The sequence below is a fragment of the Streptomyces sp. NPDC043176 genome, assembly GCF_056436715.1.
Window position 1 is genome coordinate 171,299 of sequence record NZ_JBWKCA010000006.1, and the last position, 229,340, is coordinate 400,638.

Consider the following 229,340-nt stretch of genomic DNA (forward strand, 5'->3'; position numbering starts at 1 on the left):
ACCGCACGCGGGACGCGCTCGCCGCCGCGACGGCCGCGGGCGCCGCGCACATCGTCGTCACCGGCCGGGCGGTGCCCTGGACCCGGCACATCCTCGACGACCTCGGCTACGACGGGATCGCGGTGTGCGGGCAGGGCGCGCAGGTCTACCACGCCGGCGAGCACCGGCTGCTGACCTCGCTGACCCTGGACCGGCAGCTCGCCGGACTCGCCCTCTCCAAGATCGAGGCCGAGGTGGGTCCGCTGGCCCTCGCCGCGAGCCGTGACGGCCTGGACGGCGAGGTCCTGATGGGCCCGGGTTACAAGGTCCAGGAAGGGCCCCTGCCGTACGTGCCCTACGAGGACCCGGCGGAGCTGTGGTCGGCGCCGCTGACCAAGCTGTACATCCAGCACCCGGCACTGACCGACGACGAGCTGACCCGGGCCGCCCGTGAGACCGTCGGCGGGCTCGTCGACGTCGTCATGGCCGGGCCCGGCATCGTGGAGATCCTCCCGCTCGGCCTCAGCAAGGCGACCGGGCTGTCGCTGGCGGCCCGCCGCCTCGGCGTGAAGGCCGCGGAGACGATCGCCTTCGGCGACATGCCGAACGACATCCCCATGTTCGGCTGGGCGGCCCACGGCGTGGCCATGGGCAACGCGCACGAGGAACTGCGGGCGGTCGCGGACGAGGTGACGGCGTCCAACGAGGAGGACGGCATCGCACTCGTCCTGGAACGACTGCTGTCGGCCTGACCCTCCCCGACGCGCGAAGGCCACCCTCAGGGGTGGCCTTCGTCGTACGCGGCGGAGGATGCGCGGATCGAACGCGCGCGGGGTCTCCCCCGACTACGGCTTAGCAAGCCGCTGCCTTACCACTCGGCCAATCCTCCGGGAGGGAGCGGCCCGCGCGGACGTGTCCACGCGCTCGAAGCGGCCGCTCCCTTCGGGAGATCCCCCGTGTCCCCCGTACAACTAGTCTGCGCCGGGACCCTGTTCGGGTGCGACCGGTTTTTCTCCCCGGGTCAGCGGATAGCAGGCGAGACCGATCGCCAGCGAGATCGCGTGGCCGAGGTCGGTGTACGTCCGGTCGGCGGCGAGCGGCAGGAGGAAGAACGCGAGCACCCCGGCGAGGTAGAGCCACCGCCAGGGGCGCGGCAGACGGTAGGTCAGGATCCCGGCGGAGGCGGCGAGTCCGTAGCTGACCCCGATGTCGACGACGTGCGCCATGCTGCGCGGCACGTCGTGGAGGCGGATCGCGACCAGGACGACCTGCTGGCTGATCAGGGTCGCCGCGATGTGCGCCGTCGCCACGGTGAAGAGCCACTTCGCCGTCCCGAGCCAGCGCTCCACGGGGGCGTGCAGGACCTCGAAGAGCAGCGCGTACAGCAGGACGTCGGCGGGATCCTCGATCCAGAACGCGCTGCCGAGCAGCGCCCGCAGCGGATGGTGGGCGAGCTGGTGGAGATTGCTGCTGTTGCGGTGGAGGAGATACGTCTCCACGGCGTCCGGGGAGAGCGCGATGACGAGGCTGGTGAGCGCGATGACCCCGAGCCACACGTGCGTACCGGGTGACGAACTCACCCACGACCTGATCGGCCGGGACGGTTCGCCACCCGGGAAGGTTTTGCTCGGCACCTTTCAGTGCCTATCACCCGAAGCCGGGAGAAACCTCAGAAATTGATCATGTGTCCGGCAATACCGTGGATCGCTTCCTTCACGGCCTCGCCCAGCGTCGGGTGCGCGTGCACGTTGCGGGCGACCTCGTGGACGGTGAGGTCCCACTGCTGGGCCAGGGTCAGCTCGGGCAGCAGCTCGGTGACGTCGGGGCCGATCAGGTGGGCGCCGATGATCTCGCCGTGCGTGCCGTCGGCGATGATCTTGACGAAGCCGGTGGCGTCGCCCAGGCCGTGCGCCTTGCCGTTCGCCACGAACGGGAACTTGGCGACCTTGACGTCGAAGCCCTTCTCGCGGGCCTGCGCCTCGGTCCAGCCGAAGCTGGCGATCTGCGGCTGGCAGTAGGTCGCGCGCGGGATCATCGGGTAGTCGAGCTCCATCGTCTCGGCGTCCCCGATGGTCTCGGCCGCGATGACGCCCATGGCCTCGGCGGTGTGCGCGAGCATCAGCTTGGCGGTGACGTCACCGATCGCGTAGATGTGCGGCACGGAGGTGCGGCAGCGGCCGTCGACGTCGATCGCGCCGCGCTCGGTGAGGGCGACGCCGGTGGCCTCGAGGCCGTAGCCGGTGACGTTCGGGGCGAAGCCGATGGCCTGGAGGACCTTGTCGGCCTCCAGGACCTTCTGGGCGCCGTCCTTGCCGGTGACGGTGACGCGGACCTGCGGGCCGGACTCGTCGATGGCCTCGACGCGGGTCGAGGTGAGGACGTCGATGCCGAGCTTGCGGTACTGCTTCGCCAGCTCCTTGGAGACCTCTTCGTCCTCCAGCGGCGCGATGCGGTCGAGGAACTCGACGATCGTGACCTTGGTGCCGTAGTTGTTGAGGACGTACGCGAACTCGATGCCGATCGCGCCGGCGCCGGCGATGACGATCGACTTGGGGGCGTCCTCGGCGAGGATCTGCTGCTCGTACGAGACCACGCGGTCGCTGAGGGCGGTGCCCGGGAGCAGGCGCGGGGTGGCGCCCGTCGCGATGATGCAGTGGTCGAAGGTGACGGTCTCCGAGGTGCCGTCGGACTTCGCCACCTGGAGGGTGTTCGCGTCCAGGAAGGTGCCCCGGCCGTTGAACTCGGTGATCCCGTTCTTCTTCATGAGGAAGTGGACGCCCTTGACCCGGCCGTCCGCGACCGAGCGGCTGCGGCGGAAGGCCTCGCCGTAGTCGAAGGAGACCGTGCCGTCGACCTTGATGCCGAAGGTCTTGGCCTCGTGGTTGAAGATGTGGGCGAGTTCGGCGTTGCGCAGCAGCGCCTTGGTGGGGATGCAGCCGACGTTCAGGCAGACACCGCCCCAGTACTTCTCCTCGACGACCGCGACCCGCTTGCCCAGCTGGGCGGCGCGGATGGCGGCGACGTAGCCGCCGGGGCCAGCTCCGAGTACGACGACGTCGAAGCGGTCTGACATGACTGACTCCCGAGGGTGGTGAGGGTGTTCGGTCCGCGTACGGGCCCACAGTAGTCCGGTCGCCGAGGCCCGGCCGGAGAGGCGAGGGACGTCACTTGTAGGATGACTGGGCAACCGGGCGAATAGGGGATTTTCGATGGCGCTGAAGGCGGCGGGACGGACCTCGCTGGTGGACTCCGTGGTGGACCAGCTGCGCACACAGCTGGCCGAGGGGGAGTGGGCGGTCGGCGACCGCATCCCGACCGAGCACGAGCTCGCGCAGCAGCTGGGCGTGGGCCGCAACACCGTCCGCGAGGCGGTCCGGGTCCTCGTCCACGCCGGCCTCCTGGAGTCCCGCCAGGGCAACGGCACCTTCGTCCGGTCGACCGCCGACCCGGCCGCCGCCCTGCGCGGGGTGCGCCACGCGGGCGCGTCCGACGTCCTCGAACTGCGGATCGCCCTGGAGGCCGAGGCCGCCCGCCTCGCGGCCGCCCGGCGCGACGCCGACGACCTGCTGCGGCTCCGGGCGGCCCTGACCGGTCTGCGGGAGGAGGGCGACCGGGACGCGGACGCCGACCTCGCCTTCCACCTGGCCGTCGTGGGCGCGACCCACAACGCCGCCTTCGTCGAGGTGTACCGCTTCTTCTCCACCCAGGTGCACGAGGTGCTGGTGGAGGCCCTGGGCGACCACGCGATGCCGCCGGTCGACATCGACGCACACGACGCGCTGGTGGCGGCGATCGAGGCGGGCGACCCGGACGCCGCGGAGCGGCAGGCCCGCGAGCTGCTGCGGCTCCCGATGGAGACGGTCGCCGCCCTGGCCGAACCGACCCGATGAGCACCGGGGCACGCACGACGGAAGACGTCAGGCCCGGGGCCCGGAGCCGGCGGCCGGACGGGGAGGTGGCCGCCCGGCGGGCGCGGGTCGCGCACCCGGCGGTGCTCCTCGCCGGCATCGTGCTGGCCTCGCTGAACATGCGGGTCGCGCTGGCGAGCGTGGCGCCCCTGGTCGGCGAGATGTCCGAGTCCTTCGGGCTCTCCTCGACGGCGAGTTCGCTGGTGACCTCCGTGCCCGTGCTGTTCCTGGGCGTCGGCGCGCTGGTGGCACCCTGGCTCGGCCGCCGCCTCGGTGCCGAGCGCGTGCTGTTCGGGGCGCTCCTCCTGCTCGGCGTCGGCATCCTCGTGCGGGTCCTGCCGTCCGTGTACGCGCTGTACGGGGGAGGGGTCCTCGTCGGCACCGCGATCGCGCTGCTCAACGTGCTGACGCCGGGCCTGATCAAGCGGGACTTCCCGGACCGGGCCGCGGCGATGACCTCGGTCTACACGGGCGCGATGATCGCCGGCGCGACGGTGGCGGCGGCGGCCGCGGTCCCGCTGGAGAAGGCGCTGGGCGGCGGCTGGCAGGCCTCGCTCGGCGTCTGGTCGCTGCTCGCCGTGGTCGCGGCCCTCGCCTGGCTGCCGCAGGTGCTGATCGCCCGCGGCCGCACGGGCCACGCGGTACGGGCCGTCCCGGCCGGCGACGCCCGTCCGGTGCGCGTCCGGCGCTCGGCGCTGGCCTGGCAGGTCACGCTGTTCATGGGGCTGCAGTCGCTGTGGTCGTACGTGCTGATCGCCTGGATGCCGACGATGTTCACCGACCACGGGATGAGCCGCTCCGCCGCCGGCGTGGTCTTCGCCTTCAACAACCTCGTCCAGGTCGCGGGCGCCTTCCTGGTGCCGCTGCTCGCCGGTCGGATGCGGAGTCAGCGCCCGCTGGTCGTGCTGGTCACCACGCTGGTCGCGGCCGGTTACGCCGGTCTGCTGACCGCGCCCGTGCAGGGCGCCTGGCTCTGGTCCGCGGTGCTCGGCATCGGCCAGGGCGGGGCGGTGGGCCTGGCCCTGACCCTGATCGTGTTGCGCTCCGGGGACGCGGTGACCGCCGCCCGGCTGTCCGGGATGGCCCAGACGGTGGGCTATCTCCTCGCCGCCGCCGGGCCGCTGGCGGCCGGCGCCCTCCATCAGGCCACCGGCTCCTGGACCCTGCCGATCTGCGGAGTCCTCGGCGTCTGCGCGGCGGCCCTCGCCGTGGGCCTGCTCGCGGCCCGGGACCGGACGGTGTGACCCGCGGGCCGGTCGTCCGGCCGTCGTGACTCGCGGGCCGGTTGGCCGGCCGGCCGTCGTGACTCGCGGGCCGGTTGGCCGGCCGGGCGTCAGCGTGGGCCGCGGGCCGGGCCGACGGTGTGGGCCGCGGGCCGGTTGGCCGGCCGGGCGTCAGCGTGGGCCGCGGGCCGGGCCGACGGTGTGGCCCGTCGGCCCGCCGCGACTACTCCTCGCCGGCCAGCTTCAGGGTCCGCAGCTTGTGGCCGGCGAACCAGGTCGCGCCGACCGTGACGGCGACGAGGAGTATCGAGGCCGTCGGGAGCGCGACCTCCGAGGTGACCAGTCCGTCGCCGGTGACCTTCTCGGCGAGGGCCAGCGACCACTGCTGGACGCTCAGCGTCTTCGCTCCGGCGATCAGGGAGCCGAACAGCGTCTCCCACACCAGGGCGTAGACCAGGCCGATCACCACGGCGTGCCGGCTGACCGTGCCGAGCAGGAGGAACAGCGCGCTGTACGCGATGGACGCCACCAGGGCCGCCACCGTGTACGCGACGGCGACCTGCTGCCCGTTGCCGTTGAGGATGAAGCCGGCGATCAGCGTCGGGACGGCGGAGAAGACCATGGTGACCGCGATCGCCACGATCAGCTTGGTGAAGATGATCGTGGGCCGCTTCACCGGCTTGGACAGCAGGTAGACGATCGAGCCGTCGTCGATCTCGGGTCCGATCGCGCCCGTGCCGGCGATCACGCCGATCAGCGGCACCATCGTGGCCAGCGCGAAGCCGCCGAGGACGTCGGCGGCGACCTGGTCGTCCGCGCCGTTGAAGCCGCGGACCGCCGCCGAGATGAGCAGCAGCATGCCGGGCAGCAGGAAGAGGATCAGCGCCCTGCGGCGGCCGAGCAGGGCCCGGTAGGTGAGCCGGGCGACTGTGGGGTTGTACATCGGTCAGGCTCCTTTCAGGCCGCGACGAGGTAAGAGAAGACCGATTCGAGGGACTCGTCCGAGGGCGAGACCGTCAGCAGACGGATCCCGCGCTCCTTCGCGACCTTCGGCAGCAGCTCCGTGAACCGTCCGAAGTCCACCGCCTGCACGCGCAGTCCGCCCTCCGCGTGGTCGACCTCGATGCCGGCCGTCGACGGGTCGGCGATCAGCGCCGCGGCGAGGGCCCGGTCGTCACTGGAGCGGACGAGGTAGCGGTGCGGCCGGTCGGTCATCAGCCGGCGGATCTTGCGGAAGTCGCCGGAGGCCGCGTGCCGCCCGGCCACGATCACCTCGATGTGGGAGGCGAGCTGCTCGACCTCCTCCAGGATGTGCGAGGAGAACAGCACGGTGCGGCCCTCCGCGCCCATCCGCCGCAGCAGGTCCATCAACTGCATCCGCTGGCGCGGGTCCATGCCGTTGAACGGCTCGTCGAGCAGCAGCACCGACGGCTCGTGCACGAGGGCCGAGGCCATCTTCACGCGCTGCCGCATGCCCTTGCTGTACGTCGAGATCCTGCGGTCCTGGGCGTACTCCATCTCGACCGTGGCCAGGGCCCGCTGGGCCTCCGCCGAGCCGAGGCCCTGCAACTCCGCGTTCGCCTGCACGAATTCGCGGCCGGTGAGGAAGTCGTACATCGCCTCCCGCTCGGGCACGACACCGATCTCGCGGTAGACCGACTCGCTCCCCCAGATCGTCCGGCCGTCGAGGGTGACGGAGCCGGTGGAGGGGTCGAGGAAGCCGCCCATCATGTTGATCAGCGTGGACTTCCCCGCGCCGTTGGGTCCGAGGAGACCGGTGACGCCCGGGCCGACCGACATCGTGACGTCGTTCACGGCCACGACGTTGCCGAACCAGCGGGAGACGTGGTCGATGTGGAGCGTTGTCACAGCCCGACCTTTCGGTAGCGGCGCATCAGGATGCCGTACGAGCCGGCGACGAGCGCGAGGACGACCAGCAGATAGACCACGCCGACACCGGCGCCCGGGCCCCCGCCGTCGGGGAAGCCCGTCGGTGCGCCGAGGAAGGCGGTCTGCACACCGTCGATCAGGGTCATCGGCGAGAACAGGCCGAGCCACTGGATGGCGCCCTCGTTCTCCGTGGCGTAGGCGATGCCCATGAGGGTGGACGCCGCCCCGTACGAGATCGTGAAGACGGCGATCACGGCGGCGACGCCGAAGCCGCGGCGGGGGGTGAGGGCGGCCATGACCAGCCCGATGCCGCCGAAGAGCAGCGAGAGCAGGGCCACCGAGACGAGCCCCTGGCCGAACATCTTGCTCTGCTCGACGAAGTCCATCTTCGCCAGCATGGAGCCGATCCAGAGGATCAGCAGCGGGGAGGCGGTCAGGACGAAGAGCGCCGAGGTCATGGCGCCGAACTTGGCGAGGACGTAGTCCGCGCGCTCGATCGGGCGGGAGAAGTACAGCGGCACCGTCCGGAACCGGAGGTCCCGGGAGACGGACTGGGGCGCCTGCGAGGCCAGGTAGATGCTGATGACGACCTGGAGGAACAGCGCGTACTGCGTGTACTCGATCGACAGCTTGGACTGCTTGGTGACGACCGCGACCGCGACGATGATCAGTGCCGGGACGCACATCACCGCGAAGAGCAGCATCGGGAGCACCTTGGACTTGGCGCTGCGGCCCAGACCGTACGCGCCGCGCAGGGACTGCGAGAACAGCGACCGGCGCGCGTACGCCCGGCCGAGGCGCGGGCCGTCGTAGGAGCGGTAGCCGATGTTGTGGATCCGGGTCGTGTCGGGAGCGGCCTTGGAGGTGTCGGTGCTCATCGGGCCTGCACCTCCTCGTGCTGCGGGGACGCCTCGGCGGCCCCCGGGCGGAAGACCTCGGCGATGTGGTGGCGGCGCTGCTCCATGCGGACGAGTCCGAGGCCGAGGCCGGCGACGGTGTCCCGCACGAGGTCGTACGTCTCCTCGCCGGCGGCCTCCAGGAGCAGGATGTGGCCCGCGCCGGGCAGGCCGTCCTCGACGCCGGCGTGGATCGTGACACCGGCGGCGGCGAGGGCCTCGCGGAGCGCGGCCGTGCCGTCGGGGACGGTGTCGGAGTCGGTGACCTCGACCGCGAGCGTCGTGGTGATCCGGGTGAAGTCGCTGGTGGAGCTGGAGCGGAGGAGCCGCCCGCCGTCGATGACGACGACGTGGTCGCAGGTGCGCTCCAGCTCGCCCAGGAGGTGCGAGGTGACGAGGACGGAGATGCCGAAGTCGGTCCAGACGCGGCGGATCAGTCCGAGCATCTCGTCGCGGCCGACCGGGTCGAGGCCGTTGGTCGGCTCGTCGAGGAGGACCAGCTTCGGGTCGTGGACCAGGGCCTGGGCGAGCTTCACCCGCTGCTTCATGCCCGTCGAGTAGCCGCCCATGGGGCGGTACCGCTCCTCGTACAGGCCGACGTGGCGCAGGGTGTCGGCGGTCCGCTCACGGGCGGCGGTCGCGGGCAGCCCGGACATCCGCGCCATGTGGACGACGAACTCGGTCGCCGAGACGTCCGGCGGGAGGCAGTCGTGCTCCGGCATGTATCCCACGCGCTCGCGGATCTGGGCGCCGGAGGTCCGGACGTCGAGGCCCAGGACCTCGGCGCGGCCCTCAGTGGCGGGGGAGAGGCCGAGCAGGATCTTGATCATGGTGGACTTGCCGGCTCCGTTGGCACCCACGAGTCCGGTCACACCGGGCCCGATGTCCAGGGAGAGCCGGTCAAGCGCGGTCACCCGGGGGAACCGCTTGCTGAGGCTTTCGGTCGCGATCACAGTCACGCTTCGACGGTAGTGGCGCGCGCCATAGCGGTCGTCAGCCCAACGGCTCGATCCTTGTCCGACCAGAGGAGTACAAGCCAGTAGGGGAGGTCGCGACGAAAGTCTTTCTCCACAGCCGTCCGCGGGCCTTTTCCACAGTCGTCCGCGGGTCTTTTCCACAGCCTCGCGTCCGACCCCTTGACGCAGCCGCCGAGCATTGTCACATTCATCGGTGTCAAGTTACGGACGCGTAGTGCGATCGGGCGCTCACACGGGACGGCGGGTGGCATGGCCTCGGCAGTGACAGGGGAACTCTCCGCGGAGCTGCGGGGGTTCAGGGAAGTACAGCGGCTCTCCTACGAGTGCGCGGAAGCCGTCGCGGCGCAGCTCAAGCCGGGGGTGACCGAGCGCGAGGCCGCGCGGATGCAGCGGGAGTGGCTGTACGAGCGCGGCGTGCGGGACTGGTTCCACCGGCCGTTCGCCTGGTTCGGGGACCGGACCGCCTTCGTCGACTTCAAGATCCCCCTGCAGTTCTTCCCGACCGACCGGCGGCTGGAAGCGGGAATGCCGTTCATCCTCGACATGGCCCCCGTCCACAAGGGGTACACGGCGGACATCGGCTACAGCGGCTGCCTCGGCCTCAACCCCCTGCACGACAAGCTCCTCGCCGACCTCGAGGACCACCGGGAGCTGATCCTGCGCGAGGTGCGCGAGCGCCGCACGCTGCGCGAGATATACGAGGACGTGGACCGGCTCATGGTCCGCCAGGGGTACGCGAACCGGCACCGCGCCTATCCCTTCGGCGTCATCGCCCACAAGATCGACCGGGTGCGCGAGCGACGCTGGTCGCCGACGCTCTTCGGGTTCGGCACGCAGGCGCTCAAAGGGCTCGCGAGCGACGCCCTGCACGGCCACCGGGACGGCTGGTCGCCGCTCTGGTCGCCGTACAAGTTCTCCGACCACCCGCCCAGGCCCGGCCTGTGGGCGGTCGAGCCGCACCTCGGTTTCCGGGGGACGGGCGCGAAGTTCGAGGAGATCCTCGTCGTCACCGACTCGGAGGATCCCGAGCAGAGCGCGTTCTGGCTGGACGACGACCTGCCGCACGTGCGGCGCTGGAACGAGGGAGCGGTCTGATGGCGGGAATCGCCGGACTGAGCACGGCGCGGGAGCGCTGGGTCCGTACGGGCGGGATCGAGCTGTGCGTCGCCGAGCTCGGCGACGCGGACCGGCCGACCGTCCTGCTCGTGCACGGATACCCGGACTCCAAGGAGGTCTGGTCGGAGGTCGCGGCCCGGCTGGCCGAGGAGTTCCACGTCGTGCTGTACGACGTCAGGGGCCACGGCCGGTCGACGGCGCCGGCCCCGCTGCGCGGCGGCTTCACCCTGGAGAAGCTGACGGACGACTTCCTCGCGGTCGCCGACGCCGTCAGCCCCGACCGGCCGGTCCACCTCGTCGGCCACGACTGGGGTTCGGTGCAGTCCTGGGAGTTCGCCACCGTCCCGCGCACCGAGGGCCGGATCGCCTCCTTCACCTCGATGTCGGGGCCCTCGCTCGACCACTTCGGGCACTGGATCAAGCGGCGGATGACCCGCCCCACCCCGCGCCGGGTCGGTCAGCTCCTCGGCCAGGGCGCCAAGTCCTGGTACGTGTACATGCTGCACACGCCCGTGCTCCCCGAGCTCGCCTGGCGCGGACCGCTGGGCAAGCGCTGGCCGAGGATCCTGGAGCGGGTCGAGAAGGTCCCCGCCGGCGACTACCCGACGCCCTCGCTGCCCAGCGACGCGGGGCACGGCGCCTGGCTCTACCGGGACAACGTCCGCGCGCGGCTCCGCCGGCCGCGCCCCGACGCGTACGCGCACGCGCCCGTGCAGCTGATCACCCCGACCGGTGACGCCTTCCTCTCCGAGCGGCTCTACGACGACCTGGGCACCTGGGTGCCGGACCTGACCCGGCGCACCCTGCCCGCCAAGCACTGGGTGCCGCGCACCCGTCCCGACCAGCTGTCCGCCTGGATCGCCGAGTTCGTGCGGGCCAACGAGGAGCCGGCGACCAGGGCGCCGAAGCCGGCCGCGGAGACGGCTGCGAAGAGCGGGGTGAAGCCGGAGTACGCGGAGCGGTTCGGCGGCCAGCTCGTCCTGGTGACCGGCGCGGCCAGCGGCATAGGCCGGGCCACCGCCTTCGCGTTCGCGGAGGCCGGGGCCCGGGTCGTGGCCGTGGACCGGGACGGCGAGGGAGCGGTCCGCACGGCGGAGATGGCCCGGCTGATCGGCGCCCCGGAGGCCTGGGGCGAGACCGTCGACGTCGCGGACGAGCAGGCGATGGAGAAGCTGGCCGCCAAGGTGGCGAGCGAGTACGGCATCGTCGACGTCCTGGTCAACAACGCGGGCATCGGGCTCACCGGCTCCTTCTTCGAGACGACGAGCGAGGAGTGGAAGCGGGTCCTGGACGTGAACCTGTGGGGCGTGATCCACGGTTCCCGGTTCTTCGGCGCGCAGATGACCGCGCGCGGCCAGGGCGGTCACATCGTGAACACGGCCTCCGCCGCCGCCTTCCAGCCGTCCCGCGCGCTGCCCGCGTACAGCACGTCGAAGGCGGCGGTGCTGATGCTCAGCGAGTGCCTCCGCGCCGAGCTGGCCGACCAGGGCATCGGGGTGTCGGCGATCTGCCCCGGCATCGTCAACACCAACATCACCGCGACCGCCCGGTTCGCCGGGGTCACCGACGAGGCGGAGGAGAAGCGGCGGCAGAAGAAGGCCTCCCGGCTGTACGGGCTGCGGAACTACCCGCCGGAGAAGGTCGCGGACGCGGTCCTGGGCGCGGTCCTGCACGACCGGGCCGTGGTCCCGGTGACGCCCGAGGCCCGGGGCGCCCGCTTCCTGTCCCGGCTGAGCCCCGGCACGCTGCGGGCCCTCGCCCGCCGGCAGCCGCCCGTGTAGGGGGCGGGGCCTGCCTTCCGGGTCCGTCCGGGAGGCAGGCCCCGGGTGCGGGAGGGGCGCGCGGTCGTACGATCCCTCCCAGCAGGGGCCCCGCGGCGACGGGGTGCGGGAAGCGGTCGGTGGGAGCGGGTTTGTCCGAGCAGTCAGCACAGCCGGAGTACCGGATCGAGGACCTCGCCCATCTCAGCGGGGCCACGGTCCGGACGATCCGCGCCTACCAGGACCGCGGTCTGCTGCCCCGCCCCGAGCGGCGGGGCCGGTCGAACGTGTACGGCGACGCCCACCTCGCGCGGCTCCGGCAGATCGCCGATCTCCTCGACCGGGGTTACACCCTGGCCTCGATCAAGGAGCTCCTGGAGGCCTGGGACACCGGCCGGGGGCTCGGCGGGGTGCTCGGTCTGGTCGCGGAGGTCAACGGGCCGTGGACGGACGAGGAGGCGGCCCGGATCTCCCGCGCGGAGCTGGACGCCCGCTTCGGCGGAACGCCTGACGAGGACGCCATCCGGGAGGCCGTCGAACTCGGCGTACTGGAGCCGCTGCCCGACCGGGAGACCGAGGAGTACCTCGTACCGAGCCCACAAGAGCTCTCCGTGGCGGTCGAGTTGTACGCGGCGGGAGTGCCGCTGACGGCAATCACCGATCATCTGCGGGAACTTCGCGAGCAGGTCGAGCACATCGCCTCCCGATTCCTGGAGTTCACCACCGAGCACGTCTTCGCGCGCTACCTGGAGCACCGGCCGCCGACGGACGCCGACGCGGCCGAGGCGGCGACGATGGTGCGGCGGCTCCGTCCGCTCGCCCAGCAGACGGTCGACGCCGAACTGGCGCGGGCCATGCAGCTGTTGGCACCCCAGCACCTTCAGTTCCATCTGTCGACCGCGGCTCCCCACGCACAGAGCGGGGAGCCGCGCACGGTGGCCCTACCCGCGGGGACGATCAAGGCGGTTCAGCAGCTGGTCGGGCCGGAGGGTGTCGCCGCCTTCGTCACGGCAGCCACCGAACGAGAGCTCCAGAAAAGGACATTGGACGCCCTCGCGTCAAATCGCCATCAAAGTAACTAAGTTGCCCAATTCACCCACAAGCCAAGGGTGTTGTCCACAGAAACGCCAACTCTCCTGTGGATAAGTCGCCTTGGTTGTGGATCAAACATGTTCGCTTCCATCAATCGACGCGGGTCAATTCGATGGTCCGGCGATCGGCGCTCCGGCATCCTGACGGCATGACCTCACAACCGAGGGACGAACGACGCACCGTGAAGGTGTCGAAGTACCTCTCCAAGCATCTGCGTCACCAGCCCGAGCGCATCGGTCTCGTCCTCGACGGGAACGGCTGGACCGAGATCGACGCACTGCTCCGGGCCGCGGCCGAGCACGGCTTCCCGATCAGCCGCGAGGAGCTCGACCACGTCGTCGCGACCAACGACAAGAAGCGCTTCGCGATCGAAGGCACCCGCATCCGCGCCAGCCAGGGCCACACCGTCGAGGTGGACCTGGACCTGCCGGCCGCCGAACCGCCCGCGTACCTCTACCACGGTACGGTCGCGGACCGGCTCCCCGCGATCCGGGCGGAGGGACTGCGTCCGATGGCCCGCCACCACGTGCACCTCTCCCCCGACCGGGAGACCGCGACCCGCGTCGGCGCCCGCCGGGGCCGGCCCGTCGTGCTGAGCGTGGACGCCGGAGCCATGCACCGGGCCGGACACGTCTTCCGCGTCAGCGCCAACGGCGTCTGGCTGGCCGACGCCGTGCCACCCGAGTACCTCCGCCTCACGGAGTGACCCCGCCCCCGCGAGAGCCGTTTGGCATGATCACCCCATGGCACACCCGCATCTGCCCAGCACCGAAGCCGCCGTCACGGCGATCCGCGAGATGGCCCGGGAGTTCCACCTGGAGATGACGGTGACCGACGACATCGGCGCGGACCGCACCTCCCGTCGCACCTCCTCCGGCGCTTTCGCCGTCCTCGACCCGGACGGATCCCTGCCTCACGAGGCGTACGTCGAGCTGGGCGGCTCCCCCTCGGTCACGGTCCAGGTCTTCCCCGAGGACGACGCCAGGATCCTCGTGGAGGGGATCGAATTCGCGGACGTGCCCCGCGACGCCGTCCCCGCCTTCCTCCGCTCCGTCCACGGCGGCCTCGCCCATGTGAAGGGCCGGTTCTTCCCGCCCGGCTGGTGGCTGATCGTTCCGCTCCCCGGCGACGAGACGTACAAGGAACTCGTCCCCGGCGCCTCGCTCACCCCCTGGATGAACAAGAACGTCCGCTGATCGACCACGTCCGGCCACCGTAGGCTCGGGGGCATGAGCCTGCGCCTGAGCACCGTGATCCTTCCCGTCGACCGCTGGCACGACGGTGGCCGCCGGAAGTGGCGGCACGCCGAGGACCTCGGCTTCCACGCCGCCTACACCTACGACCACCTGTCCTGGCGGACCTTCCGCGACGGCCCCTGGTTCGGCGCGCTGCCCACCCTCACCGCCGCCGCGACGGCCACCGAACGGCTCCGGCTCGGCACCCTCGTCACCTCGCCCAACTTCCGGCACCCCGTGACGCTCGCCAAGGAGCTGATGTCACTGGACGACGTCTCCGCCGGCCGGGTCACGCTCGGCATCGGGGCGGGCGGCAACGGCTTCGACGCCACCGCGCTCGGACAGGAGGCGTGGACGCCGAAGGAGCGGGCCGACCGGTTCGGCGAGTTCGTGGCACTGCTCGACCGGCTGCTCACCGAGGACGTCGTGACCGAGCACGGCACCTTCTACTCGGCGGACGAGGTCCGGAACATCCCCGGCTGCGTCCAGCGCCCGCGACTGCCGTTCGCGGTGGCGGCGACCGGACCGCGCGGCCTGAGGCTGGCCGCCCGGCACGGGCAGGCGTGGGTGACGACCGGCGACCCCAAGCTGTACGAGGAGGGGACCCCCGAGCAGTCGGTGGCGGCACTGGGCGGCCAGCTCGAGAAGCTCGGCAAGGCGTGCGCCGAGACGGGCCGGGACGTGACCGAGCTGGACAAGATCCTGCTGACCGGCTTCACCCCGGACCGGAACCGTCCGCTGGAGTCCGTGGACGCCTTCGTCGACTTCGCCGGGCGCCACCGCGAGCTGGGCTTCACCGAGATCGTCGTCCACTGGCCGATCCCGGACTCCGGCTTCGCCGCCGACCAGGCCGTCTTCGAGCGCATCGCCACCGAGGCCCCGGCCCAGCTGGGCTGACCCGCTGGCCTCCGGGGCGTGCCGTGCCGCTCAGCCGGGGCGACCGGCACGGCACGTCCGAGATCCAGGAGGGGTACAGGCGAGCCCGGCATGATCGGCAGGACACTCTAGGGGGTATCCGGAACCTGATCGGCAGGTTGCCCCTGGTCCCTCGGGATCCGGCGCCCCCGCACCGGGCGGTGCCGGTCGGTGCCCGCCGCGCACGCTCCCGTCGACGGCTTCCGCGCCTCAGGTACGGCCTTCCCGGAGCGCGCCGCGAACCTCACAACGGCGGTCATCCCCGCCAGCACGTCCCCGACCAGCACCGGTTCTCGTACGGGATGCCCCGTGCCGGCCCGCTCGCAGGTCCCGCAGAGGGCCATGCCGAGGCTCGCGACCCATCGCCCGTACGGCACGCCGCAGGCCTCGCACTCGTCGGACCGCCGCCCCGCGACCATGCCGTCACCCCTCCGAGACCCCGTCGGCTCCCCTGCCTCCTGAAGGTCTTCCCCGTCCGACCCCGAACCGAACGGACGTTTACGGCCACGTCCGCGCGTCGCGGCTCACCGAGGCCCGGGCAGGCCGGCACCGGCCGCCGGGCCGGGCCGCCCCGGCCCCCACCCAGGCGAGCCCCGGGCCCCCTACGCCGGGCCACCCCGGCTCCCACTGCGCCGGGCCACCCCGGCCCCCGACCCCCACCGCGTAGGACCGGCCACAGGAAGACCGAAAGCAGGGCACTCATATGTGCGGCTCCCCGCACGCACGTGCGCTCGGTGCGGAAGAATGGTGCGGTGACCTCTCCTCGTTCCCCGCGCCCTTCCGCGCCGGCGCCCCGGCTGATCGCCACCGACCTCGACGGCACGCTGCTGCGCGACGACAAGTCCGTCTCCGAGCGCACGGTCGCCGCACTCGCCGCGGCCGAGCAGGCCGGGATCGAGGTCTTCTTCGTCACCGGCCGCCCGGCGCGCTGGATGGACGTCGTCAGTGACCACGTCCACGGCCACGGCCTGGCGATCTGTGCCAACGGCGCCGCCGTCGTGGACCTCCACGGGGACGAGACCTTCCTGGAGGTCCGGCCACTGGAGCGGACGGTCGCGCTCGACGTCGTCCGTGCCCTGCGCGCCGCCGCGCCGGGCACGTCGTTCGCCGTCGAGCTCACCACCGGAATCCACTACGAGCCGCAGTACCCGCCGTTCTTCCTCGACCCCGGCGCCACCGTCGCCACCGCCGAGAAGCTCCTCTTCGAGGAGACGCCCGGCGCGGCGGCTCCCGTGCTCAAGCTGCTCGCCCAGCACCCCGAGCTCGACCCCGACGTGTTCCTCACGGTGGCCAGGGACGCCGCCGGCGACCTGGCGTCCTTCACCCGCTCCAGCCCCACCGCGCTCGTCGAGATCAGCGCGCTCGGCGTCTCCAAGGCGTCCACCCTCGCACTGTGCTGTGCCGAACGCGGCATCACGGCCGACGAGGTCGTCGCCTTCGGCGACATGCCGAACGACATCGAGATGCTGAGCTGGGCCGGCCGCTCGTACGCGATGGGCAACGCCCACCCCGCCGTGATCGCCGCCGCCTCCGGCCGTACGGTCGGCAACAACGACGACGGGGTCGCCGTCGTCATCGAACAGCTCGTGGCCGAGGCCCTGAACGCGGCGCACCACGCCGCGGCCCGCGACTGACGGCCGGGGCGGGCATCCCGTACGGGGACGACCGGCACCGACCGCCCCGGAGGACGACCCGCGGCACAGACGGGCGCGGCGGATCCCACCCCGGACGGGGGTTGGCGGAGCACCCCCGTACGGGAACTACAGCGGCGCCTCCCACACCACCGTCGTGCCGCCGCCGTCCTCACCGAGGCCCGGCCCGCACCAGCTCGCGCCGCCCAGCGACTCGGCCCGCCGGGCCAGGTTGCGCAGGCCGCTGCGGCGGCCGCCCGCCGGGATCCCGATGCCGTCGTCCGCGACCGAGAGCCGTACCCCGGCGGAACCGTCGGGGAGGGTCACGGTGGCGTCGACGGCGACCTCGATCCGGTCCGCCTCCGCATGCCGGAAGGCGTTGGAGAGTGCCTCGCGCAGGGCGGCGATGAGGTTCTTGCCGGTGAGTTCCCCGACCGTCGAGTCGATGGCGCCGAGGAAGCGGTGCGCGGGCTTGAAACCGAGCGGCACGGCCGCCATGTTGATCTCCCGCAGGACGCGGGTGCGCAGTCCCGAGGGGGCTTCGGCGGGACCCTGCTGGAGCGCGAAGATCGCCGTACGGATCTCCTGGATGGTCACGTCCAGCTCGTCGACGGCCTTGCCCACGCCCTCGCGGACGGCCGGGACGATGGACCTGCGCTGGGCGCTCTCCAGCATCATCCCGGTGGCGAAGAGCCGCTGGATGACGAGGTCGTGCAGGTCACGGGCGATCCGGTCACGGTCCTCGTACACGGCGAGGCGCTCCCGGTCCCGCTGCGCGTCGGCCATCATCAGGGCCAGCGCGGCCTGCGAGGCGAACTGGGTGGCGAGCGTCCGCTCCGCCTCGGTGAACTGCCGGGCACCCCGTACGCGGGGCGTGGCGAGCGCGCCCAGGACCCGGCCGCCGCTCTGCAGCGGCAGCATCATGCTCGGCCCGTACGCGGAGGTCAGCCGGCTGATCATGCGCGGGTCGGTCGACGCGTCGGTGATGAAGACCGCCTCGCCGTCCAGGAGTTCCTTGACCACGGCGCTCTCGGGCGGGATGACCACGCCGAGCGACTTGGTGGGCCGGGGAGAGGAGACGGCGACGATCTCCAGGCCGCCGTCCTCGGCGGGCAGCAGCACGATGCCGACGTCCGCGTCGGCGAGCCGCCGGGCCTGTTCGGCGACGACCGTGAGGGCGTCGTCCGCGTCTCCGCCGGAGAGCAGGGCGGTGGTGACGGCGACCGATCCGTCGATCCACCGTTCGCGCTGCCGGGCCGCCTCGTAGAGGCGGGCGTTGCCGATGGCGATGCCCGCCTCGGTGGCGAGCACCCGGACCATGTGCACGTCGTAGTCGTTGAACTCGCCGCCGCCGCGCTTCTCCGCGAGGTAGAGGTTGCCGAAGATCTCGCCCTGGACCCGGATGGGCACGCCGAGGAAGGTCCGCATCGGCGGATGGCCCGGCGGGAAGCCGGCCGCGCGGGGGTCGGCGGACAGATCGGTGAGGCGGATGGTCTGCGGATCGCGGATCAGCGCGCCGAGCAGACCCGCGTGGCCGTCGGGGCGGCGGCCGATCCGGCGGGCCGTGTCCTCGTCGACACCGAAGGTCACGAAGTCGGACAGGCCCTCGCCCTCGTCGTCGACGACGCCGATCGCGGCGTAGCGCGCGTCGGCGAGTTCCGCGGCGGTCTCGCAGATGCGGTCGAGCGTGGAGTGGAGTTCGAGCCCGGTGCCGACCGAACGCATGGCCTCCAGGAGCTGCGGTACGCGGGCGGTGAGCTCCGTGGACAGTCCTTGGAGGCTGCGGGTGGCCTGGGTGGCGGCTTCCAGGGGGTCCGGGGCGTCGGACGCTGCGGCGGTCATGGGCTTGAGCCTAGTTAGTCCCATTTGGCGAGAAAAGTCGGCCGCCTCTCTCCCCTGGTCAGCAGATCCGCCTCCCTCTCCTGCTCCAGCATCCGGCGCAGGGGGCCGTCCGCCGTGGCCAGTTCCGCGTACGGGCCGCGCTGCACGGTCCGGCCCTCGTCGAGGACGATCACCTCGTCGACGGCGTCGAGGCCGTGCAGCCGGTGCGTGATGAGGACGGTGGTACGGCCCTCGGTGGCCCGCAGCAGGTCGTCGGTGAGCGCGTCGGCGGTGGCCAGGTCGAGGTGCTCGGCCGGCTCGTCGAGGACGAGGACGGGGAAATCGGCCAGGAGGGCCCGCGCGAGCGCGAGGCGCTGGCGCTGGCCGCCGGAGATCCGGGAGCCGTGCTCGCCCACGAGGGTGTCGAGCCCGGCGGGGAGTCCGTCCACCCAGTCGAGCAGCCGGGCCCTGCGCAGCGCCTCGCGGAGTTCGTCGTCGTCCGCTCCGGTGCGGGCGAGCCGCAGGTTCTCGCGGACGGAGCTGTCGAAGAGGTGGGCGTCCTGGGCGCAGAGGCCGACGAGGCGCCGCACCGCGTCGCCGTCGAGCTCCCAGGCGGGCACTCCGCCGATCCGGTACGTCCCGTGCTCGACGTCGAGGAAGCGCAGCAGCACCTGGGCGAGCGTGGTCTTGCCGGAGCCGGACGCGCCGACGACCGCGACCCGGCGTCCGGCCTCCAGGGTGAGCCGGAAGTCGGCGAGTGCCGCCCGCTCCTGTCCGGCGTACCGGGCCGAGAGGCCGTCCAGCTCCAGCGGGAACGGGCTCGCCGGGGGAGTGGCGGGCCGGGCCGGTTCGTGTACGGGCACGGGGGCGTCGAGCACCTCGAAGACCCGCTCGGCGCTGTGCTTGACGCGCTGCCGGTACTGCACGGCGAGCGGCAGTCCGGTGACGGCCTCGAAGGCGGCGAGCGGCGTGAGGACGACCACGGCGAGGGCCACTCCGTCGAGGCGTCCGTCGCGCACGCCCTGGACCCCGACGCACGCGGCGGCCACGACCGTCAGGCCGCAGACCAGTACGGAGAGCCCGGCACCGAGCGCGGTGGCCGCGGCCTGCCGGGAGGCGATGCCGGTGAGGGCGCGGTCGGCGTCCCGCGTCCGATCGATCCTGCCCCACAGGGCCCCCGCCACCGTCAGCTCGGCGCAGCCGCGGAGCAGATCGGCCACGGCGGTCGCCAGGGTGCCGCGCGCGGGGGACAGCCGTCGTTCGGCCCGGCGGGCGAGGGCGCCACCGGCCGCCGGTACGGCGATGCCGGCGACCAGCAGGCCCACGGCGAGGACGGCACCGGCCTCGGGCAGCAGCCAGGCGGTGAACCCGGCGGACGCCGCCCCCACGACGAGCGCCGCGCCGACCGGCAGCCACCAGCGCAGCCAGTAGTCCTGGAGCGCGTCGACGTCGTGGACCAGCCGGGCGAGCAGGTCGCCGCGCCGGGTGCGGCGCAGCCCGGCGGGGGCGATCCGTTCCAGGCGCCGGTAGACGGAGACCCGCAGCTCGGCGAGCATCCGCAGCACCGCGTCGTGCGAGACGAGGCGCTCGGCGTACCGGAACACCGCCCGGCCGATGCCGAAGGCGCGCGTGGCCGTGACGGCCACCATCAGGTACAGCACGGGCGGCTGCTCGGAGGCGCGCGAGATGAGCCAGCCGGACACCGCCATGAGCCCCACGGCCGACCCGAGTGCCAGGCTCCCGAGCAGCAGCGCGAGGCCCATCCGCCCCTTGAGCTCCCCGGCCATCGCCCGCACGCGCGCCGCCACCGACCGTCCGGTGGTGAGCGGCTCGCCCGCGGCGGGCGCGGGCATCTGTTCCGGCGCGGGGGCGACAGAGGGAGGCACGGTCCCGACGGTCCCGTCTCCCTCCGCCGTACGCGCACCGCGGGCGTCGTCCGCCGCTGCCGGACCGCCCAGCGTCACCACGCGGTCCGCGACCGCGAGCAGCGCCGGCCGGTGCACGACCAGGAGTACCGTCCGCCCCGTCGCGAGCCGCCGGACCGCGTCGACGACACCCGCCTCGGTCTCACCGTCGAGCGCCGCCGTCGGCTCGTCGAGCAGCAGCAGCGGCCGGTCCGCCAGGAACGCCCGGGCGAGCGCCAGCCGTTGCCGCTGGCCCGCCGAGAGCCCCGCGCCGTCCTCGCCGAGGGCCGTGTCGGGCCCCTCCGGGAGTCCCGCGACGAACCCGTCCGCTCCGGCGTCCCGCAGCGCTTCACGTACCGCCTCGTCGGAGGCGTCCGGTCGGGCCAGCCGTACGTTCTCGGCGACCGTGCCCGCGAAGAGGTAGGGGCGCTGCGGCACCCAGGCGATCCCCGACCGCCAGGCCTCCTGGTCGAGCGTGGCGAGGTCCTCGCCGCCGACCCGCACGGAACCGCCCTCCTCGGGCACCGCGAAGCCGAGCACCACGTCGAGGAGCGTGGACTTCCCGACGCCGCTCGGCCCGACCAGGGCCACCGTCTCGCCGGGCTCGACCGTCAGCGTCGCCGCGTCGAGCGAGGGTTCCGCGCGTCCCTCGTGGCGTACCGTCACCCGGTCGAGTTCGAGCCGCGGGGAAGCCGGCACCGGCGCCGTACCGCCGTCCCGTACCGGCTGCTCCAGGACGTCGAAGATCTCCTCCGCCGCCGCGAGCCCCTCGGCCGCCGCATGGAACTGCGCCCCCACCTGTCGCAGGGGGAGGTATGCCTCCGGGGCCAGGATCAGGATGACGAGTCCGGTGTACAGGTCGAGTTCGCCGTGGACCAGCCGCATGCCGATCGTCACGGCGACGAGCGCGACCGACAGGGTCGCGAGGAGTTCCAGGGCGAAGGAGGAGAGGAAGGCGATCCGCAGCGTGCGCATCGTCGCCTGGCGGTACTCCGAGGTGATGGCACGGATCGACTCGGCCTGCGCCTTCGCCCGGCCGAAGATCTTGAGGGTGGGCAGGCCGGCCACCACGTCCAGGAAGTGGCCGGAGAGCCGGGAGAGCAGCTTCCACTGCCGGTCCATCCGGGCCTGGGTGTACCAGCCGATGAGGATCATGAAGACCGGGATGAGCGGCAGGGTGACGACGATGATCGCCGCCGAGACCCAGTCCTCGGTGACGATCCGGGCCAGGACCGCCACCGGCACCACCACCGCGAGGCCCAGCTGCGGCAGATAGCGGGCGAAGTAGTCGTCGAGCGCGTCCACTCCCCGCGTCGCGAGCGCGATCAGCGAGCCGGTCTTCTGGCCGCTCAGCCAGCCGGGGCCGAGCGCCGCCGCCGTCCCGAGGAGCCGGCCGCGCAGTTCGGACTTGACCGCCGCGCTCGCCCGGTGGGCGGCGAGCTCGGTCAGCCAGGAGACCAGCCCCCGCGCCGCCGCGACGCCGGCGAGCAGCAGCAGCGGGGTGGTCAGGTCGGAAACCGACTGGCCCTTCTGGAAGGCCCCCACCACGATCTCGGCGATGAACATCGCCTGGGCGACGACCAGCGCCGCCCCGATGAGGCCGAGGACGACCACCGCGACCAGGAAGAAGCGGGTGGCCCGGGCGTACCGGAGCAGGCGCGGATCGATCGGTTTCACGTGAAACATGCCCCTCTAGTGAGCGTCGGCGATGTGCTGCGTACCGATGCGCTTACGGAACACCCAGTAGGTCCAGCTCTGGTAGAGCAGCACCAGCGGGGTCGCGATCGCCGCGCACCAGGTCATGATCTTCAGCGTGTACGGGCTCGACGACGCGTTCGTCACGGTAAGGCTCCACGCGGGATCGAGCGAAGAGGGCATGACGTTCGGGAAGAGCGCCAGGAAGAGCATCGCCACGGCGGCGGCGATCGTCACGCCCGAGAGCGCGAAGGACCAGCCCTCACGGCCCGCCCTGATCGCGCCGATCGCGCCGACGAGGGCCACCACGGCGACCAGCATCGCCACGAGGCTCCAGCCGTCTCCCGTGTCGACCTGGGTCCAGGTCAGGAAGGCGAGCGCGAGCACCGCCGTCACCAGACCCAGCTTGAGCGCGAGCGCCCGTGCCCGGACCCGGATGTCCCCCACCGTCTTCAGCGCGGCGAAGACCGCGCCGTGGAAGGTGAACAGGGTGAGCGTGACCAGGCCGCCGAGGAGCGCGTACGGGTTGAGCAGGTCCCAGAAGCCGCCGACGTACTCCATCTCCGCGTCGATCTTCACGCCCCGGACGATGTTGCCGAAGGCCACGCCCCAGAGGATCGCCGGGATGAGCGAGGTCCAGAAGATGGCCTGCTCCCAGTTGCGCTGCCAGTTCTCCTCGGGCCGCTTCGCCCGGTACTCGAAGGCGACGCCCCGGACGATCAGGCAGACCAGGATGATCAGCAGCGGCAGGTAGAAGCCGGAGAACAGCGTCGCGTACCACTCGGGGAACGCGGCGAAGGTCGCGCCGCCGGCGGTCAGCAGCCACACCTCGTTGCCGTCCCAGACGGGTCCGATGGTGTTGATGAGGACCCGCTTCTCGGCCCGGTCGCGGGCGAGCAGCTTGGTGAGGACGCCGACCCCGAAGTCGAAGCCCTCGAGGAAGAAGTAGCCGATCCAGAGGACGGCGATGAGTACGAACCAGACGTCGTGGAGTTCCATGCCTCGATCTCCTGAGCCTCAGTACGAGAAGGCCATGGGGCGGTCGGGGTCACGAGAGTCCCCGCCGATCCTGGTGGGCGGGTTGAGGTCGTCCTCGGTGAGCTCGGGCGGTCCCGCCTTCACGTACTTGACGAGGAGCTTGACCTCGATGACGGCGAGAATCGCGTAGAGCGTGGTGAAGACGATCATCGAGGTGAGCACCTCGCCCTGGGAGACGCCGGGGGAGACGGCGTCCCGGGTGCGCAGCACGCCGTAGACGACCCACGGCTGCCGGCCCATCTCCGTGAAGATCCAGCCCCAGGAGTTGGCGATCAGCGGGAACGCCATGGTCCAGAAGGCGGTGATCCAGTACCACTTGCCCAGGCGGGGGCTGAGCGCCTTCCGCTTGAACAGGACCAGGTTCGGCACCTCGTCCTCCCCGGTCCGCAGCCCCGGTGCCAGCATGAACTTCTTCCGGGTCAGCCAGAGGCCGAGCATCCCCAGGCTCAGCGAGGCCATGCCGAAGCCGATCATCCAGCGGAAGCCCCAGTACGCGACCGGGATGTTGGGCCGGTAGTCGCCGGGCCCGAACTTCTCCTGCTCGGCCTTGTTGACGTCGTTGATGCCGGGGACGTACGAGCTGAAGTCGTCGTTGGCGAGGAAGGACAGCAGGCCGGGGATCTCTACGGCCACCGAGTTGTGGCCCTTCTCGACGTCGCCGTAGGCGAAGATCGAGAAGGGTGCGGGGGCCTCTCCGTCCCAGAGCGCCTCGGCGGCGGCCATCTTCATCGGCTGCTGCTTGAACATGACCTTGCCGAGCAGGTCACCGCTGACGGCGGTGCCGAGGCCGGCGATGATCAGGGTGATCAGGCCGAGCCGCAGCGAGGTCCGCATCACCGGGATGTGCTTCTTCCGCGCCAGGTGGAAGGCGGAGATGCCGACCATGAACGCCCCGCCGACCAGGAAGGCCGCCGTCATGGTGTGGAAGAACTGGGTGAGCGCGGTGTTCTGGGTGAGCACCAGCCAGAAGTCGGTGAGCTCGGCCCGGCCGCGCTCGGCGTTGATGCGGTAGCCCACCGGGTGCTGCATCCAGGAGTTCGCCGCCAGGATGAAGTACGCGGAGAGGATCGTGCCGATCGACACCATCCAGATGCAGGCGAGGTGGATCCTCTTCGGCAGCTTGTCCCAGCCGAAGATCCACAGACCGATGAAGGTCGACTCGAAGAAGAAGGCGATGAGCGCCTCGAAGGCGAGCGGGGCACCGAAGATGTCGCCGACGAAGCGCGAGTAGTCGGACCAGTTCATGCCGAACTGGAACTCCTGCACGATGCCGGTGACGACTCCCATGGCGATGTTGATCAGGAAGAGCTTGCCCCAGAACTTCGTCGCCCTGAGGTACTTCTCCTTCCCGGACCGCACCCACGCCGTCTGGAGACCGGCGGTGAGGGCGGCGAGGGAGATCGTCAGGGGGACGAAGAGGAAGTGGTAGACGGTGGTGATGCCGAACTGCCAGCGCGCCAGAGTCTCTGGCGCCAGAGCGAGGTCCACGTCCTTCTCCTTACATCGCCGTGATCAATCGGCAGCATGCCCCTTTCCTCCCCATGTTTTCGGGAGAAAAGGGGTGCTTGTGAACGCGTTCACATTCACAAGCAATATTATTGCTCATACGAAATCCGTATCTGTCACGGGGGGCTATGTCATGGGTCACCCCTTCCCTCGGCCTTCAACATATTGTTGAATCCCGGGCATGACCCTTCGGATACGCATCGTCTGGCCGGCCGGACACACCACGGCCACCCTTGAGGAGACCCCCACGAGCAGCGCGCTCGCGAGAGCCCTCCCGATCTCCTCCACCGCCCGGACCTGGGGCGAGGAGGTCTACTTCGACACCCCGGTCTCCGCCGCCGTCGAGGGCGGAGCTCGCCAGGTCGTCGACCCCGGCACCGTGGCCTTCTGGACCGAGGGCGACGCCCTCGCCCTCCCCTACGGCCCCACCCCGATCTCGCGGGGTGACGAGTGCCGGCTCGCGAGCCCCTGCAACCTGCTGGGCTCGCTCGACGGCGATCCGCGGATCCTGGCCACCGTCAGGGACGGCGACCCGATCCGCGTGGAACGCGTCGCGGACTGATCCGCTCCGGCTCGGTCACCCCTCCTTGCGGAAGCCCTCCGCCACCTTCAGGAACAGGTCGTTCGCCTCGGTCTCACCGATCGTGACGCGCACGCCCTCGCCCGCGAACGGCCGCACCACCACACCGTGCCGCTCGCACTCCGCCGCGAAGTCCACCGTGCGCTCGCCGAGCCGCAGCCAGACGAAGTTCGCCTGGGTGTCCGGCACGGTCCAGCCCTGGGCCACGAGCCCCGCGTGGACCCGCGCCCGCTCGGCCACCAACGAGCCGACCCGCCCGAGCAGTTCGTCCTCGGCCCGCAGCGAGGCCACCGCGGCGTCCTGCGCCAGCTGGCTCACGCCGAACGGCACCGCCGTCTTGCGCAGCGCCGCCGCCACCGGCTCGTGGGCGATCGCGAAGCCGACCCGCAGCCCCGCCAGGCCGTACGCCTTGGAGAAGGTGCGCAGCACGGCGACGTTCGGCCGGTCGCGGTACAGCTCGATGCCGTCCGGGACGTCGGCGTCGCGGACGAACTCGCGGTACGCCTCGTCGATCACGACCAGCACGTCGGAGGGCACCCGGTCGAGGAACCGCTCCAGCTCCGCCCGGCGGACCGCGGTGCCGGTCGGGTTGTTGGGGTTGCAGACGAAGATCAGCCGCGTCCGGTCGGTGATCGCCTCCGCCATCGCGTCGAGGTCGTGCACCTCGCCCTCGGTCAGCGGCACCTGCACCGAGGTGGCCCCGCTGATCTGCGTGATGATCGGGTACGCCTCGAAGGAGCGCCAGGCGTAGATCACCTCGTCGCCCGGGCCCGAGGTGGCCTGGAGGAGGGACTGCGCGACGCCGACCGAGCCGGTGCCGGTGGCCAGGTGCGAGACGGGCACGCCGAAACGGTCCGCCAGCTCCTCCATCAGGCCCGTGCAGGCCATGTCCGGGTAGCGGTTGAAGTTCGCGGCGGCCGCCAGCGTGCTCTCCATGACCCCCGGCAGCGGCGGGTAGGGGTTCTCGTTGGACGACAGCTTGAAGGCCACCGGACCGCCCGCGGCGGCCGGCTTGCCCGGCTTGTAGGTGGGGACGCCGTCCAGCTCGGCGCGCAGCTTCGGGCTGCCCGTACTCGTCCCGCTGGTCTCGCTCACTGTGTGGCCTCCTCGACCGTCCGTACCGCCAATACTCCTCACCTTAAGAGGATTCGCCCCCGCTGCGAATGGCCTGTGGACAACAGGAGGGACACGCTGTGGACACGCGACGCCCCGGGGGGAGCGCGCGGCTGGGTGGCGTGCGCCGGTGGCGGGCGCCGTAGCGCGCATCCCCCGTAGAGGTGAGTTGAGACCTCTTCGAGACCTCACCCCCTCACCAGGCGTACGCCATTCGAGAACCCCAGGTCTCATGACGAAGACCTGAACTACCTTGGATTCCAAGTCTCTTGACGGTTTTTGATCATGCAGAAACGTGCCTGTCAACGCTTGCATATGCGGCCGTCCCAACCGACCCTCATCGCCCTACTATCGGCTCGCCATGACAGCAGCAGGGAAGCACCAGGTGAGCCGGGCACAGACCCGGGGAAGCCGGCAGGGCCGGGCGGGCATCCGGGACGTCGCCGCCGCCGCCGGGGTCTCCATCACGACTGTCTCCGACGCGCTCAACGGCAAGGGCCGACTCCCGGACGCCACCCGCCGCCACGTGCGCGAGGTCGCCGACCGGCTGGGCTACCGCCCGTCCGCGGCCGCCCGCACGCTCCGCACGGGCAAATCGGGACTCATCGGCCTGACCGTGACGACGTACGGGGATGAACCTTTCACCTTCACCGAATTCGCGTACTTCGCGGAGATGGCCAGAGCCGCCACATCGGCAGCACTCGCCCGGGGCTACGCCCTGGTCATCCTCCCCGCCACCTCCCGCCATGACGTCTGGTCGAACGTCGCCCTCGACGGCACCGTCGTCATCGACCCCTCCGACCACGACCCGGTCGTCACGGAACTGGTCCGCCAGGGCCTGCCCGTCGTCTCCGACGGACGCCCCGCCGGCACCCTTCCGGTCACCGCCTGGGTCGACAACGACCACGAAGCCGCCGTCCTCGACCTGCTCGACCACCTCGCCGACGCCGGCGCCCGCCGCATCGGTCTCCTCACCGGAACCACCACCGACACGTACACCCGCCTGTCCACCACCGCGTACCTGAACTGGTGCGAGCGGGTGGGCCAGGACCCCGTCTACGAGGCCTATCCGGCGCACGACCCGTGCGCGGGCGCCGTCGCGGCCGACCGGCTGCTCGCCCGCCCGGACCGGCCCGACGCCGTGTACGGCCTCTTCGACCCCAACGGAACCGACCTCCTCGCCGCCGCGCGCCGCTACGGGCTGCGCGTCCCGGACGACCTGCTGCTGGTCTGCTGCAGCGAGTCGACCGTCTACGCCACCACCGAACCGCCCATCACGACGCTCTCGCTCAAACCCCGCCGCATCGGCACCGCCGTCGTCCAGCTCCTCATCGACGCCATCGAGGGGACCGACACCGACGGCCCGGTGGAGCAGGTGATACCGACCGAACTCATCATCCGCACCTCCTCGCAGCGCCGTTCGCCACGCACGACCGTCAGCCCGCCACGCTCACCCGCGAACGACTGACCACGCGGGGACCGACCCGCCCGGCGCGCCGCCGTCCCCGCCCCTGCCCGTGGGCAGGGGCGGCGAAACCGGCCGCCACACCGGTCCAACCCTGGACTAGACCTTCTCAATTCGGGCGAAACGACCGGTGAACCCGGAGTGGACCCGGATTCATCACCCCTGGTGCGTCACACAGGAGGACCCTCATTCCTATGATGGGCGCACGACATCGTGGACCACCCCGACCAGGCCGGGCCGCGATGTGCAGGGCATCGCGACGGTGGTGGAGGGGTCGATGACTCAGGGGGCCGGGCAGGAGCCCGTGGCGCGCACGGCGACATTGCGTGACTTCCGCGTACCGCCGTACGCCCGGGTACCCGTACAGGGGCATGCCGCCGAGCCGCCGGCCAACGAGCCGATGCCGCTACCGGCGCCGCCCGGCACTCCCCCCGCCGAGCCGCCGGTCGCCGCCGGTCAGTCGGCTCCCGCCGGGCAGTCCGCCTCCGCCGGGCAGTCCGCTCCCGTGGAGCCGCCCGCTCCCGTCGAGCGCCGGCTGTCCCACCCGTCCGGACAGGTACCGCGCGTCGCGCCCGGGCCGACCCGGTTCGTCCTGGGCGAAGCCGTGCCGCTCGAAGCCGTACCGATCACCCCCGCGGCCCCGTCCGCCGCCCCCACCACGCCCGCCGCCCCCACCGCGCCCATGCCCGCCGAACCGACGCTCCAGCTGGGCCGCCGCATCGCCCCCGCGTACCCCGCCGCGACCGGCTCCTCGATCGTCTCCGTCGCCACCGGCCACCCCGGCAACGCCTTCCCCGAGGACGAACTGCCCGAGGGGTACACGCCGACCGAGCGCGACCTCCCCGTCATCCAGCGCGGTGACACCCTCCAGGTCCCCGTCGTCACCCCCGAGGCCGCGAGCGAGCCCGCTCCCGCCGGCGGCGAGGGCCCGGGACCGCTGTTCGTCGTGGGCGACGTCCACGGCTACCTCGACGAACTCGTCGCCGCCCTGCGCGCGCAGGGCCTCATCGACGAGAACGGCAGCTGGTCCGCGGGCAACGCACGCCTCTGGTTCCTCGGCGACTTCACCGACCGCGGACCCGACGGCATCGGCGTCATCGACCTCGTCATGCGGCTCTCCGCCGAGGCCGCCGCCGCCGGCGGCTACTGCAAGGCCCTCATGGGCAACCACGAGCTGCTCCTCATCGGCGCCAAGCGCTTCGGCGACACCCCCGTCAACTCCGGCGCGGGCACCGCCACCTTCCAGGCGGCCTGGCTGCTCAACGGCGGCCAGAAGCACGACATGGACCGCCTCCAGGACGTCCACCTCCAGTGGATGTCCCGCCTGGACGCCGTGGTCCGGGAGGACGACCACCTCCTCCTGCACTCCGACACCACCGCGTACCTCGAATACGGCGAGACCATCGAGGACGTCAACGACACGGTCCACGAGATCCTCAACCGGAACGACGCCGACGAGGTCTGGGACGTGTTCCGGAAGTTCACCAAGCGCTTCGCCTTCCGTGACGAGGGCGGCCCGCAGGCCGTCCAGGAACTGCTCGCGACCTACGGCGGCCACCGGATCGTGCACGGCCACAGCCCCATCCCGTACCTCCTCGGACAGGTCGGCACGGAGGAGGGCGAGGGAGGCGGAGGCCCGATCGTCGACGGACCGCACGTCTACGCCGACGGCCTCGCCATCGCCATGGACGGCGGAGTGACCATGGCCGGAAAGCTATTGGTCGTCCAACTCCCCCTGAACGGCTGACGCATAACCCTGCGCATCCGAAGAAGTCGAATTCCGGAAACACCCTGTCAGGCTGTGGCGTCACCGCAATACCATCGGGTTCATCCGTAGCAGGCTCTCCTCCGTTTCCGCCCGACCGGCCGTCTCACCACGGCTGATCCGGGCCTACGGAGCATCGGGGGATGCACATGAACGTGGCTCCGCACCTGCTGACCGAGGATCGCGCCGAGTACGAGCGGGTCCTCGACGACGCACTGAACACCGCCCACGCACGTCCGGATCTCGCCGGAGTCGGCACCCGGCTCACCGTCGCCCAGCTGCGCTCCATGACGCTGAACGCGACAGCGCTGGTCACCACCGCGGCGTCGAGCGAGTACGACCACTTCGTCAAGGTCCGCGAACAGAAACGCACGGCCGTCGGGGCCCGGACACCCTCCCCGTACGACCGCGACCGTCCCGGTCCCGGTCCCGGCGCGGGCGTCGTCGCGATCCTCACCGTGCTGGTGCCGGTCCTCGCGGGCGCGGCCGCCGTCATCTTCCTACTGGTCGGCGCGGTCCTGCACGCCGTCGCCCCCACCGTGGCGTTCGGCGCCACCCTCCTGACGGCCGGACTCGTCTTCGGCACCGTCGCCGCCGGCGGTCTGCTCTGCGCGGCCGCCGGGCTCCTCCTGACGGCCCTGCGCAACAGCCCGACCGAGGTCAGCGCGGCCGGCCCGCCCCCGGACGACGAACTCTCGCTCGCCCGCGAGGCCTGGCGTCACGCCCTCCTCGAACGCGGCATCCTGCCGTTCCTCCGAGACGCCCTCGCGGCCACCACGCCCCCGGAGCCGCCCGTCCCCCGGCCGGACGGGACCTGAGAGACGACGAGACCGGCCCGCGACTCCCCCGTGGGTCGCGGGCCGGTCTCCGCAGCCGGGGCTCAGTCGGCCAGCGGCAGGTAGACGCGGTTGCCGCTCGCCGCGAACTCGGCGGACTTCTCCGCCATGCCGGCCTCGATCTCCTGCTGCGTGCCGCCGTGCTCACGCCGGATGTCCTGGGAGATCTTCATCGAGCAGAACTTCGGACCGCACATCGAGCAGAAGTGCGCGGTCTTCGCCGGCTCGGCCGGCAGCGTCTCGTCGTGGAACTCCCGCGCGGTGACCGGGTCGAGCGCCAGGTTGAACTGGTCCTCCCAGCGGAACTCGAACCGCGCGTCCGAGAGCGCGTCGTCCCACTCCTGCGCGCCCGGGTGCCCCTTGGCGAGGTCCGCCGCGTGAGCCGCGATCTTGTACGTGATGACGCCCGTCTTCACGTCGTCGCGGTTGGGCAGGCCCAGGTGCTCCTTGGGCGTGACGTAGCAGAGCATCGCCGTGCCCCACCAGGCGATCATGGCCGCGCCGATGCCCGAGGTGATGTGGTCGTACGCGGGCGCCACGTCCGTGGTGAGCGGGCCGAGCGTGTAGAACGGCGCCTCCTCGCAGATCTCCTGCTGGAGGTCGATGTTCTCCTTGATCTTGTGCATCGGGACGTGGCCCGGGCCCTCGATCATGGTCTGCACGTTGTGGCGCTTGGCGATCGTGTTCAGCTCGCCCAGCGTCCTGAGCTCCGCGAACTGCGCCTCGTCGTTGGCGTCCGCGATCGAGCCGGGACGCAGACCGTCGCCGAGCGAGTAGGTGACGTCGTACGCCGCCAGGATCTCGCAGAGCTCCTCGAAGTTCGTGTAGAGGAAGTTCTCCTCGTGGTGCGCCAGACACCAGGCGGCCATGATCGAGCCGCCGCGCGAGACGATGCCGGTCTTGCGGCGCGCGGTGAGCGGCACGTACGGCAGGAGCACGCCGGCGTGCACCGTCATGTAGTCGACGCCCTGCTCGGCCTGCTCGATGACGGTGTCCTTGTAGATCTCCCAGGTCAGCTCCTCGGCCTTGCCGTCGACCTTCTCCAGGGCCTGGTAGAGCGGCACGGTGCCGATCGGCACGGGGGAGTTGCGCAGCACCCACTCGCGGGTGGTGTGGATGTTGCGGCCGGTGGACAGGTCCATGACCGTGTCGGCGCCCCACTTGGTCGCCCAGGTCATCTTCTCCACCTCCTCCTCGATGGAGGAGGTGACGGCGGAGTTGCCGATGTTGGCGTTGACCTTCACCAGGAACCGCTTGCCGATGATCATCGGCTCGATCTCCGGGTGGTTCACGTTCGCCGGCAGCACGGCGCGGCCCGCGGCGATCTCCTCCCGTACGACCTCGGGGGTGACGTTCTCGCGGAGGGCGACGTACTCCATCTCCGGGGTGATCTCGCCCCGGCGGGCGTACGCCAGCTGCGTCACCGCCTGGCCGTCACGGCCCCGGCGCGGCAGGCGCGGGCGGCCGGGGAAGACGGCGTCGAGGTTCTTCAGCCCGCCGCCGCGCGGCGACGTGTGCTTGATGCCGTCGTCCTCGGGGCGGACCGGACGGCCCGCGTACTCCTCGGTGTCACCGCGCGAGATGATCCAGTTCTCGCGCAGCGGCGGCAGGCCGCGGCGGACGTCGGTGTCGATGGTGGGGTCGGTGTACGGGCCGGACGTGTCGTACAGCGTCACGTCCTTGCCGTTGGTGAGGTGCACCTGACGGACCGGCACCCGGAGGTCGGGGCGCGAACCCTCGATGTATCCCTTGTGCCAGCCCGGCGTGCGCTGCTGGTCGGCAGGCTGGTTCTGGTCGGAGGCAGGCGTGCGTGCGTCCTGAATGGTCATGAGACCGATCTCCCTACGCCGGCATTACCCGGTAACAGGTTCGGCGGTCGGCGCAGCCTCCTCCCGTACGTGTGTACGGTGATCAGCGCCCTCTCAGCCCGGTGCTCCGAGCTCCCGCGTGTGCAAAGGTGCCACCACGCTAGCGTCATTCCTGGCGTGCTGAACAGTGGGCCACCGCCGTTCTTGCGATGATCGGCCGGTGACTTCCCCCCAGCAGACCCCCGAGCCGCACGGCCACGCCCACGGTCACGGCCACGGAACGGGCCGTGATCCAGGCCCTTCCCACGGCCGTGACCAGGCGTCCGGCAACGGCCCCGGCCCGTCCCACGGGCACAGCCACAGCCACGGCCCCGCCGCCCCCGTCTCACGGCACCTGCGCAAGGTCATCGCCGCCGTCCTGATTCCGTTCGCCACCGCCGTCCTGGTCGGGCTCGTGGTCCTGTGGCCGGGCGGCACCCCGGCGCACGAGCGCACCGGAGTCGGCTTCGACCGGCAGACCGAGCAGGGCACGGTCGTCTCCGTCGAGCAGGTCGACTGCAAGACCGTGAACGCCGCCCAGGTCCCACCGACCGGGGACACCTCCACCCCGGAGGGGCGCGAGGCGGTCAACGCCCAGCAGGGAGAGTGCGCGAAGGCGACCATCGAGGTCACCAGCGGGGCGGAGAAGGGGCGCACGTTCGTCGAGATCGTGCAGCCCGACGCCCCGCGCCAACTGCGTGAGGGGCAGGGCGTGGTGGTGGCGTACGCCCCCGACGCCCCGCGCGACCTGCAGTACTCGGTGACGGATGTGAACCGCAAGCTGCCGATGGCGCTGCTCGCCGGCATCTTCGCCGTCGCGGTGGTGGTGGTCGGCCGGATGCGCGGGGTCATGGCGCTGATCGCGCTGGCCGTGAGCTTCCTGGTGCTGACGTTCTTCATCCTGCCGGCGATCCTGCAGGGGTCGAATCCACTGGTCGTCGCGGTGGTCGGATCGAGCGCGATCATGCTGGCCGCGCTCTACATGTGCCACGGTCTGTCGGCCCGGACCTCGGTCGCGGTGCTCGGCACCCTGGTCTCACTGCTGCTGATCGGTCTGCTCGGGTCGCTCTTCATCGGCTGGGCCTCGCTGAGCGGCAACACCGACGACTACACCGGTCTGATCCACGGGCTGTACCCGGAGATCGACATGTCCGGTCTCCTCCTCGCCGGAATCATCATCGGTTCGCTCGGCGTGCTCGACGACGTCACGGTGACCCAGACCTCGGCGGTCTGGGAGCTGCACCAGGCCGATCCGCGCATGGGGCCGCGGGGGCTGTACCGCGCCGGGATCCGGATCGGCCGCGACCACATCGCCTCGGTGGTGAACACGCTGGTGCTGGCCTACGCGGGTGCCGCCCTCCCGCTGCTGCTGCTCTTCTCGATCGCGCAGAGCAGCATGGGGACGGTGGCCAACAGCGAGCTGATCGCCCAGGAGATCGTGCGGACGCTGGTCGGTTCGATCGGTCTGGTCGCCTCCGTGCCGATCACCACGGCACTGGCGGCGCTGGTGGTCTCCGCCGACCGGGCGGACGCCGACGACCGACAGGGCAACGGCGGCCGCAAGGCCGTGGCGGCACGGGGTGGACGGCGCCGTCGCGCCAAGTGAGCGCGCGGGACGGGCCTCGTCGCAGGGCCGGGCCTGATTCCCTACGCGGGGCCGGCGTTCTCCTCGGCGAGGATGCGGCCGAGGGCGGCCTCCAGGTTGTCCTCGAAGTCGCCGAGTGTCCGTTCCTGACCGAGCGGAACGAGCTTGTCCGTACGGTCGAGGAAGGCGACCAGCGGCGGCGCGCTGGCCCGGAACAGGGCCCGGTCGCCGCCGACCTGGAGCCGGATGGAGACGTCCGACAGCCCCTCGGGCTCGGTCGGCGCGATGTGCACGTCGCCGTCCCCGCTCGGCCGGTTGATCCCGTCGAGCAGTAGTTCCCTGCCGAACGCCCAGGTCACAGGAGCGTCTCCGGGGAGGTGGAAGGTCATCCGCACCGCGTAAGGATCCCGGGACTCGTATCGCAGCTCGACCGGGATCTTGAAGGAGAGCTCCTCGGAGACGAGGAAGCTCATCAGGACCTCGGCCTGAACCGACTCTCGCATCATGTACCCCGCAGTAGATGAAGCAGTTGTGTAAACACAGCTGCTGAAAGCTGTGACCGAAACGGCCAGGAATGATCCCCCATGGCCCTCTTGACGCAATCGTGCTGTACGGGATAGCAGATCACAAGGAGTGATTTTTCAGATACTGATAGAGAAAGCGAGCGAACTGAAGAGGCGCCCGATCTCGGTACGTAGTCGTTCGACTGCTGGGAGCAACCGTTCTTCCTGGTGGAGGGGGAGGGAAATGGCCATGGCGCCCGCGGCGGAGCCCGCCGTGATGGGGATCGCGGCACAGACCGTGCCGAGCGCATATTCCTGACGCTCCACCAGGGGCTCCATTCGCCCCAAACCACCCAAACGTTCCAAAAGCACGCTTCGGTTACGCACCGTGTACGGAGTGATGGATTCCACGGGATGGCGGTCAAGGTGGTCTTGACGAGATCTCAGATCGAGTTGGCTCAGCAGACACTGCCCGATCGCATGGGCGTGCGCGGTCTCACGGAAGTCGGCCCACTCCTCCACCGCGGGAGCGGAAGGAGTGTCGGCGACGGCGACGAGCTCGATCTCGCCCTCGCGGTAGAGGGCGAAGTAGACGGGTACACCGATCTCGTCCCGCCAGCGGGCAAGGGAGTCTTCGATCTTGATGCGACGATTCTGCACATCTCCGCCGCCGGCCAGTCGGACGGCGGCGTCGCCCAGGACGAACACACCCTTCTCGCGACGTAGATAGCCTTCGTGCGTCAGGGTGCGGAGCAGGTGGTACGTGGTGGGAAGCGGGAGGCCCGTCTCCCGGGCGAGCTGTTTGGCCGGAGCGCCGTCCGCGTGGGAGGCGACGGCCTCCAGAAGTCTCAGCGCCCGCTGCACCGAGCCGATCAGGGTAGGCGCAGCCGTCTGCGTAGCCGTGGCCAAAGGTCACCCCCAGGCGTGACGACGGATGCAGTGCACCCGCCCGCGGGGGCCGCCCCCGCGCGCCCGCCGGGCCAGGGAAAACCGCTGGTCAGTACAGGGGTCTACGCCCGTAGTCCCCAACACGGCGGAGAGGTTCCACTCTAGTGGCAGCCCTTGGGCCCATGCCCTGATTCGACCAGTGCGTTCCCCCGCGCGGGCTAATCCCCACCATCGGCCTCTTACTGATCAGTAGCTCGTGCTACCAGTCCTCTTTCGAGCCGGTGGAGGAGCTGAACTTCCGTACGACGTAGATCAGTCCGGCGACCAGCGCGGCGAAGAGCAGCACCTTGAAGAGCAGTCCGACCACGAAGGCCAGGACGCTCGTGATCAGCCCGCCGAAGACGAACAGGGCCAGAGCGGGTATCGCGACCCACTTCACCCACCAGGGCATCCCCGCGAGAATCTCCTGTACGGCCATCGTCCCTACCTCGCTCTCGAAGATCCGTCGGCGCCCTCCGCGCCGAACATCCTCAAGGCTAGGGGCCGGGAAAGTCCCACGGGGGCCCCGCGGCCCCCGCTCTCCCCTGATCCGCCCCCTAGGGGGTGCCGTGCGATCAGGCCGGGCGATCCACCCCCCAGGGGGGTGCCGGGCCGATCCGGCCGGGCCGATCCGGCCGGGCCGATCGAGCCGTGCCGATCAGGCCGGGCCGCCCCGCCCGAGCCGGCCGGCCCGAGCGGCTCGGGCCGGCAGCTCCTCGGACGCCCGTCAGCTCTCCGGCGGGGAGAAGACCACCATCACCCGCAGGTCCTCGCTGATGTGGTGGAACCTGTGCTCGACCCCGGCCGGCACATAGACCACGCTGCCGCGCGCCACCTGCGTCGTCTCCGCCCCGACGGTGATCGACGCCCGGCCGCTCACCACGAAGTACACCTCGTCCTGGCCGTGCGGCTGCTGCGGGTCGAGCGCCCCGGCGTCCAGCGCGTACAGGCCCACCGACATGTTCCGCTCGCGCAGGAACTGGAGGTACGCGCCGTCGTTGGCGGCACGCTCCGCCTCCAGCTCGTCCAGTCGGAATGCCTTCATCGTCCGTCCGCCCCTGCCTCGGCCCGATCATCTCTGCCACGATCAGACACATGAAGAATTTCGTAGTCAAGACGCTCGCCAACGCGGGCGCCCTGGGAGTCGCCATCTGGCTGCTCCAGGACATCACCCTCACCGGTGACAGCACCGGCAAGAAGGCCCTGACCCTCATTCTCGTCGCCCTGGTCTTCGGGGTCGTGAACGTCCTGGTCAAGCCGATCGTCAAGCTGCTGACGCTGCCCCTCTTCATCCTGACCCTCGGTCTGATCACCCTCGTGGTCAACGCCCTGATGCTGCTGCTCACGTCCTGGCTGGCCGAGCAGCTCGACCTCAGCTTCCACGTGGAGGGCTTCTGGACGGCCGTCCTGGGCGGCCTGATCATCTCCGTCGTCTCGTGGGCGCTGAACGTCGTGCTCCCCGACGGTGACTGAGTGGCGGCCATGACCTACCGCGTCTGCTTCGTCTGCACGGGCAACATCTGCCGTTCGCCGATGGCCGAGCACGTCTTCCGCCGCCAGGTGGAGGAGGCCGGCCTGGACGGGACGGTGGAGGTCGACAGCGCGGGCACCGGAGGCTGGCACGAGGGCGACGGCGCCGACCCCCGCACGGTCGCGGTGCTCGAGGAGAACGGCTACACCTCCGCGCACGTCGCCCGTCAGTTCCGGGCCTCCTGGTTCCCCGCCCTCGACCTGGTGATCGCGCTCGACGAGGGCCACCTGCGGGAGCTCCGGGCCCTGGCCCGCACCCCCGAGGAGGCGGCCCGGATACGGCTGCTGCGGTCGTACGACCCGGCCGTCCGGGGCGGGCTCGACGTCCCGGACCCTTACTACGGGGGCCGCGAAGGCTTCGAGGAGTGCCTGGAGATGGTGGAGGCGGCGAGCGGAGGCCTGCTCGCCGCCGTCCGCGCGGAACTGGAGGAGCGGACAGCATGAACGACAGCGCATACGGCGACGGCACGCGCGCGGTACGGGCCGGGCTGCCCGAGCCCGTGAAGTACGAACCGACCCTGCCGGGACCGGTCTTCGCCGCCCACTTCCACCTGCCCGGCGAGCCGACCGGCGGGTACGCGTACGGCCGCGACGAGAACCCCACCTGGACCCACCTCGAGCGGGCGATCGGCGAACTGGAGGCCCCGGGGGAGGAGGGCGTCGAGACGCTGGTCTTCGCCTCCGGCATGGCGGCGATCTCGGCCGTCCTCTTCTCCCAGCTGAAGGCCGGCGACGCGGTCGTCATGCCGACCGACGGATACCAGGCCCTGCCGCTGCTGCACGAGCAGCTGAGGGCGTACGGCACCGAGGTCCGCACCGCGCCGACCGGCGGCGACGGCCAACTGGCCGCGCTCGACGGGGCCCGGCTGCTGTGGCTCGAGACCCCGTCCAACCCCGGCCTCGACGTCTGCGACATCCGCCGTCTGGTGGGGGAGGCGCACGCCGCGGGAGCGCTCGTGGCCGTGGACAACACCCTCGCCACCCCGCTCGGCCAGCGGCCCCTCGCGCTGGGGGCGGACTTCTCCGTCGCCAGTGACACCAAGGGCCTGACCGGTCACGGCGACGTCCTGCTCGGTCACGTCAGCTGCCGCGACCCCCTGCGGGCCTCGGAGGTAAGGCGCTGGCGCAAGATCGTCGGAGCGATTCCCGGGCCCATGGAGGCCTGGCTCGCCCACCGTTCGCTGGCCACGCTCCAGCTGAGGATCGACCGGCAGTGCTCCACCGCGCTGTCGCTCGCGCAGGCGCTGGCCGGACGCGCGGACGTGTCCGGACTGCGCTACCCGGGGCTGCCCGACGACCCGTCGCACGCGGTGGCCGCCCGGCAGATGCGGCGCTTCGGCCCGGTGGTCTCGTTCGAGCTGGCGGACCGGAAGCGGGCCGAGCGGTTCCTGGAGGAACTGCGGCTCGTCGACGACGCCACCAGCTTCGGCGGTGTGCGCTCCACCGCCGAGCGGCGCGGACGCTGGGGCGGGGACGCGGTCGCGGAGGGCTTCATCCGGTTCTCGGTGGGTGCCGAGGATCCGGAGGACCTGATCGGCGACGTCCTGCGGGCTCTCGACGAGGCCGGCGCCGCGGGCTGATCACCCGCCGCAGGACGACGGAACGAGGCGCTCCGAACCTCCCCCCTCGTGGCTCGGAACGCCTCGGTTCCAGGCGCGGAGACCGCTCGAACAAGGCTAGTTGACTGTGCGTCAGTGTCCAATCACGGTAGCGACAGGGGCCTATCGACTTATTTATAGTTGGACGGTCCTGAGGCGCAGTCAGCCGACCGCCTGAGTCGCACGGCCGCACGGCCGGGAGGGGGCGGGCATGGATCTGTCCCTGCTGCGCACGTTCGTCGCGGTGCACCGGGCGGGCTCCTTCACGCGTGCCGCCGCGCTCCTGGGGCTCTCCCAGCCGGCCGTCACCAGCCAGATCCGGACTCTGGAACGGCAGCTGGGGAGACCGCTCTTCCTGAGGCAGGCGCGTGGCGTCACCCCGACCACCATCGGCGACGAGCTGGCCCACCGCGCCGCGCCCCACCTGGACGCCCTGGTCGAGATAGCCGAGACCGGTCTCGACGAGCGGGGCGGCGGCCGCACCCTCCATGTCGCCGGCCCTCCGGAGTTCACCGCCCTCCGCGTGCTGCCCGCGCTCACCCCGCTGCTCGCCCAGGGGCTCGCCGTGCGGGCCTCGTTCCTCGGCAACACCGAGGAGATCCTCGACGGTCTCGCCGCCGGCCACCACGACCTGGCCGTCACCACCGCCCGTCCCCGTGGCGGCCTGCTCGCCTCCACCCCGCTCTGCGACGAGGAACACGTCCTGGTCGCCGCGGAACCCTGGGCATCCCGTCTCTCCCCCGAGATGCTGCTCGGCGAGGGTTCGGTGGTCCTGGAACAGCTCCCGGTGGTCGAGGTGCACGAATCGCTGCCGTTCTTCTCCCGCTACTGGGCCGCGGTCTTCGACGGCAAGCCCGCGGCCGTCGCGACCGTGATAGCCCCCGATCTGCGGGCCGTCCGGGATTCCGCCGTCTCCGGTGCCGGTCTGGCCGTCCTGCCGCGCTATCTGTGCGAGGAGGATCTGGCGGCGGGGCGGCTCGTGGCGCTGCTCGATCCCCCGGTCCCTCCCCTGCGGACCTACTTCCTCGTCGCGCGCACGGGCACTCCGGCGCTGCCCCCGCTCGCGCGGGCCCACGAGGAGCTGTTGCGCGCCGCGGCGGACTGGTGAGTTTCAGGGCACCCTGAACGGGCCATTTTCTTCCCATGAACGAACGGCCCGTGATCAAACGCACCGCACGCGCCATCCTGCTGGACGGGGACGACCTCATCCTCATCAAGCGCACCAAGCCGGGGATGGACCCCTACTGGCTCACGCCCGGTGGCGGCGTGGAGCCCTCCGACACCACCGTCGTCCAGGCCCTGCACCGCGAGGTGCACGAGGAACTCGGAGCCAAGATCACCGACGTGGTGCCCTGTTTCGTCGACACCGTCGAGCACATCGTCGACGGCGGGGTCTCGGGGGTGAAGGTCCAGCACTTCTTCGTGTGCCGGCTCGACTCCATGGACACCTCGCTGCGCCACGGCCCCGAGATGGACGAACCGGTCGGCGAGTACGAGATCGTCCGGGTGCCCTTCAGCCGGGTCGGCATCGCCGCCGTGCACCTCGTGCCCCTCTCCCTGCGCCACTACCTCGACGGGAACATCGAGGGCGTCCGCGCGATGCACGCCCCCGACCTGGGCTGATCAGCCCGTGGCCACCGGGGTCAGTTCGGTCAGGAAGTCATGGCGGATGCGCTCCGACGGGACCCCCGCCCCGCGCAGCGCGTCCACGCCCTGGCGGACCATGCCGAGCGGGCCCGAGAGATAGGCGTCGCATTCGTTCCAGGGGCCGTAGCGGCAGACGGCTTCCGGCAGCCGCCCCTGCTCCTCGGTGACCGGGTGGACGGACAGCCAGGGGAAGGTCTTCTGGAGCCGCAGCATCGTGTCGATGTCGTAGAGGTCGTGGTCGTGGCGCGCCCCGTAGAAGACGTCGACGGGACGCCGGTCACCGTGCTCGGCCACGTCCTCGACCAGGGCCTTGATCGGGGCTATCCCGGTGCCGCCGCCCAGGCAGAGCAGACCGCTGTCCGTGGCGTGGTCGACCGTCATGGAACCCGCGGGCGGACCGAGGCGCAGGACGTCGCCGGGGCGGGCCCGGTGGACCAGTGCGTTGGACACCCAGCCGGCCGGGATCGCCTTCACGTGGAGGGACAGCAGCCCGTCGGGCCGGGGCGCCGAGGCGAAGGAGTAGTGACGCCAGATCCGGGGCCACCAGGGCGTCTCCAGCGTCGTGTACTGGCCCGCGAGGAACGGGTACGGCTGGTCGGGCCGGAGCGTCACGACGGCGACGTCCGGGGTGCGCAGGTCGTGGGAGACCACCTCCGCGTGCCACCAGGCGGGGGCGGTCTGCTCGTTCTCCGCCGCCGCGTCGATCATGATCTGGGAGATCGTCGTGTACGTGCGCACCCAGGCGGCCTCGGTCGCCTCGTCCCAGGTCCCCGTCGCGTACCGGACGAGCGCCCCGATGAGGGCCTCGCCGACGGCCGGGTAATGAGCCGCCTGGGTGCCGTACTTGCGGTGCCCCCGGCCGAGGTTCTGGAGGTACGCGGTGAGGACCGGCGCGTCGTCCATGTGCTCGGCAGCGGTCAGGATCGCCTTCAGGAGCCGGTCCCGCTGGGTGTCCATGGCCGCGGGGAACATCTCGCGCAGCTCGGGGTTCCGGACGAAGAGCAGGGCGTAGAAGTACGAGGTCACCTTGTCGGCGATCGGCGCGATCTCCGACAAGGTGCGGCGGACGAGCAGGGCGTCGGCGGAGGCTCCCCCCGTTATCGGGGGTTCCTTCCCGTCCGCCTCCGGTTCACCGCCGGGCTCGTACGCCGCCCCCGGCTCGATGCGGTCCGCGTGCTCTGCGGCCGCCGTGGTGGTCGGAGCATCCATCATGTGCCTCGCCCTCGCGCTGACCGGCTTTCGTGCTCGCAGCATGAACCCCCGGTCGACCACGTGGGACGGAAAGCGGTGTTCTCGGGCCATAGAGCCGGGTTTCTGGCTAAGCTGCGCTGTTTCGCACCAGGGCGTACGCCTCGCGCAGGTCCCCTCCGGTGTAGCTGTGGCGGGACAGTCCGGCGAGATGGTGGTCCGCGTTCACGGCCACGGTGTGGGGCACGCGCGCGAAGAGCGCGGCGTCGGACATCGAGTCCCCGTACGCGACGCAGTCCGCCGGTTCCACGCCGTACCCGGCGCAGAGCTCCCGTGCGATCCGCACCTTCGCCGCCGCGTCGAGGATGCCGGGCCGGTGGATGGGCTCGCGGAAGGGGACGGACGGCCACGCCGAGCCGTGCACGGTGTCGGCCCCCCATCCCAGCAACCGCTCGACGAAGAAGTCGGGCGAGAGCGAGATGACGGCGCAGAGGTCGCCCCTGGCCCGGATGTCAGCCCAGACCTCCCGGATCCCGGCCAGCCACGGGGCTCCCTCGAACGCCGCCGCCACCTGCTCCAGCGTGAGCTCGGCCCAGAGGTCCCGGGCCCGCACCGCGAACTCGTCCGGCATGAGGCCTTGCAGGAAACCCTGCTCGAGGACGCCGATCTCCTCGACGAGACCCAGTTGCCGGGAGATCTCCACCGCGGCGGCCGACCCGCGGATCAGGGTGCCGTCGAGGTCGAAGAGGTGCAGTCGCCGCGTGGAGGGTTTCACGTGAAACATCGTCCGACGTGCCACGAGGGAGAGGCAACAGCCCTTCCCGGCATCGGCCGGATCCGGTAAAGCGGTGGACGGAAGATCGCCGCTTCGGACAGCCTGAAAGGTATGCCGACTTCCCCCACCCCCCTCGCACAGCTCCCCGTCCGGCGCCTCACCTCGGACGACCTCCTCGCCTGCTCCGACCTCTCCGAGAACCGGGGATGGCCGCGCGAGGAACACAAGTGGGGTCTCCTGCTCATGGCGGGCACCGGGTACGGGATCGACGACCCGGCCGGCCCGGGACTGCTCGCCTGCTGTGTGGTCACGTCGTACGGCCCCGGGCTCGCGGCCATCGGCATGGTGCTCGTCGCCGAGCGGTACGCACGCCAGGGCGTCGGACGCCGGCTCATGCGACACGTCCTGGCGGAGGCCGGCGACACCCCGCTCACCCTGCACGCGACACCGAACGGACAACCCCTGTACGAGGAGCTCGGTTTCACGGAGACGAGCCGGGCGGAGATGGTGCGCGGGCGTTTCACGTTCACCACGCCCGCCCCCGCCGTCCCGGTCCGTCCCGCGACGGCGGAGGACCTCCAGGCGATCCTGCGCCTCGACCGCGAGGTCTTCGGCCTGGACCGTACGGCCCTCATCACCCGGCTCCCCGCCTTCGCGGACCATCTCCGGGTCGCCGAGGAGAACGGCGAGATCACGGGCTTCGCGGCGGCCTGGCCGAACATGGACACCCATGTCGTCGGCCCCCTGATCGCCCGCGATCCCGGCACGGCCAAGGCTCTGATCGCCTCGCTCGCCGCAGCCACGGACCGGCCCCTGCGCACGGACATCGATGTGCGCCACACGACCCTGCTGAGCTGGGTGAAGGAGAACGGCATCGATCCGATCGCCTTCAACTCGGTGATGGTCCGGTCCGTACCCGACCTTCCCGGCGACTGGAGCCGGCGTTTCGCACCGCTGACGGTCGCGGCCGGATAGGTCCCGGCGGGCCGCACTCCCCCCGCCGGCCCGACCCTCCGGGAGTCGGCGGGACAGATTTACTTGCACACGCGCATTATTGCGCCGCATCGTTTACGCTGGTCGAGAGCCGCGCTCCGGCGCTGAGGAGAGACCGAGGAGAGACCATGACCGCCACGGACCCCGCACTGACCGCGCTCTCGCAGCGCTGGTGCGCCCTCTCCCTGCTCCACGGCCGGATCGAGTCCCACCTCGAGCGCGCCTTGGAGACCGGGCACGGACTGAGCGTGCGGGAGTACTCGCTCCTCGACGTCCTCAGCCGCCAGCACAGCGGCCCCGGCGGCCACCTCCAGATGAAACAGGTGGCCGACGCCGTCGTGCTCAGCCAGAGCGCCACCACCCGGCTCGTCACCCGGCTCGAGGACCGCGGCCTGCTCACCCGGTACCTCTGCGCCACCGACCGGCGCGGGATCTACACCGATGTCACCGAGGCCGGCCTGAAGCTTCTCGAAGAGGCCCGCCCCACCAACGACAGCGCCCTGCGCCAGGCCCTCGACGAGGCGGCGAAGAATCCGGAGCTCGCCCCGCTGGTCCAGGTCGTGGAGGGCGCGGGCGTCCCTGCCTGAGCCGGCGGAAGGACCGTAGCGGCCGGGCGTACGCTGCGGAGCATGAACGATCTTGACATACGCCCCGCCACCGCAGAGGACATCCCGGCCATCGTCGCCATGCTCGCCGACGACCCGCTCGGCGCGCAGCGGGAGTCCCCCGACGACCTCGCCCCGTACCTCACGGCCTTCGAGCGCCTCGCGAACGACCCCCACCAGCACGTCATGGTGGCCGTCCGCGGCGAGAAGGTCGTCGGAACCCTCCAGCTCACGGTGATCCCGGGACTCTCCCGCCGCGGCACCACCCGGTCGATCGTCGAGGGCGTCCGCATCCATGCCGACGAGCGGGGCAGCGGCCTCGGCACCCGGCTCATCGAGTGGGCCGTCGAGGAGTCCGGTCGCCAGGACTGCCGCCTGGTGCAGCTGACCTCCGACGTCACCCGCACCGATGCCCACCGCTTCTACGAGCGACTCGGCTTCGAGGCCTCCCATGTGGGCTTCAAGAAGAGCCTCTGACGTCCATGGGGCGGTGCCGCTGAGGCACCGCGCGCGAACAGCGTGCCGGGGCGCTCCCGGCACGCTGTTTCACGTGAAACCCCCTGCTCAGCTCAGAGGCCGCGCCACCCCGCCTCGTCGACGCCGCCCGGCACCGCGTCCTCCGGCGCGTACGGCTCCCGCGTGAAGACGAACGACCCGAGGTCGAGATGGCTCACGCTGCCGTCCTCGCGCCGCACCGCCCGGAGCGTCTCCCCCTCGTAGTAGCCGTTCAGCCCGACCCAGCCGCCGCCGGGCAGCGCCCGGAAGCGGGCGCGCCGACCGGCACCCCGAAGGGGTTCGAGCACCACGCTCCGCTCGGGACCGAGCCTCAGGCCGTACGCGTACGTCCCCCAGTACCAGGGCCCCGTGAGGGACAGGAGCTCCTCGTCGACCTCGGCCTCCGGCAGCGGGCGCCACGGCTGCGGGAACCTCGGCTCGGCGTCCGCCACGATCCGTACCAGGTCGGCGGCCACACCGCCGATCGGGACCCCCGAGGTGGTGTTGGAGAGGGCGACTCCCGCCAGCCCGTCCTCGACGCTCACCCAGAGGCAGGCGACGAAGCCCGGGAGGGATCCGGTGTGGCCGATCAGGGTCCGTCCGTCCTTGCTGATCAGCTGGAGCCCGAGCCCGTAGCTCCCCTCCCAGTCCCCCTCGCCGGCCGCGGCCGCCGGTGCCCGCATCTCCGCCACGGAGGCCGCACCGAGTACCCGCTCATGTCCCGCCGCGAGGAACGCGGCGAACCGCCCGAGGTCGGCAGCGGTCGACCAGAGCTGCCCCGCCGGCGCCATGACGCCCAGGTGCTCGGACGGCTCGGGCAGCATCACATCGGCCCAGGGGTGCACCGCCCAGCCGCCGGCGTGCGGAGCGACGGGGTCGACCGTCGTCCGGTCCATCCCCAGCGGCTCCAGGATCTCGCGCCGCAGCGCCTCCTCCCAGGTCACGCCACGCACCGCCTCGACCAGCGAACCGAGCAGCGTGTAACCGGGGTTGGAGTAGTGGTGGCGGCGCCCCGGGGCCCGCAGGAAGGGCTCCTTCCCCAGCACGTCGGAGAGCTCCGGGCGCAGCTCGGCGGACGACCTCTCCCACCATGAGCCGGGCGTCTCGGCGGCGAGGCCCCCGCTGTGGCCGAGGAGTTGGGCGATCGTCACCTCTCCGACCCCCGTGCCCTTGAGGTGCCGGTCCAGCGGATCGTCGAGCCCGAGGAGACCCTCGTCCCGCAGCCGCAGCACCAGAACGGCGGTGAACACCTTGGTGATCGAGCCGATCCTGAACTGCGTGTCGGCGTCCGGCGCGTGTCCGTCCACGCAGCTGCGCGCACCGCTCCAGACCATCGCTCCGTCGCGGACCACCGCCCCCACCAGGGACGGCGCCCGCCCCTCGGCCTGAGCCACCGCGACGCGGTGGAGCAGGGCGCGCTCGGTACCGGGCAACAAAGCTTCGAAAGATGTCGTCACGGACGATCCAACGCCCTGTCACATACGAAGCTTCCCGCGCGGGGTGCTCGGATCAGGTCTGCGCCATGTCGACGAAGCGCGAGTAGTGGCCCTGGAAGGCCACGGTGATCGTGGCCGTCGGACCGTTACGGTGCTTGCCCACGATGATGTCCGCCTCGCCGGCTCGCGGGGACTCCTTCTCGTAGGCGTCCTCGCGGTGCAGCAGGATGACCATGTCGGCGTCCTGCTCGATCGAGCCGGACTCACGCAGGTCGGAGACCATCGGCTTCTTGTCGGTGCGCTGCTCGGGACCACGGTTCAGCTGCGAGAGCGCGATGACCGGGAGCTCCAGTTCCTTGGCGAGGAGCTTCAGGTTTCGCGACATGTCGGAGACCTCCTGCTGACGGCTCTCCTGCCGCTTGGAGCCACCCGACTGCATGAGCTGCAGGTAGTCGATGATGACGAGCTTGAGGCCGTTGCGCTGCTTGAGCCGGCGGCACTTGGCCCGGATCTCCATCATCGACAGGTTCGGCGAGTCGTCGATGTACAGCGGGGCCTGGGAGACGTCCGGCATGCGGCGGGCGAGGCGCGTCCAGTCCTCGTCGGTCATCGTGCCGGAGCGCATGTGGTGGAGCGCGACCCGGGCCTCGGCCGAGAGCAGACGCATCGCGATCTCGTTGCGTCCCATTTCGAGGGAGAAGATGACGCTGGGCAGGTTGTGCTTGATGGACGCCGCCCGGGCGAAGTCCAGGGCGAGGGTCGACTTACCCATGGCGGGTCGGGCCGCGATGATGATCATCTGGCCCGGGTGCAGCCCGTTGGTGAGCGAGTCGAGGTCGGTGAAGCCGGTGGGCACACCGGTCATCTCTCCGCTGCGGGAGCCGATCGCCTCGATCTCGTCGAGCGCCCCCTCCATGATGTCGCCGAGCGGCAGGTAGTCCTCGGTGGTCCGCTGCTCGGTGACGGCGTAGATCTCGGCCTGTGCCGAGTTCACGATCTCGTCGACGTCGCCGTCGGCCGCGTAGCCCATCTGCGTGATCTTGGTGCCGGCCTCGACGAGGCGGCGCAGGACGGCGCGCTCGTGGACGATCTCCGCGTAGTACGAGGCGTTGGCCGCAGTCGGTACCGACTGGACCAGGGTGTGGAGATAGGAGGCGCCGCCGACGCGGGTGATCTCGCCGCGCTTGGTGAGCTCGGCGCCGACCGTGATCGGGTCGGCCGGCTCACCCTTGGCGTAGAGGTCGAGGATCGCCGCATAGACCGTCTCGTGGGCGGGCTTGTAGAAGTCGTTGCCCTTGATGATCTCCACGACGTCCGCGATGGCGTCCTTGGAGAGCAGCATGCCGCCGAGGACGGACTGCTCGGCGTCGAGGTCCTGCGGGGGGACGCGCTCGAAGCCGTTGAGGCCGCCGCCCCAGGAACCGTCGCTGCCCCGCTCGTGCTGGTCGTCACGGCCGCGACCGCGACCGCGGCCTTCGCCGCGGGTACGGGTGGGCAGCAGGTCACTCGGTCCGCTGTCGGCCCAAGGGTCGTCCATGGGCTCGGTCATGCTCACCAAGCGCCTCCTCCCGTCCGCTCCGCGGACCTCGCCCTGCCACTCTTTCCTACGCCACGGGCTTGATCAACGAGTGGCTCTGCGACCGCTTCTGGCGCGTCGGGCGCCGCACCACGGTAGGCCCGCGGGAGGCGTCAGCCAATCTGGTTATCCACAGGCCCTGTGGGTGAAGGCCCAGATGCTGTGGAGAACTCGCCGGAACCTGTGCACGGATCGGGGGACAGCCATGTGGACAAACTCATAGCACCCTTGAACTCACCACCCTGACCTGCGGTTTCTCCATCCACGGCCTGTGCAGGAGAAAAAGTTCTCCCCCGGGATCAAGATCAGAACAAACGGCCCACACCCGAAGCCCCGAGCCCCCGGGAAGTAAGGATCAACAATGCACTAGATCTCTTACCTGTGGAAGATTAGATTGACCCCATGAGCCAGGCTCCCGTGACCTCCAAGGCCGTCCGTCGACAGCACGACCGCGAGATCGTCTCCCTCGCCCTGCCGGCCTTCGGCGCCCTCGTCGCCGAGCCGCTCTTCCTCATGGTCGACAGTGCCATCGTCGGTCACCTCGGGACCCCCCAACTGGCGGGCCTCGCGATCGCCGCCGCTCTGCTCTCCACCGCCGTCAGCGTCTTCGTCTTCCTCGCCTACGCCACCACGGCCGCCGTCTCGCGGCGCGTGGGCGCGGGAGACCTCCCGGCCGCGATCCGGCAGGGGATGGACGGCATCTGGCTCGCTCTTCTGCTCGGCGCCGCCGTCGTGGCCCTGACCCTGCCCACCGCGCCGGGGCTGATCGGCGTCTTCGGGGCCTCCGACACCGCCGCGCCGTACGCCGTCACCTATCTCCGGATCTCCAGCCTCGGGATCCCCGCCATGTTGGTGGTCCTGGCCGCCACCGGCGTGCTGCGCGGCCTCCAGGACACCCGTACACCGCTCTATGTGGCCATCGGAGGCTTCGCCGCCAACGCCGCGCTCAACGTGGGACTGGTCTACGGAGCCGGTCTGGGTATCGCCGGCTCCGCCTGGGGCACGGTCATCGCCCAGTACGGCATGGCCGTGGTCTACCTCGTCGTGGTCGTGCGGGGCGCGCGGCGCCATGGAGCCTCCCTCCGCCCTGACGCGGCCGGCATCCGTGCCTCCGCGCAGGCCGGCGTCCCCCTGCTCGTCCGTACGCTCTCGCTCCGCGCGGTCCTGATGATCGCCACGGCCGTCGCGGCCCGGCTGGGCGACGCCGAGGTCGCCGCCCACCAGATCATCCTGTCCCTGTGGAGCCTCATGGCCTTCGCCCTCGACGCCATCGCCATCGCCGGCCAGGCCATCATCGGCCGCTATCTCGGCGCGGACGACGCCCAGGGAGCCCGGCAGGTCTGCCGTCGCATGGTCCAGTGGGGCGTGGTGTCCGGCGTCGTCCTGGGCGTGCTCCTCGTCGCCGCCCGCCCCGTGTTCATTCCGCTCTTCACCGGCGACACGACGGTCCAGGACACCCTGCTGCCGGCCTTGCTGGTGGTCGCGGTCTCCCAGCCGATCTCCGGCGTCGTCTTCGTGCTCGACGGCGTCCTGATGGGTGCGGGGGACGGCCCGTACCTCGCCTGGGCCATGCTGCTGACCCTCGCTGTCTTCGCCCCGGTGGCCCTGCTGATCCCGGCGTTCGGCGGAGGTCTCACGGCCCTCTGGTGGGCGATGACGCTGATGATGACGGTGCGGATGCTCACGCTCTGGCTGCGTGCCCGCTCCGGTCGCTGGATCGTCACCGGGGCCACACGCTGAACGTTTCACGTGGAACGCCCGGTTTCGCGTGAAACAGACGCCCCGTTTCACGTGAAACAGCGGAAGGGCCGCGGAAACAGCGGAAGGGCCGCACCCCGAGGGGTGCGGCCCTTCCTCACTGCTGAGCGCAGACTGCCAAGGGCAGCGTTACGCGGCGACGACCTCGACGCCGAGCTTCGCGGCAACCTCGGGGTGCAGACGCACGGACACCTGGTGCGAGCCCAGGGTCTTGATCGGCGAACCGAGCTCGACGCGACGCTTGTCGACGTCGGGGCCACCCGCGGACTTGATCGCCGAGGCGATGTCGGCCGGGGTCACGGAGCCGAAGAGACGGCCGGCGTCGCCGGAGCGAACGGCCAGGCGCACCTTCGTGCCCTCGAGCCGGGCCTTGATCTCGTTGGCCTGCTCGATGGTCGCGATCTCGTGGATCTTGCGGGCGCGGCGGATCTGCGCCACGTCCTTCTCGCCACCCTTGGTCCAGCGGATCGCGAAACCACGCGGGACCAGGTAGTTGCGAGCGTAGCCGTCCTTGACGTCGACGACGTCGCCAGCGGCACCGAGGCCAGAGACCTCGTGGGTGAGGATGATCTTCATTTTTCGGTCACCCTTCCCTTATCGCGCGGTGGACGTGTAGGGCAGCAGCGCCATCTCACGGCTGTTCTTCACGGCCGTGGCGACGTCACGCTGGTGCTGCGTGCAGTTGCCGGTAACGCGGCGGGCACGGATCTTGCCACGGTCGGAAATGAACTTCCGCAGCATGTTCGTGTCCTTGTAGTCCACGTACGCGGTCTTGTCCTTGCAGAACGCGCAGACCTTCTTCTTAGGCTTGCGCACAGGCGGCTTCGCCATGGTGTTTCTCCTGTGTGATCAAGAAGTGGGGGTACGAGCTGCTTCCAGGCGAGGCCTAGAAGGGGGGCTCGTCCGAGTAGCCGCCGCCGGAGTTTCCACCCCAGCTGCCTCCGCCGCCCTGCTGGCCGCCGGAGGGAGCACCGCCGCCGGTCGCCCACGGGTCGTCGGCGGGAGCACCGCCACCACCCTGCTGGGAACCGCCGGAGTTTCCACCCCAGCTGCCACCGCCGCCGGCCTGCTGGCCGCCGCCGCCGTATCCACCCTGGCCACCGCGACCGGTGGTCTTGGTGACCTTGGCCGTGGCGTTCTTGAGGCTGGGGCCGACTTCCTCGACGTCCAGCTCGTAGACCGTGCGCTTGACGCCCTCACGGTCCTCGTAGGACCGCTGCTTCAGGCGGCCCTGCACGACGACGCGCATGCCTCGCTGAAGCGACTCCGCGACGTTCTCCGCCGCCTGACGCCAGACCGAGCAGGTGAGGAACAGGCTCTCGCCGTCCTTCCACTCATTGGTCTGACGGTCGAAGGTGCGGGGGGTGGACGCGATACGGAACTTCGCGACCGCCGCACCGGACGGGGTGAAGCGCAGCTCGGGGTCGTCGACAAGATTGCCGACGACCGTGATGACGGTCTCGCCTGCCATGGGGGAACCTCTCGGCGGGTTTGCTTCTGGCTGCTTTGTTGCTACTCGGACCCGATGACCTCTGAGCTAGAAGCTCAGTGGGTCTCGGGACGGAGGACCTTGGTCCGGAGGACCGACTCGTTCAGGTTCATCTGGCGGTCGAGCTCCTTGACGACCGCAGGCTCGGCCTGCAGGTCGATGACCGAGTAGATGCCCTCGGGCTTCTTCTTGATCTCGTACGAGAGACGACGACGGCCCCAGGTGTCGACCTTCTCGACCTTTCCGTTCGCCTCACGGACGACGGAGAGGAAGTTCTCGATCAGGGGGGCGACAGCGCGCTCCTCCAGATCGGGGTCGAGGATGACCATCACCTCGTAGTGACGCATGTGGAACCCACCTCCTTTGGACTCAGCGGCCACGGTCGTTCCGTGGCAGGAGGGTCGTGATGCGTGAGCAACGGTATCCGCCACCACTGACAATCCCCTCGACGAGCGAGGGGGCCGTCGGGGATCCCGGAGGGAACTGGGCAGACACCGGCGCAGCTGTACAGAGTACCCGCACATCGCTCTCCGGTTGAAATTTCCCCGGGAAGGGCCGCAACCTGGACACGACGGATGTCGGCGGCGCCCTGATGCGCCGCCCTCGTGCAGCAACGCCAGGAGGTGCCCCATGGCACAGGCAATGCGACCCGACCCCGGCCACTCCCTCTTCGCGACCGACGGCAAGCCCCACCCCCTCCAGGACGCCCTGGTCGGCGTGACGGTGGTCCTGGGCGTCCTCGCCTTCGTCACCGCGATGTTCGACAGCCTGCACCTGCTGAGCTCCTGGGCGGGCCTGATCGGCATCCTGACCGGTGCCTACGGACAGTTCATCTCCGTGACGACCCGCGAGCGCTTCCTGCTGGTCCTCGGACTCGGCGCCTCGGCGTTCGGCTTCTACCTCGGCATGGCGCACGGAGGCCTCTTCGGCGGCGTCGGCAGCTGAGCCCAGCGGCACGTCAGGGCGTACACGCCACTCCGGGGCGCTTCCCGGTCACAGTAGGCTTCGGCGCGAGAGCCGGAGCCCCTGACCGATGGGGACACACCTGCCGAGGAGCGCCCCGCATGAGCCTGACCCTGAGGACCATCAGCCGTGAGCAGCATCTGGCATTCATCCAGAGCCAGCCCGCGGCGAGCCACTGCCAGGTCCCGGCGTGGGCTGATGTGAAGACCGAGTGGCGCTCGGAGAACCTCGGCTGGTTCGACAAGTCCGGTGAACTCGTCGGCGCCGGTCTGGTGCTCTACCGCCAGCTCCCGAAGATCAAGCGCTACCTCGCCTACCTGCCCGAGGGCCCGGTCATCAACTGGTACGCGCCCAACCTCGACGACTGGCTGCAGCCGATGCTGGCGCACCTCAAGCAGCAGGGCGCCTTCTCCGTGAAGATGGGCCCGCCGGTCGTCATCCGGCGCTGGGACTCGGCCGCCATCAAGGCCGGCATCCAGGACCCGGACGTCAAGCGCCTCAAGGACGTCGAGGCCACCCACATCGAGCCGCGTGCCTTCGAAGTCGCGGACCGGCTGCGGAAGATGGGCTGGCAGCAGGGCGAGGACGGCGGCGCGGGCTTCGGCGACGTCCAGCCCCGGTACGTCTTCCAGGTCCCGCTCGCGAACCGCTCGCTCGACGACGTCCTCAAGGGCTTCAACCAGCTGTGGCGCCGGAACATCAAGAAGGCCGAGAAGGCCGGCGTCGAGGTCGTCCAGGGCGGCTACGAGGACCTGGCCGAGTGGCAGCGCCTCTACGAGATCACGGCCGTCCGCGACCACTTCCGGCCGCGCCCGCTCTCGTACTTCCAGCGCATGTGGACCGTCCTCAACAGCGAGGACCCCAACCGCATGCGGCTCTACTTCGCCCGCCACAACGGCGTGAACCTCTCCGCCGCGACCATGCTCGTGGTCGGCGGCCACGTCTGGTACTCGTACGGCGCCTCCGACAACATCGGCCGTGAGGTCCGGCCCTCGAACGCGATGCAGTGGCGGATGCTGCGCGACGCCTACGCGATGGGCGCGACCGTCTACGACCTGCGGGGCATCTCGGACTCGCTCGACGAGACCGACCACCTGTTCGGACTCATCCAGTTCAAGGTGGGCACCGGCGGCGAGGCCGTCGAGTACGTCGGCGAGTGGGACTTCCCGCTGAACAAGCTGCTCCACAAGGCGCTCGACATCTACATGTCGCGCCGCTGAGGGTTCCGTAGGCTTTCGTAGTCTCGTACACATCTTTGATACACCGCTGCCACCAGAAAGGTTCCGGGCCGGCCATGGCGCTCTCCCTCTACGTCGACACCGCTCGCTGGCGCGCGCACCAGAAGAGCGTCATCGACCAGTTCCCCGGTCTCATCCCGGTCTGCAAGGGCAACGGATACGGCTTCGGACACGAGCGTCTCGCCGACGAGGCGGCCCGTTTCGGCTCCGACATGCTCGCCGTGGGCACCACGTACGAAGCCGCGAAGATCAAGGACTGGTTCGGCGGCGACCTGCTGGTGCTCACCCCGTTCCGGCGGGGTGAGGAACCGGTTCCGCTGCCCGACCGGGTGATCCGTTCCGTGTCGTCCGTGGACGGCGTCCGGGCCCTGGTCGGCGCCCGGGTCGTGATCGAGTGCATGAGCTCGATGAAGCGGCACGGCGTCCACGAGGAGGAGCTCCAGCAGCTCCACGCGGCCATCGAGGACGTCCGCCTGGAGGGCTTCGCCCTCCACCTGCCCCTGGACCGCCCGGACGGCACGGACGCCGTCGAGGAGGTCATCGGCTGGATGGACCGCCTGCGGGCCGCGCGGCTTCCGCTGCACACCATGTTCGTCAGCCACCTGCGGGCCGAGGAGCAGGCCCGGCTCCAGCAGCAGTTCCCGCAGACCCGGTTCCGCGCCCGGATCGGCACCCGGCTGTGGCTGGGCGACCACGAGGCCACCGAGTACCGCGGCGCGGTCCTCGACGTGACCCGGGTGGCCAAGGGCGACCGGTTCGGCTACCGCCAGCAGAAGGCCGCTTCGGACGGCTGGCTGGTCGTCGTCGCCGGCGGCACGTCGCACGGCGTGGGCCTCGAGGCGCCCAAGGCGATGCACGGCGTCATGCCGCGCGCCAAGGGAGTCGCCCGGGCCGGTCTCGCCACCGTCAACCGGAACCTGTCGCCCTTCGTCTGGGCCGGGAAGCAGCGCTGGTTCGCCGAACCGCCGCACATGCAGGTGTCGATCCTGTTCGTGCCCTCCGACGCCGAGGAGCCCCGGGTCGGCGACGAGCTCGTGGCCCATCTGCGCCACACCACCACGCAGTTCGACCGGCTCGTCGAGCGCTGAGCCGACCGCGACGGACGACCCCCCGGGAGCGGCGCTCCCGGGGGGTCGTCCGTTCTCAGGGCCGCTCGCGGACGCCCCACGGGTAGTTCGGATCGTCGGAGGTGCCCCAGCTCACCCGCTGTCCCTCCTCGGTGCCCGGCGCGGCGTGGCGGGCCGGACGCGCGGCCCGTCCCGTGACGAAGACGTCCTCCGCGCCGTCCAGGACACCGCCCGAGGGGTCGTCCGCGCCGTCCTGCCGCACCGGGTCCTTCTCGGGCGCCAGGATGTCGCGTACGACCATCGCGCACAGGTACAGCGTGCCGAGCAGGTGCAGGATGATCGCGAACTGGTAGCCGTCCACCGGCAGTCCCTGCTTGTTGCCGCTGCTCGTGAACGCCAGGTACATCCAGATGCCGAGGAAGTACACGACCTCGCACGCCTGCCAGACCAGGAAGTCGCGCCAGCGGGGCCGGGCGAGCGCCGCCAGCGGGACCAGCCACAGGACGTACTGCGGCGAGTAGACCTTGTTGGTGAGCACGAACGCGGCGACGACCAGGAAGGCCAGCTGGACGAAGCGGGGCCGGCGGGGGGCCGTGAACGCCAGGTAGGCGAGCCCGACCGCGGCCATCGCCATCAGCAGCACCGCGTACAGGTTGGCCCGCTCCGGCGGGATCGTCGTGCCCGTCCGCTGGCTGACCAGCAGCCAGATCGACCCGAAGTCGACGTTCCGGGCCCGGCTGAACAGGTAGAACTGCTTCCAGCCCTCGGGAGCGAGCAGCATCACGGGCAGGTTCACGACCAGCCAGGCGCCGCCGGCCCCGAGCACCGCGGCCCCGTACTCCCGCCACTTCCCGGCCCGGGCACAGAGCAGCAGCAGGGGCAGCAGGAGCAGTATCGGGTAGAACTTGGCGGCGGTGGCCAGGCCGAGCAGGATGCCGAAGGCCAGCGGCCGTCCGCGCGACCACATCAGGACGGCGGTGGCGGTCAGCGCGACGGCCAGTATGTCCCAGTTGATCGTCGCGGTGAGCGCGACCGAGGGCGCCAGGGCCACCAGGAGCCCGTCCCAGGGGCGCAGGCGGTGCGTACGGGTCACGCAGACCGCGAGGACGGCCGCGCACACCATCAGCAGGCCCGCGTTGGCCAGCCAGTACGCCCGCTCGTTCTCGGCCGGGTCGCCGCCCCCCGGCGTCAGCCAGGCCGCGACCTCCATGAACAGGCCCGTCAGGACGGGGTACTCCAGGAACGGTATGTCGCCGCCCAGCCGGTCGAAGTAGGGCACCAGGCCGTCCGCGAAGCCCCGCCCGGCGAAGAGGTGGGGGATGTCGGAGTAGCAGGCGTGGGTGTACTGGGAGGTCGTCCCGCGGAACCAGGCCCAGTTGTAGCAGGGCAGCTTCTGCACCATGCCGAGGGCGAACATGCCGATGGCCACGAGGGAGATCACCCGCACGGGCGTGAGCTGTCCGGTGCCGGACAGCGCCCGGCGCCCGTAGGGGCCGCCGATCAGTTCGCTGCCCGCGGCGGCCACCTTGTCCCGGTGGGTGGGAATGACCGTCCGAGAGCGGCCCTGCGGCCGGTCCTGCGGCGCGCTCGTCTTCTGGAGGCTCGGCATGGGGGACATCCTGCCGTACGTCCCCGTGAAAACGGCGAGGGCCGCCGCGGCCGTTCCGTACGGAAGGTACGGAGCGGACGCGACGGCCCTCGGAGCGTGTCCGGGCGGAGGATCAGGGGATCCAGGTCCCGCCGCCGGGTCTGCCGTTCCCGCCGCCGCTCTCGTCCGTCGCCGTATCGGTCGGCGTCGGCGATTCCTGGCTGGGTGGTGTGGTCGTGGGCTCGCCCGTGCTGCCACCCGGGTTGCCCTGGTTGTTGCAGCTCCAGTCCCAGACGTCACAGGTCGTCTTGCCCGGCTTCGGGGTCCTGCTCGCCGGGGGAGTCGTGGTCGCGGTCGCCGGCGGGGTCGTCGACGGCGACATCGAGTCGGTGGGAGTCGGCGTGGCCGTCGGCGTAGGCGTCGGGCTGGTGGCGCCGCCGCCGAAGACGGGCTCGGCGTTCTCGATGTCCATCGGCTCGGGGAACTTCACGAACGGCATGCCCTCGACCGCCTGCGACATGTAGTCCTGCCAGATCCGCGACGGGAACGACGAACCGTGGATCTTCTCCTGACCGCCGGTGCCGTACATGTCCTCGAACTTGCGGTCCTTCTTCGTGTCGTCGTCGTCGTAGCGGTACATGTCGATCGCGGTCGCCAGCTGCGCGGTGTATCCCACGAACCAGGCCGACATGTTGTCGTCGGTGGTACCGGTCTTGCCGGCCACGGCGCGCCCGGGGATGCGTGCCTTCGTACCGGTGCCCTCGGGGTCGTCCACGACGTCACGGAGCACGTCGGTGACCTGGCTGGCGATCGCCGGCGAGAAGGGCTGCTTGGGCGCCGCCTCGTGCTTCTTGATGACGACGCCCTCCTTCTTGATGCTCTCCACCGAGTAGGGGTCGTTCTGCTTGCCCCCGTTGGCGAAGGTCGAGTAGGCGCCGGCCATGCGGATGGCGCTCGGGCTGGAGATGCCGAGGGAGAACGAGGGCACCTCGCCCTGGACGAGCGAGCTCTCCAGGAGACCGGAGTCGACGGCGGACTGGCGGACCTTGTCGATGCCGATGTCCATGCCGAGCTGCACGTACGGCGAGTTGGCGGAGCGGACCATGGCCCGGCGCAGCGAGATGCCGCCGTAGCTGGCGTTCTCGTCGTTGCTCTGCTTCCACTCCTTGCCGCTGCCGTCGAGCCAGATGTCGCCGTTGTACTTCCGGATGACCAGCTCGTCCTTGCCGTTGTAGCGGCTCTTGTCCGGGTCCAGGATCTTGCGGCTGGACTCGTCCTGCACCGGGCCGAGCTTCGGGTCCCGGACGCCGTACTTCATCGCGGCGGCGAGCACGAAGGGCTTGAACGTCGATCCGACCATGGCGCCGGTGGCGTCGGCGTTGTTGGTGAAGTGCTTGGTCGCGTCGGGTCCGCCGTAGAGGGCGACGATCTTCCCGGTGGCCGTGTCGACGGAAGCACCGCCGAACTGGACGTGGGTGTCGTCCTCCGGGCGCTTCTTCGGGTCGATCTTGGTGTCGAGGATCTTCTTGACCGACTTCTCGAGCTTGTTCACCTTGTCCTTCTCGAAGGTGGTGAAGATCTCGTAGCCGCCGCGCTCCAGGTCCTGGACGCTGATGCCGAACTGGCTCTTGATGTTCGCGTTGGCGGTCCTGACCAGGTAGCCGATCTGGCCGCCCAGGTTGGCGCTCTGGCCGGGCTTCTTCACCTTGGGGAAGGTGGTGTACTTCGCCCGGTCCTCGGCCGTGAGACGCCCGTCCTTCTGCATCTCGTCGAGGATCCACTTCCAGCGGAGGGTGGCCCGCTCGGTGTTCGCCTCGGCCGTGGCACGGGGGTCGATCTCGGGGTAGCCGGCCGGGTCGTAGTACGTCGCGCCCTTCAGCACCGCGGCGAGCAGCGCCGACTGGCTGGGGTCGAGGTCCTTGGCGTCCTTGTTGAAGTACGCGCGGGCCGCCGCCTGGATGCCGTAGGCACCCCGGCCGTAGTACGAGGTGTTCAGGTAGCCGGCCATGACGTCGCGCTTCTCGACCTCGTTGCCGACCTTCATGGAGATGAAGAGTTCCTTCACCTTCCGGGTGAGGGTCTGCGACTGGTCGTCGAGGCGGTTGTTCTTGACGTACTGCTGGGTGATGGTCGAGCCGCCCTGGGTCTCGCCGCCCTTGGCCATGTTCCACACGGCGCGGGCGATGCCCATCGGGTCGACGCCGCGGTCGTCCCAGAAGGTCTTGTTCTCCGCCGAGATCACCGCGTTCTGCATCGACGTCGGGATCTGCTCGATGGGGACGATCTGGCGGTTGGTGCCGCTGCCCGTCGCGACCATGCGGGTCTTGTCGGCCCAGTAGTAGATGTTGTTCTGCGAGGTCGCGGTCAGGGCCTGGTCGGGAATCTCCACCTGCGAGTACGCGATCGCGGCAGCGCCCATCAGACTGCCCACGAAGAACAGGAACGTGCCCGTCACGAGCTTCCACGACGGCATCCAGCGACGCCAGCCGTGCTTGTCGTACCGCGGATAGTCGATGATCCGCTTCTTGCCCGGCGGGCGACCGCCGGAGCCCCGCCCCGGACCGCTGCCGCCACCGCCGCCCCCGCGCCGGCCCCCGCCGCCGCCGGGACCACCGGGGCCTCCGGGGCCGTTGTCGGCGCCCTTGCGGCGACTGCCGCGCTGGGCGGCCCGGCGGGCCTCCGCGCGGCCGCCGTAAGGACGCTCCTCCTCCCCGTGTGAGGAGGGTGGGCCGTACGAGGCCGAAGGGGCCTCCACACCTACGTCATGGGCCGACCTGCGGCCCACCGGCTGCTGGGCAGCGCGCCGTGCCGCCGCGCGCCCACCCGTCGGCGGCTGCTGCGGCGGCATTTTGCGACGATGCTCGCTCATCGAACGACTACTCCTCGGGCAGGCGCGTACGCCTGGAAGCGGCAGTTGAGTTCCGGTCCCCCCGAAATGTGCACGCACGGCACCCCATCGGAGGCCCATCCGTACCGCAGCCGGTCACCCGCAGCACTGACGCCCCACGGCATCGCTCGGTTCCCGGTGGTCTGCATGCCGCACAGACTACGCACGGCCAAAACCCACGGAGAGCCGGACTTCCGCCCAAATCAGGCAAGTCGCCCCCTGTGAATTGACGATGTGACGCCGGTCACGGCGGTCCCACTTGTCGAGACAGACGGGCCGTTCTATCGTGCTGATGTATCGAGTCGATACATCAGCACGGCATAAAGGTCCCGGGAAGCGGAGGAGGCGACGGATGAGCAGGCGCTCGGGCATCCTCGAGTTCGCCGTTCTCGGCCTGCTTCGCGAGGCCCCCATGCACGGGTACGAGCTGCGCAAGCGCCTCAACACCTCGCTGGGCGTCTTCCGGGCCTTCAGCTACGGAACGCTGTATCCCTGCCTCAAGACGCTGGTCTCCAACGGCTGGTTGATCGAGGAGCCGGGCAGCGCTCCGGAGGAGGCCCTGGCGGCTTCACTCGCAGGACGCCGGGCCAAGATCGTCTACCGGTTGACGCCTGCCGGTAAGGAGCACTTCGAGGAGCTCCTCTCCCACACGGGCCCGGACGCCTGGGAGGACGAGCACTTCGCCGCCCGCTTCGCCTTCTTCGGTCAGACCGAACGCGAGGTGCGGATGCGGGTCCTGGAGGGCCGCCGCAGCCGGCTGGAGGAGCGCCTCGAGAAGATGCGCGCCTCCCTGGCCCGGACCCGAGAGCGCCTCGACGACTACACGCTTGAGCTGCAGCGCCACGGCATGGAGTCCGTGGAGCGCGAAGTGCGCTGGCTGAACGAGCTCATCGAGAGCGAGCGGGCAGGGCGGGATCAGCGATCCGGCTCCGACGCCCCCGCTCTGCACGACAACGATTCTGGAGAGACGGGCGGCCTGCCCCGGCACGGGGGCAGTACCCGGCCGGATCCGTCCGACGACACCGCCAAGTGAAACCCTGCGCACAGCAGGGCTTCCACGATCACACAGGGAGCAACCGGAATGGGTTCGGTTCGCGTAGCCATCGTCGGCGTGGGCAACTGCGCCGCCTCGCTGGTGCAGGGCGTCGAGTACTACAAGGACGCCGACCCGGCGACCAAGGTGCCCGGCCTGATGCACGTCCAGTTCGGCGAGTACCACGTCGGTGACGTCGAGTTCGTCGCCGCCTTCGACGTCGACGCGAAGAAGGTCGGCCTCGACCTCTCCGACGCCATCGGCGCCAGCGAGAACAACACCATCAAGATCTGCGACGTCCCGAACTCGGGCGTCACGGTTCAGCGTGGCCACACCCTCGACGGCCTGGGCAAGTACTACCGCCAGACCATCGAGGAGTCCGCCGAGACCCCGGTCGACGTCGTCCAGGTCCTGAAGGACAAGCAGGTCGACGTGCTCGTCTGCTACCTGCCCGTGGGTTCCGAGGCCGCCGCGAAGTTCTACGCGCAGTGCGCCATCGACGCCAAGGTCGCCTTCGTCAACGCCCTCCCGGTCTTCATCGCCGGCACCAAGGAGTGGGCGGACAAGTTCACCGAGGCCGGCGTCCCGATCGTCGGTGACGACATCAAGTCGCAGGTCGGCGCCACCATCACGCACCGCGTCATGGCGAAGCTCTTCGAGGACCGCGGTGTCCGCCTCGAGCGCACCATGCAGCTGAACGTCGGCGGCAACATGGACTTCAAGAACATGCTCGAGCGCGAGCGCCTGGAGTCCAAGAAGATCTCCAAGACGCAGGCCGTCACCTCGCAGATCCCCGACCGCGAGCTGGGCGAGAAGAACGTCCACATCGGTCCCTCGGACTACGTGGCCTGGCTGGACGACCGCAAGTGGGCGTACGTGCGCCTCGAGGGCCGCGCGTTCGGCGACGTTCCGCTGAACCTCGAGTACAAGCTCGAGGTGTGGGACTCCCCGAACTCCGCCGGTGTCATCATCGACGCCCTGCGCGCCGCGAAGATCGCCAAGGACCGGGGCATCGGCGGCCCGATCCTCTCCGCGTCCTCGTACTTCATGAAGTCCCCGCCGGTCCAGTACTTCGACGACGAGGCCCTCGCCAACGTCGAGAAGTTCATCAAGGGTGAGGTCGAGCGCTAAAGCGCCGCACGCTTGTCGATCGAGGGTCCCCGAGGCACTGCCCGGGGGCCCTCTTCGTATGTGAGTCTTGCTGCCATGTCCGTCGTACGTGATCTGCGCTTACTCCTGCGCGTGACGAACTTCCGCCGCCTGCTGGCCGTACGCCTGCTCTCGCAGTGCGCCGACGGCGTCTATCAGGTGGCCCTGGCCACGTACGTCGTCTTCTCCCCCGAGAAGCAGACCTCCCCCGCCGCCATCGCCTCGGCCATGGCCGTGCTCCTGCTCCCGTACTCGGTCGTCGGGCCCTTCGCCGGCGTACTCCTCGACCGCTGGCAACGGCGGCAGGTCTTCCTCTACGGGAACCTCCTGCGCGCCCTGCTCGCGTGCGGGACCGCCGTGCTGGTCCTCGCCTCCGTGCCCGACTGGCTCTTCTACGCCTCCGCCCTCTCCGTCACGGCCGTCAACCGCTTCGTCCTCGCCGGGCTTTCGGCCTCTCTGCCCAGGGTCGTCGACGACGAGCGACTGGTGGTGGCGAACTCGCTCTCCCCGACCGCGGGGACGCTCGCCGCGACGCTCGGCGGCGGTCTCGCGTTCGGCGTCCGGATGATCGCCGACGACTCCGACGCTGCCGTGGTGGCCTTCGGCGCCCTGCTCTACCTCTGCTCCGCACTGGCCTCCCTGCGGATGCCCCGAGAACTCCTGGGACCGGACCCGGGCCTCGTCCCGCAGCGGCTCGGCTCGGCTCTGGCCTCCACGGCCCACGGACTGGCCAGGGGGTTGCGGCACCTCGCCGAGCGCCGTTCCGCCGCCCGTGCCCTCATCGCGGTGGGCCTCATGCGCTTCTGTTACGGCGCGCTGCTCGTCACCGTGCTCATGCTCTGCCGCTACGCCTGGAGCTCCACCGACTCCGAGGGGCTCGGTCTCCTCGGAGTCGCCGTCGCCGCCTCGGGCGCGGGCTTCTTCGCGGCCGCCCTCCTCTCCCCCTGGGGGGTGGGACGGCTCGGCCCCTTCGGCTGGATGACCCTCTGCGCGGCCGCGGCCGCCGTCGTCGAGCCGGCACTCGGCCTGACCTTCGCCCCGGTGCCCTTCCTCGTGATCGCCTTCGTCCTGGGGCTGATCACCCAGGGAGCCAAGATCGCGACGGACACCGTGGTGCAGACCGCCGTCGACGATGCCTACCGAGGGCGGGTCTTCTCCCTGTACGACGTGCTCTTCAACGTCGCCTTCGTGGGGGCGGCGGGCGTCGCCGCGCTGATGCTGCCGCCCGACGGCCGTTCCCCTCTTCTGGTGGTCCTGGTGGCCGCGATCTACGCGGCGATCGCCGGGGCCCTGTGGCGGGAACGCACGAAGGGGTGATGTTTCACGTGAAACACCACCCCTGTCCGGCACGGAGAACGCCGCTGTTTCACGTGAAACAACGGCCCGCCGCACGCAGCACGGTTCAGTCCCGTGCCGCCCACCACTCCTTGAGTGCGGCGACAGCCTCGTCGTGCTCCATCGGCCCGTTCTCCAGGCGGAGCTCCAGCAGGAACTTGTACGCCTGACCGATGGCCGGTCCGGGGCCAATGCCGAGGGTCTCCTGGATCTGGTTGCCGTCGAGGTCGGGGCGGATCGCGTCCAGCTCCTCCTGCTCCTGGAGCTGGGCGATGCGGTCCTCCAGGCCGTCGTAGGCGCGGGAGAGCGCGGAGGCCTTGCGCTTGTTGCGCGTGGTGCAGTCCGAGCGGGTCAGCTTGTGCAGCCGGGAGAGCATCGGGCCGGCGTCACGGACGTAGCGGCGCACGGCGGAGTCGGTCCACTCACCGGTCCCGTAGCCGTGGAAGCGGAGATGCAGCTCCACCAGCCGCGAGACGTCCTTGATCATCTCGTTGGAGTACTTGAGCGCCGTCATGCGCCTCTTGGTCATCTTCGCGCCCACCACCTCGTGGTGGTGGAAGGAGACGCGGCCGTCCTTCTCGAAGCGACGCGTCCGCGGCTTCCCGATGTCATGGAGCAGGGCCGCGAGGCGCAACACCAGGTCGGGCCCGTCCTCCTCCAGGTCGATCGCCTGGTCGAGGACGGTCAGCGAGTGCTCGTAGACGTCCTTGTGCCGGTGGTGCTCGTCGCTCTCCAGCCGCAGCGACGGCAGCTCGGGCAGCACGTGGTCGGCGAGGCCCGTGTCGACGAGGAGACCGAGGCCCGTGCGGGGGTGTGCCGAGAGCAGCAGCTTGTTGAGTTCCTCACGGATCCGCTCGGCGGAGACGATCTCGATCCGGCCGGACATCTCCTTCATGGCCGTGACCACCTCGGGCGCGACCTCGAAGTCGAGCTGCGCGGCGAACCGCGCGGCGCGCATCATCCGCAGGGGGTCGTCGGAGAAGGACTCCTCCGGCGTACCCGGCGTGCGCAGCACCCGGGCGGCGAGATCCTCAAGGCCGCCGTACGGGTCGATGAACGTCTTCTCGGGCAGGGCCACGGCCATGGCGTTGACGGTGAAGTCACGCCGGACGAGGTCCGCGTCGATGGAGTCGCCGTAGGAGACCTCGGGCTTGCGCGAGGTCCGGTCGTACGCCTCCGAGCGGTACGTGGTGACCTCGATCTGGTAGCCGTCCTTCTGGGAGCCGACCGTCCCGAAGGCGATTCCGACCTCCCACACGGCGTCGGCCCACGGACGGACGATCTTCAGTACGTCCTCGGGGCGGGCGTCGGTGGTGAAGTCCAGGTCGTTGCCGAGTCGGCCGAGCAGCGCGTCCCGTACCGAGCCACCGACCAGCGCAAGGCTGAACCCGGCCTCCTGGAAACGGCGGGCGAGGTCGTCGGCGACAGGGGACACACGCAGCAGTTCACTGACCGCGCGGCGTTGCACCTGGCTCAGTGCAGTCGGGGTGTCTTCGTTGGCGTTCGGCACAACAGAAAAGGGTACGTGCCCCGGCTCGCCGCGACGTCCCCGATTTCCCGTGGGGAGAGATCGGCTGGAGCAGTCCCCGGCACTTGCTCCCAGCGTGCCTCGTTACCATGCCTGGACACAGCAACCGGGAATCACCGACACCACCGGCACCACTGACAACGACGAGGACGGGCGAACGCGTGGCCGAGGCGGCAGACATCCAGGGAACCGGTCCCTCACCTGCCCGCCGATGGCTGCGGCGCACGATCACCGTCGCCTTCGGGGCGCCGCTTCTTGCCGGACTGCTCCAGGCGCCCGCCGCCGCGTCCCCGGCGGTCGCAGGCGAGGACGGCACCGGATCCAGGACCGTCGATGTGTCGCTCGACACCCTGACTCCGAACACCCCGGTCGAGGGCGACACCGTCACGGTCACCGGGACGGTGACCAACCGGGGGAAGAAGACCGTCACCGACGCGACCCTGAACCTGCGCGTCGGACCGCGAATGACCAGCCGCAGCGAGATCGAGCAGGTGACGGGACGCACCGGGTACCGGTACGACAGCGACCCCGCTCCGCTCGAGGACGCCCCCACCGTGAGGATCCCCCGCCTCGGCGCCGGCCTCAGCACGGATTTCTCGCTGTCCGTCCCGGTCTCCGAGCTCGGCCTCGACGACGCGGGCGTCTACCAGCTGGGCGTCTCCCTCAGCGGGCACACCTCCGACCAGGGGTCCGACCGGGTGCTCGGCATCGAGCGGACCTTCCTGCCGTACCAGCCCGAGGCCACCAAGAAGAAGACCCAGCTGACCTACCTCTGGCCGCTGATCTCCTCCTCCCACGTCTCGGCGGAGACCGCCACGGACGACCAGCAGACCCCGGTGTTCGAGGACGACGCGCTGGCCGCCGAGCTGCGCCCGGGCGGGCGTCTGGACCAGCTGGTCTCGCTCGGCAAGGACCTTCCCGTCACCTGGGTGCTCGATCCCGACCTGCTGGCCACCGTCGACGCCATGGCGAACGGCTACCGGGTCAAGGACGGCACCCTGCACGTCCCGGGGAAGAACAGGGAGGTCGCCGAGCGGTGGCTGAACGCGCTGGAGAAGGCGGTCCAGGGGCGCGAGGTCGTCGCCCTGCCCTTCGCCGACCCCGACCTCGCCTCCCTCGCCCATCACGGCAAGGACGTCCCCGGATCGCTGGGGCACCTCCAGTCGGCGACCGATCTCGCCGGGACGACCGTGGAGACCGTCCTGCACCTCCGGCCGTCGACCGACTTCGCCTGGCCCGTCGACGGCGCCGTCGACCCCTCCATCGTGGCGGTCGCGACCTCGGCGGGCGCGGACAAGGTGATCGCCCGCAGCGACAGCGTCCGCGACGACCTCTCCTACACGCCCACGGCGGCCCGCCCGCTGGGGAACGGCAGCACCACGGCCGTGGTGAGCGACGCCGTCCTCTCCACCACCTTCGACGGCGACATGGTCCGCGCGGAGAGCTCCACGCTCGCGGTCCAGGAGTTCCTCGCCCAGTCGCTCGCGATCACCCTGGAGCAGCCGGAGGACCAGCGCAGCGTGGTGGTCGCCCCCCAGCGGACGCCGACCGCCGCCCAGGCGCAGAGCATGGCCGCGGCCCTGCACGGCCTCTCCGCCAAGCGCTGGAGCCAGCCGCTCGGCCTCGTGGCCGCCGCGGCGGCCAAGCCCGACGCCGACGCCTCGACGGCGGTGCCCGGCGCCTCCCGGTACCCGAAGAAGCTGCGCGCCCGGGAACTGCCGGTCCAGGCCTTCCGTGACATGAAGACCACCCGCGACGAGCTGGGCGACTTCAAGGTCGTCCTGGAGCAGCCGGAGCGCGTCGTGGCGCCGTTCGGCAACGCGATCAACCGCGAGATGTCTGTCTCCTGGCGCGGGGAGGTCAGGGCGGCCCTGGTCTACCGCAGCAACGTCCTCGAGTACCTCCAGGGGCTCACCAAGAGCGTGCAGCTGGTCGACAAGTCGGACCTCACGCTCTCCGGCCGCAGCGCGACCATCCCCGTGACCGTGCAGAACAAGCTGCTGCAGGGCGTGGACCATCTGGTGCTGCGCCTCACCTCCGGCAACAAGAACCGGCTGGAGGTGAACGGCGAGGGGTTCGCCGAGCTCCCCGTGAAGATCAACGGCGGCCACAGCCAGTCGGTGAAGTTCACGGCTTCCGCCAACGTCAACGGCCAGGTGCCGATGACCGCCCAGCTCTACACCGAGGACGGCACGCCCTACGGGCAGCCGATGACCTTCAATGTGAAGGTCTCCGAGATGACCCCCACCGTGATGCTCGTGATCGCGGGAGGCGTCCTGCTCCTCGTCCTCGCCGGCGTACGGATGTACACCCAGCGCAAGCGGATCGCGGCCCGGAACGCCGAGGCGGAGGCGGCCGAGGCCGAAGAGGCCACCGAAGGGGAGACCACCGGGGGCGGACCCGCCCGGGGTGAACCCTCCGGGGACGAGCCCGCCGGGGCAGAACCCGCCGGGGCCGGACCCGCTGGGGCAGAACCCGAGCAGCCGAGTGACCCGACACCGGACACCGGGTCCGAAAGCGGCGGCCCCTCGGGCCCGGGTGAGAAAGTGGACCGTTGAGCGATGTCGTGGCCGGTCGGCCGGGGACGATGAGGTGGGGTAACCATGAACGCGCCGTACGACGGTGACCGCGGCCAGGGCGCTGGCGGCCCCGCGCCGCAGGGTGCCCCCGGCCCGCAGGGCCACGAGCCCCACGCGCAGGACCCGCAGGGGCACGACCCCTACGGGCAGGGCCCGCACGCCCAGGACCCGTACGTCCAGGACGTCTTCACGCACGACCCGTACCGTGCTCAGGACCTGGCCGCGCAGGACCCGGTGACCGAGGCCCTGTACGACCGCGCCGCGCACCCGCCGCCCCCGCCCGGGACCTACCAGGAGCCGCAGGCGCTCTACCAGCAGCCGGTCGCGCCCCAGCACGCCCCCGACCCCCGTGTGTGGGCGCAGACGCCCGCACCCGAGCCCGAGGGCCCTTCCCGCCACCTGCCGTACGGCGACGACGCGCGCACGGTCCAGTTCACCGGTGTCGACGACCTGGTGACCCGGGCGGGCGAGGAGGAGCCCGAACCGGACGCCTTCGCCCACCTCTACCGGGACCAGCAGACGCCCGGCCAGGTGCCGCCGCCCGCCCCGGAGGCGGACCCGTTGCCCGCGCCCGCCGCCAAGAAGTCCGGCCGGGCCTCGGGGCTGCTGAAGTCGAGCGCCGTCATGGCGGCCGGCACCCTGGTCTCCCGGCTCACCGGCTTCGTCCGCAGCCTGGTGATCACCGGTGCGCTCGGCGCCGCCCTGCTCGGTGACACCTTCACCATCGCCTACACCCTGCCGACGATGATCTACATCCTCACCGTCGGCGGCGGTCTCAACTCGGTCTTCGTCCCGCAGCTCGTCCGCTCGATGAAGAACGACGAGGACGGCGGCGAGGCCTACGCCAACCGCCTGCTCACCCTGGTCATGGTGGCGCTCGGTCTGATCGTCGTCCTGGCCGTCTTCGCGGCACCGCTGCTGATCCGGCTGATGTCGAACACCATCGCCGACGACGCCGCGGCCAACAGCGTGGCCGTCACCTTCGCCCGCTACTGCCTGCCCACGATCTTCTTCATGGGCGTGCACGTGGTGATGGGTCAGATCCTGAACGCCCGGGGCAAGTTCGGCGCGATGATGTGGACCCCGGTCCTCAACAACATCGTCATGATCGTCACGTTCGGCCTGTTCATCTGGGTCTACGGCACCTCCGCCGAGTCCCACATGGGTGTGCAGACCATTCCGGACGAGGGCATCCGCCTCCTGGGCATCGGCACCCTCCTCGGCCTCGTCGTCCAGGCCCTGGCGATGATCCCGTACCTCCGTGAGACGGGCTTCCGTTTCCGGCCCCGCTTCGACTGGAAGGGCCACGGGCTCGGCAAGACGGTCAAGCTGGCCAAGTGGACCGTGCTGTTCGTCCTCGCCAACCAGGCGGGCGTCCTGGTCGTCACCCAGCTCGCCACGGCCGCGGGTGAGGCGTCCGGCAAGAACGGCGCGGGCTTCCTCGCCTACTCCAACGCGCAGCTCATCTGGGGCATGCCGCAGGCCATCATCACCGTCTCCGTCATGGCGGCCCTGCTGCCGCGGATCTCCCGCGCCGCCCACGACGACGATCCCGGAGCCGTCCGGGACGACATCTCGCAGGGCCTGCGGAACTCGGCCGTCGCGATCGTCCCGGTCTCCTTCGCGTTCCTGGCGCTCGGCGTCCCGATGTGCACCCTGCTCTACGCCTCCAGCGGGGTCGAAGCGGCCCAGGGCATGGGCTTCATCCTGATGGCCTTCGGCCTCGGTCTGATCCCCTACTCCGTCCAGTATGTCGTCCTCCGCGGCTTCTACGCCTACGAGGACACCCGGACGCCCTTCTACAACACGGTCATCGTCGCGGCCGTCAACGCGGCGGCCTCGGCGGTCTGCTACGTCGTCCTGCCCGCCCAGTGGGCCGTCGTCGGCATGGCCGCCTCGTACGGACTCGCCTACGCCGTCGGCGTCGGCATCGCCTGGCGCCGCCTCCGCAACCGACTGGGCGGCGACCTGGACGGCACCCACGTCCTGCGGACCTACGCGCGGCTCTGCATGGCCTCCGTGCCCGCCGCGATCGTCGCCGGCGCCGTCGGCTTCGGCCTGTTGAAGCTCCTGGGCGAGGGCGCCCTCGGGTCGCTCGTCGCGCTGCTCGTCGGCGGAGCGGTACTCCTCGGCGTCTTCTTCGTCGCGGCGAAGCGCATGCGCATCGCGGAGTTGAACACGCTGGTGGGAATGGTGCGCGGGCGCCTGGGACGCTGACTCGGCGGTCCCGCACGACCATGGGCGGGGACCGCGTGTCGTGCGGAGCACCGGACTGTGGGCACAATTGGCATGGCTGTTGGATGTGGCGCAACGGATGGGGAGGCAGGAACGACGGTGGCGGAACGTAGCACGGCTGCCGTCGACGTGGCCGACAACAGCGGTGACGACCCGCTGACCGCCAAGGCGGACACGGCCGCGACCGACGGGGTGGCGGAAGAGCAGAAGACGGCGGAGAAGACCGCCGAAGCCACGGAGAACAAGGCGGTCGAACGAAAGAGCGGCGAACAGCCCTCCATCAAGGCACCCGAACTGCACAGCGGGCACAAACTGGCCAGACGCTACCGGCTGGAGGAGTGCGTCACCCGTTTGGACGGCTTCAGCAGTTGGCGTGCCGTCGACGAGAAACTGCGGCGCGCCGTCGGGGTCCACCTGCTGCCCGCCGACCACCCCCGGGCGCGGTCGGTCCTGGCCGCGGCCCGTTCCTCGGCCCTGCTCGGCGACCCCCGGTTCGTCCAGGTCCTCGACGCCGTCGAGGAGAACGACCTGGTCTACGTCGTGCACGAGTGGCTGCCGGATTCCACCGAGTTGACCGCGCTGCTCGCGACCGGCCCCCTGGAGCCCCACGACGCCTATCAACTCGTCAGCCAGGTCTCCCAGGCGATGGCTGCCGCTCACCGCGAAGGCCTCGCCCACCTCCGGCTCACCCCGAGCGCCGTCCTGCGCAGCTCCACCGGCCAGTACCGGATCCGCGGCCTCGCCGTGAACGCCGCCCTGCGCGGCATCACCGCCGAGCGTCCGCAGCGCACCGACACCGAGGCCATCGGCGCCCTGCTGTACGCCGCGCTCACCCAGCGCTGGCCGTACGACACCGACGCCCACGGCCTCTCCGGGCTCCCCAAGGGCATCGGCCTGCTCCCGCCCGACCAGGTCCGCGCCGGCGTCCACCGGGGCCTCTCCGAGATCGCCATGCGCGCCCTCGCCAACGACGGTGCCACCGCCTCGCGGCAGGAGCCGCCCTGCACCACTCCGGACGAGCTGGCCAAGGCCGTGGCCGCGATGCCCCGCGTCAAGCCGCCGGAGCCGGAGTACACCGCCCCGCCCGAGTACCAGCGCACGACGTACCAGCAGGGCACGTACGGGCGGCCCCAGCCGCACCCGGCCGCGACCCAGTCGGTGGTCATCCCGCCGCCTCCGCTCCAGAGCCGTACCGGCAGGGCGCTCAAGTGGGCCGTCTCGGCCCTGTTGATCGCCGCACTGGGTCTCGGCAGCTGGCAGATCGCGGACCGGCTCCTCGACCAGGACAACTCGTCCAAGAACCCGGTCACGACCCCCACGGTCGACGACGAGAAGCCCGAGCCTCCCCAGCCGCTGGCGATCCGGTCGGCCGAGGAGTACGCACCCGACGGGAAGCCGCAGAACGCGCCGGGCGTGTCCGACACCTACGACAGTGACAGCGCCACGTACTGGCGGACGAAGACCTTCGTCGACGGTCCTGTCCTGGCGCCGTACAAGCAGGGTGTCGGCATCGTCTACGACCTCGGGAGCGAGCAGAACGTCTCGTCCGCGTCCATAGTGTTCCGCTACGGCGGACCGCAGACCGCGGTCTCGCTCTACGCCGCGGACTCGCTGACCCCTTCCGGCAGCGTGGACTCCATGAAGAAGATCGCCTCGGTCGAGACCTCGGACTCGACGGCGAAGCCGGAGACCAAGACGCCGGTGAAGACCCGCTACGTGCTCCTCTGGCTGACCTCCGTGCCGTACTCCGGCGGTGACGAGTACTTCGGGGCCGGCTACAAGCAGGCGATCACGAACGTGTCCTTCCAGGGAACCGCCCCGTAGTCGCGGAGCCGCCCCCTCCATGAGCGCCGAGCCCAGCTCGGCGCTCATTTACTTCCGGGCACGGAACGGATTGAATGCGTGCACGGCTGCCGAGCGAGGAGGGGAACCGTGGCGCCTGCGGCTGACGCCCCCCGACCGACGACGGACGAGGAACTCCTCGCGCGTCACGTCGCCGGGGACCCGGACGCCTTCGGTGAGCTCGTACGCCGACACCGCGACCGGCTCTGGGCAGTTGCCCTGCGGACCCTGGGGGACCGCGAGGAGGCCGCTGACGCCGTCCAGGACGCCCTGATCTCCGCCTTCCGGGCCGCCCACACCTTCCGCGGCCAGTCGGCCGTCACCACCTGGCTGCACCGCATCACGGTGAACGCCTGCCTCGACCGTGCCCGCAAGACCGCCTCACGCCGCACATCGCCCGTCGACGACACCGACCGCTTCGAGCAGCTCCTCGGCCCTCACGAATCAGCGGAGGCTCCGGTGGAACGCCAGGATCTCCACCGCGAGGTGCTGGCGGCTCTCGCCGCGATCCCGGAGGACCAGCGCGCCGCGCTCGTCCTGGTCGACATGCAGGGATACCCCGTGGCAGAGGCCGCCCGTATCCTCGGCGTTCCCACCGGCACCGTGAAGAGCCGCTGTGCACGCGGACGGGCCCGCCTCCTGCCGATGGTCACTCATCTGCGCGCCGACACGGTGGGTAACGAGGCCGCCGAAGGGGGAAGGAACCGGACGCCGGGGGCATCCGTCCCAACGGTGCCGGGGCCGACCGATACCGGACCGACTGATCCAGCTGCTGTGAAGGGCGGAGGTGGGCGCACGTGACTTCCACGGCCGGCAAGGCCGACACCACACAGCACCCGGACGTCTCGGAGATTTCCGATCTGGCCGAGGGGCTCCTGTCGCCGACTCGCTCCACAGCCGTCCGTCGGCACGTGGACGCCTGTCCCCTCTGCGCTGACGTCCGGTCCTCTCTGGAGGAGATCCGCGGCCTCCTGGGCACCCTTCCCGGCCCTCCCCGCATGCCCGCCGAGATCGCGGGCCGCATCGACGCCGCTCTCGCCGCCGAGGCCCTTCTGAACTCCACCACGCCCGAAAGCGAAGCCGCTGTTTCACGTGAAACATCGCGCTACCCGGACGAGACCGCATCCCCCTCCCGCACGCCCTCCCCGGCCCCGGACCGTCCCGCGGGCGGCCCCCGCGCCGGCACGGGCCCCGGCCGCCCGGGGAAGGCCCGCCGACGCCGGATCGCCCTGCTGCCGACGCTCGGTGCCGCCTTCGGCGCCGTGATCCTGGGCACGAGCCTGTACCTGAGCCAGGTGGGGAATCCGACCGCCGGCGAGAGCGCGTCCGACACCAAGAAGGCCGATGTCGTCGCCGGTGCGGCCGTGAGCCCCTTCTCCGGGGCGCCCGTCGAGGACCGGGTCCACGAGCTCCTGGCGGGGAGCGCCGCCGTCAAGACGCCCCAGGGCATCGGCCCCGAGTCGATGTCCTCCGAGACCGTCCCGTCGACCCCCCAGCGCAACCGGGACGGCGCGGTCCCCCGCTGCGTCCTGGCCGGCACCGGTCGCACCGATCCGGTGATCGGCCACGAGCGCGGCGAGTACCAGGGCGTGCCCGCCTACCTGCTGGTCCTGTCGGATCCCTCCGACAGCACACGGGTGCAGGCATACGTGGTGGACGCCTCCTGCGCCGATGGGTCCGGGAACAGCGCGGGCCCGGCCGCCGAGGTCCTGCACAGCCAGACGTACCCACGCGCCTGACGTCTCTCCGTCTCGTCCACGGTGCCGTGCGGCGGTCTCGGGAATGCGCGCCCCTTAGGATCCGTTGGGTGGGGTGAGCGACCGAGACAACCGCCCCCGTAGGCAGTGGCAGTCTGCAGAGACGAGGAAGAAACCCGTGAGCGACGTCCGTAACGTGATCATTATCGGCTCCGGGCCCGCGGGTTACACCGCGGCGCTCTACACGGCCCGAGCGTCGCTGAAGCCCCTGGTCTTCGAGGGGGCCGTCACCGCCGGTGGCGCCCTGATGAACACGACCGAGGTCGAGAACTTCCCCGGCTTCCGCGACGGCATCATGGGCCCGGACCTCATGGACAACATGCGGGCCCAGGCTGAGCGCTTCGGTGCGGAGCTCGTCCCGGACGACGTCGTCGCCGTGGACCTGACCGGTGACATCAAGACCGTCACGGACACCGCAGGCACCGTGCACCGCGCCAAGGCCGTCATCGTCACGACCGGCTCCCAGCACCGTAAGCTCGGCCTCCCCAACGAGGACGCGCTCTCCGGCCGCGGTGTCTCCTGGTGCGCCACCTGCGACGGGTTCTTCTTCAAGGACCACGACATCGCCGTCGTCGGCGGCGGCGACACCGCGATCGAGGAGGCCACCTTCCTCTCGCGCTTCGCCAAGTCCGTCACCATCGTCCACCGCCGTGACGCCCTGCGTGCTTCGAAGGCCATGCAGGAGCGCGCCTTCGCCGACCCGAAGATCTCCTTCGCCTGGGACAGCGAGGTCACCGAGATCCACGGCGAGCAGAAGCTCACCGGCCTGACCCTGCGCGACACGAAGACCGGCGCCACCCGCGAGCTGCCGGTCACCGGCCTCTTCATCGCCGTGGGCCACGACCCGCGGACCGAGCTCTTCAAGGGCCAGCTGGAACTGGACGACGAGGGTTACCTCAAGGTGGCCGCCCCCTCGACGCGCACCAACCTCACGGGCGTCTTCGGCGCCGGCGACGTCGTCGACCACACCTACCGCCAGGCCATCACGGCGGCCGGCACCGGCTGCTCCGCCGCCCTCGACGCCGAGCGTTTCCTGTCCGCTCTCGCCGACAGCGAGAAGCTGGCCGAGACCCCCGCGGTCTGATCCACCTCTCCCCACCCACACCCCGCGAGATCAAGGAGGCCGCTGTGGCCCTCAAGACTGTGACCGACGCTTCCTTCGAAGAGGATGTCCTCAACAGCGACAAGCCCGTCCTGGTGGACTTCTGGGCCGCCTGGTGCGGACCGTGCCGCCAGATCGCCCCGTCGCTCGAGAGCATCGCCGCCGAGCACGGTGAGATCGAGATCGTGAAGCTGAACATCGACGAGAACCCTGCCACGGCTGCCAAGTACGGCGTCATGTCCATCCCGACGCTGAACGTCTACCAGGGCGGCGAGGTCGTGAAGACCATCGTCGGCGCCAAGCCGAAGGCCGCGATCCTGCGCGACCTGGAGGACTTCATCGAGCCCGCCAAGGCCTGATGCTCATCCGCTGTTCCACGTGAAACAGCGAAGGCGTTTCACGTGGAACAGTGAAGGCCCGTCCCCTTACGAGGGGGCGGGCCTCTGCGCTTCCCGGGGCTCAGAGGGGTCGCAGAACGGGCTCCTTCTGCACCGCGCCGAGCAGCCGGTCCAGCGCCATCTCGACGTCCTCCTTCCAGGAGAGCGTCGTCCTGAGCTCCAGACGCAGCCGGGGAAAGGCGTGGTGCGGACGGACCGTCTTGAAGCCCACCGCGAGCAGATGCTCAGCGGGCAGCACACAGGCGGGCTCCTTCCAGCGGGCGTCCCCGAACGCCTCGATCGCCTTGAAGCCCCGCCTGATCACGTCCTTGGCCACGGTCTGCACCATCACGCGGCCCAGTCCCTGCCCCTGATAGCCGGGCATGATCCACGCCGTCATCAGCTGGACGGCGTCCGCTGCCACGGGGCTCGTCGGAAAGGCCGTGGACCGCGGCACATAAGCCGGGGGAGCGTAGAGCACATAGCCGACCGGCACCTCGTCGACATAGACCACCCGACCGCAGGATCCCCACTCCAGCAGAACGGCCGAGATCCAGGCTTCCTTCTCCAGCTCCGGGCGCCCCGCCTTCACCGCGGCCTCTCCACTGACCGGGTCGAGCTCCCAGAAGACACAGGAGCGACACCGCTGGGGAAGATCCGGAAGGTTGTCCAGTGTGAGCGGTACGAGCCGACGCCCCACGGCTTCTCCTCGATTCCCTCGCCATCGAGTACGGATACGCCTCTCGGAATCGTATCGATCGGGCGATCAGGGCGACACCGCTCACAGGCAAAGGGCGGACCCCGTTCCGGAAAGACCGGAGCGAGGCCCGCCCTGAGCGGACTCGGTGGAACGCGAGGGGTCAGCCCTGCTCGTCGCTCTTGTGATCCAGGACCCGGCCCTCTCCGGGAGCCAGCGTGGAGAGGATCCGTTCCAGATCGTCCATCGAGGCGAACTCGACGACGATCTTGCCCTTCTTCTGCCCCAGGTCGACCTTCACCCGGGTCTCGAAGCGGTCCGAGAGCCGGGAGGCGAGATCTGTGAGCGCGGGCGACACCCGTGCCCCCGCACGGGGGCCCTTCGGCTTGACCGGCGCCCCGGGCTCCGAGCCCATCAGCGTGACGATCTCCTCGACGGAACGCACCGAGAGTCCCTCGGACACGATGCGGTACGCGAGCCTGTCCTGGGCCTCCGGGTCCTCGACGCCCAGCAGGGCGCGCGCGTGACCGGCGGAGATCACGCCGGCCGCGACCCGGCTCTGCACCGGCGGGGAGAGACGCAGCAGCCGGAGCGTGTTCGAGACCTGCGGGCGCGAGCGTCCGATCCGGTCGGCCAGCTGGTCATGGGTGCAGTTGAAGTCCTTGAGCAGCTGGTCGTAGGCCGCCGCCTCTTCCAGCGGGTTCAGCTGAGCCCGGTGGAGGTTCTCCAGGAGGGCGTCCAGGAGCAGCTTCTCGTCGTCGGTGTGCCGCACGATGGCCGGGATCCGCTCCAGCCCGGCCTCACGGCAGGCGCGCCAGCGCCGCTCACCCATGATGAGCTCGTAGCGCTCGGTGCCGACCTGGCGCACGACCACGGGCTGGAGGAGGCCGACCTCCTTGATGGAGGCGACCAGCTCGGCCAGGGCGTCCTCGTCGAAGATCTCACGCGGCTGACGCGGGTTGGGCGTGATGGCGTCGAGCGGCAGCTCCGCGAAGTGCGCGCCGGCCGGAGACGCCGGGACGGCCGCCTCGGGCTCGTTCCACGAGGCCATCGAGTCCGGAGACTGGGCACTCTGGGGAAGGGTCGCCAGCTTGGCGGCGGCCACACCGCGCTCGGGGGTCAGCACGGGGACGGCACCCTGGGAGGACACGCTCGCCCCGACACCGACCGCGGGCACCTGTCGTTCCTGGGGAGCGGACGGGATCAGCGAACCGAGCCCACGCCCCAATCCTCTGCGTCGCTCACTCACTGGATCCCCTCCGACATGCTGCGCTGGTTGTTCTGGTGCCCGACCTGGGCGTGCCCTCCGTGGGCGTGCTGGGGGTCGTAGTACACGGTGGCCCCCCGCAGAGCGATCTCACGGGCCGCTTCGAGGTACGACAGGGCTCCGCTGGAGCCCGGATCGTAGGTGAGGACCGTCTGGCCGTAGCTCGGCGCCTCCGAGATGCGGACGGACCTCGGAATGCTGGTCCGCAGCACCTCCTCGCTGAAGTGGGTGCGCACCTCTTCGGCGACCTGGGAGGCGAGCCTCGTCCTGCCGTCGTACATGGTGAGCAGGATCGTCGAGACGTGCAGCCCCGGGTTCAGGTGTCCCCGCACCAGGTCGACGTTCCGCAGGAGCTGGCCCAGCCCCTCCAGCGCGTAGTACTCGCACTGGATCGGGATCAGCACCTCGGCGCCCGCCACCATGGCGTTGACCGTGAGCAGACCGAGCGAGGGCGGGCAGTCGATCAGGATGTAGTCGAGGGGCTGCTCGTAGGCCTGGATCGCACGCTGCAGGCGGCTCTCGCGGGCCACCAGCGACACGAGCTCGATCTCCGCACCGGCGAGATCGATGGTGGCGGGGGCGCAGAAGAGTCCTTCGACTTCCAGGACGGGCTGGACCACCTCGGACAGCGGCCTGCTGTCCACCAGGACGTCGTAGATCGAGGGGACCTCGGCGTGGTGGTCGATGCCCAGCGCCGTCGAGGCGTTGCCCTGCGGGTCCAGGTCGATGACCAGGACCCGGGACCCGTGCAGGGCGAGGGACGCGGCAAGGTTGACCGTCGTGGTCGTCTTGCCCACGCCGCCCTTCTGGTTGGCGACCACCATCACGCGAGTCTGGGCCGGTCGGGGAAGACCCTCACCGGCACGACCCAGGGCTTCTACTGCCAGTTGGGCAGCACGACCAATGGGGGTGTCGTCCATCGGGGGCGGTGTTTCACGTGAAACATCCTCCCCCACCGATTCGGTTCGGGGACCGGGGACCGGATCGGTCATCGGTCCCGCGATGTTGGCGTCGGACCGCAAGGATTCACTCTCCTCGGCTTCAGGCTCGCGATGAGCAGAGCCTGCCATGCTTTCGGGGTCGTGAACCAGCGAGGTCGGTGGTTCTGTGGGTGAATCCACCTCTGTGGACAACTCCGTAACCCTCGCGAGTGGCTTCACGCGGGGGCCGCGGTCCCGGGGCGTGGCAGCCGCGCGGCCGCGACTGATGATCCCCTGCAGCAGTGAGCGATGTTTCACGTGAAACACCATGCCCGTGCTGCCCGGTCAGGACCGCTCGACACTCCGAAATGGTACGTATGCGACGCTCAGCGGCGTCGGCGGGTCTTACTCGTACGGGCGGCCTTGGCTCGCTTCGCCGCGAAGCGCACACCGCCCGGGCTCTCGCCGACCTCCACCCGGACGACGGTGGTCAGCGGGTCGACGACCCCCTCGCCGACCTGGAGCACCGAGGTCTCCACCACGCCGAGCCGGGAGAGCGCGGCACGGGCACCGGCGATCTCCTCCTCGGCGGTGTCGCCCTTGAGTGCCAGCATCTCGCCGTACGGACGCAGCAGAGGAACGCCCCAGCCCGCCAGGCGGTCCAGGGGGGCGACCGCACGGGCGGTCACCACGTGCACGGGAGTGATCTTGCCGAGCATCTCCTCGGCGCGCCCGCGAACCACGGTCACGTGGTCGAGGCCGAGCAGCTCCACGACCTCCTGGAGGAAGTTCGTCCTACGCAGGAGAGGCTCCAGGAGCGTGATCTTCAGATCGCGCCGGACCAAGGCCAGGGGAATGCCGGGGAGTCCCGCACCCGAGCCCACGTCGCAGACGGTGACGCCCTCGGGAACGGCCTCCGCGAGGACGGCACAGTTCAGCAGGTGACGTTCCCAGAGTCGCGGGACCTCGCGCGGGCCGATCAGACCGCGCTTCACACCCGCGTCCGCGAGGAGCTCCGCGTACCGCACGGCCTCCGGGAAATACTCACCGAAGACTGTCCGCGCCTGCTCCGGCGCCTCGGGGAGCTCCGCTGCCTCCGTCACGGGAACCGTCCTTCCGTACCGCACGCTTCACGTGCGAGCGCGCTGTGATGGCTGACTATCAGGCTGACAAAGATCGGCCCCGCCTGCGAACAGACGGGGCCGAGACTACGTGAGGGGTCAGGCCGGGAGCACGACGACGAAGCGCTGCGGCTCCTCGCCCTCGGACTCGCTGCGCAGACCGGCGGCGGCGATCGCGTCGTGGACGACCTTGCGCTCGAACGGCGTCATCGGGTCCAGCTTGACCGGCTCGCCCGTGGACTTCACCTCGGCCGCCGCCTTGGCACCCAGCTCGGCGAGCTCGGAGCGCTTCTGGGCCCGGAAGCCGGCGATGTCGAGCATCAGTCGGCTGCGGTCACCGGTCTCCCGGTGAACGGCCAGACGCGTCAGCTCCTGGAGAGCCTCCAGAACCTCACCATCGCGACCCACGAGCTTCTGCAGCTCACGGGTGCTGGAGTCGCTGATGATCGAGACCGCGGCCCGGTCCGCCTCGACGTCCATGTCGATGTCGCCGTCCAGGTCGGCGATGTCGAGCAGGCCTTCGAGGTAGTCGGCCGCGATCTCACCCTCCTGCTCCAGGCGGGTCAGGGTGTCGCCACCCTCGGCGGCGGAGGAGGTGGTGCCTTCCGTCACGGATGGACTCCTTCTTGCGTCGTGGGGGCTTACTTCTTGGAGGACGGGTGCTTGGGCCGCTGCTGGCCCTTGCGCTGACCGGACTTGCCCTGACGGGAGCCTCCGGAGTTGGCGCGGCTCGGACGTCCGGGCTTGTCGCCCTGTGCCTCGTCCTTGGCCTCGGCCTGGCCCTGGGGCTTCTTCTCGAGCGAGGTGGTCGCCGCTTCGGCGGCCGGCTCGGAGACTTCCTCGGCGTCCTTGGCCACGCCCTGCGGGGCCGCGGCGGCCTGGCGCTGGGACTTGGTCTGGCGCTTGGGCTGCTGGCGCCTGGCCGTCGCGGCACCCTCGGCCTCGGCCACGATCGTGTCGCTCTTGATCACGGTGCCGTCGGCCTGGGCGACGTAGCCGGCCTTGGAGAGGCCCGCGAAGAAGCGGCGCTCGTTGTCGTTGCGGTCGGCGCCCTTGGCGACGATGACCTTGACGATGTTCTTACGGCGACGGCCTCGGACCTCGTGGTGCGCGGTGACGCTCTTCAGCAGGCGCTGGAGGTAGGCGTCCTGCGCCTTGCTGCCCGGGGTCGGGTTCTGGTTGATCACGTACATCTGCTGGCCCATGGTCCACACGTTGGTGGTCAGCCAGTAGACGAGGACACCGACGGGGAAGTTGATGCCCATGACGGCGAAGATCACCGGGAAGATGTACATGAGCATCTTCTGCTGCTGCATGTACGGCGTCTTCACCGAGAGGTCGACGTTCTTCATCATCAGCTGGCGCTGCGTGAAGAACTGCGAGGCCGACATCATGATGATCATGACCGCGGTGACGATGCGGACCGAGGTCAGCGAGGCGTCGAGCGCGGCGACCTCGGCGGCACTGTTCGTGAACTTGGCGGCCAGCGGGGCGCCGAAGATGTGCGCCTGACGGGCACTCTCCAGCAGCGACTGGTTGATGACGCCGATCGTCTTGCCCTCGGCGATATGGGAGAGCACCGAGTACAGCGCGAAGAAGAAGGGGGACTGCGCCAGGATGGGCAGGCACGAGGAGAGCGGGTTGGTGCCCGTCTCCTTGTACAGCTTCATCATCTCTTCGGACTGACGCTGCTTGTCGCTCTTGTAGCGCTCCTGGATCGCCTTCATCTTCGGCTGGAGCGCCTGCATGTTCCGGGTCGACTTGATCTGCTTGACGAACAGCGGGATCAGACAGATCCGGATCAGCACCACGAGGGACACGATCGACAGGCCCCAGGCCCAGCCCGTGTCAGGGCCGAAGATCGCCCCGTACAGCTTGTGGAACTGGACGATCACCCATGAGACAGGTGTGGTGATGAAGCTGAAAAAATTGGCAATCGTGTCCACTAATCAGGCTCCTTGAGCATTGGGCGAGGTCTCTGCGGCCGGGCTCGTCTCGGCGGTGGACCCGCCCGTGTCGCCGCGCAACGCGTTCCTCAGCATTTCGTGCCAGCGGGGGCGCTTACGCGGGGGTACGTGGTCCACACCGCCGGGCGACCACGGGTTGCACCGCAGGATGCGCCAGGCGGTCAGGGCCGTGCCCTTGATCGCGCCATGCCGGTCGATGGCCGTGAATCCGTAGTGGGAACACGACGGGTAGTACCGGCAGACGGGCCCGAGAAGCGGGCTGATCGTCCACTGGTACAGCTTGATGAGAGCCAGCAGCGGGTACTTCATCGCGTGCCCCCTCCCAGCAGCCGCTGGAGAGCGGCGTCCAGGTCTCGGGCCAGCTGTGCGTGGTCGGCGTCGCCGGCTCCGGGCAACGCCCGTACGACCACCAGGCTACCGGGAGGAAGCGCGGCAAGTCGGTCGCGGACGAGATGGCGCAGGCGACGCTTCACCTTGTTGCGTACGACGGCAACGCCCACGGCCTTGCTCACGACGAAACCCGCACGCGACGGGGGAGCGCTCTCCCCAGGCGCATGCGGGTCCGTTGCACCGCTGCGTAGGTGGACGACGAGGAGCGGGCGACCGGCCCGGCGACCTCGGCGTACCGCGGTTGCGAAGTCCTCGCGCCGCCTCAGCCGATTCTCGGTAGGCAGCACGTCATGACCTGTTTAAGTGGATCAGGCGGACAGGCTCGCGCGACCCTTGCCACGGCGGTTCGCCAGGATGGCGCGGCCGGCACGGGTACGCATGCGCAGGCGGAAGCCGTGGGTCTTCGCGCGACGACGGTTGTTCGGCTGGAAGGTGCGCTTGCTCACTCGGGGGCTCCAGAAATGATTCGGGTGGTGGCGGGACATCGCCTGGCTGTCACCGTGCGCCCACGAGTAGCTCGCAATACGCCCGAGTGCACCGCTTCACGATCACTGACCGTGATCTTTGCCCATCGGAGGCAGGCGGCAGCAGCCATCGACAACTCGACCTGGGTACGGTACGCGCGGCTACGCCATCCGGTCAAACCGACTTGTCGCCACCCCCCATTGTGCACAGGCTGTGGACAACAACTTGAACCACGTCAGGCGGCCCGACTACCGTGGACGGTCTCCACAATCTTTTACCGTTCTGTCCCACCTGTCCTCAACGGACTCGTCCTCACGGACTTCGACCCACTGTCCCCGAGAACCACACCATCGTGGGACCTGCGAGAAAGCGTGCCCTGTGGCTGACGTACCCGCCGATCTTGCCGCAGTGTGGCCACGGGTCCTCGAGCACCTTCTCGCCGACGGGCAGCAGGGCATCGAGTCCAAGGACAAACAGTGGATCGAGCGCTGCCAGCCGCTCGCCCTGGTCGCGGACACCGCACTCCTCGCCGTGCCGAACGAGTGGGGCAAGCGCGTCCTCGAGGGCCGGCTCGCCCCGCTGATCAGCGAGACCCTCAGCCGCGAGTGCGGCCGGCCGATCCGGATCGCGATCACCGTCGACGACTCCGTCGGCGAGCCGACCCCGCCCGCCCCCGCGGCGCAGCAGCCGCAGCCGCCCCGCTACGACGAGCGCGAGCAGCCCGAGCCGTACGGGAAGTACGACGGCTACGGCCACCGGCCGATGCCCGACGACGGGCTGCCCACCGCGCGCCCGGCCTACCCCGACTACGGACAGCAGCGGCCCGGACCCGGCGCCTGGCCGCGGACCCAGGAGGACCTCTCCTGGCAGCAGCCCCGGCTCGGCGGCTACCAGGAGCGCGCCCCATACACCGGCCCGGACCAGTCGCGCCAGCCCCGCTACGACGAACCGGCCCGCGGTTACGAGCAGCAGCGGCCCGAGCGCGCCGAGCTGCCCGACCCGCCGGGCCACGGAGCCCGCCCCGGTCCCCGTCCGGGCGGCGGTCCGGTGCCCGGACCCGGGGGCGGCCCGGGCACGTCGGCGTCCGGCCAGGGCGGCGGAGCCGGGGCTCCCGGTGAGCAGCACGCGCGGCTGAACCCCAAGTACCTCTTCGACACCTTCGTCATCGGTTCCTCGAACCGGTTCGCGCACGCGGCCGCCGTCGCGGTGGCCGAGGCGCCGGCCAAGGCGTACAACCCGCTCTTCATCTACGGCGAGTCGGGTCTCGGCAAGACCCACCTGCTGCACGCGATCGGGCACTACGCGCGGAGCCTCTATCCGGGCACGCGCGTGCGGTACGTGAGCTCCGAGGAGTTCACCAACGAGTTCATCAACTCGATCCGCGACGGCAAGGGCGACGCGTTCCGCAAGCGCTACCGCGACGTGGACATCCTGCTCGTCGACGACATCCAGTTCCTGGCGAGCAAGGAGTCGACGCAGGAGGAGTTCTTCCACACCTTCAACACCCTGCACAACGCGAACAAGCAGATCGTGCTCTCCTCCGACCGGCCGCCCAAGCAGCTGGTGACCCTGGAGGACCGGCTCCGCAACCGCTTCGAGTGGGGTCTCACCACCGACGTGCAGCCGCCGGAACTGGAGACGCGCATCGCGATCCTCCGCAAGAAGGCGGTGCAGGAGCAGCTCAACGCCCCGCCGGAGGTGCTGGAGTTCATCGCCTCGCGGATCTCGCGGAACATCCGTGAGCTGGAGGGCGCGCTGATCCGGGTGACGGCCTTCGCGAGCCTCAACCGGCAGCCGGTGGACCTGGGGCTCACCGAGATCGTGCTGAAGGACCTGATCCCCGGCGGCGAGGACAGCTCGCCGGAGATCACCGCGCCCGCCATCATGGCGGCCACCGCCGACTACTTCGGTCTGACGGTGGAGGACCTCTGCGGATCCTCGCGCAGCCGCGTGCTGGTGACGGCCCGCCAGATCGCCATGTACCTGTGCCGGGAGCTCACGGACCTGTCGCTGCCGAAGATCGGCGCGCAGTTCGGCGGGCGCGACCACACGACGGTGATGCACGCGGACCGCAAGATCCGCGCCCTGATGGCGGAGCGGCGCTCCATCTACAACCAGGTCACCGAGCTCACCAACCGCATCAAGAACGGCTGACACAGGGCCGCCACGGCCTCCGAAGGGCGCTCCGGGACACCTCCCGGGGCGCCCTTCGGCGTTCCACACGGGAGGGAAGGCGCGCCGGGCCGAGCACCCGCTGTTCGAACACTCCGTTCCGATGGCGGGTTCTCCACAGATTGGGGGATGATCTTCCGTCCACAGGGTGGGGACTGTCGAGTTATCCGGATCCTGTCCACAGGCTGAGGCGTTGACAGATCATCATCCCAGGTCAGCCCCCTGTGGAATTGTTGGCAAACGATCCCCACAGCCTGTGGATAAATTTTTTGTCCACAGGGGGTCCCGAAGGTTGTCCACTGGCTGCCCACAGGGGGCAGGCCGTTGCCCACAGCTTCTCCACACCGCTGTCCACTGTTCGGCAACAAAACACCCCCGCTCACCGGACCGAGTGAAAGCGGTCACACCAAGGGAGACGTTTGGCCTGTGGGGAACGCGGGAAAAGCTGGGGACAGCGCTGGGGAGAACTCCCCGTGGCCTGTGTATGGGGTGTGCAGAACTTTCCGGTGTCCACAGAGACCCCTGGTTTTCCACGGGTGCCGCCCACAGGGTCGGTGGACAAAAAACTGGGCCTGGCCTGCGAAAACGACGTTATCCACCGTTTCCACAGGCCCTACTACTACTCCCACTTAGAGTTAGCTAGGAATCCGCTTCGAAGTGGGGCCTGTGCACAACTCGGCGCCGGAGCTCCGACGCGCTCTCGTCTCGACTTGACCCCGAGCAGCACCGAGTGTCGGCGGCGTACGTCAGACTGGTTCCCGCAGTCGACGAAGAGCCAGCAACAGCAGGAGGCGGTTCCGGTGAAGATCCGGGTGGAGCGCGATGTACTCGCGGAGGCGGTGGCCTGGGTGGCCCGCAGCCTTCCGGCCCGTCCGCCGGCGCCCGTGCTCGCGGGCCTTCTGCTGAAGGCCGAGGACGGCGCGCTGAGCTTCTCGAGCTTCGACTACGAGGTCTCGGCCCGGGTCTCCGTCGAGGCGGAGGTCGAGGAGGACGGCACCGTCCTCGTCTCCGGCCGACTGCTCGCCGACATCTGCCGCGCCCTCCCCAACCGTCCGGTGGAGATTTCCACAGACGGTGTACGGGCGACCGTCGTCTGCGGCTCCTCCCGCTTCACCCTCCACACCCTGCCTGTGGAGGAGTACCCGGCGCTGCCGGAGATGCCCACCGCGACCGGCACCGTCCCCGGTGAGGTCTTCGCCTCCGCCGCCGCCCAGGTGGCCATCGCCGCCGGCCGTGACGACACGCTGCCCGTCCTCACCGGTGTGCGCATCGAGATCGAGGGCGACACGGTCACCCTGGCCTCCACCGACCGCTACCGCTTCGCGGTCCGCGAGTTCCTGTGGAAGCCGGAGTCCCCGGACGCCTCCGCGGTCGCCCTGGTGCCCGCGAAGACCCTCCTGGACACCGCCAAGGCGCTCACCAGCGGCGACACGGTCACCCTGGCGCTCTCCGGCTCCGGCAAGGGCGAGGGCCTCATCGGCTTCGAGGGCGCGGGCCGCCGCACCACCACCCGACTGCTCGAAGGCGACCTGCCGAAGTACCGGACGCTCTTCCCCACCGAGTTCAACTCGGTCGCGGTGATCGAGACCGCCCCCTTCGTCGAGGCCGTCAAGCGTGTGGCCCTGGTGGCCGAGCGCAACACCCCGGTCCGGCTGAGCTTCGAGCAGGGCGTCCTGATCCTGGAGGCCGGCTCCAGCGACGACGCACAGGCTGTGGAGCGTGTGGACGCGCAGCTGGAGGGCGACGACATCTCGATCGCCTTCAACCCGACCTTCCTGCTCGACGGCCTGAGCGCCATCGACTCCCCGGTCGCCCAGCTCTCCTTCACGACCTCCACGAAGCCGGCGCTGCTGAGCGGCAGGCCCGCGCTCGACGCCGAGGCGGACGAGGCCTACAAGTACCTGATCATGCCGGTGCGCCTGTCCGGTTGATCCCGTTTTTCCGGGGCATCGCCTGAGCGGCTGACCCCACAGGTGTGCACCCGGGTCCGGGCGTAGGCTCGGACCCGGGTAAACCGCACACGACGCTTAAGGAATCTCTGATGGAGCTCGGTCTCGTCGGTCTCGGCAAGATGGGCGGCAACATGCGCGAGCGCATCCGCCGCGCAGGTCACACCGTCATCGGATACGACCGCAACCCGGACCTCGCCGATGTCCACAGCCTCGAAGAGCTTGTGGGCAAGCTGAAGGGTCCGCGCGTCGTGTGGGTCATGGTTCCGGCCGGTGCCGCGACCCAGTCCACCATCGACGAGCTGGCCGACCTGCTCTCCCCCGGTGACATCGTCGTGGACGGCGGGAACTCGCGCTGGACGGACGACGAGAAGCACGCCGAGGAGCTCGCCGCCAAGGGCATCGGGTTCGTCGACTGCGGCGTCTCCGGCGGCGTCTGGGGCCTGGAGAACGGCTACGCGCTGATGTACGGCGGCTCCGCCGAGGACGTGGCGCGGGTCCAGCCGATCTTCGACGCCCTCAAGCCCGAGGGCGAGTTCGGCTCGGTCCACGCGGGCAAGGTCGGCGCCGGCCACTTCGCGAAGATGGTCCACAACGGCATCGAGTACGCGATGATGCAGGCCTACGCCGAGGGCTGGGAGCTCCTGGAGAAGGTCGACTCCGTCACCGACGTGCGCGAGGTCTTCCGCTCCTGGCAGGAGGGCACGGTCATCCGTTCCTGGCTGCTGGACCTCGCGGTGAACGCGCTGGACGAGGACGAGCACCTGGACGAGCTGCGCGGCTACGCGTCGGACTCCGGCGAGGGCCGGTGGACGGTCGAGGCCGCCATCGACAACGCCGTGCCGCTGCCCGCGATCACCGCGTCGCTGTTCGCGCGGTTCGCGTCGCGGCAGGACGACTCCCCGCAGATGAAGATGATCGCCGCGCTGCGCAACCAGTTCGGTGGCCACGCGGTCGAGACGAAGAAGTAATCCACAGGCTGTGCACCCCGCGGTGCACAGCCGACGGGGGAAGAAGGTCGGCGCCCACCATGCACGTCACGCATCTCTCGCTGGCCGACTTCCGCTCGTACGCCCGGGTCGAGGTTCCGCTCGACCCGGGCGTCACCGCTTTCGTGGGAGCCAACGGCCAGGGCAAGACCAACCTGGTCGAGGCCGTCGGCTACCTGGCCACCCTCGGCAGCCATCGCGTCGCCTCCGACGCCCCGCTCGTCCGGATGGGGGCGGAGCGCGCGGTCATCCGGGCCGCCGTCACCCAGGGCGAGCGCTCCCAGCTGGTCGAGCTCGAGCTCAACCCGGGCCGCGCCAACCGCGCCCGTATCAACCGGTCCTCCCAGGTCAGACCGCGTGACGTACTGGGCATCGTACGGACCGTGCTCTTCGCGCCCGAGGACCTCGCCCTGATCAAGGGCGACCCCGGCGAGCGGCGGCGCTTCCTCGACGAGCTGATCACGGCGCGCACGCCGCGCATGGCGGGCGTGCGCTCCGACTACGAACGCGTCCTCAAGCAGCGCAACACGCTCCTCAAGTCGGCCGCCATGGCCCGCCGGCACGGCGGCCGCGGCATGGACCTGTCCACCCTCGACGTCTGGGACCAGCACCTGGCCAGGGCGGGCGCCGAGCTACTCGCCCAGCGGCTCGACCTCATCGGCGTACTGCAGCCGCTCGCCGACAAGGCGTACGAGCAGCTGGCGCCCGGCGGCGGACCGATTCTGCTGGAGTACCGGCCGTCCGCGCCGGGGGCGGGGCACACCCGCGAGGAGCTGTACGAGCAGCTGATCGACGCCCTCGCCGAGGTCCGCAAGCAGGAGATCGAGCGGGGCGTCACGCTCGTCGGACCACACCGGGACGAGCTGCTGCTCAAGCTCGGCGAACTGCCCGCGAAGGGGTACGCGAGCCACGGCGAGTCCTGGTCGTACGCGCTCGCGCTGCGGCTGGCCTCCTACGACCTGCTCCGGTCCGAGGGCAACGAACCGGTCCTGGTCCTCGACGACGTCTTCGCCGAACTCGACGCGCGGCGGCGCGAGCGGCTCGCGGAGCTGGTCGCGCCCGGCGAGCAGGTCCTCGTGACGGCCGCGGTGGACGACGACGTACCCGGAGTCCTCGCGGGCACGCGGTACGAGGTGGCCGGCGGGACGGTGGAACGCGTATGAGCGAACAGCCCGTGGACGGTCCGGCCTCCGCGCGGGCCGCGGAGGCTCCCAGGGTTCCCGAGCACTCCGGCGTCGACCTGGCACGGGTCGCGCTGCGCGCCGCGAAGGAGCAGGCGAAGGCGCGGGGCGCGGCGGCCCAGCAGAAGAAGCAGGCCCGGCGCGGGGGCGGGCTCCGCTCCGGCGCGCGAGCAGACGGGCGCGACCCGATGGCGCTCGGCGCGGCCATCAACCGGCTCATCACCGAGCGCGGCTGGGAGACGCCCGCGGCGGTCGGCGGGGTCATGGGGCGCTGGCCGCAGATCGTCGGCGAGGACCTGGCGAAGCACTGCGTACCGCTGAAGTTCGACGACGAGCCGGACGCGCGGGTGCTGACCGTGCAGTGCGACTCGACGGCGTGGGCGACGCAGCTGCGTCTCCTTGCGCCGACGCTGGTGGCGCGGCTCAACGAGGACCTGGGACACGGGACCGTGCGGATGATCAAGGTGCTCGGGCCGGGGGCGCCGCGGCGGGGGTACGGGCCGCTGAGGGCCCCCGGCAGCGTGGGGCCGGGCGACACGTACGGCTAGGACGCCGGGCGACACGTACGGCCAGGGCGCGGGGCGGGGGGTCTGGGCGTGTGCGGCCAGGGCGGTGCCGCGGGCTGTACGGGGCTCGGGCGCCGGGCGGGCGGCGCCGCGGGCTGTGCGGCCAGGGCGCCGGGCGGGCGGTCTCGGATGGTGCGGCCGAGGGGTCAGGGTTCGGGCGCGCAGGGCGCGGGTTCCCGTGGAAGGCGCCGTCGCGCGGGGCGCCGTGCCCACCCGTTCCGCCCTTGCGGAAGGTGTATCCACAACGCGGTGGAGCGGTCGGATCCGGGTTGCCCACTGCGCGCTACGGCTCGAAGCGCTGGGTGGCCGTCAGGGGCGTCTGGAGCCCCTATCCGGATATGGGGAGTCGTCTCGCGCCCGCGCAGGGCGGCACATGAGGACTCAGGTACCGGCAAACCCCCATGAGTGTCGGCGCTACCGGTAGACTGGAAGACAATCCCGCCACCCTGCGGAACATGTCGAACGACGCAGCCGCTCCCGTATGCCCGGAGAACGGCCTGTGCTGTGCCAGAAAGGGCGCTTCGTGGCCGATTCCGGCGACCCCAACGAGAACAACCAGTACACCGCCAGCAACATCCAGGTACTCGAGGGCCTGGATGCCGTGCGCAAGCGCCCTGGCATGTACATCGGCTCGACCGGTGAGCGCGGTCTGCACCACATGGTGCAGGAGGTCGTCGACAACTCGGTCGACGAAGCCCTGGCCGGCCACGCCGACACCATCGACGTGACGATCCTGCCCGACGGCGCCGTACGCGTCGTCGACAACGGCCGCGGCATCCCGGTGGGCATCGTCGCCTCCGAGGGCAAGCCGGCCGTCGAGGTCGTGCTGACCGTGCTGCACGCGGGCGGCAAGTTCGGCGGCGGCGGCTACGCCGTCTCCGGCGGTCTGCACGGCGTCGGCGTGTCCGTGGTGAACGCCCTGTCCACCAAGGTCTCCGTCGAGATCAAGACGGACGGCCACCGCTGGACGCAGGACTACAAGATGGGCGCCCCGACGGCCCCGCTCGCCCAGCACGAGGCGACCGACGAGACCGGCACGTCGGTGACCTTCTGGGCCGACCCGGACATCTTCGAGACCACCGAGTACTCCTTCGAGACGCTCTCGCGGCGCTTCCAGGAGATGGCCTTCCTCAACAAGGGCCTCACCATCACGCTCACCGACGAGCGCGAGTCCGCGAAGGCGACCGTCGGCGCCGACGACCCGGACGCCGAGGCGACCGCCGAGCCGACCGCGCGCACGGTGAGCTACCACTACGAGGGCGGCATCGTCGACTTCGTGAAGTACCTCAACTCGCGCAAGGGCGAGCTGATCCACCCCACCGTGATCGACCTCGACGCCGAGGACAAGGACAAGAGCCTGTCCCTCGAGGTCGCGATGCAGTGGAACAGCGGCTACAGCGAGGGCGTGTACTCCTTCGCCAACATCATCCACACCCACGAGGGCGGCACGCACGAGGAGGGCTTCCGTGCGGCGCTGACCTCGCTGATCAACAAGTACGCGCGCGACAAGAAGCTGCTCCGCGAGAAGGACGACAACCTCACGGGTGACGACATCCGCGAGGGTCTGACGGCGATCATCTCGGTCAAGCTGAGCGAGCCGCAGTTCGAGGGCCAGACCAAGACCAAGCTGGGCAACACCGAGGTGAAGACCTTCGTCCAGAAGGCGGTCTACGAGCACCTCAACGACTGGCTGGACCGCAACCCGAACGAGGGCGCGGACATCGTCCGCAAGTCGATCCAGGCCGCCACCGCGCGCGTGGCCGCGCGCAAGGCGCGCGACCTGACCCGCCGCAAGGGCCTCCTGGAGTCGGCGTCGCTGCCGGGCAAGCTGTCCGACTGCCAGTCGAACGACCCCTCCAAGTGCGAGATCTTCATCGTCGAGGGTGACTCCGCCGGCGGCTCGGCCAAGTCCGGCCGCAACCCGATGTACCAGGCCATCCTGCCGATCCGCGGCAAGATCCTGAACGTCGAGAAGGCCCGCGTCGACAAGATCCTGCAGAACACCGAGGTCCAGGCGCTGATCTCCGCCTTCGGCACCGGTGTGCACGAGGACTTCGACATCGAGAAGCTCCGCTATCACAAGATCATCCTGATGGCGGACGCCGACGTCGACGGCCAGCACATCAACACCCTGCTGCTGACCTTCCTCTTCCGCTTCATGCGACCGCTGGTCGAGGCCGGTCACGTCTACCTCTCCCGCCCGCCGCTCTACAAGATCAAGTGGGGCCGGGACGACTTCGAGTACGCGTACTCGGACCGGGAGCGGGACGCGCTCGTCGAGCTGGGCAAGCAGAACGGCAAGCGGATCAGGGAGGACTCGATCCAGCGCTTCAAGGGTCTCGGCGAGATGAACGCCGAGGAGCTGCGCGTCACCACGATGGACGTCGAGCACCGCGTCCTCGGCCAGGTCACCCTGGACGACGCGGCCCAGGCCGACGACCTGTTCTCGGTGCTGATGGGCGAGGACGTCGAGGCACGGCGCTCGTTCATCCAGCGCAACGCCAAGGACGTTCGCTTCCTCGACATCTGAGTCGGTCCCAGCTGACCGTACGAAAGGACTGACGACCAGCAATGGCCGACGAAAACACCCCTGGCACCACCGAAGAGCAGGAGCCCGTGCTGCGGATCGAGCCCGTCGGGCTCGAGACCGAGATGCAGCGCTCCTACCTCGACTACGCGATGTCCGTCATCGTGTCGCGCGCGCTGCCCGACGTCCGGGACGGGCTCAAGCCGGTCCACCGTCGCGTGCTGTACGCGATGTACGACGGCGGCTACCGGCCCGAGAAGGGCTTCTACAAGTGCGCCCGCGTCGTCGGTGACGTCATGGGTACGTACCACCCGCACGGCGACTCCTCGATCTACGACGCGCTCGTCCGCCTCGCCCAGCCCTGGTCGATGCGCATGCCGCTCGTCGACTCCAACGGCAACTTCGGCTCCCCGGGCAACGACCCGGCCGCCGCCATGCGTTACACCGAGTGCAAGCTCATGACGCTGTCGATGGAGATGCTCCGGGACATCGACGAGGAGACCGTCGACTTCCAGGACAACTACGACGGCCGCAACCAGGAGCCGACGGTCCTGCCGGCCCGCTTCCCGAACCTGCTGATCAACGGCAGCGCCGGTATCGCGGTCGGCATGGCGACCAACATCCCGCCGCACAACCTGCGCGAGGTCGCGGCCGGCGCCCAGTGGGCGCTGGAGCACCCCGACGCCTCCCACGAGGAGCTCCTCGACGCGCTCATCGAGCGGATCAAGGGCCCGGACTTCCCGACCGGCGCGCTCGTCGTGGGCCGCAAGGGCATCGAGGAGGCGTACCGCACCGGCCGCGGCTCGATCACGATGCGCGCGGTCGTCGAGGTCGAGGAGATCCAGAACCGCCAGTGCCTGGTGGTCACGGAGCTGCCGTACCAGACCAACCCCGACAACCTGGCGCAGAAGATCGCCGACCTGGTGAAGGACGGCAAGGTCGGCGGCATCGCCGACGTGCGCGACGAGACCTCGTCGCGGACCGGCCAGCGCCTCGTCATCGTGCTCAAGCGCGACGCCGTCGCCAAGGTCGTCCTCAACAACCTCTACAAGCACACCGACCTGCAGACGAACTTCGGCGCGAACATGCTGGCGCTCGTCGACGGCGTGCCGCGCACCCTCTCGCTGGACGCGTTCATCCGCCACTGGGTGACGCACCAGATCGAGGTCATCGTCCGCCGGACGAAGTTCCGGCTGCGCAAGGCCGAGGAGCGCGCCCACATCCTGCGCGGCCTCCTCAAGGCCCTGGACGCGATCGACGAGGTCATCGCGCTCATCCGGCGCAGCGACACGGTCGAGGTCGCGCGCGCGGGCCTGATGGACCTGCTGCAGATCGACGAGATCCAGGCCAACGCGATCCTGGAGATGCAGCTCCGCCGGCTCGCCGCCCTGGAGCGCCAGAAGATCGTCGCCGAGCACGACGAGCTCCAGGCGAAGATCAACGAGTACAACGCGATCCTGGCCTCCCCGGAGCGCCAGCGGGCGATCGTCAGCGAGGAGCTCGCCGCCCTCGTCGAGCGGTTCGGCGACGACCGCCGCTCCAAGCTCGTGCCCTTCGACGGTGACATGTCCATCGAGGACCTGATCGCCGAGGAGGACATCGTCGTCACCATCACGCGCGGTGGCTACGTGAAGCGCACCAAGACCGAGGACTACCGGTCGCAGAAGCGCGGCGGCAAGGGCGTGCGGGGCACGAAGCTGAAGCAGGACGACATCGTCGACCACTTCTTCGTCTCCACCACGCACCACTGGCTGCTCTTCTTCACGAACAAGGGCCGGGTCTACCGGGTCAAGGCGTACGAGCTGCCGGACGCCGGCCGGGACGCCCGCGGCCAGCACGTGGCCAACCTGCTCGCCTTCCAGCCGGACGAGCAGATCGCCCAGATCCTGGCCATCCGCGACTACGACGCCGCGCCGTACCTGGTGCTCGCCACCAAGGCCGGCCTGGTGAAGAAGACCGCGCTGAAGGACTACGACTCGCCCCGCTCGGGCGGTGTCATCGCCATCAACCTGCGCGAGCGGGAGGACGGCAGCGACGACGAGCTGATCGGCGCCGAGCTGGTCTCCTCCGAGGACGACCTGCTGCTCGTCAGCAGGAAGGCGCAGTCGATCCGCTTCACCGCCACCGACGACGCGCTGCGTCCGATGGGGCGTGCCACGTCGGGCGTGAAGGGGATGAGTTTCCGAGAGGACGACGAGCTGCTCTCGATGAATGTCGTCCGGCCCGGTACTTTCGTCTTCACCGCGACCGACGGCGGGTACGCGAAGCGCACCCCCGTCGACGAGTACCGCGTCCAGGGCCGTGGCGGCCTCGGTATCAAGGCCGCCAAGATCGTGGAGGACCGCGGCTCGCTCGTGGGCGCGCTGGTGGTCGAGGAGACCGACGAGATCCTCGCCATCACGCTGTCCGGCGGTGTGATTCGTACGCGAGTCAACGAAGTCAGGGAGACCGGCCGTGACACCATGGGCGTCCAGCTGATCAACCTGGGCAAGCGCGATGCCGTCGTCGGCATCGCACGGAACGCCGAGGCCGGCGGCGACGACGAATACGTCGACAACGCGGACGAGGTCGAGGGCGCCGTCGAGGCGACCGAGGCAGCGGTGGCCGAAGTCGAGGCAGCCGAGGGCACGGAGCCCTCGGCCGGGGAGCACGAGGAGTAAGAGCGTGAGTGGAGCCACGGGCGCCGGATCGGCGGCCGCCGGAGCTTCTGCTGGTGCTGGAGCGAACGGCGCCCGTGGCCCCGCCACGGACTCCCAGGGGGTTGCGGTGACGGACACTCGGGGGCAGCAGCCCTCGTCCTACGAGACGTACAACGGGCCGCTGCCCGGCGAACGCGCGGGAGCGCAGCAGCAGGGCGGCCCGTACCACCCGCCGCAGGCGTACGGCGCTCCGGCGCCGGGCGGCACGGCGGGCGGTCAGACCGGTGCCGTGCGCCGGCCGCGTACGGGGGCGCGCACGACGCCCCGTACGCGCAAGGCGCGGCTGCGGGTGGCGAAGGCCGATCCGTGGTCGGTGATGAAGGTGAGCTTCCTGCTCTCCATCGCGCTGGGCATCTGCACGGTCGTGGCCGCGGCGGTGCTGTGGATGGTCATGGACGCCATGGGCGTCTTCTCGACGGTCGGCGGCACGATCAGCGAGGCCACGGGCTCCAACGAGTCCAACGGCTTCGACCTGCAGTCGTTCCTGTCGCTGCCGAGGGTGCTGATGTTCACCTCGGTGATCGCCGTGATCGACGTGGTCCTGATGACCGCCCTGGCGACGCTGGGCGCGTTCATCTACAACCTGTCGGCGGGCTTCGTGGGCGGTGTCGAGCTCACGCTGGCCGAGGACGAGTAGCCCGCGGGGGGCCGTCCGGGGATACGGATTTTGGGACTGGCCCCCACGTGCGCTAATGTTCAGGAGTCAGCGCGCGGGACACACACCGCACAGCGCGGCGGGGCTATAGCTCAGTTGGTTAGAGCGCATCCCTGATAAGGATGAGGCCACAGGTTCAAATCCTGTTAGCCCCACAATGAAGATAGGCCCGGACGGTTACTCCGTCCGGGCCTATTTGTTTGTCCGGGGCGCGTTGGAGGTTTGAAGCTCGTACAGGTCACCGATCGGTATCGGTCGATGTGTAGAGTGGGCGTCAGAAGTCTCCTACGTCAACGAAAGACGAGGTCGCGCGGTGAAGAAGCTTCTCCTGGTCGCACTGGCCGCCATCGGCGGGCTCCTCGTGTACCGCCAGATCCAGGCGGATCGCGCCGAGCAGGACCTGTGGACGGAGGCGACCGACTCCGTGCCCGCAGGTTCGGGTGTCTGAGACGAAGACCATCTGTGGGTGAAGCCCCGGCCGCGCGTGAGCGGGCCGGGGCTTCGCTTTGCCTGAGCAATGTGATCGCTTGCTTGAGTGAAGAGAAGGAGCTCGTGTGAAGACGCAGGCCGGGATCGGCCGGAGGGCGGGGGCCCTGCTCACGGCGGCCGCCGCGGTGGGCACCGTGGCCGCGCTGCCCGGCCAGGCGAGGGCGGCCGAGGGGCCCGCCCTCCCCCCGTACACCTTCGACAGCACCGCCCAGCGCGTCCAGGGGGCCGCCTCGAGCTCGGACGCGCCGCAGCTGAAGGCCGGGGGGACCTACCGCGGCACCCTGAAGAAGGACGGCAAGGTCTACTACCGGGTCGATCTCGACGACAAGCGGAACGCGTACGTCTCCGTGGTCGCCGTCCCGAAGACCGGCGGCAAGGTCGACTACGGCGACGGCATCCGGGTGAGCATGCAGGACGGCACCGGCACCGAGTGCGGCTACCAGCAGGTCGGCTTCGCGTCGGCCGCCTACCCGCGCCCCCTCTCCGCGTACGCCCGCCGCATCGTCGACGCGGACGGCTCCACCTGCCAGAAGGCGGGCGCGTTCTACGTCCTCGTCGAGCGGGAGCAGAAGGCGACCTCCTCCCCGGACGACTGGGAGCTGGAGGTCCGGCACCTGTCCGAGCCGCCGCTCAGGAAGGCCGGGCCGACCGAGCTTCCGGAGACCTGGTCCTCCGCCACCCCGGCGCCCCCGACGGGCGGCCCCGAGCAGCGTCAGGGCGGCGCGGGCGTCCACGACGCCGCCTCGCTGACACAGGGCGAGTGGAGGTCGGACATCCGGCCGGGCCAGACCCTCTTCTACCGGGTGCCCGTCGACTGGGGACAGCAGCTCTACGCCACCGCCGAGCTCGGCAGCAGCGCCGCCGCGGACGAGTACGTGAGCTACGCGCTCGTGCTCTCCCTGGAGAACCCGGCGCTCGGCCACGTCGACGAGAACACCGGAAGCTACAACGGGAAGCCCGCGACGGTCGCCCTCGGCCCGCAGCGGCCGGTGGCGCACGAGAACCGCACCGCGTACGACGAGGCCACGAGCGGCATGCGCTTCGCCGGCTGGTACTACCTGTCGGCCACGCTCAACCCGGAGATCGCCGAGGAGTACGGGGACAAGCCGGTCCCGCTGACGCTGCGGGTCAACCTCATGGGCACCCCGAAGGCCGGTCCCGGGTACGACGGCGACCCCGGCGCCTTCGCGGTGACCGCCGGGGACCGGGACGCGGCCGCGAGCGGAACGAGCGGCGCGCAGGCCGCGGAGCAGGCGGAGCGGAGCGGTTCCATGCGGGTCCTCGCGGCGGCCGGGATCGGCAGCGGGACCGTGCTGCTGCTCGGCCTCGGCGCGTGGACGCTGCTGGCGCGGAGGCGGACGGCGGCCTAGGCGGCCCGTAGTGCGAGCTCGGGGCGGCCCCGGGCCCCAGGGGGGTGGGCGAGGGGCGCTGCCGGTCCCGGGGGGGCGGCTCAGGAGTGTCGGGGCGGCTCGGGCCCCGGGGCGGGGTGCGCAGGTCTGGGTGAGGGCGCGGGGCGGCTCAGGTCTGGGTGAGGGCCCAGAAGCCGACGGCGAGGCAGACGAGCGCGAGCAGGAGTACCGGGACCGTCACCTTCGGGGGCGGTCCCGGCCGGCGTACCGGGGCGGACGGCGCGGGTCCGGCCGGCCGGCCGGGAACCTGATCGGGTCGAGCGGTGTATGGATGAGTAGGGGCTTGTCCGTACGGCGCCGCCGACGTGGGGGCCTGGTCGAGGGAGGTGGTCGGATGCCGGACCGGCGGGGGCAGGTGGAAGCTGCCCGTCTCGGAGGCGACCGGCACCTGCTGGGGCTGGAACGCGGGATGTGGCTGTGGCTGGTGATACGGCTGTGCCTGCGGCTGCGCGGACTGCTGCTGAGGCGGTACGGGGCCGGGCACGGGAGTGGGAGGGGGCACGGGGGGAGCGGTCGCGGACGACGGCACCGCGTCGGAGGGGAAGGTCCGGGCGGCGGGGGTTCCCGGTGCGGCGGGGCCCGTCGGGCCCTGGGGCCCGAAGCCGGCGGGCAGCGGGCCCAGTTGGTCGCGGATGTCGATCGGCTGCTCGCCGGGGATCGGTTCGGGCAGCATCTCGACGGCGGCGCTCAGCGCCTTGCGCGCGCCCGTGGCCGTCCGGAACCGGGCCTGCGGGTCCGGCTGGAGCAGTCCGGCCAGCACCTGCCACAGGGGCTCCGGCATGCCTTCCGGGGCGCCCGGGGTGCCGTGCGCGACGAAGTGCTCGACCAGGGCCTGGGAGTCCGGGCTGCGGCCCTGGAGCAGATAGAGCGCGACCAGGCCCACGGCGAAGAGGTCGGCGGTGAAGTCGGGCTCCGCGCCCATGAGTTGCTCGGGCGCGAAATAGCCGGGCGTCCCCACCACGTAGTTGGTCTCGGTGAGCCGGGGTTCGCCCTTCCGCATGGAGATGCCGAAGTCGGAGAGCCGCAGGTGGGGCCGTCCGGCACCCGTGACCTCCAGCAGGATGTTGGCCGGCTTGATGTCCCGGTGGACGACGCCCTCGGCGTGCACCGCGGCCAGCCCCGACAGCAGCTGGTCGAGGAGGGTGCAGACGAGGCGGGGCGGCAGCGGGCCGTAGTCGCCGACGACGTGGACCAGCGAGCCGCCGGCCACCAGGTCCATGGTGAAGAGGACCTTGTCGTCGTCGGCCGCCCAGCTGGCCGGAGCGAGCACGTGCGGGTGGTCGATCCGCAGCGCCTGCTCGCGGACGAAGCGCAGCAGCGTGTGCGCGTCGCTCTGGAGGAGCACCTTGGCCGCCACGTAACGGCGGCGCCGGTGGTCCCAGGACCGCCACACCGCACCCGCCCCACCGCGTCCGATCGGGTCGATCAGCTCGTACCGACCAGCGAAGACCTCACCCATCGCGCTGCGTCCGCTCCCCGTGCGTCGTCTCTCGGTGGTGCGGGCCCGGTCGCCGGGCCCCGCGTCAGTTCTGGTGCGACTCGTAGTGGGCGACCGCGTCCCCGGTGCGCCCGGCGCCGTACACCCGGAGGAACTCTGCCAGTTCCGGATGGGCGGGGGCGAGGGAGTCGGCCGCGTCGATGATGTCGCCGGCGGCTGCCACGGAGCGCAGCAGCGACTGGATCTCGCGGACCACGCGGCGCACGGTCGGAGCGCCCGAACCGGGGGCCGTGGGACCGGTGCCGGTGAGGACGGAACCGCCCTGCGACTTCTTGACCTCGTCCATCCGGTCGGCGGCCTCGGCGGCACTGACGCTGCCGTCGGCGACCTGGACGGCGAGCTCCTGGAGGGCCTGGACACGCTGGACGACCGCAGGGTTGCCGATCTTGGCCCGCTGGCCGCTCATCAGCTGGGACAGCATGGGCGCGGAGAGCCCGAGGACGGCCGCGAGCCTGGCCTGGTTGAGCCCGAGATCGTCGATCAGCCGACGGAAGAGCGCCCCCAACGGCTCCCCGTACCAACTGCGCTGAAGCTCTCTGGCTCTTGCCGTGGCTTCCTGCTGCGCTGTGTCCATCACTTCTCCCCATCCCTGCGGTTCGCCACTGCGAACCTCGGTCAGCATCTTACGGAGAGTGGTCGCCGACCGGGAGTCCCAATCCTTTTGCCGGACATGGGGGGTGACCGGGTACGCTGTCCTCGTTCCGGGGCCTTAGCTCAGTTGGTAGAGCGCTGTCTTTGCATGGCAGATGTCAGGGGTTCGACTCCCCTAGGCTCCACTCGGAAAAGACCTCCTTGACCTGCGGAAACGCGGTCGGGGGGTCTTTTTTTTGCCCTGCTCGCGGGGCCGGTCCGGCGGAGAGTCGGCAGCGATGTCCCGTGCCGGTGGGGCACGTGTTGGCCCGTACGGGTGGTGTTCATCGGAAGAACCGCGCGGTGGTGGCGTCGGTCCGCGGAAATCGGACGTGCCTCCACATCATGAGGAAGGTACGAAAAGCGCGCAATCCGAAATGAACCATCCGAGAACATCACGAAAGTGAGGGGTCATGGCCACCGCCAAGGTCAAGCAGTTCTGGGCCGCCTTCATCTCCGTCCTCTTCGCCCTGCTCGCCTCCGTCGGCCTGACGGGCACCGCCGCCGCCGCTCAGCAGCCCGCGGTGCAGCAGCCCGAGGAGCCGGCCGGTCCCGCCGCCGCGTCCGCGCCCGCCACCACGGCCGAGCGGGCACCCGCCTCCGTACCGGCGCAGCGGACGCACCAGTGGCCGCTCGCCGGCGACCGTTCGCTGCCGCCGACCCTCAAGCAGCGCATCGCCGCCGAGGCCCACGGCTCCTCCCCCTCCGCTCGTCGGCGGTCGTCCTCCACGCCCGTGACCGAAAGCGACCCGGCCGCCCTCACGGACCTCGCCCTCGCCGCGGCGGCGTAAGGCGCGGGGAGACGACACGCGTACTCCCCGCACCCGCACCCGCCCTGTGGGGCGGAACCAGCGGCATCCCGTAGGACTCAGCCGGATCAGCCGTACCTCGTAGGACCCGGCAGGACCAGCCGTACCTCGTAGGACCCGGCAGGACCAGCCGTACCTCGTAGGACCCGGCAGGACCAGCCGTACCTCGTAGGGCTCAGTAGTGCTTCGCAGGATCCAGGCGTCACCCAGCAGGAACCCGGTCGGTCAGCGACGCTTGTCGTCGCGTTCGGCGGCTTCGGCTTCGGCCGCGGCTTCGGCCTCGGTCTGCTTGGCCTCCACCTCCGGGTCGAGGGAACTGACACTGCCGTCGACGGACGTCAGTACGGTCTCCTCCTCCACCTCGGTGGGAGCGGGCGGCTCGACCAGCCAGTCGGGGTTGGCCTGCTTGTCCCACCACTTCCAGACGGCGAACGCGCCGACGGCCAGTACGCCGAGGACGGCGACGCCCTTGACGACACGACCGGCCTTGGCCCGACGCTCGTGCTTCTTCACGATCTTCCGGATTTCCTTCGGCGTCACCTGACCGCGCAGCGCGGCCCAGGCGGCAGTGGAACGCGACCCCGCCTCCCCGAGGACGGGACCGGTCGCGGCGACCGCGCTCTCGACACGCGGAACGGTGTAGTCGGCTGCCTGACGGGCGGCCCAGCGGGTCTTGACCGCCGCGGTGTGCGCGGCCGCGTCGACCCGTGGCGGCACATGCGGTGCGACGTACGAGTCGTACTGCGCTCGGCACAGCCGAGCTGCCTTCGAGACCTTCGGCGCGAGCGCTTCACGCGCCTCGTGAGCGTAGTGCGTGGCCTGGTCCTTGGCCGTGCCGGCGTACGGCGCCACCACTTCCGCGGCGTGCAGGACGCTCTCCTTCGCCGAATCTGTCGCGGCGCGCACGCTCTCCATGCGGGTCACGGGATTCCTCCTCCTCGGTGGCGACGATGTCGGTTTTTCACCTTTCCATCCTTTTCGGAATCATGCCCCTCGGATCGCGGTCCGGCATGCGGGGCGGGCATCCGGGGCATGGCGGCCGGGCGGCCGGGGCATGCGAGGATCGGACTCGCCAGACAGACGTGGCATGACGCGACACGACGTGGACGGAAGGCGACCGTGGCCGAGCAGCAGTACGCGATCCTGAAGACGAACCGGGGCGACATCGAGGTGCGGCTGATGCCGTTCCACGCCCCGAAGACGGTCCGGAACTTCGTCGAACTCGCGACCGGCGGGCGCGAGTGGACGCACCCCGCCACCGGCACGGTCTCCTCGGACCCGCTCTACGACGGCACTGCGTTCCACCGGGTGATCAAGGGCTTCATGATCCAGGGCGGCGACCCGCTCGGGAACGGCACCGGCGGCCCGGGCTACGAGTTCGCGGACGAGATCCACCCGGAGCTCCAGTTCGACCGCCCGTACCTGCTGGCGATGGCCAACGCCGGCCCGGGCACCAACGGCTCGCAGTTCTTCGTCACCGTCGCCCCCGCGACCTGGCTGAACCGCAAGCACACGATCTTCGGCGAGGTCGTGGACAAGGAGAGCCGGAAGGTCGTGGACGCGATCGCGACCGCCGAGACCGACCCGCACACCGAACGTCCCGTCCAGGACGTGGTCGTCGAGTCCGTGGTGATCGAGAAGCGCTGAGGCGGAAGGGACGGCACCTCCCATGGATCCGCGACCTTCCGGCACACCGCATTCCGGCCTGCCGCGCTGCTACCGCCACCCCGAGACCGAGACCGGCGTCCGCTGCACGCGCTGCGACAAGCCGATCTGCCCGGAGTGCATGATCTCCGCCTCCGTGGGCTTCCAGTGCCCCGACTGCGTGCGCAGCGGCTCGGGGACCGGTCACGCCCCCGGCGCCAACCAGCCGAGGACGCTCGCGGGCGGCCGGGTGGCGGAGGACGGCCACTTCGTCACCAAGATCCTGATCGGGATCAACCTCGCGGTCTACCTGGCGGTGCTGGCGGTCGGGGACCGGCTCGTCGCCGAGCTCGATCTCATCGGTTACGCCTTCAGCCCGGTGCTGGGCGAGATCGTCGGCGTCGCGGACGGCGAGTGGTACCGGCTGCTGACCGCCGCCTTCCTCCACCAGGAGGTCTGGCACATCCTCTTCAACGTGATCGGCCTGTGGGTGTTCGGGGGGATCGTCGAACCCGAGCTGGGGCGCGTCCGGTTCGCGGCGCTGTGCCTGCTCTCCGGTCTCTCGGGGTGTGTGCTCGCCTATCTGCTCGCCGAGCCCAACCAGCCCTCGCTCGGCGCCTCCGGCGTCGTCTACGGGCTGATCGGCGCCTGGGTGGTGCTGGCCCGCAGACGCCGTCACGACATGCGGCCGGTGGTCCTCTTCGTGGCCCTGTCCCTGTTGATGACCTTCACCCGTCCGGGGATCTCGTGGGAGGCGCACGTCGGCGGTCTCGTCGCGGGAGCCCTCGTCACGTACGCGATGCTGCACGCGCCCTCGGCACGCCGGCGCCCGGTGCAGTACGCGGCCTGTGGTGCGGTGCTGCTGCTCGACCTGGGGATCGTGCTCGCCCGCTCGGCCGCGCTCACCTGAGCGCACAGGGCTGTGGAAGAGCTCTTCTGTGAGCTTTCCCCAGAGTTATCCACAGCGTGTGGCGAATCTCCCCAGATCTGGGGGAAAGACCGCGCCCCCACCTCTGACCTGGAATTTCTCCAGAGAGGTGAGGGGCGCAGCGCGTTGAGCCGAGGGTGATTCCGGTCATACCGGCGTCAACCTCGTGCGAGTTATCCACAGATCTTCGTAAGTTATCCAGTGCTGTGCACAACACTGTGGATAAGTTCAGGGGAGAGCTTGACGAGCAGCCGGTACGGCCGCTAGATCGCCGCTACTTCCACTGCGTGGAGACGCCGAAGCCGGCCGCGATGAAGCCGAAGCCCACCACGATGTTCCAGTTCCGGATCGACTCGACCGGCAGGGAACCGTCGGTGACGTAGAAGACCACGATCCACACCAGCCCGATGGCGAACAGCGCCAACATCACGGGCGCCACCCAGCTGCGATTCGTCAGCTTGATGTTGGTGGCCTTGGCGGGCGGGGGCGTGAAGTCGGCCTTCTTGCGGATCCGTGACTTCGGCACGAGGGACTCTCCTGTCGATGCGCTGCGTGACCGCGCAGGGAACTGTGGCTGGCGCCGGGATGTGACGAAGGAGGACGACTGCGTCCCCCAGGCGTCCGTTAGCGTAGTGGTTCCGCGGCACCGAAGGGGATCAGGGTACGTTGAGCAATTCCGCCGCCACTCCCGAAGGGCCGGGCAGCACCACGAGGTGGCGCCCCGTCCGGGTGCTCACGCTTGCCGTCTTCGCCCTCGCCGGACTGATCTTCGTCACGAGCTTCAACACCGCCAAGGGCACCAACATCCGCACGGACGCCTCGCTGCTCAGGCTCTCCGACCTGATCGAGGAACGCAGCCACAAGAACGCCGGCCTCGACGAGTCCACCGCCACCCTCCGCTCCGAGGTCGACGCCCTCGCCGCGCGCGACGACGGATCCACCCGCGCGGAGGACGCGAAGCTCGACGCACTCGAAGCGGCGGCGGGAACCACCGCGGTCTCCGGCTCCGGCCTCACCGTCACCCTCAACGACGCCCCGCCGGACGCGCAGGCCGCCCCCGGCTACCCCGAGCCGCAGGCCAACGACCTGGTCATCCACCAGCAGGACCTCCAGGCCGTCGTCAACGCGCTGTGGCAGGGCGGCGCCGAGGGCATCCGCGTGATGGACCAGCGGCTCATCTCCACCAGCGCCGTGCGCTGCGTCGGCAACACCCTGATCCTCCAGGGCCGCGTCTACTCGCCGCCGTACAGGATCACCGCCGTCGGCGACCGCGGGAAGCTGACCAAGGCCCTCGCGGACTCCCCGGCGATCCAGAACTACCAGCTGTACGTGAAGGCGTACGGGCTCGGCTGGAAAGTCGACGAGCACCGGGCGGTGACTCTTCCCGGCTACTCGGGCACAGTGGACCTCCACTACGCGCAGCCGGTGAGCTGACAGCGGGAGAGCGGGAGGGCCGCTTGCGTCTCGTCGTGCGGACCTTCAGCGAGCTGTGCCTCACCGTCGGCACCCTCATCGTCCTCTTCGTCGCCTACGTCCTGTACTGGACCGGCGTCCAGGCCGGCATCGCCGGCGCCGCCCAGATCGACACCCTCCAGCGCGAGTGGGCGGCCACCCCCGTCCCGGCCGCGCCGGGACCCGCACCCGCGCGCGTGCGGCCGCCCTACGTCCCCGGCAAGGGCATCGCGGTCATGTACGTCCCCCGGCTCGGCCGGGACTGGAAGTGGCCCGTCCTCGAAGGCACCGGGACCGGCGTCCTGAAGAAGGGCCTCGGGCACTACGCGGCCACGGGGCGGCTCGGCGAGACCGGGAACTTCGCCGTCGCGGGCCACCGCCGCACCTACGGCGACCCCTTCAAGGACTTCCCCCGGCTGCGCCCCGGGGACGCGGTCGTCCTCACCGACGGGACGACCTGGTTCACGTACCGCGTCGACCGCGGTCCCCACCGGACCGTGCCCGGCGACGTCGCGGTCGTCGACCCCGTCCCCAGGAAATCCCGCTTCGACGGGCCGGGCCGCTACCTCACCCTCACCACCTGCGACCCCGAGTGGGGCAGCAGCCACCGGCTGGTCGTCTGGGCTCATCTCGACGCCACCCGGCCGGTGACCGACGGTCGTCCACAGGCTTTGGACAGCTGACCCTGCACGGCCCCGCCGACCCGTACTCTGGTCCCCGTAACGAACGGAAGGGGCGGTCGACGTCATGTACGGCTGGATCTGGCGGCATCTGCCGGGCAACGCGTGGGTACGGGCGCTGCTCTCGATCGTGCTGGTCCTCGCGGTCGTCTACGTCCTCTTCCAGTACGTGTTCCCCTGGGCGGAGCCGCTGCTTCCGTTCAACGATGTGACGGTGGACGGCCAGTGAGCGCGCGAATTCTCGTCGTCGACAACTACGACAGCTTCGTCTTCAACCTCGTTCAGTACCTCTACCAGCTCGGTGCCGAGTGCGAAGTCCTCCGCAACGACGAGGTCGGGCTGAGCCACGCCCAGGACGGCTTCGACGGCGTCCTGCTCTCGCCCGGCCCGGGCGCCCCGGAACAGGCGGGGGTCTGCATCGACATGGTCCGGCACTGCGCCGCCACCGGTGTGCCCGTCTTCGGCGTCTGCCTCGGCATGCAGTCGATGGCCGTGGCCTACGGCGGTGTCGTCGACCGCGCGCCCGAACTGCTGCACGGCAAGACCTCGCTCGTCACGCACGAGGGCCGGGGCGTCTTCGCCGGTCTGCCGTCGCCGTTCACCGCGACCCGCTACCACTCGCTGGCCGCCGAGCCCGCCGCGCTGCCGGCCGAGCTCGAGGTCACGGCGCGGACCGAGGACGGCATCATCATGGGCCTGCGCCACCGCGAGCTGCCCGTCGAGGGCGTTCAGTTCCACCCCGAGTCGGTCCTCACCGAGCACGGTCACCTGATGCTCGCCAACTGGCTGGAGCAGTGCGGCGACAAGGGGGCGGTCGGCCGGTCGGCGGGGCTCGCGCCGGTGGTGGGCAAGGCCGTCGCGTGACGACGGGCTCGCCGTGGTTCCGTGCGGCGAACACGCCGGAACCCGAGCCGATACCAGCGGACCCGTACGGCCACGGGCAGCCGTCGCCGCACGCGCCCGAGCCGACGCCGTACGCGCAGGAGCCTTTGCCCGCGCAGGAGTCGACGCCGTACGCGCAGGAGCCGCACGCGCCCGCGGCGACGGGATACGAGCCGACGCCGTACCAGGCCGAGTCGACGCCGTACGCCCCGGAGCAGGCGCCCTACCGGCCCGAGCCCTCGTCGTACGAGCCCGGCCCCGCGCCGGTCTCGTACGGGCCCGAGCCGGCGCGGGTCACGTACGAGCCCGCGTCCTACCCGCCCGAGGCCGCCTCCGCGTACGAGCCCGCCTCCGCGTACGAGCCCGCCTACGTCGCCCCGGAGGGGTCCGCGGCGGGCTACGAGTCCCCGCGCGAGGCCGTGGACGAGCCGTACGCCGCCGAGGAGCCCCCGGAGCCCCCGCGGGTCCGGCACGACGAGACGATGCCCCTACGGGCCGTGGAGCCCCTTCCCGGGCCCGGGCGGGCCGAGCGGCGCCGTGCGGCCAAGGGCGGCCGGGGCAGGGGCAGGAGCGCCGCCGCGCCCACCGCCCCCGCGGAAGCCGCCGGCGAGGCCCGGCCCCTCTCCCGCGTCGAGGCCCGCCGCGCGGCGCGCGCCGCCAAGGAGAGCGCCGGCGTCGTCGCCAGCCGGGCCGTCGGAGAACTCTTCATCACCTTCGGCGTCGTCATGCTCCTCTTCGTCACCTACCAGCTGTGGTGGACGAACGTCCTCGCCGGTCAGGAGACCGACCGGGCCAAGGAGCAGATAGAGGACACCTGGGCCCAGGACGACGACGGCGGGAAGAAGGACGACGGCAAGCCGGGCGCCTTCGAACCCGGCGAGGGCTTCGCCATCATGTACATCCCCAAGCTGGACGTCGTCGTCCCCGTCGCCGAGGGCATCAGCAAGGCCAAGGTCCTCGACAAGGGCATGGTCGGCCACTACGGCGAGGGCAAGCTCAAGACGGCCATGCCCTCCGACAAGCAGGGCAACTTCGCCGTCGCCGGCCACCGCAACACCCACGGCGAACCGTTCCGCTACATCAACCAGTTGAAGCCCGGCGACCCGATCGTCGTCGAGACGCGGAACGCCTACTACACGTACGAGATGGCCAGCATCCTGCCGCAGACCTCGCCGTCGAACATCTCGGTCATCGAACCCGTCCCGAAGGGCTCGGGCTTCACCAAGCCCGGCCGGTTCATCACGCTGACCACCTGCACGCCCGAGTTCACCAGCACGTACCGCATGATCGTGTGGGGCAAGCTGGTCGAGGAACGCCCGCGCAGCAAGGGAAAGCCGGAAGCGCTCGTAGGCTGAGACCCCACACCTCCGGACGGGACGACGGGACGACCTAGTGGCACGCGCGCGCAACCGGATCGCCGGGATGATCAGCGTCTTCGGCGAACTCCTCATCACAGCGGGCCTGGTGCTCGGACTCTTCGTCGTCTACTCGCTGTGGTGGACCAACGTCCTCGCCGACCGTGCCGCCGACAAGGACGGCGCCCAGGTCCGCGACCAGTGGGCCGACCAGGGCCCCGGCGCGCTCGACACCAAGGACGGCATCGGCTTCCTCCACGTACCCGCCATGGACAACGGCGAGGTCCTCGTGAAGCGGGGCACCGGCGCCGACGTCCTCAACCACGGCGTCGCCGGCTACTACACCGACCCGATCAAGTCCGCGCTCCCGCAGGACGCGCAGGGCAACTTCACCCTGGCCGCGCACCGGGACGGGCACGGCGCCAAGTTCCACAACATCCACAAGCTGAAGACCGGGGACTCGATCGTCTTCGAGACCAAGGACACCTGGTTCGTCTACAAGGTCTACAAGACGCTGCCCGAGACCACGAAGTTCAACGTCGACGTCCTCCAGCCCGTCCCCAGGGAATCCGGCAAGAACAAGCCCGGCCGCTACATCACGCTGACCACCTGCACCCCCCTGTACACCTCGGACTACCGCTACATCGTCTGGGGCGAACTGGAGCGCGCGGAGAAGGTCGACCGCGACCGGACGCCGCCGGCGGAACTGCGCTAGCGCGGCACGAACGAAAGAGCCCCGGCATCCGTCCTGGATGCCGGGGCTCTCCCGTTGCCGTGAGCGAGGCCCTCAGGCCCTCAGGCCCTCAGGCCCTCAGGCCCTCAGGCCGTCGGGCGTTCGGTCAGCCGAAGAATCCGCCGCCGCGGTTGTCCCCGTTGTCGTTGCCCCCGCCGCCTATCGTGATGACGGTGACCGGGTCGGTGGTGTTGACCATCGACCCCTCCGGCGGGTTGGTGCCGAGGACCATGGCGTCCTCCTTGTCCGAGTTCTGCTGGATGACCGTCAGGCCCAGGGCCTGGAGCTGGTCCCGGACGTCCTTGAACTTCTTGCCGGTCAGACCCGTGGGGATCTGGACCTGGGTCTGCTGCGGGCCCTTGGAGACGCGGAGCTTGACCTCGGAGCCCTCGGCGGCCTTGCTGTTGCCGTCCGGGGTCTGGGAGAGGACCTGGTCCTTGGGCTGGTCGGAGTCGACGTACTCGGTGACCACGACGAACTTGAGGTCCTTGAGCTGCTGCTCGGCCTGGGAGACCTGGTTGCCGACGACCGGCGGCACCGTGACCTGGTTCTTCTTGGCGACGGTGATCGTCACCTCGGAGTTCTTCTCCGCCTTGGTGTTGCTCTGCGGGTTCTGGCTGATGACCGTACCGGGGTCCTCGTCCGACTCCTGCTGCTCGACCTTGACCTTGAAGCCCTTGCTCTCCAGGCTCTCCTTGGCGCGCTCCTCGGACTGCTCGACGACGTCCGGGACCTCCACGAGGGGGGCGCCCTCGGAGACGTACACCTGGATGGTGCCGCCGACGTCCATCTTCTGCACGTTGTCCGAGACCGGGGTCTGCCGGCAGATCAGGCCCTTGGGCTGGTCGCAGCGCTCGGTGCCGGCCTGGCTGACCTTCACCTGGGCGTTGCCCGCCAGACCCGTCGCCGCCTTCACGTCCTGCCCGACCAGCTGGGGCACGGTGACCTGCTGCGTGCCCTCCTGCTTGTCGAAGAGCGAGACGCCGATGAAGATCGCTCCGACGAGCACCAGGATGCCCGCGAGGACCAGCAGGATCGTCGAGGTGTTCGACTTCTTCTGGCCGCCGCGACGGCGGTCAGGACGGTCGTCGTAGCCGTAGCCGTAGCCGTCGTCCTGGTTGATCGGGGGCATCATCGACGTCTGGCCGGCCGGGTCCGCCTGGCGCAGGGCCGTGGTCGGCTGGTCCTCCGGCGGATAGCCGCCGTAGCCCCCGCCGTACGCGGGCGCGCCCGCCATGCCCATCCCCATGCCCATCGCGGCCGCCGCGGCGACCGGCTGGCCGTCGAGGCAGGCCTCGATGTCCGCGCGCATCTCGTCGGCGGACTGGTAGCGGTAGTCGGGGTCCTTGACCAGCGCCTTCAGGACGATGGCGTCCATCTCGGGCGTGATCTCGGCGTCGAAGTTGCTCGGCGGCTGCGGCTCCTCGCGGACGTGCTGGTACGCGACCGCGACCGGGGAGTCACCGATGAAGGGGGGCCGGACCGTGAGGAGCTCGTACAGCAGGCAGCCCGTCGAGTACAGGTCGGAGCGGGCGTCGACCTGCTCGCCCTTGGCCTGCTCGGGGGAGAGGTACTGGGCCGTGCCGATCACCGCGGCGGTCTGCGTCATGGTCATGCCCGCGTCGCCCATGGCGCGCGCGATGCCGAAGTCCATGACCTTGACCTGGCCGGTGCGCGTCAGCATGACGTTCGCCGGCTTGATGTCACGGTGCACGATGCCGGCGCGGTGCGAGTACTCCAGCGCCTGCAGGATGCCGACCGTCATCTCGAGGGTGCGCTCGGGCAGCAGCTTGCGACCGGAGTGCAGCAGCTCACGCAGGGTCGACCCGTCGACGTACTCCATCACGATGTACGGGATGGAGACCCCGTCGACGTAGTCCTCGCCGGTGTCGTACACCGCGACGATCGCCGGGTGGTTCAGCGAGGCGGCGGACTGTGCCTCACGGCGGAACCGGGCTTGGAAGGACGGGTCGCGGGCCAGGTCGGCCCGCAGCGTCTTCACGGCGACGGTGCGGCCGAGCCGGCTGTCCTGGGCGAGGTACACCTCGGCCATGCCACCACGGCCGAGCACCGAGCCCAGCTCGTACCGGCCGCCGAGGCGACGCGGCTCTTCCATAGCTAATCCAGCCCTCTCCGTCTGTCCCGACCGCACCCATGGGTGGTCCGGCGGTGTGTGCTGTTCGCGGATACGGTACCGGCCCCGGGAATGCGTTCCGCCCGGGGCCGCCAGCTGATACCCGACCGGTACCTGGCCCGTACCGGGTCGGCGATCAGCCCCTGCTCTTCAGGACCGCCTTCATGACGGCCTTCGCGATCGGGGCCGCCAGACCGCCACCGCTGATGTCCTCGCGGTCGGTGCCCGCGGAGTCCTCGACGATCACGGCGACCGCGACGGGGGAGCCCTCGGAGGTCTTCGCGTACGAGATGAACCACGCGTACGGACGCTTGGCGTTCTTCTCGCCGTGCTGGGCCGTGCCCGTCTTGCCGCCGACCTTCACGCCGTCCATGTTCAGGTCGGCCTTGCCGCCGGTGCCGTTGGAGACGACGTTCTCCATCATCTCCTGGAGGAGCTGGGCGTTCTTCTGCGAGACCGGCCGGCTCATCTCCTCCGGCTCGTTCTTCTTGATCAGGTCGACGTTCGGGGCGCGCAGCTCGTCGATCATGTACGGCTTCATCAGCTTGCCGTCGTTGGCGATCGCCGCCGTGACCATCGCCATCTGGAGCGGGGTGGTCGCGGTGTTGAACTGGCCGATGGACGAGAGCGCGTTGCCGCCGCGGTCGGCCTGCTTGTCGTAGACCGAGGCGGAGGAGCGGACCGGGGTGAACTGCTCGGCGTTGAAGCCGAACTTCTCGGCCATCTCGACCATCTTGTCGCGGCCGATGTCGTCACCGAGCTTCGCGAACACCGAGTTGCAGGAGATCTCCAGCGCCCGGTTGAGGCTGGCCTTCGCGCAGCCCTGGGCGTGGTTGACCATCTCCTTGGTGGAGAGGGGGATCTTCCAGCCGTCGGGGGTGTCGGTCGGCGCGTTGATGTCGGTGACCGCGCCGTTCTCCAGCGCCGCGGCGGCGGTCACGACCTTGAAGACGGAGCCGGGCGGGTAGATCTCACGGATCGCGCGGTTCAGCTTCGGCTTGTTCTTGTCCTTCTCCAGCGCGACCCAGGCCTTCTCGTCCTTGCCGGAGTAGCCGGCGAAGGTCGAGGGGTCGTACGACGGGGTGGACGCCATCGCCAGGATCTTGCCGGTCTTCGGCTCGATCGCCACGACGGCACCCGTCTTGCTGCCCAGTCCCTCGAAGGCGGCCTTCTGCGCGGCGCCGTTGAGGGTGGTGACGACGTCGCCGCCCTTCTTCTTCTCGCCGGTGAACATGGCGAGCGTGCGGTCGAAGAACAGCCGGTCGTCGTTGCCGGTGAGGATGCCGTCCTCGATCTTCTCGATCTGGTTGGCGTCGTAGGCCTGCGAGGCGTAGCCCGTGACCGGGGCCCACATGGGGCCGTCGATGTAGGTGCGCTTGAACTTGTAGTACGGGTCCTTGGAGTCCACGGAGCCGGTGATCGGCTTGCCGTCCACGATGATGTTGCCGCGGGCGTTGGCGTACCGCTCGATCTGGACGCGCTTGTTCGTCGGGTGGGTGTTCAGCTCGTCGGCGCGGACGAACTGGAGCCAGTTGTCCCGCAGGAGCAGGGCGAGGACGAGCAGGCCGCAGAAGATCGCGACCCGCCGCAGCGGCTTGTTCACGGACGGACCACCTGGGTCATCTCGGCGTCGGGGGACGGGGCGGGCGCGGGCGCGGGGCGCCGGGCGGTGTCGCTGATCCGGATCAGGATGCCGATCAGGGCCCAGTTGGCGATCACCGATGATCCGCCGTACGCGAGGAACGGCATGGTCATACCGGTGAGCGGGATGAGGCCCATCACGCCGCCGGCGACGACGAAGATCTGGAGCGCGAAGGCGCCGGAGAGGCCCATCGCGAGCAGCTTGCCGAAGGGGTCGCGGGCGGCGAGCGCGGTGCGGACACCCCGCTCGATGATCAGCCCGTAGATGAGCAGGAAGACCATCACACCGGCGAGACCCAGTTCCTCGCCGACGGTGGCGAAGATGAAGTCGGAGTTGGCCGCGAAGCCGATCAGGTCCGAGTTGCCCTGGCCGAGGCCGGTGCCGAGGATGCCGCCGGAGCCGAAGGACATCATGACCTGGCTCATCTGCTGGCAGGCGGCGATGCCCTCCTTGGCGCAGCCGAACGGATCGGCCCAGGCGTCCACACGGTCCTGCACGTGGCCGGCGAAGGAGGCCACGCCGACCGCGCCCGCGACCGACATGAGGAGACCCATGACGATCCAGCTGGTCCGCTCGGTCGCCACGTACAGCATGATCACGAACATGCCGAAGAACAGCAGCGAGGTGCCGAGGTCGTTCTCGAAGACCAGGATGAGGAGGCTGACCGCCCAGATCGTCAGGATCGGGCCGAGGTCGCGGCCGCGCGGCAGGTAGAGCCCCATGAAGCGGCGGCTGGCAAGAGCGAGGGCGTCGCGCTTCACCATCAGGTAGCCGGAGAAGAAGATCGCGAGCACGATCTTCGCGAACTCACCCGGCTGGATGGAGAACCCGGCGACGTTGATCCAGATCTTGGCGCCGTAGACGGCCGAGCCGAGGCCCGGCACCAACGGCAACAGCAGGAGCACGAGCGCCGCCACCATGGAGATGTACGTGTAGCGCTGGAGGACCCGGTGGTCCTTCAGGAACAGCAGCATGCCGACGAACATGGCGATGCCGATGGCCGAGTACATCATCTGCTTCGGTGCGTCCGGGCTGAAGCTGTCGTACAGCCGCATCGAGGTCGCGATCAGCCGCGGCGACTGGTCGAGCCGCCAGATCAGCACCAGGCCCATGCCGTTGAGCAGGGTGGCGAGGGGGAGCAGCAGAGGGTCCGCGTACGGGGCCCACTTGCGCACCACGAGGTGGGCGACGCCCGCCAGGAGCGCGAGGCCGAGGCCGTAGCCGAGCATGCCGGACGGGACCTTGCCGTCGATGGCCAGGCCCACGTTGAGGTAGGCGAACACCGGGATGACGACGGCGAAACCCAGCAGGGCCAGCTCGGTGTTGCGGCGGCTCGGCGCCTCGATCGCGCCGATGGTGGTCGTGTTGGTGACAACGCTCATGGTGGTGAAAGGCCCCCTACGGGTGCTTACTGCTTGCCGCAGTTCGAGGCCAGCTTCTGCTCCTCCGCGGTGAGGGTGGGACCCGGGGAGGGAGCGGCTGTGGTGGGCTTGGAGTCGGGGGTGGCGGTGTCGCCGGGCTTGGTGGCCGGCGGCTTGGTCGCGGCGGCCTTCTCGGCGGCCTCGCGCTGCTGCTCGGTCTTCTTGCACGCCGTGGCCTGCAGGGCGAGTTCGGAGATCTTCGTCTCGGCCTTGCCGAGGCTGCCGCCCGCGATCGTGTCCTCGACCTGCTTCCGCTGGTAGGCGGGGAGGTACTTGAGTTCGATCTCGGGGTGGTCCTTCTCGACCTTCGAGAGCGAGATCCACGCCAGGTCCTGGCTGATGCCCTGGTACAGCGCGACGTGCTGGTCCTTGGCACCCACGTAGTACTGCGTCTGCGTCCAGCGCCAGCCGCCGTAGAGCCCGCCGCCGGCGACGGCGAGGATCAGGACGAGGAAGAAGGAGCGCTTGAGCCACTTGCGGCCGGTGCGCGGCTTCTCGAAGTCGGCGTCCGCGTACGACTCGAAGGAGCCCTGCGGCGGCATGCCGCCGTACCCGTGGTCGTCGCCGCTGCCGGGCGGCCCGAAGCCGCCGGCGGGCGGCTGCTGGTGCGGCGCGGTGCGGCCGAGGCCGGAGGCCCGGCCGGCCGGGGTCTGCATGGCGCCGCCGTCGTTCGGCTGGGCGGCCTGGTTCTCGGCGACCGCGCCCACGATGACCGGGGTGTCGCTGAGGTGACCGGCGAGGGTGTCGCCGCCGTCGACGTCGAGGACGTCGGCGACGATCACCGTGATGTTGTCGGGGCCGCCGCCGCGCAGCGCGAGCTGGATCAGCTCCTGCACGGTCTCCTGCGGGCCCTGGTAGCTGGCGAGGGTGTCCTCGAGGGTCTGGTGCGAGACCACGCCGGACAGCCCGTCGGAGCAGATCAGGTAGCGGTCGCCGGCCCGGACCTCGCGGATGGAGAGGTCGGGTTCGACGTGGTCGCCACTGCCGAGCGCGCGCATGAGGAGCGAGCGCTGCGGGTGGGTGGTGGCCTCTTCCTCGGTGATCCGGCCCTCGTCGACGAGGCGCTGGACCCAGGTGTGGTCCTGGGTGATCTGGGTCAGGACGCCGTCGCGGAGCAGGTAGGCGCGCGAGTCGCCGACGTGCACGAGGCCGAGCCGCTGGCCCGTCCACAGCAGGGCGGTGAGCGTGGTGCCCATGCCCTCCAGCTGCGGGTCCTCCTCGACCATCATCCGGAGCTGGTCGTTGGCGCGCTGCACCGCCGTACCGAGCGAGGTGAGGATGTCGGAGCCGGGGACGTCGTCGTCGAGGGTGACGAGGGTGGAGATCACCTCGGAGGAGGCGACCTCGCCGGCCGCCTGGCCGCCCATGCCGTCGGCGATGGCGAGCAGTCGGGGCCCGGCGTAGCCCGAGTCCTCGTTGCCCTCGCGGATCATGCCCTTGTGCGAGCCCGCGGCGAATCGCAGGGACAGAGTCATGCGCACCTGCCCTGTCGACGCTGCATCGGGGTACGGCCGGTCTCGACCCACACTGCCCACCCTCCGGTCGCTCCGGTCGCTTCAGTCGCTCCGGTCGGGAGCGCGGAACGGCCTGTGGCGGTCCCGGCTCGCTCGCTCCGCTCGCTCATTCTCGTACTACTTCCGCAGCTCGATGACGGTCTTGCCGATGCGGATCGGCGCGCCCAGCGGAATCGGTGTGGCGGTGGTGAGGCGGGTCCGGTCGAGGTAGGTGCCGTTCGTGGACCCGAGATCCTCGACGATCCACTGGCCGTCCCGGTCCGGGTAGATCCTGGCGTGGCGGCTGGAGGCGTAGTCGTCGTCGAGGACGATCGTCGAGTCGTGCGCCCGGCCCAGCGTGATCGTCTGGCCCTGGAGGGCGACGGTCGTGCCGGTGAGGGTGCCCTCGGAGACGACCAGCTTGGTCGGGGCGCCGCGGCGCTGGCGGCCCCCGGTGCTCTGCTGGCCGCGCTGCTGCGGAGGCGCGGCGGCCTGGCGCGCGGCCTGCTGCGGCCGTGCCTCCTGGCGCCGCGAACCGCGCTGGGTGACCCGCGTACCGAACAGGTCGCTGCGGATGACCTGTACGGCCACGATGACGAACAGCCACAGAACGGCCAGGAAACCCAACCGCATGACCGTCAGGGTCAGCTCTGACATTGCCCCCGCTTCACCCTTCGGCTTGCCGGTAAACGATGGTGGTGCTGCCCACGACGATCCGCGAGCCGTCGCGGAGCGTAGCGCGGGTGGTGTGCTGCCCGTCCACCACGATGCCGTTGGTGGATCCGAGATCCTGGATCGTCGAGGGCGTTCCGGTCCGGATCTCGCAGTGCCGACGGGAGACGCCGGGATCGTCGATCCTCACGTCCGCGTCGGTGCTGCGGCCGAGGACCAGGGTCGGGCGGGAGATCTGGTGGCGGTTGCCGTTGATCTCGATCCAGCGGCGCGTCCCGCTGCCCGCGCCGGTGCCGGGCACGGCGACGGGACCGCCGGGCCGGGCGCCGCCGGGTGCCGTCGGCCGGTGGCCGACGGGAGCGCCGGGAGGCGGGGACGCGGGCATGGGCGGGGCGCCGGCCGGGGGGTATCCGTAACCGCCGCGGCCCTGTCCCTGGCCCTGCTGCTGGTGGCCGGGGGCGGGCGGCTGCTGCTGTGACGTACTCGACGCCAGCGTGCGGCTGCGGACGCGGTACAGGCCGGTGTCGAGGTCCTCGGCCTTCTCCAGGTGGACCTTGATCGGTCCCATGAAGGTGTACCGCTGCTGCTTGGCGTAGTCCCTGACCAGGCCGGCGAGCTCGTCGCCGAGCTGGCCCGAGTAGGGGCTGAGACGCTCGTAGTCCGGCGTGCTCAGCTCCACGATGAAGTCGTTGGGGACGACGGTCCGCTCGCGGTTCCAGATCTGCGCGTTGTTGTCGCACTCGCGCTGGAGCGCGCCGGCGATCTCGACGGGCTGGACCTCGGACTTGAAGACCTTGGCGAAGGTGCCGTTGACCAAGCCTTCGAGGCGCTGCTCGAATCGCTTCAGGACTCCCATGGGGCACCTCCTCCGTCGTTGTCGTCCTGGTACTGCTTACTGATCGTATCCACGCGTCGGGAAATCGGCTGGTTCCCCTTCTCTGCCCTGTGGACGAGTGTCACCTCTCACAGGCTTCCCCCACGGATCGTAGAGGCGGCCTGTGGACAGTGTCCCGCACCCGGCTGTGGAACCGGGGCGCGGTCCGGAGGTCCGTGCGGGACGACGGTGCGGTCCATCCCCTTCGTCCCTCCTCCTCCACGCTTCTCCCCCTTGCTCCTCAGGGGCTTCTCGCTCCCTCTTCCCCTGCTTCCCCTCCCTCCACCCCCCTCACCTTGTTCTGCACGAGTGGGGCCGAAACAACGGATGTGAATCCACGGTCTCCGACGTGCTAATCTTCAGATGTCGCCAGGCGCTCACACCGAAAGGTGAGAGGGTCCGGAGCACACCCAATGCGCGGGTGGCGGAATAGGCAGACGCGCTGGATTCAGGTTCCAGTGCCCGAAAGGGCGTGGGGGTTCAACTCCCCCCTCGCGCACCAGTCGAGACGGTCGGCATCGTTCACACGATGCCGACCGTCTTGCTTTTCCCCCACGGCCCCGTGCGCCGTACGGATCGCGGAATGTGACGTACGACGCTTCCGCCCCCCGAGGGCCGCGGGCCGGGCTCGTGGCCCTCGGGGTCCGTGCGGAGGCGCGGCAACTGTCAGACGGCCTCGGTGTCCACGTCCAGTTCGATCAGCCCCGCCGCGGCGAGGGCGTTGCGGTAGGAGTCCTCCCGGGTCTCGCCCACGGCCTGGACGTAGCCGACCCGCTGGCTGTTGCTGTGCACGTCGGCGCTGACGGCCTCGCCCGGTTCCACGTACATGCCGACGGAACGGCAGCCGGGCGCCGCCGCGGCGGCGTCCAGGCCCGAGACGCCGCGGAGGAGGCCCGTGACGGGCGAGGTGATGCGCAGCTCGGTCACCGCGCCCCGCGGGGTCAGCGCGGGCACGGCGGCGCCCGTCAGCTTCGCCACGGTGACCTCGGCGGGGCGGAGGCCGGACACGTACCCGATGGCCTGCTGCACGCCGGCGCCGACGAGGCGCGCGTTCATCTCCAGCAGGCGGGGCCCGTCCTCGGTGAGCACGAACTCGAGGTGGAAGGGGCCGAAGTCGTAGTCCAGCGCCCGGAGCGCGTCCCGTACGAAGTCCTCGGCGCCCGCGCAGGGCGGCTCGGCCGCGAAGCGCAGGGCGAGCTCCACGAAGTACGGCGGTTCGGTCATGACGCGGTCCGAGTAGCCGAACACGGTCAGCTCGTCCGCGTCGACGAAACCCTCCGCGCTGAACACCGGCCCGTCGAGCACCTCCTCGAACAGCAGGGTCCGCTTGGGACGGACACCGCGGCCGTACGCCCGGCCCATGTGGCTGCGGGCGATCGCGGCCACCTCCTCGTCGCTCCCCACCAGGGCGACGTCCCAGCTCGACGCCCCGTCCACCGGCTTGACGACGCACGGGTAGCCGATCGGGGAGGACGGGTGCTCCGCGTCCGCGGGCTGGGTGGCCCAGCGCACGTCCTCCACGCCCGCGCGTGCCATGGCGGCCCGGGCGGCGGACTTGTCGCGGCGGATGGCGGCTCCGTCCGGCGCCGGACCCGGCAGCCCGTACTGGCGCGACACGCTCGCCGCCACGCCGACGAAACTGTCCACCGAGCTGTGGACGGCGGCGATCTCGCCGCTCAGGGCGACGAGCATGTGTCCCACGTGCTCCGGGCTGCTGGTGTCCGTGATCAGCCAGGCGTCCACGAGGTCGTCGAAGGCCGAGCCGTAGAACGAGCGGTCGGCCGCGACCACGGCGGTGCGGTGGCCCCGCGCCCGCGCGGCGGCGAGGAACTGCTGGCTGGGCGCCGTCAGCCGGTCGCCGGCCGACATGAGCTCACGGGCGCCGCCGGGAAGGGTGTGCAGCTCGACCGAGACGAGCCATGAGTTTCCCACGAGAGGGTCCTTCTGCAGGGGAGGGCGCGGGGAGCCCGCGCCGTCGAGGTGGAGGGGCGCGGGGAGCTCCCGCGCCGTGAACGGTGCCGGCGCCTTCGGCCGGCGGAGGTCATGCGAGGGCGGCGGGCAGCAGGGAGTCGGAGAGGGCGTCCGGCCGGTCGCCGAGCTGTGCGGCCGTCAGCTCCCACTGCGCGCGGTTGAGGGCCGCCGCCGCGCCGTCGTCCGCGGCGAGCGGACCGGTGCCCGTGACGAGGCCCCACAGCGGCAGTACGGTCGCGCCGCGGCGGATCTTGGGCTGGAGGGTGCCGATGCCCAGGTGCACCTCGCGGACGCCCGCCGCGTACGCCTGCTCGATGGGCCGGTAGTAGAACAGCTCGAAGTACTCGGCGGCCGACGCGTCCCGGGAGTGGTCGAAGCCGTACGCCCGGGCGGCGATCTGCGTGCGCGTGGTGAAGGTCAGCGCGCAGCCGGCCATGGCGGAGCCGAGGCCGCAGGTGTGCACCGTCGCGGTGCGGCCGCAGGCCTCGGCCTGCTGCCGCATCAGCTCCGTCATCGCCTCGTCACCGGCCTGGTGGCCGTGGTGGGTCTGGTGGGAGGCGATGAGCGGTCCCATGGGCCGCCAGACGTCCCCGAAGGCCTCCGCGCGGTAGGTGTAGCCCGCTTCGAGGAAGGTGCGGCGGTCCCGGCGGATCTGGCGGCGCTGGTTGCCGGTGGCGGCCGCCAGGTAGTCGTCGAAGCCGTCGCCGGGCAGCCGGATGGCGCAGTCGGCGGCGAGCAGCCGGGGCCTGGTGAGGCGCGAGAACGGCGTCAGCCGCCGTGCGTCCTCCTCGCCGAGGTACAGCCACCACGCGTTGCCGTCGGCCTCGTCGGCCGCGAACCTGTCCACGGCCGCGACGAGTTCATCGAGCGCCCGGTCCGCGTGCGGGTGGGCGTCGTCGAGCAGGAGACGGTTGGCGTGGCCGCGCCGGTTGCCGACGAGCAGGACCGGCCTGTCCGGGGCGAGTTCGAGGTCGGGGAACAGGGTGGAGGGCCGATAGCGGCCGCTGCCCTCGCGCGTCACGAGATACGCGCTCGCGGCGGCGACCAGAGTGCCGTCCTCGTCGTGGACGAGGAAGTAGTACGCGTGCGCGTGCGGGTCGAGTGCCTGGTAGGCCGCCCAGTCGTGTCCGGCGTAGAACGATCCGCCGGCGAGGGCGTCCCACCGGTCGCGCGGGACGTCCGCGAGGGCACGGGTCAGGGTGACGTTCATGCGTTGCTCGCCCTTACTGGTGTGAGAACAATGGCGCGTCCCGTCCAGCTCGACCAGAAGCGGGCCGCGGGTACGGCCGCCTGGTCGGCTCCCCAGCGCGAGGGGTCGGCGAAGCCGGCGTACACCTCGCCGTCCCGTTCGAACTCTCCGGTGAACAGGACGAGGTGGCCGCCCTGGCGGCCGTCCTCGGGGAAGCGGAACGAGCACGAGACGATGGACGGGGTGCCGGCCCGGGCGAGCTCCTGGAGCGGGGCCGGGTCGGGGAACGCCGAGGCGTGTCCCTGGAGTCCGTACTCGGCGGCGAGGCGGACCAGGCCGGCGTGCAGCCACCCCTTGGGGGTGTGGGCGCCGAGGGCGAGACCGTGGTGCAGGAGGGGGAGCCGCTCGGGCACGGCCAGGCCGTGGAAGTCGAGCACCATGCGGACGCACGCGAGACCGCAGCACCGCTCCCCCCACTCGTGAGGCCCGTCCGTCGGCCACACGGCGGCCGGATCCGCGATCTCCTCGGGGGTGAAGTGCTGTCCGAAGCGCCGTACGGCGAGCGGCTCCGGGAGGAGCGGCGTGCCCGGAACGTGCCGGTGATGAGGGCTCACTTGGCACTCCCCGCGGTGGCCGGGATGTCGACGGTGTCCGTCGGTCTTGTCGGTTCTTCCGGTTCCCTCGGCTTCGCGGTTGCCGCTGTTGCCGCTGTTGCCGTCGGGGCCGTCGCTTCTTCTGCGTCCGTCGGCTCCGTCGGCTCCGTCGGCTCCGTCGGCTCCGTCGTGAGGCGGCGGCCGGCGCGGTGGCCGCAGGCGGCGGTGAGGACGCCGGCGACGGCGAACAGCGCGCCGAGCCAGAGCCATCCGGCGGATCCGTGGTCGAGGACCAGCAGTGACAGCAGGCCCGGCGCGAGGCTCCGCATGATGCCCGGGCCGAGGGCGAAGACGCTCTGGTAGGCGCCCTGCGCCGTGTCGGGGGCGAGTTCGAACCCGAAGTAGAACCCGCTGGAGGACTGGGCCAGTTCGCCGAGCGTGAAGGCGACGGCCCACAGCAGGAGGACCGGTACCACCGCCGCCGCCGGGAGGTGGGGCGTCAGGACCATGAACCCGCAGGAGAGGGCGAGCAGCAGGCCCGCCCTGCGCGCCTGGCGGACGGCCGCGGGCAGCGTCGCCGCGCTCCGGCCGGCCCGGACCTGCAGGAGCACGACGAGCACCGTGTTGACGAGCACCAGCAGCGAGACGGACCAGGCGGGTGCCGACGTACGGGTGACGACCCACAGCGGGAGGGCGAAGGAGAGCGTGCTCACGTGGAGCGAGAGGAGCCCGTTCGCCGCGGTCACGGCGAGGTAGCCGCGGTCGCGCAGCGGCCGGGGAGCCGGCGTCGCGGGCGCACCGGCTTCCGATCCGTCGCGCTTGCGCGGTGCCCCTGCGGGCACCCGGGAGATCAGTGCCGCGGCGACGAGGAAGAGCAGGGCGTTGGCCAGGATGAGGGTCCGGTAGGCGGTCGGCGTGCCTACGGACAGGGCGATGCCCGCGAGGAGGGTGCCGCAGCCGAGTCCGACGTTGGTCGCGGTACGGAGCTGGGCGCGGGCGGTGAGCCGTTCGGCCGGCGGTGCCACGACGTGGACCAGGGCGCCCACCGTCCCCGCGATGCCCCGGTCGGCCACTCCGCTGACCACGGCGACGATCATGAAGCCCGTGAAGTCGTCCACGAACACGTAGCCGGTCATGGCGGTGGCCTGGAGGAGCAGCAGGGCCAGGTAGACCGGCTTGGCCCCGAGGCGGTCGGCGAGCCTTCCGCACACCACCATCAGGGCGAGGCCGACGGCCGTGGCGGTACCGAGGCCGAGCGCGACCTGCCCGGAGGACAGGCCGACGGCGCGGGTGAAGAAGAGCGCGCTGCCCGTGAGGTACAGGCCGCTGCCGACGGTGTTCACGAGATTGGCCGACGCGAAGCGCCGGAGGCCGGGGTCTTGCGGCAGCAGTTCGAGGCTGCGCAGGGCGGCTCGCATCAGGCCACGGTCCAGGGGGCGGGAGTCGCCCGCCGCACTGCCTCCGCCAGCAGCCCGATCACGAGTTCGTCGTAGGAGATTCCCGCTTCGGCGCAGGAGACCGGGAGGTTGCTGAGCCGCTGGAGGCCGGGAATGGTGTTCGTCTCCAGCGCGTACGGCACGTTGTCGGCGTCGATCATGTAATCGACCCGGATGGCGCCCCGGCAGTCCAGGAATTCGTGAAGGGATTCGGCGCCGCGCGCCATTTCCTTGACGGTGTGTTCCGGAAGGTCGTCGGGTACGCGGTATTCGATGGACGGCGCGTCGTCGCCGCCGAGCTTGGTGGATTCGTCGTAATAGGCGGCGCTGGTGACGAACTCCAGCGGCGGCAGGCAGATCAGGCCTTCGTCGGACGGGATGACGCTGATCGTCATGGCACGTCCGGTGACGAACTCCTCCAGGAAGCACCGGGTGAATCCGCGCTCCGTCATTTCCGTCAGGGCCGGGACGAGTTCCTCGCTCCGCTCGATCAGGCGGAGTCCGACGCTGCTGCCGCCGTCCACGGCCTTCAGCATGGCGGGCAGCGGGAAGTCCGCCGCGACGACGGCGGCGGTCTTCGGCGACAGGAGCCGCGAGCTGCGCGGGGTGGCGATGCCCAGGTGCGCGAAGACGGCCTTCGAGACCAGCTTGTCCATGCCGACGCTGCTGGCCAGCACGCCGGACGAGGTGTACGGCACGGAGAGGAAGTCCAGGAGCCCCTGGATCCTGCCGTCTTCCCCGTAGGGACCGTGCACGTTGAGGAAGGCCGCGTCGAAGCCGGTGATCCGGGTGAGGAAGTCGGGGGCCGTCGGGTCCAGGTGCTCGCAGCGCACGCCCGAGTCGGTCAGCGCCTCGAGGATGGCCGTCAGCGACCACTGGGCCCGCGGGACCGTGCGCAGGTAGAGGGCGTCCTCCTGGGAGACCGGGCCGGCGACGACCGCCACGCGTTTTCCGCGGAGTATCTCCAGGTCGCGGACAAGGTTCTGGTCAGACATGAGGAACGTCCATTCAATGTGTGTTGCATGTATCCGTTCCTCGCGAGTAAACAGTCTGATCGGTCTTGTTTTCAAGATCGATATGCTCTACGGGAACCTCCCGCGCTAATGTTCCGCGCACGGAGGGTAGCTGTTTGCCTCTTGTTCGGACGGGGGGAGTCGACGGCGCCGTCCGTGCGGCTGGATTCCCGCATCCGAATATCGACGGGTTTCTGAACTCTGCCTCCGTGCAAGGCTGTTCGCTTCGACAGGAAGTGTTATCGCCCGCCGGGGCCGCCGGGGCGACGAAGGGCCCTCGGCGAGAGGCGGGGCGGGCGCCGTGAGGGAAGGTCGTGGCTCGATGCCCTGCGCCCTCGGGGTAATCGCTACCCAGTGTCACGACTTGTAGTTTGTCACCTCGGCCGTAACGGCACGCTTGGTATGTTTCGAACCCGCCCGTAGGGACTGGGCCGCCGGGTCGCCTTTGCCCGTAATGCGCGAATGTGCGGTGCCGCCCGGAGGCCGCACCGCACATTCGGAAGGGTCTGTCCGGCCCGGTCCGGTCTAGCGACCGAGCGTCGCGTCGACCTGTGCCATGACGCGCTGGGTGTAACCCTTCGCCTCGGCGGCCACCTTCGGGTTCTCCTTCAGGAGGCGCTGCTGCCAATCCGATTCGACCTTGTGCATCGTTTCCGAGACCCCGAGGGAATTCCGGCACGTGACGTCCGCCGTGGCCGTCGCGATGGCCTCGGGGGACTTTCCGGCGCTCGCGGTCCAGCGCGGATCGTCGTTCGCCGCCCACGGGTCCTTGTAATCGAATCCCTTGGACTTCATGCACGTCGACCACTTCGCGAATACGGCGAGGGTCCGCGGGTCCTTGAGCATGTTGTCCCAGGACTGGCGCTCCAGCTTGGTGATCGCGTCCTCGGAGGTGTCCAGGACGCCGGGCGTGCGGGTACGCCCGACGAGCGCCTGATCGGTCTCTCCGGCGCAGCCCGCGGCGGGCACCGCCTTGCCGTTCACGGTGGGGGCCGCGGCCGTGCGGGCCGCCACCTCCCCGGTGCGGCCGCCGGGGCCGTAGAGGGCCAGCTCGACCTCCGGGCTCAGCTCCGCGTCGGCGACGAGGGGCCGGGCGCTCCGGGTGCCCGCCTGCGCCTCGTCGGGCCAGCCGTAGCCGTAGGCCGACACCTTCGCGAGGTCGTGGTCCCCGTACCGGACGTCCATGCCGTTCTTGGGCCCGGCGTGGGCGGCGGGCGCCGCCTCGGCCCAGGACCGCGGGGCGGTGAACGGTGCCGCGACGCCGAAGCGGTCCAGGCAGGCCGCCGCCTTCTTGGCCTGGGCGGCGGACAGGAGCGTGCGGTTCACCTCGTTGCCGTTCACCTGGTACGCGCGGATCGGCAGCGTCCAGGTGGACGGGTCATCGGCCTGCGGGGCGGCCGCCGGCGTCCGCCACAGTTCCGCCGCCGGAACCGAGGCCACGTTCGCCTGTGCGATCTCCTGCTCGTCGAAGGAGTCGACGCCGGCGACGACGGCGCCGCTGAGGGCCACGACGGCCAGCGCGGCGACGGTCGGCTTGAAGGGCCGGTTCTTGCGCACGGACGACCTCTCGGTCGTTTCCTTGTCGCTCAGCACTGCGTACCCCTCCATTCGAACGAAGCGTTCTCGTTGTACGTGTTCACCAGGTTCTTGTAGTGGTCCGCGGGGATGTCGTCCCAGACCCCCTTCTGGAAGCTGTTGAAGTGGACGCGGGCGACGCACGCAAGGCCGTAGTCCTTGTGGTTGTGTGCCGATGCGGCGTTGTTCTTCACCTGCTGGTCGCTGCCCGCGCCGCGATTCGGACAGAAGTTGTAGATCAGGTAACCGGGCGTGCCGTCATAGGCCCCGAAGTTGTCCTCGCTGTAGCCGAACTTTATCCACGAGCCCTTGAAGTCCGAGTTGTAGAACAGCTGGAACTTGAAGTAATAGGCGTCGTAGCACTGATTGGGAGAGACGTTGTAGTCATTGGCCTGGGCTGGGCTCGACAGGAGTGCCGACGCGCAGGCGAGTCCTATGACGGCGGCGGCGGACCGCTTTCTGAACTTGAGCAAAATTCCCCCATGGATAGTCCATTGCCCCCTCCCGGGGCCCGCTTCGGGGGTCAATCTTTGATTCCGTATGCATCGATCACCAGGAAGAAACAAGTCAAGTCGGGGGTGGACGGTGACTGGAAAAAATCATGTGATCGCGGAGTTTGATCGTGATTGGCTGGCTGACCGGGGGCGGGCTCGGGCCGGGGGCGGGCTGATCTGGGTCCGAGGGCTGGGGGTCGCGGCCGGGGTCCGAGAAATGGGGACCACGGGGCCGGGGTTCGAGAAATGGGGGCCGCGGAGCCGGGGTGCGACTTTGGTCGTCGGCGGGCGCGACGAAAGAGGGGCGACCGGGCGGGGGTCCGCTGCCTAGGGTGCGAGCGTGGACGAGACGGCGAAGTCGGGGAGTCGGGGCGCGGGCGTGATCGGGGCCCGGGTCGCCGACTGGTGGGCCTGGTTCCTGGTGCCGGGGCAGTGGTCGGGGCGCAGGACCACCGGGGAGGTGGCGCTCGCCGTGGTCGTGGCGCTGCTCGCCGCCGGGACCGAGGACATTTTGGGCGGCGAGGGATGGCGCCTGGCAGCGGTCGCCGCCGGAGCCGCCGTGCTGTCGCTGGTGCGGCGAAGACTTCCGTCGAGCACGCTCGTCCTCGCCGCCGGGCTGACGCCCTTCGTGCCCGGTCTCGGCCCGCTCCTGCTGGTCGTCGGCTGGTCGTCCGGACGGTACATCGTGGGCGCGGGACACGCGCTGGCCGCGTACATCGCCGCCTTCGTCCTGAACGTCGGGGGCACGCTCCTGGAGTCCTGGGACCGGCAGCGGCTGCTCGTCGTCGCCTTCATCGCGACCCTCTACTACCTGGGCACCACGCTGGCCCCCGGACTTGCCCACCGCTACTGGACCCAGCGGCGCACCCTGCTGCACGCGCTCCAGGAGCGCAACGCCCAACTCCTGCGCGAGCGGACCATGGTGGCCTGGCAGGCCCGGCTGCGGGAGCGGCAGCGGATCGCGCAGGACATGCACGACAGCCTCGGCCACCAACTGGCCCTGATCGCCGTGCACACGGGCGCCCTGGAGGTGGACCGGGAGCTGGGCGAGCGGCAGCGCGAGGTGGTCGGCGTCCTGCGGAACGCGTCGGTGACCGCGATGCACGAACTGCGGGAGGTCGTCGGCATACTCCGCGACGGCGTCGGTGCGGCGGACGGTGCGGCGGCGCCCGCGCCGGCCGGGGACGAGACGGGCCGCGCGGCGCGCGGCATCGCCGGCATCGAGGGGCTCGTGGAGGCGGCGCGGGCGGCCGGCACCGCGGTCGGGCTGCGGCGGCTCGGGGACGAGCGGTCACTGGCGCCGGCCGCCGACCACGCCGCGTACCGGATCGTCCAGGAGGCCCTGACCAACGCCTACAAGTACGCGCCGGGGGCGTCGATCGGCGTCGAACTTCGCTACGAGCCGGACACGTTCGTGGTGGAGATCCTCAACGCGCAGCCGTCGGGCGGCCCCCCGGAGGACGTGGTGAGCGGCGGCCAGGGGCTGGCCGGACTCGCCGAGCGGGCCCGGCTGGTGGGCGGCATGTGTCACGCGGGCCCGGCCGACGGCGGCGGGTTCCGGGTGGCCGGGATGCTGCCGTACGGGGCGGCGCCCGTCGCGGAGGCAGCTCCTTTGGTCGACGAGGCCGACGACTTCCGGCAGCAGACCACCAGACCGCTCGTGGGTGATGGTCGTCCGGTCGCGGTCGGACCGGCCGACTGGACATTCACGGAGCGGGAGTTGGCGATGGCGGTACGCGGGGGCAGGAGCAGCGGCACGGGCGGTGCGATCGCGCTGGGCTGCGGGATAGCGTTCGCCGCGCTCGTCCTGCTCGTGGTCGCGGCGGGCTTCGGCCTCTACTTCCTGGTGGGCTCCGTGGAGGACGGGATGATCGACCCCGAGCAGTACGACGCGGTGGAGGTCGGGATGCCCGAGAAGGAGGTCCGGGAGCAGCTTCCCCCGGGCGGCACGATAGTCACCACCGGCCTGGACGAAGGGGGGCCCGTGCGGCCGTCGGGATCCGACTGCCTGGTGCTGATGTCCTCGGTGGTGGGCGAGTCCTTCGATTCGGAGCCCGTTTTCCGGTTCTGCTTCAAGGACGGCAAGCTGATCGAGAAGAAGTCGTACGAGGTCGAGCAGCGGTAGCGCTGGGCGGCCCGTACCGGAGCCGTGGGGGAGTAGCTGTGGCTGGGGTGGCTGGGCAGCCCATCAGGGTCGTGATCGCCGACGACGAGCCTCTGATCAGGGCCGGGATCCGGATGATCCTCATCTCGGACCCGGACATCGAGGTCGTCGGAGAGGCCGCCAACGGCCGGGAGGCGGTCGAGGCGGCACGGGCGCACGCCGCCGACGTGGTGCTGCTCGACATCCAGATGCCGGTGCTCGACGGTCTCTCGGCGATGCCGGAGCTGCGCCGCGCGGCGCCGGCGGCGAGGGTCATCGTCCTGACGACCTTCGGGGAGCGGGAGAACGTGCTGCGGGCGCTGGAGCACGGGGGAGCCGGATTCCTGCTCAAGGACACGGCGCCGGCCGAGCTGATCGGGGCGGTGCGGGCGGCCGCGGCGGGGGACGCGTACCTGTCCCCGGCGGCGACCCGGCACGTGGTGGAGCGGCTCGCCACGAGCCGGGAGGCCGCACGGTCCGAGCAGGCGCGGGTGCGGGTGGCGGCGCTGAGCGAGAAGGAGCGCGATGTGCTGGCGCTGCTCGGCGAGGGGCTGTCCAACGCGGACGCCGGGAGGCGGCTGCACATGAGCGAGGCCACGGTGAAGACGTACGTGAGCCGGATCCTGGCCAAGCTGGACTGCGAGAACCGCGTGCAGGCGGCGCTGCTGGCCCGGGACGCGGGACTGTAGCGGCGGGGTGCGGCCGGTGGCGTAGGGGCCGGTGGCGTAGGGGCCGGCGGACGGGCGTCGCGGGCCCGGGGCCGGGTGAGGTGGGGCGGCCGTCGGTGTGGGGCCGTCGGTGTGGGGCTGTCAGGGGCTGTCGGGGAGGCCACTCGTGCCGGCGGCGTTGTAGCGGAGCAGGTACGCGGCGAAGTGGGCGAGGTCCTCGGCGGACCAGTCCTTGAGGCGTTCCTGGTAGGCGGCGCGGCGGTTCGTCTGGGCCGCGGCGAGGATCCTGGAGCCCGCCTCGGTCGGGTGCAGGACGTGGACGCGGTGGTCGTCGGGGGCGGGGCGGCGCTCGACCAGGCCGAGTTTCTCCAGGCCGGCGACCTGGCGGCTGACCGTGGACTTGTCCAGCAGGTAGTGGGCCGCGAGGTCGGTGGCCCGGCAGCCGCGCTGTTCCTCGATGTGGGCGAGGAGCGTGTACGAGACGAGCGGGAGCTCGGGGTGGACCCGGGCCGCCGCGGCCCGGGCCCGGCGGGCGAAGGCCGTCAGTTCGCGCTGGATGACGTCCACGGACGCCTCGCGTGGGGGCTGTGTGCCGGTCATGTGCGCTCCCTTTGCCGAGGTCGGGGCGCTGTTCGCCCCTTCCGCGCCTTCGGTTGTATAGTACAACGGTTACTTAGTTGTAAAAGCCAACCATGGAGGTCTCGTGTCCGCAGGACCGAACACCACCGGTGCGTTGCGGCATGTCCTCGGACATCTGCTCACTCCCCTGCTGATGTGCGTCGGCATGGGGCTCGCCTACCTCGGCGCCTTCCACGCTCCCGCCCCGCACGACCTGCGCGTCGACGTCGTCGGCTCGGGCCCCACCGTCCAGGTCCTCGCCCAGACCCTCCAGGACAAGGGCGCGGGCGCCCTCGACGTCCGTACCGTCGCCGACCGGCAGACCGCCGTCACCGCCCTGCGCGAGCAGCACAGCTTCGGCGCGTACCTCCCCGGCGAGAAGCCCGAACTGCTCGTCGCCTCGGCCTCCTCCGACACCAGCGCCATGGCCGTGGAGAAGGTGTTCACCAAGGTCGCGGCCGGCCAGGGCGCCCCGCTCCAGGTCACCGACGTCGCCCCCGTCGCCCCCGGCGACCCCACCGGACAGGGCGTCTTCTTCCTGCTCGTCGCCCTCAGCATCGGCGCGTACGCCTCGGTGGCCGTCATCGGCGGAGCCGGCGCCGTCCTGCCGATGCGGATCAGGGTGCTCCTCGCCGCCGGGATGTCCCTCGTCGTCAGCCTCGTCGGCACCCTCTTCGCCGGCCCCGTCTTCCACCTCGTCGACCAGGGGCTCGGCGGGGTGTGGGCGATGTCCTGGCTGTACGCGGCGGGCATCCTGTTCGTCGGCGTCGGCCTGCACACCTTCCTGCGCCGCTGGACCACCCTCGGCGTCATGGTGCTGTTCGTCATGCTCAACTTCACGAGCTCCGGCGGCATCTACCGGCCCGAGCTCCAGCCCGGCTTCTTCGGCGCGCTGCACGCCTTCTGGAACGGCGCCGGCTTCGTCGAGGGCGTCCGCGGCCACGTCTACCTCGACGGGCACGCGCTCGGCGGTCACGTCCTCACCCTCGCCCTCTGGCTCCTCGCCGGAATCGCCCTCGTCACCGCCGCCGGCGTCACCGAAGCCCGCCGGCGGGCCGTGGACGGGACGCGCGTCCGGGCGGCGGCCCCGGCCGAGGTCGAGGAGGAGGTGGAGGAGGCGGTCGCGGTCTGACCGCCCCCGCGGGACGTCGCCCTCGGGCTTCGTCCTGGGTCGTCGTCCGCGGGCCCGGCCCTCGGACGTCGTGCGGGGCGTCGCCCTCGGGCTTCGTCCACAGGGCGCCGTCCACAGGGGGAGACGCCGATCGGACGCGACGGTACGGTCGGGGCCGGATGATGTGGGAACACCGCATCGGGGGAGGGTGTCCCATGGACGAGAACAGGGCCGTCGTGCCCGGACCGCACGGTACGGACGCGGAGGCGGCGGGCCGCCGCGTGCCGCACGTGCCGGGATTCGCGCGCCGCGCCGCCGGCACGGGCGCCGGCTCCGGGACCTCCCCCAAGGAGCAGGGCAGGCGACTGCGGGAGTCGGTCCCGCGCTCCTCGCACGACCGGCCCGCCCTCGCGGCCGACCGTCCCGACGCCGTCCGCGCCGTCGAGGAGTCCAACCGGGGCCGCGTCCCCGAGCTCGCGCCGCTGCGCGTCGGCAGGATGGCGGCGAGCCCCTTCGCCTTCCTCCGCGGCTCCGCCGGGCTGATGGCCCAGGACCTCGTCGGGACGCCCGTCACCGGCATGGCCGCCCAGATATGCGGCGACGCGCACGCCGCCAACTTCGGCCTCTACGGCGATGCCCGCGGCCGGCTCGTGATGGACCTCAACGACTTCGACGAGACCGTCGTCGGCCCCTGGGAATGGGACGTCAAGCGGCTCGCCACCTCCCTCGTCCTCGCCGGACGGGAGGTCGGCGCGAGCGAGGAGACGTGCCGGGCCGCCGCCTTCGACACCGTCGGCGCCTACCGGCGCACCATGCGCCTGCTCGCCCGGCTCCCCGCCCACGACGCGTGGAACGCGATCGCGGACGAGGAACTCGTCTCCCACACCGACGCCCGTGACCTCATGGGCACCCTGGAGCGGGTCTCCGCCAAGGCCCGCAACAACACCAGCGCCCGCTTCGCCGCCCGCTCGACCGAGGCGGTGACGGACGCCGAGGGCGGCGGCCGCCGGTTCGTCGACGCTCCCCCGGTGCTGCGCAGGGTTCCCGACGCCGAAGCGGCCGAGGTCGCCCTCTCCCTCGGCGCGTACCTGGAGACCGTGTCCGAGGACCGGCTGCCGCTCCTGGCGCGGTACGCCGTCCACGACGTCGCCTTCCGGGTCGTGGGCACCGGCAGCGTCGGCACCCGGTCCTACGTCGTGCTGCTCCTCGACCACCGGGGCGAGCCGCTGGTGCTCCAGGTCAAGGAGGCCAGGCCGTCGGCGCTGCTCCCCCACCTGGCCGCAGCGGGCTTCACCGTGCCCGACGCCGGTCACGAAGGACGGCGGGTCGTCCTCGGGCAGAAGCGGATGCAGGTCGTGAGCGACATCCTGCTCGGCTGGACCACGGTCGACGGGCGCCCCTTCCAGGTGCGCCAGTTCCGCAACCGCAAGGGCAGCGTCGATCCGGCGGCCCTCACCCCCGACCAGCTCGACGACTACGGCCGGATGACCGGCGCCCTGCTCGCCCGTGCCCACGCCCACAGCGCCGACCCGCGCCTGATAGCCGGCTACTGCGGGAAGAACGAGGAGCTGGACGAGGCGGTCGCGTCCTTCGCGGTCGGCTACGCGGACCGTACCGAGGCCGACCACGCCGATCTCCTCACCGCCATCCGCACGGGCCGCACCGTGGCGGAACCGGGCGTGTGAGGACCGTAGGCTGGACGGGTCGAGGCGGAACGAGGACTGGGCGGGCGTGGACGTGAGCGTGGACCAGGGTGTGAACGAGGGGCCCGGGGACGAGCGGCCCGAGGCGCGTCTCGAGCAGGCCGTGCGGGTGGCCGAGCAGGCGCTGATCGAGTTCGAGATCGCGGTGGAGACCTTCCGGGTCGAGGTGGAGAACTTCTCGCGCCTGCACCACCAGCGGCTCGGCCCGATGTACGCGCGGCTCGACGAGCTCGACGCCCGGATCGCCGAGACCCGGGCGGCGCGCAGCGGGGACCCCGAGGACCTGCGGCTGGCCCGGGAGGCACGGGCCGCGGTCATGCCGATGCCGGGCGTGGAGGAGCTCTTCCACGACTGGATCGACTCCGACGGCCTCTCCCCCGAGGCCGCCGCGATGCTCACCGATCGTCCGGTGCAGTCGCCGAAGCGGGTCCGGCCCGGTGAGGAGGCCCGCCGGCTCTACCGCGAGCTGGCCCGCAAGGCCCACCCCGACCTGGCCCGCGAGGAGGAGGAGCGGAAGCGCCGCGAGGAGTTCATCACGCGGGTGAACGCCGCCTACGCCCGCGGCGACGAGGCGCTCCTCCGCGAGCTCTCCGCCGAGTGGGAGGCCGGACCGGTGCCGGCCGAGGAGCGGCTCAGCGAGAGCGAGGAGCTGTACGCGCGGCTGGAGTGGCTGGCGGAGCGCAAGGACATGCTGTCGGCCCTGGCGCGGGAGCTGGAGGACAGCGCGATCGGCGCGATGCTGAGGATGGCGCCGGACGACCCGGACCGTCTCCTGGAGGAGATCGCCGAGCAGCTGCTCGCGCAGGTATCCGAGCGGGAGGCCCAGCTGGCGGGGCTGGTGGAGTAGGTTTTTCCGTGCGCTCGAGCTTGTTCGGGCGGAACTGACGAGAGAAGGCCGTTCCCATGAATTTCTCCCCGCTGCCCTCGGTGGACGCGGCTTCCGTACCGGCCGATGCCCTGGTGCTGGACGTCAGGGAGGACGACGAGTGGGAGGCCGGTCACGTCGAGGGCGCGCTGCACGTCCCGATGAGCGACTTCGTGGCCCGCTTCGGTGAGGTCACGGAAGCCGTCGCCGAGCGCGGTCGCGCCTACGTCATGTGCCGCGTCGGCGGTCGGTCCGCGCAGGTCACGCAGTACCTGGTGCAGCAGGGCATCGACGCGGTGAACGTCGAAGGCGGCATGATCGACTGGGCCGGTGGCGGGCGCCCGATGGTGTCGGAGGACGGCAGCCCCGCCTTCGTCCGCTGACGGGGCGGTCCTGCGGTCCTGTCCGGCGATCAGGGCCGGACCGGACCTCGGGGCCTGCCTAGCCGAGGGGGTGGGCGGAGGGCCTGCCTAGCCGAGGGGGTGGGCGGCCAGGAGGTCGCCCAGCGCCTCCTCGTGGGCGGCGGCGGGGCCGAGCGAGAGTTCGAGGTGCTTGGCCCACGCGTGGTAGCGGTGCAGGGGGTAGTCGGTGTCCGCGCCGAAGCCCCCGTGCAGGTGCTGGGCGGTCTGCACCACGCGTCGTACGCCTTCGGACGCCCAGATCTTCGCGACGGCGATGTCCCCGGCGGCGGGCAGCGCCCCGTCGGCCCCGGTGGAGACGCGCCAGGCGGCCTGCCAGAGGGTGGCCTCCATGGCGCGCAGGTCGATGTAGCGGTCTGCGGTCTGGACGGCGACGGCCTGGAAGGTGGCCACGGGGTGGCCGAACTGCTCGCGCTTGCCGGTGTACTGGCTCGTCATGGTGAGGACGGCCTCGCCGAGGCCCAGGGCGAGCGCGCAGGTGCCGGTGGTGAGGATCGCGCGCAGGTGCTCCCAGGCGCCGTCGGCGTCGATGACCTCGGCGCCGCCGAGGCGGACGCCGTCGAGCCGCAGCTCGGCGAGGAGTTCGCCGTTCGTCGAGTACTGCTCGGTGAGGCGGAGGCCTTCGTGCGACCGGGACGGCAGGGCGAGGACCGTGCGGCCCTCGGGGGTGCGGGCGGGCACGGCGACGAGGTCGGAGACGTACGCCCAGGGAACGGCGGTCTGGAGGCCGTCGAGGACCCAGTCGCCGCCGTCGCGGCGGGCGGTGACGGCCAGTTCGGCGGCGTCGTGGCCGGTGCGTCCGTGGGAGGCGGCGGTGAGGACGAGTTCGCCGCGGCCGACGCGGGGGAGCAGGGCGGCGGCCGTCTCGGGGGCGGCGTACCGCTCGATGGTCATGGCGACGGCGCCGGTCTCCAGGAGCGGGACGCGCGCGAGGACGCGGGCGGCCTCGCGCAGCACCAGGCAGAGCGCGACGGTGTCGAGGCCGGCGCCGCCGTGCTCGGGAGCCAGTACGAGGCCGAGCAGATCGGCGGCGGCGAGACGGGACCAGAGCGGTCGGTCGAAGTCGTCGGACACGGCGCCCGGCGTGAGGGCGGGGCTCGGCACCGCGTCGGGTGCGACGTCCGAGAAGGCCGCCTTGGCCGCCTCGGTGGCCGCTTGCTGCTCGTCGGTGAAGGTGAAGTCCACTGCCGTGCCCTCCCGTTGCCGCACCCATTGCTGTTCGAGCTCCTGACGGATCGTCAAGATAGAACAGGTTCTAGGTGAAGGGAATGGCAGTGCCTGGACTTCGTCGACGTCCGACCCCGGACCGACCCGACCCCGGCCCGGCCCTGACCTCGGCCCGGCCCTGCCCTGACCCCGACCCGACCCGACCCGACCCGGGCCGGACCCGGCCCGACCCCGACCTCGCTCGGGTGGGGTGGGGTGGGTGGGGGGCAGTCGGTTCGGGTCCGGGGTCGGTGACCCGGGTCAGCGGTCGAAGTCCAACTCCACGTCGGCGGTGGCGGGATGGGACTGGCAGGCCAGCACGTACCCCGCGTCGGTCTCCTCCGGCTCCAGGGCGAAGTTGCGGTCCATCCGGACCTCTCCGCCGACGACGAAGGCGCGGCAGGTCCCGCACACTCCGCCCTTGCAGGCGTACGGCGCGTCGGCGCGGGCGCGGAGCACGGTGTCGAGCAGCGTCTCGCCCCGCTCGACCGGCCAGGTGCCGGAGCGGCCGTGGAGGGTCGCGGTGAGGGTGGCGTGCGCGGGGGCGTCGGCCGCCGGGGCCGGGGCGGGCGCGGAACCGTCGTCGACGTGGAAGATCTCCTGGTGGATCCGGCCGCGGTCCACCCCGAGCCCGCGCAGGGCCTGTTCGGCGCCCTGGACGAGCCCGAAGGGGCCGCAGAGGAACCAGCCGTCGATCTCGCCGACCGACAGCAGCGCCGGCAGCAGTTCGGTGAGCCGCTCGCGGTCGAGGCGGCCGGACGGCAGACCCGCCTGCTGCTCCTCCCGGGAGAGGACGGTGACCAGCTGGAAGCGGTCGGGGTAGCGGTCCTTGAGGTCGGCGACCTCGTCCAGGAACATCGTGGACGCGGCGGTGCGGTCGCTCCGGATCAGGCAGAACCTGGCCTCCGGCTCGCGGGCGAGCACGGTGGCGGCCATCGAGAGGACCGGCGTGATGCCGCTGCCGCCGACGACGGCCGCGAAGTGGCCGGGGCGCGGGGCGAGCGTGAAGCGGCCCATGGGTTCCATGACCTCGACGACGTCGCCGACGGCCAGTTCCTTGAGCGCGAACGTGGAGAACGAGCCGCCGTCGACGAGCCGGATGCCGACGCGCAGGGCGGGGGGCTCGCCGGCCGGGGCGGCGGGGGCGCAGATCGAGTACGTGCGCCGGATCTCCTCGCCCTGCTCGCCGGTGCGCCGCAGGGCGAGGTGCTGGCCGGGGAGGTGGCGGTACGCGTCGTGGAGCTCGGGCGGCACGGCGAAGGCGACGGCCACGGAGTCGTCCGTGAGCCGCTCGACCTCGCTCACCCGGAGCGCCTGGAATCCGGCCCGCGCGGAGCCTGAGGACGCCATCTACAACTCCTTGAAGTGGTCGAACGGTTCGCGGCAGGCGGTGCAGCGGCGGAGTGCCTTGCAGGCCGTGGACGAGAAGCGGCTGAGCAGCTCGGTCTCGGTGGAGCCGCAGTGCGGGCAGCGGATCGCGAGGGTCAGCGGTACGGGGCCGCCCGCCGGGCCCTGGGGGCGCGGCGGGGCGATGCCGAACTCGGCGAGCTTGCGCCGGCCTTCCTCGCTGATGTCGTCGGTGGACCACGCGGGGGCGAGGACCGTGACGACGGAGACCTCCGGCACGCCGTGCTCGTGGAGCGCGCGCTCGATGTCGGAGGTCATGGCCTCGATCGCCGGGCAGCCCGTGTAGGTCGGTGTGAGGGCGACCTCGACGCGGCCGGGGCCGAGGACCTGGACGCCCCGCATGACGCCGAGCTCCTCCAGGGTGAGGACGGGCATCTCGGGGTCGAGGACCGCGCCGGCGACCCGGCTCAGTTCCTCCTCCAGGGCCGTCATGGTCACCATGTCGCACCCGGGTGGCTGCGGTGCAGGTGCTGCATCTCGGCGATCATCAGGCCGAAGGACTCGGTGTGCAGGCCCTGGCGGCCCGCGCCGGCGGCCCAGGCGCCGGTGCGCGGCCCGGAGGGCACGGTGAGCGTGGCCCGGCCGAGGACGTCGGTGACCGAGGCCAGCCAGGTGCTCTCCAGCGCCGCGTGGTCCAGGTCGAGGCCGTCGACGGGCCGGAACAGCTCGCCCGTGTAGCGCCACAGGGCGCCGCAGGCCCGCTGCATCCGCTCGTGGCTCTCGGCGGTGCCGTCGCCGAGGCGCAGCGTCCAGTGCTCGGCGTGGTCCTGGTGGTACGCGACCTCCTTGACGGCCTTCGCGGCGAGGCCGGCGAAGGGGCCGTCGCCGGCGGCCAGCTGTCCGTAGAGGAGGCGCTGGTAGGTGGAGAAGTACAGCTGGCGGGCGATGGTGTGGGCGAAGTCGCCGTTGGGCTGTTCGACCAGCTGGACGTTCCGGAAGGAGCGCTCCTCGCGGAGGAAGGCCAGCTCGTCCTCGTCGCCGGCGAGCGAGAGCAGGACGCGGGCCTGGCCGAGGAGGTCGAGGGCGATGTTCGCCAAAGCGACCTCCTCCTCCAGTACGGGGGCGGCGCCGGCCCACTCCCCCAGGCGCTGGGAGAGGACGAGGGCGTCGTCGCCGAGGGCGAGGGCGGCGCCGGTGAACGCGGCGGCCTCGTGCGTGGTCGGGGTGCTCACAGGTGCTTCACCCCCTCCGGGATCTCGTAGAAGGTCGGGTGGCGGTAGGGCTTGTCCGCGGCCGGCTCGAAGAAGGGGTCCTTCTCGTCCGGCGAGGAGGCGGTGATCACCGCGGAGGGCACGACCCAGATCGACACGCCCTCGCTCCTGCGGGTGTACAGGTCGCGGGCGTTGCGCAGGGCCATCTCCGCGTCGGGCGCGTGGAGACTGCCCGCGTGGGTGTGGGACAGTCCGCGGCGGGAGCGCACGAACACCTCCCACAGCGGCCAACCGTCGCTCGTCATGCCTGTGCCTCTCCGTGCGTGCCGGTGTGCTTCTCCGCGTAGGCCGCGGCCGCCTGCCTGACCCAGGCGCCGTCCTCGTGGGCCTGGCGGCGCTTGCTGAGCCGCTGGTCGTTGCAGGGGCCGTTCCCCTTGAGGACGTCCCAGAACTCGGTCCAGTCGATCGGCCCGAAGTCGTAGTGCCCGCGCTCCTCGTTCCACCGGAGGTCGGGGTCCGGGAGGGTGAGGCCGAGGGCCTCCGCCTGGGGCACGGCGATGTCGACGAAGCGCTGGCGCAGCTCGTCGTTGGAGTGGCGCTTGATCTTCCACGCCATCGCCTGGGCGGTGTGGGTCGACTCGGCGTCCGGGGGACCGAACATCATCAGCGAGGGCCACCACCAGCGGTCCACCGCGTCCTGCGCCATGGCGTGCTGCGCCTCGGTGCCGCGGGAGAGGGCGAGCAGGGCCTCGTACCCCTGCCGCTGGTGGAAGGACTCCTCCTTGCAGACGCGGACCATCGCGCGGGCGTACGGCCCGTAGGAGCAGCGGCACAGCGGGACCTGGTTGGTGATCGCGGCGCCGTCCACCAGCCAGCCGATGGCGCCGACGTCGGCCCAGGTCAGCGTGGGGTAGTTGAAGATCGAGGAGTACTTCTGGCGGCCGGAGTGGAGCTTGTCGAGCAGCTCGTCGCGGCTGGTGCCGAGGGTCTCCGCCGCGCTGTACAGGTACAGGCCGTGGCCGGCCTCGTCCTGGACCTTGGCCATGAGGATCGCCTTGCGCCGCAGCGAGGGCGCGCGGGTGATCCAGTTGGCCTCCGGCTGCATGCCGATGATCTCGGAGTGGGCGTGCTGCGCGATCTGCCGGACGAGCGAGGCGCGGTACGCCTCGGGCATCCAGTCGCGCGGCTCGATCCGCTCGTCGGCGGCGACGGCGGCGTCGAACACGGCCTCGTAGGCGGCCTGCTCCGCCGCCACGGCCGCGTGCGAGCCGCCGGGCGCGCCCGTGGTCTCTGCTGTCCCTGCCGTCACTGCGGTCATCGGACCCCCTGCCGACCGATCGTTCGGTTGAATGACTTCAATGGTGAGTCGGCGGCCCGTATGGTGTCAACCCTGTGAAGGACCGAGGTGGGCCGTTGGGGGTCGGAGCGGGATGGACGCGTACGTGGAAAAGGACCCGGTCGGGGGGAACGACGACCGGCCCGGACCCGGGGAAGCGGAACCCCGGGACGCCCTGGCCGACGCCGGTACAGGCACCGGGATCATGGGCTTGTCGCTGCCGTACCAGGTCGTGGTCGCCGTGGCGCTCGCCGTCACCCTGGTGCTCGCCTGCGTCCACCTGTCGATGGTGTTCCTGCACGTGGCGCCGTCCAACACGCTGACCAAGCAACACGGCGAGGCCGTCGACGACTGGATCTACCCCGAGTTCGAACAGAACTGGAAGCTCTTCGCGCCCAACCCGCTCCAGCAGAACCTCTCCGTGGAGGTGCGCGCCGAGATAACCGGCGAGGGCGGGGAGCTCCGCACCACCGACTGGATCGACCTGACCGCCCAGGACATCGCGGCGATCCGCTACAACCCGATCCCCAGCCACTCCCAGCAGAACGAGCTCCGCCGGGCCGTGGACTTCTACCGGAACACGCACGCCGACGACGCCAAGGCCAACGGGCTGCGCGGCCGCCTCTCGGAGCAGTACATACGCCGGATCGCGGTACTCCGACTCGACGCCATGCCGTCGCTGCAGGGCTCGGACCTGCGGCGCATCCAGCTGCGCACCGTCACCCGTCCGGTGCCCGCCCCCGGCTGGAGCGCCGAGAAGCACAAGGCCACCCCGTCCCACCGCGACCTTCCCTGGTGGAAGGTCACCGACGCCGACCGGCCCGCCGGAGCCGACCGAAGCCGCACGGAGGCGGGCCGATGAACGAGCCGACGGGCGCCGCGGGCGCTGTGGGGAACGAGCCGACGGGCGCCGCGGGCGCTGCGGGGAACGAGCCGGCGGGCGTCATGGGCGCTGTGGGGAACGAGCCGGCGAGTGGGGCGACGAGCGAGTCGTCGAGCGCGCCGGCGGGGCGTCCCGCCGCCACGCGCGCGCGTACGCGGGAGCCCGTCGACCGGCGGCTCGCCCGTGCCGTCCAGGCCGTCACGGGCCGCTCCCTCGGGCCGTACCAGACCGCGATCGTGCGGATCGGCTTCTCGCTGACCTGGCTGCTCTACCTGGTGCGCGAGCTGCCGCACCGGCACGAGCTGTACGGCCCCGACGGCCCGTGGGCCTGGGGGATGGCCCGGCAGCTGCTCATCGACAACCACGCCTTCACCGCGCTCATCTGGTCGGACGGGCGGCTCTGGTTCGAGGTGGTCTACGGGCTCGCGTTGCTCTCCGCCGCGCTGCTCCTGGTGGGCTGGCGCACCCGGGCCGTGTCCGTGGTGTTCATGGCCGGGGTGCTCTCGCTGCAGAATCGCTCCGTCTTCGTGGGCGACGGCGGCGACAACGTCCTCCACCTCGTCGCGATCTACCTCGTCCTGACCCGCTGCGGCCGGGTCTGGTCCCTCGACGCCCGCCGGGCGGCCCGCGAGGCCCGCGCGGCCCGGGCCGGCGAGCCCGTGCGCCGCGACCTCGTCGGCCCGCTGCTGTGGACGGTGCTCGGCGGCTTCCTCCTCGCCGCCACCTGGTTCAGCGACGTCACCGGCGAGTGGTGGCTGCTGGTGCTGCTGTGGGTGCTGTGGCTCGGGAACGCACTCTGGTGGGTCGTGTGCCGGTACGCCCCCGGGGAGCCCCGCACCCTGCTCGACTCCCTCGCCCACCTCGCGCACAACGGCGTCCTCGCCGTGCTCATGGTCGAGGTCTGCCTGATCTACGCCACCGCCGGCTGGTACAAGATCCAGGGCTCGCGCTGGCAGGACGGCACCGCGCTGTTCTACCCGCTCCACCTCGACTACTTCTCGCCGTGGCCTGCCGTCTCCGAGCTCCTCGGCGCCAGCGGGATCATGGTGATGCTGCTGACCTACGGCACGGTGATCGTCCAGGTCGCGTTCCCGTTCACGCTCTTCAACCGCAAGGTCAAGAACGTCCTGCTGGTGGCGATGATGCTGGAGCACGCCGGCATCGCGGTGCTCCTCGGCCTGCCGGTCTTCTCGCTCGCGATGATCTCCGCCGACGCCGTCTTCCTGCCCACGGCCTTCCTGGTGGCGCTCGGCGCCCGGGTGGCACGGGCCGGGAACCGGCTGACGAAGCGGACGCCCGTGAAGGAGTCGCCCGGGCCGCTGCCCGAGCAGCGCCGTGCGGGTGAGGAGCACGGCCCCCGTACCCTCGTCGGGTGAGCACCACCGAAGAGAAGCCCGGAACCGAGCCGGCCGTGGGGGCCGAGTCCGCCGAGCCGGTCCAGTACGACGAGGGGTTCGGCCCCGAGATCGGCGTCGGCCCGCACCCGCGCCCGTGGCCCGAGGGCGAGCGGTACGACCCCGAGCTGCTCGCCGACGGCGACCGGCGCAACGTCGTGGACCGCTACCGGTACTGGACGCGGGAGGCGGTGGTCGCCGATCTCGACACCCGGCGCCACGACTTCCACGTGGCGGTGGAGAACTGGGGCCACGACTTCAACATCGGGTCGGTGGTGCGGACCGCCAACGCCTTCCTCGCGAAGGAGGTCCACATCGTGGGCCGGCGCCGCTGGAACCGGCGCGGGGCCATGGTCACCGACCGCTACCAGCACGTCCGGCACCACCCGGACACCGAGTCGCTGACCTCGTGGGCGGCGGCCGAGGGCCTGCCGGTCATCGGGATCGACAACCTGCCGGGCGCCGTCCCGCTGGAGCGGACCGTGCTGCCCCGCCGCTGCGTGCTGCTCTTCGGGCAGGAGGGGCCGGGCCTCACCGAGGAGGCCCGCGCGCACGTGGAGATGGTCTGCTCGATCGCCCAGTTCGGCTCGACCAGGTCGATCAACGCCGGGGCGGCCGCCGCCATCGCCATGCACGCCTGGGTGCAGCGGTACGCGGAGATCGAGACGCCCTGACCGCCGGTGCGGAGGCCCCGTGGGGCCCCCGCACCGGCGGAGGCGCCGGAGGTCAGGCCTGGCGGCGGACCTCCACCACCCGGAAGCGGTTGGAGACGAAGGCGCCGTCGCACAGCGCCGCGTTCGCCGCCGGGTTGCCGCCGGAGCCGTGGAAGTCCGAGAACGCGGCCGTCTGGTTCACGTACACCCCGCCCGTCAGGTTCAGCGACAGCTGCGCCGACTCCTCGAGGCAGACCTCCTCCACCGCCCGCTCGGTGTCCGCCGACGTCGTGTAGGCGCCGACGGTCATGGCGCCCTTCTCGCGGACCGTGCGGCGGAGCAGCTCCAGGGCGTCGGCGGTGGAGTCCACCGAGACGGCGAAGGAGACCGGGCCGAAGCACTCGGAGAAGTACGCGGCCTGCGCGTCGGGCTTGGAGCCGTCCAGCTTCACGATGACCGGGGTGCGGACGACGGCGTCCGGGTACTCCGGGTTGACCACCTCGCGGGAGGCGAGCGCCACCTCGCCGAGACCGGCGGCGGCCTCCAGGCGCGCCTTCACGTCCGGGTTGACCAGGGCGCCCAGCAGACCGTTCGCCCGGGCGTCGTCGCCCAGCAGGCCGCCGACCGCCGCCGCGAGGTCGGCCACGACCTCGTCGTACGACCTGGGGCCCTGGTCGGTGGTGATGCCGTCGCGGGGGATCAGCAGGTTCTGCGGGGTGGTGCACATCTGGCCGCTGTACAGGGACAGGGAGAAGGCCAGGTTGGAGAGCATCCCCTTGTAGTCGTCGGTGGAGTCGACCACGACCGTGTTGACGCCGGCCTTCTCGGTGTAGACCTGGGCCTGGCGGGCGTTCTCCTCCAGCCAGTCGCCGAACTCCGTCGAGCCGGTGTAGTCGATGATCCGGACCTCGGGGCGGACGGCCAGGGTCTTGGCGATGCCCTCGCCCGGGCGCTCGACGGCGAGCGCGACCAGGTTCGGGTCGAAGCCGGCCTCGGCGAGCACCTCGCGGGCGACCCGCACCGTGAGCGCGAGCGGCAGGACGGCGCGCGGGTGCGGCTTGACCAGGACCGGGTTGCCGGTGGCGAGCGAGGCGAACAGGCCCGGGTAGCCGTTCCACGTGGGGAAGGTGTTGCAGCCGATCATCAGGGCGATGCCGCGGCCGACCGGGGTGAACTCCTTGCTCAGCTCCAGGGGGTCGCGCTTGCCCTGGGGCTTGGACCAGCCGGCCGGGCCGGCGGGGGTGCGGGTCTGCTCCGCGTACGCGTACGCCACGGCCTCCAGGCCGCGGTCCTGGGCGTGCGGGCCGCCGGCCTGGAACGCCATCATGAACGCCTGGCCGCTGGTGTGCATGACGGCGTGGGCGAACTCGTGGGTGCGGGCGGAGATCCGGCCGAGGATCTCCAGGCAGACCAGGGCGCGGGTCTCGGGGCCGGCGTCCCGCCAGGCGGCCGTGCCCGCGCGCATCGCGGGGAGCAGCACGTCGATGTCGGCGTGCGGGTACTCGATGCCGAGGGACGGGCCGTACGGCGAGGTCTCGCCGCCGGTCCAGCCGTCCGTGCCGGGCTGGTCGAGCTCGAAGCGGGTGTTCAGCACGGCCTGGTGGGCGGCGAGGCCGGCCGCCGCGTCGAGGGAGCCGTCCGCGCCGTACGCCTTCGGGTGCTCGGGGTACGGCGACCAGTAGGCGCGGCTGCGAATGGTGTCGAGGGCCTGGTCGAGCGTGGACCGGTGCTTCTCGGCCAGACGGTCGGTGGTCAGCTGAGCGATGGCCATGGGATGGACCAACTCCTCGTCGAGCTGGGCAGGGAGACGCGTACGGAGTTAGAGTAACCGAACGATCGGTCGGGACAAGGGGGTCCGTCGATCCTGTGGAGAACCCATCGGGGAGGATCACCCCTATGAGCGCCAACGTGACCGTCAGGGGGAGCGACGACGTGACCGCCAGTGAGACCGCCGCAGTGGAGAACGCAGGGGCCGCAGGAGCCGTCGGGGCCGTGGCACGGGACCGCACCGTCGCCGTCGTCGGCACGGGCACCATGGGACAGGGGATCGCCCAGGTCGCGCTGGTCGCCGGCCATCCTGTGCGCCTCTACGACAGCGCACCCGGCAGGGCCGCGGAGGCCGTGGCCGCGCTCACCGCCCGCCTCGACCGGCTCGTCGAGAAGGGGCGCCTGGACGCGGGCGCGCGCGAGGCGGCCGTCGGACGGCTGCACGCGGCGGCGGAGCTCGACGAGCTCGCGGACGCGGCGCTCGTCGTCGAGGCGATCGTCGAGCGGCTCGACGTCAAGCAGCAGCTCTTCGCCGACCTGGAGAAGGTCGTCGGCGACGACGCGGTCCTCGCCACGAACACCTCCTCGCTGTCCGTCACCGCCATCGCGGGCGGTCTGCGGCTGCCCGGCCGGTTCGTCGGACTCCACTTCTTCAACCCCGCGCCGCTGCTCCCGCTCGTCGAGGTCGTCAGCGGCTTCGCCACCGACGCGGACGTCGCCACGCGCGCGTACGAGACGGTGAAGGGCTGGGGCAAGACCCCGGTGCGCTGCGCGGACACCCCCGGCTTCATCGTGAACCGGGTCGCCCGCCCCTTCTACGCCGAGGCGCTGCGGGTCTTCGAGGAGGGCGCGGCCGATCCGGCGACCATCGACGCGGCCCTGCGCGAGTGCGGCGGCTTCCGCATGGGCCCGTTCGAGCTGACCGACCTCATCGGCCAGGACGTGAACGAGGCCGTCACCCGCTCGGTCTGGGAGTCCTTCCACCAGGACCCCAAGTTCACCCCCTCGCTCGCCCAGCGCCGGCTCGTGGAGTCGGGCCGCCTGGGGCGCAAGTCGGGGCACGGCTGGTACGCGTACGCGGACGGCGCCGAGCGGCCCGAGCCGCACACGGCGCCGCCGGCCCCGGCACCGGCGAAGATCGTCGTCAGGGGAGACCTGGGCCCCGCCGAACCGCTGGTCGCGCTCATCGAGGAGGCCGGGATCGAGGTCCGGCGCAAGAAGGGCGACGGCGGGTACATCGAGCTGCCGGGCGGCGGCGAGCTCAACCTCGCGGACGGCGAGTCCTCCTACGAGTACCACGAGGAGGAGATCGTCTACTTCGACCTCGCGCTCGACTACGCGCGCGCGAGCCGGATCGTGCTCTCCACCAGGGAGGGGACGGCACCCGAGACCCTCGCCGAGGCCGTGGGGCTCTTCCAGGCCCTCGGCAAGCAGGTGTCCGTGATCGGCGACGTGGCCGGCATGATCGTCGCCCGCACGGTCGCGATGCTGATCGACGTCGCGGCCGACGCGGTCGGCCGCGGGGTCGCCACCGCCGAGGACGTCGACACGGCGATGCGGCTCGGGGTCAACTACCCGGTGGGCCCGCTGGAGTGGGCCGCCAAGGTGGGGTACCGGCGCACGGCGGGCCTCCTGCGCGGGCTGCACGAGCGGTACCCGACGGGACGGTACGCGCCGAGCGTCGCCCTCATGCGCCGGAGCTACGCCGAGGACGCGGAGGACTCCCGATGACCACTGCGAAGCGCGACACGTACACCCCCGAGACACTGCTCTCGGTCGCGGTGCGGGTCTTCAACGAGCGCGGCTACGACGGCACCTCCATGGAGCACCTGTCCAAGGCGGCGGGCATCTCCAAGTCGTCGATCTACCACCACGTGTCCGGCAAGGAGGAGCTGCTGCGGCGGGCGGTCAGCCGGGCGCTCGACGGCCTCTTCGCGATCCTCGAGGAGCCGGGCGCCACGCGCGGCCGCGCCGTGGAGCGGGTCGAGCACGTCACGCGCCGCACCGTCGAGGTGCTGATGGCGGAGCTGCCGTACGTGACGCTGCTGCTGCGGGTGCGGGGCAACACCGCGACCGAGCGGTGGGCGATGGAGCGGCGCCGTGAGTTCGACCACCGGGTGGCCGACCTGCTGAAGGCGGCCGCCGCCGAGGGCGACCTGCGGGCCGACGTCGACATCCGGCTCGCGACCCGGCTCCTCTTCGGCATGATCAACTCGCTGGTGGAGTGGTACCGGCCGCATCCCGACGCGGTGGCGGAGCGCGAGCAGCTCGCCGAGACCGTCGCACACCTGGCCTTCGACGGCCTGCGCACGAGCCGCTGAACCGTGGTGCGGGCCGCTGAGCGGCCGTACGGGCCGGTTTCGGGCGGTCGTCCGGCCTGCTGGGCCCCGTAGGGCCGCCGTGAGGTCCGCTGGGCCTGCCGTCCGGGCTGCTCGTACGGGCCTGGCCGCCGTAGCCGCTCTACGGGCCCGTTCGTCACCCGTACGGCCTAGTGAGGCGGCCGGGAGGGTTTCCCGGGCTCAGCGGGTCGGGTCCCGGTGGTCCGGGTCGAGGTCGGTCTCCTCGAAGACGAGGAGGGTCCGGGTGGAGAGGACCTCCGGGATGGACTGGAGCTTGGTGAGCACCAGCTCGCGCAGCGTCCGGTTGTCGGGGGTGTGGACGAGCAGCAGGACGTCGAAGTCGCCGCTGACCAGGGCGATGTGCGCGGCGCCGGGCAGCGCCTGGAGCTGTTCGCGCACGGTCCGCCAGGAGTTCTGGACGATCTTGAGCGTGATGTAGGCGGAGGCGCCGTGGCCCGCCCGCTCGTGGTTGACGCGGGCGCTGAAGCCGCGGATCACCCCGTCGTCGATGAGCCGGTTGATCCGCGCGTACGCGTTGGCCCGGGAGACGTGCACCCGCTCGGCCACGGAGCGGATCGAGGCGCGGCCGTCCGTCTGCAGGATGCGCAGGATGTCGCGGTCGATGGCGTCCAGAGGGCGTGCCGGGGCGCCTGGGATCAACGGTGCCGGCGCCGGTGCGACGACCCGTTCCCAGTCCTCGGCCATTTGTTCATCCGCCATGTGCCCCCGCCTCTCTCCGGTGGACGACCTGCTCCTATCCCAGGCTGTGGAGAACCGTTTGTCCACAGGCTGAAGGTGCCTGTAGCCAAAATGCCTCCACGACCGAACAATCGGTAGGTGAGGCGCGCCACACCCGCGCCACCCGCCTTCGGGTCTTATGCCCGCTCCCACGAGGAGGTGGACTCGTTGCAACAGCGCAGTTCGACAGTCCAAGAGCCGCCCGGTGCCGTCAACGCCTACCGGCCGACCCCGCCGCCGGCGTGGCAGCCGCGCACCGACCCCGCCCCGCTGCTGCCCGACACCGAGCCGCTGCGCGTGCTCGGCACGGACGCCGTGGCCGACGCCGACCCCGCGCTGCTGCTGCGGCTGTACGCGGAGCTGATCCGCGGCCGCCGGTACAACACGCAGGCCACCGCGCTCACCAAGCAGGGCCGGCTCGCCGTGTACCCGTCCACCACCGGCCAGGAGGCGTGCGAGATCGCCGCCGCCCTCGCCCTGGAGGAGCGGGACTGGCTCTTCCCCTCGTACCGCGACACCCTGGCGGCGGTCGCCCGCGGCCTCGACCCGGTGCAGGCGCTGACCCTGCTGCGCGGCGACTGGCACACCGGGTACGACCCGCACGAGCACCGCATCGCGCCGCTCTGCACCCCCCTCGCCACCCAGCTCCCGCACGCCGTGGGCCTCGCCCACGCCGCCCGCCTGAAGGGCGACGACGTCGTCGCGCTCGCCATGGTCGGCGACGGCGGCACCAGCGAGGGCGACTTCCACGAGGCGCTGAACTTCGCGGCCGTCTGGCAGGCCCCCGTGGTCTTCTTCGTCCAGAACAACGGGTTCGCGATCTCCGTGCCGCTCGCCAAGCAGACCGCCGCCCCCTCCCTCGCCCACAAGGCCGTGGGATACGGGATGCCGGGCCGCCTCGTCGACGGCAACGACGCGGTCGCCGTCCACCAGGTGCTCACCGAGGCCGTGGCCCGCGCGCGGCGCGGCGGCGGCCCCACCCTCGTCGAGGCCGTGACCTACCGGATCGACGCCCACACCAACGCCGACGACGCCACCCGCTACCGGGCCGCCGGCGAGGTCGAGACCTGGCGGGCGCACGACCCGATCCTGATTCTCGAACGGGAACTGACGGAGCGTGGCCTGCTCGACGAGGACGGCAGGCGCGCGGCGGCGGAGGCCGCCGAGACGATGGCGGCGGAGCTGCGCGAACGGATGAACGCCGACCCGGTGCTCGACCCGATGGAGCTCTTCTCCCACGTGTACGCCGAGCAGACGACGCAGCTGCGCGAACAGGCGGCGCAGCTGCGCGCCGAGCTCGAAGCCGAGGGTGAGGCGTGATGACGACCGCGACGACCGGCCCCGCGGCGGCCAAGGCCGCCGGGAAGGCGAAGCCGGCCACCATGGCGCAGGCGCTCCAGCGCGCCATGCGCGACGCGATGGCCGAGGACCCGACCGTCCACGTGATGGGCGAGGACGTCGGCACCCTCGGCGGTGTCTTCCGGGTCACCGACGGGCTCGCCAAGGAGTTCGGCGAGGACCGCTGTACGGACACGCCGCTGGCCGAGGCCGGCATCCTCGGCGCGGCCGTCGGGATGGCGATGTACGGCCTGCGGCCGGTCGTCGAGATGCAGTTCGACGCGTTCGCCTACCCGGCGTTCGAGCAGCTGATCTCCCACGTCGCGAAGATGCGGAACCGGACGCGCGGCGCCATGCCGATGCCGATCGTCATCCGTGTCCCGTACGGCGGCGGGATCGGCGGCGTCGAGCACCACAGCGACTCCTCCGAGGCCTACTACACGGCCACCCCGGGGCTCCACGTCGTCACCCCGGCGACCGTCGAGGACGCCTACGGGCTGCTGCGCGCGGCCATCGCCTCCGACGACCCGGTGGTCTTCCTGGAGCCCAAGCGGCTCTACTGGTCCAAGTCCGACTGGTCCCCCGAAGCGCCCGCGCCCGTCGAGCCCATCGGCAAGGCCGTCGTACGCCGCCGGGGCACCGGCGCCACCCTGATCACCTACGGCCCCTCGCTGCCGGTCTGCCTGGAGGCCGCCGAGGCCGCGCAGGCGGAGGGCTGGGACCTGGAGGTCCTCGACCTGCGCTCGCTCGTGCCGTTCGACGACGAGACCGTCTGCGCCTCGGTCCGGCGGACCGGCCGCGCGGTCGTGGTCCACGAGTCGTCCGGCTTCGGCGGACCCGGCGCGGAGATCGCCGCCCGGGTCACCGAGCGCTGCTTCCACCACCTGGAGGCACCGGTGCTGCGGGTCGCGGGCTTCGACATCCCCTATCCGCCGCCGATGCTGGAGCGGCACCACCTGCCCGGTGTGGACCGGGTCCTGGACGCGGTGGCGCGACTGCAGTGGGAGGCGGGGAGCTGATGGCCCAGGTGCTCGAGTTCAAGCTGCCGGACCTCGGTGAGGGACTCACCGAGGCCGAGATCGTGCGCTGGCTGGTCGCCGTCGGCGACGTCGTCGCCATCGACCAGCCGGTCGTCGAGGTCGAGACGGCCAAGGCCATGGTCGAGGTGCCCTGCCCGTACGGCGGTGTCGTGACCGCCCGGTACGGCGAGGAGGGCACCGAACTGCCCGTCGGGGCGCCGCTCCTGACCGTCGCCGTCGGCGGCACGGGCGCGCCGGAGGAGCTCGCGGAGGCGGCTCCGGAAGCCGCACCGACGGCGGGCCGGCCCGGCGCCGGGACCGCGGTCTCCTCGGAGCACTCGGGCAACGTGCTCGTCGGCTACGGCACCGCGGAGCCCGCCGCCCGGCGCCGCCGGGTGCGGCACACGAACCCGGCCGCCGCGCCGGCGCCCGCGGCCGCCCCGGCCGCCACTCCGGTCGTCGCTCCCGCGCCCGCCGTCACGCCCGCCCCGGCGGCCGTGCCCGCCGGGCACGCGGGTCCGGTGCCCGTCATCTCGCCGCTCGTGCGGAAGCTGGCCAGGGACCGGGGGATCGACCTGCGGGAGGTGCGCGGTTCGGGCCCCGAGGGGCTGATCCTGCGGGCCGACGTGGAGCGGGTCCTCGTGGAACTCGACCGGCCGGCCGCCGCCCAGGCGCCCGCCCCGGGCCCCGTCGCGGCCCCTGCCACGGCCGGTGAGCGGATTCCGCTGCGCGGGATCCGCGGTGCGGTGGCGGACAAGCTGTCCCGCAGCCGTACGGAGATCCCGGACGCGACCTGCTGGGTCGACGCCGACGCGACCGAGCTGATGGCGGCGCGGACCGCGATGAACGCGGCGGGCGGGCCGAAGATCTCGCTGCTCGCGCTCCTCGCCCGGATCTGCGTCCACGCCCTCGACCGGTTCCCCGAGCTCAACTCCACGGTGGACACCGCCGCCCGGGAGATCGTCCGGCTTCCCTCCGTGCACCTCGGCTTCGCCGCCCAGACCCCGCGCGGCCTGGTCGTCCCCGTGGTCAGGGACGCGGGGCAGCGGACGGCCGAGTCGCTCACGGCCGAGTTCGCCCGGCTGACGGAGGCCGCCCGGCAGTCCACGCTCACCCCGGCCGACCTGACCGGGGGCACGTTCACCCTGAACAACTACGGGGTGTTCGGGGTCGACGGCTCCACGCCGATCATCAACCACCCCGAGGCGGCCATGCTCGGTGTCGGCCGGATCATCCCCAAGCCCTGGGTGCACCAGGGCGAACTGGCCGTCCGTCAGGTGGTGCAGCTCTCGCTCACCTTCGACCACCGGGTCTGCGACGGCGGCACGGCGGGCGGCTTCCTGCGGTACGTCGCGGACTGCGTCGAGCAGCCCGCGGTCCTGCTCCGCACGGTCTGACGGGTCGTCCGGTCCGTCTCCCTCTGTGGGACGGGCCGGACGCCGGTGGCCCCTGTCGCCCCATACTGCTCGGGTGACCACCGCATACGACGCCGTCGTGCTCGCCGGGGGCGCCGCCCGGCGCCTCGGCGGCTCCGACAAGCCCGGGGTACGGGTGGGGGGCCGGACCCTCCTCGACCGGGTGCTCGCGGCCTGCCCCGCCGCGGGCCGGACCGTGGTCGTCGGCGACCCGCGCCCGACGGTCCGCCCGGTCCGCTGGACCAGGGAGGAGCCGCCCGGCGGCGGCCCGCTGGCCGCCCTCGACGCGGGGGTACGGCAGACGGAGGCCGATGTCCTCCTCGTCCTCTCCGCCGACCTCCCCTTCCTCGACCACGCCACCGTCCGGAGCCTGCTGGCCGCGCTCGACGACGCCCCCGAGGCCGAGGCCGCCCTCCTCACCGACGCCGAGGGACGGGACCAGCCGCTGGTCGCCGCGTACCGGTCGGGCCCGCTGCGCCGCGAACTCACCCGGCTCACCGACGAGCACCGCGGCCTCGCGCACCTGCCGCTGCGCGGGCTCACGCGGGCGCTCCGCACCGCGCGGGTCGCCGCGGAGTCCCAGGCCTCCTTCGACTGCGACACCTGGGAGGACATCGCCGCCGCCCGCGCCCGCATCAGGGAGCATGGGACCGTGCTGGACGAATGGATCACCGCAGTCAAGAACGAACTGGGCATCGAGCTGGACGTCGACACCGGCGTGCTGCTCGACCTGGCACGTGACGCCGCCCACGGCGTGGCGCGCCCCGCCGCACCCCTGACCACGTTCCTGGTCGGGTACGCGGCGGCGCTCGCGGGCCCCGAGGGCGGTCCCGAGGCGGTGGCCGAGGCCGCCCGCAAGGCCGCTGCCCTGGCCCAGAGTTGGGCCGCCGAGCAGGACGAGGCCGGATGAGTCCGAAGGAACCCCTCCCCGTCCCGGAGCAGCCCGCCGCCCCGGCTTCGGCGTACCCGGCGGCCCCGGGAGCCAGCGCCGCCTCCGCTCCCGGTGCCGCTTCCGGCGCCCGGCGGAAGGCGGGCGGGCCGCACCGGGCCACCGCCTGGCCGGAGGCGCGAGCCGCCGCCGTCCGCGCCGGTTCCGCCGCGCGGGCCGGCCGGGAGGCGTCGACCGTCCCGCTCGCGCAGGCGCTCGGGCGGGTGCTCGCCGAGCCGCTCGCGGCCCTCACCGACCTGCCCTCCTTCGACACCTCCGCCATGGACGGCTGGGCCGTCGTGGGTCCCGGCCCCTGGGCCGTACGCGAGGACGGGGCCGTCCTCGCCGGACACGCGCCCGTCGTCGTACCGGCCGAGGGCGAGGCCGTACGGATCGCCACCGGCGCCCGTGTCCCGCCGGGGACCACCGCCGTCCTCCGCACCGAACACTCCCGGACCGAACCGACCGGCCAGACCGGCCAGACCGACCCGACTGGCCCGACCGGCCCGACCGAGGCCGAACCGTCTGCGGTGACCTGGCCCGCCGAGCCGCCGAAGCCGGACGGGGGAGCCGTACCGACCGGCCCGGCCGAACCGTCCGCTGCGACCGCTGCGACCGGGCCCGCCGAGCCGCCGAAGCCGAGCGACACCGAGGTTTCCGCCGGCCGCCCCGGACCGGTGCCCGCCGCCGGACTCGTGCTGCACGCGCTGCGGGAGGTCGTGCCGGGGCAGGACATCCGGCCCCGGGGGCAGGAGTGCGGCGCCGGGGACGAGCTGCTTCCCGCGGGCGTCACCGTGACCCCGGCCGTACTGGGCCTCGCGGCGGCGGCCGGTTACGACGAGCTGCGCGTACGGCCCCGCCCCCGGGTGGAGATCCTGGTCCTCGGGGACGAGCTGCTCTCGACGGGCCTCCCCCGCGAAGGCCTCATCCGGGACGCGCTCGGCCCGATGCTCGGCCCCTGGCTGGAGGCGCTCGGCGCCGAGGTGCTCGGCACCCGTTGGATCGGCGACGACGCCGAGGCGCTGTACGCGGCCGTCACGGGATCCCCCGCCGACCTGGTCGTCACCACCGGCGGCACCGCGGCCGGGCCGGTGGACCACGTCCACCGCGTGCTGGACAAGGCGGGCGCGACCCTGCTGGTCGACGGGGTGAAGGTCCGGCCCGGTCATCCGATGCTGCTGGCGGCCCTCGGCGGCCCGCGGCACCTCGTCGGGCTCCCCGGCAACCCGCTCGCCGCCGTCTCCGGGCTGCTCACCCTCGCCGCGCCCCTGCTCGGCGCCCTGACCGGAAACGCCCTCTCCGAGGGCGCCTCCCCCGTCGAGGGCGACGTGCACGGGCACCCCCACGACACCCGGCTCATCCCGGTCGTCCGCCGTGGCGGACGGGCAGTCCCCCTCCGCTACAACGGACCGGCCATGCTCCGCGGCATCGCCGCCTCGGACGGCCTGGCCGTCGTCCCGCCCGGCGGTGCGCGGTCCGGCCAGCAGCTGACCGTCCTCGATCTTCCGTGGCCGGCGGCGGGGGCCGTTTTGGCCCAAGGAGCGTGTTTCACGTGAAACTTCCCAACCGTGACGTCATGGCCCGTCACGCCGACGAGAGGGTGTCGGGCCCGCGGGTCAGGCTGCCCCGCCGGGTCGTGGAGAACCCGCTCCGCCAGGTCGGCAAGCGCCTTCTGATGGCGCTCGGTGTGCTGTTGCTGACGGTCCTCATCGTCTACGTCGACCGCGAGGGCTACCACGACAACGCCAACGAGACGGTCGACCTCCTCGACTGCTTCTACTACGCGACCGTGACGCTCTCCACCACCGGGTACGGCGACATCGTCCCGTACAGCGACTCGGCACGGCTCGCGAACATCCTGCTCGTCACGCCCCTGCGCGTGCTCTTCCTGATCATCCTGGTCGGCACCACTCTCGAGGTCCTCACGGAGCGGACCCGGGAGGAGTTCCGGCTGAACCGCTGGAGGTCCACCTTGCGCGACCACACCGTCATCGTCGGCTTCGGGACGAAGGGGCGGTCCGCGATCCAGACCCTCTGCGCCACCGGACTCCGCAAGGAGCAGATCGTCATCGTCGACCCCTCCTCCAAGGTGATCGAGACGGCGAACACGGACGGGTTCGTCGGGGTCATCGGCGACGCGACCCGCAGTGACGTGCTGCTCCGTGCCGAGGTGCAGCGGGCCCGTCAGATCGTCATCGCCACCCAGCGCGACGACACGGCCGTCCTGGTCACCCTGACGGCCCGGCAACTGAACCGGGGCGCGAAGATCGTCGCCGCGGTCCGCGAGGAGGAGAACGCTCCGCTGCTCCGTCAGTCCGGTGCCGACGCGGTCATCACCAGCGCCAGCGCCGCCGGACGCCTGCTCGGCCTCTCCGTGCTCAGCCCCAGTGCCGGCACCGTGATGGAGGACCTGATCCAGCAGGGCTCCGGACTCGACCTCGTCGAACGCCCGGTCACCAAGAGCGAGGCCGGCAAGAGCGTCCGGGAGACCGGGGACCTGGTCGTGAGCGTCCTCCGGGGCCACCGGCTGCTCGGGTACGACGACCCCGCGGCCAGCCCGCTCCAGCTCACCGACCGGGTGATCACCATCATGCGCGCCGCACCGGTGACGCCGCTCTCCACCCCGCCGCAGGACTGAGCACCGGCCAGGCGGGCGGCGGGAGTAGCCTCGCCGCCATGCATGCGATCACGATTCCCGAACCCGGTGGTCCCGAGGCCCTCGTCTGGGCCGAGGTTCCCGACCCCGTCCCCGGTGAGGGCGAGGTCCTCGTCGAGGTGGTGGCGAGCGCGGTCAACCGCGCGGACCTGCTCCAGCGCCAGGGCTTCTACGACCCGCCGCCGGGCACCTCCCCCTACCCCGGCCTCGAGTGCTCGGGCCGGATCGCGGCCCTCGGCCCCGGGGTGTCGGGCTGGTCGGTCGGCGACGAGGTCTGCGCCCTGCTCGCCGGCGGCGGCTACGCCGAGAAGGTCGTGGTCCCGGCCGGTCAGCTCCTTCCCGTGCCGGAGGGCGTCGACCTGGCCACCGCCGCCGCGCTCCCCGAGGTCGCGTGCACGGTCTGGTCCAACATCTTCATGATCGCGCACCTGCGGCCGGGCGAGACGCTGCTCGTGCACGGCGGGGCGAGCGGCATCGGCACGATGGCGATCCAGCTGGCGAAGGCGGTCGGGGCGCGGGTCGCGGTCACGGCCGGCGGTCCGGAGAAGCTGAAGCGCTGCGCCGAGCTGGGCGCGGACATCCTCATCGACTACCGCGAGCAGGACTTCGTCGAGGAGCTGGCCAAGGCGACGGACGGCACGGGCGCGGACGTCATCCTGGACATCGTCGGCGCCAAGTACCTGGAGCGGAACGTGAAGGCGCTGGCCGTCAACGGACGGCTGGTGGTCATCGGCCTCCAGGGCGGTGTGAAGGGCGAGCTGAACCTCGGGGCGCTGCTCGCCAAGCGCGCGGCCGTCATGGCGACCACGCTGCGCTCGCGACCCGCGGAGGAGAAGGCGGCGATCGTCGCCGCCGTCCGGGAGCACGTCTGGCCCCTGATCGGCGGGGGCACGGTCCGGCCGGTCGTCGACCGCACGGTGCCGATGCCGGAGGCCGCCGACGGTCACCGCGCGCTGGAGTCGGGCGGCCACGTCGGCAAGGTCCTGCTGCTCGCCCCCCAGGCCTGACACCCGCACCGGACGGGGCCCGCCCCCCAGGCCTGACGCCCGCACCGGACGGGGCCCGCCCCCCCCAGGCCTGACGCCCGCACCGGACGGGCCCGCCGGCGGGCATGACGGCCGCACGGGGCGAAGACGCCCCCGGGCCAGATGCCCGCGGCCGGACCGCCCGCACGCGGGCCCGACGGCCGTACCGGGCGAGGACGGCCGAGGGCCCGGCACACGAGGTGTGCCGGGCCCTCGGCCGTATGGACGGGGAGCTACAGGTACGGTCCCGAGCGCACGGCGTGGCCGGGGCCGCGGTCGTCGTCGTCATCGTCGTGGGACGCGCCCGGCGGGAGGGCGCGCCGCATCTGCTCCAGCTGGGCGCGGGCCGCCATCTGCTGGGCGAACAGCGCCGTCTGGATGCCGTGGAAGAGGCCTTCGAGCCAGCCCACCAGCTGGGCCTGCGCGATGCGCAGCTCCGCCTCGGAGGGGATCGTCTCGTCGGTGAACGGCAGGGAGAGCCGCTCCAGTTCCTCGACCAGTTCGGGCGCGAGCCCGTCCTCCAGCTCCTTCACGGAGCTGGCGTGGATGTCCTTGAGCCTGACCCGGCTGGCCTCGTCGAGAGGTGCCGCGCGTACTTCCTCCAGGAGCTGTTTGATCATGCTGCCGATCCGCATGACCTTCGCAGGCTGCTCGACCATTTCCGTCACCGGGACCTCGCGGGGTTCGTCGTCGCCCTGAGTGCCGCCGAGCGCCATCCCGTCCTGTCCCACGATGAGGACCTGGGGGCTCTCCTGCGACCTGTCATTCCTCGGCATCTCCATGCCGCCATTCTCTCGTACACACGCGTCACACCAAGGTGTGCCCCTGTACGAGGGTGATCCACCCTCGTACAGGGGCACGGGACGAGAACGGGCCCGTCAGGTCGCCGCGCGTCGGGCCAGGGCGCCGCGCGAGCGGGTCACGAGGGCGGCGAGCAGGGCGGCGCCCAGCGGGACGGCGACGAGCAGGCCGCCCAGCGTCTCCCAGGGGATGACGATCGGCAGGTCGGGCGGGGCGATGTCGCCGCTCCAGCCCTGGGCGAGGTTCTCCTCGTAGTACCGGATCTGGTTGCGCTCCTCGGTGAGCCTGAGGCCCACCGCGGGCAGCAGTCCGGCGGCGGAGCCGAGGACCACGCCCATCGCGGCGACCACTCCGCACTGGAACCCGCTGAGCGTGCGGCGGACCCGGGGCGGGGCGCCCACGGCGGCGAGCGTCTTCAGGTCGGCCTCGGCGTCGGCCTGGGCGAGGCCGGTGGCGATGCCGGCGGCGCCGATGGTGACCAGGCCGGCGAAGATGGCCAGCGACAGCAGGATGAGGTCGTCCTGGCTGACGAAACCCTCCTCCAGGTGCAGCTCGATGGTGCTGCCGAGTTTGGCGAGCTCGCTGTCGAGCTTCTGGCGCTGCTCGCTGTCGGGGAACCGGTCGGTGCTGACGTACATGCCCGCCGGGACCGTGGCCAGACCGGCGGCCTTGGCGGTGGCCGGGGTCATGAGGGCCTGGAGGCCGTACGACGCCTTGTCGCCGGGCACCAGGTAGGCCGGCAGGGAGCCGACCTTGCCGGGGACCGGCAGGTTCTGCTCGGAGGCCCTGTCCGCCGCGGCGACATCGGTGATCTGCTTGATCCGGACGGTGCCGTCCTCGCCGACGAGGGCGCGGTTGAAGGTGACGACCTTGCCGTCGGCGAGGGCCTTCACGGTCGCCGGGTCGTCGACGCCCAGGATGTGGAGGAGCTTGGCGTCACCGACGAGCAGTCCGCCGTCGGAGACGTACATCCCGCTGCTCGGGGACTCCATGCAGCGCCAGTCGTCGGTGAGCATCTTCCGCCGCTGCTCGGGCGTGTACTTCTCCGAGGCGTCGCCGCCGTCCGGCAGCGCCGCGTACATCGGGCACTCGTTGGCCGGCGGGATGACGACCTCGTAGCGGCCGCAGCCCGCGCCCGGGGCGTACTGCCGGCAGTTGGGGTTGCCGACCGAGACGCGCTCGACATCGGCGCGGACGTCGACGGGGAAGGAGCGCTGGACCGCCTCGCGGACGGCGGGGACGTCCCGGCCGCCTTCCTCGGGGACGAAGACGGAGGCGACGCCGTACGGCAGCAGGGGGGTGTACTCGGCCCTGTCCTGGGCCTCGCTGCTGGCCATGTACGTGGAGACGGCGACCGTGCCCGCGACGGCGGCGAGGACGGCGGCGACGGCGGGAGCCGTACGGCCGCGGTTGCGGACGGCGTCCCGCAGCGCGAGGCGCGGGGAGAGCGGCAGCCAGCGGCCGGTCCGCCCGAACAGACCCACCAGGGCGGGGGTCATGGCGACGACGCCCAGCTCGGCGATGGCGGAGCCGCCCGCCACGATGATGAACTGCCGGCTCACGATCGAGCCGAAGAGGGCGATCGCGCCGCCGAGCAGGAGGGCCGCGAGGCCGACGAGGGGCAGGACGCGGCTGCTGCGACGGATTCCACGCCGGCCGGTGAGCGAGGCGAGGACGGTCTGCCGGGAGGCGGTGACGGCCGGGACGATCGCGGCGAGCAGCCCGGTCAGGACCGCCAGCAGCGCGATGCCGAGCAGTTCGAGCGGCCGGACGTCGAAGGCCCCGAACCGCTGGCCCATGGTCTCCTCCAGGACCGGCTGGAGCACCAGGGTCAGGATCACGGCGAGGACGGTTCCGGTGACGGCGGCGGCGACGCCGATGACCAGACCGCCGCTCAGCACGATGGCCCGGATGTGGCTGCGGGCACCGCCGTTGGCCCCCACCAGCCCCAGCTGGCGGCGCGAGCGGCGGGCGCCGACGGCGAACGCGGGCCCGGCGAGGAGGCAGATCTCCAGCATGGCCAGGCCGACGACGGTGCCGAGGGCGGCGAGTTCGGCGGCGACGGCCGCCGTGCTGGACTCGTACGTGCCCCAGCCGTCCTTCTGGTAGAGCGGGACCTCGGAGTCGGCGGGCGGGTCGAGCAGTACGGCCCGCGAGACGACGGCGACGCCCTTGGTGTTGATCTGCTGCACGGTGTTCCACGTGAAACCACCGGGCTTGCGCACCAGGTACGAGACGGAGACGTCGGGCGCGGGCAGACCGGCCTTCTCGACGGCCTTCCCGTACGGCGCGAAGAACGCCCCCGGCAGCGCGTTGATCTGGTCGGCCTCGAGCGAGTCGGGAAGTTCGTAGGAGCCGACGATCCGGTACGGGCGATCGAAGTTGCGGGCGGAAAGGGTCGAGCCGACCGACAGACCGCTCGTCTCCAGGAAGTGCGAGGTGGCCATGACCTCGTCGCCCTTCTCCGGGTAGCGCCCTTCGAGGAGCACCATGATCCCGCGGGCGATCGGATCGGACGCCCTGAGCTCGCGCACGTCCGTCATGAGCAGGCCGTGGACGGTCGTCAGCTTGGCCGAACCGGATCCGTCGGTGAGGACGGTGGAGCCCGCCGGGACGGCCTTGGCGACGTCGGTCGGGCCGCTCGGCCAGGGGCCGTTCCCGGGATCCTCGGCCGGCGTGTGCATCTCGCCGGCCGGGTCCTGGAAGATCGGGACCCCGCCCACGAGGGCGTCGCGCAGGCGCGCGTCGGCCGTGCCGATCGACCGTTCCGTCCGCTCGGCGGGGGAGAGTTCGGAGCTGCGGTAGGTCAGGTCCAGGGCGCTGACGCCCAGGATGGGAAGGGCGATCATCGCGAGGACGAGGGCGCTGCGGCCCTTGGAGCGCCAGGCGTCGCGCCGGGCGATGCGGATGGCTGCCCGCCAGGAGTGGAACCAGGTCTTCACGCCTCGGCCACCCGGCCCGTCAGGAGCGAATCGGCCTCGCTGCGCACGGTCTGGTCGACGATGGCGCCGTCCCGGAGGAACACGACGCGGTCGGCCCAGGCCGCGAACCGCGGCTCGTGGGTGACGAGGACACCGGCGGCGCCGGCGTCGCAGCGCGAGCGGAGCAGGGCGAGCACGGACTCCCCCGTCTCGGAGTCGAGGGCGCCGGTCGGCTCGTCGGCGAGGACGAGCCGGCGGTCGCCGACGAGGGCGCGGGCGATGGCCACCCGCTGCTGCTGGCCGCCCGACATCTCGTCGGGGAAGCGGTCGGCGAGGTGGCCGAGCCCCATCTCCTCCAGCGCGGCCACGGCCTCGGCGCGGGCCTTGCGGGCGGAGGTCCCGTCCAGCTCGCGGGGCAGGGCCACGTTCTCGGCGGCGGTCAGGGCCGGTATGAGGTTGTAGTCCTGGAAGACGTAACCGATGCTGCGGCGGCGCAGGGCGGCGAGCTCCTTGACGCTCGCGACGGTGATGTCGGTGTCCTCGACGATCACCCGGCCCGAGCTGGGGGTGTCGAGACCGCCCGCGATGGTGAGCAGGGTGGACTTCCCGGAGCCGGACGGCCCCATCACGGCGACGAGTTCGCCCGGGTACACGGCGAGGTCGATCCCGCGCAGTGCGTGCACCTCGGTGGCACCCGAGCCGTGGACACGGGTCAGGTTCTGCAGTTGCAGCACGGGCTGCTGTGTGGACATCGAGGGGTCCCCCCTTGGGACGTACCCGGCGGACCGCGGGGTACGGGACGTGCGGTGGACGGTGGTGCGTCACGGCGAAGTGCGATGAGTGCCGTGGCGGTGGTGCGTCACGGCGGGGTGCGGTGCGTGCCGTGGGCGGTGGTGCGTCAGCGGTACGGGCGGGGCGTGCGTGAGGTCAACGCGTCCCGGACGTACCGGTGGTCGAGGCGCCGGGCGCCCCCGGGGCGGCGGAGACGGCGGGTGCCCCGGGGACGGCGGCCGAGGTGCCGGGGACGGCGGGCGCCGCCGGGCCGGTCGAGGCCTCCGATGCCGTGGCGGACAGGCGGATCAGCCGGGACTCGCAGTGGTCGAGCCAGCGGGCCTCGGCCTCGGTCTGGAAGATCAGCTGCTCCAGGACGAGCAGCCAGGCGATGTCGTCGCGCTCCCGGGCGCCGCCGCGCTCGACGGCCGTGAGTGCCTGGGCCTTGAGCCGGGTGTAGTCCTGCATCGCCTGGACGGTGTGCCGGCGCTGGGACTGGATGACGTCGCGGATGTCGACGGAGGGCGCTCCGACGGCCATGGCGAGCTTGATGGCCAGCTCGTCACGGGCCGGGCTGGTGCGGTCCACCGGCTTCTCGAACCAGGTCCTGAGCTCGGTGCGGCCGTCCTCGGTGATCGCGTAGAGCGCGTGCCCGGCCGCGTCCTCGCCGCTCTGGGCGACCATGCCGTCGCGCTCCAGGCGGCTGAGGGTCGTGTAGACCTGGCCGACGTTGAGCGGCCAGGTGGCACCGGTGCGGGACTCGAACTCCGTACGGAGCTGGGAGCCGTAGCGAGGGCCGCGTTCGAGGAGGGCGAGGAGCCCGTGGCGGATCGACATACTCAGTATGTATACCGGGTATGCCGTCGCGGACAACCGTCCTGAGAGGGAAGCGGCCGGTCCCCCTCAAGGGGGACCCCGGCGCTCAGCGGCGGCGCATCCGCAGACCGAGGAAGCCGATCCCGAGCCCCATCAGAGCCAGCCCCGCGCCCAGGGTGAGCACGGGAATCCGCTGGTCGACGAGGGTGGACGGGGTGTCGGTGGCCAGCCGGGAGCCCGCGGCGGGCAGGGTGGCCGGAGCGGCCTCGGGCACCGCCGTGTCCTCCTCCGGTACCTCCTCGACCTCCTCCTCCACGGCCTCCTCCTCATCCGGCTCTGTAGCCGTTTCGGTACGAGAGGGGTCCGGCGACGGAGCCGTGTCGCTCTCCGGCGCGCTCTCGGAGCGGCCCGGCCGCTGCCGCCCCTCACCGGCGGGCCGGCCCGCCAGGGAGGCGGAGCCGGTGGGCGCCGGGGCGTCACTGGGCCCGGCGCTCGGCCCGGTCGGGGAACCCGAAGCCGTACCGGCACCGGTGCCCGTGGGGGCCGGTGCCGGGGACACGGGCGTGCCGGACCCTCCGGTACGGCCCGGCGTGGCGGTGGCGGTGGCGGTGCCGGGACCCGTCGTCGAAGGGGTCGCGGAGGGCGCCGTGGAAGAGGGGGAGACGGACGGCGCCGACGGGGTGGTGCCGGAGGGCGCCGGCGTCGGGGCGGTCGTGCCCACTGACGCGTGCGGTGGGTCCGCCGGGTGGACGAGGGGTGCGGCGTACAGGGTGCACGCACCGACGAACGCGCAGGTGAGCGCGGGGCGGAGAGCCCGCGCCCGGGTCCTGCGGAGTGCTGGAGTCACCGGGTGACCCCCTCCCGTGCAGAGCCGCCGAGGTAGTCGACTCAGCGTCACATGGCAGGGCGCTTCCGGCATCCGGGCGCAGGCAGCGGGCGTACGGCGGCGGCTCGCCCACGTGTCCGCCCCCGGCGGGTGGGCGTGTGACGGTGGCTCGCGCACGTGTCCGCCCCCCCCCCCGCGGGTGGGCGTACGGCGGCGGCTCACGTCACGGCCGCACCCCGCGGGTGGGCGCACGGCGGCGGCTCACGTCACCGCCGCACCCCGTCGGTGCCGGGCGGTTACTGCGGCGGGTTGCCCGTCGAGACCTGGAGGGTGAACTCGGCGTCCTTGTCGGTGATGTCCTGACCGGCCGGCGGGTACTGCTCGAGGACCGTGCCCTCGCCGTAGGTGGACTCGTCCACCGGGGTCTGGGTCATGATCTTCCAGCCGGCGGCCTGGACGCAGGCCTTCACCGACTGGATGTTCTTGTAGGTGAAGTTGGGGACCTCGAACTTGGCGGGGTCGTCGCTCGACTCCGAGGGCTGCGTGCACTTCTTCGTGTCGATGGTCTTGGTCAGGTCCGGACCCTTGTGGCCGGGCGCCGCCGTCTGGCTCTGCTGGGAGTCGGTCCCACCGGTGCCGCCGGCCTGCGGGTCCTTGTCCTCGTCGAGGTTGAGCGCGACGAGGAGGCCGCCGACCGCGAGCAGGGCGACCGCGATCGCGCCCACGAGCACCGGGGTGTTCCGCCGGGAGCCGCCGCCGGACGCGACGGGCGCGGGCGTGGGCGCGTACGGCGCGGGCGCCGGAGTGTGCGCGTACGGCGCGGGCGTCGGCGCGGCGGCGTACGGCGCCGGCGTCGGGGCCTGCTGCGGGTAGCCGTACGCGGGGCCGGGCGCCGGGGTGGTGGGGCCGTACGGGCCGGGCTGCGGCGTCGGCTGGTACGGCTGGTGCACGCCGTGCGGAGTGGGCGGCGGGGTCTGGCCGACCGGCGGGAAGACCGCCGAGCCGACGCCCGCGCCGCTGCTGACCGGACCGCCCTGGACGATCATCGGGGCACTGGTTTGGCCGGCCGCGAGCACCCGCAGGCACTCGTCGCGCATCGCCGCCGCGCTCGGGAACCGCTCGTTCGGGTTCTTCCGCAGCGCGCGGGCGACGAGCGCGTCCATCGCCGGCGTCACCGCGCGGTTGACGGAGGACGGGGCGACCGGCTCCTCCTGCACGTGCGCGTACGCGATGGCGAGGGGGGAGTCGGCGTCGAAGGGCAGGCGGCCCGTCAGCAGCTGGAAGAGCATGATGCCGACCGAATAAAGGTCGGAGCGGGCGTCCACCGCGCGCCCGAGGGCCTGCTCGGGGGAGAGGTACTGGGGGGTGCCGACGACCATGCCGGTCTGCGTCATCGAGGTGACCCCGGACTGCATGGCCCGCGCGATGCCGAAGTCCATGACCTTGACCACGCCGCGCTTGGTCGTCATGACGTTGCCCGGCTTGATGTCGCGGTGGACCAGGCCCATCTCGTGGCTGACCTCCAGGGCGGCCAGCACGTCGGCCGTCACCTTGAGCGCCTTGTCGGCGGGCATCGCGCCGTACTGCTGGATGTCCGCGGCGAGGACCGAGCCGAGCGGCTGGCCCTCCACGTACTCCATGACGATGTACGGCATGACGGCGCCGTCGAGGGTGTCCTCGCCGGTGTCGAAGACCGAGACGATGTTCGTGTGCGACAGCTTCGCGACGGCCTGCGCCTCCCGGCGGAACCGCTCGCGGAACGACTGCTCCCGGCCGAGTTCGGTGTGCAGCGTCTTGATGGCGACCTGGCGGTCGAGCGCGCTGTCGTAGGCCAGGTACACGGACGCCATGCCGCCCTCGCCGAGAAGATCGCGCAGCTGGTACCGGCCGCCCGCGACCGAACCGCCCGCATAGCGGCCCTGTGCGCCGTCCTGGCTCATCTGTGCTTCCCCCTACGCGCGCGTGGCGGCGTTGATCCGGATTTTCTCGGCCAAGTCTGCCCGAGGGCAGTGACACGTCAAGCCGGGTGCCCGTTCCGTGACCCTCCGCACAGGAACCCTCCCCGAAGCGTTTCCGCGGCGGCCGGACGGTGTCACCGAATTTGCACAGGTGTACGGGGACGGGGTTGGATGGCCGGTCCATCTCGGACCGTGATGTCGTACGGAGCCTGTAGCGTGACGACTGGACACGGCACGACAGACGACGGCGAGGACTGATGGCACCCGAATCCGGAGCAGATGGCGGTGTGCCGGACGCGGCAGCGGAGTCCTGGGGCGTCGGCGGGGTCGTCGGCGACGGTCGCTACCGGCTGACGCACCGTCTGGGCCGCGGCGGCATGGCGGAGGTCTTCGCCGCCGAGGACGTACGGCTCGGCCGCACGGTCGCGGTGAAGCTGCTGCGCGCCGACCTGGCCGAGGACCCGGTCTCCAAGGCCCGCTTCACGCGCGAGGCCCAGTCGGTCGCCGGTCTCAACCACCACGCCATCGTGGCCGTGTACGACTCCGGCGAGGACCTGGTGTCCGGCCGGCCCGTGCCGTACATCGTGATGGAGCTGGTCGAGGGCCGCACCATCCGCGACCTGCTGCTCAGCGCCGAGGCGCCCGGGCCCGAGCAGGCCCTCATCATCGTCTCCGGCGTGCTGGAGGCGCTGGCCTACTCGCACCAGCACGGCATCGTGCACCGCGACATCAAGCCGGCGAACGTCATCATCACGCACACCGGCGCGGTGAAGGTCATGGACTTCGGCATCGCCCGTGCCCTGCACGGCGCGCAGTCGACGATGACCCAGACCGGCATGGTCATGGGCACCCCCCAGTACCTCTCCCCCGAGCAGGCCCTCGGCAAGGCCGTCGACCACCGCTCCGACCTGTACGCGACGGGCTGCCTGCTCTACGAACTCCTCGCGCTGCGGCCCCCCTTCACCGGCGAGACGCCGCTCTCCGTGGTGTACCAGCACGTGCAGGACGCGCCGGTCCCGCCGTCCGAGGTCACCGCGGGGGTGCCGCCGGAGCTCGACGGCCTGGTGATGCGCTCCCTCGCGAAGGACCCGGACGACCGGTTCCAGAGCGCCGAGGAGATGCGCGGGCTCATCCAGTACGGCCTCCAGATGCTCCAGCAGCACGGCGGCCACACCGGCATCTGGAACACCGGACCGGTCGACATGCACGACGGCGGGCGCACCCCCGCCGGAGGCATGGCCGCGACCGCCGCCATGGGCCACCCCGTGCACGGGGAGACCTCGCAGGGTCCGATACTCCCCCCGATGAACCCCGACGACGGCGGGTACGGCGGCTACGACGGCGGCACGGGCGGCACCGGCGGCTACGGCCAGGACGGGTCGTACGGCGGCAACGGCGGCAACGGCGGCCGCGGCAAGCTGTGGCTGTTCGTCGCGCTCGCCCTGATCGCGGTCCTCGCCGGTGTCGTCTACGCGATCGACAAGGCGGCCGACAAGAGCGGCGACGTGAAGACGCCGACGACCGTCAGCAACTCGCCGTCCACGGCCTCCGAGGAGCCCACGCCGTCGGAGGAGCCCACCGAGGAGCAGACGCAGGACTCGGGCACCTCGGACGGCGGCGCGACCCAGGAGCCCTGGAACCCGCCGACGACGCACACGCCGACCGAGCCCACGGGCACGCCGACGACCGCGCCGCCGACCGAGCCGTCGACGCAGCCGCCGACCGAGCCCACGGGCACGCCGACCGGCACCAGCGAGCAGCCGAGCGACCCCGCCACGGACCCGGGAACCGACCCCACCGACGACTCGGGCGGCGGCGACGGCAACCCGGGCAACCCGCCGACGACCGCGGCGACCCGCTAGCAGGCGAACGCGTCGCGTACCGCCTCGTACTCACGGGTCCACCAGACCGCCAGGGCCGACACCGCCGGAAACTGCGGGTCGGCCCTTCGGTCGTGCAGCTGGTAGCGCCAGCGCAGCGTCCAGAAGTCGTTGAGCCGCTCCCACCACACCCGGTGCGCCGCCGCCGCGAGCTCGCCGCCGCAGGCACCCGCCGCCCGCCGGTACGCGCGCGCGTACGCCCGCACCTTCTCCAGGGCCAGCTCGCCGCCGGGCCGTACGAAGAAGATGGCGGCGGCCCTGACCGCCTCCTCGGCCCTGGGGCGGACCCCGAGCCGGTCCCAGTCGACGATCGCGGCGGGTTCGGCGCCCCGGTAGAGCAGGTTCAGCGGGTGGAAGTCGCCGTGCACCCAGCCGGCGGCGACGGCCGGCGGGGGACGGTGGTGGGCGTGCTGGGCGAGCAGTCGGCGGCGTTCCCTGAGCCGGTGCTCGGCGAGCGCGTCGAAGCTGTCGCGGGGGCGGTGCGCGCGGGCGAGGCGGATCAGTTCGTCGATGGCCAGGAAGGTGTCCTGGAGGTCGGCGCTGGCGCGGTCGTCGTCGGCGTCGGGCGGGCCGTGCGGGCCGGAGGGCTCCATGACCCGGTCGAGGGCGGTGTGGACCTGTCCGAGCAGGGTGCCGAGGCGGCGGGAGCAGCCGGCGGTGAGCTGCGTGCCGTCGCGGTGGCGGCCGTCGATCCAGGGGTGCAGGGCGTAGCAGTGGCCGTCGACGACGGCGACCGTGCGGCCCGTGGCGTCGGCGAGCGGTGGGGCGACGGGCAGGCCGAGGGCGTGCAGCCGCTGGGTGGCGCGGTGCTGCCGGACGATGGTGGCGCGGTCGGCGGTGGGCGCGTCCAGGTGCTGTTTCAGGAAGTACGTGCCGCGCGTGGTGGTGAGGCGGAAGCCGCGGTTGAGCAGGCCCTCGGTGACGGGTACGCAGGCGAGGGGCTCTCCGGCGTGCCGGTGGCGGCGCAGCAGGGCGCGGACGGGCGGGGCGCCCGAAGGGCGCGCGTGCCGTCCGGCGGGCGGGGCGCCGACGGCCGAGGGGGCCAGGGGGCAGGTACCGGCCGAGGCGTCGGGCGGCGCGGCGGGGGGTTCAGATGAGCGCGGCACCCGCCAGATGTTAGATCACGCTACGTGGTGGAGGTGTCGCCGTACGGAAGGGACGGCCGGCCGGGTGGCCGGGGTCTCGCTCGCGTAGTCGAGCGCGTGCACCGTCACGAACTGCGGTTCGATGCGCATGAAGACCGGGACGAACGGTTCGCCGTCCACGCTCTCCGGTTCGGGCCCGAAGGCGGCGAGCTCCCCGGCGGTCGGCGCGACGACCTCGGCGGTGCCGGTGAACTGCACGGACCAGAGGTTCTCGGACCCGGAGTTGAGGTTGTCCGCCTCGTACGCGACGACACTGCCGTTGCAGGCGCGGTGGTAGTCGAGCCCCCGGTGCATCCGGAGCAGGACGCGGCCGTCGGCGACGACGTGCCGGGCGGGGGCGACGAACGGCATCGCCCGCATGCTCGTCGCCACCCGGCCGTAGGACACCCGGCGGAGCAGCTCGATGGCGCGGATCTCGTCGGTGGACATGGTTCCACTCTCCGCCACCGGCACCGTGTCGGAAAAGGGGCCCCTGCCCCGGTTCGGTGGGGACGTAGGTCCCGAAAACGACCCGGGGCCCCGGCCTGGTCCGTACGGGTGAGGTACGAGCCGGTCCGGGGCCCGCGAGGACCGGTGCCGCCGAGCCCGTGCCCGTGCGGGGCACGCGGGCCGGCGGGGCACGCGGGCCGGCGGGGCGGGCAGGTCAGTGGCGTTCGGCCTGGAGGCGTGCCACGTACGCCGCGGCCTGCGAGCGCCGCTCCATGCCCAGCTTCGACAGCAGGCTGGAGACGTAGTTCTTGATGGTCTTCTCCGCGAGGTGGAGCCGCTCGCCGATCACCCGGTTGGTCAGGCCCTCGCCGATCAGGTCCAGGATCCTGCGCTCCTGCTCCGTCAGGTTGGCGAGCTTGTCGTCACCCTTGGGGTTGTTGCCGTGGCGCAGCCGCTCCAGGACGCGGGCGGTCGCCACCGGGTCGAGCAGCGACTTGCCGGCCGCCACGTCCCGCACCGCGTTCAGCAGCTCGTTGCCCCGGATGGCCTTGAGGGCGTAACCCGAGGCCCCGGCCATGATCGCGTCGAAGAGCGCCTCGTCGTCGGCGTACGAGGTGAGCATCAGGCATTTGACCGACTCGTCGTGCGAGCGGATCTCGCGGCAGACCTCGACCCCGCTGCCGTCGGGCAGGCGGACGTCGAGCACCGCGACGTCGGGGCGGGTCGCGGGGATCCTGACCAGCGCGTCCGCCGCCGTCCCGGCCTCGCCGACCACCTCGATGTCGTCCTCCACGGAAAGCAGCTCGTGGACGCCGCGCCGGACGACTTCGTGGTCGTCCAGCAGAAATACCCGGATTTTTCCATCTTCGCGCACCACGTCAGTCTCACATATTGGCTCTTCCCGCGCCCGGGGTGCGCGGGATAACGTGCCCGTTGTTCCGGCGGCCTCTTCAAGCCGCTGCCGACGCGCTGACCAGCCGCGCTTCCCGCTTTTCTCGATTTACTTGGAAATCCAAGCAAAATCGCAGGTCAAGTGGGGTTTCGCGGGAATGCTGCGCTGTGGGTAACGTGCCTATGACAGGGGCGCTCGCCGGGGCACCTGTCACGCCCGACCCCGGCCGCGTCGCACCCACCCCGTGCGAAGGGTACGGATAAGGCGGAGAGCCGCACTGGCCTTACCGGCGAACCCGGGGGCCGGACCGACGGAGGAGCACGCACGTGACCGTGGAGAGCACTGCCGCGCGCAAGACGACGCGACGCAGCAGCGGCACCAAGCGCACCGCAAGCGCGAGCACTGGCACCACCAAGAAGACGAGCACGCGCGCCGAGGCGGACGCTGTGGAGCCCGAGCTCGTCCAGCTGCTGACGCCCGAGGGAGAGCGCGTCCAGCATCCCGATTACGACATCGATCTGAGCGCCGAGGAGCTGCGCGGTCTCTACCGCGACATGGTCCTCAGCCGTCGCTTCGACGCCGAGGCCACCGCGCTCCAGCGCCAGGGCGAGCTGGGCCTGTGGGCGTCGCTGCTCGGCCAGGAGGCCGCCCAGATCGGCTCCGGCCGCGCCCTGCGGGACGACGACTACGTCTTCCCCACCTACCGTGAGCACGCCGTCGCGTGGTGCCGCGGGGTCGATCCCACCAACCTGCTCGGCATGTTCCGCGGTGTGAACAACGGCGGCTGGGACCCCAGCACCAACAATTTCCATCTGTACACGATCGTTCTCGGCTCGCAGACCCTGCACGCCACCGGTTACGCCATGGGCGTCGCCAAGGACGGCGCGGATTCCGCCGTGATCGCGTACTTCGGTGACGGCGCCTCCAGCCAGGGAGACGTGAACGAATCGTTCGTCTTCTCGGCGGTGTACAACGCCCCGGTCGTGTTCTTCTGCCAGAACAACCAGTGGGCCATTTCCGAGCCCATCGAGAAGCAGACCCGCGTCCCGCTCTACCAGCGGGCCCGCGGCTTCGGCTTCCCCGGTGTCCGCGTCGACGGCAACGACGTCCTCGCGTGCCTGGCCGTGACCCGGTCGGCGCTGGAGCGCGCCCGCCGCGGCGAGGGCCCGACGCTCATCGAGGCGTACACGTACCGCATGGCCGCCCACACCACCTCCGACGACCCGACCCGCTACCGCCGGGACGCGGAGCGCGAGGAGTGGGAGGCCAAGGACCCGATCCAGCGCCTCAGGACGTACATGGAGAACGAGGGCCACGCCGACGCGGCCTTCTTCGAGGAGCTGGAGACGGAGAGCGAGGCGCTCGGCAAGCACGTCCGCGAGGTCGTCCGCGCCATGCCCGTCCCGGAGCACATGGCGATCTTCGACAACGTGTACGCGGACGGGCACGCGCTCGTCGACGAGGAGCGCGCTCAGTTCGCCGCCTACCAGGCGTCCTTCGAGGGCGGAGAGGCCGAGTAACCATGGCTGTTCAGAAGCTTCCCCTCGCGAAGGCGCTCAACGAGTCGCTGCGCAAGGCCCTGGAGACCGACCCCAAGGTCCTGATCATGGGCCTGGACGTCGGCAAGCTCGGCGGCGTCTTCCGGATCACCGACGGGCTGCAGAAGGACTTCGGCGAGGACCGGGTCATCGACACCCCGCTCGCCGAGTCCGGCATCGTCGGCACCGCGATCGGTCTCGCCCTGCGCGGCTACCGCCCGGTCGTGGAGATCCAGTTCGACGGCTTCGTCTTCCCGGCGTACGACCAGATCGTGTCCCAGCTGGCGAAGATGCGGGCCCGTTCGCTCGGCACGGTGAAGATGCCGATCGTCATCCGCATCCCGTACGGCGGCGGCATCGGCGCCGTCGAGCACCACTCCGAGTCCCCCGAGTCGCTCTTCGCGCACGTCGCGGGCCTCAAGGTCGTCACCCCGGCGAACTCCAACGACGCCTACTGGATGCTCCAGCAGGCGATCCAGAGCGACGACCCGGTCATCTTCTTCGAGCCCAAGCGCCGCTACTGGGACAAGGGCGAGGTCGACACCGAGGCCATCCCCGGCGAGCTGCACAAGGCCCGGGTCGCCCGCGAGGGCACGGACCTCACCCTGGCGGCCTACGGCCCGATGGTGAAGACCTGCCTGGAGGTGGCCGAGGCCGCCGCCGCGGAGGGCAAGTCGATCGAGGTCGTGGACGTGCGCTCGATCTCCCCGCTCGACTTCGACACCATCCAGGCCTCGGTCGAGAAGACCCGCCGCCTGGTCGTCGTCCACGAGGCGCCGGTGTTCTTCGGCTCCGGTGCGGAGATCGCCGCCCGGATCACCGAGCGCTGCTTCTACCACCTGGAGGCCCCCGTCCTGCGGGTCGGCGGCTACCACGCGCCGTACCCGCCGGCGCGCCTGGAGGAGGAGTACCTGCCGGGCCTGGACCGCGTGCTCGACGCCGTCGACCGCTCGCTGGCGTACTGAGGAGAGCACCGTGACGATCCGCGAATTCAAGATGCCCGACGTGGGCGAGGGCCTCACCGAGGCCGAGATCCTCAAGTGGTACGTCCAGCCCGGTGACACCGTCACCGACGGCCAGGTCGTGATCGAGGTCGAGACGGCCAAGGCCGCCGTCGAACTGCCCATCCCCTTCGACGGCACGGTCCACGAGCTGCTCTTCCCCGAGGGGACGACGGTCGACGTCGGCCAGGTCATCATCTCGGTGAACGTCGGCGGCGAAGCCGCTCCGGCCGCTCCCGCCGCCCCGGTCGCCGAGCCCGCTCCGGCGCCCGTCGCGCCCGTCGCGCCCGTCGCCGAGGAGGAGCCGCAGGGCCGCCAGCCGGTCCTGGTCGGCTACGGCGTGGCCGCCAGCTCCACCAAGCGCCGTCCGCGCAAGGGGGCCGGAAGCCCCGCGCCGGCCCAGGCCGCGCCCGTCGCCGTGTCCGTACCGGAGCAGCTCAACGGGCACGCGCCGGTGGTCGGCCGGCCGCTGGCCAAGCCGCCGGTCCGTAAGCTCGCGAAGGACCTCGGCGTCGACCTGGCGACGGTCGTCCCGACCGGCCCGGACGGCATCATCACCCGCGAGGACGTCCACGCGGCGGCCGCGCCGGTGGCCGCTCCGGCGCCCGCGCCCGTCGTCGAGGCCCCGGCGCCCGTGCCGGCCCGGGCCGCGGTGCCCACCGCGGCGGTGGCGTCCGACGCCCGGGAGACCCGTGTGCCCATCAAGGGCGTACGGAAGGCGACGGCTGCGGCGATGGTCGGTTCGGCCTTCACCGCACCGCACGTCACCGAGTTCGTGACCTTCGACATCACGCGCACGATGAAGCTGGTCGAGGAGCTCAAGTCCGACAAGGACATGGCGGGCCTGCGGGTCAACCCGCTCCTCCTCATCGCCAAGGCCGTGCTCGTCGCGGTCAAGCGCAACCCGGAGATCAACGCGGCCTGGGACGAGGCGGCGCAGGAGATCGTCCTCAAGCACTACGTGAACCTGGGCATCGCCGCGGCCACCCCGCGCGGTCTGATCGTGCCGAACATCAAGGACGCGCACGCCCAGACCCTGCCCGAGCTCTCGAAGTCGCTGAGCGAGCTCGTCGCCACCGCCCGCGAGGGCAAGACCACCCCGGCGGCGATGCAGGGCGGCACCTTCACCATCACCAACGTCGGCGTCTTCGGCGTCGACACCGGTACGCCCATCCTGAACCCCGGCGAGTCCGCGATCCTCGCGGTCGGCGCGATCAAGCTCCAGCCGTGGGTCCACAAGGGCAAGGTGAAGCCGCGCCAGGTCACCACGCTGGCCCTCTCCTTCGACCACCGCCTGGTCGACGGCGAGCTCGGCTCCAAGTTCCTCGCGGACATCGCCGCGGTCCTGGAGCAGCCGAAGCGCCTCATCACCTGGGCGTGACCGTCGGGGCGTAACGTCCCGATGTGACCGTTTCACGTGAAACAGGCCCGTCCGCATCCCGGACGGGCCTGTTTGTTGCACCTGTGTTGTATCTATTCTGTGCGCATGCCATCAGCGCCCGCCGGTCCCGCCTTGCCGCCCCTCAAGCAGCCACCCGCCGCCGACCGTGTCTACCTGCACGTCAAGCAGGCCGTACTCGACCGGCGTTACGAGGGAGGCACGCTCCTCACCGAGGGCGAACTCGCCGAGGCGGTCGGGGTGTCGAGGACGCCCGTCCGCGAGGCGCTGCTGAAGCTGGAGATGGAAGGGCTGCTGAAGCTCTACCCGAAGAAGGGCGCCCTCGTCCTCGCCGTCTCCGCACAGGAGATCGCCGACGTGGTCGAGACCCGGCTGCTGGTCGAGGAGTTCGCCGTCCGCAGGGCCGTGCCCGCGCCGGCCGCGCTGATCGCGCGACTGGAGGAGCTCCTGGAGGAGCAGCAGCGACGCGCGGACGCCGGGGACCTCGCCGAGGTCGCCGTCACCGACCGCTGCTTCCACGCCGAGATCGTCAAGCACGCCGGCAACCAGATCCTCGCCCGCCTCTACGACCAACTGCGCGACCGCCAGCTGCGCATGGGCGTCGCCGTGATGCAGTCCCAGCCCGACCGCGTCGCCAAGAACATCGCCGAGCACGCCGAGATCCTGGACCGGATCCGCGCCGGCGACGTCGAGGGCGCGGCCCACTGCGTCCGCCGGCACCTCAGCTGGGTCAAGGTCCTCGTCCGGGGTGAGGACCGGTGAACAGGTCCTACGGCTCCGCCGCCACCCTGCCCGGCGACCCGCCCGGCGGCCGCCGCGCCGCGCTCGTCTGGGGCGTCGGCGTCGCCGTCTACTTCGTCGCCGTCATCTTCCGGACGTCCCTGGGCGTCGCCGGCCTCGACGCCGCCGAGCGCTTCGACGTCAACGCCTCCGCGCTCTCCACCTTCTCCATCCTCCAGCTGCTCGTCTACGCGGGCATGCAGATACCCGTCGGCCTCATGGTCGACCGGCTCGGCACCAAGAAGGTCCTGGCCCTCGGCGTCGTCCTCTTCACCGTCGGCCAGCTCGGCTTCGCGCTCTCCCCCTCCTACGGCACCGCGCTCGCCTCCCGCGCCCTCCTCGGCTGCGGCGACGCCATGACCTTCATCAGCGTCCTGCGGCTCGGCAGCCGCTGGTTCCCGGCCCGCCGGGGCCCCCTCATCGGCCAGGTCGCCGCCCTCTTCGGCATGGCGGGCAACCTGGTCTCCACCGTCTTCATCGCCCGCTCCCTGCACGGCCTCGGCTGGACGACCACCTTCGTCGGCAGCTCGCTCGCCGGCGTCCTCGTCCTCGTCCTGCTGCTGATCTTCCTCAAGGACCACCCCGAGGGGTACGAGCCCGAACCCGCCACCCACGCGGGCGCCGCCTTCGTACGCCGCCAGATCGCCGCGTCGTGGCGCGAGCCCGGCACCCGGCTCGGCATGTGGGTGCACTTCACCACCCAGTTCCCGGCGATGGTGTTCCTGCTGCTCTGGGGGCTGCCGTACCTCGTCGAGGCGCAGGGCCTGTCCCGCTCCACGGCCGGGAGCCTGCTCACCCTCGTGGTGCTCTCGAACATGGTCGTCGGCCTCGCCTACGGGCAGATCATCGCCCGCCACCACACGGCGCGCGCCCCGCTCGCCCTCGGCACCGTCGCCGCCACCGCCCTGCTGTGGGGGACGACCCTCGCGTACCCCGGCGACCACGCCCCGATGTGGCTGCTCGTCACGCTCTGCGCGGTCCTCGGCGCCTGCGGACCCGCGTCGATGATCGGCTTCGACTTCGCCCGGCCGGCGAATCCGCCGGAGCGTCAGGGCACCGCGTCCGGCATCGTCAACATGGGCGGGTTCGTGGCCTCGATGACGACGCTGCTCGCCGTCGGCGTGCTGCTCGACGCGACCGGCGACAACTACCGGATCGCGTTCTCGTCGGTCTTCGTCCTGGAGGCGGTCGGCGTGGTGCAGATCCTGCGCCTCAAGGCCCGTACCCACCGCAGGGAACGGGAACGGCTCGTCGCCAGCCGCGTGGAAGCCGTCCACGTGCCCGCGTAGCGGGCCCCGCGGGGGCGTCGTGGGACTCCCCGGCGCACGGCAGGGCCACCGGCGCGTCGGAAGGGGCCACCGGCGCGTGGCGGGCTCTCCACCGGGGAAGGCCTCCCCGGCCCGGGGCGGGCTCTACCGGGGCGTCACCGCGAAGTTGTCGAGGATGGCCCGCGCCAGGTCCTCGTCGCCCTCGGTCTTCACCCGGTCGGCGACGTCGGCCGGCCGGACCCGGCCGCAGGCGAGGCGGACGAACGTCTCCCAGTCGGTCGCCAGCGTCACCGCCGGGCCCAGCGACGGCGCGCCGTCGATCGAACCGCGGCCGTCCGCGTCGACCCGTATCGTCCGCAGGAACTCCACCGGACCGGTCACGTCGAGGACCACCGCCGAGGACGGCGGCGCCCCGGCGTCCTTGGCGACCACCTTCGGCAGCGCCTCCAGGAGGAGGTCCCGGGTGACGTGCGCGCCGGGCGAGTCCAGGTTGCCCGGTGCGCCGAGCGCCGTCCGCAGGTCCTGCTCGTGCACCCACACGTCGAAGGCGCGCAGCCGGTAGGCCAGTTCGAGGGACTGCTCGGCTCCGAGGGGGGCGCGGATCAGGTGGTCGGGGGAGCGGTTCTCGTTGCGGAGCTGCCGCGCCCGGCGGATCAGGATGTACTCCAGCTCCGAGGTCATCTCCGGCGCGGTGTGGTGCCGCCGCACATCGACCTGGACCTCCATGTAGCGCGCGAAGTCACTGCGTACGTGGTACAGATCGCGCGGCAGGGAGTGGATCGGGCGCGGGTCGCCCAGCATCTCCGTCTCCATGCCGATGACATGGGAGACGATGTCCCGCACCGACCAGCCGACGCACGGCGTCGGCCGGTTCCATTCGCCCTCCACGAGCGGCTGCACCAGCTCGGCTATCGCCTCGATGGAGTGGGTCCAGGCGTCGGCGTAGTTCTGGAGGCTGGGATGGACGGTCACGGGACCCCTCGGCGGTTCTTCGGTGCGCGGGCTGAAAACACGACTGGGTGGGCGGCTCGGACGCTAAGTTACGCTGCCCGAAGGCACCCCGGCAGTGCTTTCGTGTGACGATCGTAGGCCGGTGTTGACGGCTCGAATGCCAGGACGGTGGTAGTGTGCGCGCCTCGCTGATCCAGATCGCGGTAGACCCGGACGAACCGGTCGACGCCCGACGCGCCCGCGTGGCGCGTCTCGTACGGGAGGAATCCGGCCGCGCCGACCTCGTCGTCCTGCCGGAACTCTGGCCCATGGGGGCCTTCGCGTACGAACTGTTCGCGGCCGAGTCCGAGCCGCTGAACGGCCCCACGCACCGGGCGATGGCGGCGGCCGCCCGCGACGCCGGTGTCTGGCTGCACGCCGGCTCCTTCGTCGAGGCGGAGGGCGGCGCCCTCTACAACACCTCGCTCGTCCTCTCGCCCGACGGCGAACTCGCCGCCTCCTACCGGAAGATCCACCGCTTCGGCTTCGACAAGGGCGAGGCCGTGATGATGGCCGCCGGCGAGGACCTCGTCACCGTCGACCTGCCGCACCTCACCCTCGGCGTCGGCACCTGCTACGACCTGCGGTTCCCCGAACTCTTCCGCGGCCTCGTCGACGCGGGCGCCCAGGCCTTCGTCGTCCCGGCCGGCTGGCCGGCCCGCCGCCGCGCGCACTGGACGCTCCTGGCCCGGGCCCGCGCCGTCGAGAACCAGGCCTACGTCCTCGCCTGCGGCACCGCCGGCACCCACGCGGGCGTCGAACAGGCCGGTCACTCGATCGTCGTCGACCCGTGGGGAGAGGTCCTCGCCGAGGCCGGACCCGACGAGGAGACCCTGCGGGTCGTCCTGGACCCCGCCAAGGTGGCCACCACCCGCGAGCAGTTCCCGGCGCTCAAGGACCGCCTGCTGGGCATCGCCCCGCCCCGCCGGGCCTGACGGCGGCGGCCCGGGGGCGACCCGGGCCGTCCTCCGCGGTCTCCGGGGCGGCCCGGGCCGTCCTCCGCGGTCTTCAGGGTGACCCGGCCGCCCCTCCACCTCCCCCCTCCCCCCGGGGTCAGTACTGCGACTCCGCCCAGAACCCGCCGACCCGGGCCAGGCCGGCGCGCACCGCGCCCCCACGGGTGAGGGCCGCCCGGTCCACCCCCGCGAACACCAGCGCCAGGGACAGGTCCGCCCCGCCGGCACGGCCCGAGACCGTGACGTCGAGCCGGCGGCGGCTGCCGCGCCCGGCGCCGCGTATCGACACGGTGACGCCCGGGTCCTCGTCGTCCGCCTCGCGGGTCAGCACCCAGGAGCGCCGGTCCCGCGCCCACAGGCGGTACCGGTCGCCGCCGTACCGCAGGTGCAGCGCCCGCTGACGGGACGTCGCGCCGAGGCGGTTGCGGGTCATGGGGACCAGGGCGTCGCCGACGCGGAGGGTCGCCCGGTTCAGGGTCGGCAGCCGCGCGACGTCCGTGTGGACGCCCCGCGTCTCGTACGACGCGGTCGGCAGCAGGCCGCCCCGCAGCTCCGACAGGGCCACCTGGGGGGTGGTCTGCCGCAGCGGCGCCTCCACGGTGATGCCGCCGAACTCGGCGGACTCGCCCCGCCAACCGGTCCGGCGGTCGTGTCCCTTCCCCTCCCGCCAGGGACGCAGCGTGAACGGGCTGACGGTGCTGTGCATGCGGTCTGCTCCCTCGACGGCGCGTGTCCGCCGCGGTGAAGCGCGGCGGACCGGGCCCTAATCCTCCCGTTCCCGCTCGGCCATGCGGATCACGCAGACCGCCACCGCGACGAGCAGCGCGGCGTCCGCGTCCTCGCGGACCACGTTCACCGCGTAGGTCTCGCGGACGTGGAACCAGCGGCGGGAGATGTGGGCGAGGAGTTCGCCCTCGTACTCGACGGCGAACTCCCGGTCCAGGACGCGGCCGCTGACGTCCAGTTCGGTGCCCTCGACGAGCGTCACCCGGTAGTGGTCGCGGAGCAGCGAGAGCCGTTTGCGCCGGATGGTCGCGAGCGGGTGCTCGTCCCGCTCGATCGTCATCGCGTCCCGCAGGCTGAACATCTTCTGCCGCAGGGTGACGAGGACCTGCCCGTCGGGGTCCTTCAGTTCCAGGGTGTCGCGCAGCCGCATGGCCTTGCCGTCGACGAGGAAGGCGTGGCGGCCCTGCTCGTCCTCGATCCAGTAGTCGTCGCCGATCGCGAAGATCTTGTCCCGTACGAGATATTTCACGGCGGTATGCCTGCCCCGCGGTGGTCGTTCTCACCCGAAGGACGGGGTGACCGTCACGCGGAGGGCGGCGTCGCCCGCGCCGCCGGCCCGGGCGGTGGTGCCGGGCGGGGCGAGGAGCACCGCGCGCGGACACGCGTCCCCGCCCCGCCCGGCCCCCACGACCCACCCGTACGGCACTCTTGAACCATGAACGACTCCGCGCCCGCACCCGCGCCCCGCCGTGCCCGTGTCCGCGCCCCCGAGCTGATCGGCAAGGGCGGCTGGCTGAACACGGGTGGAGACGACCTGACCCTCGCCGACCTGCGAGGAAAGATCGTTCTGCTCGACTTCTGGACCTTCTGCTGCGTGAACTGCCTGCACGTCCTCGACGAGCTCCGCGACCTGGAGGAGAAGCACCGCGACACCCTCGTGATCATCGGCGTGCACTCGCCGAAGTTCGTGCACGAGGCCGAGCACCAGGCCGTCGTCGACGCCGTCGAGCGCTACGAGGTCCACCACCCCGTCCTCGACGACCCGGAGCTCGCGACCTGGAAGCAGTACGCCGTGCGCGCCTGGCCGACGCTCGTGGTGATCGACCCCGAGGGGTACGTCGTCGCCCAGCACGCCGGCGAGGGGCACGCGAACGCGATCCGCACCCTCGTCGAGGAGCTGGAGGCCGAGCACGAGGCCAAGGGCACCCTGCGCCGCGGCGACGGCCCGTACGTGGCGCCGGAGCCGGTCGCGACCGACCTCCGCTTCCCCGGCAAGGCGGTCCTCCTCGCCAACGGGAACCTCCTGGTCTCCGACACCACCCGGCACCAGCTCGTCGAGCTCGCGGCGGACGGCGAGACCGTCGTACGGCGCATCGGCGAGGGCGTGTTCCGCGAGCCGCAGGGCCTCGCGACGCTCCCCGACGGCAGGGTCGTCGTCGCCGACACCGTGAACCACTCCCTGCGCGTCCTCGACCCCGCCAGTGGGACGATCGAGCTCGTCGCGGGCACCGGCCGGCAGTGGTGGCAGGGCTCCCCCACCTCCGGCCCGGCCCTGGAGGTCGACCTGTCGTCGCCGTGGGACGTGGCCTGGTGGCGGGGCAAGGTGTGGATCGCCATGGCCGGCGTCCACCAGCTGTGGACGTACGACCCGGAGACCGGGACCGTGGAGGTCGCCGCCGGCACCACCAACGAGGGGCTCGTCGACGGGCCCGCCGCCGAGGCCTGGTTCGCGCAGCCGTCCGGGCTGGCCGCCACCGAGGACCGGCTGTGGATCGCCGACTCCGAGACGAGCGCCGTGCGCTGGATCGACACCGAGGGCGTCGTGCACACCGCCGTCGGCACCGGCCTCTTCGACTTCGGCCACCGCGACGGAGCCGCCGGCCAGGCCCTGCTCCAGCACCCGCTGGGCGTGACCGCGCTGCCCGACGGCTCGGTGGCCGTCAGCGACACGTACAACCACGCCCTGCGCCGCTACGACCCCGCCACCGGCGAGGTCACCACGCTCGCCACCGACCTGCGCGAGCCGAGCGACGCCGTCCTCGTCGACGGCGACATCGTGGTCGTCGAGTCCGCCCGGCACCGGCTGACCCGGCTGCGGCTGCCCGAGGAGGCCGTCCAGGTCGACGCGGTCGCCCACCGCACCCGCCGCGAGGCCACCGAGGTCGCCCCGGGCCGCCTCCGCCTCGACGTCGTCTTCCAGGCCCCCACGGGCCAGAAGCTCGACGACCGCTACGGCCCCTCGACCCGGCTCCTGGTCTCCTCGACCCCGCCGGAACTCCTCCTCGCGGGCGAGGGCACCGGCACGGACCTCTTCCGGGAGCTGGACCTGAACCCGGAGGTCACCGAGGGCGTCCTGCACGTCTCCGCCATGGCGGCCTCCTGCGACGACGACCCCGCCAACGAGTACCCCGCCTGCCACGTCCACCAGCAGGACTGGGGCGTCCCGCTGAAGGTCACCGCGGACGGCGTCGCCCGCCTGCCGCTGATCCTCGCGGGCATGGACGCCTAGCGTCCCCCCAGGAACGGCGACGGCCCACCCGCGTCCGCGGGTGGGCCGTCGCCGTCGTACCGGGGGTCAGCCCTCCAGGAAGGCGACCAGGGCGTTCGCGAGGAGGTACGGGTCCTCGGCGCCGCAGAGCTCACGGGCGCTGTGCATCGACAGGCAGGCGATGCCGATGTCGAAGGTCGTGATGCCGTGGCGGGCGGCCGTGATCGGGCCGATCGTCGTGCCGCAGGGCATGTCGTTGTTGGAGACGAAGGACTGCCACGGCACGCCGGCCTTCTCGCAGGCCGCGGCGAACGCCGCCCGGCCCACGCCGTCGGTCGCGTAGCGCTGGTTGACGTTGACCTTGAGGATCGGACCGCCGTTGGGGCGCGGGTGGTGCGTCGGGTCGTGGCGCTCCGCGTAGTTGGGGTGGACGGCGTGGCCGACGTCGGAGGAGAGGCAGATCGAGCCGGCGAGCGAGCGGGCACGGTCCTCGTAGCCGCCGCCGCGGGCGTAGACCGAGCGCTCCAGGACGTTGCCGAGCAGCGGGCCCTGGGCGCCGGTGTCGGCCTCGGAGCCGTTCTCCTCGTGGTCGAAGGCGGCGAGGACCGGGATGTACGGCAGGTCCCCGCGGCCCGCCACGGCGACGAGCGCGGCGACGCCCGCGTGCACCGAGACCAGGTTGTCCATGCGCGGGCCGGCGAGGAGTTCGCGGTCGCGGCCCAGGTAGGCGGGCGCCTCGATGGCGCTGACCATCAGGTCCCAGCCGGTCACGTCCTCGGCGTCGACGCCCGCCTCCTCGGCGACGAAGGCGATCAGGTCGCCCTCGTGGACGGGGCCCAGGCCCCAGATCGGCTGCATGTGGCGCTGGCGCTCCAGCTTCATGCCGTCGTTGACCCCGCGGTCCAGGTGGACGGCGAGCTGCGGGACGCGCAGCAGCGGCCGGTCGATGTTCACCAGCGTCCGGGAGCCGTCGCGGAGGGTCAGCCGGCCGGCCAGGCCGAGGTCGCGGTCGAGCCAGCTGTTGAGCAGCGGGCCGCCGTAGATCTCCACGGCGACCTGCCGCCAGCCCTGCGTGCCCATGTCGGGCCGCGGCTTCACGCGCAGGTTCGGCGAGTCGGTGTGCGCGCCGACGATCCGGTACGGGGTGTGCGGGGCGGCGCCCTCCGGCACGAACCAGGCGATGATCGCGCCACCGCGGACCACGTACTTCCCGCCCGTCGTCCCGTCCCACGCCGCGGTCTCCTCGACACGGCGGAAGCCGGCCTTCTCCAGCCGCTCCGCGGCGGTCTCCACCGCGTGGTACGGCGTCGGCGAGGCCGTCAGGAAGGCCATCAGGTCGTCGGTGTGACCGCGGTCGAAGGGGCCGGCGGTGGGACGGGAGGCTGCGCTGCTCATGGGGTCACCTTACGGCCGGACCGGAATACGGATACGGGGCCCCGCAAGAGGAACGGGCGCCGGGGGAGGGGGGCCGGACCCCGACGGAGCGCCCCGGAGGCGAACCGGACCCCGGAAAGGAGGTACGGCCCGCCCCCCTCCCCGGGGACGGGCCGTACCGGCAGGACGAGAGGCGTCGGTCAGAACGCGGCCTCGTCCAGGTCCATCACCGAGCCGTCGACGGCCTCGGCGAGCGCGCGCTCGGCGCCGACGCCCGGCAGGACGTTGGCGGCGAAGAACTTCGCGGCCGCGATCTTGCCCTGGTAGAAGGGGACGTCCTTGCCGGTGGCGCCGGCGGCCAGCTTCTCGGCGGCGACGGCCGCGCCCTTGAGGAGCAGGTAGCCGACGACGACGTCGCCGGAGGCGAGCAGCAGGCGGGTGGTGTTCAGGCCGACCTTGTAGATGTTCCTGACGTCCTCGCCGGTCGCGGTGAGGTCGGTGATCATCGTGCCGACGATGGCCTCCAGGTCGACGGCCGCCTTGGCGAGCGCGTCGCGGGCGACGGCCAGGTCCTCGCCGCCGGTGCCGACCGCGAGGAACTTCTTGATCTCCTCGGACAGCGCGTTCAGGGAGGCGCCCTGGTCGCGGACGATCTTCCGGAAGAAGAAGTCCTGGCCCTGGATGGCGGTGGTGCCCTCGTAGAGGGTGTCGATCTTGGCGTCCCGGATGTACTGCTCGATCGGGTACTCCTGCAGGAAGCCGGAGCCGCCGAAGGTCTGGAGCGACTGCGCGAGCTGCTCGTAGCCCTTCTCGGAGCCGTAGCCCTTCACGATCGGGAGCAGCAGGTCGTTCAGGCCGTGCAGCGCCTTGGCGTCCTCGCCGGCCGCCTCCTTGATCGCGATCTCGTCCTGCACGGAGGCCGTGTAGAGGACGAGGGAGCGCATGCCCTCGGCGTACGCCTTCTGCGTCATCAGCGAGCGGCGGACGTCGGGGTGGTGCGTGATGGTGACCTTGGGCGCGGCCTTGTCCATGAAGTTGGCCAGGTCGGTGCCCTGGACGCGCTCCTTGGCGTACTCCAGGGCGTTGAGGTAGCCCGTGGAGAGGGTGGAGATCGCCTTCGTGCCGACCATCATGCGGGCGAACTCGATGATGAGGAACATCTGGCGGATGCCGTCGTGCTTGTCGCCGATGAGCCAGCCCTTGGCGGGGTGCCGGTCGCCGAAGGTCATCTCGCACGTGTTGGAGGCCTTGAGGCCCATCTTGTGCTCGACGTTGGTGGCGTAGACGCCGTTGCGCTCGCCCAGCTCGCCGGTCTCCCAGTCGAACTCGTACTTGGGGACGAGGAAGAGGGAGAGGCCCTTGGTGCCGGGGCCGGCGCCCTCGGGGCGGGCGAGGACGTAGTGGAGGATGTTCTCCTCCATGTCGTGCTCACCGGAGGTGATGAAGCGCTTCACGCCCTCGATGTGCCAGGAGCCGTCCTCCTGCTGCACGGCCTTGGTGCGGCCGGCGCCGACGTCGGAGCCGGCGTCGGGCTCGGTGAGGACCATGGTGGAGCCCCAGCGCTTCTCGACCGCGATCTGCGCGATCTTCTTCTGCGCCTCGTTGCCCTCGTTGTAGAGGACGCCGGCGAACGCCGGGCCGGAGGAGTACATCCAGACGGCCGGGTTCGAGCCGAGCAGCAGCTCCGCGTAGGCCCAGACGAGAGAGCGCGGGGAGACGGTGCCGCCGATGCCCTCGGGGATGCCGAGGCGCCAGTACTCGGAGTCCATGAAGGCCTTGTAGGACTTCTTGAACGAGGCCGGCACGGGGGCGGTGTTGGTCTCCGGGTCGAAGACCGGCGGGTTGCGGTCGGCGTCCGCGAAGGACTCCGCGAGCTCGTTCTCGGCGAGACGGCGGATCTCGTCGAGGATGCTCTTCGCGGTCTCGACGTCCATCTCCTCGAACGGACCGGTGCCGTACACCTTGTCGCGGCCGAGCACCTCGAAGAGGTTGAACTCGATGTCGCGGAGATTCGACTTGTAGTGCCCCATGGCGACGGCTCCGTAAGGCTCGGGGAGGCAGGTTCCTCGTACACGTACCAGCGAGTAGCAACACGCTCTCTCCGATGATGCTACCCACCGGTAATAAGAAGCAACCCCTATCCGGCCATCTGTGACGTCCGCGACGTCGATCCGGCCCATCGGGCGGCGGCGGCGGCCCGGCTCGATAGGCTGGGCCCATGTACGGCTATGAGCAGAATCCGGGTGCCCAGCAGCAGTACGCGCCGCCCCCGCAGGGGCAGTACGCGCCGCAGGGCGGCATGCAGGCCGGCATGCCGGGCGGCGGGTACGGGCAGCAGCAGGCGCCGCTCTATCCGGAGCCGTCGCCGCCGTCGCTCGCGGACGCCGTGCGGGCCTTCACGACCGGCACGCTCGCGCCGGAGGACTTCCAGCAGATCTTCGCCACGTCGAAGGTCTACTGCCCGCGCGGCGACAACCCCGGCTTCCTGGCCCTGCACAACACCCAGCAGCCGGTCATCCCGATGTTCACCTCGCTCAAGGAGCTGCGGCGGTACGCGGGCAAGGAGTCGAAGTACTTCGTGATCACCGGCGCCGAGGTGATCGACCTGCTGCCGACCGGCTACGGCTTCGTCCTCGACATGGAGGGCGACCACCGGATGGTCTTCGACGCGAAGGCCGTGGAGCAGATGGTCGACTTCGCCATGCGGCGGATGTACGGCTGACCGAGGCTTCGAGGCAGGTCGGGAGCGCCCGGGAGGAATTCCTTCCGGGCGTTCCGCGTTCCGGGTGGCAAGAAGTTCAGTGTTCAACTAAAGTGGACGTACAAGGTCGCACCTAGGAGGTCCGGTCATGCCCGCAGTGACTGTCGAGAACCCGCTCACCCTGCCGCGCGTCGTCGCCCCGGCCGACGCCGTCGCCCGCCCCGTGCTCGCCGTCACCACGGCCCCGCAGGGGTTCGAGGGCGAGGGCTTCCCGGTCCGCCGGGCCTTCGCCGGAATCAACTACCGGTACCTCGACCCGTTCATCATGATGGACCAGATGGGCGAGGTGGAGTACGCCCCCGGCGAGCCCAAGGGCACGCCCTGGCACCCCCACCGCGGCTTCGAGACCGTCACCTACATCATCGACGGCACCTTCGACCACCAGGACTCCAACGGCGGCGGCGGCACCATCACCAACGGCGACACCCAGTGGATGACCGCCGGCCAGGGCCTCCTCCACATCGAGGCCCCGCCGGAGTCCCTCGTCGTCAGCGGCGGCCTCTTCCACGGCCTCCAGCTCTGGGTGAACCTCCCCGCCGCCGACAAGATGATGGCCCCCCGCTACCAGGACATCCGCGGCCGCCAGGTCCAGCTGCTCACCTCCCCCGACGGCGGCGCGCTGCTCCGGGTCATCGCCGGCGAGCTCGACGGCCACGAGGGCCCCGGCGTCACCCACACCCCGATCACGATGATCCACGCCACCCTCCGCCCCGGCGCCGAGATCAGCCTGCCGTGGCGCGAGGACTTCAACGGCCTCGCCTACGTCCTCGCCGGCCGCGGCACCGTAGGCGCCGACCGGCGGCCCGTCCACATGGGCCAGACCGCCGTCTTCGGCAACGGCGGAGCCCTCACCGTCCGCGCCGACGAGAAGCAGGACGGCCACACCCCCGACCTCGAGGTCGTCCTCCTCGGCGGACAGCCCATCCGCGAACCCATGGCCCACTACGGCCCGTTCGTCATGAACACCCAGGACGAACTCCGCCAGGCCTTCGAGGACTTCCAGGCCGGCCGCCTCGGCACCATCCCCGCGGTCCACGGGATGGGCGAGTAACAGGACACACGCACCGGGCGGCCCGCGTACGGGCGGCCCGGTGCGGCGGTGCGGCGGTGCGGTGGGTGCCTGGCGGCCGGGCGCGCGCCGGGCGATCGGGTCAGGGCGCCCCGGTGCTGACGGGGCGACACCCGTACGGCCGTCAGCGCGCGCAGACACACCGACGCGCGTGGTCCGGTGGACGGGTGCAGACGACCAGAGCGCCGCTCCTCCCCGAACCCGCCCGTCGCTTCGCCGCCTGGTGTGTCGTCCTGCTGCTCGGTGCCGGGGTCGCCGCCCTCGGCGTCTGGCTCTGCGTCTTCTTCGAGACGGTGGTCACCCCGGTCCTCCTCGCGATCCTCGGCAGCGCCCTCCTCGGGCCCCTCTACCGGCGCCTGCTGGGAATGAAGGTCCGCAAGTCGCCGGCCGCCGCGCTCACCGTCGTCGCCGTCCTCGCGGTCGTCGGCGGAGCCACGTACATCGTCGTCGCCGCGCTCATCGAGACCGGCGACCAGATCGTCGCCTCGCTCCGGCAGGCCGCCACCGACATCGCCGAGCACCTCGGCCCGGCCGGGACCTCGCTCGACGACCTCGCCGCGAACGCCGAGGGCCTCCTCGAGGAGTTCGGCGGGACCGCCGCGTCCGGCGTGCTCACGGGCCTCAGCGTCGTCGGCGGGATGCTCGCCACCGCCACCCTCGCCCTGGTCCTGATCTTCTTCTTCCTGCGGGACTCGGACCGGGCCGCCGGCGCCCTGCGCTCCCTCGCTCCCCGCGCCACCGGCGACCTCGTCGAGGCCATGGCCCGCCGTGCCTTCGAGGCCGTCGAGGGCTTCATGCGCGGGACGACGTTCGTCGCCCTCGTCGACGCCGTCCTCATCGGTCTCGGGCTGGTCGTCCTCGACGTGCCCGGCGCGGTCGGGCTCGCCGCGCTCGTCTTCGTCACCGCCTACATCCCGTACCTCGGCGCCTTCCTCTCCGGCGCGGTCGCCGTCCTCGTCGCGCTCGCCGACCGCGGGTTCGCCATCGCGCTGTGGACGCTCGGCGTCGTCCTGGCCGTCCAGATGATCGAGGGCTACGTCCTCCAGCCGATGGTGCAGAGCCGGACCGTCCGGATGCACCCGGCCGCCGTGATGCTGGCCATCACGGCGGGGGCGTCCGTCGCGGGCATCCTGGGCATGCTGCTCGCCGTACCGCTGACGGCGGCGGTGACGGGAGTCCTCGGCGAGCTGCGGACCCGGTACGGAGCCCCACCGCCGCCGAAGCCGGACGCCGGGCAGCCATCCGGCGGGCTCGGCGGGGCTTGAGCACGGCCGGGATCCGCCCGTCGCCGTCTCGCAGGAGGGCGCCCCTCCGGGTGCCGCCCCCCGCGGTCGCCCGGCACGCCCGGAGCACTCAGGTCGCCGCCGGCAGTCCGCCCGGCTCGAAGGACGCGAGCATCTGTTCGAGGGCCGCCTGGTCGGGACCGATGAACGGGTCCGCGTCCGGGGCCATCGAGATCGTCTCGGCCATCGAGGCCGTCATCCGTACCGCCGGCGGCAGATGCGTGGACAGCACGATCTCGGGCGCCATGTCCCGTAGGGGGTCGATCGTCGCCCGGAACCTGTCCGGATCGACCACGTGCACCCACGGGCTGTCCAAGGTGGCCCACAGGAGCTGCGCCTGCCGCAGCTCCTCCGGCTTGAGGTCGTTCGCGTGCCCGCTCTCCGCCAGCTCGGCGGTCGGCATCGGCCCGCCGAAGCAGTCCGAGGAGAAGCAGATCCTGGTCTTGTCGTCGTAGAAGCCGACCGTGGCGGGGTTGTCGAAGAGCGGCGGCCGGAACGCGTGCAGCATGCGGTCGCCGACGTCGAGGGACTGACCGGGGTTGAGGAAGTACAACCGGTCCATCGGCAGCGCGCGTTCCGTCGTCATGATCCCGGCGCCGATGAAGGTGGTGACGACCTTCGCCCGGGGCGCGGCCACGAGCAGGTCGAAGATGCCGCCGGTGTGGTCGCGGTCGGGGTGGGTGAGCCAGATCCAGAGGACGTCGGCGGGGTCGATGACCGAGCCGAGCGTGTTGACGAAGTTCCGGTCGGCTATCGAGAGCCCGGTGTCGACGACGACGGGTTCGGTGGCGGTGAGGACGTACGCGTTGACGGGGATGTGCCCGATCCCGGGTATTTCGAGGCTGTCGGCCAGGACGGTGGTGTCGCTGCCGACCTTGTGGGTGTCCATGGCAAGCTCCGTGGTCCCCCCGGCGGCCGTACCCATCCAGTCTGCGACGCGGTCACGGGGCGCGCGCGGCGAACGCCGGCCCGCGGGCCGGCGGGGAGCCCCCCGCCCGTGGGAGGCCCGGTGGGGCCGGGGGTCTCGCGGGGTAGGCCCGGTGGGGCCGGGTCTCGCGCGGGGGAGGCCCTGTGTGGCGGGGCCTCGCGCGAGGGAGGCCCGGAGGCCTATCCGCAGCAGCCGTCGTCCGTCGGGGGCTCGTTCAGTTCGAACCAGATGGCCTTGCCCTCGCCGCGCGGGTCGACGCCCCACGCGTGCGCCAGCATCTCCATGAGGACCAGGCCGCGACCGCTGGACGCCATCTCGCCGGGGTGGCGCTTGTGCGGCAGTTCGTCGCTGGTGTCGGAGACCTCGACCCGCAGCCGGCGGGACTTCTCGGTGCAGGCGACCTCGGCGACCAGGAGCGCGTCGCCGTCGGTGTGGACGAGGACGTTGGTGACCATCTCGGAGACCATCAGGACCGCCGAGTCGAGCTGGTCCTCGTCCGCCCAGTCGTGCAGCAGCTGCCGCAGCTGCTCGCGCGCCTCGGCGATCCGCTCCGGCTCCGCCTGCGCGATCGTCATCAGGGTGCGGCGCGGGGCCTCCACCACCGGGCCGGCGGGCCGGCGGGACAGCAGCAGCACCGCGATGTCGTCCTCGCGGCGGTCGGCGAGCGGGCCCGTCGTGTGGTGCGAGCCGGGCCCGTGGACGGCCTCCACGAGGGTGTCGGCGAGGTGCTCCAGGTCCTCGCCGTCATGGGACTCCAGCAGCGCCCTGACCCGCTCCCAGCCCGAGTCCAGGTCGTGGCCGCCGGTCTCCAGGAGCCCGTCGGTGCAGATCATCAGGGTCTCGCCGGGGTCCAGGGTGAGCCGGGTCGTGGGGTAGTCGGTGTCGGGGTCGATGCCGAGGGGCAGCCCGCCGGCCGTCGGCCTCAGCAGGACCGTTCCGTCGTTCATCCGTACCGCCGGATCCGGATGCCCCGCCCGCGCGATGTCGACCGTCCCCGTCTCCAGGTCGACCTCCAGATACAGACAGGTCGCGAACCGCGGCCCCCCGTTGTCCGCCCCGTCGTCCCCGTCCGTGATCCCGTACAGGAAGCGCGAGGCCCGCGACAGGACCGCGTCCGGCCGGTGCCCCTCGGAGGCGTACGCGCGCAGGGCGATCCGCAGCTGCCCCATCAGGCCCGCCGCCCGCACGTCGTGTCCCTGCACGTCGCCGATGACCAGCGCGATCCGCCCCGCGCCGCGCCCGCCCGTGCGTGAGGTGCCGCCGGGCAGCCGGATCATGTCGTACCAGTCGCCGCCGACCTGGAGCCCGCCGCCGGTCGGCACGTACCGCGCGGCCACCCGGATGCCCGGGATCCCCGGCCCCAGGACCGGCATCATCGTCCGCTGGAGACCGAGCGACAGCTCCCGCTCCGACTCCGCCACGCCCGCGCGTGCGAGGGCCTGCGCCAGCATCCGCGCCACCGTCGTCAGCACCGACCGCTCGTCGGGCGTGAACGCCACCGGATGCTTGAAGGCCGCCATCCACGCGCCCATCGTGCGCCCGGCCACCACCAGCGGCACGAACGCCCAGGAACGGCGCCCGAAACGCTGCGCCAGCGGCCACGTCACGGGGAAGCGGCGCAGGTACTCGTCCGGCGTCGGCAGATAGATCGCCCGCCCCGTCCGTACGACCTCCGCCGCCGGATAGTCCGTGCCCAGCGACATCGACGTGAACGGGCCCTCGTCGCCCTCGCCGTGCCCGTGGTGACCGATCACCGTCAGCCGGTCGCCCGCCACGCCGAAGACCGCGAGCCCGTCCGGCGAGAAACCCGGCATCGACAGCGAGGCCGCCACCCGCAGCACCTCGGCCGTCGACCGCGCCTCGGCCAGAGCCCGGCCCGCGTCGAGCAGGAACGCCTCCCGCGACCGGCGCCAGTCACCCGTGATGGGCGTCCGCGCGGCGGTGCCCGGCAACTGCTCGGCGACCTCCTGGAGCGTGCCGACCAGCTGGTAGTCGTTCCCCTCGATCAGCGGCTTCGACCTGCTCCGTACCGTACGGATCACCCGGCCGTGCTCGTCCATGATCCGCAGCCGCGCCTCGGCGAGCGTGCCCTCCGCGACCGCGAGGTTCACCACCCCGTCGATCTCGTTCCAGTCGACCGGATGAAAACGCGAGCGCACGGCCGCCTCGGTGAGCCGCACCGGCGCCGCGGGCAGCCCGAGCAGCCGGGCGGCCTCACCGTCGAGCGAGACGATCCCGGACGCGTTGTCCCAGCGCCACAGGCCCGTCGCGATCGCGGCCAGGACGTCCTCGGTGCGCATTGCCCCACTTTATGAATATCGGACACCAGGTCGCCACCGAGAGTATTCGAAAAGCGATCTTGGGCCGGCCGGTACTCTGGGTGCGTCTGCCCTCGTGTCCTGTGACATCCGTGACAGGGGCCACAGGGCGGTCGCCCCTCACCCGAGATCCCGAAGACTGGATGAACGACGATGCATCGGTACAGGTCCCACACCTGCGGCGAGCTCCGCGCCTCTGACGTCGGCACCGACGTCCGGCTGAGCGGCTGGCTGCACAATCGGCGCGACCTGGGCGGCATCCTCTTCATCGATCTGCGCGACCACTACGGCATCACGCAGCTCGTCGCCCGCCCCGGCACCGCCGCCGCCGAGGTCCTCGACAAGCTCACCAAGGAGACCGTCGTCCGCGTGGACGGCAAGGTCGTCTCCCGCGGCGCCGACAACGTCAACCCCGAGCTGGCGACCGGCGAGATCGAGATCGAGGCCGCCGAGGTCGAGGTCCTGGGCGCCGCCAAGCAGATCCCCTTCACCATCAACGCCGACGACGGTGTCAACGAGGAGCGGCGCCTGGAGTACCGCTTCCTCGACCTGCGCCGCGAGCGCATGCACCGCAACATCATGCTGCGCTCCGCCGTCATCGCCTCCATCCGCTCCAAGATGGTGGCCCTCGGCTTCAACGAGATGGCGACCCCGATCCTCGCCGCGACCTCCCCCGAGGGCGCCCGCGACTTCGTCGTCCCCTCCCGCCTGAACCCGGGCAAGTTCTACGCGCTCCCGCAGGCGCCGCAGCAGTTCAAGCAGCTGCTCATGATCTCCGGCTTCGACCGGTACTTCCAGATCGCGCCCTGCTTCCGCGACGAGGACGCCCGCGCCGACCGCTCGCCGGGCGAGTTCTACCAGCTCGACGTCGAGATGTCGTTCGTCGAGCAGGAGGACGTCTTCCAGCCCATCGAGAAGCTCATGACCGAGCTCTTCGAGGAGTTCGGCGGCGGCCGCCACGTCACCTCGCCGTTCCCGCGGATCCCGTTCCGCGAGTCGATGCTCAAGTACGGCAACGACAAGCCCGACCTGCGCACCGACCTCGAACTCGTCGACATCACCGACGTCTTCGAGAACTCCGAGTTCAAGGCCTTCGCCGGCAAGCACGTCCGCGCCCTGGCCGTCCCGAACACCGGCGACCAGCCCCGCAAGTTCTTCGACGCCCTGGGCGACTTCGCCGTCTCCCTCGGCGCCAAGGGCCTCGCCTGGGTCCGCGTCGGCGACGGGGGCGCCCTCACCGGCCCCATCGCCAAGTTCCTCACCGAGGAGAACGTCAAGGTCCTCACCGAGCGCCTCGGCCTCGCCGCGGGCCACGCCGTCTTCTTCGGCGCCGGCGAGTTCGACGAGGTCTCCAAGATCATGGGCCCCGTCCGGGTCGAGGCCGCCAAGCGCGCCGGCCAGTTCGAGGAGAACGTCTTCCGCTTCGCCTGGATCGTCGACTTCCCGATGTACGAGCGGGACGAGGAGACCGGCAAGATCGACTTCTCGCACAACCCGTTCTCCATGCCGCAGGGCGGCCTGGAGGCCCTGGAGACCCAGGACCCGCTGGACGTCCTCGGCTGGCAGTACGACATCGTCTGCAACGGCATCGAGCTCTCCTCCGGCGCCATCCGGAACCACGAGCCCGAGATCATGTTCAAGGCGTTCGAGATCGCCGGCTACTCCAAGGAGACCGTCGAGCACGAGTTCGCCGGCATGCTCCGCGCCTTCGAGTACGGCGCCCCGCCGCACGGCGGCATCGCCCCCGGCGTCGACCGCATCGTCATGCTCCTCGCCGACGAGCCCAACATCCGCGAGACCATCGCCTTCCCGCTCAACGGCAACGCCCAGGACCTTCTCATGGGCGCCCCCACCGAGCTCGACGAGTCCCGCCTGCGCGAGCTGAACATCCAGCTCCGCAAGCCGGTCGAGAAGAAGACCACCGACATCACGGACGCGGTCCACCCGGACGCCGCGCGGTAGTGACTCTTTGATGGCCGAAGGGCCCGGAATCCACTCGGATTTCCGGGCCCTTCCGCTTTCCGCCAGGCGTCAGCCCGCCCGGTACGGCGCCCACAGGTCGAGACCCCACACGTCGCCGTCGCCGACCCGGTGACCGCGCTCCTCGTCCTCGTCGTCCACGACGAGCACGGAGACGTTCGAGGACGCCGCCCGGTACTGGAGGAATCCGCCCTGGTCGGTGACCTTCAGCTCCGGGACGTCCCCCGTACGGGAGAGCTCGGCGCGCACCTCCTCCCACGACGTGTACCGGGCGAACTCCACGCCCGTGCTCCGTGCCCAGGTCCGCGCCAGGTCGTCGTCCGACGCGAGACGGTGCAACTGGACCGACGCGGTGGCCATGACCCACTCCTTCTCCGGCTCCGGGTTGAAGGCGAACTCGACGAGTCCGTAGTCCCGCCGCAGCCACTCCCCCTCCTCACCGACGACGTCGACGAAGGGATGACGCAACGCCCGGTCGACCTCGTCGAGCGTCGAGCCGATACGGAGGCCGTACAGCTCTCCGGTGGTGATGAAAGGGACGAGGAATTCGACGCCGTTCAAAGCCATTTCTCCAGTTTGTCGATCACGCCGCCGCGGCGCGAAAGCGCTCCAGTGAGGCGGCGAGGTCTTGGGCTGCGCCGCTTTCGGCCGGGAGTCGGGAGAGGAGTTCCCGTTGCAGTCCACGGCCGGCCGAAGGACGGCCTCGGCCGACTCGGAGGGACGGCAGGTCCCCACGAACGAGGCGGCCTTCCGCCCCCCGGCGACGAGGGGCCGGATCGCGTCCAGCAACAGCGGCACCGACAGGTGGGATCATCATCTCTTGGTCGGGAAAACGTCGTGCCGATCCCGCAGACCCGACCTCCCCGTCGCAGGTGATGTCCCCGAGGTCGAAGGCGCCGGCCTCACCCTGTCCCGGCGCACGCTCGGCGTCATCCGGATCATGGCGTGTGGCTCTTTCCTGCACGGAGAGGGAGGCGGTGCGACCTCCACCTCGAAACCGCTCTGCCTTACCGAAGGTGTGGGACGACGATCCAGTAGTCGTATTCCTCTTCGGTCACGGCGCATACGGTCCTGCCGTCTCCTGACATGGCGACGAAGTCGAGTCCCTCGCTCTCCCGTGCGAGCCGGGAGGCCAGCTCGACGGTCGGGTTCCACTTCACCGCAGCCCAGCCGAAGCCGGACGAGCCGGATCCGGAAATGCTGAGGAGAAAGGAACCGTCCTCACTGAACAGCCCCGCCTGCGTCGCTTGCGCGTGCCACTGCCGGTCGACCTCCTGGTGGGCTTCCGGGTGGCTCAGGGGGACCTTGGCAACGGGCTGCACCTCCCAGTCGGAAACGCTGCGCATCGCCTCGCGAACGGACGGGACGTTCTCGGGAGCCGGACCCTCGTGCACCGTCAGACCGGTGGCGGCCATGCGGTGCAGCCAGGCTTCCCTCGTCGGCCCAGTCATGAGCGCCCCGTTCGTTTCTCGTGGAGCAGCGGTACTTCGTCCCCGTTGTCCTTCACCTGGGCATGCTGCCATGCGCATGTTCGCAGCAGCAGCGAATGCTTGTCCGATTCCGTGGCTGTCGCGCAGCTCCCGCAGCGACCCGGTTTCGGGCGTGCCCCCGCTCGCCCCCGGGGGCCCGTACGACCTGGCCGGTTAGGAGACCGGGCGGGTCACGACCCGCCCGGCCGGGTGCTCTCCTTGCCGCTGCACAGGTAGCCGTGGGCCTCCAGCTCGCGCAGGGCGGCGGAGATCCTGGTCGTGTCTTCCGGGAACCGGCGGGCGAGCGACCTGATGTCCACGGGGGATCCGGCCGGCAGCGACTGGATGTGGGTCGCGAGGCCGATCGCGGTGAGTGAGAGCGCCTCGTGCTGTGCGAGGTGATGGTCGATGACCGTGAACTGAGAGGAGTGAGGGGTGTTGTCGTGCACCACTCCGGCGGAAGTCCCCCGGGAAGGGCGGTTCTCGGCTTCGTCACGGGACGGGGCGGGCGCCTGGGCACCAGGGTTCTGGTTATCCATTGGGGAAGCGCTTCTTCCTCGGTGGTCAGGCCCTCGCGCTGGGACGGCCGTCCCGGCGAGGGCCGAGGCATGTCTGCGTTCGGCTCTGTTGGGCAGAGCGTAGATCAGACAACCCACCCAGAAGCCGGCCGAGTTGGCGTTTTTCACTCGTGTGAGTGAGAGCCCGCTTCCGGGAGGGAAAGGGTGGGGCTTGGTGGGGTTCCTTTCTCTCCGGGGTTACTTGGGGAGACCGACCGCCACAGCGGTGACCAGGGGCTTGGACCCCGGTGGGCCGGTGACGTCGAACTCGGCCCACACGGTCTTCTGCGGTACGGGGCCGAGCCCCACGCCCCAGCGGTCCGCGAGCGCCTTCACCAGAAGCATTCCGCGACCGCCCTCGTCGTCCGGGGACGTCGTACGGAGTCGGGGAAGGGCCTCCGCCCGGGTGTCCGTCACCTCGATCCGGAGCTTCTCCGGCGAAGTCAGCAGTGCGAGGCGGAAGTTCCGGCCGCCGACCCGGCCGTGCGTCGCCGCGTTCGCCGCCAGCTCGGCCACGACCTGGGGGGCCGCCTCGGTCACGCCGTACGGCAACTCACTGTCCCGGAGCCACTCCACGGCGAGGAGGCGGGCGAGGCGGGCACCGCGCGGAGTGGGTGACAGGAGGACGCTGAAGTGGCCTGTCGAGGCCGGTACTCGGGTGGTGTTCTTCTGAGTCATGTCACTGAGCGTGGCCGGGTCTCTCTACCGTCGGCAGTGACTCCACCGGTACGTAGGGCGACTGTCCGGAGCTTGTCCACCGCTGTCCGGACTGTCCGAGCCCCTGTGACGGGTAGGGGCGTCGCGGCCGAACAGGACAGACGGAGAGGTGCGCCATGTCGGTGGAGGAACCCGGCTGGGAGGTCGACCCGGACGACGACTGGGGCGTCGCCGTCATCGCCACCGTGGGGCGGCAGTTGAGACTGCGGCGGGAGGCGGTGGGCATGCGGGCCGCCGACTTCGCCGTCGCGGTCGGCTACGGCGAGGACATGGTCTACAAGATCGAGGGCGGGAAACGGATTCCCCGCCCCGAGTTCCTGGACAGGTCGGACGCGGTGCTGGAGGCGAACGGGCTGATCTCGGCCATGAAGGAGGACGTGGCCAAGGTCCGGTACCCGAAGAAGCTGAGGGACCTCGCGAAGGCGGAGGCCCGGGCGGTCGAGATGCAGCTGTACGACCCGCTCAACGTCCACGGCCTGCTGCAGACGCCCGAGTACGCGCGCGGGCTGCTCCTCATGCGACGTCCCGCCTACGCCCAGGACGAGGTGGAGCGGTACATGGCGGCGCGCGTGGCCCGCAAGGTGGTGTTCGAGCGCGACCCCGCGCCGGAGCTGAGCTTCGTCCTGGAGGAGTGGACGCTCCGCCGTCCGCTGGGCGGGCGGGAGGTGCTGCGGCGCCAGCTGGAGCACCTGCTGGAGATCGCCGAGTCGCGCCAGGTGGAGTTGCAGGTGATGCCGATGGAACGTGAGGAGCATGCAGGAGTGGACGGAGGCATCGAGGTGCTGAAGTTCGAGGACGGCTCGGCGGTCGGGCGGTCGCCGGCGGTGGCCAACGGAAGGCCCGTGACCGACCTCCGGCAGCTCCGTATCCTGGAACTGCGCTATGGCATCATCCGGACTCAGGCCCTTACGCCCCGTGAGTCCGCCGACGTCATCCAGGGACTGCTAGGAGCGACATGACGCACAGCACCTCCGCCGGGGAAGCCTCTGACCTGGTGTGGTTCAAGAGCAGCTTCAGCAGCGGCAGCGAAGGCGACTCCTGCGTCGAGGTCGCCACCACCCCCCTCACCGTCCACGTCCGGGATTCCAAGGACGTCGGTGGTCCGCAGCTGGCCCTCGGCGTGGGTGCCTGGTCCGGGTTCGTCGCGTTCGCGACCGGCCGCTGACCTTCCTCGGGTCCGCCCACGGCACGGCACAGGTTCTGCGCGCGTCCCTGACCGGGCGGGTGCCGAGCCGCTGATCGACAGGGCCGTGGGCGAGGCCACGGTCCACTCCCGGCCGGACGGGGAACGGTACGGGACGGTCGCGGCCGTGCCCTTCGGCAAGACGGTCACGCTGCCGGATCCGGTGGGGACGGAGCTCGACACGGAGCCGCTGAGGAACCGGGTCGGCCGATGTTCCCGCGCGGGCGGTCACACTTCCCGGTCCCGCTCCGTCAGTGGGGTGTCCGGCTCGGTCGAGTCGGACACGGGAAGGCCGAAGGAGCCGTTGAGATGGTCGCCGAGATGTCCACCACCGCAGTCGTCGTCACCGCTGTCGCCGCTTTCATGGCCGGGTTCTCGGGGGCGTCGATCTTCTTCAGGGCGAAGTTCGTGGTCGAGCCGCTCGCGGAGTACGGGGTGCCGCGGGCGTGGTGGAACTGGCTGGGTGCCGCCAAGGCGGCCGGGGCGGTCGGACTGGTCGTGGGGATCTGGGTGCCGGTGATCGGGACGCTGGCCGCGATCGGGCTGATCCTGTACTTCGCGGGTGCCGTGATCACCGTGGTGCGAGCCCGCTCCTACGGCCACGTGCCCTTCCCGCTGGTCTACATGGCGCCGGCCGTCGCCGCCCTGGCGCTCACCTGGTGAGGAAGCGGGTGACGGGGGCGGTCGGCCAGGACTGACGACCCGTCATGGCATCGCCCGATGACCATGGAACGATCATCCCGACCGCGCCGGCGCTCCCGCACGATCAGTGCGGTGGTGTCGGCGCTCGGCCTGCTGGGACTCATGACGACGGCGGCTCAGCCGGCCGCCGCCGCGACCCCCTTCGCCGCCATCGACGCCTCGAAGCTGAAGCTCACCGCGGGGGACTTCAGCGGGCGGGCGGCCGCCATCAGCGCCCTGGAGACGTCGGGACGGGTCACCGGCTTCACGACGCAGCCCGCTCTCGCGCCGGTGCTCGACGGAACCGGAGTCCCCGGCAGGTCCGGCCTGTGTCACACGAGCAACCTCGATCCCGCGTACAGCCCCGAGGGCTTCTGCTGGAACGCGGCGGACGACACCTCCAGCGAGTGGACGCCCCAGGGGATCACCGGCTCCCACGACGCCCAGCCGGGTGGCACCTGGTCCGGCCGGTCCGTCCGGATCGCCTCGTGGCACAACGCGAACAACACCCAGGCGCGCATCACCGTCGTGGACACCACCGATCCCGCCGCGGCCCTCGGCGCCCCGTGCAGCGACACGGACCCCACCACCCCCTGCATGACGTCGCTCAGCCTGGACCGCACCGGCACCGACGGCCTCATCGTGTCCGAGATCGGAGCCCAGGGCGGCCGCCCCCTCGTCCGCTGGCCGCTCAACGCCACCACCGCGCTGCTGCAGACGGACGCCGCCGACGACACCACCGGCACGGTGGCGGCGGCCGCCGCCTACCGGGTGCCCATCTGGAAGGTCCAGGGCGCCGCGACCGACGGCACCTTCTACTACTTCAGCGGCGAGTGCCCCGCCACCGCCGGAACGACGAACAGCGACGCCCCGTACTGCGTCCACCGCGCGAAGCCCGGCGAAGCCCCGCGTGTCCTCACCCAGGCCCCGCCCCTCACCCAGAACCTCTCCTGGTCCCCCTCCGCCGGCCGGCTCTGGGGCCTGAACGAGCGGGCGAACCACGCCCCGGGCGCCCTCGGCAAGCGCGTGGTGTTCTCCCTCGACCCGCCCGCCTGGCCCCGCGCGCGCCGACAGGTACGGCGAAGGCCGCCGCTCCCTGCAAAAGGGGGCGGCGGCCTCTCGTACGTTCACGCCGTGGCCGGCGTCAGTCCTTCTTCGGCTCCTCCAGGCGGGGGAAGAGCACCGCGCCCTTCGTCACCGTGGCGCCGGGCGCCAGCTGACCCCAGGTCCCGGAGGACTGGACGGGCTGGGCGGCCAGGGTGCCCAGGGAGGCCTCGGCGCCGAGGGAGTCCCACAGGGCCTGGGAGGTCTCCGGCATGATCGGGTTGAGGAGGACGGCGACGGCGCGGAGGGACTCGGCGGCCGTGTAGAGGATGGTCGCCAGGCGGGCCCGACCCTCCTCCGACTCGTCCTTCGCGACCTTCCACGGCTCCTGCTCCGTGATGTAGCCGTTGACCTGCTTCACGAAGTCGAAGATCGCCAGGATGCCGCCCTGGAAGTCCAGCTCCTCGCCGATCTTGGCGTCGGCCGTCGCGACGGCCTTGGCCAGACCCTCGTGGACCGCCTTCTCCGCGTCGCCGTCGGCCGTCGCGGCCGGCAGCTCCCCGCCGTAGTACTTGCCGACCATCGCCGCCACGCGCGAGGCGAGGTTGCCGTAGTCGTTGGCCAGCTCGGACGTGTAGCGGGCGGAGAAGTCCTCCCACGAGAACGAGCCGTCCTGGCCGAACGCGATCGCCCGCAGGAAGTACCAGCGGTACGCGTCCACGCCGAAGTGCGAGGTCAGGTCCTGCGGCTTGATGCCGGTCAGGTTCGACTTCGACATCTTCTCGCCGCCGACCATCAGCCAGCCGTTGGCCGCGACCCGACCCGGCACCGGCAGACCCTGCGCCATCAGCATCGCGGGCCAGATCACCGCGTGGAAGCGCAGGATGTCCTTGCCGATGAGGTGCACGTTCGCCGGGAAGGTCTCGTCGAACTTCGCCGGGTTCTCGTTGTAGCCGACCGCCGTCGCGTAGTTCAGGAGCGCGTCGATCCACACGTAGATCACGTGCTTGTCGTCCCACGGCACCGGGACGCCCCAGTCGAACGTCGAACGCGAGATGGAGAGGTCCTCCAGGCCCTGCTTGACGAAGTTCACGACCTCGTTGCGGGCCGACTCCGGCTGGATGAAGCCCGGGTTCGCCTCGTAGAACTCCAGGAGCTTCGGGCCGTACGCGCTCAGCTTGAAGAAGTAGTTCTCCTCCTTGAGGATCTCCACCGGCTTCTTGTGGACGGCGCACAGCTTCGTGCCGTCCTCCGCCTCGATGAGATCGCCCGGGAGCTTGTACTCCTCACAGCCGACGCAGTACGGACCCTCGTACCCGCCCTTGTAGATCTCGTCCTTGTCGAACAGGTCCTGCACGAACTCCTGGACCCGGTCGGTGTGACGCTTCTGGGTGGTGCGGATGAAGTCGTCGTTCGCGATGTTCAGGTGCTCCCAGAGGGGCTTCCAGGCCTCCTCGACGAGCTTGTCGCACCACTCCTGGGGCGTGACCCCGTTCGCCTCGGCAGTGCGCATGATCTTCTGACCGTGCTCGTCCGTGCCGGTGAGGTACCACACCTTCTCGCCGCGCTGGCGGTGCCAGCGGGTGAGCACGTCGCCTGCGACGGTCGTGTAGGCGTGGCCCAGGTGAGGAGCGTCGTTGACGTAGTAGATGGGGGTCGTGACGTAGAACGCCTTCGAGCCCTGCTTCTCGGTTCCAGTGGCCGCCATGGCCGAAATCCTATCGGGCCGACGATGCTCCCCTCACATCGATAAACCCCCGGAGCCGACGCCAGGCGCGTCGTCCCCGGGGGTCACGGTGGTGGCGCCCCCCGGGTCACCACCACCCTCGTTCGCCCTACTGGAACCGCAGGCCCGAGAGCAGGCCCCGGTAGAAGGCGGCGTGCGGCGTCTCGACCGGCGTCGCGCCCGCGAAGTGCACGGCGGTACGGGGAGTGCCGTCCAGCTTCCGGAGGAAGTCGAAGGCCTTGTTGTCCTCCTCGCCCCACACCACGAACCGCCACTGCAGCGGGCGGTCCGCCGCCTCGGCCAGCGCCTGCGCGGCGGCCGCCTTCGACTCCGGCGCGCCGTCGGTCTGGAAGACCACCAGCGCGGGGCGGGTCGGGTCGCCCTTCCCGTGGTGGGCCAGGACCTCCTCCACGGCGCGGTGGTAGTTCGTACGGCCCAGGCGGCCGAGACCGGCGTTGACCTCCTCGACGCGCGTGGGCGTCAGGCCGGCGGGGTCCAGCTCGACGGTCCCGTCGATGTCCGTCGAGAAGAACACCGTCGTGACGGTGGCCTCCTCGTCCAGGTGCGCCGCCAGCGCGACGGTCTGCTCCGCCAGCCGCTGCACCGAGCCGTCCTTGAAGTACCCGCGCATCGACCCGGAACGGTCGACCACCAGGTACACCGCGGCCCGCGCCCCCGTCAGCCCCTCCTTCTTGAGCACCGTCCCCGCGGCCTTGTACGCCTCCGCCAGCTGCGGCGCCGCGGCCTTCACCTTGGCCGGCCCCACGGCCGGCCCCTGCGCCACGCCACCCTCGTCCTCGGCCGCGACCCCCGCGTCCGGCTCCGCCGGGGCCTCGCCCGCGTCAGCGGCGGCCGCCTCCGGCTCCACGACCTCCGGCTCCGCCGCCGCGACCTCGTCCGCGTCAGCGGTGGCCGCCGCCGGGGCAGCGTCCTCCGTCACGACGTCCGCGTCCGTCGCCTCGGCAGCCTCGGCAGCCTCGGCGGCGTCAGCGGTGTCGGCGTCAGCGGTGGCCGTCGCCCCGGCGGCGTCGGTGGTGTCAGCGGCCTCGGTGTCAGCCGTGGCCGTCACCTCGGTGGCGTTCTCGGCCTCCGCCGTAACGTCCTCGGCCGCAGCCTCGGCCGGGCTCGTGGCGTCAGCGGCCGCCTCCGGCTCGGCGGTGTCGGCGTCCGCCGTGGCCGTCGCCTCGGGGGCGTCCTCCGTGTCTGCCGCAGCTTCCTCGGCCTTGGCCGGGCTCTCGGCCTCCGCCGTAACGTCCTCGGCCTTGGCCTCGCTCTCGGCCTCCGCCGCGGTGTCCTCGGCCTCGGTCGGGCCCGTGGCGTCCTGGGACGCCTCCGCCCCGGCCGTACCGGCGTCAGCGACGGCCGCCGCCTGCGCGGCACCCTCAGCCCCAGCGTCCGCCTCGGCGTCAGCCGTGGCACCGGCCGCATCCGCCTCGGCCGCGCCAGTCGCTTCGGCCTCCGGCAGGGCCTCCGCCGCGGCAGCCAACTCCACGGCCTCCGCCGCTTCCGGCGACTCCACGGCCTCCGCCGCCTCCGAGGCGGTATCGGCCTCCGAAGGGGCGGCGGCCACCGCCGCGGGCTCGGCCTCCGCCGCAGGCGCGGTCTTCGCCTCGGCCTCGGCCTCGGCCTCTGCCTCTGCCTCTGCCTCGGCCTCCGCCTCCGCCTCCGGCGGGGTGGTGGCGGTGCGGGCCTTGGGGATCTGGGGATTGTCGAAGGCCTCGGCGACGAGTTCGTCGGCCTTGCGGCGGACGGCGTCTTCGGGGGTGCCGGGGGACGGGGAGGAGGTCTCACGCGTCTGGGCCGGGACGGAGGTTGCCGGGGAGTCCTCGCGGTCCCGGCCGAACACCTTGCGCAGCATGCTCCGAATACCCATGGGGGAACAACCCTTTCGCATGAGATGGGGTGCGGTGTGAATGTCCGTACTGGGCGTTTCGGGACGATCATCCCTGGCCAGGGCGGACACGTAAGGTTAGCGGCCACTCCCCGCCTCCTCGATGACCCGGTCGCGTGCGGTTGCCGGGCATTCATTCGGCGTTCATTCGGTGGCCGTCCCGGTGCAGAGGTGCACACATAGCGTCACGGCCGAAGGATTCCCGACAGCTTGTCGGCGCAGTGTGCGCCGGAGGAGGACGAAGTGCGCAAACTGCTGCCGCTGCTGAGCACGAACCCCCACGGAGGCGGACGTTCCGCCCTCACCTGCCGGTACCGGTGTGGGGACGCCTGCTTCCACGAGGTGCCGAACACCAGCGGCAACGAGTACGTCGGCGACGTCATAGCCGGGGTCTTGTCGCGTCGTTCGGCGCTGCGGGCGGCGGCGGCGGTGACGGTGGCGTGCGCGGCCGGCGGGGCGGTCGTGCTGGGGAACGCGCCGACGGCGGAGGCGACGCCGCAGGGGCGGGGGAAGCCGGGGGGCACGGACGGCGCGAAGGGGCTCAGGTTCGCGCCGGTCGCGCCGAACACCGCCGACCAGGTGACGGTGCCGGCGGGCTACGCGCAGAACGTGGTGATCCGCTGGGGCGAGCCGATCCTGCGGGGGGCGCCGGCGTTCGACTCGGAGCGGCAGACGGCGAAGGCGCAGGCGGGGCAGTTCGGGTACAACAACGACTTCCTGTCGCTGCTGCCGCTGCGCGGGGAGCACGGCCGGCAGGTGCTGGTGGCGAACCACGAGTACACGGACGAGGTGCTGATGTTCCGCGGCTACGACGCCGCGAACCCGACGCGCGAGCAGGTGGAGATCGCGTGGGCGGCGCACGGCCTGTCGGTCGTGGTGGTCCAGGAGGAGCACCGCACCGGGAAGCTCACGCCGGTGACCCGGCACCACCTGAACCGGCGGCTGCACACGACGAGCGAGTTCGAGGTGACGGGGCCCGCGGCCGGCAGCGACCTGCTGAGGACGTCGGCGGACCCGGAGGGCCGTACGGTCCTGGGCACGCTGAACAACTGCGCGGGCGGCACCACGCCGTGGGGGACGACGCTGCACGGCGAGGAGAACTTCAACCAGTACTTCGCCAACGGAAGCTCCGCCACCGACAAGCGGTACGGCGTCGGCACGGGTGCCACCGAGCGGAAGTGGGAGCGGTTCGACAAGCGGTTCGACCTCAAGCAGGAGCCGAACGAGGTGCACCGCTTCGGCTGGGTCGTCGAGCTCGACCCGTACGACCCGGAGTCGACGCCCCGCAAGCGCACCGCGCTGGGCCGCTTCAAGCACGAGGCGGCGCAGCCCCGGCTGACCGAGGACGGCCGCCCGGTCGTCTACATGGGTGACGACGAGCGGTTCGACTACTTCTACAAGTTCGTGTCGAGCAGGCGGATGAAGAAGGGGAACTCGCGGGCGGCCCGGGAGCACAACCTGACGCTGCTCGACGAGGGCACGCTGTACGTCGCGAAGCTGACCGGCGACTCGCCGGCCGCCGAGATCGACGGCACCGGAAAGCTCCCGAACGACGGGGAGTTCGACGGGTCGGGCGTGTGGATCCCGCTGGCCACCGGTGACGTGTCGCACGTGCCGGGGATGACGGCCGAGGAGGTGTACGTCTTCACCCGGCTCGCCGGTGACAAGGTCGGCGCCACGAAGATGGACCGTCCCGAGGACGTCGAGCCGTCGCCGCGCAGTGGCCGGGTGTACGTGGCGCTCACGAACAACTCCAACCGCGGCAAGGCGGGTTACGCGCCGGCCGACGAGGCCAACCCGCGCAACTCCAACAAGCACGGGCAGGTCCTGGAGCTCGCCGAGCACTGGGACGACCCCGCGTCCGACGGGTTCGCGTGGCGGCTGTTCCTGGTCGCGGGCGACCCGAACGACCCGGCGACCTACTTCGCGGGCTTCCCGAAGGAGAAGGTCTCGCCGATCTCCTGCCCGGACAACGTGGCCTTCGACCCGCACGGCAACCTGTGGATCTCCACGGACGGCAACCAGCTCGGCTCGCACGACGGCCTGTTCGGCGTCGCCACGCGTGGTGAGCGGCGCGGTGAGCTGAAGCAGTTCCTGACGGTGCCGAGGGGTGCGGAGACCTGCGGTCCGATCATCCAGGACCGCCGGGTGCTGGTCGCGGTCCAGCACCCGGGCGAGATCGACGGCGCGTCCGTCGAGAGCCCGGCCTCGGTGTGGCCGGACGGGCCGGGGAGGATCGTCCGACCGTCGGTCGTCGCGGTCTGGCGGATGGACGGCCGCGACATCGGCGTCTGACCGGGGGACGGGGCCGGGGGCGGTGTGTCACGCCGCCCCCAGGCCCACGCCACCCTCAGGCCCACGCCACCCTCAGGCCCACGCCACCCTCAGGCCCACGCCACCCACAGGCTCACGCCGCCCCCAGGCCCACGCCAGCCCCAGCCCCAGGGCTCACGCCACCCCCAGACCCTCCCTGAACCGGACGAACTGGTTCTCGGGGTCGCCCGTGTAGGCCCAGGGGACCCAGGCGGCGCGGGGCCCGAGCATGCCGAGGACCTCGCGGGCGATCTCGACCTGGCCGGCGTAACAGGCGGCGTGGGCGAGGAAGTTGAGGTCGGCGACCTCCTCCGGGGCGACGGGGCGCTGCGGGTCGCGGCCGCCGATCCAGCGGGCGTGGGTGCGGCGGAGTTCGGTGACGGCGAGTTCGTGCTTCCAGTGCTGGTCGAAGCCGCGCACCGGGCCGCGGCCGAGGGCGCCGTCGGCGATGTAGCGGTACTCCTCGACGCGGGCGACCTGGACCAGGACGGGCAGGGGGGAGCCGGGCGGGGCGACGCCCGCCGCGTCGCGGGCGAAGTCGTACATGCTGCCGTGGGTACCGTGCCAGCGCGCGGACCAGTACCGCAGGACCTGGATGTGGCCCTCGGTGTTGTACGGGTCGCGGCGGCGCAACTCGTCGAACCAGTGGCGTAGTTCGCGGCGGGGCACACCGCCTTCGTAGAGGCGGGCCACGGAGAGCAGCGAGACCCACGGCATGGGGTCGGCGGGGGCGGCTTCGGCGGCGCCCCGGCAGGCGTCGACGGCGGCGTCGATGCGGCCCCGTTCGATGGTGGCGCCGCGGCCGGCCGCGATGGCCGCGTCGAAGACGCGTACGACCTCGGTCGCGGCGCGCAGGACGGCGGCGTCGGGGTTGCCGGGTTCGGCGGCGCGCCAGGTCTCGACGGTGGAGCTGCCGGCGGCGGCGTGGGAGAGGAGCCGCAGGCGGTGGGTGCGGCGGGCCCAGTCCGCGCCGGTCCCGGTGTCCGTGCCGGCGAGCAGGTTCCGTACGCCCTGCCAGCGGCCGATGACGATGTCGTGCCGGGCCTCGGTCAGTGCCCGGTCGCCGAAGTCCGGGTCGAAGTCGGGCGCGAAGCGCTCCGGTCGCGCCGGGCGCGCGGAGCGGCGGCGTACGGCCATCGGGGGCCTCCTTCGGGTTCGGCTGCCGGCGGGGCGGGGTCAGAAGTCGGTCGCGTAGCTCTTCTGGTGGTCGCCGGTGCGGGCGTGGGGGGTCGCGGGGCCGGAGTCCAGGGTGGCGGCGAGGGCGCGGGCGGCGTCCAGGCGGGCCGGGCGGTAGTAGTCGCTGCCCTTGCGCCAGTACACGACGAGCGGGACGACGCCGAGGAGCAGTCCGCCGAGGCCGATGGCGAGGGCGGTCGTGGAGAGCTCGCCGAGCGACTCGGCGAAGGCCCACAGCATGAACCCGGAGCCGAGCAGCGGCCACAGTCCGCCGAGGACGAGATTGCGTACGGAGCGCAGCAGGAGCGACTTGTAGGCGACGACGGCGGCGATGCCGGCGAGGCCGTAGTAGAAGGCGATCTGGAGGCCGATCGCGGCGACGGCGTCGCTGAGGATGCGCTGCACGGAGCCGGCGGCCGCGGCGGCGGCGAACATGACGAGGGCGGCGCCGCCGACGGTGACGATCGCGACCCACGGGGTGTTCCACCGGCGGTGCACGGTGCCGAGCGCGGCCGGCAGGGTCCGGTCGCGGCCCATCGCGAACAGCGAGCGGGTGACCTGGAGGAGGGTGGTCTCCAGGGTGGCGACGGTCGACAGGAGGACGGCCACGACGAGGAGTTTGCCGCCGACGCCGGGCCAGATCTCCTGCCCGAGGACGGCGAGGACGTTGGGTCCGGCGGTACGGATCTCCTCCGCGCTCAGCAGCACGTTGACGGCGACGGTGAAGGCCTCGAAGAGGACGAAGACGAACCCGACGCCGACGAGCGCGGCGAGCCCGGCGGTCCTGCGGCTGTCGCGGGTCTCCTCGCTGAGGTTGCTGGTGACGTCCCAGCCCCAGTAGTAGAACGCGGCGATCAGCGCGCCGGCGGCGAAGCCCTGGGGGCCGTCGAACCGGTCGAGGGCGAACCAGGACCAGTCGAAGGCGGTGGCGTGCCCCCGGTGGGCGACCGCGGCGAGCACGAAGGCCAGCAGGATCAGCATCTCGACGCCGGACATGACGAGTTGCGCGCGGACGGTGAGCCGGGCGCCGCCCAGGACGACGAGCAGCATCATCAGGAACCAGCCGGCGCCGACGGCGGCCGCGAGCGGGGTGTTCGTGGCGAGGTCCGGGTCGACGAGGGAGAGCGTGAGGGAGCCCGCGGGCAGTGATCCGGCGACCATGAACACGGTGGCGGCGAAGACCAGCGCCCAGCCGGAGAGGAAGCCGAGGAACGGATGGAGGGTGCGGCCCACCCAGGAGTAGCCGGCGCCGGCGTTCACGTCGATCCGGCCGAGGCGTGCGTAGGCGAGGACGATGCCGAGCATCGGTATCGCGCAGTAGAGCAGCGCGGCGGGTCCCGCGTAGCCGACGGCGCCGAAGAGGACGGCGGTGGTCGCGGCGAGCGAGTACGCCGGGGCACTGCCGGCGACGGCCATGACGATCGTGTCGAAGGTACCGAGGACGTTGGGCTGGAGCCCTCTGTTCGTGGTGGTGCGCATGGCGGGTCCTCGGGGCGAGGTGAGGTGACGTGAGGTGGGGTGGTGCCGGGGGTGGGCGGAGTGCGGACAGCCGGACAGGGCGAAGTGGGCCGCGTGCCGGGCCGGTTGCCGGCGGCGGCGGGGGCGGATCACGGTGAATCGAGCGCATCGTAGTCGCCCGGGTGGCTTCCGGTAACGGCGGTGGGGAAGGTTCCGTTCCGTGACCGCCGGTAAGTCCACCGGTACGCCCCCTTGGGGAGGGTTACCGCAGGTCGGGACCGGCGATGGCGCGGGCGGCGCGCACCTCCTGGCGGAGCGGTCCGAGGACTCCGCTCTCGTCCCCGGGGAGTTCCGAACGGACCTCGACGAGGGTCTCGGAGGCCCGCAGCCCGTCCGCGAGCTCGCGCAGCTCGCGCTCCACCGCGGCGGCCTCCGCCGGATCGGGGGCGGGGGCGCCGTGGTCCACGCGGATGCGGGCCGCCGTCGTCGCGTCCACGATCCGTTCGACGGCCACCACGAGCGGCCACCAGGCGGCGGCCCGGGTGCCGGTGGGCGGCGGTTCGGTCAGGGCGCGCTGGAACTCGGAGCGCACGGTCGACAGGTCCCGGTAGAGCTTGCGCCGGGCGCGGTGGCGGTCGGCGCGTCCGGCCTCCTCGCCGAAGGCCTGCGCCACGTAGGCGGCGGTGTCGGCGACCGCGTCCGCGAGCCGGTCCCCGATGCGGGTGTGCCAGGACTCGGGCCACAGCAGGTAGCCGGCGACCAGGGCGATGCCGCAGCCGATGAGCGAGTCGTACAGCCGTGGCACGACCAGGTCGAAGCCCTGGTGGTTGAGCACGTCGGAGAGCAGCAGGATCACCGGGGTGATCGCCGCGGTCTGGAAGGCGTACCCCTTCGCGGAGAACGCCGGGATCAGGGCCGCCAGCACCACCATCACGGGCACGTCCCACCAGCCGCGGGGGACCTCGGCGAGGACGAGCGCGGCCAGGACGAGACCGGCGGCGGTGCCGGCCGCGCGCAGCACGGCCCGCGAGAACACCGACCCGAAGTCCGGCTTCATGACGAACGTGACGGTGAGCGCCACCCAGTACGAGCGGGGCACGGGAATCAGCGAGACGAACACCTGCGCGAGCCCGATGCACAGCGCGAGGCGCAGCCCGTACCGCCAGGACGCCTCCGACACCAGCACGGCGCGGGTCGCGCGGCGGGCCCTGACCCGGAGCGCGGCGGGCCGGCCGAGCCGGTCGTCGACGTTGAACGGGTCGGGATCCGTCCGGTGGACGACGGCCGCCGCGTGCCGCAGGGCGTGGTCCACCGCCCTCTCCGCCGGCCGCTCCGGTACCGGCAGGTCGAGCGCCGGGGCCCCCGTGCGGCCCTCCTCCACGGCGTCCGCCAGCTCCCGCACGGCCGCCGGGATCGCCGCGGGCAGCGGCCCGAGCAGCCGGGCCCGCAGATGCGCGGCGGGCGCGGCCTCCAGGAGCGGCACGAGCACGTTGAGCTGCGACGACAGCCGGACCAGGATCGGCGCCCGGCCGTGCTCCCGGGTCCGCCGGGCCAGCACCAGGTCGTACGCCTGGTTGAGCGAGGCCGTGACCTCCTGCCGCCGCTCGTCGTACGCGGACGTCCCCGTCGCCTCGTACAGCTCGGCCAGCGACCGGTACGTCGCGGCGACCGCCGACCGCTCCGGTGCGGCGCGCCGCAGGGGCCACCCCAGGAGCGACAGGACCAGCACGAACAGCCCGCCCAGCGTCAGCAGCAGCGGCGCCCTCCACCACGGCCCCGGCATGGGCAGGCCCGCGCCGACCACGCAGTTCAGCAGGAGCAGCAGCCCCGACACCGACGCCACCGCGCCGATCGACGAGATCATCCCCGAGACCAGCGCCACCAGCGTCAGTACGCCCACGGCGACCCAGCCGTGCCCGAACACCAGCGTCCCCAGCGTCACGCCCAGCGCACCGAACAGCTGCGGGACCGCGATGTTGAACACCCGCATCCGGTACGCGTCCGCCGTGTCCCCGATGACGCCCGACAGCGCGCCCATCGACACCAGCGCCCCGTACGCCGGCTCCCCCACCGCCAGCCCCACCGCGAGCGGCGCCGCCATCGCGACGGACGCGCGGGCGGCGGCGGCCCACGGGACCGGCGTCGGCGCCGGGCGCAGGCCGGCGGTCAGCCAGGCGGGCGGTGCGATCCGCCCCAGTCGATCACTCCGCACCATCCCCCCAACGTACTGTCCCCCTCTCGCGAGCCCGTGCGTCCGGGCCTTCGCTCCCCGCCGTGTGGGCACGGGGGTCAGTTGCGGTAGGACTCCACTTCCGAGGCGGGGCGGAGGGTGGCGGTGTCGGGGTCTTCGCCGAACTCGGATTTGGCGCGGCGCTGGCGGAGCAGGTCCCAGCACTGGTCGAGGCGCACCTCGAGCTCGGCGAGGCGGGCGCGTTCCTCGGGGAGGAGGCCGCCGGTGCGCTGCCGGAGGGCGCGTTCCTCTTCGACGAGGGCGCCGATGTCGTCAAGGATCTCCTCGTTGTCCATGCCTTCCAGCGTGGCGGATCAGCGCGGGCCGCGCAGGTCGAGATCGGCGAGGACGGCGCGGTGGTCGGAGCCGGCGACGTGGAGGAAGCGGACGTCGCGGACGCTGAACTCGTCGCTGACCAGGACGTGATCGATCTGGACGAACGGCGGGAGGGGGCCTTCCACCGGCCAGGTGGGGGTGCGGCTCGCGTCCGCGGAACGCGCGGCGTCGTGGAGGCGGCCGGCGTCGAGGATCGCGCGGAAGGCGGCGTGGTCCTGGGAGGCGTTGAAGTCGCCGGCGACGAGCGTCGGGCCGGTCCGTCGTGCGGCGGCGTCCGCGACCCGGCCGAGTTCGCGTTTCCACAGCGGCACCTGGTGGGCCAGCGGCGGCATGGGGTGGGCGAGCTGGAGGCGTACGGGTACGCCGGCGATCTCGGCGGTGGCGCCGGGCATTCCCATGGTGGCGGGGATCGTCGCGGGGGCGGCGAGCGGATAGGCGCTGAGGAGGACGGAACCGGCGGATCCGTCGGCCTCTACGGCGGCGTGGTGGGGGAGTTCGGTGGCGAAGGCCGTGGTCAGCGCCTGTCCGCAGCCGCGGTCGCATTCGGAGACGAACACGATCCGGGGGTGTTCCCGGCGGATGATCTCGGTGAGCGCGCCGGTGCCCTGGCCGAATTCGACGTTGGAGGCGATGACCTTGACCCGGGCGAGCGGCAGGCCGTGGGAGATGACGGTGCGCGGGGTGTGGGGGAGGGAGCTCCAGGCGGTGGCGCCGAGGACGACGACGGCGAGGAGGGTGAGGGCGCGGTGGCGTGCCGCGGCGGCGAGGAGCACGGCGAGCGCGGCGGGGACGGCGAGCCAGGGGAGGAGGGCGAGCAGTTGCGGGACGGGGGTGACCGCGTCGGTGTCGAGCAGCCGGCAGCCGGTGACCACGGCGGGTACGACGAGGAGCAGCCCGGCGGCCCAGGCGCCGAAGCGGTGCCTGGGCCGGAGGGGCGGCGGCGCGGGGGCCGCCGGTGCGGTGGTCACGTGCGCGGACGGCGGTGCGGGGTCCGGCGTGGGGTCGGGGGCGGGTACGGAGGCAAGGGCTCGGTCCACGAAGGTCAGTGTCGCAGGGCCTGGGCGATCTCGGCGGTGGTGTCGCCGGTGAGGGTCCGGTTGCTGCGGGCGGTGCCGGACTTGGGCTCTCCCGGTGCGACGCCGTCGATGCCGAGGACGACGGAGTCGAGGAGGTTGCCCTCGCCGTCGCGGAAGTTGACCATGACGGTGTAGTCGGCGGTCTTGTCCTTGGGGTTGGTCGCCGTGATCTCGGCGACCGTGCGGTCCCCGTCGACACGGGTCGGGCCGGCCTTGACGTCGCCGCCGGCGTTGACCCCGTCCTTGATCTCCTTCATCTTCTGCTCGGCGGCCGAGGCGACGGCGGCGGTGGCGGAGGAGATGACGTCGCCGGCGGTGTCCTTGGCGGCGTCGCAGCCGGTGAGGGCGAGGGTCGTGCCGGTGGCGAGGGCGAGCGCGAGACCCGTGGCGCGTCTCCTGAGGGTCATGGGCCGGCCCTTCAGTACTTCTCGTCGCGGCCGTACGCGTCGTCCGTGGCGAGGGCCCAGATCACGAAGATCGAGATGGCCATGGAGAAGAGCGCCCACCACGGCTGGTAGGGCAGGAAGAGGAACTGGAAGAGGACGTTGAGCGAGGCCAGGCAGATGCCGGCGACCCGGCCCCACTCGGCGCCCTTGAGGATGCCGAATCCGGCGACGGCGATGATGACGCCGAGGATGAGGTGGATCCAGCCCCAGGTGGTGAGGTCGAACTTGAAGACGTAGTCGCCGACGCGGGTGTAGACGTCGTCCTCGGCGATGCCGGCGATGCCCTGGAAGATGTCCATGAAGCCGGTGACCAGCATGAGGACGCCGGCGAAGAGGGTGCCTCCGGCGGCCCAGGAGCCGGAGGTGCTCGGCTGGGTGGGTTTGCGGGGTGCGCTGTTCTGGCTCATGGCCCCATCGTCGGAGCGTTTGTACGATCGCGAACTTTCAGCTGGGCCGAACGAGTGAGTGGAGGAACGCGGCGAGCGCCGCGTCGAACTCCTCGGCGCGTTCGAGGTTGGGCAGGTGCGCGGCCCGCTCGACGACGACGAGGGTGGAGTCGGGCAGGAGGGCGTGCATCTCCTCCGCGTCCGCGACGGGGGTGTAGGTGTCGTCCCGGCCGACCACGACCAGCGCGGGGACGGTCGCGGCGGCGAGGGTCTCGCGGTAGTCGGGGCGGTCGGCCCGGCCGCGCAGGGCGGCGGCCGCGGCGACCGGGTCGGTGGCGCGCATCATGCGGTGGACGTGGGGTGCGGCGTGGGTGTTGTACGGGGCGACCATCCGGTCCAGGACCTCGTCGGCGTACCCGTCCATGCCCTCCCGCAGCAGGCGGTCGGCCATGGCGTTGCGGGCCTTCCTGCCGTCCTCGGTCTCGGCGGCGGGGAAGGTGTCGGCGAGGACGAGGCCGCGGACGCGCTCGGGGTGGCGGCGGTAGAGCTCCATGGCGATCTGGCCGCCCATGGAGAGGCCGGCGAGGACGCAGTCCTCGATGCGCAGTGCGTCGAGGAGTTCGACGAGGTCCTCGGCGAACTCGCCGAGGCCGGTGGAGTGGGTCATGGCGCCGAGCGGGGTGTTGCCGTAGCCGCGCAGGTCGGGGGCGATCACCCGGTGGGTGCGGGAGAAGCGGTCGATCTGGGGCTGCCACATGGTGTGGTCGAAGGGGTGCCCGTGGACGAGGAGGAGGGCGGGGCCGGTGCCCCGGTCCTCGTAGAAGACGTGGGTGGCGTGGGTTTCGGCGGTGGGCATGTCCGAAGGCTAGGCAGTGCCGCCGGCTCGGTGCAATAAGATCTTTGCTCTCGGTGCAATGGTCGTGGTGCGGGGCCCCGCGGCCGGGGAGAGGGGGTCTCCGGATGGAGGAGTACCGGCGGATCGCGGACCGCGTCGAGACGGCCGTGCGCGAGGGCCGGCTGCGGCCGGGCGACCGGCTGCCGCCGCAGCGGGTGTTCGCCCGCCGCCACGGCATCGCGAACTCGACCGCGATCCGGGTGTACGGGGAACTCGCCCGCCGGGGCCTGGTCGTCGGGGAGGTCGGGCGGGGCACCTTCGTCCGGGCCGCGCCCCCGCTGCCCGGTCCCGCGCTCGCCGAGGCGACCGGTGCGGCACCCGTCGACCTCCAGCTCAACTACCCGGTCGCCGAAGGCCAGTCGGAGCTGATGGCCCGCGCGCTCGCCGCGCTCGCCCGGCCCGACGTCCTCGCCGAGGCCGTCTCGGGCCCGGCCGCCGCGACCGGCACCCCCGAGGCCAGGGACGCGGCGGCCGCCGTACTCGCCCGGCCCGGCTGGGCGCCCGACCCCGAGCGCGTCCTCTTCGCCGGGAACGGCCGGCAGGCGATCGCCGCCGCGCTCTCCGCGCTCGTCCCGCCCGGCGGCCGACTGGGCGTCGAGGCGCTCACGTATCCCCTGGTCAAGGCGGTCGCCGAGCGTCTCGGCATCCGTCTCGTGCCGCTCGCCCTGGACGCGGAGGGCGTACGGCCCGAGGCGCTCGCGGCCGCCCACCGGGCGGCACCGCTCGCCGCCGTCTACCTCCAGCCGACGCTGCACAACCCGCTGTCCGCGACCGCCGGCGAGGGACGTCGGTCCGAACTGGCCGAGCTGCTGCGGAACCTGGACCTGACGGCCGTCGAGGACACCACCTGGGCCTTCCTCGTGCCGGACGCGCCCGCGCCGCTCGCCGCCCACGCCCCCGAACGGGTCCTGCTCGTCGACAGCCTCTCCAAGCGGCTCGCCCCCGGCCTGACCGTCGGCTACCTCGTGGTCCCCGGCCGGCTGCGCGCGACCGTCGCCGACGCGCTGCGCTCCGGCGCCTGGACGGCGGGCGGCCTCGCCCTCGCGGCCGCCACCCGCTGGGCCGGGGACGGTACGGTCGCCGACGCGGTCGCCGCCAAGCGGGCCGAGACGGAGGCCCGGCACGCCCTGGTCCTGCGCCGTCTCGACGGCTTCGTCCTCCGTACCTCCCCGCACGCGTACTACTGCTGGTGGGAACTGCCCGCGCCCTGGCGGGCCGAGACCTTCACGGCCGCCGCCGCCGACCGTGCGGGCGTGGCGGTCACGCCGGGCAGCGCCTTCGCGGTCGGCCCGGGCACGGCACCCGGCGCCGTCCGCGTCGGACTCGCCTCCCCGCCCCGCCCCGTCCTCGACGCCGCACTGACGCGACTCGCGGACCTGGCGGCCGAGCACGGCTGAACGACCGGTCCCCCGGGGGCCGGTCGTTCAGCGGGTGTCTCGCCCGACGCGCGGGCGTACGAGGTCAGGCGGCGGTTCCGCGACGGCGGAACAGGGTCAGGGCGACACCGGCCGCGCCCGCTCCCGCCAGGGCCGCGCCGCCCGCGAAGGCGAGGGAGTGGTCGGCGGCGACCGGCTCCGGACCGGCGGCGACCGCGCCCTCGGGGACGACGGAGGTCTGGGCGGCGGCCCCGGTGCCGGTCCGGGTCGCGTGCTGCGCGGCGGGCGCGGAAGAGGAGAGCCGCATGCCGTCTGCTCGTTCGGGTGGGGCCGTTGGAGGTTCGGCGGGCTGCGTGAACAAAGTTACGGATCTTGTGCGACGGAGGCTTCGCCGTCGTGTCACGGGCGTGGGACGGGCGTCGCATCCCCTTCCTTGCCCTCCATATCCTGGATATGTAGAGTCCAGGTTATGAAGATGAGCGAGGGCGTGGAATGGGCCCTGCACAGCTGCCTGAACCTGGCCTGGATCGGGCCCGAACGCGCGGTCCCGGCCGCACGCCTCGCGGCGTACCACGAACTGCCCGCCGCCTACCTCAACAAGCAGCTCCAGGCGCTCGCCCGGGCCGGCATCGTCACCTCCATCTCCGGCCCCAAGGGCGGTTTCCGGCTGGCGCGCGGCCTGGACCGGATCACGCTCATGGACGTCGTCGCCGCGGTCGAAGGCCCCGACGAGGCCTTCCGGTGCACCGAGATCCGGCAGCAGGGCCCCGGTGCGGGACCGTCCGGTTCGTACGCCGCCGAGTGCGCCATCGCGGGCGCCATGGGCCGGGCCGAACTGGCCTGGCGGCGCGAGCTCGTGTCCCAGACCCTGGACGACGTACGGGAACGGGCCGAGCTCCAGGCGCCGGCGGCGCCCGAACGGATCCGGCAGTGGTTCGCACACGCCTGACGCGACCGGTGTGCTCGATTCCGGATACCGCATGTCCAGTTGGCGCACGCTTCCCAGGCCGCCCGTGAGGCGGCCGCCGTCCCCGGAAGGAACGATCACTCATGACCGACCAGACGACCACCGCCCCGACCGCCGCCCCGACCGATCACCGGGTCATCACCAACCCCACGACGCTCCACGACCCCACGCCCTTCGGATACGGCCACGCCGTCTCCGCACCGGGCGAACTCGTCTTCATCGGCGGGCAGTACGCCTCCGACTCGACGGGCGCGCCCGTCCCCGGTGACTTCGCCGCACAGGTCGACCTGTCGTTCGACCGCCTGGCGCGCGTGCTGGAGGGCGTCGGCCTCGGCTTCGAGCACGTCGTCCGCCTCGGCTCGTACGTCGTCGACCACGACCTCGCCAAGCTGGAGGTGCTCGGCAAGGCGCTGCACGCCCACTTCGGCGAGCGGCTCCCCGCCCAGACCCTCAGCGGGGTCGCGAGGCTCGCCCTGCCGGGGATGCTGTTCGAGGTCGACGCCGTCGCCGTACGGCCCGCCGGCTGATCCACTTGCGGCCCGTCGGGCGCGGGTGTGCCCTGGAGGATGCGGGAACCAGGGGGTCGACAGACGAAGGAGCTCCTGCCATGGCCGCACACGCAGCCGCGCCCGCCGGGCGCCGGATCAGCACCCACGGCTGGGGAGGCCCGGTCGCCGTCGGCGTCCTCTACGGCCTCTACGCGTCCACCATCGCCAGGCACGGCGGCCCGACCACCCTGGGACAGCTGTGGCTCGGCCTGATCTCCGCGATCGTCCTCGCGGTGGCGATCCGCACGCTCCACCGCCACGGCCGCGCCCTCCGCCGTGAACCGCGCGCCGCCGCGTGGGGCGCCCTGTCCGGCATCGCGGTCGGCTTCCTCTTCAGCCTCTCCGACGCCAGCATCCTGTCCTCCAGCGGCCTCGGACTCGCCTTCGGCGCGGTCAACACGGCCGGTGCCTATTACATGTTCTACACGCACGAGGACGCGCAGGGCCGCCCGGCGCCGTACTGACCGTACCGGCCCCCCTTCCCGCTCCCGGGGCGCCGGCCGGACCCACGGGCCCGACCGGCGCCCCGCGGCGCCCCCCGCCCGGCCTGGCGGGACCGCGCGGCCCGACGGAGACTGGGAGGAGCGGCCTCCGGGAGGAGACGGGATGACCGACCTCGCCATCGAGACCGAGGGCCTGGTCAAGGTCTTCGGCACGACCCGCGCCGTCGACGGAGTCGACCTGCGCGTCCCGGCCGGAACCGTCTACGGGGTCCTCGGACCCAACGGCGCCGGCAAGACCACCGCGGTGAAGATGCTCGCGACCCTGCTCCGCCCCGACGAGGGCCGGGCCAGCGTCTTCGGCAAGGACGTCGTCGAGGACGCCGACGCCGTGCGCGGCCGCGTCAGCCTCACCGGGCAGTACGCCTCCGTCGACGAGGACCTGACCGGCACCGAGAACCTCGTCCTCCTCGGCCGGCTCCTCGGCCACACCCGCCCCGCCGCCCGCGAGCGCTCCGCGCAGCTGCTCACCGCCTTCGGCCTGGAGGAGGCCGCCGACCGGCAGGTCAAGAACTACTCGGGCGGCATGCGGCGGCGCATCGACATCGCCGCGTCCATCCTCAACACCCCCGACCTGCTCTTCCTCGACGAGCCCACGACCGGACTCGACCCGCGCAGCCGCAACCAGGTCTGGGACATCGTCCGCGCGGTGGTCGCCCAGGGCACCACCGTCATGCTCACCACCCAGTACCTGGACGAGGCGGACCGGCTGGCCTCCCGCATCGCCGTCATCGACCACGGGAAGGTGATCGCCGAGGGCACCAAGGGCGAGCTGAAGGCATCCGTCGGCTCCGGCTCGGTGCACGTGCGGCTCCGGGACCCCGGGCAGCGCCCGGATGCCGAGCGGGTCCTCGGGGAGGCCCTCCGGGCCGGCGTCCAGCTCGACCCCGACCCGGTCGCGCTCACCGCCGCCGTCGACGGCCACGGCACCGACCTCGGCGCCGCCGAGCAGGCCGCGCGGGCGCTCGCGGAGCTGGCACGGGCCGGCATCACCGTCGACGACTTCGCGCTCGGACAGCCCAGCCTCGACGAGGTGTTCCTGGCCCTGACGGACAGGAAGGAAACGACGGCATGACCACCGTCACCACCGGCAAGGACAAACGGGCCGCCGACACCGCGGACTTCGTCGCCCCCCGGGCCGACGAGCTCGCCGCCCTGCTCGTCGGACACTCCCGCCCGCCGCGCCCGAGCGCCCTCTCCGCCTCGATGACCTTCGGCTGGCGGGCCATGCTCAAGATCAAGCACGTGCCGGAGCAGCTGTTCGACGTGACGGCTTTCCCGATCATGATGGTGCTGATGTACACGTACCTCTTCGGGGGCGCGCTGGCCGGTTCGGTCTCCTCGTACGTCCAGTTCCTGCTGCCCGGCATCCTCGTGATGAGCGTCGTGATGATCACGATGTACACCGGGATCTCCGTCAACACCGACATCGAGAAGGGCGTGTTCGACCGCTTCCGCACGCTGCCGATCTGGCGGCCCGCGCCGATGGTCGGCTATCTCCTCGGCGACGTCGTGCGCTATCTGATCGCCTCGGCCGTGATGCTGACGGTCGGCATGCTCATCGGCTACCGCCCGGACGGCGGTGTTGTCGGCGTGGCGCTCGGGGTCGTGCTGCTGCTGGTGTTCTCGTTCGCGTTCTCGTGGATCTGGACCATGTTCGGCCTGCTGCTGCGCAGCGAGAAGTCCGTCATGGGCGTCTCGATGATGGTGATCTTCCCGCTGACGTTCCTGTCCAACGTCTTCGTCGACCCGGGCACGATGCCGGGCTGGCTCCAGGCGTTCGTGAACAACAGCCCGGTGACCCATCTGGCCACGTCGGTGCGGGAGCTGATGGCGGGCGGGTGGCCGGGCGCCGACATCGCCTGGACGCTGGGCTGGTCGGTGCTGTTCACGGTCGTCTTCGGCGCGGTGACGATGCGGCTCTACAACCGCAGGTAGGGCGCGGGCCGTCCGGGTCTCAGGTGCTGCGCGGGGTGGTCTGCTGGACCGCCCAGCGGTTGCCGTCCGGGTCGGCGAAGTAGACGAACGAGCCCCACGGCAGGTCGTCGATGGCGCCGACCTCGACGCCCCGGGCGGTGAGGTCGGCGTGGGCCTCCTCGATGTCCGCGACGACGACCTGCATGTTGTCGAGGGAGCCCGGCGCCATCTCCGTGATGCCCTTGCCGAAGGCGATCGAGCAGGCCGAGCCCGGCGGGGTCATCTGCACGAAGCGGATGTCCTCGCTCACCGGGATGTCGTGGTCGGTGTGGAACCCGACCCGCTCGTAGAACGCCTTGGCCCGGTCGATGTCGGTGACGGGCACGCCGATCAGTTCCAGCTTGATGTCCATGAGGGCATCATGCGTCCGGCGGCGGAGGGGCGCACGGCGTGCGGCGGCCGGACGCGGTGTCCGGCCGCCGGACGCGGTGTCCGGCCGCCGGACGGGCGGACTCGTCCGCGCCGGCGGCCTCGCCCCGCACGACGGGGGTCAGTCCAGGCGCAGATCGGCCAGCCGGCGCTCGAAGGGGACGATCTCGTCCTCGTCGACCGTCCTGGACGGCCGCGCCGCGACCGCCTCGGCCAGTTCGCGGCCGGCCCGGGTGATCCGGGACGGCAGGCCGTCGCCCCCGTACCGCTGGGAGGAGGTCTCGTCGCCGCCCGAACCCCAGTCCTCCGAGGCCGCGTACACGGCGGTCGGGACGGTCGGGGCACGCAGGTAGGCGAAGAGCGGCCGCAGGGCGTGGTCCAGGACCAGGGAGTGGCGGGCGGTGCCGCCGGTCGCCCCGATGAGGACGGGGGTGCCGGTCAGCGCCGCCGGGTCGATCAGGTCGAAGAAGGACTTGAACAGACCGCTGTACGAGGCCGTGAAGACCGGGGTCACCGCGATGACGCCGTCGGCGCCGGTCACCGTGTCGATGGCTTCCCGCAGCTTCTCGGAAGGGAAACCGGTGACGAGGTTCTTCGCGATGTCGACGGCGAGGTCGCGCAGTTCGACCACCTGGACGTCGACGGCGTACTCCTGCTCGGCGAGCCGGTGGCGGGCGGCCTGGAGCAGCCGGTCGGCCAGCAGCCGGGTGGAGGAGGGCGCGCTGAGTCCGGCGGACACGGCGACCAGCTTCGACGTCTGCATGGCGTCAGACCTCCTCGGTGGTGCGGGTGACGGCGGGGTGGAGCGGGGCGGTCTCGGGGACTCCGGCCGGGCGCAGGTTCGCGAACTCCTTGCGCAGCACCGGGACGACCTCCTCGCCGAGGATGTCGAGCTGCTCCAGGACGGTCTTGAGGGGCAGTCCGGCGTGGTCGACCAGGAACAGCTGGCGCTGGTAGTCGCCCACGTAGTCGCGGAAGGAGAGGGTGCGCTCGATGACCTCCTGCGGGGAGCCGACGGTCAGCGGGGTCTCCCGGGAGAACTCCTCCAGGCTCGGGCCGTGGCCGTAGACCGGCGCGTTGTCGAAGTACGGGCGGAACTCCCGTATCGCGTCCTGCGAGTTCTTCCGCAGGAAGACCTGTCCGCCGAGGCCGACGATGGCCTGCTCGGCGGTGCCGTGGCCGTAGTGGGCGTACCGCTGCCGGTAGAGGCGGACCATCTTCTCGGTGTGCTGCTTGGGCCAGAAGATGTGGTTCGCGAAGAACCCGTCGCCGTAGTACGCGGCCTGCTCGGCGATCTCGGGGGAGCGGATGGAGCCGTGCCAGACGAACGGCGGGACGCCGTCGAGGGGGCGCGGGGTGGAGGTGAAGCCCTGGAGGGCGCTGCGGAACCTGCCCTCCCAGTCGACCACGTCCTCCCTCCACAGCTTGTGGAGGAGCGCGTAGTTCTCGATGGCGAGCGGGATGCCCTGGCGGATGTCCTGGCCGAACCACGGGTAGACCGGGCCGGTGTTGCCGCGGCCCATCATCAGGTCCACGCGGCCGTCGGCGAGGTGCTGGAGGGTCGCGTAGTCCTCGGCGATCTTCACCGGGTCGTTGGTGGTGATCAGGGTCGTGGAGGTGGACAGGATCAGGTTCTCGGTCCGGGCGGCGATGTGCCCGAGCAGGGTGGTGGGGGAGGACGGGACGAACGGCGGGTTGTGGTGCTCGCCGGTCGCGAAGACGTCGAGTCCGACCTCCTCGGCCTTGAGCGCGATCGCGACGGTGTTCTTGATGCGCTCGTGCTCGGTGGGGGTGCGGCCGGTGGTGGGGTCGGTCGTCACGTCGCCGACGGTGAAGATCCCGAACTGCATCGTGCTCACCTCTCGCGGTGCGGTGCCTCACGGCTTGTTGGTTGAATCTTAAACCATCACGTCCAACGGCGCGACCCCCCGGCTTGTTCCCGGCCGTACCCTGGACGGCATGACGGAGGAGACGTACGACAACGAGCGCTGGAAGGAGCGGGGCGTGATGCTCCGCGTCTTCGTGTACGTCTTCGCCACCCACGCCTTCGCGGGCTTCGTCTGGCTCCTCTTCCACGTGGGGCAGAACGCACAGAAGTGACCGTGCGGCAAGCCCCGCCGACGCCTCACGTAAAGTCCCCGACGTGAACGCTGCGATATCGGTGGTGTCGGTCGTCGGGATCGGCGCGGACGGCTGGGACGGGCTCCCCGAGAACTCCCGCCGGATCCTGCGCGACGCCGAGGTCCTCATCGGAGGCCCCCGCCAGCTCGACCTCCTCGACCCCGCCGCGTGCGGCGGCGAGCGGATCGCCTGGCCCACCCCGCTCCGCCCCGCCGTCCCCGGCCTGCTCGCCGCCCACGAGGGCCGCGCGATCGCCGTCCTCGCCAGCGGCGACCCGTCGTTCTACGGCATCGCCCGCACCCTCGCGGAGACCGTCGGCGCCGACCGCCTGCGCGTCCACCCCCACCCGTCCTCCGTCTCGTACGCCTGCGCCCGCCTCGGCTGGGCCCTGGAGGCCGTCGAGACCGTGTCGCTCGTGGCCAGGCCGCTCGGCGCCCTCGCCGCCGTCCTCCACCCCGGACGCCGGGTCCTCGTCCTCGGCGAAGGCCCCGGGACCCCCGCCGACGTCGCCGCGTACCTCCGCGCCACCGGCTGGGGCGGCACCCGCGTCCGGGTCCTCGAACAGCTCGGCGGCCCCCGAGAGCGGACCCTCGACGCCACCGCCGCCGACTGGCCGCACGAGCGGACCGACGCCCTCCACGTCCTCGCCCTGGACTGCGTACGCGACCCGGGCGCGCTGCGGCTCGGCGCGACGCCCGGCCTCCCGGACGAGGCGTACGAACACGACGGCCAGCTCACCAAGCGGTACGTGCGGGCCGCCACGCTCGCCGCCCTCGCACCCGCCCCCGGCGAACTCCTCTGGGACATCGGCGGCGGCTCCGGCTCCATCGGCATCGAGTGGATGCGCACCCACCGCTCCTGCCGGGCCGTCGCCGTCGAGAAGTCCCCCGAGCGCGCCGCCCGCATCACCCGCAACGCCGACGCGCTCGGCGTGCCCGCCCTGCGGATCGTCACGGGCCCCGCCCCCGCCGCCCTCGCCGGGCTGCCCGCCCCCGACGCCGTCTTCATCGGCGGCGGCCTTACCGCCCCCGGCCTCCTCGACGCCTGCTGGGACGCGCTCCCGGCCGGCGGGCGGCTCGTCGCCAACACCGTGACCCTCGAATCCGAGGCACTGCTCGCCGACCGCTACCGCCGCCACGGCGGCGAACTCGTCCGGCTCGCCGTCTCCACCGCCGTCCCCGTCGGCGGCTTCACCGGCTGGCGCCAGGCGATGCCCGTCACACAGTGGTCCGTGACCAAGGGCGCGACCGAGAACGCCGGGACCGAGGCCGCCGCGACCGAGGGCTCCGTTTCCGTGACCGCCGCCGCCGCGGCCGCCGCGACCAAGGGTTCCGACACCAGGGAAGAGGAAGCATGACCGTCTACTTCATCGGAGCGGGCCCCGGCGCGGCCGATCTCATCACCGTGCGCGGTGCGCGGACCCTGGCGAAGTGCGGCGTCTGCCTCTACGCCGGCTCGCTCGTCCCCACCGAGCTGCTCGCCGAGTGCCCCCCGGACGCCACCCTGATCGACACGGCCCGGCTCGACCTGGACCGGATCGTCGCCGAGATCGCCCGCGCCCACGAGGCCGGCCACGACGTGGCCCGGCTGCACTCCGGTGACCCGTCCGTGTTCAGCGCGGTCGCCGAGCAGATGCGCCGCCTCGACGCGCTCGACATCCCCTACGAGGTCGTGCCCGGCGTCCCGGCGTTCGCGGCGGCCGCCGCCGCGCTCAAGCGGGAACTGACCGTGCCGACCGTCGGCCAGACCGTCATCCTCACCCGCATCGCCCAGCAGGCCACCCCGATGCCCGAGGGCGAGGACCTCGCCACCCTGGGCCGCAGCGGCGCGCTGCTCGTCCTCCACCTGGGCGCCCGCTACGTCGACCGCATCGTCTCCGAGCTGGTCCCCCACTACGGCGTCGACTGCCCCGCCGCCGTCGTCGCCATGGCCAGCCGCCCCGACGAGCTCGTCCTGCGCGGCACCCTGGAGGACATCGCCGACCAGGTGAAGGCCTCCGGCATCACCAAGACCGCCGTCATCCTCGTCGGCCGCACCCTCGCCGCCTCCGAGTTCCGCGACAGCCACCTGTACGACCCGGCCCGCGACCGCCACACCTGCTGACACCGCCGCGACCGCCCCACCCGCCGGCCCCTCGCCCGGGCCACGCCCGCGGACGCCCCGCGTCGGCCACACCCGCTGACACCCCCCGGCGGGCGCCCCGCCCGACGGCACCGCGACGGCCCCGCACACGACGACGGCCGGACCCCCACACGGGTCCGGCCTCCGTCATCGCCACGACTCAGGCATTGGGCCGCTTGCCGTGGTTCGCCTTCTTCTTCTTGCGGGCCCGCTTCTTGTTGCCGCGCTTCGCCATGATGACTCCTCCCTTTCCGTAGGGTTTCCTGCGCTGCCGAGCCTAGGTTCGGGACCCGGTGCCCGCACGTCGGTACGAGGGTCTTGAATGGGTCCGTGACCGTCTACGACGTCGCCCGGGCGCTGCCGGGCATCGAGGAACTGCGCGACCACAGCCGAGGGCTCGCCATGCTGGAGGCCGTGCTCTGCCCGGAGTGGGAGAGCCGGTACTACTCCTTCGACGCGCACTGGTCGGAGACCGAGCAGCTGGCGTCCATGAAGGACGGATCGGGCGACGAGTACACGATCGTCCTCTCCCCCGCCGGGGCGTTCGCCCGCGTCTTCGCCCACGAGTCGCCGATGAGCCCATTCGGGCCCCTCGCGGACGGGCTGACCTGGCCCGGCGTCGTCGACGGGGTCCCGGAGGCCTTCCGCGAGTACCTGACGGAGCCCGCGTTCACCGACGAGGACGGGGTCCACGTGACCACCGCCTGCCTCTGGCGCGAGCCCGCCGACACCGCCTGGCACACCGGCCCGGTCGAGTTCACCGGCCTGGAGGACCACAAGGACCCGGACGGCTCCGGCCTCCTCCTCCACCTGCTCGTGGACCGCTCGGCCGAGGCCTACGCCACCTGGGCGTCCGACTACTACGAGACCCGGGTCGACCCGGAGGCCGTGCGCCACGTCCTGGCGCTGCGCCCGCTGACGGCCGAGGTCGTGGCGTCCCTCAACCCGGGCGTCGACCTCGCCGCCCTCGCGGACGACATCGCGGAGATCGGCTACCCGGTCGCGGACTGACCGGTCACGGACGACCGCACCGCCCTCACGGCGCCGGAGTGGCCCGCCACTCCGGCGCCGGCACCGACATCACCGTCGCGTCCACCCGCTCGCCCTCCCAGAGCAGCGCCCCGCGCAGGACCCCCTCGGCCGTGAAGCCGGCCTTCTCGTACGCCCGCCGGGCGCGGGGGTTGAACGCGTACACCTCAAGGGAGATCCGGTAGAGGCCGAGGGACCCGAAGCCGTAGCCGACGACCAGCCGGGTCGCCTCCGTCCCGAGGCCCCGCCCCGTCGCATCCGGCACGAACACGATCCGGAACGAACAGCTCTCGTTGTCGGCGTCCCCCTCACGGCCCCGCCACCGAGGAGCGGCCCACGACGGTTCCCGCGCGGTCGATGCAGACGACGTCGACGGCGACGGGGGCCCCGCGGAGGACGGCGAGGGCCTCGTCGCGGGCGCGGGCGGCCACGAGGTCGCCGAGGGGGACGCCGGCGGCCTCGCAGAGGCGGAGGGCCGCGAGGCCCGTGTTGGCGGTCGTGATGTCGGCCGCCAGGGCCTCGGACGCGCCGCCGGTGCGGGCGAGGCCGGCCAGGAACGGCTTGTCGACCTGGGACCGGGCGGAATGGAGGTCGAGGTGGCCGGCGGCCAGCTTGGAGAGCTTGGCGAAGCCGCCGCAGAGGGTGAGCCGGTCGACGGGATGGCGGCGGATGTACTTCAGGACGGCGCCCGCGAAGTCGCCCATGTCGAGGAGGGCGATCTCCGGCAGGTCGTAGAGCGTCGTCACGGTGCGCTCGGAGGTCGAGCCGGTGCAGCCGGCGACGTGCGTGAGGCCGCCGGCGCGGGCCACGTCCACGCCGCGGCGGATGGAGTCGATCCAGGCCGAGCAGGAGTACGGGACGACGACGCCGGTCGTGCCGAGGATCGACAGGCCGCCGAGGATGCCGATCCGGGGGTTCCAGGTGGAGCGGGCGATCTCGGCGCCGTTGTCGACGGAGACGGTGATCTCGACGTCGCCGGCCGCCCCGTGCCGGGCCGCGACCTCGGCGACGTGCTCGCGCATCAGCTGCCGGGGCACGGGATTGATCGCGGGTTCGCCGACCTCCAGGGGCAGGCCCGGCAGGGTGACGGTGCCGACGCCTTCGCCGGCCCGGAAGACCACGCCGGAGCCCGGCGGCAGCAGCCGTACCGTCGAGCGGATCACCGCCCCGTGGGTGACGTCCGGGTCGTCGCCGGCGTCCTTCACGACGGCGGCCATGGCGGAACCGGCCGTCAGGGACTCGGCGGCGAGCGCGAACGCCGGCGTCTGCCCCTTCGGCAGCGTGATCGTCACCGGGTCGGGGAAGTCCCCGGTCAGCAGGGCCGTGTACGCGGCGGTCGTCGCCGCCGTCGCACAGGCACCGGTCGTCCATCCCGGGCGGAGACCGGTGTGCTTGAGTTGGGCCTCACGCCCGCCGCCTGACGTCACGAAGGAACTCCTGTGCACGTACTCATTCTCGGCGGGACCACCGAGGCCCGCGCCCTGGCCGGGCTGCTGCACGGCCGCGTCCGGGTCACCAGCTCCCTCGCGGGGCGGGTGGCGAGCCCCCGGCTGCCGGTCGGCGAGGTCCGGATCGGCGGCTTCGGCGGGGTCGGCGGGCTCGTCGGCTGGATGCGGGAGCACGCCGTGGACGCGGTCATCGACGCCACCCATCCCTTCGCCGAGCGCATCAGCTTCAACGCGGCCGAGGCGGCCGCCACCGCCCATGTTCCCCTGCTCGCCCTCCGCCGCCCCGGCTGGGTCCCCGGGGACGGCGACGACTGGCGTTCGGTGGCCTCCCTCGACGAGGCGGCCCGGGCCCTGGACGGACTAGGCGACCGCGTCTTCCTGACCACCGGCCGCCTGGGCCTCGCGGCCTTCGCGGCCTGCCCCCAGTGGTTCCTGGTCCGCTCGGTCGACGCCCCCGACGCGCCGACGCCCGCCCGCACCGAGATCCTCCTCGACCGCGGCCCCTTCACCCTCGACGGCGAGCGGCGACTGATACGCCACCACCGCGTCGACGTCCTCGTCACGAAGGACAGCGGCGGCGCCGCGACCGCCCCCAAGCTGACGGCCGCCCGAGAGACGGGCATCCCGGTCGTGGTGGTCCGCCGCCCCCCGGTCCCCGACGGCGTCCCGACGGCGGCGACCCCGGAGGAGGCCGCCGCCTGGGTCGCTACTCGGTGACGGGCGTGCCGAGTTCGGTGACCTCGAACCAGTTCAGGCCCGGGTCGTCGACGCGGAGGGTGTTCTCCCAGTCGTCGACGGCGATCACGCCGTACATGACGGTCTCGCCGTCCGCGGGGCTGGTGTGGAGGAACGAGGTGGTGTCCTCGCCGAGGTACTGGAGGCGGTGGGCGAGCCAGATGTAGCCGCCGTCGCCGTCGTCGTACCGCTCGGCCTTGAAGACCTCGTACCGCTTGAGGTCGGGCTCCGTGCTCGCGTCCCACTCGACCAGCACGCCGTCCTCGCGCGCGGTCGCCCTGACGCCGGTGACGGGCGCCGGGGCGATCAGGTCGCCGTCGGTGGTGATCGAGGCCTCGGCGGAGAGCGGCGACTCGTTGCCGGCCGCGTCCACCGCCGAGACGGTGTACCGGTACGTCGTGCCGTGCCAGACGGCCTGCATGTCCTTGAACGCGGTGAAGGAGGACGTGTCGAGCAGGCTGCCGTTGCGGTAGACGCGGTAGGAGACCACGTCGGTGTCCGCCGGAGCGGTCCAGCGCAGCATGTGCTGCCGCACCGCGTTCGAGACGTCCTCCACCGTCAGGCCCGTCGGCGCCGCGGGCGCGTAGTCGCCGTGGGAGACGGAGACGGAGGTCCGCGGGGAGACGTTCCCGGCGGCGTCGACGGCGGAGACCCCGTACGTGTAGCCGGTCCGCTCGGCGACGCCGGTGTCCCGCCACGTCGTGCCGGTGACGCCGGTCGCGACCTGGGTGGCGGGGTCGGTGGTGCCGGTGCGCTGCCGGTGCACGGCGTACTTCACCGCGCCCGCGACCGGCTGCCACGCCAGGTCGACGCCGGTGACGGCGTCGGTCGCGGTGACGCCGGCCGGGGCGGCGGTCGGGGTCCTGTCGACCGACGCGACGGTCAGGTCGGTGCCGCCCCAGGACTCGTTTCCGGCCCGGTCGACGGCGCGGAGTTCGTACAGGTACGACTGGCCGGTCGGGGGCGGGTAGTTGACGTAGGAGGTGCCGGTGATCAGGGCGGTGGAGCTGCTGATCCTGGCCCAGGCGGTGGTGGGGAGGCGCCGGTAGAGGCGGTAGCCGGCGAGGTCCATCTCCTTGTTGGGCGCCCACTTCACGGTGGTCTTGTTCAGCGTGGGGTCGTAGGCGACGGACGCGCCGGTCGGCGGGAGGGGGCGGACCTTGTCGACGGTCGCCGAAGTGAGGGGCGCGTAGGTGAACTTGACGTTGGCGGCGCCGGTCCAGGTCGCGTAGTCGACGCGGATGGTGTGGCGGCCGGACGGGATCGTCAGGGAGACGGTCTTCTTCTGGGTGAGGGAGACGTTCTTCCAGAGGTCGATCCTGCGGACGCCGTCGAGGTGGACGCGGATGCCGTCCTGCGCCTCGGCTGCGAACTGGAACGGGCCGCCGGAGCCGAAGTCGCGGGTCACGGACCAGCGGACGGAGAAGTTGTCCGCGGGGAGGGTGACGCCGGCCGGGTCGCCCCAGCCGTAGTTCTCGGCGATGGCGCTGTCGCAGGCGGTCAGCTTCGGGGTGCCGGTGAGGGTGGTGTTGGCGAAGTACTGCGCCGTCCACACGGGGGAGGCGCAGATGACGGCCGCGGAGGCCGGGGCGGCGGTGAGCAGACCGCCGGATGCGGCGAGCGCGGCCGTCGTGGCCAGGGCGCTCAGCCGGGTACGAGTCATCACAGAGAGAGGGGCCCTTTCCGGACCTACGGGACACAGGTGATGGGGGGAGAACGGGCGGTGCGGGTGGGGCCGGACCACCGCCGGGATGGGACTCTACCTGCCGGTTTCCCGGCGCGACAGGGGGTTGTGGCGGGGGTCGTCGCCGGTGCGGGGGTGGGTTCGGGCGGGGGCATCGCAGGCGCGGGGCGGGTTACGGCGGGCGTTCGTCTCCGGCGCGACAGCGGCGGGGGGCGGGCGTTCAATGGAGAGGTGGGTACCGTCCGGTGGTTGGCGACGGCGGGGCTCGTGGCGCTGATGGGCGCCGCGCCGAGTCCCTCGCCGACACCCGCGCCCGAGCCTCCCCCGGCGCAGCCGCCGCCGCTGCTCGACCGGGCGGACGTGGACCGGGCGGTGGGCCGGCTGGACGCGGACGTCGCGGCGATGATGAAGCGGACCGGGGTGCCGGGGGTGTCGGTGGCGGTGGTGTACGAGGGGAAGGTGGTGCACCTCAAGGGGTACGGGGTGCGCGAGGTGGGGAAGACGGCGCGGGTGGACGCGGACACCGTGTTCCAACTGGCGTCGGTGTCGAAGCCGATCGCGTCGACGGTGGTGTCCGGCGCGGTGGGCGTGGAGGGCTGGCAGAAGCCGGTGGCACCGGAGTTGCCGGAGTTCAAGCTGAAGGACCCGTGGGTGACGTCGCACATGACGGTCGCGGACCTGTTCTCGCACCGGAGCGGGCTGCCGGACCACGCGGGGGACCTGCTGGAGGACCTGGGCTACGACCGGGAGTACGTCCTGGCGCACCTGCGGTACGAGCCGCTGACGCCGTTCCGGGCGAGTTACGCGTACACCAACTTCGGTCTCACGGGCGCGGCCGAGGCGGTGGCGGCGGAGAAGGGCGTGCCGTGGGAGAAGCTCGCCGAGGACACGCTGTACCGGCCGGCGGGGATGGACGACACCAGTTCCCGCTTCCGGGACTTCGTGGAGAACCCCGACCGGGCCGTGGGGCACGTGAAGGAGCCCGACGGGACGTGGAAGGCGCGGTACGTGCGGGACCCGGACGCCCAGTCGCCGGCCGGCGGGGTCAGTTCGTCCGCGCGGGACATGGCGGTGTGGCTGCGGCTCCAGCTGGGCGACGGGACGCTCGACGGGCGGAAGATCATCGACCCCGAGGCGCTGCAACTCACCCACCACCCCGAGTCGGTGTCCTCGCCGGCGCACGCCCCGGCGGCCCGGACCGGGTTCTACGGGCTCGGCTGGAACGTGTCGTACGACGACGAGGGCCGGCTGCGGCTGTCGCACACCGGGGCGTTCGCGGAGGGCGCGCACACCAACGTGACGATGCTGCCGGGCGAGGAGCTCGGGATCGTCGTCCTCACCAACGGGGCGCCGGTAGGCGTCGCCGACGCCGTCGCCCTGGACTTCTTCGACACCGCGCAGGACGGGAAGCCCAGCAGGGACTGGATGCCGCTGGTCGACGCGATCTACCAGCAGCAGGCCGACGAGGGCCGGTCCGACACCGACTACGCGCACCCGCCGTCCGATGCCGCCGCCGCGAAGCCCGCGAGCGCCTACACCGGCACGTACACCAGCGACTACTACGGCCGGATGACGGTGGCCGAGGCCGACGGCGGGCTGGTGCTGCGGCTGGGTCCCGAGCCCCAGACGTACCGTCTGACGCACTACTCCGGCGACACGTTCAGCTTCGCGACGCGCGGGGAGAACGCCGTCGGTCCGACCGGCGTCACGTTCTCCCCGGACGGCAGGTCCGTCCGCGTCGAGTACCTGGACCAGGAGAAGCTCGGCACCTTCACCCGGACCTCCTCCTCGTCCTCCCCGTCCTCGGCTCAGCCGTAGCGGCGCGGGGTCCAGGCGATGGTGCGGCCGTCGGCGCGTTCGACGGCGCGGGTCTGCGAGGAGCCGACGAGCAGCAGGGTCCGCATGTCGACCTCGGAAGGCTCCAGGGCCTTCAGGGTGACGACCCGGACGGACTGCTCGGGGCCGCCGACGTCGCGGGCGACGACGACCGGCGTCTCGGGGGAGCGCAGTTCGAGGAGGAGGTCGCGGGCGGCGGCCACCTGGTGCGTACGGGACTTGGAGCCCGGGTTGTAGAGGGCGACGACCAGGTCGGCGGAGGCGGCGGCGCGCAGCCGGGCCTCGATGACGTCCCACGGCTTGAGCCGGTCGGAGAGGGAGATGGTGGCGTAGTCGTGGCCGAGCGGGGCGCCCGCGGCGGCGGCGGCCGCGTTGGCGGCGGTCACCCCCGGGAGGACCCGTACGGGCACGTCGGCGTACTCCGCCTCGCAGGCGACCTCCAGGACGGCGGTGGCCATGGCGAAGACGCCGGGGTCGCCGCCGGAGACGACCGCGACCTTGCGGCCGCGCCGGGCCAGGTCGAGGGCGAACTCGGCGCGCTCGGACTCGACCTTGTTGTCGGAGCCGTGGCGGATCTGGCCGGGGCGGAGCACCGGCACCCGGTCGAGGTAGGTGGTGTAGCCGACGAGGACGTCGGCGTTGACGAGTGCGCCGCGCGACTCGGGGGTCAGCCAGGGCGCTCCCGCGGGGCCGGTGCCGACGACGACGACCTCGCCGCGTTCCCGTACGGGGGGCTGCTGGTCGACGCGGGAGGGCAGGACGGCGACCGAGAAGTACGGGACGGTGGCCGGGTCGACGTCCGTCAGGCGTTCGGTCCGCTCGCCCGCCATGAACGCCCGCTCCACGTAACGGGCGTCGTCGAGGCGTCCGGCGCGCTCCAGGGCACGCTTCACGGTGGGGAAGGTGCGGCCGAGCTTCATGACGACCGCCGAGTCGGTGCCGGCGAGGCGGGCCGTCAGCTCGTCCTCGGGCAGGGTGCCGGGGATGATCGTGAGGACCTCCTCCGCCTCGCACAGCGGCTCGCCGAGGCGGGCGGCGGCGGCGCTGACCGAGGTGACGCCGGGGATGACGGTGGTGTCGTAGCGGTCGGCGAGCCGCTTGTGCATGTGCTGGTACGAGCCGTAGAACAGCGGGTCGCCCTCGGCGAGGACGGCGACCGTGCGGCCGGCGTCGAGGTGGGCGGCGAGGCGGGCCGCGGCCTCCTCGTAGAAGTCGTCCAGGGCGCCCCGGTAGCCGCCGGGGTGGTCCGTGGTCTCCACGGTGAGCGGGTACACGAGCCGCTCCTCGACGTGGTCCTCGCGGATGTGCCCGGCGGCGATGGAGCGGGCGATGGAGCGGCCGTGACGGGCCGAGTGGTACGCGACGACGTCGGCGGAGGCGATGGCCTTCACCGCCGCGACCGTCATCAGGTCCGGGTCGCCGGGCCCGAGGCCGACGCCGTACAACTTGCCCTTCACCACTGTGTCCTCGGTGCCGCTCATGCCTGGATCTCCGCTTCGTGCGCGAGGGCGTTGATCGCGGCGGCCGTCATGGCGCTGCCGCCGCGCCGGCCCCGTACGACGAGGTAGTCGAGGCCGAGGTCGTTCTCGGCCAGCGCGTCCTTGGACTCGGCGGCGCCGATGAAGCCGACCGGTATGCCGAGGACGGCCGCGGGCCTGCCCGCGCCCTTCGCGACCATCTCCAGGAGGTGGAAGAGGGCGGTCGGCGCGTTGCCGATGGCGACGACGGAGCCTTCGAGGCGGTCCCGCCAGAGTTCGAGGGCGGCGGCGGAGCGGGTGGTGCCCAGTTCGGCGGCGAGGGCGGGCAGCGCCGGGTCGGAGAGCGCGCAGATCACCTCGTTGTCGGCGGGCAGCCGCTTGCGGGTGACGCCGCTGGCGACCATCTGCGCGTCGCAGAGGATCGGGGCGCCGGCGCGGAGCGCCTCGCGGGCCCGGGAGACGACCTGGGGCGAGTAGGCGATGTCGCGTACGAGGTCGGTCATGCCGCAGGCGTGGATCATCCGGACCGCCACCTGGGCGACGTCGGCGGGCAGGCCCGCCAGATCCGCCTCGGCGCGGATCGTGGCAAAGGACCGGCGGTAGATCTCCGCCCCGTCCTTCTCGTAGTCGAACATCGTGTTGCTCTCGCTCATCTCGTCGGATACGTGCGGGCGGTGGCGACCGCTTCGGTCAGGGAGGTACGGGGGGTGGCGCGGCCGTCCACCAGGTAGCCGTCGTCGCCGGTGGCGAGGACCTCGACCCAGTCGCCGTACGGGTGCCCGCAGCGCCGCGCGCACCCGGAGAAGTGCACGGGCAGCGGGCCGGCGGGCGCGGCGAGGGCGTCCGCCCGTACGTCGGCCAGGGACTTGGCGCAGCCGGGCCGCCCGGTGCACGCGGTGACCCCGGCGCCGGGCGCGTCGGGGCGGGTGATGAGCCCGCACGCGTCCAGCGCCCGCAGCCGGTCCGCGCGGTCCGCACCGGCGGCGTCGGCGTGGGGCTCGGTGGTGGGTGCGGCCGTGGCGACGGCTCCGCGCCAGGGCGTGAGCCGGATCTCGCCGGCGGGCAGCAGGGCCCGCAGCTGGGCGGAGGTCAGCCGGCCGAGCGGCGCGAGGACGTAGACCGCGCCGTCCCGGAGTGCGCCGGGCGCGGGCGGCGGGGACGAGGGCAGCAGCGGTACGGGTACGGGCTCGGCCGCGATGCCCGCGCGGGCCAGGGCGCCGGCCACGTCCGGGAGGTGCCCGGCGGGCAGCTCGCGGGGGCGCCAGGCCCCGTTGCCGGCGGCGTCGGCGGCGTCGAGGAACGCGAGGGCGGCGGTGAGGGCGGCGCGGACGGCGTCGGCGGCCGCGAGCCGGAAGACCTGCCGCTCCGCCGGGCCGCCGTCGAGCCACAGAGTGACGGACTCGTCCTCGGCTGCGACCAAGGTCACATCCCCGCCGAGTCCGGTCACGTCTCCGCGCCCGTCGTCCAGGACGAACAGGAACCGTCCCGAAAGGGACGCGGCCCGGGGCGCGGCGCACAGGGCGGCGTCGAGCCCGCGCGCCCACAACTGCACGTCCGCGTGGCCGAGTCCGTCGAGTCCGGCGGTCGGCGAGGCGACGATGTTGCGGATGCGCTCGTGGGTGGGCGAGGGCAGCAGGCCCGCGTCGGCGAGCAGCTCCGCGAGCGCGGCCCCGCAGTCGTCCGCGAGGCCGCGGAGCTCCGCGTTGCCGCGCGAGGTGATGCTGATCCGCCCGTCGCCGAGCGACTCCGCCGCCCGCGCCAGGACCTCGGCCTGACGGTGCGTCAATCGACCTGCGGGCAGGCGCAGTCGGGCCAGCCGGCCGTCGTCGGCCGCGTGCAGGCGCAGTGCCCCGGGGCAGGCGTCGCCACGGTCCCGTATGCGAGGTTCGCCCGGTTCGGTAGCCGGGGGTGGGGTGGGCGGCATGGCGGCGAGCATACCCACGGGGCACCGGCCGACCACCGGGTGTGATCCGGCCGACTCCCCGGCACGCCCCGCCCCGCCGACCTCACGATCTACTATGCACACGGCATGGGGTCGCAGGACCCCGGGGAGGAAGCCCGGTGAGAATCCGGCGCGGTCCCGCCACTGTGAACCCGTACCAGCGATGGCACGGGTGAGTCAGGAACTCCCTTCCCCGAGCTCTCGGCTTCGCGCGAGCAAGGGGAGGCCAACCCACACGAACCCGGGGCGCGGACAACCCCGAGGAAGGCCTGAGCTCGCCATGCTTCTGCTGCTGTCGCACTCCGACACCGACCTGCTCAGCGCCCGCGCGGCGAACGCCGGCTCCGCCGGCCCGGTGGAGTACCGCTTCGCCAACCCCGCCCGCCTCCCCCTCGCCGACCTCCACGGCCTCCTCGACGACGCCGAACTCGTCGTCGTCCGCCTCCTCGGCGGGCTCCGCTCCTGGCAGGAGGGCCTCGACGCCATCCGCGCCACCGGAAAGCCCGTCGTCGTCCTCAGCGGCGAACAGGCCCCCGACGCCCAGCTGATGGAGGCCTCCACCGTCCCCGTCGGCGTCGCCACCGAGGCCCACGCCTACCTGGCGCACGGCGGCCCGGCGAACCTGGAGCAGCTGGCCCGCTTCCTCTCCGACACCGTCCTGCTCACCGGCCACGGCTTCGAGGCCCCGGCCGCCGCCCCCACCTGGGGCCCGCTGGAGCGCACCCCGAAGCGCACCGACGGCCCGACCGTCGCCGTGCTCTACTACCGCGCCCACCACATGAGCGGGAACACCGCCTTCGTCGGCGCCCTCTGCGACGCCGTCGAGGACGCCGGCGCCCAGGCGCTGCCGCTGTACGTGGCCTCCCTGCGCGCCCCCGAGGCGGAACTCGTCGAGACCCTGCGGTCCGCCGACGCGATCATCACGACCGTCCTCGCCGCCGGCGGCACGAAGCCCGCCGAGGCACAGGCCGGCGGCGACGAGGAGGCCTGGGACGCGGGCGCGCTCGCCGCCCTCGACGTGCCGATCCTCCAGGCGCTGTGCCTCACCGGCTCGCGGTCCGCCTGGGAGGAGAACGACGAAGGCCTCTCGCCGCTGGACGCCGCCAGCCAGGTCGCCGTGCCCGAGTTCGACGGCCGGCTCATCACCGTCCCCTTCTCCTTCAAGGAGATCGACGAGGACGGCCTGCCCGCGTACGTCGCCGACGCCGAGCGCGCCGCCCGCGTCGCCGGCATCGCCGTCCGGCACGCCCGGCTCCGCCACATCCCGAACGCCGAGAAGAAGCTGGCGCTCGTCCTCTCCGCCTACCCCACCAAGCACTCCCGCATCGGCAACGCGGTCGGCCTCGACACCCCCGCCTCCGCCGTCGCGCTCCTCCGCCGCCTGATCGCGGAGGGCTACGACTTCGGCCCCGCCGAAGAGCTCCCCGGCCTGGTCTCCGGCGACGGCGACGAGCTCATCTACGCCCTCATCGAGGCCGGCGGCCACGACCAGGACTGGCTCACCGAGGAGCAGCTCGCCCGCAACCCGGTCCGCATCCCGGCCGCCGACTACAAGCGCTGGTACGCGACCCTGCCCGCCGAACTCCGCGAGCAGGTCGAGGAGCACTGGGGCCCGGCGCCCGGCGAGATGTTCCTCGACCGCTCCCGCAACCCGGAGGGCGACATCGTCCTCGCCGCCCTGCGGCGCGGGAACCTCCTGATCCTCATCCAGCCGCCGCGCGGCTTCGGCGAGAACCCGATCGCGATCTACCACGACCCCGACCTCCCGCCGTCCCACCACTACCTGGCCGCCTACCGCTGGATCGCCGCCCGCGCCGAGGACGGCGGCTTCGGCGCCGACGCCATGGTCCACCTGGGCAAGCACGGCAACCTGGAGTGGCTGCCCGGCAAGAACGCCGGCCTGTCCGCCGCCTGCGGCCCCGACGCGGCCCTCGGCGACATCCCGCTGATCTACCCGTTCCTCGTCAACGACCCGGGCGAGGGCACCCAGGCCAAGCGGCGCGTCCACGCCACGCTCGTCGACCACCTGGTGCCGCCGATGGCCCGCGCCGACTCCTACGGCGACATCGCCCGCCTGGAGCAGCTCCTCGACGAGTACGCGCAGATCTCCTCCATGGACCCGGCGAAGCTGCCCGCCATCCGCGCCCAGATCTGGACCCTGATCCAGGCCGCCAAGCTCGACCACGACCTCGGCCTCGAAGAGCGCCCGGAGGACGACGGCTTCGACGACTTCCTGCTGCACGTCGACGGCTGGCTCTGCGAGGTCAAGGACGCCCAGATCCGCGACGGCCTCCACGTCCTCGGCGGCGCCCCCGAAGGCGAGGCCCGCGTCAACCTGGTCCTCTCCATCCTCCGCGCCCGCCAGATCTGGGGCGGCACCCAGGCCCTGCCCGGCCTGCGCGAGGCCCTCGGCCTCGACGAGTCCGCCGCCACCCGCACCACCGCCGACGAGGCCGAGGCCAAGGCCCGCGAGCTGGTCGAGGCAATGGAGAGCGCCGGCTGGTCGGCCGACGCCGTCGAGACCGTCGCCGCCGCGTACGGCCCGGAGGTCCGGTCCGTCCTGCGCTTCGCCTGCGACCAGGTCGTCCCGCGGCTCGCCGCCACCACCGACGAGCTGACGCACGCCGTACACGCCCTGAACGGCGGCTTCGTCCCCGCCGGGCCGTCCGGCTCCCCGCTCCGCGGCCTCGTCAACGTCCTGCCGACCGGCCGGAACTTCTACTCGGTCGACCCGAAGGCCGTGCCGTCCCGGCTCGCCTGGGAGACCGGCCAGGCCCTGGCCGACTCCCTCCTGGAGCGCTACCGCACCGACAACGGCGAATGGCCGACCTCCGTCGGCCTCTCCCTGTGGGGCACGAGCGCCATGCGCACCGCAGGCGACGACGTCGCCGAGGCACTCGCCCTGCTGGGCGTCCGCCCGCTGTGGGACGAGGCCTCCCGCCGCGTCAACGGCCTGGAGCCCATCCCGCTCGCCGAGCTCGGCCGCCCGCGCATCGACGTCACCCTGCGCATCTCCGGCTTCTTCCGCGACGCGTTCCCGCACGTCATCGGCCTCCTCGACGACGCCGTCCGGCTCGTCGCCGGCCTGGAAGACGAGTCCGCCGAGGACAACCACGTCCGCGCCCACGCGCAGGCCGACCTCGCCGAGCACGGCGACGAGCGCCGCGCCACCACCCGCATCTTCGGCTCCCGCCCCGGCACGTACGGCGCGGGCATCCTCCAGCTGATCGACTCGCGCGACTGGCGCACCGACGCGGACCTCGCCGAGGTGTACACGGTGTGGGGCGGGTACGCGTACGGCCGCGGGCTCGAAGGCCGCCCGGCCCGTGCCGAGATGGAGACCGCGTACAAGCGGATCGCGGTCGCCGCCAAGAACACCGACACCCGCGAGCACGACATCGCCGACTCCGACGACTACTTCCAGTACCACGGCGGCATGGTCGCGACCGTCCGCGCGCTCAAGGGCACCGCCCCCGAGGCCTACATCGGCGACTCCACCCGCCCCGAGACCGTCCGCACCCGCACCCTCGTCGAGGAGACCTCCCGCGTCTTCCGCGCCCGCGTGGTCAACCCCCGCTGGATCGAGGCCATGCGCCGCCACGGCTACAAGGGCGCCTTCGAGCTCGCGGCCACCGTCGACTACCTCTTCGGATACGACGCCACGACCGGCGTCGTCGCCGACTGGATGTACGACAAGCTCACCCAGGAGTACGTCCTCGACCCCGCCAACCAGGCCTTCCTCAAGGAAGCCAACCCCTGGGCCCTCCACGGCATCGCCGAGCGCCTCCTCGAAGCCGAGTCCCGCGGCATGTGGGAGAAGCCCGACCCCGAGACGCTCGCGGCCCTCCGCCAGGTCTTCCTCGAAACCGAAGGCGACCTCGAAGAAAACGCCTGACCCCACCCCCGCCACCGCGCGAGCCCGCACCCACTGCCGTGTGGCCCTTCGCCCCCACCGCCGTGTGGGCCCGCGCCAGACTGGGCCCGTAC

206 protein-coding genes, 4 tRNA genes, 1 pseudogene and 1 riboswitch (1 of these 212 cut by a window edge) are annotated in these 229,340 nt (G+C 71.7%); of the genes and pseudogenes, 106 read left to right on the top strand and 105 right to left on the bottom strand.

From position 1 onward, the window contains the following. Positions 1-731, top strand: partial view of an HAD family hydrolase gene (locus tag AC067A_RS12155; protein WP_478618149.1) — the 3' portion only. It extends 76 nt beyond the left edge of the window; 731 of the gene's 807 nt are visible here — the last part of the coding sequence; its start codon lies beyond the left edge, outside the window; its stop codon occupies positions 729-731. A 52-nt stretch (positions 732-783) separates the two neighbouring features. Here AC067A_RS12155 and AC067A_RS12160 read toward each other — a convergent pair. The 3 genes from AC067A_RS12160 to lpdA form a co-directional block, all read right to left on the bottom strand. Continuing rightward, positions 784-868: transfer RNA gene (locus tag AC067A_RS12160), tRNA-Ser, on the bottom strand. An 82-nt stretch (positions 869-950) separates the two neighbouring features. Then, on the bottom strand, positions 951-1,559 hold the full coding sequence (locus AC067A_RS12165; protein WP_478618152.1) for a rhomboid-like protein: 609 nt from the start codon (positions 1,557-1,559) through the stop codon (positions 951-953). An 89-nt stretch (positions 1,560-1,648) separates the two neighbouring features. Beyond that, positions 1,649-3,052 carry a dihydrolipoyl dehydrogenase gene (lpdA, locus tag AC067A_RS12170; protein ID WP_478618155.1) on the bottom strand — a complete coding sequence of 468 codons (1,404 nt, stop codon included), beginning with the start codon at positions 3,050-3,052 and terminating at the stop codon, positions 1,649-1,651. Positions 3,053-3,188: 136 nt separating this feature from the next. Between lpdA and AC067A_RS12175 the strand changes: the two genes are divergently transcribed. Together AC067A_RS12175 and AC067A_RS12180 are read left to right on the top strand one after the other, a co-directional pair. After that, positions 3,189-3,869, top strand: coding sequence for a FadR/GntR family transcriptional regulator (locus tag AC067A_RS12175; protein WP_478618158.1), 681 nt, complete (start codon positions 3,189-3,191; stop codon positions 3,867-3,869). Next, a complete protein-coding gene (locus AC067A_RS12180) occupies positions 3,866-5,131 on the top strand; it encodes a CynX/NimT family MFS transporter (RefSeq protein ID WP_478618161.1) in 1,266 nt (421 codons plus the stop codon). Before AC067A_RS12175 ends, AC067A_RS12180 begins: the two co-directional genes overlap by 4 nt. A gap of 202 nt (positions 5,132-5,333) precedes the next feature. Here the strand turns inward: AC067A_RS12180 and AC067A_RS12185 are convergent, their stop codons facing one another. From AC067A_RS12185 to AC067A_RS12200, 4 genes are read right to left on the bottom strand one after another with little or no spacing between them, the layout of a single operon-like run. Further along, complete coding sequence (locus AC067A_RS12185; protein ID WP_478618164.1) at positions 5,334-6,053, bottom strand: ABC transporter permease; 720 nt, start codon at positions 6,051-6,053, stop codon at positions 5,334-5,336. Positions 6,054-6,067: 14 nt separating this feature from the next. Next, a complete protein-coding gene (locus tag AC067A_RS12190) occupies positions 6,068-6,979 on the bottom strand; it encodes an ABC transporter ATP-binding protein (RefSeq protein WP_478618167.1) in 912 nt (303 codons plus the stop codon). Further along, on the bottom strand, positions 6,976-7,878 hold the full coding sequence (locus tag AC067A_RS12195; protein ID WP_478618170.1) for an ABC transporter permease: 903 nt from the start codon (positions 7,876-7,878) through the stop codon (positions 6,976-6,978). Before AC067A_RS12195 ends, AC067A_RS12190 begins: the two co-directional genes overlap by 4 nt. Then, positions 7,875-8,849, bottom strand: coding sequence for an ABC transporter ATP-binding protein (locus tag AC067A_RS12200; RefSeq protein ID WP_478618775.1), 975 nt, complete (start codon positions 8,847-8,849; stop codon positions 7,875-7,877). The genes AC067A_RS12195 and AC067A_RS12200 overlap by 4 nt, the downstream gene beginning before the upstream one ends. 273 nt (positions 8,850-9,122) lie before the next feature. Between AC067A_RS12200 and AC067A_RS12205 the strand changes: the two genes are divergently transcribed. The 7 genes from AC067A_RS12205 (at position 9,123) to AC067A_RS12235 (ending at position 16,625) form a co-directional block, all read left to right on the top strand. After that, complete coding sequence (locus tag AC067A_RS12205; RefSeq protein ID WP_478618172.1) at positions 9,123-9,968, top strand: M24 family metallopeptidase; 846 nt, start codon at positions 9,123-9,125, stop codon at positions 9,966-9,968. Further along, positions 9,968-11,770: an SDR family oxidoreductase gene (locus AC067A_RS12210; RefSeq protein WP_478618175.1), complete on the top strand. Its 1,803-nt coding sequence runs from the start codon at positions 9,968-9,970 to the stop codon at positions 11,768-11,770. Before AC067A_RS12205 ends, AC067A_RS12210 begins: the two co-directional genes overlap by 1 nt. 131 nt (positions 11,771-11,901) lie before the next feature. Further along, positions 11,902-12,831: a MerR family transcriptional regulator gene (locus AC067A_RS12215; protein WP_478618178.1), complete on the top strand. Its 930-nt coding sequence runs from the start codon at positions 11,902-11,904 to the stop codon at positions 12,829-12,831. Between the two features lie 158 nt (positions 12,832-12,989). Next, positions 12,990-13,547, top strand: coding sequence for an RNA 2'-phosphotransferase (locus AC067A_RS12220; protein WP_478618181.1), 558 nt, complete (start codon positions 12,990-12,992; stop codon positions 13,545-13,547). A gap of 37 nt (positions 13,548-13,584) precedes the next feature. Continuing rightward, complete coding sequence (locus AC067A_RS12225) at positions 13,585-14,037, top strand: hypothetical protein (RefSeq protein WP_478618184.1); 453 nt, start codon at positions 13,585-13,587, stop codon at positions 14,035-14,037. A 33-nt stretch (positions 14,038-14,070) separates the two neighbouring features. Continuing rightward, complete coding sequence (locus AC067A_RS12230) at positions 14,071-14,973, top strand: LLM class flavin-dependent oxidoreductase (RefSeq protein WP_478618186.1); 903 nt, start codon at positions 14,071-14,073, stop codon at positions 14,971-14,973. Positions 14,974-15,743: 770 nt separating this feature from the next. Then, entirely contained in the window at positions 15,744-16,625 is an 882-nt protein-coding gene (locus tag AC067A_RS12235) for a Cof-type HAD-IIB family hydrolase (protein ID WP_478618189.1), read from the top strand. Between the two features lie 126 nt (positions 16,626-16,751). On the opposite strand, the gene AC067A_RS12240 is transcribed toward AC067A_RS12235, so the two are convergent. Genes AC067A_RS12240 through AC067A_RS12255 form a run of 4 tightly spaced genes read right to left on the bottom strand, consistent with a single transcriptional unit; the run spans position 16,752 to position 24,568 of the window. After that, complete coding sequence (locus AC067A_RS12240) at positions 16,752-18,464, bottom strand: sensor histidine kinase (protein ID WP_478618192.1); 1,713 nt, start codon at positions 18,462-18,464, stop codon at positions 16,752-16,754. A gap of 14 nt (positions 18,465-18,478) precedes the next feature. Beyond that, positions 18,479-22,024, bottom strand: a complete 3,546-nt coding sequence (gene cydD, locus AC067A_RS12245; RefSeq protein WP_478618194.1) for a thiol reductant ABC exporter subunit CydD — start codon at positions 22,022-22,024, stop codon at positions 18,479-18,481. 15 nt (positions 22,025-22,039) lie between these two features. Then, complete coding sequence (gene cydB, locus AC067A_RS12250; RefSeq protein WP_478618197.1) at positions 22,040-23,041, bottom strand: cytochrome d ubiquinol oxidase subunit II; 1,002 nt, start codon at positions 23,039-23,041, stop codon at positions 22,040-22,042. 18 nt (positions 23,042-23,059) lie between these two features. Continuing rightward, positions 23,060-24,568, bottom strand: a complete 1,509-nt coding sequence (locus tag AC067A_RS12255) for a cytochrome ubiquinol oxidase subunit I (RefSeq protein ID WP_478618199.1) — start codon at positions 24,566-24,568, stop codon at positions 23,060-23,062. Between the two features lie 199 nt (positions 24,569-24,767). On the opposite strand from AC067A_RS12255, the gene AC067A_RS12260 reads away from it, so the two are divergent. Further along, positions 24,768-25,148 (top strand): cyclophilin-like fold protein, encoded by a 381-nt coding sequence (locus AC067A_RS12260; protein WP_478618202.1) that lies wholly within the window; start codon positions 24,768-24,770, stop codon positions 25,146-25,148. A 15-nt stretch (positions 25,149-25,163) separates the two neighbouring features. Here AC067A_RS12260 and hisC read toward each other — a convergent pair whose 3' ends face one another. Continuing rightward, positions 25,164-26,261 (bottom strand): histidinol-phosphate transaminase, encoded by a 1,098-nt coding sequence (gene hisC / locus AC067A_RS12265; protein ID WP_478618205.1) that lies wholly within the window; start codon positions 26,259-26,261, stop codon positions 25,164-25,166. A 379-nt stretch (positions 26,262-26,640) separates the two neighbouring features. Between hisC and AC067A_RS12270 the strand changes: the two genes are divergently transcribed. The 3 genes from AC067A_RS12270 (at position 26,641) to AC067A_RS12280 (ending at position 30,327) form a co-directional block, all read left to right on the top strand. Beyond that, positions 26,641-27,747 carry a LacI family DNA-binding transcriptional regulator gene (locus tag AC067A_RS12270; RefSeq protein ID WP_478618207.1) on the top strand — a complete coding sequence of 369 codons (1,107 nt, stop codon included), beginning with the start codon at positions 26,641-26,643 and terminating at the stop codon, positions 27,745-27,747. Between the two features lie 319 nt (positions 27,748-28,066). Further along, a complete protein-coding gene (locus AC067A_RS12275; RefSeq protein ID WP_478618776.1) occupies positions 28,067-29,491 on the top strand; it encodes a metallophosphoesterase in 1,425 nt (474 codons plus the stop codon). Positions 29,492-29,652: 161 nt separating this feature from the next. Next, a complete protein-coding gene (locus tag AC067A_RS12280) occupies positions 29,653-30,327 on the top strand; it encodes a hypothetical protein (protein ID WP_478618210.1) in 675 nt (224 codons plus the stop codon). 62 nt (positions 30,328-30,389) lie between these two features. Here the strand turns inward: AC067A_RS12280 and thiC are convergent, their stop codons facing one another. Further along, positions 30,390-32,174 (bottom strand): phosphomethylpyrimidine synthase ThiC, encoded by a 1,785-nt coding sequence (gene thiC / locus AC067A_RS12285; RefSeq protein WP_478618213.1) that lies wholly within the window; start codon positions 32,172-32,174, stop codon positions 30,390-30,392. A gap of 199 nt (positions 32,175-32,373) precedes the next feature. On the opposite strand from thiC, the gene AC067A_RS12290 reads away from it, so the two are divergent. Beyond that, positions 32,374-33,798: a YibE/F family protein gene (locus AC067A_RS12290; protein WP_478618216.1), complete on the top strand. Its 1,425-nt coding sequence runs from the start codon at positions 32,374-32,376 to the stop codon at positions 33,796-33,798. 41 nt (positions 33,799-33,839) lie between these two features. Here AC067A_RS12290 and AC067A_RS12295 read toward each other — a convergent pair whose 3' ends face one another. The 4 genes from AC067A_RS12295 to AC067A_RS12310 all read right to left on the bottom strand — a co-directional run bounded on the left by AC067A_RS12295 (position 33,840) and on the right by AC067A_RS12310 (position 36,252). Next, a complete protein-coding gene (locus AC067A_RS12295) occupies positions 33,840-34,280 on the bottom strand; it encodes an SsgA family sporulation/cell division regulator (protein WP_478618779.1) in 441 nt (146 codons plus the stop codon). Between the two features lie 138 nt (positions 34,281-34,418). Then, complete coding sequence (locus tag AC067A_RS12300) at positions 34,419-35,189, bottom strand: IclR family transcriptional regulator (protein ID WP_478618219.1); 771 nt, start codon at positions 35,187-35,189, stop codon at positions 34,419-34,421. Between the two features lie 238 nt (positions 35,190-35,427). Next, entirely contained in the window at positions 35,428-35,646 is a 219-nt protein-coding gene (locus AC067A_RS12305) for a DUF5326 family protein (RefSeq protein WP_478618221.1), read from the bottom strand. A gap of 288 nt (positions 35,647-35,934) precedes the next feature. Further along, positions 35,935-36,252, bottom strand: coding sequence for a cupin domain-containing protein (locus AC067A_RS12310; protein ID WP_478618224.1), 318 nt, complete (start codon positions 36,250-36,252; stop codon positions 35,935-35,937). A 50-nt stretch (positions 36,253-36,302) separates the two neighbouring features. Between AC067A_RS12310 and AC067A_RS12315 the strand changes: the two genes are divergently transcribed. The 5 genes from AC067A_RS12315 to AC067A_RS12335 all read left to right on the top strand — a co-directional run bounded on the left by AC067A_RS12315 (position 36,303) and on the right by AC067A_RS12335 (position 39,958). Continuing rightward, complete coding sequence (locus AC067A_RS12315) at positions 36,303-36,680, top strand: phage holin family protein (protein ID WP_478618227.1); 378 nt, start codon at positions 36,303-36,305, stop codon at positions 36,678-36,680. A 9-nt stretch (positions 36,681-36,689) separates the two neighbouring features. Continuing rightward, positions 36,690-37,181, top strand: a complete 492-nt coding sequence (locus AC067A_RS12320; protein ID WP_478618781.1) for a low molecular weight protein-tyrosine-phosphatase — start codon at positions 36,690-36,692, stop codon at positions 37,179-37,181. Next, entirely contained in the window at positions 37,178-38,317 is a 1,140-nt protein-coding gene (locus AC067A_RS12325; RefSeq protein WP_478618230.1) for a cystathionine gamma-lyase, read from the top strand. Before AC067A_RS12320 ends, AC067A_RS12325 begins: the two co-directional genes overlap by 4 nt. 229 nt (positions 38,318-38,546) lie before the next feature. Continuing rightward, positions 38,547-39,443 carry a LysR family transcriptional regulator gene (locus tag AC067A_RS12330; RefSeq protein ID WP_478618233.1) on the top strand — a complete coding sequence of 299 codons (897 nt, stop codon included), beginning with the start codon at positions 38,547-38,549 and terminating at the stop codon, positions 39,441-39,443. A 35-nt stretch (positions 39,444-39,478) separates the two neighbouring features. Then, positions 39,479-39,958 carry an NUDIX domain-containing protein gene (locus tag AC067A_RS12335; protein ID WP_017240427.1) on the top strand — a complete coding sequence of 160 codons (480 nt, stop codon included), beginning with the start codon at positions 39,479-39,481 and terminating at the stop codon, positions 39,956-39,958. Here the strand turns inward: AC067A_RS12335 and AC067A_RS12340 are convergent, their stop codons facing one another. After that, a complete protein-coding gene (locus tag AC067A_RS12340) occupies positions 39,959-41,194 on the bottom strand; it encodes a globin domain-containing protein (RefSeq protein ID WP_478618236.1) in 1,236 nt (411 codons plus the stop codon). Positions 41,195-41,300: 106 nt separating this feature from the next. After that, positions 41,301-41,954, bottom strand: a complete 654-nt coding sequence (locus tag AC067A_RS12345) for an HAD family hydrolase (RefSeq protein ID WP_478618239.1) — start codon at positions 41,952-41,954, stop codon at positions 41,301-41,303. A 102-nt stretch (positions 41,955-42,056) separates the two neighbouring features. Here AC067A_RS12345 and AC067A_RS12350 point away from each other — a divergent pair, with 102 nt between their 5' ends. The 3 genes from AC067A_RS12350 (at position 42,057) to AC067A_RS12360 (ending at position 44,020) form a co-directional block, all read left to right on the top strand. Continuing rightward, entirely contained in the window at positions 42,057-42,920 is an 864-nt protein-coding gene (locus AC067A_RS12350; protein WP_478618242.1) for a GNAT family N-acetyltransferase, read from the top strand. Positions 42,921-43,066: 146 nt separating this feature from the next. After that, positions 43,067-43,525: a MarR family winged helix-turn-helix transcriptional regulator gene (locus tag AC067A_RS12355; RefSeq protein WP_478618244.1), complete on the top strand. Its 459-nt coding sequence runs from the start codon at positions 43,067-43,069 to the stop codon at positions 43,523-43,525. 42 nt (positions 43,526-43,567) lie between these two features. Beyond that, on the top strand, positions 43,568-44,020 hold the full coding sequence (locus tag AC067A_RS12360; protein WP_478618246.1) for an N-acetyltransferase family protein: 453 nt from the start codon (positions 43,568-43,570) through the stop codon (positions 44,018-44,020). 92 nt (positions 44,021-44,112) lie between these two features. On the opposite strand, the gene AC067A_RS12365 is transcribed toward AC067A_RS12360, so the two are convergent. After that, entirely contained in the window at positions 44,113-45,495 is a 1,383-nt protein-coding gene (locus AC067A_RS12365; protein WP_478618249.1) for a serine hydrolase domain-containing protein, read from the bottom strand. Between the two features lie 52 nt (positions 45,496-45,547). Next, positions 45,548-47,029, bottom strand: a complete 1,482-nt coding sequence (gene dnaB, locus AC067A_RS12370) for a replicative DNA helicase (RefSeq protein WP_478618252.1) — start codon at positions 47,027-47,029, stop codon at positions 45,548-45,550. A gap of 423 nt (positions 47,030-47,452) precedes the next feature. Between dnaB and AC067A_RS12375 the strand changes: the two genes are divergently transcribed. Then, positions 47,453-48,790: an MATE family efflux transporter gene (locus tag AC067A_RS12375; RefSeq protein ID WP_478618255.1), complete on the top strand. Its 1,338-nt coding sequence runs from the start codon at positions 47,453-47,455 to the stop codon at positions 48,788-48,790. 147 nt (positions 48,791-48,937) lie between these two features. Here the strand turns inward: AC067A_RS12375 and rplI are convergent, their stop codons facing one another. From rplI to rpsF, 4 genes are all read right to left on the bottom strand, one after another. Beyond that, positions 48,938-49,384 (bottom strand): 50S ribosomal protein L9, encoded by a 447-nt coding sequence (gene rplI, locus AC067A_RS12380; protein WP_030204953.1) that lies wholly within the window; start codon positions 49,382-49,384, stop codon positions 48,938-48,940. Positions 49,385-49,402: 18 nt separating this feature from the next. Beyond that, positions 49,403-49,639: a 30S ribosomal protein S18 gene (gene rpsR / locus AC067A_RS12385; protein WP_005315025.1), complete on the bottom strand. Its 237-nt coding sequence runs from the start codon at positions 49,637-49,639 to the stop codon at positions 49,403-49,405. 55 nt (positions 49,640-49,694) lie between these two features. Then, entirely contained in the window at positions 49,695-50,279 is a 585-nt protein-coding gene (locus tag AC067A_RS12390) for a single-stranded DNA-binding protein (RefSeq protein WP_478618258.1), read from the bottom strand. 74 nt (positions 50,280-50,353) lie between these two features. Further along, positions 50,354-50,644, bottom strand: a complete 291-nt coding sequence (gene rpsF, locus AC067A_RS12395) for a 30S ribosomal protein S6 (RefSeq protein WP_017240415.1) — start codon at positions 50,642-50,644, stop codon at positions 50,354-50,356. Positions 50,645-50,927: 283 nt separating this feature from the next. Here rpsF and AC067A_RS12400 point away from each other — a divergent pair, with 283 nt between their 5' ends. The 3 genes from AC067A_RS12400 (at position 50,928) to AC067A_RS12410 (ending at position 53,586) form a co-directional block, all read left to right on the top strand. Further along, positions 50,928-51,242, top strand: coding sequence for a hypothetical protein (locus AC067A_RS12400; RefSeq protein ID WP_478618261.1), 315 nt, complete (start codon positions 50,928-50,930; stop codon positions 51,240-51,242). Positions 51,243-51,361: 119 nt separating this feature from the next. Further along, the gene (locus tag AC067A_RS12405) at positions 51,362-52,480 is read left to right on the top strand and encodes a lipid II:glycine glycyltransferase FemX (protein ID WP_389168595.1); all 1,119 of its coding nucleotides are present in this window, start codon (positions 51,362-51,364) and stop codon (positions 52,478-52,480) included. 74 nt (positions 52,481-52,554) lie between these two features. Beyond that, the gene (locus AC067A_RS12410; RefSeq protein ID WP_478618265.1) at positions 52,555-53,586 is read left to right on the top strand and encodes an alanine racemase; all 1,032 of its coding nucleotides are present in this window, start codon (positions 52,555-52,557) and stop codon (positions 53,584-53,586) included. A gap of 55 nt (positions 53,587-53,641) precedes the next feature. Here the strand turns inward: AC067A_RS12410 and AC067A_RS12415 are convergent, their stop codons facing one another. Together AC067A_RS12415 and AC067A_RS12420 are read right to left on the bottom strand one after the other, a co-directional pair. After that, the gene (locus AC067A_RS12415) at positions 53,642-55,174 is read right to left on the bottom strand and encodes a glycosyltransferase family 87 protein (protein ID WP_478618268.1); all 1,533 of its coding nucleotides are present in this window, start codon (positions 55,172-55,174) and stop codon (positions 53,642-53,644) included. 112 nt (positions 55,175-55,286) lie between these two features. Further along, positions 55,287-58,022, bottom strand: a complete 2,736-nt coding sequence (locus tag AC067A_RS12420; RefSeq protein WP_478618271.1) for a transglycosylase domain-containing protein — start codon at positions 58,020-58,022, stop codon at positions 55,287-55,289. Positions 58,023-58,392: 370 nt separating this feature from the next. On the opposite strand from AC067A_RS12420, the gene AC067A_RS12425 reads away from it, so the two are divergent. The 3 genes from AC067A_RS12425 (at position 58,393) to AC067A_RS12435 (ending at position 61,539) form a co-directional block, all read left to right on the top strand. Continuing rightward, positions 58,393-59,073 carry a PadR family transcriptional regulator gene (locus AC067A_RS12425; RefSeq protein WP_478618274.1) on the top strand — a complete coding sequence of 227 codons (681 nt, stop codon included), beginning with the start codon at positions 58,393-58,395 and terminating at the stop codon, positions 59,071-59,073. 48 nt (positions 59,074-59,121) lie between these two features. Continuing rightward, positions 59,122-60,204, top strand: coding sequence for an inositol-3-phosphate synthase (locus tag AC067A_RS12430; RefSeq protein WP_478618277.1), 1,083 nt, complete (start codon positions 59,122-59,124; stop codon positions 60,202-60,204). 75 nt (positions 60,205-60,279) lie between these two features. Next, complete coding sequence (locus AC067A_RS12435; RefSeq protein ID WP_478618279.1) at positions 60,280-61,539, top strand: MFS transporter; 1,260 nt, start codon at positions 60,280-60,282, stop codon at positions 61,537-61,539. An 85-nt stretch (positions 61,540-61,624) separates the two neighbouring features. Here AC067A_RS12435 and AC067A_RS12440 read toward each other — a convergent pair whose 3' ends face one another. Beyond that, entirely contained in the window at positions 61,625-63,067 is a 1,443-nt protein-coding gene (locus tag AC067A_RS12440; protein WP_478618281.1) for a CCA tRNA nucleotidyltransferase, read from the bottom strand. Between the two features lie 179 nt (positions 63,068-63,246). Between AC067A_RS12440 and AC067A_RS12445 the strand changes: the two genes are divergently transcribed. The 7 genes from AC067A_RS12445 (at position 63,247) to trxA (ending at position 72,959) form a co-directional block, all read left to right on the top strand. Then, on the top strand, positions 63,247-65,643 hold the full coding sequence (locus AC067A_RS12445; RefSeq protein ID WP_478618284.1) for a DUF6049 family protein: 2,397 nt from the start codon (positions 63,247-63,249) through the stop codon (positions 65,641-65,643). Between the two features lie 45 nt (positions 65,644-65,688). Next, a complete protein-coding gene (murJ, locus tag AC067A_RS12450; RefSeq protein WP_478618287.1) occupies positions 65,689-67,881 on the top strand; it encodes a murein biosynthesis integral membrane protein MurJ in 2,193 nt (730 codons plus the stop codon). A 117-nt stretch (positions 67,882-67,998) separates the two neighbouring features. Then, positions 67,999-69,723 (top strand): protein kinase family protein, encoded by a 1,725-nt coding sequence (locus AC067A_RS12455; protein ID WP_478618289.1) that lies wholly within the window; start codon positions 67,999-68,001, stop codon positions 69,721-69,723. 108 nt (positions 69,724-69,831) lie between these two features. Beyond that, entirely contained in the window at positions 69,832-70,542 is a 711-nt protein-coding gene (gene sigM, locus AC067A_RS12460) for an RNA polymerase sigma factor SigM (protein WP_478618291.1), read from the top strand. Then, on the top strand, positions 70,539-71,480 hold the full coding sequence (locus AC067A_RS12465) for an anti-sigma factor (protein ID WP_478618294.1): 942 nt from the start codon (positions 70,539-70,541) through the stop codon (positions 71,478-71,480). Before sigM ends, AC067A_RS12465 begins: the two co-directional genes overlap by 4 nt. A gap of 136 nt (positions 71,481-71,616) precedes the next feature. Beyond that, positions 71,617-72,582 (top strand): thioredoxin-disulfide reductase, encoded by a 966-nt coding sequence (gene trxB, locus AC067A_RS12470; RefSeq protein WP_478618297.1) that lies wholly within the window; start codon positions 71,617-71,619, stop codon positions 72,580-72,582. 44 nt (positions 72,583-72,626) lie between these two features. Then, positions 72,627-72,959, top strand: coding sequence for a thioredoxin (gene trxA / locus AC067A_RS12475; protein ID WP_017240400.1), 333 nt, complete (start codon positions 72,627-72,629; stop codon positions 72,957-72,959). Positions 72,960-73,059: 100 nt separating this feature from the next. On the opposite strand, the gene AC067A_RS12480 is transcribed toward trxA, so the two are convergent. The 9 genes from AC067A_RS12480 to rpmH all read right to left on the bottom strand — a co-directional run bounded on the left by AC067A_RS12480 (position 73,060) and on the right by rpmH (position 79,785). Further along, a complete protein-coding gene (locus tag AC067A_RS12480; RefSeq protein WP_478618301.1) occupies positions 73,060-73,677 on the bottom strand; it encodes a GNAT family N-acetyltransferase in 618 nt (205 codons plus the stop codon). A 160-nt stretch (positions 73,678-73,837) separates the two neighbouring features. Next, complete coding sequence (locus AC067A_RS12485) at positions 73,838-74,923, bottom strand: ParB/RepB/Spo0J family partition protein (protein ID WP_478618304.1); 1,086 nt, start codon at positions 74,921-74,923, stop codon at positions 73,838-73,840. After that, positions 74,920-76,011 (bottom strand): ParA family protein, encoded by a 1,092-nt coding sequence (locus tag AC067A_RS12490; RefSeq protein ID WP_478618307.1) that lies wholly within the window; start codon positions 76,009-76,011, stop codon positions 74,920-74,922. Before AC067A_RS12490 ends, AC067A_RS12485 begins: the two co-directional genes overlap by 4 nt. Before the next feature lie 236 nt (positions 76,012-76,247). Further along, positions 76,248-76,964, bottom strand: coding sequence for a 16S rRNA (guanine(527)-N(7))-methyltransferase RsmG (rsmG, locus tag AC067A_RS12495; RefSeq protein WP_478618310.1), 717 nt, complete (start codon positions 76,962-76,964; stop codon positions 76,248-76,250). A gap of 117 nt (positions 76,965-77,081) precedes the next feature. Continuing rightward, complete coding sequence (locus AC067A_RS12500; protein WP_478618313.1) at positions 77,082-77,594, bottom strand: Jag family protein; 513 nt, start codon at positions 77,592-77,594, stop codon at positions 77,082-77,084. Positions 77,595-77,623: 29 nt separating this feature from the next. Then, positions 77,624-78,928, bottom strand: a complete 1,305-nt coding sequence (yidC, locus tag AC067A_RS12505; RefSeq protein WP_478618316.1) for a membrane protein insertase YidC — start codon at positions 78,926-78,928, stop codon at positions 77,624-77,626. Positions 78,929-78,931: 3 nt separating this feature from the next. Next, positions 78,932-79,258: a membrane protein insertion efficiency factor YidD gene (gene yidD, locus AC067A_RS12510; protein ID WP_478618318.1), complete on the bottom strand. Its 327-nt coding sequence runs from the start codon at positions 79,256-79,258 to the stop codon at positions 78,932-78,934. After that, on the bottom strand, positions 79,255-79,626 hold the full coding sequence (gene rnpA, locus AC067A_RS12515) for a ribonuclease P protein component (protein WP_478618321.1): 372 nt from the start codon (positions 79,624-79,626) through the stop codon (positions 79,255-79,257). Before rnpA ends, yidD begins: the two co-directional genes overlap by 4 nt. A gap of 21 nt (positions 79,627-79,647) precedes the next feature. After that, complete coding sequence (gene rpmH / locus AC067A_RS12520; RefSeq protein ID WP_006381191.1) at positions 79,648-79,785, bottom strand: 50S ribosomal protein L34; 138 nt, start codon at positions 79,783-79,785, stop codon at positions 79,648-79,650. A 397-nt stretch (positions 79,786-80,182) separates the two neighbouring features. Between rpmH and dnaA the strand changes: the two genes are divergently transcribed. The 11 genes from dnaA (at position 80,183) to AC067A_RS12575 (ending at position 94,401) form a co-directional block, all read left to right on the top strand. After that, positions 80,183-81,958 (top strand): chromosomal replication initiator protein DnaA, encoded by a 1,776-nt coding sequence (gene dnaA, locus AC067A_RS12525; protein WP_478618324.1) that lies wholly within the window; start codon positions 80,183-80,185, stop codon positions 81,956-81,958. 818 nt (positions 81,959-82,776) lie between these two features. Next, the gene (dnaN, locus tag AC067A_RS12530) at positions 82,777-83,907 is read left to right on the top strand and encodes a DNA polymerase III subunit beta (RefSeq protein WP_384899887.1); all 1,131 of its coding nucleotides are present in this window, start codon (positions 82,777-82,779) and stop codon (positions 83,905-83,907) included. Between the two features lie 110 nt (positions 83,908-84,017). Beyond that, positions 84,018-84,896: a phosphogluconate dehydrogenase (NAD(+)-dependent, decarboxylating) gene (gene gnd, locus AC067A_RS12535; protein ID WP_478618328.1), complete on the top strand. Its 879-nt coding sequence runs from the start codon at positions 84,018-84,020 to the stop codon at positions 84,894-84,896. A gap of 59 nt (positions 84,897-84,955) precedes the next feature. After that, positions 84,956-86,077 carry a DNA replication/repair protein RecF gene (gene recF, locus AC067A_RS12540; protein WP_478618330.1) on the top strand — a complete coding sequence of 374 codons (1,122 nt, stop codon included), beginning with the start codon at positions 84,956-84,958 and terminating at the stop codon, positions 86,075-86,077. Next, positions 86,074-86,643: a DciA family protein gene (locus tag AC067A_RS12545; protein WP_478618333.1), complete on the top strand. Its 570-nt coding sequence runs from the start codon at positions 86,074-86,076 to the stop codon at positions 86,641-86,643. Before recF ends, AC067A_RS12545 begins: the two co-directional genes overlap by 4 nt. 517 nt (positions 86,644-87,160) lie before the next feature. Continuing rightward, positions 87,161-89,191, top strand: a complete 2,031-nt coding sequence (gene gyrB / locus AC067A_RS12550; protein WP_478618335.1) for a DNA topoisomerase (ATP-hydrolyzing) subunit B — start codon at positions 87,161-87,163, stop codon at positions 89,189-89,191. A gap of 41 nt (positions 89,192-89,232) precedes the next feature. Next, positions 89,233-91,848: a DNA gyrase subunit A gene (gene gyrA, locus AC067A_RS12555; RefSeq protein ID WP_478618338.1), complete on the top strand. Its 2,616-nt coding sequence runs from the start codon at positions 89,233-89,235 to the stop codon at positions 91,846-91,848. Positions 91,849-91,954: 106 nt separating this feature from the next. After that, entirely contained in the window at positions 91,955-92,524 is a 570-nt protein-coding gene (locus tag AC067A_RS12560) for a DUF3566 domain-containing protein (protein WP_478618340.1), read from the top strand. Positions 92,525-92,623: 99 nt separating this feature from the next. After that, positions 92,624-92,697: transfer RNA gene (locus AC067A_RS12565), tRNA-Ile, on the top strand. Positions 92,698-92,855: 158 nt separating this feature from the next. Next, a complete protein-coding gene (locus tag AC067A_RS12570; protein ID WP_003958712.1) occupies positions 92,856-92,990 on the top strand; it encodes a DLW-39 family protein in 135 nt (44 codons plus the stop codon). A gap of 106 nt (positions 92,991-93,096) precedes the next feature. Beyond that, positions 93,097-94,401 (top strand): hypothetical protein, encoded by a 1,305-nt coding sequence (locus tag AC067A_RS12575; protein ID WP_478618342.1) that lies wholly within the window; start codon positions 93,097-93,099, stop codon positions 94,399-94,401. A gap of 148 nt (positions 94,402-94,549) precedes the next feature. Here AC067A_RS12575 and AC067A_RS12580 read toward each other — a convergent pair whose 3' ends face one another. Beyond that, complete coding sequence (locus AC067A_RS12580) at positions 94,550-95,899, bottom strand: serine/threonine-protein kinase (RefSeq protein WP_478618345.1); 1,350 nt, start codon at positions 95,897-95,899, stop codon at positions 94,550-94,552. 64 nt (positions 95,900-95,963) lie between these two features. Beyond that, positions 95,964-96,512: a helix-turn-helix domain-containing protein gene (locus AC067A_RS12585; RefSeq protein WP_478618347.1), complete on the bottom strand. Its 549-nt coding sequence runs from the start codon at positions 96,510-96,512 to the stop codon at positions 95,964-95,966. Positions 96,513-96,641: 129 nt separating this feature from the next. Here AC067A_RS12585 and AC067A_RS12590 point away from each other — a divergent pair. Further along, positions 96,642-96,714, top strand: a tRNA-Ala gene (locus AC067A_RS12590). 267 nt (positions 96,715-96,981) lie between these two features. Then, a complete protein-coding gene (locus AC067A_RS12595; RefSeq protein WP_478618350.1) occupies positions 96,982-97,359 on the top strand; it encodes a DUF6344 domain-containing protein in 378 nt (125 codons plus the stop codon). Positions 97,360-97,602: 243 nt separating this feature from the next. Here the strand turns inward: AC067A_RS12595 and AC067A_RS12600 are convergent, their stop codons facing one another. Continuing rightward, positions 97,603-98,301, bottom strand: a complete 699-nt coding sequence (locus tag AC067A_RS12600; protein ID WP_478618352.1) for a DUF5324 family protein — start codon at positions 98,299-98,301, stop codon at positions 97,603-97,605. 195 nt (positions 98,302-98,496) lie between these two features. Here AC067A_RS12600 and AC067A_RS12605 point away from each other — a divergent pair, with 195 nt between their 5' ends. Both AC067A_RS12605 and AC067A_RS12610 read left to right on the top strand, forming a co-directional pair. Continuing rightward, positions 98,497-99,024, top strand: a complete 528-nt coding sequence (locus AC067A_RS12605) for a peptidylprolyl isomerase (protein ID WP_478618354.1) — start codon at positions 98,497-98,499, stop codon at positions 99,022-99,024. 22 nt (positions 99,025-99,046) lie between these two features. After that, on the top strand, positions 99,047-99,931 hold the full coding sequence (locus tag AC067A_RS12610; RefSeq protein ID WP_478618357.1) for a rhomboid family intramembrane serine protease: 885 nt from the start codon (positions 99,047-99,049) through the stop codon (positions 99,929-99,931). Between the two features lie 292 nt (positions 99,932-100,223). Here AC067A_RS12610 and crgA read toward each other — a convergent pair whose 3' ends face one another. Continuing rightward, positions 100,224-100,475, bottom strand: coding sequence for a cell division protein CrgA (gene crgA / locus AC067A_RS12615; protein WP_017240380.1), 252 nt, complete (start codon positions 100,473-100,475; stop codon positions 100,224-100,226). A gap of 140 nt (positions 100,476-100,615) precedes the next feature. Between crgA and AC067A_RS12620 the strand changes: the two genes are divergently transcribed. The 6 genes from AC067A_RS12620 to AC067A_RS12645 all read left to right on the top strand — a co-directional run bounded on the left by AC067A_RS12620 (position 100,616) and on the right by AC067A_RS12645 (position 105,033). Continuing rightward, on the top strand, positions 100,616-101,383 hold the full coding sequence (locus tag AC067A_RS12620) for a DUF881 domain-containing protein (RefSeq protein WP_478618361.1): 768 nt from the start codon (positions 100,616-100,618) through the stop codon (positions 101,381-101,383). A gap of 23 nt (positions 101,384-101,406) precedes the next feature. Then, complete coding sequence (locus AC067A_RS12625) at positions 101,407-102,084, top strand: class E sortase (protein WP_478618364.1); 678 nt, start codon at positions 101,407-101,409, stop codon at positions 102,082-102,084. A 64-nt stretch (positions 102,085-102,148) separates the two neighbouring features. Next, a complete protein-coding gene (locus AC067A_RS12630; RefSeq protein WP_017240377.1) occupies positions 102,149-102,310 on the top strand; it encodes a hypothetical protein in 162 nt (53 codons plus the stop codon). Beyond that, positions 102,307-102,945: an aminodeoxychorismate/anthranilate synthase component II gene (locus tag AC067A_RS12635; RefSeq protein WP_478618368.1), complete on the top strand. Its 639-nt coding sequence runs from the start codon at positions 102,307-102,309 to the stop codon at positions 102,943-102,945. Before AC067A_RS12630 ends, AC067A_RS12635 begins: the two co-directional genes overlap by 4 nt. Beyond that, entirely contained in the window at positions 102,942-104,318 is a 1,377-nt protein-coding gene (locus AC067A_RS12640) for a class E sortase (protein ID WP_478618371.1), read from the top strand. The genes AC067A_RS12635 and AC067A_RS12640 overlap by 4 nt, the downstream gene beginning before the upstream one ends. A 37-nt stretch (positions 104,319-104,355) precedes the next feature. After that, positions 104,356-105,033 (top strand): class E sortase, encoded by a 678-nt coding sequence (locus AC067A_RS12645; RefSeq protein WP_478618374.1) that lies wholly within the window; start codon positions 104,356-104,358, stop codon positions 105,031-105,033. Between the two features lie 124 nt (positions 105,034-105,157). Here the strand turns inward: AC067A_RS12645 and pknB are convergent, their stop codons facing one another. The 6 genes from pknB to AC067A_RS12675 all read right to left on the bottom strand — a co-directional run bounded on the left by pknB (position 105,158) and on the right by AC067A_RS12675 (position 113,269). Then, entirely contained in the window at positions 105,158-107,167 is a 2,010-nt protein-coding gene (pknB, locus tag AC067A_RS12650) for a Stk1 family PASTA domain-containing Ser/Thr kinase (RefSeq protein WP_478618377.1), read from the bottom strand. Between the two features lie 154 nt (positions 107,168-107,321). Continuing rightward, complete coding sequence (locus AC067A_RS12655; protein ID WP_478618380.1) at positions 107,322-108,788, bottom strand: peptidoglycan D,D-transpeptidase FtsI family protein; 1,467 nt, start codon at positions 108,786-108,788, stop codon at positions 107,322-107,324. Then, positions 108,785-110,209 (bottom strand): FtsW/RodA/SpoVE family cell cycle protein, encoded by a 1,425-nt coding sequence (locus AC067A_RS12660; protein WP_478618382.1) that lies wholly within the window; start codon positions 110,207-110,209, stop codon positions 108,785-108,787. The genes AC067A_RS12655 and AC067A_RS12660 overlap by 4 nt, the downstream gene beginning before the upstream one ends. Before the next feature lie 26 nt (positions 110,210-110,235). Further along, a complete protein-coding gene (locus AC067A_RS12665) occupies positions 110,236-111,723 on the bottom strand; it encodes a Stp1/IreP family PP2C-type Ser/Thr phosphatase (protein ID WP_478618384.1) in 1,488 nt (495 codons plus the stop codon). A 156-nt stretch (positions 111,724-111,879) separates the two neighbouring features. Beyond that, positions 111,880-112,398, bottom strand: a complete 519-nt coding sequence (locus tag AC067A_RS12670) for an FHA domain-containing protein FhaB/FipA (protein ID WP_017240369.1) — start codon at positions 112,396-112,398, stop codon at positions 111,880-111,882. A gap of 10 nt (positions 112,399-112,408) precedes the next feature. Beyond that, positions 112,409-113,269, bottom strand: coding sequence for an FhaA domain-containing protein (locus AC067A_RS12675; protein WP_478618388.1), 861 nt, complete (start codon positions 113,267-113,269; stop codon positions 112,409-112,411). 433 nt (positions 113,270-113,702) lie between these two features. Between AC067A_RS12675 and AC067A_RS12680 the strand changes: the two genes are divergently transcribed. Further along, positions 113,703-113,789, top strand: a tRNA-Leu gene (locus AC067A_RS12680). Positions 113,790-113,953: 164 nt separating this feature from the next. Here the strand turns inward: AC067A_RS12680 and AC067A_RS12685 are convergent. From AC067A_RS12685 to AC067A_RS12715, 7 genes are all read right to left on the bottom strand, one after another. Next, positions 113,954-115,219, bottom strand: coding sequence for an ATP-grasp domain-containing protein (locus AC067A_RS12685; protein WP_478618391.1), 1,266 nt, complete (start codon positions 115,217-115,219; stop codon positions 113,954-113,956). A 109-nt stretch (positions 115,220-115,328) separates the two neighbouring features. Continuing rightward, on the bottom strand, positions 115,329-116,468 hold the full coding sequence (locus AC067A_RS12690) for a GNAT family N-acetyltransferase (RefSeq protein WP_478618394.1): 1,140 nt from the start codon (positions 116,466-116,468) through the stop codon (positions 115,329-115,331). Then, complete coding sequence (locus tag AC067A_RS12695) at positions 116,465-117,061, bottom strand: hypothetical protein (RefSeq protein ID WP_478618397.1); 597 nt, start codon at positions 117,059-117,061, stop codon at positions 116,465-116,467. The genes AC067A_RS12690 and AC067A_RS12695 overlap by 4 nt, the downstream gene beginning before the upstream one ends. After that, positions 117,058-118,458 carry an MFS transporter gene (locus AC067A_RS12700; RefSeq protein ID WP_478618400.1) on the bottom strand — a complete coding sequence of 467 codons (1,401 nt, stop codon included), beginning with the start codon at positions 118,456-118,458 and terminating at the stop codon, positions 117,058-117,060. Before AC067A_RS12700 ends, AC067A_RS12695 begins: the two co-directional genes overlap by 4 nt. After that, a complete protein-coding gene (locus AC067A_RS12705) occupies positions 118,458-119,471 on the bottom strand; it encodes a D-alanine--D-alanine ligase family protein (protein WP_478618403.1) in 1,014 nt (337 codons plus the stop codon). Before AC067A_RS12705 ends, AC067A_RS12700 begins: the two co-directional genes overlap by 1 nt. Before the next feature lie 543 nt (positions 119,472-120,014). After that, a complete protein-coding gene (locus AC067A_RS12710; protein ID WP_478618406.1) occupies positions 120,015-121,097 on the bottom strand; it encodes a hypothetical protein in 1,083 nt (360 codons plus the stop codon). Continuing rightward, on the bottom strand, positions 121,076-121,537 hold the full coding sequence (locus AC067A_RS12715) for a hypothetical protein (protein ID WP_478618409.1): 462 nt from the start codon (positions 121,535-121,537) through the stop codon (positions 121,076-121,078). Before AC067A_RS12715 ends, AC067A_RS12710 begins: the two co-directional genes overlap by 22 nt. A gap of 361 nt (positions 121,538-121,898) precedes the next feature. Here AC067A_RS12715 and AC067A_RS12720 point away from each other — a divergent pair, with 361 nt between their 5' ends. Together AC067A_RS12720 and AC067A_RS12725 are read left to right on the top strand one after the other, a co-directional pair. Beyond that, complete coding sequence (locus AC067A_RS12720; protein WP_478618412.1) at positions 121,899-123,683, top strand: sensor histidine kinase; 1,785 nt, start codon at positions 121,899-121,901, stop codon at positions 123,681-123,683. 47 nt (positions 123,684-123,730) lie between these two features. Next, positions 123,731-124,390 (top strand): response regulator, encoded by a 660-nt coding sequence (locus AC067A_RS12725; RefSeq protein WP_478618415.1) that lies wholly within the window; start codon positions 123,731-123,733, stop codon positions 124,388-124,390. Between the two features lie 120 nt (positions 124,391-124,510). Here AC067A_RS12725 and AC067A_RS12730 read toward each other — a convergent pair whose 3' ends face one another. Beyond that, a complete protein-coding gene (locus tag AC067A_RS12730; protein ID WP_478618417.1) occupies positions 124,511-124,969 on the bottom strand; it encodes a MarR family winged helix-turn-helix transcriptional regulator in 459 nt (152 codons plus the stop codon). 103 nt (positions 124,970-125,072) lie between these two features. Between AC067A_RS12730 and AC067A_RS12735 the strand changes: the two genes are divergently transcribed. From AC067A_RS12735 to AC067A_RS12750, 4 genes are all read left to right on the top strand, one after another. Then, entirely contained in the window at positions 125,073-126,119 is a 1,047-nt protein-coding gene (locus AC067A_RS12735; protein WP_478618420.1) for an ABC-2 transporter permease, read from the top strand. A 194-nt stretch (positions 126,120-126,313) separates the two neighbouring features. Continuing rightward, positions 126,314-127,783 (top strand): DUF2252 domain-containing protein, encoded by a 1,470-nt coding sequence (locus AC067A_RS12740; RefSeq protein ID WP_478618421.1) that lies wholly within the window; start codon positions 126,314-126,316, stop codon positions 127,781-127,783. 46 nt (positions 127,784-127,829) lie between these two features. Continuing rightward, positions 127,830-128,648 carry a hypothetical protein gene (locus tag AC067A_RS12745; protein ID WP_478618424.1) on the top strand — a complete coding sequence of 273 codons (819 nt, stop codon included), beginning with the start codon at positions 127,830-127,832 and terminating at the stop codon, positions 128,646-128,648. A 56-nt stretch (positions 128,649-128,704) separates the two neighbouring features. Beyond that, positions 128,705-129,049 (top strand): rhodanese-like domain-containing protein, encoded by a 345-nt coding sequence (locus tag AC067A_RS12750; protein WP_478618427.1) that lies wholly within the window; start codon positions 128,705-128,707, stop codon positions 129,047-129,049. Positions 129,050-129,136: 87 nt separating this feature from the next. On the opposite strand, the gene AC067A_RS12755 is transcribed toward AC067A_RS12750, so the two are convergent. The 6 genes from AC067A_RS12755 to paaA form a co-directional block, all read right to left on the bottom strand. After that, positions 129,137-130,270, bottom strand: a complete 1,134-nt coding sequence (locus tag AC067A_RS12755; RefSeq protein ID WP_478618783.1) for an acyl-CoA dehydrogenase family protein — start codon at positions 130,268-130,270, stop codon at positions 129,137-129,139. A 282-nt stretch (positions 130,271-130,552) separates the two neighbouring features. Further along, complete coding sequence (locus AC067A_RS12760) at positions 130,553-131,641, bottom strand: 2Fe-2S iron-sulfur cluster-binding protein (RefSeq protein WP_478618430.1); 1,089 nt, start codon at positions 131,639-131,641, stop codon at positions 130,553-130,555. Beyond that, on the bottom strand, positions 131,642-132,139 hold the full coding sequence (gene paaD, locus AC067A_RS12765; protein WP_478618433.1) for a 1,2-phenylacetyl-CoA epoxidase subunit PaaD: 498 nt from the start codon (positions 132,137-132,139) through the stop codon (positions 131,642-131,644). Then, entirely contained in the window at positions 132,133-132,870 is a 738-nt protein-coding gene (gene paaC, locus AC067A_RS12770) for a 1,2-phenylacetyl-CoA epoxidase subunit PaaC (RefSeq protein ID WP_478618435.1), read from the bottom strand. The genes paaD and paaC overlap by 7 nt, the downstream gene beginning before the upstream one ends. Then, positions 132,867-133,154: a 1,2-phenylacetyl-CoA epoxidase subunit PaaB gene (gene paaB, locus AC067A_RS12775; protein ID WP_478618437.1), complete on the bottom strand. Its 288-nt coding sequence runs from the start codon at positions 133,152-133,154 to the stop codon at positions 132,867-132,869. The genes paaC and paaB overlap by 4 nt, the downstream gene beginning before the upstream one ends. Continuing rightward, positions 133,151-134,167, bottom strand: a complete 1,017-nt coding sequence (gene paaA / locus AC067A_RS12780) for a 1,2-phenylacetyl-CoA epoxidase subunit PaaA (RefSeq protein WP_478618440.1) — start codon at positions 134,165-134,167, stop codon at positions 133,151-133,153. The genes paaB and paaA overlap by 4 nt, the downstream gene beginning before the upstream one ends. A gap of 112 nt (positions 134,168-134,279) precedes the next feature. On the opposite strand from paaA, the gene AC067A_RS12785 reads away from it, so the two are divergent. From AC067A_RS12785 to AC067A_RS12795, 3 genes are all read left to right on the top strand, one after another. Next, on the top strand, positions 134,280-135,047 hold the full coding sequence (locus tag AC067A_RS12785) for a DUF5819 family protein (protein ID WP_478618442.1): 768 nt from the start codon (positions 134,280-134,282) through the stop codon (positions 135,045-135,047). Positions 135,048-135,130: 83 nt separating this feature from the next. Continuing rightward, positions 135,131-136,444: an HTTM domain-containing protein gene (locus tag AC067A_RS12790; protein ID WP_478618786.1), complete on the top strand. Its 1,314-nt coding sequence runs from the start codon at positions 135,131-135,133 to the stop codon at positions 136,442-136,444. After that, a complete protein-coding gene (locus AC067A_RS12795) occupies positions 136,441-137,136 on the top strand; it encodes a TrmH family RNA methyltransferase (RefSeq protein WP_478618445.1) in 696 nt (231 codons plus the stop codon). The genes AC067A_RS12790 and AC067A_RS12795 overlap by 4 nt, the downstream gene beginning before the upstream one ends. A 52-nt stretch (positions 137,137-137,188) precedes the next feature. On the opposite strand, the gene paaN is transcribed toward AC067A_RS12795, so the two are convergent. After that, the gene (gene paaN / locus AC067A_RS12800) at positions 137,189-138,886 is read right to left on the bottom strand and encodes a phenylacetic acid degradation protein PaaN (RefSeq protein WP_478618447.1); all 1,698 of its coding nucleotides are present in this window, start codon (positions 138,884-138,886) and stop codon (positions 137,189-137,191) included. A gap of 125 nt (positions 138,887-139,011) precedes the next feature. Between paaN and AC067A_RS12805 the strand changes: the two genes are divergently transcribed. Both AC067A_RS12805 and AC067A_RS12810 read left to right on the top strand, forming a co-directional pair. Continuing rightward, on the top strand, positions 139,012-140,613 hold the full coding sequence (locus AC067A_RS12805; RefSeq protein ID WP_478618450.1) for a 3-hydroxyacyl-CoA dehydrogenase: 1,602 nt from the start codon (positions 139,012-139,014) through the stop codon (positions 140,611-140,613). Continuing rightward, positions 140,610-141,203 carry a TetR/AcrR family transcriptional regulator gene (locus AC067A_RS12810; protein ID WP_478618453.1) on the top strand — a complete coding sequence of 198 codons (594 nt, stop codon included), beginning with the start codon at positions 140,610-140,612 and terminating at the stop codon, positions 141,201-141,203. Before AC067A_RS12805 ends, AC067A_RS12810 begins: the two co-directional genes overlap by 4 nt. A 198-nt stretch (positions 141,204-141,401) precedes the next feature. Here AC067A_RS12810 and AC067A_RS12815 read toward each other — a convergent pair whose 3' ends face one another. Then, positions 141,402-141,926, bottom strand: coding sequence for an Lrp/AsnC family transcriptional regulator (locus AC067A_RS12815; RefSeq protein ID WP_478618788.1), 525 nt, complete (start codon positions 141,924-141,926; stop codon positions 141,402-141,404). A gap of 192 nt (positions 141,927-142,118) precedes the next feature. Between AC067A_RS12815 and pdhA (AC067A_RS12820) the strand changes: the two genes are divergently transcribed. From pdhA (AC067A_RS12820) to AC067A_RS12850, 7 genes are all read left to right on the top strand, one after another. Beyond that, complete coding sequence (gene pdhA / locus AC067A_RS12820; RefSeq protein WP_478618456.1) at positions 142,119-143,279, top strand: pyruvate dehydrogenase (acetyl-transferring) E1 component subunit alpha; 1,161 nt, start codon at positions 142,119-142,121, stop codon at positions 143,277-143,279. Further along, positions 143,279-144,316, top strand: coding sequence for an alpha-ketoacid dehydrogenase subunit beta (locus AC067A_RS12825; RefSeq protein WP_478618459.1), 1,038 nt, complete (start codon positions 143,279-143,281; stop codon positions 144,314-144,316). The genes pdhA (AC067A_RS12820) and AC067A_RS12825 overlap by 1 nt, the downstream gene beginning before the upstream one ends. Further along, complete coding sequence (locus tag AC067A_RS12830) at positions 144,316-145,713, top strand: dihydrolipoamide acetyltransferase family protein (RefSeq protein WP_478618462.1); 1,398 nt, start codon at positions 144,316-144,318, stop codon at positions 145,711-145,713. The genes AC067A_RS12825 and AC067A_RS12830 overlap by 1 nt, the downstream gene beginning before the upstream one ends. A 73-nt stretch (positions 145,714-145,786) precedes the next feature. Then, positions 145,787-146,641, top strand: coding sequence for an NTP transferase domain-containing protein (locus tag AC067A_RS12835; RefSeq protein ID WP_478618465.1), 855 nt, complete (start codon positions 145,787-145,789; stop codon positions 146,639-146,641). Further along, entirely contained in the window at positions 146,638-148,215 is a 1,578-nt protein-coding gene (locus AC067A_RS12840) for a molybdopterin molybdotransferase MoeA (RefSeq protein ID WP_478618468.1), read from the top strand. The genes AC067A_RS12835 and AC067A_RS12840 overlap by 4 nt, the downstream gene beginning before the upstream one ends. A gap of 20 nt (positions 148,216-148,235) precedes the next feature. Next, on the top strand, positions 148,236-149,297 hold the full coding sequence (locus AC067A_RS12845) for a potassium channel family protein (protein WP_478618791.1): 1,062 nt from the start codon (positions 148,236-148,238) through the stop codon (positions 149,295-149,297). A gap of 38 nt (positions 149,298-149,335) precedes the next feature. Beyond that, positions 149,336-150,322 carry an NAD(P)H-quinone oxidoreductase gene (locus tag AC067A_RS12850; RefSeq protein ID WP_478618471.1) on the top strand — a complete coding sequence of 329 codons (987 nt, stop codon included), beginning with the start codon at positions 149,336-149,338 and terminating at the stop codon, positions 150,320-150,322. A gap of 251 nt (positions 150,323-150,573) precedes the next feature. Here AC067A_RS12850 and AC067A_RS12855 read toward each other — a convergent pair whose 3' ends face one another. The 6 genes from AC067A_RS12855 to AC067A_RS12880 form a co-directional block, all read right to left on the bottom strand. Further along, the gene (locus AC067A_RS12855; protein ID WP_478618474.1) at positions 150,574-151,122 is read right to left on the bottom strand and encodes a bacterial proteasome activator family protein; all 549 of its coding nucleotides are present in this window, start codon (positions 151,120-151,122) and stop codon (positions 150,574-150,576) included. A 96-nt stretch (positions 151,123-151,218) separates the two neighbouring features. Further along, positions 151,219-154,083: an FtsX-like permease family protein gene (locus AC067A_RS12860; protein WP_478618476.1), complete on the bottom strand. Its 2,865-nt coding sequence runs from the start codon at positions 154,081-154,083 to the stop codon at positions 151,219-151,221. Continuing rightward, positions 154,080-154,814, bottom strand: a complete 735-nt coding sequence (locus AC067A_RS12865) for an ABC transporter ATP-binding protein (protein ID WP_478618479.1) — start codon at positions 154,812-154,814, stop codon at positions 154,080-154,082. Before AC067A_RS12865 ends, AC067A_RS12860 begins: the two co-directional genes overlap by 4 nt. Positions 154,815-154,989: 175 nt before the next feature. Further along, positions 154,990-155,670, bottom strand: coding sequence for a PadR family transcriptional regulator (locus tag AC067A_RS12870; protein ID WP_478618482.1), 681 nt, complete (start codon positions 155,668-155,670; stop codon positions 154,990-154,992). An 85-nt stretch (positions 155,671-155,755) separates the two neighbouring features. Then, positions 155,756-155,965 (bottom strand): hypothetical protein, encoded by a 210-nt coding sequence (locus AC067A_RS12875; protein WP_478618484.1) that lies wholly within the window; start codon positions 155,963-155,965, stop codon positions 155,756-155,758. A gap of 806 nt (positions 155,966-156,771) precedes the next feature. Then, positions 156,772-158,415: a protein kinase domain-containing protein gene (locus tag AC067A_RS12880; protein WP_478618486.1), complete on the bottom strand. Its 1,644-nt coding sequence runs from the start codon at positions 158,413-158,415 to the stop codon at positions 156,772-156,774. Positions 158,416-158,690: 275 nt separating this feature from the next. On the opposite strand from AC067A_RS12880, the gene AC067A_RS12885 reads away from it, so the two are divergent. Then, the gene (locus AC067A_RS12885) at positions 158,691-160,295 is read left to right on the top strand and encodes a protein kinase domain-containing protein (RefSeq protein WP_478618490.1); all 1,605 of its coding nucleotides are present in this window, start codon (positions 158,691-158,693) and stop codon (positions 160,293-160,295) included. Here the strand turns inward: AC067A_RS12885 and AC067A_RS12890 are convergent. The 3 genes from AC067A_RS12890 to AC067A_RS12900 form a co-directional block, all read right to left on the bottom strand. Further along, positions 160,292-161,359: a phosphotransferase gene (locus tag AC067A_RS12890; protein WP_478618794.1), complete on the bottom strand. Its 1,068-nt coding sequence runs from the start codon at positions 161,357-161,359 to the stop codon at positions 160,292-160,294. The two genes, AC067A_RS12885 and AC067A_RS12890, sit on opposite strands and share 4 nt — an antisense overlap. A 75-nt stretch (positions 161,360-161,434) precedes the next feature. After that, positions 161,435-161,887: a pyridoxamine 5'-phosphate oxidase family protein gene (locus AC067A_RS12895; RefSeq protein ID WP_478618493.1), complete on the bottom strand. Its 453-nt coding sequence runs from the start codon at positions 161,885-161,887 to the stop codon at positions 161,435-161,437. A gap of 214 nt (positions 161,888-162,101) precedes the next feature. Then, positions 162,102-162,761, bottom strand: coding sequence for a response regulator (locus AC067A_RS12900; protein WP_478618796.1), 660 nt, complete (start codon positions 162,759-162,761; stop codon positions 162,102-162,104). A gap of 344 nt (positions 162,762-163,105) precedes the next feature. Between AC067A_RS12900 and pdhA (AC067A_RS12905) the strand changes: the two genes are divergently transcribed. The 5 genes from pdhA (AC067A_RS12905) (at position 163,106) to AC067A_RS12925 (ending at position 168,786) form a co-directional block, all read left to right on the top strand. Then, positions 163,106-164,299 (top strand): pyruvate dehydrogenase (acetyl-transferring) E1 component subunit alpha, encoded by a 1,194-nt coding sequence (gene pdhA / locus AC067A_RS12905; protein WP_478618496.1) that lies wholly within the window; start codon positions 163,106-163,108, stop codon positions 164,297-164,299. 2 nt (positions 164,300-164,301) lie between these two features. After that, positions 164,302-165,282, top strand: coding sequence for an alpha-ketoacid dehydrogenase subunit beta (locus tag AC067A_RS12910; RefSeq protein WP_478618499.1), 981 nt, complete (start codon positions 164,302-164,304; stop codon positions 165,280-165,282). 31 nt (positions 165,283-165,313) lie between these two features. Then, complete coding sequence (locus AC067A_RS12915; protein WP_478618798.1) at positions 165,314-166,699, top strand: dihydrolipoamide acetyltransferase family protein; 1,386 nt, start codon at positions 165,314-165,316, stop codon at positions 166,697-166,699. Positions 166,700-166,804: 105 nt separating this feature from the next. Then, positions 166,805-167,479, top strand: coding sequence for a GntR family transcriptional regulator (locus AC067A_RS12920; protein ID WP_478618501.1), 675 nt, complete (start codon positions 166,805-166,807; stop codon positions 167,477-167,479). Further along, the gene (locus AC067A_RS12925) at positions 167,476-168,786 is read left to right on the top strand and encodes an MFS transporter (protein ID WP_478618504.1); all 1,311 of its coding nucleotides are present in this window, start codon (positions 167,476-167,478) and stop codon (positions 168,784-168,786) included. Before AC067A_RS12920 ends, AC067A_RS12925 begins: the two co-directional genes overlap by 4 nt. A 123-nt stretch (positions 168,787-168,909) precedes the next feature. On the opposite strand, the gene AC067A_RS12930 is transcribed toward AC067A_RS12925, so the two are convergent. Then, positions 168,910-169,737 (bottom strand): maleylpyruvate isomerase family mycothiol-dependent enzyme, encoded by an 828-nt coding sequence (locus AC067A_RS12930; protein WP_478618505.1) that lies wholly within the window; start codon positions 169,735-169,737, stop codon positions 168,910-168,912. 155 nt (positions 169,738-169,892) lie between these two features. Here AC067A_RS12930 and AC067A_RS12935 point away from each other — a divergent pair, with 155 nt between their 5' ends. Then, entirely contained in the window at positions 169,893-170,690 is a 798-nt protein-coding gene (locus tag AC067A_RS12935; protein WP_478618508.1) for a carbon-nitrogen family hydrolase, read from the top strand. A gap of 118 nt (positions 170,691-170,808) precedes the next feature. On the opposite strand, the gene AC067A_RS12940 is transcribed toward AC067A_RS12935, so the two are convergent. The 3 genes from AC067A_RS12940 to AC067A_RS12950 are packed head-to-tail and all read right to left on the bottom strand — an operon-like array spanning position 170,809 to position 172,143. Continuing rightward, a complete protein-coding gene (locus AC067A_RS12940; RefSeq protein WP_478618511.1) occupies positions 170,809-171,417 on the bottom strand; it encodes a hypothetical protein in 609 nt (202 codons plus the stop codon). A gap of 57 nt (positions 171,418-171,474) precedes the next feature. After that, positions 171,475-171,966: an LURP-one-related/scramblase family protein gene (locus tag AC067A_RS12945; protein ID WP_478618514.1), complete on the bottom strand. Its 492-nt coding sequence runs from the start codon at positions 171,964-171,966 to the stop codon at positions 171,475-171,477. 30 nt (positions 171,967-171,996) lie between these two features. Continuing rightward, positions 171,997-172,143: a hypothetical protein gene (locus AC067A_RS12950; RefSeq protein ID WP_478618517.1), complete on the bottom strand. Its 147-nt coding sequence runs from the start codon at positions 172,141-172,143 to the stop codon at positions 171,997-171,999. A 9-nt stretch (positions 172,144-172,152) separates the two neighbouring features. Here AC067A_RS12950 and AC067A_RS12955 point away from each other — a divergent pair, with 9 nt between their 5' ends. Next, positions 172,153-173,946, top strand: coding sequence for an NHL domain-containing thioredoxin family protein (locus AC067A_RS12955; protein WP_478618520.1), 1,794 nt, complete (start codon positions 172,153-172,155; stop codon positions 173,944-173,946). 66 nt (positions 173,947-174,012) lie between these two features. On the opposite strand, the gene AC067A_RS12960 is transcribed toward AC067A_RS12955, so the two are convergent. Further along, on the bottom strand, positions 174,013-175,320 hold the full coding sequence (locus AC067A_RS12960; RefSeq protein WP_478618523.1) for a M18 family aminopeptidase: 1,308 nt from the start codon (positions 175,318-175,320) through the stop codon (positions 174,013-174,015). A 179-nt stretch (positions 175,321-175,499) separates the two neighbouring features. Continuing rightward, on the bottom strand, positions 175,500-177,329 hold the full coding sequence (locus tag AC067A_RS12965; protein WP_478618526.1) for an acyl-CoA dehydrogenase: 1,830 nt from the start codon (positions 177,327-177,329) through the stop codon (positions 175,500-175,502). 188 nt (positions 177,330-177,517) lie between these two features. On the opposite strand from AC067A_RS12965, the gene AC067A_RS12970 reads away from it, so the two are divergent. The 3 genes from AC067A_RS12970 to AC067A_RS12980 all read left to right on the top strand — a co-directional run bounded on the left by AC067A_RS12970 (position 177,518) and on the right by AC067A_RS12980 (position 180,394). Beyond that, positions 177,518-178,021, top strand: a complete 504-nt coding sequence (locus AC067A_RS12970) for an SseB family protein (protein ID WP_017240309.1) — start codon at positions 177,518-177,520, stop codon at positions 178,019-178,021. Positions 178,022-178,148: 127 nt separating this feature from the next. Beyond that, positions 178,149-179,111, top strand: a complete 963-nt coding sequence (locus tag AC067A_RS12975; RefSeq protein WP_478618530.1) for a pirin family protein — start codon at positions 178,149-178,151, stop codon at positions 179,109-179,111. Positions 179,112-179,296: 185 nt separating this feature from the next. Beyond that, positions 179,297-180,394 (top strand): AI-2E family transporter, encoded by a 1,098-nt coding sequence (locus AC067A_RS12980; RefSeq protein WP_478618533.1) that lies wholly within the window; start codon positions 179,297-179,299, stop codon positions 180,392-180,394. Between the two features lie 88 nt (positions 180,395-180,482). Here the strand turns inward: AC067A_RS12980 and AC067A_RS12985 are convergent, their stop codons facing one another. Together AC067A_RS12985 and AC067A_RS12990 are read right to left on the bottom strand one after the other, a co-directional pair. Next, on the bottom strand, positions 180,483-181,301 hold the full coding sequence (locus AC067A_RS12985; protein WP_478618535.1) for an oxygen-binding di-iron domain-containing protein: 819 nt from the start codon (positions 181,299-181,301) through the stop codon (positions 180,483-180,485). 218 nt (positions 181,302-181,519) lie between these two features. Beyond that, positions 181,520-183,640, bottom strand: a complete 2,121-nt coding sequence (locus tag AC067A_RS12990; RefSeq protein WP_478618538.1) for an ATP-binding SpoIIE family protein phosphatase — start codon at positions 183,638-183,640, stop codon at positions 181,520-181,522. Positions 183,641-183,811: 171 nt separating this feature from the next. Between AC067A_RS12990 and aspS the strand changes: the two genes are divergently transcribed. Continuing rightward, a complete protein-coding gene (gene aspS, locus AC067A_RS12995; protein ID WP_478618541.1) occupies positions 183,812-185,620 on the top strand; it encodes an aspartate--tRNA ligase in 1,809 nt (602 codons plus the stop codon). Between the two features lie 69 nt (positions 185,621-185,689). On the opposite strand, the gene AC067A_RS13000 is transcribed toward aspS, so the two are convergent. The 4 genes from AC067A_RS13000 to AC067A_RS13015 form a co-directional block, all read right to left on the bottom strand. Further along, complete coding sequence (locus AC067A_RS13000) at positions 185,690-186,205, bottom strand: hypothetical protein (protein ID WP_478618544.1); 516 nt, start codon at positions 186,203-186,205, stop codon at positions 185,690-185,692. 440 nt (positions 186,206-186,645) lie between these two features. Continuing rightward, the gene (locus AC067A_RS13005) at positions 186,646-187,053 is read right to left on the bottom strand and encodes a hypothetical protein (RefSeq protein WP_478618547.1); all 408 of its coding nucleotides are present in this window, start codon (positions 187,051-187,053) and stop codon (positions 186,646-186,648) included. 245 nt (positions 187,054-187,298) lie between these two features. Next, entirely contained in the window at positions 187,299-187,646 is a 348-nt protein-coding gene (locus AC067A_RS13010) for a hypothetical protein (protein ID WP_478618550.1), read from the bottom strand. Positions 187,647-187,862: 216 nt separating this feature from the next. Then, a complete protein-coding gene (locus AC067A_RS13015) occupies positions 187,863-188,342 on the bottom strand; it encodes an ATP-binding protein (RefSeq protein WP_478618553.1) in 480 nt (159 codons plus the stop codon). 155 nt (positions 188,343-188,497) lie between these two features. Here AC067A_RS13015 and AC067A_RS13020 point away from each other — a divergent pair, with 155 nt between their 5' ends. The 3 genes from AC067A_RS13020 to AC067A_RS13030 all read left to right on the top strand — a co-directional run bounded on the left by AC067A_RS13020 (position 188,498) and on the right by AC067A_RS13030 (position 190,227). Then, the gene (locus AC067A_RS13020) at positions 188,498-189,340 is read left to right on the top strand and encodes a helix-turn-helix domain-containing protein (protein ID WP_478618556.1); all 843 of its coding nucleotides are present in this window, start codon (positions 188,498-188,500) and stop codon (positions 189,338-189,340) included. Further along, positions 189,337-189,546 carry a DUF397 domain-containing protein gene (locus tag AC067A_RS13025; RefSeq protein ID WP_478618559.1) on the top strand — a complete coding sequence of 70 codons (210 nt, stop codon included), beginning with the start codon at positions 189,337-189,339 and terminating at the stop codon, positions 189,544-189,546. The genes AC067A_RS13020 and AC067A_RS13025 overlap by 4 nt, the downstream gene beginning before the upstream one ends. A gap of 339 nt (positions 189,547-189,885) precedes the next feature. Further along, the gene (locus AC067A_RS13030) at positions 189,886-190,227 is read left to right on the top strand and encodes a DoxX family protein (RefSeq protein ID WP_478618562.1); all 342 of its coding nucleotides are present in this window, start codon (positions 189,886-189,888) and stop codon (positions 190,225-190,227) included. A 1,162-nt stretch (positions 190,228-191,389) separates the two neighbouring features. On the opposite strand, the gene metG is transcribed toward AC067A_RS13030, so the two are convergent. Both metG and AC067A_RS13040 read right to left on the bottom strand, forming a co-directional pair. Continuing rightward, positions 191,390-192,997 (bottom strand): methionine--tRNA ligase, encoded by a 1,608-nt coding sequence (metG, locus tag AC067A_RS13035; protein WP_478618565.1) that lies wholly within the window; start codon positions 192,995-192,997, stop codon positions 191,390-191,392. Between the two features lie 127 nt (positions 192,998-193,124). After that, a complete protein-coding gene (locus tag AC067A_RS13040; RefSeq protein ID WP_478618568.1) occupies positions 193,125-194,888 on the bottom strand; it encodes a VWA domain-containing protein in 1,764 nt (587 codons plus the stop codon). Positions 194,889-195,149: 261 nt separating this feature from the next. Between AC067A_RS13040 and AC067A_RS13045 the strand changes: the two genes are divergently transcribed. Then, positions 195,150-197,201 (top strand): PhoX family protein, encoded by a 2,052-nt coding sequence (locus tag AC067A_RS13045; RefSeq protein ID WP_478618571.1) that lies wholly within the window; start codon positions 195,150-195,152, stop codon positions 197,199-197,201. 153 nt (positions 197,202-197,354) lie between these two features. On the opposite strand, the gene AC067A_RS13050 is transcribed toward AC067A_RS13045, so the two are convergent. From AC067A_RS13050 to AC067A_RS13085, 8 genes are all read right to left on the bottom strand, one after another. Continuing rightward, positions 197,355-198,356: a hypothetical protein gene (locus tag AC067A_RS13050; RefSeq protein WP_478618574.1), complete on the bottom strand. Its 1,002-nt coding sequence runs from the start codon at positions 198,354-198,356 to the stop codon at positions 197,355-197,357. A gap of 39 nt (positions 198,357-198,395) precedes the next feature. After that, positions 198,396-199,874 (bottom strand): APC family permease, encoded by a 1,479-nt coding sequence (locus AC067A_RS13055; RefSeq protein ID WP_478618577.1) that lies wholly within the window; start codon positions 199,872-199,874, stop codon positions 198,396-198,398. 241 nt (positions 199,875-200,115) lie between these two features. Further along, a complete protein-coding gene (locus tag AC067A_RS13060; RefSeq protein ID WP_478618580.1) occupies positions 200,116-202,068 on the bottom strand; it encodes an FUSC family protein in 1,953 nt (650 codons plus the stop codon). 74 nt (positions 202,069-202,142) lie between these two features. Next, entirely contained in the window at positions 202,143-202,379 is a 237-nt protein-coding gene (locus AC067A_RS13065) for a DUF2630 family protein (RefSeq protein ID WP_017240286.1), read from the bottom strand. 18 nt (positions 202,380-202,397) lie between these two features. Continuing rightward, positions 202,398-203,456, bottom strand: coding sequence for an endonuclease/exonuclease/phosphatase family protein (locus tag AC067A_RS13070; RefSeq protein WP_478618584.1), 1,059 nt, complete (start codon positions 203,454-203,456; stop codon positions 202,398-202,400). A gap of 5 nt (positions 203,457-203,461) precedes the next feature. Then, a complete protein-coding gene (locus AC067A_RS13075; protein WP_478618586.1) occupies positions 203,462-203,902 on the bottom strand; it encodes a hypothetical protein in 441 nt (146 codons plus the stop codon). Positions 203,903-203,913: 11 nt separating this feature from the next. After that, positions 203,914-204,348, bottom strand: a complete 435-nt coding sequence (locus AC067A_RS13080; RefSeq protein WP_478618589.1) for a DUF7144 family membrane protein — start codon at positions 204,346-204,348, stop codon at positions 203,914-203,916. Between the two features lie 37 nt (positions 204,349-204,385). Beyond that, positions 204,386-205,183, bottom strand: coding sequence for an alpha/beta fold hydrolase (locus AC067A_RS13085; RefSeq protein WP_478618591.1), 798 nt, complete (start codon positions 205,181-205,183; stop codon positions 204,386-204,388). Between the two features lie 104 nt (positions 205,184-205,287). Here AC067A_RS13085 and AC067A_RS13090 point away from each other — a divergent pair, with 104 nt between their 5' ends. Continuing rightward, positions 205,288-206,619 (top strand): aminotransferase-like domain-containing protein, encoded by a 1,332-nt coding sequence (locus AC067A_RS13090; RefSeq protein WP_478618594.1) that lies wholly within the window; start codon positions 205,288-205,290, stop codon positions 206,617-206,619. Positions 206,620-206,683: 64 nt separating this feature from the next. On the opposite strand, the gene AC067A_RS13095 is transcribed toward AC067A_RS13090, so the two are convergent. Further along, the gene (locus tag AC067A_RS13095; RefSeq protein WP_478618597.1) at positions 206,684-206,905 is read right to left on the bottom strand and encodes a hypothetical protein; all 222 of its coding nucleotides are present in this window, start codon (positions 206,903-206,905) and stop codon (positions 206,684-206,686) included. Positions 206,906-207,073: 168 nt separating this feature from the next. On the opposite strand from AC067A_RS13095, the gene AC067A_RS13100 reads away from it, so the two are divergent. The 5 genes from AC067A_RS13100 (at position 207,074) to AC067A_RS13120 (ending at position 210,551) form a co-directional block, all read left to right on the top strand. Continuing rightward, a complete protein-coding gene (locus AC067A_RS13100; RefSeq protein WP_478618800.1) occupies positions 207,074-207,547 on the top strand; it encodes an RrF2 family transcriptional regulator in 474 nt (157 codons plus the stop codon). Between the two features lie 101 nt (positions 207,548-207,648). Then, complete coding sequence (locus AC067A_RS13105; RefSeq protein ID WP_478618600.1) at positions 207,649-208,092, top strand: RidA family protein; 444 nt, start codon at positions 207,649-207,651, stop codon at positions 208,090-208,092. A gap of 80 nt (positions 208,093-208,172) precedes the next feature. Then, complete coding sequence (locus AC067A_RS13110; protein WP_478618603.1) at positions 208,173-208,577, top strand: hypothetical protein; 405 nt, start codon at positions 208,173-208,175, stop codon at positions 208,575-208,577. A gap of 142 nt (positions 208,578-208,719) precedes the next feature. Continuing rightward, entirely contained in the window at positions 208,720-209,688 is a 969-nt protein-coding gene (locus AC067A_RS13115) for an ATP-binding cassette domain-containing protein (protein WP_478618605.1), read from the top strand. Then, the gene (locus AC067A_RS13120) at positions 209,685-210,551 is read left to right on the top strand and encodes an ABC transporter permease (protein WP_478618608.1); all 867 of its coding nucleotides are present in this window, start codon (positions 209,685-209,687) and stop codon (positions 210,549-210,551) included. Before AC067A_RS13115 ends, AC067A_RS13120 begins: the two co-directional genes overlap by 4 nt. A 19-nt stretch (positions 210,552-210,570) precedes the next feature. On the opposite strand, the gene AC067A_RS13125 is transcribed toward AC067A_RS13120, so the two are convergent. The 3 genes from AC067A_RS13125 to AC067A_RS13135 all read right to left on the bottom strand — a co-directional run bounded on the left by AC067A_RS13125 (position 210,571) and on the right by AC067A_RS13135 (position 212,809). Next, positions 210,571-210,942: a VOC family protein gene (locus tag AC067A_RS13125; RefSeq protein ID WP_478618611.1), complete on the bottom strand. Its 372-nt coding sequence runs from the start codon at positions 210,940-210,942 to the stop codon at positions 210,571-210,573. Positions 210,943-211,080: 138 nt separating this feature from the next. Then, positions 211,081-211,722: an FMN reductase gene (locus tag AC067A_RS13130; RefSeq protein ID WP_478618614.1), complete on the bottom strand. Its 642-nt coding sequence runs from the start codon at positions 211,720-211,722 to the stop codon at positions 211,081-211,083. 4 nt (positions 211,723-211,726) lie between these two features. Then, the gene (locus AC067A_RS13135) at positions 211,727-212,809 is read right to left on the bottom strand and encodes an LLM class flavin-dependent oxidoreductase (RefSeq protein ID WP_478618616.1); all 1,083 of its coding nucleotides are present in this window, start codon (positions 212,807-212,809) and stop codon (positions 211,727-211,729) included. Between the two features lie 109 nt (positions 212,810-212,918). On the opposite strand from AC067A_RS13135, the gene AC067A_RS13140 reads away from it, so the two are divergent. The 3 genes from AC067A_RS13140 to cobM are packed head-to-tail and all read left to right on the top strand — an operon-like array spanning position 212,919 to position 215,183. Further along, positions 212,919-213,059 carry a DUF6126 family protein gene (locus tag AC067A_RS13140; protein WP_478618619.1) on the top strand — a complete coding sequence of 47 codons (141 nt, stop codon included), beginning with the start codon at positions 212,919-212,921 and terminating at the stop codon, positions 213,057-213,059. Positions 213,060-213,102: 43 nt separating this feature from the next. Next, on the top strand, positions 213,103-214,437 hold the full coding sequence (gene cbiE, locus AC067A_RS13145; protein ID WP_478618621.1) for a precorrin-6y C5,15-methyltransferase (decarboxylating) subunit CbiE: 1,335 nt from the start codon (positions 213,103-213,105) through the stop codon (positions 214,435-214,437). Beyond that, positions 214,434-215,183 (top strand): precorrin-4 C(11)-methyltransferase, encoded by a 750-nt coding sequence (gene cobM, locus AC067A_RS13150; protein ID WP_478618624.1) that lies wholly within the window; start codon positions 214,434-214,436, stop codon positions 215,181-215,183. The genes cbiE and cobM overlap by 4 nt, the downstream gene beginning before the upstream one ends. A 178-nt stretch (positions 215,184-215,361) precedes the next feature. On the opposite strand, the gene AC067A_RS13155 is transcribed toward cobM, so the two are convergent. After that, complete coding sequence (locus AC067A_RS13155; RefSeq protein WP_099895366.1) at positions 215,362-215,436, bottom strand: 50S ribosomal protein bL37; 75 nt, start codon at positions 215,434-215,436, stop codon at positions 215,362-215,364. 95 nt (positions 215,437-215,531) lie between these two features. On the opposite strand from AC067A_RS13155, the gene AC067A_RS13160 reads away from it, so the two are divergent. After that, positions 215,532-216,212 (top strand): hypothetical protein, encoded by a 681-nt coding sequence (locus AC067A_RS13160; RefSeq protein ID WP_478618627.1) that lies wholly within the window; start codon positions 215,532-215,534, stop codon positions 216,210-216,212. A 25-nt stretch (positions 216,213-216,237) separates the two neighbouring features. On the opposite strand, the pseudogene AC067A_RS13165 reads toward AC067A_RS13160, so the two are convergent. After that, positions 216,238-216,534, bottom strand: a pseudogene (locus AC067A_RS13165) (GNAT family N-acetyltransferase); the annotation flags it as partial. Between the two features lie 4 nt (positions 216,535-216,538). Continuing rightward, complete coding sequence (locus tag AC067A_RS13170) at positions 216,539-217,657, bottom strand: cobalt-precorrin-5B (C(1))-methyltransferase (RefSeq protein WP_478618630.1); 1,119 nt, start codon at positions 217,655-217,657, stop codon at positions 216,539-216,541. 12 nt (positions 217,658-217,669) lie between these two features. Between AC067A_RS13170 and AC067A_RS13175 the strand changes: the two genes are divergently transcribed. Further along, entirely contained in the window at positions 217,670-218,395 is a 726-nt protein-coding gene (locus AC067A_RS13175; protein WP_478618633.1) for a cobalt-precorrin-6A reductase, read from the top strand. Here the strand turns inward: AC067A_RS13175 and AC067A_RS13180 are convergent. After that, on the bottom strand, positions 218,385-220,076 hold the full coding sequence (locus tag AC067A_RS13180; protein ID WP_478618636.1) for a PA14 domain-containing protein: 1,692 nt from the start codon (positions 220,074-220,076) through the stop codon (positions 218,385-218,387). The two genes, AC067A_RS13175 and AC067A_RS13180, sit on opposite strands and share 11 nt — an antisense overlap. Before the next feature lie 297 nt (positions 220,077-220,373). On the opposite strand from AC067A_RS13180, the gene AC067A_RS13185 reads away from it, so the two are divergent. Next, positions 220,374-221,915, top strand: coding sequence for a serine hydrolase (locus tag AC067A_RS13185; protein WP_478618803.1), 1,542 nt, complete (start codon positions 220,374-220,376; stop codon positions 221,913-221,915). Here AC067A_RS13185 and cobJ read toward each other — a convergent pair. The 3 genes from cobJ to AC067A_RS13200 are packed head-to-tail and all read right to left on the bottom strand — an operon-like array spanning position 221,906 to position 225,347. After that, positions 221,906-223,414: a precorrin-3B C(17)-methyltransferase gene (cobJ, locus tag AC067A_RS13190; protein ID WP_478618638.1), complete on the bottom strand. Its 1,509-nt coding sequence runs from the start codon at positions 223,412-223,414 to the stop codon at positions 221,906-221,908. The genes AC067A_RS13185 and cobJ overlap by 10 nt on opposite strands. Continuing rightward, entirely contained in the window at positions 223,411-224,046 is a 636-nt protein-coding gene (locus AC067A_RS13195; RefSeq protein ID WP_478618806.1) for a precorrin-8X methylmutase, read from the bottom strand. Before AC067A_RS13195 ends, cobJ begins: the two co-directional genes overlap by 4 nt. 14 nt (positions 224,047-224,060) lie before the next feature. Further along, positions 224,061-225,347 carry a cobalamin biosynthesis protein CobG gene (locus AC067A_RS13200; protein WP_478618808.1) on the bottom strand — a complete coding sequence of 429 codons (1,287 nt, stop codon included), beginning with the start codon at positions 225,345-225,347 and terminating at the stop codon, positions 224,061-224,063. Positions 225,348-225,423: 76 nt separating this feature from the next. After that, positions 225,424-225,559: riboswitch (cobalamin riboswitch) on the top strand. 74 nt (positions 225,560-225,633) lie between these two features. Here AC067A_RS13200 and cobN point away from each other — a divergent pair. Next, a complete protein-coding gene (gene cobN, locus AC067A_RS13205) occupies positions 225,634-229,248 on the top strand; it encodes a cobaltochelatase subunit CobN (RefSeq protein WP_478618641.1) in 3,615 nt (1,204 codons plus the stop codon). Positions 229,249-229,340 lie beyond the last annotated feature (92 nt).

Coding starts and splice junctions, on each gene's coding strand:
- lpdA (WP_478618155.1), bottom strand. CDS start 3,052: ATGTCAGACCGCTTCGACGTCGTCGTACTCGGAGCTGGCCCCGGCGGC.
- AC067A_RS12175 (WP_478618158.1), top strand. CDS start 3,189: ATGGCGCTGAAGGCGGCGGGACGGACCTCGCTGGTGGACTCCGTGGTG.
- AC067A_RS12180 (WP_478618161.1), top strand. CDS start 3,866: ATGAGCACCGGGGCACGCACGACGGAAGACGTCAGGCCCGGGGCCCGG.
- AC067A_RS12185 (WP_478618164.1), bottom strand. CDS start 6,053: ATGTACAACCCCACAGTCGCCCGGCTCACCTACCGGGCCCTGCTCGGC.
- AC067A_RS12195 (WP_478618170.1), bottom strand. CDS start 7,878: ATGAGCACCGACACCTCCAAGGCCGCTCCCGACACGACCCGGATCCAC.
- AC067A_RS12205 (WP_478618172.1), top strand. CDS start 9,123: ATGGCCTCGGCAGTGACAGGGGAACTCTCCGCGGAGCTGCGGGGGTTC.
- AC067A_RS12210 (WP_478618175.1), top strand. CDS start 9,968: ATGGCGGGAATCGCCGGACTGAGCACGGCGCGGGAGCGCTGGGTCCGT.
- AC067A_RS12220 (WP_478618181.1), top strand. CDS start 12,990: ATGACCTCACAACCGAGGGACGAACGACGCACCGTGAAGGTGTCGAAG.
- AC067A_RS12225 (WP_478618184.1), top strand. CDS start 13,585: ATGGCACACCCGCATCTGCCCAGCACCGAAGCCGCCGTCACGGCGATC.
- AC067A_RS12230 (WP_478618186.1), top strand. CDS start 14,071: ATGAGCCTGCGCCTGAGCACCGTGATCCTTCCCGTCGACCGCTGGCAC.
- AC067A_RS12240 (WP_478618192.1), bottom strand. CDS start 18,464: ATGACCGCCGCAGCGTCCGACGCCCCGGACCCCCTGGAAGCCGCCACC.
- cydB (WP_478618197.1), bottom strand. CDS start 23,041: ATGGAACTCCACGACGTCTGGTTCGTACTCATCGCCGTCCTCTGGATC.
- AC067A_RS12260 (WP_478618202.1), top strand. CDS start 24,768: ATGACCCTTCGGATACGCATCGTCTGGCCGGCCGGACACACCACGGCC.
- AC067A_RS12270 (WP_478618207.1), top strand. CDS start 26,641: ATGACAGCAGCAGGGAAGCACCAGGTGAGCCGGGCACAGACCCGGGGA.
- AC067A_RS12280 (WP_478618210.1), top strand. CDS start 29,653: ATGCACATGAACGTGGCTCCGCACCTGCTGACCGAGGATCGCGCCGAG.
- thiC (WP_478618213.1), bottom strand. CDS start 32,174: ATGACCATTCAGGACGCACGCACGCCTGCCTCCGACCAGAACCAGCCT.
- AC067A_RS12295 (WP_478618779.1), bottom strand. CDS start 34,280: ATGCGAGAGTCGGTTCAGGCCGAGGTCCTGATGAGCTTCCTCGTCTCC.
- AC067A_RS12305 (WP_478618221.1), bottom strand. CDS start 35,646: ATGGCCGTACAGGAGATTCTCGCGGGGATGCCCTGGTGGGTGAAGTGG.
- AC067A_RS12310 (WP_478618224.1), bottom strand. CDS start 36,252: ATGAAGGCATTCCGACTGGACGAGCTGGAGGCGGAGCGTGCCGCCAAC.
- AC067A_RS12315 (WP_478618227.1), top strand. CDS start 36,303: ATGAAGAATTTCGTAGTCAAGACGCTCGCCAACGCGGGCGCCCTGGGA.
- AC067A_RS12320 (WP_478618781.1), top strand. CDS start 36,690: ATGACCTACCGCGTCTGCTTCGTCTGCACGGGCAACATCTGCCGTTCG.
- AC067A_RS12325 (WP_478618230.1), top strand. CDS start 37,178: ATGAACGACAGCGCATACGGCGACGGCACGCGCGCGGTACGGGCCGGG.
- AC067A_RS12330 (WP_478618233.1), top strand. CDS start 38,547: ATGGATCTGTCCCTGCTGCGCACGTTCGTCGCGGTGCACCGGGCGGGC.
- AC067A_RS12335 (WP_017240427.1), top strand. CDS start 39,479: ATGAACGAACGGCCCGTGATCAAACGCACCGCACGCGCCATCCTGCTG.
- AC067A_RS12340 (WP_478618236.1), bottom strand. CDS start 41,194: ATGATGGATGCTCCGACCACCACGGCGGCCGCAGAGCACGCGGACCGC.
- AC067A_RS12345 (WP_478618239.1), bottom strand. CDS start 41,954: ATGTTTCACGTGAAACCCTCCACGCGGCGACTGCACCTCTTCGACCTC.
- AC067A_RS12350 (WP_478618242.1), top strand. CDS start 42,057: ATGCCGACTTCCCCCACCCCCCTCGCACAGCTCCCCGTCCGGCGCCTC.
- AC067A_RS12355 (WP_478618244.1), top strand. CDS start 43,067: ATGACCGCCACGGACCCCGCACTGACCGCGCTCTCGCAGCGCTGGTGC.
- AC067A_RS12360 (WP_478618246.1), top strand. CDS start 43,568: ATGAACGATCTTGACATACGCCCCGCCACCGCAGAGGACATCCCGGCC.
- AC067A_RS12375 (WP_478618255.1), top strand. CDS start 47,453: ATGAGCCAGGCTCCCGTGACCTCCAAGGCCGTCCGTCGACAGCACGAC.
- rplI (WP_030204953.1), bottom strand. CDS start 49,384: ATGAAGATCATCCTCACCCACGAGGTCTCTGGCCTCGGTGCCGCTGGC.
- rpsR (WP_005315025.1), bottom strand. CDS start 49,639: ATGGCGAAGCCGCCTGTGCGCAAGCCTAAGAAGAAGGTCTGCGCGTTC.
- AC067A_RS12390 (WP_478618258.1), bottom strand. CDS start 50,279: ATGGCAGGCGAGACCGTCATCACGGTCGTCGGCAATCTTGTCGACGAC.
- rpsF (WP_017240415.1), bottom strand. CDS start 50,644: ATGCGTCACTACGAGGTGATGGTCATCCTCGACCCCGATCTGGAGGAG.
- AC067A_RS12400 (WP_478618261.1), top strand. CDS start 50,928: ATGGCACAGGCAATGCGACCCGACCCCGGCCACTCCCTCTTCGCGACC.
- AC067A_RS12405 (WP_389168595.1), top strand. CDS start 51,362: ATGAGCCTGACCCTGAGGACCATCAGCCGTGAGCAGCATCTGGCATTC.
- AC067A_RS12410 (WP_478618265.1), top strand. CDS start 52,555: ATGGCGCTCTCCCTCTACGTCGACACCGCTCGCTGGCGCGCGCACCAG.
- AC067A_RS12415 (WP_478618268.1), bottom strand. CDS start 55,174: ATGCCGAGCCTCCAGAAGACGAGCGCGCCGCAGGACCGGCCGCAGGGC.
- AC067A_RS12420 (WP_478618271.1), bottom strand. CDS start 58,022: ATGAGCGAGCATCGTCGCAAAATGCCGCCGCAGCAGCCGCCGACGGGT.
- AC067A_RS12425 (WP_478618274.1), top strand. CDS start 58,393: ATGAGCAGGCGCTCGGGCATCCTCGAGTTCGCCGTTCTCGGCCTGCTT.
- AC067A_RS12430 (WP_478618277.1), top strand. CDS start 59,122: ATGGGTTCGGTTCGCGTAGCCATCGTCGGCGTGGGCAACTGCGCCGCC.
- AC067A_RS12435 (WP_478618279.1), top strand. CDS start 60,280: ATGTCCGTCGTACGTGATCTGCGCTTACTCCTGCGCGTGACGAACTTC.
- murJ (WP_478618287.1), top strand. CDS start 65,689: ATGAACGCGCCGTACGACGGTGACCGCGGCCAGGGCGCTGGCGGCCCC.
- AC067A_RS12490 (WP_478618307.1), bottom strand. CDS start 76,011: ATGGCAGGCTCTGCTCATCGCGAGCCTGAAGCCGAGGAGAGTGAATCC.
- yidD (WP_478618318.1), bottom strand. CDS start 79,258: ATGAAGTACCCGCTGCTGGCTCTCATCAAGCTGTACCAGTGGACGATC.
- gnd (WP_478618328.1), top strand. CDS start 84,018: ATGGAGCTCGGTCTCGTCGGTCTCGGCAAGATGGGCGGCAACATGCGC.
- recF (WP_478618330.1), top strand. CDS start 84,956: ATGCACGTCACGCATCTCTCGCTGGCCGACTTCCGCTCGTACGCCCGG.
- AC067A_RS12545 (WP_478618333.1), top strand. CDS start 86,074: ATGAGCGAACAGCCCGTGGACGGTCCGGCCTCCGCGCGGGCCGCGGAG.
- gyrA (WP_478618338.1), top strand. CDS start 89,233: ATGGCCGACGAAAACACCCCTGGCACCACCGAAGAGCAGGAGCCCGTG.
- AC067A_RS12580 (WP_478618345.1), bottom strand. CDS start 95,899: ATGGGTGAGGTCTTCGCTGGTCGGTACGAGCTGATCGACCCGATCGGA.
- AC067A_RS12585 (WP_478618347.1), bottom strand. CDS start 96,512: ATGGACACAGCGCAGCAGGAAGCCACGGCAAGAGCCAGAGAGCTTCAG.
- AC067A_RS12595 (WP_478618350.1), top strand. CDS start 96,982: ATGGCCACCGCCAAGGTCAAGCAGTTCTGGGCCGCCTTCATCTCCGTC.
- AC067A_RS12610 (WP_478618357.1), top strand. CDS start 99,047: ATGGATCCGCGACCTTCCGGCACACCGCATTCCGGCCTGCCGCGCTGC.
- AC067A_RS12630 (WP_017240377.1), top strand. CDS start 102,149: ATGTACGGCTGGATCTGGCGGCATCTGCCGGGCAACGCGTGGGTACGG.
- pknB (WP_478618377.1), bottom strand. CDS start 107,167: ATGGAAGAGCCGCGTCGCCTCGGCGGCCGGTACGAGCTGGGCTCGGTG.
- AC067A_RS12660 (WP_478618382.1), bottom strand. CDS start 110,209: ATGAGCGTTGTCACCAACACGACCACCATCGGCGCGATCGAGGCGCCG.
- AC067A_RS12665 (WP_478618384.1), bottom strand. CDS start 111,723: ATGACTCTGTCCCTGCGATTCGCCGCGGGCTCGCACAAGGGCATGATC.
- AC067A_RS12670 (WP_017240369.1), bottom strand. CDS start 112,398: ATGTCAGAGCTGACCCTGACGGTCATGCGGTTGGGTTTCCTGGCCGTT.
- AC067A_RS12675 (WP_478618388.1), bottom strand. CDS start 113,269: ATGGGAGTCCTGAAGCGATTCGAGCAGCGCCTCGAAGGCTTGGTCAAC.
- AC067A_RS12690 (WP_478618394.1), bottom strand. CDS start 116,468: ATGAACGTCACCCTGACCCGTGCCCTCGCGGACGTCCCGCGCGACCGG.
- AC067A_RS12700 (WP_478618400.1), bottom strand. CDS start 118,458: ATGCGAGCCGCCCTGCGCAGCCTCGAACTGCTGCCGCAAGACCCCGGC.
- AC067A_RS12705 (WP_478618403.1), bottom strand. CDS start 119,471: ATGTCTGACCAGAACCTTGTCCGCGACCTGGAGATACTCCGCGGAAAA.
- AC067A_RS12710 (WP_478618406.1), bottom strand. CDS start 121,097: ATGGAGGGGTACGCAGTGCTGAGCGACAAGGAAACGACCGAGAGGTCG.
- AC067A_RS12730 (WP_478618417.1), bottom strand. CDS start 124,969: ATGACCGGCACACAGCCCCCACGCGAGGCGTCCGTGGACGTCATCCAG.
- AC067A_RS12740 (WP_478618421.1), top strand. CDS start 126,314: ATGGACGAGAACAGGGCCGTCGTGCCCGGACCGCACGGTACGGACGCG.
- AC067A_RS12750 (WP_478618427.1), top strand. CDS start 128,705: ATGAATTTCTCCCCGCTGCCCTCGGTGGACGCGGCTTCCGTACCGGCC.
- AC067A_RS12760 (WP_478618430.1), bottom strand. CDS start 131,641: ATGGCGTCCTCAGGCTCCGCGCGGGCCGGATTCCAGGCGCTCCGGGTG.
- paaD (WP_478618433.1), bottom strand. CDS start 132,139: ATGGTGACCATGACGGCCCTGGAGGAGGAACTGAGCCGGGTCGCCGGC.
- paaB (WP_478618437.1), bottom strand. CDS start 133,154: ATGACGAGCGACGGTTGGCCGCTGTGGGAGGTGTTCGTGCGCTCCCGC.
- paaA (WP_478618440.1), bottom strand. CDS start 134,167: ATGACCGCAGTGACGGCAGGGACAGCAGAGACCACGGGCGCGCCCGGC.
- AC067A_RS12785 (WP_478618442.1), top strand. CDS start 134,280: ATGGACGCGTACGTGGAAAAGGACCCGGTCGGGGGGAACGACGACCGG.
- AC067A_RS12790 (WP_478618786.1), top strand. CDS start 135,131: ATGGGCGCTGTGGGGAACGAGCCGGCGAGTGGGGCGACGAGCGAGTCG.
- paaN (WP_478618447.1), bottom strand. CDS start 138,886: ATGGCCATCGCTCAGCTGACCACCGACCGTCTGGCCGAGAAGCACCGG.
- AC067A_RS12805 (WP_478618450.1), top strand. CDS start 139,012: ATGAGCGCCAACGTGACCGTCAGGGGGAGCGACGACGTGACCGCCAGT.
- AC067A_RS12810 (WP_478618453.1), top strand. CDS start 140,610: ATGACCACTGCGAAGCGCGACACGTACACCCCCGAGACACTGCTCTCG.
- AC067A_RS12815 (WP_478618788.1), bottom strand. CDS start 141,926: ATGGCCGAGGACTGGGAACGGGTCGTCGCACCGGCGCCGGCACCGTTG.
- AC067A_RS12825 (WP_478618459.1), top strand. CDS start 143,279: ATGACGACCGCGACGACCGGCCCCGCGGCGGCCAAGGCCGCCGGGAAG.
- AC067A_RS12830 (WP_478618462.1), top strand. CDS start 144,316: ATGGCCCAGGTGCTCGAGTTCAAGCTGCCGGACCTCGGTGAGGGACTC.
- AC067A_RS12840 (WP_478618468.1), top strand. CDS start 146,638: ATGAGTCCGAAGGAACCCCTCCCCGTCCCGGAGCAGCCCGCCGCCCCG.
- AC067A_RS12845 (WP_478618791.1), top strand. CDS start 148,236: ATGGCCCGTCACGCCGACGAGAGGGTGTCGGGCCCGCGGGTCAGGCTG.
- AC067A_RS12850 (WP_478618471.1), top strand. CDS start 149,336: ATGCATGCGATCACGATTCCCGAACCCGGTGGTCCCGAGGCCCTCGTC.
- AC067A_RS12855 (WP_478618474.1), bottom strand. CDS start 151,122: ATGGAGATGCCGAGGAATGACAGGTCGCAGGAGAGCCCCCAGGTCCTC.
- AC067A_RS12865 (WP_478618479.1), bottom strand. CDS start 154,814: ATGTCCACACAGCAGCCCGTGCTGCAACTGCAGAACCTGACCCGTGTC.
- AC067A_RS12870 (WP_478618482.1), bottom strand. CDS start 155,670: ATGTCGATCCGCCACGGGCTCCTCGCCCTCCTCGAACGCGGCCCTCGC.
- AC067A_RS12880 (WP_478618486.1), bottom strand. CDS start 158,415: ATGAGCCAGGACGGCGCACAGGGCCGCTATGCGGGCGGTTCGGTCGCG.
- AC067A_RS12885 (WP_478618490.1), top strand. CDS start 158,691: ATGGCACCCGAATCCGGAGCAGATGGCGGTGTGCCGGACGCGGCAGCG.
- AC067A_RS12895 (WP_478618493.1), bottom strand. CDS start 161,887: ATGTCCACCGACGAGATCCGCGCCATCGAGCTGCTCCGCCGGGTGTCC.
- AC067A_RS12910 (WP_478618499.1), top strand. CDS start 164,302: ATGGCTGTTCAGAAGCTTCCCCTCGCGAAGGCGCTCAACGAGTCGCTG.
- AC067A_RS12915 (WP_478618798.1), top strand. CDS start 165,314: ATGCCCGACGTGGGCGAGGGCCTCACCGAGGCCGAGATCCTCAAGTGG.
- AC067A_RS12920 (WP_478618501.1), top strand. CDS start 166,805: ATGCCATCAGCGCCCGCCGGTCCCGCCTTGCCGCCCCTCAAGCAGCCA.
- AC067A_RS12940 (WP_478618511.1), bottom strand. CDS start 171,417: ATGCACAGCACCGTCAGCCCGTTCACGCTGCGTCCCTGGCGGGAGGGG.
- AC067A_RS12955 (WP_478618520.1), top strand. CDS start 172,153: ATGAACGACTCCGCGCCCGCACCCGCGCCCCGCCGTGCCCGTGTCCGC.
- AC067A_RS12960 (WP_478618523.1), bottom strand. CDS start 175,320: ATGAGCAGCGCAGCCTCCCGTCCCACCGCCGGCCCCTTCGACCGCGGT.
- AC067A_RS12965 (WP_478618526.1), bottom strand. CDS start 177,329: ATGGGGCACTACAAGTCGAATCTCCGCGACATCGAGTTCAACCTCTTC.
- AC067A_RS12970 (WP_017240309.1), top strand. CDS start 177,518: ATGTACGGCTATGAGCAGAATCCGGGTGCCCAGCAGCAGTACGCGCCG.
- AC067A_RS12975 (WP_478618530.1), top strand. CDS start 178,149: ATGCCCGCAGTGACTGTCGAGAACCCGCTCACCCTGCCGCGCGTCGTC.
- AC067A_RS12985 (WP_478618535.1), bottom strand. CDS start 181,301: ATGGACACCCACAAGGTCGGCAGCGACACCACCGTCCTGGCCGACAGC.
- AC067A_RS12990 (WP_478618538.1), bottom strand. CDS start 183,640: ATGCGCACCGAGGACGTCCTGGCCGCGATCGCGACGGGCCTGTGGCGC.
- aspS (WP_478618541.1), top strand. CDS start 183,812: ATGCATCGGTACAGGTCCCACACCTGCGGCGAGCTCCGCGCCTCTGAC.
- AC067A_RS13000 (WP_478618544.1), bottom strand. CDS start 186,205: ATGGCTTTGAACGGCGTCGAATTCCTCGTCCCTTTCATCACCACCGGA.
- AC067A_RS13005 (WP_478618547.1), bottom strand. CDS start 187,053: ATGGCCGCCACCGGTCTGACGGTGCACGAGGGTCCGGCTCCCGAGAAC.
- AC067A_RS13010 (WP_478618550.1), bottom strand. CDS start 187,646: ATGGATAACCAGAACCCTGGTGCCCAGGCGCCCGCCCCGTCCCGTGAC.
- AC067A_RS13015 (WP_478618553.1), bottom strand. CDS start 188,342: ATGACTCAGAAGAACACCACCCGAGTACCGGCCTCGACAGGCCACTTC.
- AC067A_RS13020 (WP_478618556.1), top strand. CDS start 188,498: ATGTCGGTGGAGGAACCCGGCTGGGAGGTCGACCCGGACGACGACTGG.
- AC067A_RS13025 (WP_478618559.1), top strand. CDS start 189,337: ATGACGCACAGCACCTCCGCCGGGGAAGCCTCTGACCTGGTGTGGTTC.
- AC067A_RS13030 (WP_478618562.1), top strand. CDS start 189,886: ATGTCCACCACCGCAGTCGTCGTCACCGCTGTCGCCGCTTTCATGGCC.
- metG (WP_478618565.1), bottom strand. CDS start 192,997: ATGGCGGCCACTGGAACCGAGAAGCAGGGCTCGAAGGCGTTCTACGTC.
- AC067A_RS13040 (WP_478618568.1), bottom strand. CDS start 194,888: ATGGGTATTCGGAGCATGCTGCGCAAGGTGTTCGGCCGGGACCGCGAG.
- AC067A_RS13050 (WP_478618574.1), bottom strand. CDS start 198,356: ATGGCCGTACGCCGCCGCTCCGCGCGCCCGGCGCGACCGGAGCGCTTC.
- AC067A_RS13055 (WP_478618577.1), bottom strand. CDS start 199,874: ATGCGCACCACCACGAACAGAGGGCTCCAGCCCAACGTCCTCGGTACC.
- AC067A_RS13060 (WP_478618580.1), bottom strand. CDS start 202,068: ATGGTGCGGAGTGATCGACTGGGGCGGATCGCACCGCCCGCCTGGCTG.
- AC067A_RS13065 (WP_017240286.1), bottom strand. CDS start 202,379: ATGGACAACGAGGAGATCCTTGACGACATCGGCGCCCTCGTCGAAGAG.
- AC067A_RS13075 (WP_478618586.1), bottom strand. CDS start 203,902: ATGACCCTCAGGAGACGCGCCACGGGTCTCGCGCTCGCCCTCGCCACC.
- AC067A_RS13080 (WP_478618589.1), bottom strand. CDS start 204,348: ATGAGCCAGAACAGCGCACCCCGCAAACCCACCCAGCCGAGCACCTCC.
- AC067A_RS13085 (WP_478618591.1), bottom strand. CDS start 205,183: ATGCCCACCGCCGAAACCCACGCCACCCACGTCTTCTACGAGGACCGG.
- AC067A_RS13090 (WP_478618594.1), top strand. CDS start 205,288: ATGGAGGAGTACCGGCGGATCGCGGACCGCGTCGAGACGGCCGTGCGC.
- AC067A_RS13095 (WP_478618597.1), bottom strand. CDS start 206,905: ATGCGGCTCTCCTCTTCCGCGCCCGCCGCGCAGCACGCGACCCGGACC.
- AC067A_RS13100 (WP_478618800.1), top strand. CDS start 207,074: ATGAGCGAGGGCGTGGAATGGGCCCTGCACAGCTGCCTGAACCTGGCC.
- AC067A_RS13105 (WP_478618600.1), top strand. CDS start 207,649: ATGACCGACCAGACGACCACCGCCCCGACCGCCGCCCCGACCGATCAC.
- AC067A_RS13110 (WP_478618603.1), top strand. CDS start 208,173: ATGGCCGCACACGCAGCCGCGCCCGCCGGGCGCCGGATCAGCACCCAC.
- AC067A_RS13115 (WP_478618605.1), top strand. CDS start 208,720: ATGACCGACCTCGCCATCGAGACCGAGGGCCTGGTCAAGGTCTTCGGC.
- AC067A_RS13120 (WP_478618608.1), top strand. CDS start 209,685: ATGACCACCGTCACCACCGGCAAGGACAAACGGGCCGCCGACACCGCG.
- AC067A_RS13125 (WP_478618611.1), bottom strand. CDS start 210,942: ATGGACATCAAGCTGGAACTGATCGGCGTGCCCGTCACCGACATCGAC.
- AC067A_RS13130 (WP_478618614.1), bottom strand. CDS start 211,722: ATGCAGACGTCGAAGCTGGTCGCCGTGTCCGCCGGACTCAGCGCGCCC.
- AC067A_RS13135 (WP_478618616.1), bottom strand. CDS start 212,809: ATGCAGTTCGGGATCTTCACCGTCGGCGACGTGACGACCGACCCCACC.
- AC067A_RS13140 (WP_478618619.1), top strand. CDS start 212,919: ATGACGGAGGAGACGTACGACAACGAGCGCTGGAAGGAGCGGGGCGTG.
- cobM (WP_478618624.1), top strand. CDS start 214,434: ATGACCGTCTACTTCATCGGAGCGGGCCCCGGCGCGGCCGATCTCATC.
- AC067A_RS13180 (WP_478618636.1), bottom strand. CDS start 220,076: ATGACTCGTACCCGGCTGAGCGCCCTGGCCACGACGGCCGCGCTCGCC.
- AC067A_RS13185 (WP_478618803.1), top strand. CDS start 220,374: ATGGGCGCCGCGCCGAGTCCCTCGCCGACACCCGCGCCCGAGCCTCCC.
- cobJ (WP_478618638.1), bottom strand. CDS start 223,414: ATGAGCGGCACCGAGGACACAGTGGTGAAGGGCAAGTTGTACGGCGTC.
- AC067A_RS13195 (WP_478618806.1), bottom strand. CDS start 224,046: ATGTTCGACTACGAGAAGGACGGGGCGGAGATCTACCGCCGGTCCTTT.
- AC067A_RS13200 (WP_478618808.1), bottom strand. CDS start 225,347: ATGCTCGCCGCCATGCCGCCCACCCCACCCCCGGCTACCGAACCGGGC.
- cobN (WP_478618641.1), top strand. CDS start 225,634: ATGCTTCTGCTGCTGTCGCACTCCGACACCGACCTGCTCAGCGCCCGC.